The following is a 230,686-nucleotide window of genomic DNA, read 5'->3' as shown; positions in this document are numbered from 1 at the left end:
TGCGGGTCAGGTCGCCGCGCGCCACCGCCGTCGTCACCAGGGCGATGTCCCGGACCTGGGCCGTCAGACGGGGGGCCATCGTGTTGACCGCCTCGGTCACGTCCCGCCAACTGCCCGAAAGGCCCCGCACCTTGGCCCGGCTGCCGAGCCGCCCCTCGGTGCCGACCTCACGGGCGACCCGCGTCACCTCGCCGGTGAACAACGACAGCTGGTCGACCATCTTGTTGACCGCACGGCCGAGGCGTCGCAGATCACCGCGCAGCTGACGGCTGCCGTCGTGCAGGTCGACCCGCTGCGTCAGATCGCCGCCGGCCACCGCGTCCAGCATCCGCGTCGCGTTGGCCGCCGGTGCCACCAGGGCGTCGAGCACCTGGTTGACGTCGTCGACGCGTGAGGTCCAGGATCCCTGGCCCGGACTCGCCGAGACCCGCTCGTCGAGCCGGCCGTGCCGCACCAGCTCCCGCTTGACGCGCTGGATCTCCGAGTTGAAGTGCGTGCTCCGGACAACGATCTGATTGAAGACGGCGCCCAGTTCGGCCACCGGGCCGTGGCCCGCCTCCGGCACCTTGGTGAAGTCGCCGTCCCGGGCGGCCGTCATCGCCGCGAGCAGGGGACGGAGATCCGATGCTCGAATCTGTCCGTCTTCGAACACATCTGTAGCACTGTTCTCACTCATGCCGGCCCACTTCAGTAACTCGGTGCTTATGGGCGCGGCCAGTCTGTCACTCTGTCCGCATCGTCAGAGGCGTATTCGTCCCAACTGCTCGGGGAGCCGTCCATGGGGGCCATTCCCACGCAAAGGGAGACCATCTCCCGAGCCCCTGATGTGCCTGTGCCCGAAGGCGCGGACCTGCGCGCGGTGGTGCGCACGACACTGCCCGGGGGTCCGCTCGCGGCCGGTGCCGCGCGCCGGTTCGTCCGCGCGGCCCTGGAGGAATGGGCCCGGACCGCCGAACCGGACACGTTCACCGAGCGGTTGGCGGACGACACGCTGGTCGTCGTCAGCGAACTGGTCACCAACGCCGTCGTGCACGCCGGCACGGACGTTGATGTGGCCTGCCGGCTGAAGGAGACGGAGGACGAACCGGCCGGCCTGGTCGTCGAGGTCTCCGACCATCACCCCTCCCGGGCGGTACGGGACGACGGCTCGGAACGCCCGTACGGCATACCCGAGTACGGGCGCGGCCTGCGGCTCGTGTCCACTCTGTCCACGGCCTGGGGGATCACCTACCGCACCGGCACCAAGACGGTCTGGGCCCTGCTGCCCCTCGACGGCGCCCGGGATGCGGAGGACACCCTCGAGGCGTACGGCTGCGAGAGCGGGCCGAGCCCGGCCGTACTGCTCGGGCCCGACCTCTCCGCCTTCGCCGAGACCGCGCGCGGTACGCACGACCGGGACTGGCGGGGCCGCGGTGCCCTCTCGTTCCTCGCGGAGGCCTCCGACCTGCTCGCCGGACAGCTCGACGAGGACCTGGTGGCCGCGCTCACCGGGCAGCTGATCGTGCCGCGGCTCGCCGACTGGTGCGCGGTGTGGCTGGAGGACGAGGCGGCCGGCTGGCAGGGGCCCGGGAGCGCGGTCGCCCCGGGGACCCGGCTGGCCCGTGTGTGGCACGGCAGTGAGAACCGGATCGAGGAGCTGCGCCGGGCGCTGGAGAAGGACCCGCCCCGGGTGCCCGACTCGGTGCGCTCCAGGGCAGTTCCCGTGCCGTGGCCCGGCGAGGCGCTCGGGCCGCGCGGGGCGACGGGGGCCGCGCTGGCGTACCGGCTGATCGCCGGAGGCCGGCCGCTGGGCACGCTCGTCATCGGGCGGGCCGGACTGCTGCGCTTCCCCGACGAGGTCACGGGGCTCGTGGAGGATCTGAGCCGCCGCGTGGCACTGGCCATCGGGGCCGCCCGGCAGTACGCCCGCCAGGCCACGATCAGCCGTGTGCTGCAGCGGGGCCTGCTGCCCGGCGCGGTCGCCGAGATCCCCGGGTTGCGCAGCGCCCTCGTGTACGAGCCCTGCGACAAGGGCGGCCCGAGCGGCGACTTCTACGACATCTTCCCGGCCGGCGACGGACGCTGGTGCTTCGCGCTCGGCGACGTCCAGGGCAAGGGCCCCGAGGCGGCCGTCGTGATCGGCCTGGCCCGGCCCTGGCTGCGGCTGCTGGCCCGTGAGGGCTACGCGGTCCCCGACGTCCTGGACCGTCTCAACCAGCTTCTCCTGGACGACGCCACGGAGGCCGCGGACGCGGCGGCGCGGGCGCTGGTGGCCGCCGGCGCCCCCGTGCCGGTCGTCGACGACGGCCCGCACGCCCGCTTCCTCTCGCTACTCTACGGCGAGCTGGTCCCCTTCGAGGGCGGGATGCGCTGCACCCTGGCCTCGGCCGGGCACCCGCTGCCGCTGGCCCTTCGCCCGACCGGCGACGTACGCGCCGTGGCGCGGCCGCAGACGCTCCTCGGGGTCGTGGAGGACGTGGCGTACGCCTGCGAGACCTTCGAGCTGCACCCCGGCGACACCCTGCTGTGCGTCACGGACGGGGTGACGGAGCGGCGCAGCGGCCCCCGCCAGTTCGACGACGGGGACGGACTGGCGGCGGCGCTCACCGGCTGCGCCGGGCTGAGCGCGCAGCGGATCGCGGAGCGGATCAGGAGGCTGGTGCACGACTTCGGGGCGAAGCCCCCGGAGGACGATCTCGCGCTGCTGGTCCTGCAGGCGGAGTGAGCGCGGTGAGGAGTTCCGGCGGTACGGGACAATGGAGGACATGCCTTCCGCACTCCCCGACGGTGAGCCCGTACCCGACGACGGGGCGCTGCCCGCGCACGCCCTGGCCGGGGCCGCCGGGCGTCCCCTCGGCTTCTATCTCCATGTGCCGTACTGCGCCACGCGCTGCGGCTACTGCGACTTCAACACCTACACCGCGACGGAGCTGCGCGGCACGGGCGGGGTGCTGGCGTCCCGCGACAACTACGCGCAGACACTGATCGACGAGGTCCGTCTGGCCCGCAAGGTGCTGGGCGACGACCCGCGCGAGGTGCGCACGGTCTTCGTCGGGGGCGGCACGCCGACGCTGCTCGCCGCGGAGGACCTGGTACGGATGCTGGGGTCGATCCGCGACGAGTTCGGGCTCGCGGACGACGCCGAGGTGACGACGGAGGCCAACCCGGAGTCGGTGGACGAGCGGTATCTCGCCACGCTCCGGGAGGGCGGCTTCAACCGGATCTCCTTCGGTATGCAGAGCGCGCGTCCGCACGTCCTGAAGATCCTGGACCGCACGCATACGCCCGGCCGCCCCGAGGCGTGTGTGGCCGAGGCGCGGGCGGCGGGCTTCGCGCACGTGAACCTGGACCTGATCTACGGCACACCGGGGGAGTCGGACGACGACTGGCGGGCGTCGCTGGAGGCGGCGCTGGGCGCGGGGCCCGACCACATCTCGGCCTACGCCCTGATCGTCGAGGAGGGCACACAGCTCGCTCGCCGCATACGCCGTGGCGAGATCGCGATGACGGACGACGACGTGCACGCGGACCGCTACCTGATCGCGGACGAGGTGCTCGGCTCGGCGGGCTACGACTGGTACGAGGTCTCCAACTGGGCCACCTCGCGGCCCGCCCGCTGCCTGCACAACGAGCTGTACTGGCGCGGTGCCGACTGGTGGGGTGCGGGCCCCGGCGCCCACAGCCACGTGGGCGGGGTCCGCTGGTGGAACGTGAAGCATCCGGGGGCCTATGCGGCGGCCCTCGCGCAGGGGCGCTCCCCTGGGGCAGGACGTGAGGTCCTGACGGAGGAGGACCGCCGGGTCGAACGCATTCTGCTGGAGCTGCGGCTGCGGGAGGGCGTGCCCTTGTCGCTGCTGCGGGAGGCGGGGCTCACTGCCTCCCGCCGGGCGCTGGCGGACGGGCTGCTGGAGGAGGGTCCGTACGAGGAGGGTCACGCCGTACTGACGTTGCGGGGGCGGCTGCTTGCGGACGCCGTGGTGCGGGACCTGGTGGACTGATCACCGGGTGGGGCCGGCCACCGCGCGGCGGTGGTTCGGGCCCTGTCCCGGTCGACGGGTCGGCGGTGTACTCGCGGTGGCGGAGGGCCGGGCGCCCTGCCGTCGCTCACGGTTGAACCGTGACGAAGTCGATCAGCTCCTCCACCCTGCCCAGCAGCTCCGGCTCCAGATCCTTGTAGGACCGCACCCGGGACAGGATCCGCTGCCAGGCCTCACCCGTGTTCTCCGGCCAGCCCAGGGCCCGGCACACGCCCTTCTTCCAGTCCTCGCCGTGCGGGATGCGCGGCCACTCCCGGATGCCGACCGACGACGGCTTCACGGCCTCCCAGACGTCGATGTAGGGATGCCCGACCACCAGCGCGTGCTCGCTCGTCACCGACTCCGCGATGCGCCATTCCTTCGTGCCGGGGACCAGATGGTCCACCAGGACGCCCAGGCGGGCATCGGGGCCGGGGGAGAACGACGAGACGATCGACGGCAGGTCGTCGACCCCCTCCAGGTACTCCACGACCACGCCCTCGATGCGCAGGTCGTCGCCCCACACCCGCTCGACCAGTTCCGCGTCGTGGCGGCCCTCCACATAGATGCGGCCGGCACGGGCGACACGCGCGCGGGCCGCGGGGACCGCCACCGAGCCCGACGCCGTACGCGTGGGGCGTACCGGCGCATTCGACGGGCGCACCAGCGTCACCACCCGGCCCTCCAGCAGGAAGCCACGCGGTTCCAGGGGGAACACCCGGTGCTTGCCAAAGCGGTCCTCCAGGGTCACCGTGCCCGCCTCGCAGCGGATCACCGCACCGCAGAAGCCGGTGCTCGGCTCCTCGACCACCAGACCGGGGTCCGCCGGGACCTCCGGCACGGGCTTGGGCTTCTTCCACGGCGGAGTCAGGTCCGGCGAATACTGGCGCATTCGGATGACGATAGGAGAAGCGCGAACCCGGAAGGCGTACGAGGTGCCACGACACGCCGGAACGAGCCGCCTGCCCACGGCTCGCGGGACCAGGCCCCGTGGAGGGCCACCGCCGTCGTCCGCTTCCCGGGGAGAGGCGGCGGGCGGGGACGAGCACTCCGGACGACCTCGCGCCCGTGAGCGCGAGATGCGTCACACGGCGGTCCGTGCCGGCGGGCGCCGCGGGCCGCGCCGCCCCGGCGTGCGGGCTGCGCCCTCGTACGGGCGCCGGACCCCGCCCGGCCCGCGCCGGCCCGCCCGCTCCTCCACGCCCGGTCCGGCCGTGCGGTTCCGGACCGGGGGTGGTGGGCCCCCGTCCGGACCCTTCCCGCGACACCGCCGTACGGCGACGCCGTCCGCGGCCGCCCGGCGGGGACACCCCGGGACAGGTCGGTACACGTCGGTACGAGGGGCCGGCACACGTGGGTACGACGGCGCTGCCGCCCTTGCCGGGGGCGTACCCGACCGCCGTACACTTGCTCCGGGATGTTGGCACTCGCATGCACAGAGTGCCAGGGAAGCGCCAAGGGGACACTGGAGGTGTGCGCGATGCTCAGTGAACGCCGGCTCGAAGTGCTGCGCGCCATCGTCCAGGACTACGTGGGAACCGAGGAGCCGGTGGGCTCCAAGGCCCTCACCGAACGGCACAAGCTCGGTGTGTCCCCGGCCACCGTCCGCAACGACATGGCCGTGCTGGAGGAGGAGGGCTACATCGCCCAGCCGCACACCAGCGCCGGGCGCATCCCCACGGACAAGGGCTACCGACTCTTCGTCGACAAGCTCGCGGCCGTCAAACCGATGAGCCCGCCAGAGCGCCGCGCGATCCAGAGCTTCCTGGAGAGCGCCGTCGACCTCGACGACGTCGTCACGCGTACGGTGCGGCTGCTCGCGCAGCTCACCCGGCAGGTCGCGGTCGTGCAGTATCCCTCGCTGACGCGCTCCACGGTGCGCCATGTGGAACTGCTGTCGATGGCACCCGCACGTGTGATGCTCGTGCTGATCACGGACACCGGCCGGGTCGAGCAGCGCATGATCGACTGCCCCGCGCCGTTCGGCGAGGCGTCGCTGGCCGATCTGCGCGCCCGGCTCAACAGCCGGGTCGCCGGCCGCCGCTTCGCGGACGTCCCGCAGCTGGTGCAGGACCTGGCCGAGGCCTTCGAGGAGCCGGAGGACCGCAGTACGGTCGCTACGGTGCTCTCCACTTTGCTGGAGACACTGGTGGAGGAGACCGAGGAGCGGCTGATGATCGGCGGAACCGCCAATCTCACCCGCTTCGGGCATGACTTCCCTCTCACCATCCGCCCCGTCCTCGAGGCGCTCGAGGAGCAGGTCGTGCTCCTCAAGTTGCTGGGCGAGGCGAAGGATCCGGCCATGCGGGTGCGTATCGGTCACGAGAACGCGCACGAGGGACTCAACTCCACGTCCGTCGTCTCCGTGGGCTACGGTTCGGGCGGCGAAGCAGTAGCGAAACTTGGCGTGGTCGGACCGACCCGCATGGATTACCCGGGAACGATGGGAGCGGTACGAGCGGTGGCACGGTACGTCGGACAGATCCTGGCGGAGTCGTAAGTGGCCACGGACTACTACGCCGTACTCGGCGTGCGCCGCGACGCGTCGCAGGAAGAGATCAAGAAGGCGTTCCGTCGGCTCGCCCGCGAGCTGCACCCGGACGTCAACCCCGATCCCAAGACGCAGGAGCGGTTCAAGGAGATCAACGCCGCGTACGAGGTGCTCTCGGACCCGCAGAAGAAGCAGGTCTACGACCTCGGTGGTGACCCGCTGTCCCAGGCGGGCGGCGCCGGTGCGGGCGGCTTCGGTGCGGGTGGTTTCGGGAACTTCTCGGACATCATGGACGCCTTCTTCGGCACGGCGTCGCAGCGCGGACCGCGCTCGCGCACCCGCCGGGGCCAGGACGCCATGATCCGGCTCGAGATCGAGCTCGACGAGGCGGCCTTCGGCACGACGAAGGACATCCAGGTCGACACCGCCGTCGTCTGCAACACCTGCAACGGCGAGGGCGCCGCGCCCGGCACCTCCGCGCAGACCTGTGACATGTGCCGCGGCCGCGGCGAGGTCTCGCAGGTCACCCGGTCCTTCCTGGGCCAGGTCATGACGTCCCGGCCGTGCCCGCAGTGCCAGGGCTTCGGCACCATCGTCCCGAACCCGTGCCCCGAGTGCGCGGGCGACGGACGGGTGCGCTCCCGCAGGACGCTCACCGTCAAGATCCCCGCCGGTGTCGACAACGGCACCCGGATCCAGCTCGCGGGCGAGGGCGAGGTCGGCCCCGGCGGCGGTCCCGCCGGTGACCTGTACGTGGAGATCCACGAGCTGCCGCACTCGGTCTTCCAGCGCCGCGGGGACGATCTGCACTGCACGGTCACCATCCCGATGACGGCGGCGGCCCTCGGCACGAAGGTCCCGCTGGAGACGCTCGACGGCCTGGAGGAGGTCGACATCCGTCCCGGCACGCAGTCCGGGCAGTCGATCCCCCTGCACACCCGCGGTGTCACACATCTGCGCGGCGGTGGGCGCGGCGATCTGATCGTCCATGTCGAGGTGCAGACGCCGTCGAAGCTGGACCCCGAGCAGGAGCGCCTGCTGCGCGAGCTGGCGGCGCTGCGCGGCGAGGAGCGGCCGCAGGGGCAGTTCCAGCCGGGTCAGCAGGGGCTGTTCTCACGGCTGAAGGACGCGTTCAACGGACGGTGACCGCCGGGCGGGCGCCCGGCGCGCCGCAGGCCGGATTCCGCCGCCCGCGGACCTTCATCCATCGTCCTGATGCGTTGTTCCTTCCCCTGGCATATGCCAGGGGAAGGCCGGATTCGGACTTGTTCGGAGGACGTGACAACATGCCGTCATGTCCTCCGCGCTGACCGATCTCCTCCGTCATCCGATCGTGCAGGCCCCCATGGCGGGCGGTGTCTCCGTACCGCAGCTCGCCGCCGCCGTGACCGATGCCGGCGGCCTGGGATTCCTCGCTGCCGGGTACAAGACGGCCGACGGCATGTACCAGGAGATCAAGCAGCTCCGCGGGCTGACGAACGGACCCTTCGGTGTGAACGTGTTCATGCCGCAGCCCGAGTATCCCGGTGCAAGCACGGGCTCCACCGGAGCGGCGGGCGCCGCGCTGCCTTCCGCCGCGGCCGTGGAGGTCTACGCCAACCAGCTCGCCGGTGAGGCCGCCTGGTACGAGACCGAACTCGGCGACCCCGACAGCGGCCGCGACGACGGCTACGACGTCAAGCTCGCCGTTCTCCTCGACAACCCGGTGCCCGCCGTCTCGTTCCACTTCGGGGTCCCCACTGCTGAGGTCCTGGAGTCCCTGCGTCGCGTGGGCACGTTCACCCTTGTCACCGCGACCACCCCGGACGAGGCACGCGCCGTGCAGGAGGCGGGCGCGGACGCGGTGATCGCGCAGGGCGTCGAGGCCGGCGGACACCAGGGCACCCACCGGGACATCCAGGAGAACGACGGATCCGGCATCGGCCTGCTGGCCCTTGTGTCGCAGGTGCGCGAGACCGTGGGCATCCCGATCGTGGCGGCCGGCGGCATCATGCGCGGCGGCCAGATCGCCGCGGTGCTCGCGGCGGGCGCGAGCGCCGCGCAGTTGGGCACGGCCTTCCTCGCGACCCCCGAGTCAGGCGCCCACCCCCTGCACAAGCAGGCGCTGACCGATCCCCTGTTCGTGCGGACGGAGTTGACGCGCGCATTCAGCGGGCGCCCGGCCCGCGGTCTGGTCAACCGCTTCATGCGGGAGCACGGCCCCTACGCGCCGGCCGCGTACCCGGAGATCAACCACCTCACCGCTCCGCTGCGCAAGGCGGCCGCCGCGGCGGGCGACGCACAGGGCATGGGACTGTGGGCCGGGCAGGGACACCGCCAGGCCCGTGAGCTGCCCGCCGGGCAACTGGTGGAGGTGCTGGCGGCCGAACTGGAGGCGGCGGCGACAGCGTTGTCGAGAGGCGGTGCCGGGCGATGACGGCTCCCGTCTTCGTCGTGGACCGACTCGACGGAATCGGCCCGGAGTTCGTGCTCGACGGACCGGAGGGCCGGCACGCGGTGTCGGTGAAACGGCTGCGGCCCGGTGAGGACGTGGTCCTCACCGACGGACACGGCCGGTGGACCGAGGGCGTGGTGAAGACCGCCGAGGGCAAGGACCGGCTGGTGGTCATGGACCTCGAGTCCCTCCACGAGGAGCCTTCGCCGGCGGTGCGCATCACCGTCGTCCAGGCGCTGCCCAAGGGCGACCGGGGCGAGTTGGCCGTGGAGACGATGACCGAGGTCGGCGTGGACGCGATCGTCCCCTGGGCGGCCTCCCGGTGCATCACGCAGTGGAAGGGCGACCGCGGGCTCAAGGCGCTCGGCAAATGGCGGGCCACCGCCCGCGAGGCGGGCAAGCAGTCCCGCCGGGTGCGCTTCCCGGAGGTCGCGGACGCGGCGACGACCAAGCAGGTGGCGGAACTTCTGGCCGAGGCCGATCTCGCCGTGGTCCTGCACGAGAGCGGCGACGAGCCCCTGGCGACGGTGGACCTGCCCGCGGAGGGCCGGATCGTGCTGGTCGTCGGGCCCGAAGGAGGCGTGTCGCCCGAGGAGTTGGCGCTCTTCGGTGACGCGGGTGCGAGGGCGTTCCGGCTGGGGCGTACCGTCCTGCGTACATCGACAGCCGGAACTGCGGCGGCCGCTCTGCTGCTCGTCCGTACGGGCCGCTGGTCCTGACCCACGGGGGCGCTCCATGGAACTCGCACAGATACGACTGCTGGTCTCGGACTTCGCGGAGTGCTACCGGTTCTACGCGCAGGTCCTCGGGCTCAAACCCCAGTCGGGAGCGGTGGACGGACCGTACGAGAAGTTCAGCCCCGCCACCGGTTCGGCGGGCATCGCGCTGCAGGACCGGTCGATGATGGCCGGGGTCCTCGGCGAACTGTCCGACGAGGCCACCGGCCATCGTTCGCTCGTGGTGCTGCGGGTGGACGACCTGGACGCGTACTGCGAGCAGATCACGTCCAGGGGTGCGACCCTCCTGCACGGTCCGGCCCCCATGACCGACCGCATGCGTGTCGCCCATCTCAAGGACCCGGAGGGCAATCTGGTGGAGCTCCAGGAGTGGCTCCTGCTGCTCCCCTGACGTCGTCCGGCGCGCGGCGGCGGCACACGTTCCGTAGGAGTGAACGGGGGCGTGTACATGGCCGTATGCGCCCTGTCCCTCTGGGCCGTGGAGTGGCAGGCTGCTCTCCATGGGGGTGTTGAGACGGATTCGGCGGCGGCCGGGAGGCGGGCGGCGGCTCGCGGCCGTGACCGGGGCCGTGCTGGTCACCGCGGGCGGAGCCGTCGCGTGCCAACCCGGTGACCTGAGTTCCGCGTCGGTGGCCTACACGACCGACCAGACCGCGACCAGGCAACTGGAACGGCAGCATGTGAAGGTGCGCTGGCTGAGCTGCGTGGGCGACTACGGCAGCAGGTCCCCCGCCTCCCACCGGACGCCCGCGCCGTCCGCGAGCACCGTCGTCACCGTGGACTGCCAGGGCCAGACCGACGACAAGAGGGACATCACCGTCACGGGCAGGGTCACCCGCGCCGTCGACGGCAAGTGCGTACGCGGGAACCTCACGGCCACCGTGGGCGGCAGACGCTGGTTCCACGTCAGCGGCCTCGGCGACTGCAACGCCGCCGCCAGCCCGATCCCGCCCGTCACGTTCCGCCCGACCGCTCCCGGGCAGCCCGGGCCCACAGTCACCGTCACGAGGACGATCTGGTGCCAAGGCGATCCGACCTGCTGGCCGGTGCGGGGCAAGTGACGTCCCCCCGGGGCGGTTTCATCCGGGAAAACCCCTGTCAGGGAACGAGATCGCTGCTTAGGGTGATCCGGTGACTCAGTCCGCATCGCCCGCGTACCTCCGGTTCCCGCATCTGCACGGCGAGTTGGTCGCCTTCACCGCCGAGGACGACGTCTGGGTCGCCCCGCTCGACGGCGGCCGTGCCTGGCGGGTCAGCGCCGACAACGTTCCCGTGAACCACCCCCGCGTCTCCCCGGACGGCACGGTCGTCGCCTGGACCTCCACCCGCGACGGCGCTCCCGAAGTCCACGTCGCCCCGATCGACGGCGGCCCCTCGAAGCGCCTGACGCACTGGGGAAGCGCGAAGACCCAGGTGCGAGGCTGGACCCCCGAGGGCCAGGTGCTCGCGCTCAGCACGGCCGGTCAGGCGTCGCTGCGCCGCACCTGGGCGCGCGCCGTGCCGCTCGACGGCGGACCGGCCACCACCCTGGCGTACGGGCCCGTCGGCGAGGTCGCGTACGGGCCCGCCACGGTCCTGCTGTCCGCGCCGATGGGGCGCGAGGCCGCGTACTGGAAGCGTTACCGGGGCGGCACCGCCGGCAAGTTGTGGATCGACCGTGAGGGCGACGGCGAGTTCGTGCGGCTGCACGAGGATCTCGACGGGAACATCGAGTATCCGCTGTGGGTGGGAACGGGCGACCGGGCGAGGATCGCATTCCTCTCCGACCACGAGGGCGTCGGGGCCGTGTACTCCTCGCCGGCCGACGGGTCGGACCTGCGCCGCCACACACCGCTCGCAGGAGCGGACGAGGGCGGGGAGGGCTTCTACGCCCGGCACGCCGCCACCGACGGCACCCGGGTGGTGTACGCCTCTGCCGGTGAGCTGTGGCTCCTCGACGACCTGGACGGCGCCGAACCACGGCGGCTGGACATCCGGCTCGGCGGGCAGCGCGCGGACCTCCAGCCGTACCCCCTGCACGCGGGCCGCTGGTTCGGGACCGCCTCGCCCGACCACACCGGACGCGGCAGCGCGATCTCCGTGCGCGGCGCCGTGCACTGGATCACCCATCGTTCGGGGCCGGCCCGCGCGCTCGCCGCGGATCACGGCGTACGAGCCCGGCTGCCGCACACCTTCCGCGCCGACGGCGAGGAGTGGGTGGTGTGGGTGACGGACGCGGAGGGCGAGGACGCGCTGGAGTTCGCGCCCGCCACGGGTTTTCTGCCCGCAGCCACCCCCCGCCGGCTGGCGGCCGGGCAGTTGGGGCGGGTGCTCGGGCTCGCGGTGGCACCCGACGGCGGCCGCGTCGCGGTCGCCACGCACGACGGACGGGTGCTGCTCGTCGAGCGGGACAGCGGTGAGGTACGCGAGGTCGACCGCAGTGACGACGGAGACGCCGACGGGCTGGTCTTCTCACCCGACTCGGCATGGCTGGCCTGGTCGCACCCCGGCCCGCGGCCGCTGCGCCAGCTCAAGCTCGCCAACACGGCCGACCTGTCGGTGACCGAGGCGACCCCGCTCCGCTTCCGCGACTATGCACCGGCGTTCACGCTGGACGGCAAGCACCTGGCGTTCCTGTCGGCGCGCTCCTTCGATCCCGTCTACGACGAGCACGTCTTCGACCTGGCCTTCGTCGGCGGTTCACGGCCGCACCTGATCACCCTCGCCGCGACCACGCCGTCCCCCTTCGGGCCGCAGCGGCACGGCCGCCCCTTCGAGGCGCCCGAGAAGGACGAGACGCCCGACAGCGAGGGCGCCCCCGCCACCCGGATCGACCTGGACGGGCTCGGCGACCGGATCGTGCCCTTCCCGGTCGAGTCCGCGCGCTACTCCGGGCTGCGGGCCGCCAAGGACGGCGTGCTGTGGCTGCGGCATCCCGTGCGCGGTGTGCTGGGAGCCTCCCGCGCCACACCCGACGACCCCGATCCCAAGACCGAGCTGGAGCGCTACGACCTGGTCCAGCAGCGCATCGAGCATCTCGCCGCGGACGCCGACCGCTTCGCGGTCAGCGGTGACGGCAAGCGGGTGCTGCTGTGGACCGACGGCAGGCTCAAGGTCGTGCCGAGCGACCGCCGCGCCCCGAACGACGACGACAGCGACGCGAACATCACGGTCGACCTGTCGCGGGTGCGGCAGACCGTCGACCCCGCCGCGGAGTGGCGGCAGATGTACGACGAGACGGGCCGTCTCATGCGGGACAACTTCTGGCGGCCGGACCTCGGCGGAATCGACTGGGACGGGGTCCTCGACCGCTACCGGCCGGTGCTCGGACGGGTGGCCACGCACGACGACCTGGTCGACCTCCTGTGGGAGGTGCACGGCGAACTGGGCACCTCCCACGCGTACGTGACGCCGCCCGGCCACGGGGCCGACACGGACCGGCGGCAGGGGCTGCTCGGCGCGGACATCTCCCGCCACGCCGACGGCCAGTGGCACGTCGACCGGGTGCTGCCCTCGGAGACCTCCGACCCGGACGCACGCGCGCCGCTCGCCGCACCCGGTGTGGCCGTGCGCACCGGGGACGCGATCGTCGCGGTGGGCGGGCGGCCGGTGGACCCGGTGACGGGACCGGGGCCGCTGCTGGTCGGTACGGCCGGCCGGCCGGTGGAGCTGACGATCTCACCGGCGGGCGGCGGGGATCTGCGGCACGCGGTCGTCGTCCCGATCGCCGACGAGGAGCCGCTCAGGTACCACGCCTGGGTGGCGGACCGGCGGGCGTATGTGCACGAGACCTCGGGCGGGCGGCTCGGGTATCTGCACGTGCCGGACATGGTGGGATCAGGGTGGGCGCAGCTCCACCGGGACCTGCGGATCGAGGTCGCCCGGGAGGGGCTGGTCGTGGACGTCCGGGAGAACCGGGGCGGGCACACCTCCCAGCTGGTGGTGGAGAAGCTGGCGCGCCGGATCGTGGGCTGGGACCTCCCGCGAGGGCTGCGGGCCTACAGCTACCCCGAGGACGCCCCGCGCGGACCCGTCGTCGCCGTCGCCAACGAGTTCTCCGGATCGGACGGGGACATCGTGAACGCGGCGGTCAAGGCGCTCGGGATCGGGCCGGTGGTCGGGACACGGACCTGGGGCGGGGTCATCGGGATCGACAGCAGGTACCGCCTTGTGGACGGGACCCTCGTGACGCAGCCGAAGTACGCGTTCTGGCTGGAGGGTTACGGCTGGGGCGTGGAGAACCACGGGGTCGATCCGGACGTCGAGGTGGTGCAGGCGCCGCAGGACCACGCCGCAGGGCGCGATGTGCAACTGGACGAGGCCGTGCGCATGGCGCTGGCCGCGCTCGAGGAGCACCCGGCGAAGACGCCCCCGGAGCTGCCCCGGCTGTGAGCCTGCGCCCGCTCCGGCGGCCCGGTACGCCACCTCGCGTGGGGTCGACCGCCGTGGGTGGATCGCCGCCGTTGCGGGCCGTCCGTTGCCGTGGAGCCCCGGTCGGGCGACCGGCCCGGGGCGGCCCGCGCCTCTCCGCGGCGCAGCGCAGGGGTGGCCGTGGGCGGCGGCCGGGCGGATACCATGCCGTCGTCGTGATCAGTCGGTGTGAGGAGGCACGCACATGGCGGGAGAGCCGCAGGACGACTGCCTGTTCTGCAAGATCGTCGCGGGGCAGATCCCGGCGACGATCGTCCGGGAGACGGAGACCACCGTCGCCTTCCAGGACATCAACCCCCAGGCGCCGACCCACGTCCTGGTCATCCCCCGGGTCCACTACCGGGACGTCGCCACCCTCGCCGCCGCCGAACCGGCCGTGGCTGCCGACCTGCTCCGCGAGACCGGAGAGGTCGCCACGCAGGAGAAGCTCGAGAGCCACCGCGTCGTCTTCAACACCGGCAGCGGTGCCGGGCAGACCGTCTGGCACGCGCACGCCCACGTTCTCGGCGGCCGCGGCCTGCAGTGGCCCCCCGGTTAGGACGCCGTGTCCGTACGCGAACTGGTCGTCCTCGGCACCGCCAGCCAGGTCCCGACCCGGCACCGCAACCACAACGGCTATCTGCTGCGGTGGGACGGTGACGGCATCCTCTTCGACCCCGGCGAGGGCACCCAGCGGCAGATGCTGCGCGCCGGCGCCGCCGCCCATGACCTGAACCGGATCTGCGTCACGCACTTCCACGGCGACCACTCGCTCGGGCTGGCCGGGGTCATCCAGCGGATCAATCTGGACAAGGTGCCGCACAGGATCACCGCGCACTACCCGAAGTCGGGGCAGCACTTCTTCGAGCGGCTGCGGTATGCGACGGCCTATCGGGAGACCGTCGGGATCACCGAGGCGCCGGTCGCGGAGGACGGCGTGATCGCGACGACGGCCGCGTACATCCTCGAGGCCAGGCGTCTGTCCCACCCCGTCGATTCCTTCGGCTACCGGCTGGTCGAGCCCGACGGGCGGCGCATGCTGCCCGAGCGGCTCGCCGCGCACGGCATCAAGGGCCCGGACGTGGGCCGCATCCAGCGTGAGGGCTCCCTGGACGGAGTCACGCTCGAGGCCGTGAGCGAGGTGCGGCGCGGGCAGCGCTTCGGGTTCGTCATGGACACCCGGCTGTGCGACGGCGTGTACGCCCTCGCGGAGAGCTGCGACATGCTGGTCATCGAGTCCACCTTCCTCGACACGGACGAGCAACTGGCCGTCGAGTACGGGCACCTGACGGCAGGCCAGGCGGCCCGGGTGGCGCAGGGGGCCGGTGTGCGGCACCTGGTCCTCACCCACTTCAGCCAGCGCTATGCGGAGCCGGAGGAGTTCGAGCGGCAGGCGCGCGACGCCGGGTTCGAGGGCGAGCTGACCGTGGCCCGCGACCTGCTGAGAGTGCCTCTCCCGAAACGGGTGTGACCAGGCCGTACGATGCTTTGATGCCCCTCCCCAAAGCTGAACTGCACCTTCATGTCGAAGGCACCCTCGAGCCCGAGCTGGCCTTCGCGCTGGCCGCGCGCAACGGCGTCGAACTGCCGTACGCGGACACGGAAGAGCTGCGCAAGGCGTACGCCTTCGACGACCTCCAGTCCTTTCTGAACCTGTACTACGAGCTCATGGCCGTGCTGCGGACCGAGCAGGACTTCGAGGACCTGGCCGACGCCTACCTCGAGCGGGCCGCGGCGCAGGGGGTGCGGCACGCCGAGATCTTCTTCGATCCGCAGGCCCACCTCGCCCGGGGGGTCGCCATGGGCACGGTCGTCGAGGGGCTGTGGCGGGCGCTCGGACGCAGCGAGGAGAAGCACGGCGTCTCCACTCGGCTGATCATGTGCTTCCTGCGTGACGAGTCCGCCGACTCGGCGCTGGAGACCCTCGAGGCCGCGAAACCGTACCTGGACCGGATCGTCGGGGTCGGTCTGGACTCCGCCGAGGTCGGCCATCCGCCGGCCGAGTTCCGCGCGGTGTACGAGGCCGCCGCCGCTCTGGGACTGCGCCGCGTCGCGCACGCCGGCGAGGAGGGGCCGCCGGAGTACATCACCGAGGCCCTGGACGTGCTCGGCGTCGAGCGCGTCGACCACGGGTTGCGCTGCATGGAGGACCCGGCCCTCGTCGAGCGGCTGGTGCGCGAGCGGGTGCCGCTGACGCTGTGCCCGCTGTCCAACGTCCGGCTGCGCGCCGTGGACACCCTGGCGGACCACCCGCTGGCCGCGATGCTCGATGCCGGACTGCTGTGCACCGTCAACTCCGACGATCCCGCCTACTTCGGCGGGTACGCAGGGGACAACTTCCACGCCGTGCGCAACGTTCTCGGCCTGAGCGAGGCGCACATGCGCCGGTTGGCCCGCAACTCCTTCGTCGCCTCCTTCCTGGAGGACGACGAGGAGCGGCGGGCGCGCTACCTGTCCGAGGTGGACGCGTACGAGTTCGGCGGCCGCTAGAGGGTTCCGGGTCCCGGTGCGGCGGCGGCCTGCCGCGGCCCCGCCGTGTCGTACTCCTCTCGCGCCGTCACCGCCGCCGCGTCGAGCGGGAACTCCACGACCGCCTGCTCCGGTGCGCCGACCGGGGGCACCGCACCCGAGGGGGTGCCCGTGGTGACGGCCACCACGACGGCCGAGGTGCGACGACGGGCCGCGCCGGGCAGCAGCGGACGGCCACCGGTGTGCAGGGCGACCGCGGTCAGCGGGAGCGTGATGGCCAGCAGGCCGACGGCGAGGATCGCCCCCATCGCCGGGAAGCCCGCCCGAGCGGACAGCAGGCTGCCGGCCAGCGGGCCGACCGCCGTGCCGAGCGAGGAGGCCGAGCCCACGAGGACCGCCCAGCGGCCGCGCCGGTCGAGGGAGGCGGCGAGGCCGATCAGATACGACAGCACGATCGGGTAGAGCGTGTTCCAGGCGATCTCGCCGGTCGCGAAGGTGCCGAAGCCGGTGGCGGAGGAGCTGAGCGCGATACAGCCGGCGATGAGCGCGGTGCCCAGACCGATGGGGAGCGCGCGGCCGAGACGGGGGCCGAGTGCTCCCGCGCCGATCACGCCGAGCAGTCCGGCCCCGAGCGCGATCGCGAAGACGGCGCCGACGGTGACCTCCGTCAGATGCGCCTGGGTGAGGCCGATGCGGCCGCTGACGCCCCACAGCGAGTTCTGGGCGAGGGACCAGCACAGAATGCCGGCGGCGAGGACGATGCCGGAGCGGGTGTGGGGCAGACGGCCGCTCTCCCCGCTCCCGGGGTGAGTCGTGACGATCCGCGCCGGGGTGGACAGGCGGCCGGTCGCGGGCCACACCAGCAGCGCGGTGAGCGCGAGGGCGGCGAGCGGGAGTCCGTGGCCCGGGCCGAGCCGGGGAACCGTCAGGTAGATCACGCCGGCGAGCGCGGAGACGCCGAGCAGGCCGAGCGTGGAGGTGCGGTGCGGGTCGCGCTGCGCGGCGATGCCGGTCGCGGCGACGGTGGTCGCCGTACCGGAGCCGAACCCGCCGGCCACCGCTCCCGCGACGACCACGGGGATGCTGTGGCTGAGCGCGGCCGTGCCGTATCCCGCGGCGGCGAGCAGGAGTCCGGCACGGGCGAGCCTGCGGGGGCCGATCCGGTGGACGTGCGCGGCGAGCAGGAAGCCCGCGCAGGCCGAACCGAGCAGCAGGGCGCTGCCGATGGAGCCGGCTTCGGTGGAGGAGAGCGGAAGGCCCGAGTCCAGCCTGCCGACGGTGGTGGGCAGGAGGTACGCGGCCAGATACCCGGCCGTGAAAAGGGCGACGAGGGGCCAGGGCGGGGCGGGGCGGGAGGACACGGGCGTTCCAGGGCATACGAAAGGAGCGGCGGAAAAGCGGGGGATTGGGGCGCCGACCGTCGAACGACAGGATCGCGCGGGCAATTTGTATCAAGCACGCGGTTCAAGAAAAAAGCGCGGGGTGTGTGATCTGGGTCACTAAGGGGTTTGGTGCTGGTCGGGCCGGGTAAAAGCGGCGCCTTCTGAGAAGCGGAGACCCGGGATCGCGTTGGGTCAGCGCCAGTGCGGCGCCCCGGCTCCGCCCCGTCCGATTTCCTCGATCCGGGTCCGGATCTCCCCCATCACCGCGACGATGTGCTCCTCGTGACCGGGTGTCAGCCGGGCCACCGGCACCGAGCAGCTGATCGCGTCCTGGGCCGGCAGGTCGTAGTGGAGGGCGAAACCGAAACCGACGATGCCGGCGACGCTCTCCTCGCGGTCGATCGAGTACCCGCGCTCACGGGTCACGGCCAGATCCGCCAGCAGGGCGGCGTGGGATGTGTGGGTGTGCGGGGTGAGGGCCGCGTACGGGCCCTCCGGCAGCCAGGTGCCGGGCCGCTCCGCCAGCAGGGCCTTGCCGAGCGCACCCGCGTGCGCGGGCAGCCGCCGGCCGACGCGGCTGATCGTGCGCAGATATTCGTGCGATTCGCGCGTCGCGAGATAGGCGACGTCGGTGCCGTCGAGGCGACCCATGTGGATCGTCTCACCGAGGGCCTCCGACGCCTCGTCGAGGTACGGGCGCACGGCGCGCACCCGGGGGTCGGAGTCCAGATAGCTCGTGCCCGTCAGCAGGGCGTGGATGCCGATGCCGTAGAGCGAGCCGGTGACGTCCGTGCGGACCCAGCCCCGCGAGACGAGGGTCTGCAGCAGGGCGTACATCGAGCTGCGCGGCACCCCGAGCTGGTCCGCGAGCTCCTGCAGGCGTGCCGGACGGTCGCCCCGCGCGGCGAGTACCTCGAGCAGCTCGACCGTGCGCGCGGCCGACTTCACCTCGCGGACGCCCCCGGTGTCTGACATGCGCCGATCGTAATCCGGGCGGGGCCGTGCATGGCCCGGTCCGGATCCCGCCGTTGACGGGGCCCGTCCATGTATCTAATCTGCATTTGTATATATGGATGGCGTCTACATGAGGAGATGAGTGTGGTGGGCGGCGCCAAGGACGCGGACCCGGAGGCGGTGGCACGGAGGCTGCGGAACGGCATGGCACAGGGGGTCCTGTCGTTTCCGCTCACAAGCTTCCACAAGGACGGCTCGCTGGATCTCGACGGCTTCCGGGCCCATGTCGCCGGGCAGCTCGCCGCCGCGCCCGGCGCCGTCTTCCCGGCCTGCGGCACGGGGGAGTTCTTCTCCCTGGACGAGGAGGAGTACGGACAGGTCGTGGCCGCGGCCGTGGAGGCGGCCGGCGGACGGGTACCCGTCGTCGCCGGTGTGGGATACGGCTGGGCGCAGGCCGTCCGGTTCGCGCGGATCGCCGAGGAGGCCGGCGCGGACGCGCTGCTCGTCCTGCCGCACTACCTCGTGGCCGCTCCGCAGGCCGGACTCGTCGCGCAGCTGGAGCGGATCGCCGCCCGCACCCCGCTCCCGCTCATCGCCTACCAGCGCGGCCAGGTCGCCTTCGGCACCGAGGCGTTCCGGCGCATCACCCGCATCCCCGGCGTCATCGGGCTCAAGGACGGCCACAGCGACCTCGACCGGCTGCAGCGCCTCACCCTCGCCGCGCCCGAGAGCTTCCTGTTCTTCAACGGGGCCGCCACCGCCGAACTCCAGGCGCGTGCGTACACCGCGGTCGGCGTACCGGCCTACTCCTCCGCCGTCCACGCCTTCGCACCGGAGATCGCGACCGCCTTCTTCGCCGCGCTGCGCGACGGCGACGACAACCTGGTGAAGACGCTGCTGCGCGAGTTCTACGTCCCGCTCGTCGCCGTCCGCGACCGGGTGCCCGGGTATGCCGTCTCTCTGGTCAAGGCGGCTGCCCGGCTGCGGGGCGGTCGGGTGGGGCCCGTGCGCGCCCCGCTCGTCGATCCCTCGCCCGCCGATCTGGCCGATCTCGAGACACTGCTCGCCACCGGACTCGATCTCGTAGGAGCCGCCCTGTGACCGCCGCGACCTCCCGTGACCTCACCATCGCCGAGGTGCGCCTGACGCCGATCCTGGTCGCCGACCCGCCGCTGCTGAACACCCAGGGCGTCCATCAGCCCTATACGCCCCGGCTGATCGTGGAGGTGGTGACCGCCGACGGGACCACGGGTGTCGGCGAGACCTACGGGGACACCAAGTACCTCGAACCGGCCCGGCCCCTGGCGGACAAGCTGATCGGCCGTCCGGTGTCCGATCTCAACGGCCTGTTCGCGCTCGCCGACGACGTCGCCGTCGACGGCTCCCGGTCCGGCGGCCGGCTCGACGTCGGCGGGCTGCGCGGTGTCCAGACCGCCGACAAACTCCGCCTGTCCGTCGTGTCCGCCTTCGAGGTCGCCTGCCTCGACGCCCTCGGCAAGGCGCTCGGCCTGCCCGTGCACGCGCTGCTCGGCGGCAAGGTGCGGGACGAGGTCGAGTACAGCGCGTATCTCTTCTACAAGTGGGCCGGCCACCCGGAGGGCGTGGCGAGCGAGCAGGACGAGTGGGGTGCCGCCCTCGATCCGACCGGAGTGGTCGAGCAGGCCCGGAGGTTCAAGGAGCGGTACGGCTTCACCTCCTTCAAGCTCAAGGGCGGCGTCTTCGCGCCGGCGGAGGAGATCGCGGCGATCCGGGCGCTTGCCGAGGCTTTTCCCGGCCACCCCCTGCGGCTGGATCCGAACGGCGCCTGGTCGGTGGAGACCGCGCTGGCGGTGGCCCGCGAGCTGGGCGACGTCCTCGAGTACCTGGAGGACCCCGCCCTCGGCACCCCGGCCATGGCCGAGATCGCCGCCCGGACCCGGGTGCCGCTCGCCACCAACATGTGTGTCACCACGTTCGCCGAGATCCGGGAGGCGTTCACGAGCGGCGCCGTCCAGGTGGTCCTGTCCGACCACCACTACTGGGGCGGGCTGCGCAACACACGTGAACTCGCGGCGATCTGCCGTGCGTTCGGCGTCGGGGTGTCCATGCACTCCAACACGCACCTCGGCATCTCCCTCGCCGCGATGACCCATGTCGCGGCCACGGTGCCGGACCTCCACCACGCCTGCGACACCCACTACCCCTGGCAGGCCGAGGACGTCGTCACCGAGCGTCCCGCCTTCCGGGACGGCGCGGTCGCCGTGTCCGACGCCCCGGGGCTCGGCGTCACCCTGGACCGCGACCGGCTGGGCGCCCTGCACGAGCGCTGGCTCGGGGACGACGGCGCCCTGCGCGACCGCGACGACGGTGCGGCGATGCGCCTCGCGCATCCCGGGTGGCGCGCGCCCGCGGTGCCCCGCTGGTGAGGTCCCGGCGGCGTCGCGCCGACGCCGTCGCCCGGCGAGCCCTTTGGTGCACACTGGCTGGATCCGCACCATGTCAGGGAGCCCACCGTGACCGCGACCGCCGGAGAGGGACCGCAGCACCCCCACATCGGGGACGGGCCGCACCACCAACCCCACGTCGATCCGCTCGCCCCTCTTCGGGCGCCGGGCGATCCGTCCTGTGACGTCTACCTCACGGGGACGGTCTTCCTCGACATCATCTTCACCGGGCTCGCCTCCGCGCCGGTGCGCGGCACCGAGTCCTGGGCGCGCGGGATGGGGTCGAGCCCCGGGGGCGTGGCCAACATGGCGGCGGCGCTGGCCCGCCTCGGCCTGAAGACCTCCCTGGCCGCGGCCTTCGGCGACGACCACTACGGCGAGTACTGCTGGGACGAGCTGGAGCGGGGCGAGGGCATCGACCTGTCGATCTCCCGCCGGGTGTCCGGATGGCACTCCCCGGTCACCGTCTCCATGGCCTACGAGGGCGAACGGACCATGGTGTCCCACGGTCACGAGCCACCGCCCGAGGAGCCCGCGCCCGCCTGCCCGCCCCGCGCGCGGGCCGCCGTCGCCTCACTGACCCCGGGCAGACGCGCCCCCTGGATCGCCGAGGCGGCCAAGCAGGGCACCCGTGTCTTCGCCGACGTCGGCTGGGACGACACCGGTGCCTGGGACCTGGCGGGCCTCGCCGACCTCGAACACTGCGAGGCGTTCCTGCCGAACGCGCAGGAGGCCATGCGGTACACCGGCACCGAATGCCCCCGCGCCGCCGCGCACGCGCTGACCGAACACGTGCCGCTGGCCGTCGTCACCCTCGGCGCGGACGGCGCGTACGCCGTGGACGGCCGCACCGGGGAGACCGCCGCCGTGCCTGCGATCGCGGTCGAGGCACTCGACCCCACAGGGGCGGGCGACGTCTTCGTGGCGGGTTTTGTGACCGGCACGCTGGCCGCATGGCCGCTGGCCGACCGCCTCGCCTTCGCCGGTCTGACGGCGGCGCTCTCGGTGCAGGAGTTCGGCGGGTCGCTCTCGGCGCCCGGCTGGGCCGAGATCGCGGCGTGGTGGAGCAGGGTCCAGTCGTACGAGGACCAGGACCCGGCGGCGCTCAGCCGGTACGCGTTCCTGGAGCGGTTGGTGCCGGAGGAGTGCGTGGAGCCGTGGCCGCGGCGGCGGGCCGTGCCGACGATCGGATTCCGCAGGGCGACATGAGCGCGAGCGGCCCGCGCGACGTACGGGAAGCGCTCAGAAGCCCAGACGGCGCAGCTGCTTGGGGTCGCGCTGCCAGTCCTTGGCCACCTTGACATGGAGGTCGAGGAACACCGGGGTGCCGAGCAGCGCCTCGATGTGCTTGCGGGACTTGATGCCGACCTCCTTCAGGCGCTTGCCCTTCGGCCCGATGATGATCCCCTTCTGACTGGGCCGCTCGATGTAGACGTTCGCGTGGATGTCGAGGAGCGGCTTGTCCGCCGGGCGGTCCTCGCGCGGCAGCATCTCCTCCACCACCACCGCGATCGAGTGCGGCAGTTCGTCGCGCACACCCTCCAGCGCCGCCTCGCGGATCAGCTCCGCCACCATGACCTGCTCCGGCTCGTCCGTCAGATCGCCCTCGGGGTAGAGCGCGGGCCCCTCGGGCAGCAGCGGGATCAGCAGGTCAGCCAGCAGGTCCACCTGCTTGTTCGCGGTCGCCGACACCGGCACGATCTCCGCCCAGGTGAATCCCAGCTCCTCGCCCAGCCGGTCGATCGCGACGAGCTGTTCCGCCAGGGTCTTGGAGTCCACGAGATCCGTCTTGGTGACGATCGCGACCTTCGGGGTCTTCTTGATCCCCGCCAGCTCCTTGGCGATGAAGCGGTCACCGGGACCGATCTTCTGGTCGGCCGGCAGACAGAAGCCGATCACGTCCACCTCGGCCCACGTCGTGCGCACCACGTCGTTCAGCCGCTCGCCCAGCAGCGTCCGCGGTTTGTGCAGACCGGGGGTGTCCACCAGGATCAGCTGCGCGTCGGGGCGGTGCACGATGCCCCGCACCGTGTGCCGTGTCGTCTGCGGACGGTTCGAGGTGATCGCCACCTTCTGCCCGACCAGAGCGTTCGTGAGGGTGGACTTGCCCGCGTTGGGACGGCCCACGAAACAGGCGAAACCCGCCCGGTGGACGGCCTCGGTGGGCTCGGAGGACTGGGTGCGAACGCTCATGGCGCCCATTCTCCCTGATCCACGGAGCCCCTCCGCACGATCCGGCCCCGCCCCGGAGCCCGCGCCTTCCCGTCGAGCGCCGCCGCACCACTCAGCGTCACGGGATCATGCCCGTATGTGACCGTGAGGGGGCGCGGAAACGCAGCTGCCGGGGCCTTACGGCGGGGGCGGGCACCGCCTACGATCACGGCGTCCCGGGCCATGGCGCCCCGGTCGCCCACTCCGCCTCGCAGAAGGTCACCCCCCGGCATGAAGCTCATCACCGCCGTCGTCAAACCGTTCCGTCTCGACACGGTCAAGACGGCCCTGCAGGAACTGGGCGTGCAGGGGCTGACCGTGACCGAGGCGAGCGGCTACGGCCGCCAGGGCGGGCACACCGAGGTGTATCGCGGCGCGGAGTACCGGGTCGACCTCGTGCCCAAGGTCCGCATCGAGGTCGTGGTCGAGGACGGGGACGCCGACGCCGTCGTCGACGCGATCGTGAAGGCCGCCCGGACGGGGAAGATCGGGGACGGGAAGGTGTGGGCGGTGCCGGTGGACACGGTGGTGCGGGTCCGGACCGGTGAGCGGGGCCCGGACGCGCTCTGACCGCCGGACGACCCGTCACGGTCCCGAGGCCACCGGGGCGTACGGGAGACCGACGGGACGCGGCCCGTGGCTTGATGAGCCGTCACAAGGCCTCGCGGGCCGCACCGACGGGTGCGTCACGAGGCTTCGCGGGCCGCCGCGACGGGTGCGTTACGAGGCTTCGCGGGCCGCCGCGACGGGTGCGTTACGAGGAGAGGCCGACGCACGAGGGGCACCGGGCGGCGCCCCGGATCTCAGCCCGCCGTGACCGTGTGCCGCAGCACTCCGTCGGGCGACGCCACCAGCACCGGCGTCCGGGGCCCGCCGAGGTCGCGTACCGCCGCCCGGTCCTGCGCCGACGCGGACTCCGACATGGTCACGACCGCGGCGGCCTCCAGGGACTTCGCCCCCGACGCCACCGCCATGGCCACCGCCGTCTGCAGCGCACTCAGCTTCAGCGACTCCAGTTCGACGGTCCCGGCGGCATAGGTGCGCCCGGTCTCGTCCCGTACGGCGGCACCCTCGGGCACACCGTTGCGCGCCCGCACGGAACGGGCCAGGGTGACGATCTTGCGGTCCTCGGGGTCGAGCGCGGTGCTGTCGGTCATGCCCCGAGCATACGGAGCGGCCTCGCGGCCGCCGGGCGACGGGGTCGTCGCCCGGCGCCGGTCCTCGTCAGGGACGGTCGAGGCGGAGACGGTCGGCGCGCGGAAGTCCGGCGACGACGAGGTCGTACGAGTCCTCGACGAGTTCCCGGACCAGGCGGTCGGTAAGTCGGCCGTCCACGGTGACGGTGTTCCAGTGGCGTTTGTTCATGTGCCAGCCGGGCGCGATCAGGCCCTCGTGTTCGGTGCGCAGGCGCACCGCGTCCTCGGGATCGCACTTGAGGTTGACCTTCAGGGGCCGTCCGGCCAGGTTCGTCAGGGCGAAGAGCCTTCCCTGGACCTTGAAGACCGAGGTCTGCGGGTCGAAGGGGAAGTCCTCCACCGCGGCGTTGAACGACAGGCAGAACGCGCGCAGCTCCTGTGGGGTCATTCCGCCTTCGGCACCTCCCGCGGGGGCCCGGCCGGGCCCACCGGCTCCACCAGCACGGTCGCGATCCGGTTCCGGCGTCCGGCCGCGGCCTCGGCTGTCAGTCGCAGCTCGCGTCCGTCGGGCAGCTCCACGAGCGACGAGGCACCGGCGATGGGCACCCTGCCCAGTGCCTTCGCGAGCAGTCCGCCGACCGTCTCCACGTCCTCGTCGTCGTAGGCCTCGAGGCCGTACAGCTCGCCGAGGTCCCCGATGTCGAGGCGGGCGGTGACCCGGTAGCGGTCCTCGCCCAGGTCCTCGACGGGCGGCAGTTCGCGGTCGTACTCGTCGGTGATCTCGCCGACGATCTCCTCGAGGATGTCCTCGATGGTCACGATCCCGGCCGTGCCGCCGTACTCGTCGATGACCACGGCGACGTGGTTGCGGTCCTTCTGCATCTCGCGCAGCAGATCGCCGGCGTTCTTGGTGTCGGGTACGAACGTGGCGGGCCGCATGGCGGTGGACACCAGCTCGGACTCGGCGTCGCGGCTGATGTGCGTCTTGCGGGCCAGGTCCTTCAGATACACGATCCCGACGATGTCGTCCTCGCTCTCGCCGGTGACCGGGATGCGCGAGAAGCCGGACCTGAGGGCCAGGGTCAGCGCCTGGCGAATGGTCTTGTAGCGCTCGATGACCACCAGGTCCGTGCGCGGGACCATCACCTCCCGCACGAGGGTGTCGCCCAGCTCGAAGACGGAGTGCACCATACGGCGCTCCTCGGCCTCGATGAGGGACTCCTTCTCCGCGAGGTCGACCAGCGCGCGCAGTTCCGCCTCGGAGGCGAAGGGGCCGCGGCGGAAGCCCTTGCCGGGGGTGAGCGCATTGCCGATGAGGATCAGCAGGGAGGGGATCGGGCCCATGATCCGGGCCAGCGGCACAAGGACGTACGCCGCGACCGTCGCCGTGTTCAGCGGGTGCTGGCGGCCGATGGTGCGCGGGGAGACCCCGACGGCGACGTACGAGACGAGGACCATGACCGCGATCGCGATCAGAAGGGCCTCGGCGGTGTTGTCGAACTCCCTGAGGCAGGCGAAGACCACGAGCGCGGCGGCGGCCATCTCGCAGGTGACGCGGACCAGCAGCGCCACGTTCAGGTAGCGCGTCGGGTCCGCGGCGATCCGGGCGAGCTTGGCGCTGCCCCGCCGCCCGCTGCGTACCGCCTCCTCGGCGCGGAAGCTGGAGACCCGCGCCAGGCCCGCCTCCGCACAGGCGGCGAGCCAGGCGACGACGACCAGAGCGATCGCGCCGAGGACGATCTGAGGGCTCATGAGACGGTCGGGGCAGGGGACGGGCCGGTCAGGCCCTTCTCCGCGCGCCAGCCGTCCACGATGGCCGCCTGGAGACCGAACATCTCGGCCTTCTCGTCGGGCTCCTCGTGGTCGTAGCCGAGCAGATGCAGCACTCCATGGACCGTCAGGAGCTGGAGCTCCTCGTCCATGGAGTGCTGCGTCGGCGCCTCGGCGCCCTGCTTGGCGGCGACCTCGGGGCACAGCACGATGTCGCCGAGCAGCCCCTGAGGCGGCTCGTCGTCGTCCTTGGACGGCGGCCGCAGCTCGTCCATGGGGAAGGACATGACATCCGTCGGTCCGGGCAGCTCCATCCACTGCACGTGCAGCTGCTCCATGGCGTCGGCGTCCACGACGATCACCGAGAGCTCGGAGAGCGGGTGGATGCGCATCCGCGCGAGCGCGTAGCGGGCGATGTCGAGGATCGCCTGCTCGTCGACCTCGGTGCCGGACTCGTTGTTGACGTCGATCGACATGGTGCTGCTGGTCTACTTCCCCTTGTGGGCATGCCCGGCCTTGCGGCCGGGCTTCTGCGTGCCGTTCTCGGTGCCGTTCTGGCTGTCGTACTTCTCGTAGGCGTCGACGATACGGCCGACGAGCTTGTGCCGTACGACATCGTGGGACGACAGCCGGGAGAAGTGCACGTCCTCGACGCCTTCCAGGATCTCCTGGACCTGCCGCAGGCCGCTCTTGGTGCCGTTCGGCAGGTCGACCTGGGTCACGTCACCCGTGATCACGATCTTCGAGTCGAAGCCGAGGCGGGTGAGGAACATCTTCATCTGTTCGGGGCTCGTGTTCTGGGCCTCGTCGAGGATGATGAAGGCGTCGTTCAGAGTGCGGCCACGCATGTAGGCGAGCGGGGCGACCTCGATCGTCCCGGCGGCCATGAGCCGCGGGATGGAGTCGGGGTCGATCATGTCGTGCAGCGCGTCGTAGAGCGGGCGCAGATACGGGTCGATCTTCTCGTACAGCGTGCCGGGCAGGAAGCCGAGCCGCTCGCCCGCCTCGACCGCAGGCCGGGTCAGGATGATGCGGTTGACCTGCTTGGACTGCAAGGCCTGCACGGCCTTCGCCATGGCGAGATAGGTCTTGCCCGTACCCGCGGGACCGATGCCGAAGACGATCGTGTGCTTGTCGATCGCGTCGACGTACCGCTTCTGGTTGAGCGTCTTGGGGCGGATCGTGCGGCCGCGGGAGGACAGGATGTTCTGCGTCAGCACCTCGGCCGGGGTCTCCGGTCCGTCGCCCTCACCGTCGTCGCTCGCCCGGAGCATGGCGATCGAGCGTTCCACTGCGTCCTCCGTCATCGGCTGCCCGGTGCGGAGCACCAGCATCATCTCTGCGAACAGGCGCTGGATCAGGGCGACATCCGCCGAGTCGCCGACCGCGCTGATCTCATTGCCCCGGACATGGATGTCGACCCCCGGGAAGGCCGTCTCGATCACGCGCAGGAGGGAATCGCCTGAACCCAGCACCATCACCATGGGGTGCTTGGCGGGGACGGTGATCTGTGTTCTCGCCTGCCCCTGCGCAGGGGTACGAGCTGTGGGTGTCTGAGTCATGGGCCGGCCCGCGGGCCTGCGGTTCCTCCTCGTCACGGCCGCGTAGCTGAGGGCGGCCTCGCGATTCCAAGGGTACGACGCGGTACTGACAAGGCCGTAGGGCTTTTCGGGGCCGGAGTTTCCCGAGTGGGATCCGGCGGTGTGCCCCGCCGTGCCGCCCCGGTCCACCCGCCGCCCCCAGGGCGTGCGGCTGCCGCGGTGGCGGGGTGCCGCGACGTCAGTCCACGCCCCGGATCCGCCCCACGAGCAGCGCCCCGGCCAGCCCGACCACCGCCGCCACCAGGTAGAGCACCCGGTAGCCGCCCAGATACGTCACGATCGGCGCGGCCAGGGCCGGGGCTGCGACCTGGGGGAGGGCGTTGGCCACGTTGATCACCCCCAGGTCCTTCCCGCGGTCCAGGGCCTTCGGCAGGACATGGGTCATCAGCGCGAAGTCGACCGAGGTGAAGACCCCGAAGCCCACGCCCAGGACGGCCGCCGCGACGACGGTGCCGGGCCAGGTCTGCCAGCCGGACAGGGCCGCCGTGGCGAGCGCCATCAGCACCCCGGACCAGATCACGAACGGTTTGCGCCGGCCCACCCGGTCCGACCAGACGCCGCCGACGACGACCGTGGCGAGGAGGGTGATGCCGTTCACCGCGGTCAGGACGAGGACGCCCTGTTCGGGGTCGTGGTAGCCGATGCGGTCCCGCAGGTAGTACAGCAGATACAGCAGCACCAGCCCATTGCTGAGGTTGATCAGGAAGCGGGTCAGCCAGGCCCAGCCCAGATCGGGATGGCGGCGCGGACTCAGCCAGAACCCGGCCAGGAAACCCCGCCAGGACCAGGGCGGCCGGGCCGCCGCGGACAGCCGCATGTCCCGGTGGCGCAGGACATAGGGCAGCACGCCCACCACCGTGAACACCGCACATGCCGCGTAGCCCGCGCCGATGCCCCCGGCGACGGTCGCAAGGCCGGTGCCGCCGACGACGCCCAGGATCTGCGCCGCACCCAGCCAGCCGCCCACCGATCCCCGCTGGGAGGGCGGCACCCGGTCGGGGACCGCCGCCGTCACCGCCGCGAAAGCGGCGTTCAGCGTGAGCTGGACCAGGCACCAGCCGAGCGCCATGGTCCACACCCCGCCAGCCCAGCCCAGCAGCAGGAGCGACAGCGCCCCGCCTGACGTCCCGGCCACGATCCACGGTGTGCGGCGGCCCCGGCGGGAGACGGTGCGGTCGGACAGCGCACCGAAGAAGGGGTTCGCGACGAGCGACACCACCGCGCCCGCGCCCGTCACCCAGCCCAGCATCGTCTCCTTGGACATGCCGGCGTCCGGGGCGAAGTCCGTCGCCTGGGAGGCGAGCAGGATCTGCAGCGGGCCGTACCAGCCGACCCAGATCGCACCGTTGGCCAGTGCCAGGGCCGAGGTCCAGCCCCGGCCGACCCGCTCGACGGGCTCGGCGAGGGCGTCCAGGGGACGGTCGGCGGGCCGCTCGGCCGTCGTCATCTCTGCGCCCGCAGCAGATCGCGCAGCCACGCGTAGGACGCCTTCGGGGTCCGCTCCAGCGTCTCGAAGTCCGTGTGCACCAGCCCGAAGCGGCGCGCGTACCCCTCGGCCCACTCGAAGTTGTCCAGCAGTGACCACACGAAGTAGCCGCGTACGTCGACCCCCGCCTCGACGGCCCGGTGCAACGCCCGTATGTGGCCGTCCAGATAGGCGATGCGCTCCTGGTCGTCGACGCCCTCGTACGAGCAGCCGTTCTCGGTGATGAGGACGGGCGGGAGCCGGTCGCCGTAACGCTCGGCGAATCCGGTGAGCAGCTCGGTGAGCGCCTCCGGGACCACCGGCCACCCGAAGTCCGTGACCGGGCGGTCCTCGATCTCCCGGACCGTGAAGGGGAGTTCGGCGGGGAGCGAGAGACCGCCGAACTCGATCTCCGCGCCCTGCGGTGCGCCCACCCTCGTCGGCGCGTAGTAGTTGATCCCGTACCAGTCGATCGGTTCCGCGATCACCTTGAGATCTGCCTCGACGTCGCCCGGCATCAGCTCGCCGATGCCCTCGGGGTAACGGCCGATCAGAAGGGGGTCCGAGAACAGGCGGTTGAGCAGGAGGTCGTAGAACTCCGCGGCCTGCCTGTCCTCCGGCTTCTCGGACGCCGCCCAGGTCGGGCCGTGCGAGTTGGCGATCCCGATGTCGCCCGTCCCGGCCGCGCGCAGTGCCCGTACGGCAAGACCGTGGGCGAGCAACTGGTGGTGGGCCACCGGCAGCGCGTCGAACATCAGCCGCCTGCCGGGGGCGTGGACCCCGAGCGCATGGCCCAGCAAGGTGTGCTCGGCGGGCTCGTTGAGCGTGATCCACTTGGCGACGCGGTCGCCCAGGCGCTCGGCGACGACCGAGACGTGGTCGGCGAAGCGGGACGCCGTGTCCCGCTCCAGCCAGTCCAGGGCCACCGGAAGGTCCCAGTGGAACAGGGTCACCACCGGCCGTACGCCCGCCGCGCACAGGGCGTCGACCAGGCCGTCGTAGAAGTCGAGGCCGCCGGGGGAGTCCACCCTCGGCCAGGAGACCGAGAAGCGGTAGGCGTCCACACCGAGGCCGGCCAGCAGCGCCACGTCCTCGGGATAGCGGTGGTAGGAGTCGCAGGCCACCGCGGCCGTCGAGCCGTCCTTCACGCGTCCCGGCTCGGCGGTGAACACGTCCCACACGGAGGGCTCGCGCGCGTCCGCCGCCCCCTCGATCTGGTGCGCCGAGGTCGACACACCCCACAGAAAACCGGCCGGGAACTGAGGCATCGGGTTCGTCACCATGCGCCGGATCATCCTTACCGTCGGTAACGGAAGTCAACGGCCAGGAACGAACCGAAAGCCCGAACCTCGAGGGCGGCCGGGGCCCTGCCCGGCGCCGGGCAGGGTCAGGCGCCTTCCTTCAGCACCCGTGACACCAGTGCCCGCTGCTCCTCGGTCAGCCGGGGGTCCGCGCAGTACACGGTCCGGCCGTCCACGGTGATCTCGTAACTGAAGCCGTCCGGCACCACGGCGGGTGGCGCGCCCCGGCCGGCGGCGACCGCCCGCTCGGCCAGGGAGTGCCACTCCTCGGCATCGGACCGTCCCGAGGTCTCCACCTCGGCCCGGCGCTCGATGCCTGCGAACCCGCCCGTGCGCCTCACCCGAATACGCATGGCACCTGTCTAGTACGACAACGGGCGTGCGGGCTACGAGGCGGGCACCCCGACCTGTTCCCAGGCCTTGAGGACGGCCTCCTGCTCCTCGCCGTCCTCGGTGTAGCGGGTCCTCGCCGCCGCCGCCGTCAGCCTGGCGAAGTCCGCGAAGGTCGCCTCCGCCTCGAGACCGCCGCCGGTCAGCACGTCGTACCAGATCTGCCCGGCCCGTTCCCAGGCGTTGCCGCCGAGGGCGGTGGCCACCAGGTAGAAGGCCCGGTTGGGGATGCCGGAGTTGATGTGCACCCCGCCGTTGTCGCGGCCGGTGTTCACATAACCGTCCATCGTCGACGGCTGGGGGTCCTTGCCGAGGACGTCGTCGTCGTACGCGGTGCCCGGTTCCTTCATCGAGCGCAGCGCCTTGCCGGTGACGCGCGGCGCGAGCAGCCCCGTGCCGATCAGCCAGTCGGCGTCGGCGGCGGTCTGGCCGAGCGTGTACTGCTTGATCAGCGAGCCGAACACGTCCGAGAGCGACTCGTTGAGCGCGCCCGACTGCCCGAAGTAGGCCAGGTTCGCCGTGTACTGGGTGACTCCGTGGGTGAGTTCGTGGCCGATCACGTCGACCGGGATGGTGAAGTCGAGGAAGATCTCGCCGTCCCCGTCGCCGAACACCATCTGCTCGCCGTTCCAGAAGGCGTTGTCGTAGTCCTGGCCGAAGTGCACCGTCGCGTCGAGCGGCAGCCCCTTGCCGTCGATGGAGTCCCGGCCGTACGCCGTCCGGTACAGCTCGAAGGTGGCGCCGAGCCCCGCGTAGGCACGGTTGACCGAGGCGTCCTGGCCGGGCTCGTCGCCCTCGCCGCGGACCTTCCTGCCGGGCAGGCTCTCCTGGTGGCCGGCGTCGTAGACCGTTCGGTACGGCTTGCCCGCGGTGTGCTCGGGCGGCGCGGTCGCGGGGGCGCCGATGACGGTGGTCAGCCGGCGCCGGGTGCGCTCCAGGGCGTCGCGCTCGAGTGTGCGGCGCGCGGGAGCGGCGAGTCCGGAGTCCTCGTGCTGTGCGAGCCGGTCGAGGACGTGGGGCGGCACGATCGTGCAGAAGACGGGCTGGAAGCCCCCGTTGGTGGTCATGACCGGAACCATTGCACTGTGTAACGAGATTGTCACTACCTGCAACCGTGATTGGTGAACTGCCGCCTCGAAGGGCCGCGTGTCGCCGGGTGCGGTGCTATGGGCTTCCATGTGAAGGGGGGCGGTGTGATGTGGTGCACTTTATATCCGAATTGTCCTGGCGGTCCCGCATACTGATACAAGCCTTCGCAGCCGGCGTGGCTCGGCTAGCATGCGGAGCATCATGCGTTTCGGGCTGCTCCTCCTTAGCTGCCGCGGCGAGGGCCTGTAGTCGAGGCCGACTCCCTCCCCGCGGAGTTTGGCGTTGCGCCGTCGGCCGTCCTTCCGGACCCCATGAGGAGCCCACGCACCATGGCCAACCGCCAGCAGCCCACTTCCATGCCGATCCACAAGTACCGTCCGTACGACCAGGTCGACATCCCCGACCGTACGTGGCCCGCCCAGCGGATCACCCAGGCTCCGCGCTGGCTCTCCACCGACCTGCGCGACGGCAACCAGGCCCTGATCGACCCGATGTCGCCGGCGCGCAAGCGTGCGATGTTCGACCTGCTGGTGAAGATGGGCTACAAGGAGATCGAGGTCGGTTTCCCGGCCTCCGGGCAGACCGACTTCGACTTCGTGCGCTCGATCGTCGAGGAAGAGGGCGCGATCCCGGACGATGTGACGATCTCCGTACTGACCCAGGCCCGCGAGGACCTGATCGAGCGGACCGTCGAGTCGCTGAAGGGCGCGAAGCGCGCGAACGTCCACCTCTACAACGCCACGGCCCCGGTCTTCCGCCGGGTCGTCTTCCGCGGCTCCCGGGACGACATCAGGCAGATCGCGGTGGACGGCACCCGGCTGGTGATGGAGTACGCCGAGAAGCTGCTGGGTCCCGAGACCGAGTTCGGCTACCAGTACAGCCCCGAGATCTTCACCGACACCGAGCTGGACTTCGCCCTGGAGGTCTGCGAAGGGGTCATGGACGTCTGGCAGCCCGAGCCGGGCCGCGAGATCATCCTGAACCTGCCCGCCACCGTGGAGCGCTCGACCCCGTCCACGCACGCGGACCGTTTCGAGTGGATGCACCGCAACCTCTCCCGCCGCGAGTTCGTCTGCCTGTCCGTCCACCCCCACAACGACCGCGGCACGGCGGTCGCGGCGGCCGAACTGGCCCTGATGGCCGGCGCCGACCGCGTCGAGGGCTGTCTGTTCGGCCAGGGCGAGCGCACCGGCAACGTAGACCTGGTCACCCTGGGCATGAACCTCTTCTCCCAGGGTGTCGACCCGCAGATCGACTTCTCCCACATCGACGAGATCCGCCGCACGTGGGAGTACTGCAACCAGATGGAGGTCCACCCGCGCCACCCGTACATCGGGGACCTCGTCTACACCTCCTTCTCCGGCTCCCACCAGGACGCCATCAAGAAGGGCTTCGACGCCATGGAGGCCGACGCGGCCGCCCAGGGCAAGACGGTCGACGACATCGAGTGGGCGGTGCCGTACCTGCCCATCGACCCCAAGGACGTGGGCCGCTCCTACGAGGCCGTCATCCGCGTCAACTCCCAGTCCGGCAAGGGCGGCGTCGCCTACGTCCTGAAGAACGACCACAAGCTGGACCTGCCGCGCCGGATGCAGATCGAGTTCTCCAGGATCATCCAGGCGAAGACGGACGCCGAGGGCGGCGAGGTCACGCCGAAGGAGATCTGGTCGGTCTTCCGGGACGAGTACCTGCCGAACCCGGACAACCCCTGGGGCCGTATCCAGGTCAGGACCGGTCAGTCGACGACGGACACGGACGGCGTGGACGCCCTCACGGTCGAGGCCACCGTGGACGGCGAGGACACCGTGCTGACCGGGTCCGGCAACGGCCCGATCTCGGCCTTCTTCGACGCCCTGCAGTCCATCGGGATCGACGTACGCCTGCTGGACTACCAGGAGCACACGATGAGCGAGGGTGCCTCCGCGCAGGCCGCCTCCTACATCGAATGCGCGATCGACGGAAAAGTACTGTGGGGTATCGGTATCGACGCGAACACGACACGTGCATCGCTGAAGGCGGTCGTCTCGGCCGTCAACCGCGCCGCGCGCTGACCCTCTGACCGGCACGTTCGTGGCCCCGTGCGCCCCGCAGGGCGGGCGGGGCCACATCATGGACCAGCCATTTCTGCCCAAGATCACGGAGAGGTCTCGTCCGGGGTACTGACTTCGCATCACCAATGTGGCTAACATCACGCCAGCGCGGCGATGTTGCCGCGGCGGCACCGCCCACGCCCTCGAGGCAGTGGGGGAGTTACGGAGGTGCGACGTGCTGCCAGGACGGGGACGCAACGGCCGAGGAGCCCGCAGAAGTCGCGTCGCGCCCGTCCTCGGTATTCGCACCGTGTGGACCGCCGCAGGTGACGGCGAGTTCTTCTGCCCCGGCTGCGGGGGCGATCGCAACTACCAACGGCTCACCGGCCGCCGCCGCTTCGCCCTGGTCGGAGTTCCGGTCCTGCCCCGTGGCGAGACGGGCCCGGTCGTGGAGTGCGCGGCCTGCGGCCGGCACTACGGCACGGACGTCCTCGACCACCCCACCACGACCCGCTTCTCGGCGATGCTGCGCGACGCGGTGCACACCGTGGCCCTCGCGCTCCTCGCGGCGGGAGGTGCCTGCTCGCGCACGTCCCTCGAGACGGCCGCGGCCGCCGTTCGTTCGGCCGGCTTCGACGACTGCACCGGGGACGGGCTCAGCGCACTGGTCGACGCCCTGGCCGCCGACACCGGCCGGGTCAGCGGAGAACCGGGCGGTGCGAGCCTCGCCATAGAGCTGCACGAGGCCCTGGACCCCCTCGCGCCCCATCTCGCGCCCGCGGGCCGCGAGTCGATTCTCCTCCAGGGTGCCCGGATCGCCCTGGCGGACGGGCCGTACACCCCCGCCGAACGCGACGTACTGGCCACGGTGGGCGCGGCCCTGACGATCTGTTCGGACGATGTGACCCGTCTGCTGGCGGCGGCGCGCACGCCCTCCTAGTCACTCACATCGGTGACATGATCGCGGCGTAGGGATCACGGACGGTGACGGCGGGGAGCATGTGACCGACAACGGTCACCGTCCCGCGAGGGACGCACTCCCTGGGGGATAGACATGACCCTTCCGTTCCGCGCCCTCGTCGCCGCGGCCGTACTGCTCACCCCGCTCACCGTGACCGCACCCGGCTCCGCGAGCACCGGCTGTGTCTCCTCCGTGCCCTACACCGCAGGGAAGGGCGGCTACGACACCTACCGGATCCCCGCGGTCGTGACCACGCGGAAGGGGACCGTGCTCGCCTTCGCCGAGGGCCGGCGCAACGGCGTCGCGGACAGCGGCGCCATCGACGTCGTGCTCAGACGCTCCTTTGACGGCGGCTGCACCTGGGGGCCGCTCGGCGTCGTCGCGTCCGGCAGGGGAGACACCCGCGGTAATCCGGCGCCGGTGGTGGCTCCGGGTACCGGCCGGGTCGTCCTGGTCACCTCCTACAACGGCGGCGCGGCGACGGAGTCGCAGATCATGCGCGGTGAGGTGGCACGCGCGCAGAGCCGCCGGGTCTTCGTGCAGACGAGCAGTGACGACGGGCGGCACTTCACGGCCCCACGGGAGATCACCGCGCAGGTGAAGCGGCCCGGATGGCGGTGGTACGCGACAGGCCCGGGTCACGCGATCGCCCTCACCCGTGGACCGTATGCGGGCCGTCTCGTCGTCCCCGCCAACCACTCCACGGCCCCGCCCGAGGGCTCCTCCGACACCGGGCGCGAGGCGCGGTACTACGCGGCGCACGCGCTCTACAGCGACGACGGTGGGCGCAGCTGGCACATCGGCTTCACCGACGGCTCCCACGACGGCGGCGACAACTCGAACGAGAGCAGCGCGGCACAACTTGCTGACGGCAGGCTCTACTTCAGTTCACGCGACCAGGGCGGCACACGCCGGGGCAACCGCCTCGACAGCTACTCGAGCGACGGCGGCGAGACCCTCGACCGCCCGTACACGATGCAGCACAGCCTGGACGACGTCCCGGCGGTACAGGCGAGCGTCCTTCAGCTCAGCGGCCGGTCGGCGCCGTTGCTCTTCTCCGGGCCCTCCGTCCCCACCGCGCGCCGGGCGATGGCGATCTGGCGCAGCACCGACGGCGGAGCGACCTTCACCAAGGCGCTGACGCTGTCCCGGAATCCCGCGGCCTACAGCGACCTCGTACAACTGCGCGGTGGCAAGGTCGGGATCCTCTACGAGACGGGTGCGACCGGCATGTACGACACGATCGCGTTCCGGCGGATCCCGGCCGCAGACCTGGACTGAGGGCTGCTACAGCAGGCCGGCTCCCGCCAGGAACTTCCCCACCTGCTCGGTCTCCGCCTCCGACAGCGGCACCTGCGGTTCGGCGGTCGCGGGACAGGCGATCACCCCCCGCAGGTGCAGGGCCGCCTTGAACGCACCGAGGCTGGACGAGCCGCCGCCCATCCGGGCCGGATCCCCGACGCGGACCATGCCGTACAGGCCGCACAGCCGTTCCTGCTCGGCACGCGCCGCGTCCCAGTCGCCCGCGCGGCACAGGCGGTACAGCCGGACATAGCCCTCGGGGTCCACATTGGCCAGCCCGGGCACCGCACCGTGCGCTCCGAGCGCCAGGGCCGAGTCCATCACCAGCTCCGAGCCGGTCAGTACGGCGAAGCCCCCGAGTCCTGGGCGGGTGCGGGCGCCCGACACGACCGTGCGGAAGCCGGCCAGGTCGCCGCTGGAGTCCTTCAGCCCGGCCAGGGTCCGGTCGGCGGCCAGTTCCAGGACCAGTTCGGGGCTCAGCCTGGAGTGGACGGCGACGGGGATGTCGTAGGCGATGACGGGTGCGGGGGAGCGGTCGGCGATCAGCCGGTAGTGGCGGGCGATCTCCGCGGGGTGGGTGCGGGCGTAGAAGGGCGCCGTCACGACCACGGCGTCCGCGCCCGCCTCCGTCACATCGGCCACATGGTCCAGCACGCGCGGCGTCGTCATGTCGATCGCCCCGGCCAGCACGGGGAGCCGGCCGGCCACATGGGACACCACCGTCTCCACCACGAGGCGGCGCTGACGGTCGGTCAGGTAAGCGGCCTCAGAGGACGTACCGAGCACGAACAGGGCGTCCACCCCGCCGTGCACAAGATGGTCCACGAGCCTCACGAGCGAAGGGACGTCCACCTCGCGTTCCGGTGTCAGGGGCGTGCAGACGGGCGGGACGACACCGGTCAGCGGTGCGGGGAAGGACATCAATGCTCCCGAGCGGGTTTCTGGTCCGGCAGTAGCTCGGCCGTGGCGGTGGCCGGGGAGGGCGCCGCCGCCTGGCGCACCAGATCGCGGGTCGGCACGCCCTCCTCCACAGGATGGTGGCAGCGGAAGCGGTGTCCGGCCGCCGACGCGCCCGAGAAGTCCGGCATCACGGTGGCGCACACGGAGTCCGCCCGCCAGCAGCGGGTGCGGAACGGGCAGCCGCTCGGCGGACGGGTCGCGGTGGGCACCGGGCCGGCCAGCGGGATCGCGTCGAGCGGATCGAGCAGACCGGGAGTGGCGGAGAAGAGGGCACGGGTGTACGGGTGCCGCGCGTGATCGGTGACCCGGGCGGCCGGGGCCTCCTCGACGATCCGGCCGAGGTACATCGTGACGACCCGGTCGCTCATCCGCCGGACCGTCTGGATGTCGTGCGAGACGAAGACGAGGGCCAGGCCCAGTCGTTCCTTGAGGTCGAGCAGCAGGTTCAGGATCTGCGCGCGGACCGAGACGTCCAGCGCGCTGGTCGGTTCGTCCGCGACCACCAGGTCCGGTTCCAGCGCGAGGGCGCGGGCGACGGCGACGCGCTGACGCTGGCCGCCGGAGAGCCGGCCGGGCAGACCGTCGGCGAGGGCGCGGGGAAGCCCCACGAGGGACATCAACTCCCTTACCCGCTCCTCGCGCTGGGCCCGGGTGCCACGGCCGTGCACGTCCAGCGGGTCCCGCAGGATCCTGCGCACGGTCAGCCGCCGGTTCAGGGCCGTCGACGGGTCCTGGAAGACCATGCCGGTGCCGGCGCCGACGACGGACCGGCGTTCGGCGGGCGGCATCGACCACAGATCGCGGCCGCGGAAGAGGACCGCGCCCGACGTCGGCCGCTCCACCCCCACCAGCACCTTCGCCAGTGTCGACTTGCCGCAGCCGGACTCGCCGACCACCCCGACCGTCTCACCGGGTGCCACGCAGAGGTCGGCGCCGGTCAGCGCGTACACCTTGTCCCGGGTGAACAGACCGCCGCTGCGGGCCTTGTGGACGACATGGGCGCCGGACAGCTCCACGACGGGGTTCATGAGACGGCCTCGCTCTCCGTGCTCACCAGGTCGACCGCCGGATGGTGGCAGGCCGCCCTGTGCGTCACCGGTCCGTGCAGATCCGGTGCCGTCGCGCGGCACACCTCGCCGGCCAGCGGGCAGCGGTCGGCGAAGCGGCAGCCCGCGGGGAAGTCCGCTGGCGCGGGGACGACCCCCTTGATCTGCGTCATTCGCTCGGCGGACGACTCCAGCGACAGCACGCTGCCGAGCAGCCCGCGGGTGTAGTGGTGGGCGGGCGCCTCCACCAGGTCCGCGGTGACCCCGCTCTCCACGATCTGCCCGCCGTACATCACCACCACCCGGTCCGTGACGTCCGCAACCAGCGCCAGGTCGTGCGAGACGAGGATCAGCGCGAAGCCGAGCTCCTCCCGCAGTCCGAGCAGCAGCTCCATGATCTGCGCCTGCACCGTCACGTCCAGGGCGGTCGTCGGCTCGTCGGCGACGATCAGCTTGGGTTCGCGGGAGAGCGCCATGGCGATCAGCACACGCTGGCGCTGGCCGCCGGAGAGCTCGTGCGGGTAACTGCGCAGGGTCCGCTCGGGATCGAGGCCGACCAGAGCGAGCAGCTGCGCGGGACTGCGGCGGCCGCCCCGCCGCAGGACCTGTTTCAGCTGCGCCCGGATCGTCATCGCCGGATTCAGCGAGGACAGGGCGTCCTGGTAGATCATGGCCATCTCGTGGCCCAGCAGCCGGCGCCGCACGCGCATCGGTTCGCCCACGAGCTGCCGCTCGCCGAACCGCACCCCGCCGCGCACCCGGGCCCCCTTCGGTTCCAGGCCCATCACCGCGAGCGCCGTCAGCGACTTGCCGCAGCCCGACTCGCCGACCAGGCCCAGGACTTCGCCGCGGTGCACCTCGAAGCTGATCCCGTCCACGATGTCCACGCCGTGGTGACGGCCGGGGAAGCCGATGGCGAGGTTCTCCACCGCGAGCACCGGCTCCCCGCCGGGCAGCGGGCGGGCCCGGGAACGGAGCCGCAGCGCCGCCTCGGCCAGGCCGGGCAGGGGGACCACCTCGCCGCTGCCCGGTTCCGGCGCCTCCAGGCGGTCCTGGCGTACGTCCACGTCCGGGCCGGACGGTGCCGCCCAGGCGTCCGAGACGCCCTCCGACAGGATGTTCAGGGAGAGGACCGTGATCAGCATCAGCAGGCCCGGGAAGGCCGTCGCCCACCAGCCGCCGGTCAGCACCATGTTCTTGCCGTCGGCGATGACGCTGCCCCACGAGGGTTCCGGGGGCCGTACGCCCGCCCCGATGAAGGACAGCGACGCCTCGAACACGATGGCCTCGGCGACCTGGACCGTGCAGAACACGAGGACGGGAGCGGCGCAGTTGACGGCCACGTGCCGGACCACGATATGGGGCGTGCGGGCCCCGATGACCCGTTCCGCCGTCACATAGTCCTCGCCGTACTGGTCGAGGACGTTCGCCCGGACGACCCTGGCGACCGGCGGGGTGAACAGGAAGGCGATCGCGCAGATCAGGACCGTGATGCCGCCGCCGAAGACGGAGACGAGGACGGCAGCGAGCGCGATGCCGGGGAACGCCATCACGACGTCCAGGCACCGCATCAGCGTCTCGTCGACGGCCTTGCGTGAGGTCGCCGCGACCGCGCCCAGGAGGGCTCCGACGACCAGGGCGAGGGCCGTCGCACCGAGCCCGATGGCGAGTGACCAGCGGGCGCCGTACATCAGCCGGCTGAGGATGTCGCGGCCGAGGCTGTCCTGGCCCATCCAGTGCCCGGCCGACGGATGCCCGCTGCCGTCCACGGGATCCTGCTGGTCGAGCGGGTCGTGCGGGGCGATGAGGGGTGCCAGCAGCGCGACCAGCACGACCAGGGCCAGGAAGCAGACCGCCACCCGCGACGGCAGCGGTATCCGGCGCGGTCCGCGCAGCCGGATACCCGGACGGGACAGGGTGTCGGCGAGTGCCTTGCGCGTGATCATCGGGCCGCGTCCCTCAGCCGGGGATTGACCAGCAGATACAGGATGTCGATGGCGAGGTTGACGACCACGAAACCGGTCGCCGTGGTCAGTACGACGCCCTGGACGACGGCCGGGTCGCCGTTCTTGACGGCGTCGATCATCAGCTTGCCCATCCCCGGCAGGGAGAAGATGGTCTCGATCACGACCGCGCCCCCGAGCAGATACCCCACCCGCAGACCCAGCACGGTCAGCGGGTTGACGAGCGCGTTGCGCAGTACGTTCCGGCCGACGACCACCCAGGGGGGAAGCCCGCTGCCGATCGCGGTGCGCACATAGTCCTTGTCCAGTTCCTCCACCACGGCCGTCCGCACGATCCGGGTGAGCTGCGCCGCCACCGGCAGCGAGAGCGCCAGGGCCGGCAGGGCCATGGTCCGCAGCCAGCCGGTGAGGGAGTCCGCCGGGTTGACGTAGCCGCCGGTCGGGAACCAGCCCCGGTCCACGGCCAGGTACTGGATCATCAGCAGAGCCAGCCAGAAGCCGGGAGCGGCCACACCGGTCAGGGACACCACCCGGATGACCTGGTCGGGCAGCCGGTCGCGGTGGATCGCGGCGGTCACCCCGCCGAGCAGCGCCAGCATCACCGCGATGCCGAGGCCGAGAAGGGTGAGCTGGAGCGTGAGGGGAAGCGCGGTGGTGACCTGTTCGACCACCGGCGCCCGGGTCAGCGCGCTGGTGCCCATGTCGCCGCGGAGAAGATCGCCCACGAAGTGCACGTAGCGCACGGGCAGCGGGTCGAGCAGGCCGTTCTGCTCCCGGAAGTCGTGCAGTTGCTGCGGGCTCGGGTTGGCGCCCTGGAAGAACGCGGACGCCGGGTCGACGTCCGAGAACCGCATCACCAGGAACACGAACAGCACGATGCCGAGCATCAGCGGCCCGAGCAGGAGGACGCGGCGCGTCAGGATCCTGGCGATGGCGACCACGGAATCGATTCCCCCGCCGCTAGGCCCACTTGGCCTGAAGGAGGTTGATGCCCGGGTAGGGCTGTGCCCTGATACCGGTGATCCTCTTCGGGTTCCAGGCCGTCATCAGCTCGTTGTGGACGACCGGGTAGAGCACGGCCTGCTCGGCGACGATGTCGATGTAGTCCTGGATCATCGTCTTCTTCCGGTCCGGGTCCGGCTCCCGCGTCGCCTGGTCCATGTCCTTGAAGAGCTTCTTCGCGACGGGGTCGTCGGCCCAGCGGGTGTACTGCATCCAGAGGTTCTGCGGACCGTAGTTGTAGTGCATGATCAGGTCGGCGTCGAGGCCGAACTGGTTGGGGTTGGAGGCGGCGGCGACGACCTGGTAGTCCTGCTTCTGGTCCATCTTCGTGAAGACGGCCGTCGTCTCCTGCGGCGACAGCGTCGTCTCCACACCGATCGCGTCCCAGGACGCCTTGATCGTCGGCAGGCAGTCGACGATCCAGCTCACGTTCACCGCGAGGATGTCGATCCTCAGCCCGCTGACCCCGGCTTCCTTCAGCAGCCGCTTCGCCTTGTCCGGGTCGTGGTCGTAGACGGTCCCCGCCCGCCGGTAGCCCGGGTTGGCCTCGTTGAGGAAGGACGACGAAGGCCTGCCGTGGCCCTTCAGGGCCACCTCGACCATCTTGCCGGTGTCGATGGCGTAGTGCAGTGCCTGCCGGACGCGGACGTCGTCGAAGGGCTTGTGCCGGGTGTTGAACATCAGGAACAGGTTGTTCATCCCGGCCCCGCCCTCGACCGTCAGCCCGCCGCTCCTCAGCCGCGCGATGTTGGCGTACGGGATGTTGTCCGCGATCTGCGCCCCCGCACCGGTACCGGAGATCTTGGCCACCCGTGGCGCGGCATCGACGATCGTCAGCCAGTTCATCCTCTTGAAGGCGGGCCTGCGGGGCCCGTTGTAGCCGGCGAAGGCCTCGAAGGTCGTGTTCGACTTCGGGTGGTGCGCCGTCTGTCGATACGGTCCCGAACCGACCGCCTTGCCCTTGATCGCGTCGTCCCAGGCGCCGGGCCGGGAGAAGATGTGCCGCGGCATGATCTTCGCCAGCGTCAGCCGTGAAAGCCCTTCCGGGAAGGGAAACTTCAGCACCAGCTCGACGTTTCGCTCGTCGACTTTGCGGACCTCCCGCAGCCAGCTCGCGAAGAAGCCCTTGGCGAGGGTCTGCGTGTCCGGGTCCAGGATCCGGTCGAAGACGAACACGACGTCGTCGGCCGTGACCGGGTGCCCGTCATGGAACGTCGCCCCTTCGCGCAGTGTGAACTTCCAGGACGTGCCCCGCAGGCCCTTCGGCACCTGCGTCGCGAGAGCCGCGTAGGGCTCACGCGAGATGGGGTCCGTATCGAGCAGCCCCTCGTAGATGTGGTGGTTGGCGGCCATGCAGAAGGCCGAGGCGGTCTGGGTCGGATCCCAACTGCCGTCGTTCCCGTAGCCGATGACCGCCGTCAGCGTCCGGTCCTGCCCGCTCCCGCCGCCGGTGTCGTTGGTGGACTCCGGGCCCGAGGAACAGGCGGCCAGTGACGAGGACAGCGCGGCGGCCGCGCCGAGCGCGCCGGAGTACTTCAGCACCGTCCGGCGGGCCGTCACCGGAACGTCGGGGGTCACGTCGCGCACGGTTCCTCCAGCAAAGATGGTCTGGGTGAGGACTTCCGAAGGGCTCGAGGATGGGGGGAGATACGACGTCCTACGTCACAGGCGGCAGCGTGACCATAGGAGTGGGCGTGGGGGCGGTCAAGGGAACGCACACGAACGGAGTAGTCGTCAAAGGTGCGACCAATGGCGCCGTGAACCGCAGGTGGTTGACGCCGTCGCCCCTCCGGGAGGGGGGACGACGGGCACGTGCAAGCGTACGATGCGACACATGTCTGAGGAGTCCGGAAACCGGCGCCGTGACGAACGGCGTGTCAGCAGCCGGATCCAGCGGGAGGTCATGCGGATCGTCCTCGATCGCAAACTCCGGCCCGGCGACCCGCTGCCCACCGAGTCGGAACTGATGGCCGATCTCGGCGTCGGCCGCCACTTCGTCCGCGAGGCGCTGCAGGCCCTCCAGGCGCTCGACATCGTGGAGATCAGACACGGTTACGGGACGTATGTCGGGCAGGCGTCGCTGACCCCGTTCGTGGACGGTCTCACCTTTCGCACGCTCGTCCGGCCGGACGACGAGATGGACGCGTTGAGTGAGATCCTCCAGGTCCGTGAGGTGCTGGAGGAAGGGCTGATCCGCCGGGTGGCCGTGACGCTCGCCGAGCCGGATCTGGACCGTCTGGAGGCGGTCGTGGACGGGATGGAGGCGGCGGCCCGGGAGGGCCGCGCCTTCCCCGAACTCGACCAGGAATTCCACGCGTTGCTCTACGGCAACCTGGGAAACGCGCTCGTGCCGCAACTGCTGGGCGCGTTCTGGACGGTGTTCCGGCGGGTCGCCCGCGCCCACGGCTGGTCGGACGCGGCCGCGCCCCGGTCGACGGCCCGACGCCACCGCGACATCGTCACGGCCCTGCGCGCGCGGGACGCCGAGGGCGCGGAGCGGGCGATGGCTGACCATTTCCGGGGCATCGAGGCGCGTGCGGCGCGGGAACGCGGCGGCCGGTTCGAGCGATGAGGGCGGGCTCGCCGTGAAACGGGTACCGCGCCGCGGGCGGTGGCCGACACTGAGGAGATGAGCGAGCACGGCCGAGGTCCGGAGACCGGCGCCGGGGGCTGGGACCCCGGGGCGCCCGGCGTACTGCGGCTGCAGTCCGGCCGCCTCGTGCGCGGCCGCGCCCTGCGCCGCCCGCTCCCGGACGGTCCGGAGCCCACCTTCGCCGTCCATCTGCTTGGCAGGCGGCCCCCGCAGGTGGCCTGGGAGGCGCAGTGGTTGCGCTGGCCGGACTTCGGGCTGCCCGTCAGCCGCGGTGAGGCGCTGCGGGTGTTGACGCAGGCGTGGACGCACGCTGCGGCCGGGCGGGTCGAGATCGCCTGCGGAGGCGGCCGCGGCCGCACCGGCACGGCGCTGGCGTGCCTCGCCGTGCTGGACGGCGTGCCGGCGCGGGAGGCCGTGGCGTTCGTGCGGGCCCACTACGACCGGCATGCGGTGGAGACCCCGTGGCAACGGCGGTACGTACGGCATTTCGCCGCCTGAACGGCGGTCCCCGAGCCTCACAGCCCCCGCGCCGTGAGCCTCACAGTCCGAGCGTCATGATGAGCCGGTCCTCGCCGGGCCCGAAGTAGTCGTGGCGCACACCCTCGTCGGACGAGAAGCCCAGCGAGCGGTACAGCATGATCGCTGCGGCGTTGGCCGGTTCCACGGTCAGCCGGACCTCGCGGACGTCCTCGCCCCGAAGCCGGCGCAGCACCTCCAGCATCAGCCGCCGGCCCAGCCCGCGCCCCCGCTGGTCGCGTGTGACACCGAGACTGACGATCCAACTCCGGTACCCGTCCCGCGTGGTGACGTACAGGACGTAGCCGTGCAGGCTCTTCCCGTCCTCCAGCACGAGCAGGCAGTCGCCGTGCAGATCGCACAACTGGCGGAGCACGAAGTAGGGGTAGGGGTCGTCGGGGAAGGCCTCCTGGTCGACGCGCACGAGTTCGGGCAGGTCGTCCTCCGTGACCTCCCGCATCGTCAGAGGCCGCTCGACGAACGCCCCGTCGCGGCACAACGACGGGCCGGTGCGGCTCCGACGCGAAGGGAAACGTTCCTCTGGTAACGCAGTCATGCGGCCCCCCTGTGGGAAGGAGTCAGGGACATGCCCCACCCGTAGGGGTGGTACGGATGGGACGCGTGCCGTCTGCCGTTCGGGTGTGTTCGGCGGAGTTGCGACCATCTTGAGCGGGAATGATCTGGGCGTTCAAGGCCTGATCAGGTCTCGAAGTCCATTCGCCCCGGTGCGCCCCCGATGCGCCCCGCGGCGTAATTGTTCCGCGGCGCCGGGGTGAGGGGATCCACCGGGTCTCCGGCGTTGGTACCGTGTAGGGATGACCTTCAGATCGCCGGGGGACACGCAGTTGAATGCGGATGTGTCCTGGGCCTCGTTCGACCCGATCGCCTACGTTGATCACAATTACCGCGACTTACAGGCGGAGGACGAGGAGATCATTCATATCGTACGCGATCATTTCGGCGATCATTTCAGAGGGCGCACCCCCGGACCTGTCTCGGGTATCGACGTGGGGGCCGGCGCGAACCTCTACCCCGCACTGGCCATGCTGCCCTGGTGCGACGAGATCACACTTCTCGAGCGCTCCTCGGCCAATGTGCGCTACCTCGAGAGCCAGGTCGGTTCCTACGCCGCGAACTGGGACCAGTTCTGGCGCGTCCTGTGCAAGAACGAGGCGTACGCCGCCCTCGACATGGACCCGCGGGCCAAGTTTCGCGACGCCGTCCGGGTCGAGCCCGGCAATCTCTTCGACCTCGTGCGGCACGAGGGACGGTGGTCCATGGGGACCATGTTCTTCGTCGCGGAGTCGATGACCACCTCGCACAAGGAGTTCGCCCGAGGTGTCGAGTGCTTCCTGCGCGCCCTCGCACCCGGCGCGCCCTTCGCCGCCGCGTTCATGGAACATTCCAAGGGTTATCACGCGGGCGAGCATTTCTTCCCCGCCTGCGACGTGGGAGAGTTGGAGGTGTACGAGAGCCTCGAGCCTTTTGCGGGCGAGTTCAAGACGATGCGCCTCAAGGCTTCGGCCGCCGTACGCGAAGGCTATTCCGGAATGATCGTCGCCTACGGGCGGCGGAATTCGGACTCCGGGATTCCGACCGATTGAGGAACGGCCGTCACAACAGGGGACGGCCTTCCTCGAATGATGGCAGTGCGGCCTGTGTGAGGGGCATGGGATGCAGATCAAGCCACGCCAGCATTTGCTGGACATCTGGCAGGCAGTGGCCCGCAACTCGTTCGACGGCGGCGAGTGGGCGTGGGGCAAACGGGGCGGGGAAAGCAGTGTCTCCGATGCGGAGCGCCTGCTCTGCCTCCTGTACCCGGCAACGGAGATCCCGGCCTTCCGCCTCGACGACCCCGACACCACTCAGGACGACGTCCAGAAGGTGCTGAGGAAGGCGGGCGGACGGCTGGAGGTCCCGGCGAAGCTCGTCCTGGCCGCGGCGCAGTTCATGCGGATGCACACCGGCGAGGACAAGAGACCCACGTTCGCCGGTGGCTCCTACTTCGTCTCCGCGGACAAGGACCGGGACCTCACCGAGGAACAGCGTGAACTCGGGGTGGTCGACTCGTACTCGATGTCGATCACCCTGTGTCTGGCCACACTCGGTTTCCTCAAGGTGTACGAGTCCAAGACCCGTCGCAGCGACGTCCTGGAGACGATCCAGGAACTGCGCGCCGCCACCAGCAACCGGCTGACCGCGGCCATGGTGAGCCTGCTGCGTTCGTTCACCGTCAACGCCTTCGACACCGACTCCTCCCAGGGCCGTACGCTCTGCGAACTGCTGGGCCAGGGGCGGCTGTCGCAACGGCACGTACTGCAGAAGTTCCAGCGCCGCTTCCGGCCGCTGCGCGCCGCCATCGTCGAGAGCTTCGTCCTCGGTGTCGACGTCCAGGAGGGCCTCAAGGACGAGAACCAGCTCTTCGAGTGCGGCTGGGGCTGGAGCATCGTCAAGGACGCTCCCGAGGTGGAGACCGACGAGGAGATCGGGCCCCAGCCCGTCGGAGTCGCCAACCAGGTGCCCTACCTGTATTTCACCGTGGTCGCGCTCGACGGCATCCAGGACCTGTTCTCCGACCGCACGCTCACCCTCGGCCTGCTCAACTCCGAACAGCAGAAGCTGGCCGAGGCGTTACGACTGCGCTGGGAGATCACGCAGCAGTTCTGGTCCGGCATCGCGCGCTTCGACAGCGACCGCTGGCCCCTGGAGGACATCCCCTGGCGCACCACCGGCCAGAAGCTGGAGTCCGAGTACTTCTCGCTCTCCGTCGCCGCCATCCTGGTCCACGACCTGATGCGGCGCCGGGCCACCGACGACGACCTGACCCGCACCGTGAGCGTCATGGAACGCCTCGCCGAACGCGGCCGCGTCACCAGTCGCATGACGCGCGACGACCCCATGGTCCAGTTGCACAACCCCGGTGTCACCCTGCCGCTGCAGGGCAGTGAAGCCGTCGGGCCGCCGATGCAGTGGATCATGACGGATTTCTCGGCACAGCTGCTCAAACGGACCATCCAGCTGTGCACGCTCTCCCGCAACCTCGCCTCGCACGACCGGCTGCTCAGACTCGCCGAGGACATCTTCGGTCATGTGTGGCTGCGCAGGATCCGCGACGGTGAGGGAGCCGGCCTGTGGGACAACGTCCACGCCGCCTACCCCGAGTCGCCGGTCTCCGAGGGGCCGGTGTCCTGGAGCATCACCGAGCGTGTCACCGAGGTGATGGTCCAGGTCCACCAGATGTACCACCAGCCGCCGATCCGCAGCCTGGAACTGACCCAACTCGCCCGGGCGTTGCTCAGCGAGTCGGCACACCTCCTCGGCAACGAGCAGATGGAGCCCGCACCCGCCTCCGAGGGCAACCGCGGGATGGAACTGAGGGGCATCGAGGTCAAGTTGCGCCGTGCCAGGGATCTCGTCGACGACCAGCCCGGAACCGCGTGCGCGTTGACGCTCGACGTGCTCGGACAGCTCGACGCCCTCGCCCGGGCCCGCGAAGCCGCGGCCCAGGGGGTGTGACAGTTGATCGTCTTCGCGGCCTCCGACAAGGGAGGCACGGGCCGCTCCGTCACCAGCGCCAACCTCGCCTACCATCGGGCGCTGGCCGGTGACGACGTGTGCTACCTCGACTTCGACTTCGGATCGCCCACCGCGGCGGCCGTCTTCGACGTCCCCGACGCGCGCCAAGCCGCCGAGGACCGGGGTCTGCACTCGTATCTGATCGGCGAGGTGGGCGAGCCCCTCCGTATCGACGTCTGGTCGGACACCGAGCACCGGGTGCTGCGCAACCGGCCTCCCGGCTCCGGCCGTCTGGTACTGATGCCCGGTGACCTCTCCGGTGGCGAGTTCGCCACCGGCGAGGAGAACCTGCGCCGGTGCGTCGACCTCCTGCTCCGGCTCAACGGCGAGTTCGACCTGATCGTCGTCGACCTCAGCGCCGGCCGCAGCTACGCCGTCGACATGGTGCTGGAGGCCACCTCGAAGCGCGAGATGCGCGGTGTGGACTTCCGCTGGCTCGTCTTCCACCGCTGGACCCGGCAGCATGTGGCGGCCGCGGCGAGCCTGGTCTTCGGCAAGCGTGGCATCGTCGCCGGCGGTGTGGCCCGCGGCCACGACGAGGATGCGCTGCGCAGCGTCATCCGCTTCGTTCGGGCCGCCGTGCCCGATCCCGAGTCGCCGCTGTGGTCACAGGTCTCGGCCACCCAGTCGGCGTGGATGCGCGAGTGTGACCGCGACCTCAAACAGATGTCCTCGGCCCTGGGCATCGGCTACACCCAGGTTCTCGGCTCCGTGCCCCTTGAGCCCGTACTGCAGTGGCGCGAACAGCTCATCACCGACGAGGACGTACTCGACAGCCAGATCGCCACCAGGGAGACCTGGGACGCGCTCAGCGACCTGGCAGGCCGGCTGACCGACGACAAGTACTGGGAGCAGGCGTGACGGAAGCCGTGTTCCAGGAGACGACCGCGCAGCCCCGAACGCAGTCCGTACCGCTCTCCCATCTCTCGCTGGAGCTCGGCCACCTCTACATGGAGGACTTCGAAGCCGGCCCCGAGCGGCTGCGCGAGCACTTCGCCGAGGTGCGGATCTGGGTGGACGCGGCCCGCGCCGCCGCCGCACGCCGTACCGGCGGCAGGCGGCCCCGCATCAGCACGTGCTTTCTCATCGACGACTACTTCACACGCTTCTCCACCCCCGCCGAACTCGTCCCGGTGGTGCTGGCGGAGGCCGAGCGGGCGGGCCTGGTCATCGACTACCTCGCCCGCGAGTCCGGCTGCGCGGTGGCCGACAAGATCGAGCCGGCCGAATCCGTGATGCATCGCCTTGTCGAATCGCCGCCGCCGGGCAGCTACGGCTCCCGCCCGCCGGTCAGCGAGACCGGCTGGCTCCCCAACGGCCAGCGGACCCCGACGTCGCGCAGTGCCATGGGCGAGGTCACCGGCTGGCAGCCGCCGCAGGAGACCGCGGCCCGCAACCACTCGGTGTTTATGGACGTCGAGCTGTGGTCGGAGAAGGACGGGCAGCGCCTGTGGTCCTGTCCCTTCCTCGCCGCCGTCTGGCAGCTGGCCCGCCTCGGCCTGCTGCGCCACCTCGGCGCGCCGGTGCTGGCCCCGCGCCCCTGGAACGGCGGCGACTTCCCCCACGACTGGGATCTGCTGCCGCCGCTGCTCCAGCTCAACGCCTCCGCGGCGCCCTTCAGCGCGTACCGCACCTGCACACTGATGCCGAACCGCTTCTTGGCCGTCGAGGACGCCGTGCGGCTCATCCTCGACCAGGTCGACGTCGACTCCGGCGCTCTGCGGCAGGTCGCGGAGCGTTCCGCCCGTGAGGGGGCCGCGGTGCCGGCCGCGGTCGCGCAGCGCGCCACGTACGTCTTCTACGAAGAGCCCACCGACGCCGTCCTGCACGGGGAGACGTGAGATGGCGGCCACCGGGCGGACGGCGCCCGCGGTCCTCGTCTGCGGCGAGACGCGCACCTGTCTGCTTCCGTCCTTCCAGGCGCTGGACGGCCGGGCCGCCGCCCAGTTGCTGAGGTTGCGCGCGGACGAACAGGTCAGCGTCTCCGAGCGGCCGAACCTCTACGCGCTCTCGCCGGAGCTACTCACCGGGGTGGACTGCAGGCTGCCCACCGCAAACGGCGCCAAGGTGCGCGCCGTCGGCACGGTGGCCTCCCGCGCCGCGCTCACCGAGGGCCGTGTCCTGCAGGCCAGCGCCTGGTTCAGTGTCCCGTCCGCCGGCCCGGACACACGCCGGCCCTGGGGCCACTATCTGGTACGTCCCGGGCTGGTCGAACCCTTCGGGAAGCTTCCCGAGCAGGCAACCGCGCAAGGCGTCCTGCGCGGAAGCTCCCGCGGTGAACTGGACCTCGGGATGATCGCCGAGGGGCTGCTCGCCCAGTTGCTGCGGCATCCGCTACTCGATCACAAGGCGCCCTTCAAGTCCCGGCGGACCCATCTGCGCTGGGTCGCGCGGCGGGCCCCGGCGGGCGAAGGGGCGTCACTGGAGCGCTTCACCCTGGCCGAGGACGGGCTGCGGACCGTGGAGTTGAGCCTGCCGGAGGAGACACCGGCCACCGCGGCCGTGGGACTGTGCGAGGACCTGGCGCTGCACGACTGGTTGCTGACGACCCTCGTGCACATGCTGGACAACAGCCGGCTGGGTGCGGTGGACGGCCCGTCGGCCGTCCTGGCGCTGCGCCCGGCCGTGGACCACCTGCTGCATCTGTGGATGCCGCAAGCGCACGTGGAACGGACGCTGGGCCGATTGTGGGACGTGCTGGAACGGGAGCCGGGGTTCACTCGCCAGTGGCAGACCCTGGTCCAGCGCATCCGCGACCAACTGGCCGTCCAGGCCATACCGCTGCTGCACGAGGCGCTGAGCACGCGCTGAGCTGCTGCACGAACGAGACACCGACGGGGGAGGCCGAAATGAGCGGAGCATCGACAGGGGACGCCGGGGCCGTGCCGCAGCGGGAGGAGCAGCGCATATCCAAGCTGCTCCGCAAGACGCTGCTCACGGTCGTGGTGGCGGCCGGCACCTATGTGCTGACCAACGTGCTGGACCAGGACAAGAACCAGGTGTGGCAGTTGACCGTGTCCGTCGTCCTCGGCGGCGCGGCACTGATCATCCAGTATCTGGTGGAGTTCGAGCAGCGGCTCGAGGCCATGGAGGGGAGTCAGAAGAAGCGCATCCGGGAGATGCGCGACAGTCTGGCCAGCCATCACGAGCAGATGCGCAGGGCGGTCGACGAGAGCTTCTCCAAGATCAACGACGCGACGGAGCTGTTCAGCCAGGTGGACCGATCGGTGCTGCGCTCGGACGGCGTGACCCGGCTGGCCCGGAAGTACACGCAGGTGGGCGAGCACGGTTCGGAACTGGTCAAGACCTTCGCCCAGGAGGAGATCGGTCGGCTCGCCTCGCTGATGGAGAGCCTCAGCAACGGCAGCGCCGACTGCCCGGGTGAGAACCACGACTGGCTGATCGACCTCACCACCTGCGCCAAGAAGACGGTGTACGCCACCAGCACCTCGGTGGACCGCGACTTCTGGTTCAGCGAGCCCGCGAACCGGTATCTGAAGGCGCAGGAGAGGGCGATCAAGCAGCGCGGTGTGGTGGTACGGCGGCTGTTCCTGGTCAGCAGGCCCGAGGACCGCACCCCCAGCCTCGAGCAATTGTGCGAGCGCCATCGCGAGTTCGGCATCGACGCCCGTATCGCGGTGCGCGCACTGCTTCCGCCGCCCGCGCAGGTGACCCCGCTCAACGACTTCATCGTCTTCGACGGGGAGCTGTCCTACGAGACCGAACCGGACGTCGAGGTCATGCCCGCCAAGACGACGCTGAAGATGACCCGTGAGCACGTCGCGGAGCGCATCAACCGCTTCACCGTCCTCTGGGAGGCCACGGAGCCCGCGGACCCGGAGCCCGAGCCGCAGCCGACCGTGACGTCCGGCTGACCGGCGCGGCCCGGCGCATCGCACGGTACGTCGCACGTCGCGGGCGGTCCTCGGGAGCCGTCCGGTGACGTGCGCCGCGCCGTGCGACGCCGAGGCCGGCATCACGGTGCCGTTCTCTTCCTTCTCTTCTCGCCTTCGCTTTCTTTCCAGATCTTTAGGGTGAAGTAGCCCCCATCGGAAGCGAGAAACGCCCGAGAGAGTGACGGGTCACCCGTACATCTCCGATGAGTTGCGCACCATGCTGCCCGCGGGCAGCATGACACCGTCAACGCAAAGCTGCTGCTCAAAGCACATGTGTACTCACTTGGGGTACCGGTGGAACGGATACCCAGGGGGTGGCCCCATGAGCATCCGGCTCGAATACGAGGATGGAGATTCCTCGGAGATCCACTTGTGCGGAACCAGCCAGAGGCATACCTGAATCAGCAGCAGCAAACGCGCAAATCCGTCCGTCAGGAGGTGTCTCGTGAGCAGCATCGCCGAGTGGCTCGAAGAGAACGTCACTACCGACAAGCGCGCACTCGACTGGTACCGGGAACCCGAGTGCGAACCCCGTATCGTCCGCGCCTACCGCCAGCTGCTGAGCGGCTACGAGATCGACACATCGACGATCCTCAAGACCACGGTCGAGATCCAGGGTGAGCATGCGGGAGTGGTCCGCGTCCACGACATCAATTACTACTCGATCTGCGCGCACCACTTCCTGCCCTTCTACGGGAAGGTGGCGGTCTCGTACGTGCCCGGCGACCGGATCCTCGGTCTGGGCAAGTTCCCGCGGCTGGTACAGGCGTTCAGCCGCAGGTTCCAGATCCAGGAGCACCTCGTGAAGGACATCGCCGAGGAGATCATGAACTCGGGCGGTGCGCGCGCGGCGCGGGTGGTCTCGACCGGACGGCACATGTGCATGTGCAGCCGGGGCCCCTCCGACCAGACGGTGATCACCGACACCTCCTATGTCGCCGGCGACAAGGAGCTGTTCTCCCGGTTCGGCCTGGAGGCCTGACGGTCCGCCGGCTCCGGCGCACCGGGTTTCGCGCGGTGGGCACCTGGATGGGCCCACCGCGCGGGGCCGTGCCGTCCGGCAGCCCGGCCCCGTGACGGGCGCCCGAGACCGTGAGATCCGTAGTTCCGGGAGTGAGCCATGAAGCTGGACTTCGTTCCACCGCAGGCGCTGAACGACGGCGCCGTGCACCACTACTGCCTGCGGTGCCACGGCGAGTCGGTGCAGTGGCGTGCCGTCGCGGGGCGACGGCACTGCGCATGCCGGTCCTGCGGCCATGTCGCCGACCGGGCGCTGGTGCTGGATCCCGAGGTCCGCTGGTGGACCGATGCCGAGGGCGAGTACTGGCACGAGACGGCGGGCGTGTTCGTCCGGGACGTCCGTGGCCGGGTCCTCCTCTTCGACCGTACGGCCTTCCCGTTCGGCCTGACGATTCCCGCCGGGCACGTCGAGTGTGACGAGCAGCCCGACGACGCGGCGGAGCGCGAACTGCGGGAAGAGACCGGCATCGCCGGTAGGCCGCTCGAACACCTGGCCAGGATCCGGGTACCCGGTGACGGCTGCCGCCGCGGGGCCGACGCGCATCTGTGGCACGTCTACCGGACGGTCGCCGAGGTGGACACGGACCTCGTGGTGGACCTCGGCCCGGAGGGCAGCTCGGCCGAATGGCTGACACCCGCCGAGGCACTGGAGCGTCCGGTCACGTACGCGGTACGCCGCCTGCTCGAGGACTGCCGGGACGCACTGGTCTCCTCCTGTGCGGCAGGTTGACCCCGGTGGTGCGACCACACGGCGGCGCGGGCGTCCCGATGCGGGCCGGGCGCCGGGAGTGGACCGGACTGGCGGTCCTCGCGCTGCCGACCATGCTCATCGGCCTCGACATGACCGTGCTGCACCTGGCCGCCCCCCACATCAGCGAGCGACTGCATCCGAGCGGCACCCAACTGCTGTGGATCGTCGACATCTACGGCTTCATGGTCGCCGGCTTCCTCGCCACGATGGGCACACTCGGTGACCGGATCGGGCGCCGCCGGCTGCTGCTGATCGGTGCCGCCGCGTTCGCCGCAGCCTCCGTGCTCGCCGCCTGTTCGTCCGGCGTGGCGATGCTCATCGCCTCGCGCGCCCTGCTGGGGGTCGCCGGGGCCACGCTGATGCCCTCGACCCTCTCCCTGATCAGCAACATGTTCCGCGACCCCGGACAGCGGCGGGTGGCGGTCGCGGTGTGGATGACCAATTTCAGCATCGGCGGGATGATCGGCCCGCTGGTCGGCGGACTGTTCCTGGAGCACTTCTGGTACGGCTCGGTGTTCCTGATGGGCGTGCCGGTCGGGGTGGTCCTGCTCATCGCCGGTCCGCTGCTGCTGCCCGAGTACCGCGATCCGGCGGCCGGCCGCCTGGATCCGGCCAGCGTCGCCCTGTCCATCGCCACGGTGCTGCCGGTGGTCTACGGCTTCAAGCAGATCGCCCAGCACGGTGTCGGCACGGTGCCGCTGATCGGCCTCGCGCTGGGGCTCGGCCTCGGCGCCGTCTTCGTGCGCAGACAGTTGAGACTCCCCGATCCCATGCTCGACCTCAGACTGTTCACCCGGCCGGCCTTCGGGGTCTCGCTGGGCGGGCTGACCCTGGGGCTCTTCGCGGTGACCGGGATCCAGTTCCTGCTCCTGCAGTACCTCCAGTTGGTGCTGGGGCTGTCCCCGCTGGTGACCGGGCTGTGGACGCTGCCCGCGGTGCTGGCGGGCGTGGTGAGCGCGCTCCTCGCACCCTTCGTGGCGGCACGCACGAGTCCGGGACGGGTCATGGCGGGCGGATTCCTGCTGGCCGTGCCGGGGCTGGCGCTGCTCACCCGGGCGGACACGACGTCCGGGCCGGGACTCGTCGTCATCGGGTTCGCCGTCATGTCGTTCGGGGTGCAGGCGGCGCTCGCGCTCACCAACGACGTCATCATCAGCAGCGCTCCACCCGAACGCGCCGGAAACGCCTCGGGCATCGGGGAGACCGGTGCGAACCTGGGCGAGGCCTTGGGCGTGGCCGTCGCCGGGTCCGTCGCCGCCGTCGTGTACCGGGCGAAGCTGAGCGGCGACGCCCTGCCGGACGGTGTCGGGCCGGACGCGGCCGGGGCCGCCCGCGCGACCCTCGGCGGTGCCACCGAGGTCGCCGCCCGGCTGCCCGAACGGCTCGGCGGCGACCTCCTCGCGCAGGCCCGGACGGCGTTCACGGACGGACTGCATGTGGCGGCGCTGGTGAACATCGGCATCCTGCTGGCGCTCACCGCCGCGCACCTGACCCTGCTGCGGCACGAAAAGACGCACCAGGGCCCCGGAGCCCCCGAACCGGGGCGCCGGGAGGCGGTCCCGCGCAGACGCTGGGCCGACGCCATGGGCCGCGTCACACGTCGCGGCGGTCAACGGCGACCACCGCGACGACGGCCGCCGCGAGCGCCCACGCACCGAACACGATCCAGCCGCCCGTCACCGTCGTCGGATAGCGGGGAGTCAGCGTGAACGGCTGATGTCCGTACTCGACGTCGACGAGGCGGTACCAGGCGTTGAAGGGCAGCGCGTTCCTGACGCAGGCCGTCCAGTGGTAGCGGTCGGTCACGAAGGTGGGCAGGAACAGCAGGACGAACACGTCGAACACAGTGGTCGTCGCACTGTGCCGGATCAGCGCGCCCAGACCCAGGCCGGCCAGGGCGCACACCGGCGCGAGCAGCGCGGACGCCACGACCACGCGCAGTGCGCCCGGATGGCCGATCGACACGCCCTGACCGCGCCCGTCGAGGACGGCCTGCGTCAGGGCGAAGGAGGCGCCCGCGGTGAAGGCGCCATACACCGTCATGACGGCCGCAACGACGACCACCTTCGCGGTCATCAGCGCGCGCCGGTCCGGGACGGCCGCGAAGGTCGTGCGGACGAGGCCCGTCGTGTACTCCCCGACGATGCTGATGGCGCCGATGCTCGACGCCGCGAGGACCAGCATCATGGCGGCACCCTGGGTGAACGCGTCGCGCAGTGCCCAGGAGAGGAAGTGCGTCCGGACGACGCGGCCGTAGTGCGGGAAGTTGACGTAGTCCGCACGGGCCGCGTTGGTGTTGAAGGCGATGATCCCGAGGGCGCCGGCGCCGAGCGCCCAGTGGACGGAGCGCAGCGACCGGAGCTTGATCCACTCCGCGGCCAGCAGGTCGGTGAAGCGGGCGGCGGGCAGGGGGAGCGCGGTCGTCGAGGCGGTCATCGGGGCTCTCCGGCGAGGTATTCGACGCTGTCGGCGGTCAGTTCCATGAAGGCGGCTTCGAGAGAGGCGGTCTCGGTGGCCAACTCCCGCAGCAACAAGCCGTGTTCGAAGGCGATCTCGCCGATCCGGTCGGAGCTGAGCCCGGTGACCTTCAGCGTCTCCCCGTCGTACGGCGCCACGGCCGCGCCTTCGGCCGACAACGCGGCGGCCAGCGTCCCGGCGTCGGGCGTGCGCACGGTCACGGTCGGCCGGGTGCCGCGCGCGGCGAACTCGGTCAGGCTCTCGGCCGCGATCAGTTCGCCTCGCCCGATGACGACCAGCTCGTCGGCGGTGTTCTCCATCTCGGACATGAGGTGACTGGAGACGAAGACGGTACGGCCCTCGCCGGCCAGCCTCCGGAACAGCCCGCGGACCCACAGCACGCCCTCCGGATCGAGTCCGTTGAGCGGTTCGTCGAACAGCAGAGCCGGTGGATCGCCGAGCAGCGCGGTGGCGATCCCGAGGCGCTGTTTCATGCCCAGCGAGTAGCCGCCGACCCGACGCCCGGCCGGGGCACCGGCCAGTCCGACTTCCGCGAGGACCTCGTCCACCCGGTGTGCCGGGATGCGGTTGCTGCGGGCCAGCGCGTGCAGATGCGCCCGCGCGGTCCGGCCGCCGTGCACATCGCCGGCATCGAGGAGGGCGCCGACGTGACGCAGTCCGCGCGGATACCGGCGGACGGTGTGCCCGTCGACGGTGGCGGCGCCGGAGGTGGGCTCGACCAGGCCGAGCAGCATCCGCAGGGTGGTGGTCTTGCCGGCGCCGTTGGGTCCGAGGAAGCCGGTGACACGGCCGGGGCGCACGGTGAAGGACAGTTGGCGGACGGCGGTGGTCCCGCCGTAGCGTTTGGTGAGGCGGTCGACTTCGATCACGGGACCACCGTCGCGCGGCAGGGCGTCGTGGGGCATCGTGCGGCCGACGACATTCACCGCCGGCCGTTGTCGACCGTGGTTGTACGTCCCCGGTCCGATGACCGCCGCCGCGCCGCGCCTCTACGATCGCGACATGCCCGTCACTGCGCCGCTTCCCCTGGTCAAGCGAGTGTCGCCGCGGACGTGGATCGTGCTCGTCTGGTGCGCGAGCACGCTCTTCACGCTCCTGACCACGTTCAGGCTGCCCGGGGAGACGGAGCCGGAGGAGTGGGGGACGGCCCAGCTGTACCGCTGGGACGGTCTGCTGTTCCACGTGGTCTCCGCCCTGATGGCGCTGTACGGCGCCGTGTTGCTGCGGACACGGCCGCTGGTCGCACTCGCCCTGCTGATCCTGGCCTCGATCTGCGAGGCGGTCACGATCGGGGTGAGCGAACTGCCGATGGCGCAGTACCTCGCGCCGATCCTCGCGCTGTACTTCATCGCGGCGGCGGCGCCGCGCCGCACCTCGGTCCTGGCTCTGGTCCTGGGGGTCGGTGCGCTGGTCGCGTACATCGCCACACGGCTGCTGAGCGGATGGGCCGTCGGCATGTCGGCGGAACTGGCCGTGGTCCTGGTGTCGGTGATCAGCTGGCTGCTCGGCGACTCGGCGCACCAGGCCCGCGTACACGCCGAGCGGCTGAGCGCACAGGCCTCGGCGCAGGCGGTGACGGCCGAACGGCTGCGTATCGCCCGGGAGATGCACGACACGGTCGCCCACAGTATCGGCATCATCGCCCTCCAGGCAGGGGCGGCGGCCCGGGTGACGGCGACTCAGCCGGACGCGGCACGGGAGGCGATGCGGGCGGTGGAGACGACGGGCCGGGAGACGCTGGCGGGGCTGCGGCGAATGCTGGTCGCACTCCGGGCGGCCGACGCGGGGCACGGGGACGGCACGGCCGCGGAGGCGCGGCCCGCAGGGCTGGCCGACGTGGACCGGCTGGCCGCCGCGACGACCGCGGCGGGCGTACAGGTCGAGGTGAGGTGGCTCGGTGAGCCCCGCCGGCTTCCGCCCGACATCGACCTGTCGGCGTTCCGGATCATCCAGGAGTCGGTGACGAACGTCGTACGGCACTCGGGTACGCACGCATGCCGGGTGACCGTGGACTACGGCGAGGACGACATCTCCCTCGAGGTGACGGACGACGGCCGGGGGCACGGCACGTCGACCGACACGGGCTTCGGCCTGGCGGGCATGCGCGAGCGCGTGGCGCTGCTGCACGGCGGGTTCAGCGCCGAACCCCGTCCGGAGGGCGGCTTCCGGGTCGCGGCCCGGCTGCCCTTGCCGGTGTCCGTCCGATGACGGTCCGGGTGGTCCTCGCCGACGATCAGGAGCTGATCCGTACGGCGCTGCGCATGGTGATGGCGGACATCGAGGACATGGACGTGGTCGGGGAGGCGGCCACCGGCGCGGAGGCCGTGGCCCTGACCGGGGAACTCGCCCCGGACGTGGTCGTCATGGACATCCGTATGCCGGAGATGGACGGCATAGAGGCGACGCGCCGCATCACCGCCGGGTCCACGGACACCCGGATCGTGGTCCTCACGACCTTCGACGACGACGACCACGTGTACGGGGCGCTGCGCGCGGGTGCGTCGGGCTTCCTGGTGAAGGACATGGCGCTGGACGACATCATCGGCGCCGTGCGGGTGGTGGCGGCGGGCGACGCACTGATCGCGCCCGGTGTGACGCGCCGGCTGATCCAGCACTTCGCGGCGCGTCCCGGGCCGGCACGCGGACGCCGCGAACTGCGGGGCATCACGGACCGGGAACGGGAGGTCCTCACCCTGGTCGGCACCGGCCTGTCCAACGCCGAGATCGCCGCCGAACTGTGCATCAGCGTGGCGACCGCGAAGACGTATCTGACCCGTCTGCTGACCAAACTGGACGCACGGGACCGCGTGCAGTTGGTCATCACCGCGTACGAGGCGGGGCTGGTGTCGGTGGCGGGCTGACGTCGTCCGACGCACTCCGCCCATGCCGCCGAGCCGGTGATCCGGTCACTTGCGTGGTACATGCGCGCCCGGTCCGCCCGGGCCCGATACCCCTTTGTGCTTGCGCACTTGCAGGGCGCAGGCACCTGCCGAGTGTATATGCAGAGCGTCACAAGGGTGATGCGAAGAGTAAAAACAGGGTGGGCCGGGCAACAGGGTGGCTGCAGTACACGTACCACTCGGGGGACGACATTCGGCGTGCTGCGCCGAAGAGGCGGAGGAGCAGTGAGGGAATCGCGGGCGGCGCTCGCAGAAGCAGGAACCGTGGTGCCGCCGCTCCGGCTCGCCCCGGTGGCTCCCCCGCGCGGGGCTACCCGCCCGTTCGCCGGACCGGACGGCCGCCACGTCGACTTCGCCGCCCGGCGCGTTGCGGTCCTCCGCACGCAGCGGGCCGCGGAGGCGTGATGCAGAAGCCGCCGATCGGTTCGTACGCCGTCGACGTCCGCACCGGGCGGGTGGGCGTGGTGATGGGACACGAGGGTCCGTACGTCCAGCTCAGACCGTACGGCGGGGGCAAGGAATGGGACGTGGAGCCGGAGGCGGTACGCAGCGCGACCCAGGCGGAGCGGCTGAGGGCCGCGACCGCGTACGCGAACGCCCGCAGCCGGGGCGAGGTCCCTTGAGGCGGCCGGGCCACTGCCTCCGCGCAGGGCATGACGTGGTGCGCGGGTGCACGGCCCGGTGGAGGAAGCGGCGGGCCGGGTGCCGGTGGCCCGCCCGGTCCACGATGCGCCGGCTGTGGACGGTGCCGCCGAGCGCGCCGGTCGCCCGTGATCGGAACGCCTCGCGGACCGCCTCGGGGCAGGAGCCGATCCGGCGGGCCACCGGGCAGGGGCCCAACGGCTCCCGGGTATCTCACCGCCGGCCCGGGACGCGGCCCTGTGCGCCGACTTCCCCCGCCGGGGTGCAGATGGCCCGCCGCGACGCCCCGCAGGCCGTCGCCGACGCCCGTCCGCCTGTCCCGTTCGAACCGGCGGACCGGTCCGGCCCCGGGAAACCGGCTCCGTCGGGCGGCATACGACACCCCGGCCACGCGCGCCGACGCCGTACGCGAGAATGGCCGCATGAGTCTGTTCCGCGACGACGGCATCGTGCTGCGCACCCAGAAGCTGGGTGAGGCGGACCGGATCATCACGCTGCTCACCCGCGGTCACGGGCGCGTGCGCGCCGTGGCACGCGGAGTGCGGCGGACCAAGTCGAAGTTCGGGGCCCGGCTGGAGCCCTTCTCACATGTGGACGTGCAGTTCTTCTCGCGTGGCAGCGAACTGGTGGGGCGCGGGCTTCCGCTGTGCACGCAGAGCGAGACCATCGCTCCCTACGGGGGCGGGATCGTGACGGACTACGCGCGCTACACGGCCGGGACCGCCATGCTGGAGACCGCCGAGCGGTTCACCGATCACGAGGGCGAGCCGGCGGTGCAGCAGTATCTGCTGCTCGTCGGCGGTCTGAGGACTCTCGCCCGCGGTGAGCACGCGCCGCATCTCGTCCTCGACGCCTTCCTGCTGCGTTCCCTCGCCGTCAACGGCTACGCGCCCAGCTTCAGCGACTGCGCCAAGTGCGGCATGCCCGGGCCGAACCGGTTCTTCTCGGTGGCCTCGGGCGGGGTCGTCTGCGGCGACTGCCGGGTGCCCGGCAGCGTCGTACCCTCGCCGGGGGCCCTCGAACTGCTCGGCGCGCTGCTGACGGGAGACTGGGAGACCGCGGACGTGTGCGAGCCGCGGTACGTCCGGGAGGGCAGCGGACTGGTGTCGGCGTACCTGCACTGGCACCTGGAGCGCGGACTGCGTTCGCTCCGGTACGTGGAACAGTAGAGCGACCTGAGATCGAGGGAGACGAGAAGCACATGGCTGTACGCGGGTTCCTGGGGCGGCAGCGCCGCGAGGTCAGGACGCCGGAGCCGCACCCGTCCGGGGCCCGGCCGCCGAAGATCCCGGGCGAGCTGGTCCCGAATCATGTGGCGATCGTCATGGACGGTAACGGCCGGTGGGCCAAGGAACGGGGCCTGCCGCGCACCGAGGGGCACAAGGTCGGCGCCGAGCGGGTGCTGGACGTGCTCCAGGGCGCGATCGAGATGGGCGTCGGCAACATCTCCCTGTACGCCTTCTCCACCGAGAACTGGAAGCGGTCGCCCGACGAGGTGCGCTTCCTGATGAACTTCAACCGCGACTTCATCCGCAAGACCCGTGACCAGCTCGACGAACTCGGTGTCCGGGTGCGCTGGGTGGGCCGGATGCCCAGGCTGTGGAAGTCCGTGGCCAAGGAGCTCCAGATCGCCCAGGAGCAGACCAAGGACAACGACCTGCTGACGCTGTACTTCTGCATGAACTACGGCGGACGGGCCGAGATCGCGGACGCGGCGCAGGCGATGGCCGAGGCCGTGCGGCAGGGCAGGCTCGACCCGGCCAAGATCACGGAGAAGACCCTGGCCAAGCACATGTACTTCCCGGACATGCCGGACGTGGACCTGTTCCTGCGGCCGAGCGGCGAGCAGCGCACCTCCAACTTCCTCCTCTGGCAGAGCGCCTACGCCGAGATGGTCTTCCAGGACGTGCTGTGGCCGGACTTCGACCGGCGTGACCTGTGGCGGGCGTGCCTGGAGTTCGCCTCCCGCGACCGCCGCTTCGGCGGCGCCATCCCGAACGAGGAGCTGCTGGCCATGGAGGGCAGGCAGGAGTAACCCGCTCCTTGCCCGTCACGGGTGCGCCGCGCGGTGGGGACAGCGCCGGTGTCGCGTTCGGGGTGAGGTTCGCCGTGCGCGGGCACCGCTGTCCCCGGTGCCCCGCGCATCCGCAGGCGCGTGCTGCGCGGTCCCGACCGCGCCGGTACTTGTGCGGCGGTGCTCGTCGACCGGGGCACGCACACCCGGAAGGACGTGGAGCGGCTGCGCGTCGTGCCGGGCGGCCCGACCGCCCCGGCCCCGAGTCCTGCTCAGCCCTCGGCGGCCGCGGCGCAGTCAGCGCACGTGCCGAAGATCTCCACCGTGTGGGCGACGTTGACGTAACCGTGTTCCGCGGCGATCGCCTCGGCCCACTTCTCCACCGCGGGGCCCTCGACCTCGACGGCCTTGCCGCAGATCCGGCAGACCAGGTGGTGGTGGTGCTCGCCCGTCGAGCAGCGGCGGTAGACGGACTCCCCGTCGGAGGTGCGCAGGACGTCGACCTCACCGGCGTCGGCGAGGGACTGCAACGTGCGGTAGACCGTCGTCAGGCCCACCGAGTCGCCCTTGTGCTTCAGCATGTCGTGAAGCTCCTGCGCGCTGCGGAACTCGTCGACCTCGTCGAGCGCCGCAGCCACGGCCGCACGCTGGCGAGTGGATCGTCCCCGTACGGGCTGGCCGGCGGTCGTCACCGTTGCCTCCTTCGTGATGGCTCGCTCGCCTACGGGGCGCCTTGAGTCGCTGCCGGGACCGCGGCGCCCCTTCGGCTCTCGCACGGCTCACGTCTGCGCCTTGCCGAGCCATTGTGCCAGCCCGGCCCGTGCCCGGTCAGGCTCCGACCTCCTCGGCGGCCCCCCGGGTGGCCGGAATCGCGCACTCCACCGGGTCCCCGGCGGAGTGCGCGGCAGCGGCCGCACGGGCGCGGCGGCGGGCCAGGGGAGTGGCCAGCGCCGTCAGGACGACGAACGCGGCGATCGTCAGCAGCACGATCGTCGCCCCGGGCGGAACGTCCTGGTAGTACGACGTGACGGTGCCGCCGAGGGTCACGGTCACACCGATGGCGACGGCGATCGCGAAGGTGGCGGCGAAGCTGCGGCCCAGCTGCTGCGCCGCCGCCACCGGGACGACCATCAGGGCCGAGACCAGGAGCAGGCCCACCACCCGCATCGCGACCGTCACCGTCACCGCCGCCGTGACCGCCGTCAGCAGGTTCAGCGCGCGCACCGGCAGGCCCGTGACCCGCGCGAACTCCTCGTCCTGGCTGACCGCGAAGAGCTGGCGGCGCAGGCCCAGGGTGACCAGGACGACGAAGGCCGCCAGCAGGCAGATCGCCACGACGTCCGACTGCGAGACCGTCGAGAGCGAGCCGAACAGATACGACGTCAGATTGGCGTTCGAGCCACCAGGCGCGAGGTTGATGAACATCACGCCGCCGGCCATACCGCCGTAGAAGAGCATGGCGAGCGCGACGTCGCCGCGCGTCCTGCCGTACCAGCGGATCAGCTCCATCAGGATCGAGCCGAGGACGGAGACGGCAGTCGCCATCCACACCGGGGAGGTGGAGAGGAGGAAGCCGAGTCCGACGCCCGTCATCGCCACATGGCCGATGCCGTCGCCCATCAGGGCCTGGCGGCGCTGCACGAGGTAGATACCGACGGCCGGCGCGGTGATGCCGACCAGCACGGCGGCGAGCAGTGCCCGCTGCATGAAGGCGTAGTCCAGGAAGTCCATCAGCTCAGCAGTCCCGTACGGCTCGGTGCGGCGTCCGCCGCATGCGGGTGCACATGGTCGTGACCGGGCAGGGCGTGCTGGCCGACGGCCTTCGGAGGCGGCCCGTCGTGCAGCACGCAGCCGTCGCGCAGGACGACGGCCCGGTCGATCAGCGGTTCGAGAGGGCCCAGTTCATGCAGCACCAGCAGCACGGTGGCACCCGAGTCCACCTGGTCCCGCAGCGTCCCGGCCAGCACCTCCTGGCTCGCCAGGTCCACGCCCGCCATCGGCTCGTCCATGATCAGCACCTCGGGCTCGGAGGCCAGCGCCCGGGCGATCAGCACCCGCTGGTGCTGGCCCCCGGAGAGCGCGTCGACGGAGTCCTTGGCGCGGTCCGCCAGCCCGACCATGTCCAGGGCCCGTCGTACGGCCTCGTGGTCGGCCTTGCGCAGAACTCCGAAGCGGGTCCGGGAGAGGCGGCCGGAGGACACCACCTCGGTCACCGTGGCGGGCACGCCGCCCGCGGCCGTGGTGCGCTGCGGGACGTACCCGACCCGCCGCCAGTCGCGGAAACGGCGCAGCGGAGTGCCGAACAGCTTGATCTCGCCGGCGCTCGGCGGCACCTGGCCGATGATGCCGCGCACGATCGTCGACTTGCCCGAACCGTTCGCCCCGAGCAGCGCGACGACCTCACCGCGGTGCACGGCGAGGTCGATGCCGCGCAGGACGGGGCGCGAGCCGAGGTCGGCGCGGACACCGCGCAGAGTGATGAGGGGCTCGGTCATACGGTCCTCCATGACGATCACTTGGCGCCCAGGGCCGTCTGCAGCGCCTTGAGGTTCGCCTCCTGGACCGCGAAGTAGTCCTTGCCGCGCGACTTCGACGTGATGCCCTCGATCGGGTCGAGGACGTCGGTCCTGAGGTTCGCGTCCTGGGCGATGGTCCTGGCGGTCTTGTCGCTGACGAGCGTCTCGTAGAAGACCGTCGTGACGCCGTCGGCCTTCGCCATCGTCTCGAGGTCCCGGACGCGCGCGGCGCTGGGCTCGGACTCGGGGTCCAGTCCGTTGATGGCCTCCTCGGTGAGGCCGTAGCGCTCGGCGAGGTAGCCGAAGGCGGCGTGTGTGGTGACGAAGACCTTGCCCTCGGTGTTCCGCAGCCCGGACGCGAACCGCCCATCGAGTTCGTCGAGCTTCTTGACCAGGGCGTCCGTGTTCGCCCGGTAGGCGTCCGCGTGCTTCGGGTCCGCCTTCTCGAAGGCCGTGCCGACACCCTTGGCGACCGCGGCGTAGCGCACCGGGTCGAGCCAGATGTGGGGGTCCTTGCCGCCCGGCTCCTCCCCTTCGTGGGAGTCGTGGGCGGCCGCGTGCCCGCCGACCTCGTTGCCGTGCGTCTCGAGGGTGGTCAGGGAGGCGGCGTCGATCTTGGTCCCGACCTCGGACTGGGCCACCGCCTCGTCGACGGAGGGCTGGAGGTTCCTGAGGTAGAGCACCGCGTCGGACTCCTGGAGCTGCGCGGTCTGTCTGGCGCTGATCTCCAGGTCGTGCGGCTCCTGACCGGGCTGGGTCAGACTGGTCACATGGACGTACTTCCCGCCGATCTGCTCGGCGAGGAAGGCCATGGGGTAGAACGAGGCGACGACGTCGAACTTTCCCGTGCCACCGGCCGTGGTGCTCGTGGAGCAGGCGGAGGTCGCTGCGAAGGTCAGTGCGGCGACCCCGGTCAGGGCGGTCACCGGTATGAGGCGTCGGCGTACGTTCATGACAGTCATTTTCATCAAATATGGAAACCGTTGTCAATAAATTCCCCGGGCGGGACCGGACCGACCCGGGGACCGGCTTCAGGGTCAGTACCGATTTGATTGGAGGGGAGCCCCCGCCGGTAACCTGAAGCATTCGCTCTGAAGCAATGCTCTGAAGCAGTCGCTTCGTCGCCCGTCGTCGTAATGAAGAGAGCACCGTGGCCGCCGACAAGATCGACACCATCGTCAGCCTGAGCAAGCGCCGTGGCTTCGTATTCCCCTGCAGCGAGATCTACGGCGGCCAGCGCGCCGCCTGGGACTACGGACCGCTGGGTGTCGAGCTCAAGGAGAACATCAAGCGCCAGTGGTGGCGCTACATGGTGACGTCGCGCGAGGACGTCGTCGGTATCGACTCGTCGGTGATCCTGGCGACCGAGGTCTGGGTGGCCTCCGGACACGTCGCCACCTTCACCGACCCGCTCACCGAGTGCACCTCCTGTCACAAGCGTTTCCGCGCCGACCACCTGGAAGAGGCGTACGAGGCCAAGCACGGCCGCCTGCCGGAGAACGGCCTCGCGGACATCAACTGCCCGAACTGCGGCAACAAGGGCATGTTCACCGAGCCCAAGCAGTTCTCGGGTCTGCTCTCCACCCACCTGGGTCCGACGCAGGACAGCGGCTCGATCGCGTACCTGCGCCCCGAGACCGCCCAGGGCATCTTCACCAACTTCGCCCAGGTCCAGCAGACCTCGCGCCGCAAGCCGCCGTTCGGCATCGCGCAGATGGGCAAGTCCTTCCGCAACGAGATCACGCCGGGCAACTTCATCTTCCGCACCCGCGAGTTCGAGCAGATGGAGATGGAGTTCTTCGTCAAGCCTGGCGAGGACGAGAAGTGGCAGGAGTACTGGATGCAGGAGCGCTGGAACTGGTACACGGGTCTCGGCCTGCGTGAGGAGAACATGCGCTGGTACGAGCACCCGCAGGAGAAGCTCTCCCACTACTCCAAGCGCACGGCCGACATCGAGTACCGCTTCCAGTTCGGCGGCTCCGAGTGGGGCGAGCTCGAGGGTGTCGCCAACCGCACCGACTACGACCTGGGCGCCCACTCCAAGGCCTCCGGTCAGGACCTCTCCTACTTCGACCAGGAGGCCGGCGAGCGCTGGACGCCGTTCGTCATCGAGCCCGCGGCCGGTGTCGGCCGTGCGATGCTGGCGTTCCTGCTGGACGCCTACGTCGAGGACGAGGCGCCGAACGCCAAGGGCAAGATGGAGAAGCGCACGGTGCTGCGCCTGGACCACCGCCTGGCCCCGGTGAAGGTCGCGGTGCTCCCGCTGTCCCGCAACGCGGAGCTGTCCCCGAAGGCCAAGGGCCTGGCGCAGGCGCTGCGCGGGCACTGGAACATCGAGTTCGACGACGCGGGCGCCATCGGCCGCCGGTACCGCCGTCAGGACGAGATCGGCACGCCGTACTGCGTGACGGTCGACTTCGACACGCTCGAGGACAACGCGGTGACCGTGCGCGAGCGTGACTCGATGAAGCAGGAGCGCGTGTCCCTCGACCAGATCGAGGGCTACCTCGCGAGCCGCCTCGTCGGCTGCTAGTCGCCGCCTGAACTCCCGAACACCCGAACGCCGGGCGGGCCGGAGCGATCCGGCCCACCCGGCGTTTTCGGCAGGGTCCCGGTAAGGGGCCCGCTCCGGGCCCGCGCTGCGTCCGCAGGCGGGCCGGCCGTCAGCGGCCCTGCAGGGACTTCACGTTGTCGCCGAAGGTCCAGTTCTTCGAGCCGTCCCAGTTGATCGACCAGGTCATCAGGCCTTTGAGTGAGGTGCCGTAGTGGCGCCAGGCCTGGGAGACCAGCGCCGGTGACATGTAGCCGCCGCCCGCACCCGACTGGGCGGGCAGGCCCGGTACCTGCTTGTCGTACGGGACCTTCACCGTGGTGCCCTGTACGACCAGTCCCTTGTTCAGGCAGTCCGTCTGCGCGGTGAAGCCCGCCACGGTGCCCGCCGCGTAAGAGTCGCCCGAGCAGCCGTACATGCTGCCGTTGTAGTACTGCATGTTCAGCCACCACAGCCGGCCGTTGTCCGCGTACTTCTTGACGATCGGCAGATAGGCACCCCAGATCGAGCCGTAGGTGATGCTGCCGCCGGTGACGTAGGCCGTCTCCGGGGCCATCGTCAGACCGAAGTTCGACGGCATCTGCGCCAGCACTCCGTCGATGATGCGGATCAGGTTGGCCTGGGACGTGGAGAGCCGGCCGATGTCCCCGCTGCCGACCAGGCCCGTCTCGATGTCGATGTCGATACCGTCGAAGTTGTACTTCTTCAGGATCGGCACGATCGTCGCGACGAACCGGTCGGCGACCGCCGTGGAGCTGAGGTCGATGCCCGCCGCCGCGCCGCCGATCGACAGCAGGATCGTCCGGCCCGCCGCCTTCGCCGCGCACATCTCCGCCGGCGTGGCCACCTTCACCCCCGCGTCCATGCCGTCCTCCCACAGCGCGGTGCCGTCGGAGCGGATGACCGGGAACGCCGCGTTGATCACGTTGTAGCCGTGGGTGCCGATGCGCGAGTCGGTGATCGGGGTCCAGCCGAAGGGCGGGTGGACGCCATTGGCCGCGCCGTCCCAGTTCTCCCAGTAGCCCTGGAGGACCTTGCCGGACGGGCGCGACTTCACGGCGCAGGTGTCGGCCGCGGATGCGGCGGGGGCGGTGGCGATCGACAGTGGCACGAGAACGGCCGCGGTGAGCGCGGCGGCGAGCAGGCGCAGCCTGTGGCGGATCATGCGAGGCCTCCCGGTGGGGGGTGCGGTGAGGTGTCGTAGGCATGACAGTGCGCGTGGTCCAGACCTCTCGTCAATAGGTCTGGACCAGATCGGCCGACAGGTGCACGTATGGCGAATGACGGCATGACAGATGACAGATATTGAAATCTGTCATCTGTCATGCGAGGCTGGAGCCAGACGTCCTGAAACGGATACCAAGGAGTTCCTCATGCACACCCGCACCCTCGGCACCACCGGTCCCCGGGTCTCCGCTCTCGGCCTCGGCGCCATGGGCATGTCCGCGATGTACGGCGAGGCCGACCGGGCCGAGTCCGTCGCCACCGTCCATGCCGCCCTCGAAGCGGGCGTGACCCTTCTCGACACCGGTGACTTCTACGCCATGGGCCACAACGAGATGCTGGTCGGCGAGGCTCTGCGCACCGCCCCCGCGGCCCGCCGCGAACAGGCGCTGGTCAGCGTGAAGTTCGGTGCCCTGCGGGACCCCGGCGGCAGCTGGCTCGGCTACGACGGACGTCCCGTCGCCGTGAAGAACTTCGCCTCGTACTCGCTCCAGCGCCTCGGCGTCGACCACATCGACATCTACCGGATCGCGCGCCTCGACCCCGCCGTGCCGATCGAGGAGACGGTCGGTGCGATCGCCGAGCTGGTGGAGAAGGGGTACGTCCGCCACATCGGGCTCAGCGAGGTCGGCGCCGAGACCGTCCGCCGGGCCGCGGCCACCGCCCCGATCTCCGATCTGCAGATCGAGTACTCGCTCATCTCGCGCGGCATCGAGGAGCGCATCCTGCCCACCACGCGCGAACTGGGGATCGGCGTCACGGCCTACGGCGTGCTGTCCCGGGGCCTGATCTCCGGCCACTACACCCGGGACCGGCAGCTCGCCTCCAACGACTTCCGCTCCTTCTCGCCCCGGTTCCAGGGCGAGAACCTCGACCACAACCTCGGTCTGGTGGAGGCCCTGCGGAAGATCGCCGGCCAGAAGGGTGTGAGCGTCGCACAGCTCGCGATCGCCTGGGTCCTCTCGCGCGGCGAGGACATCGTGCCGCTGATCGGCGCCCGCACCCGTGAGCGGCTGTCGGAGGCGCTCGGCGCGACCGCCGTGACCCTGGAGGAGGCCGATCTGGCGGCGATCGAGGCGGCCGTGCCCGCGGACGCTGCGGCCGGTGACCGCTATCCCGCGGCCCAGATGACCCACCTCGACAGCGAGCGCTGACACCGGCCCCGGGTACGGTCTGGAACATGGCACCGACCACCGAGACCCTGACCGCCGAGCGCATCCTCGAAGCGACCGAGGAGGTGCTGCGCCGCCACGGCCCCGCCAAGGCCACCGTGGTGGACGTGGCCCGTGCGCTCGGTGTCAGCCATGGCAGCGTGTACCGCCACTTCCGTACCAAGGCGGCGCTGCGGGAGGCGGTCACCAAGAGGTGGCTGGACCGTACGGCGCTCAGGCTCTCCGCGATCGTCGGCCAGGACCGCGCGCCGGAGACGCTGCTGCGGGAGTGGCTGGAGGCCCTATTCGACGCCAAGCGCCGCAAGGCCGGTGACGACCCCGAGCTGTTCGCCACGTTCAGCGTGCTCGCCGACGAGAACAGCGGCGTGGTCGATCAGCACATCGCGGAACTCACCGCCCAGCTCACCGAGATCGTCCGCAACGGCGTGGCTCAGGGCGCGTTCACGGCGACCGACCCCGCGCTCGCGGCCCGTGCCGTCTTCCAGGCGACGGGCCGTTTCCACGATCCCGCGTATGCGAGCCGGTGGCTGCGGCCCCATGTGCGGTCCGAGTTCGACGCGGTGGTCGACCTCCTGCTGAGGGGGCTGCGGGCGGCCGACCACCCCGCCGGCTAGGCCACGCAGAACTCGTTGCCCTCGGGGTCCCGCATGACCGTCCAGCGGCCGGCCGGGCCCTTGTCGACCTCCTCGACCCGGGTCGCGCCCAGGGACTCCAGACGCGCGGCCGTCGCCTCCCGGCCGTCCGGGCCGGAGCGCACGTCGATGTGCAGACGGTTCTTCGCGGTCTTGGACTCGGGGACGTCCTGGAACAGGACACGCCGGCCCCGGCCGATGCCCGTATCCTCGTCGTACGGGTCCAGGGGGTGCCGGATCGCCGCGAAGCCCCGGAAGACGCGGACGCCGTTGTGCTCGGCGACCGCCTCCTCCGGCAGCCGGCCGGCGGCCAGCAGACGGGAGATCAGAGCACTGTTGTCCTCCACCTCGTAGCCCAGCGCCATCGCCCAGAAGTCCGCGAGGGCGGTGGCGTTGCGCGTGTCGACGACCAGTTTCCAGTCCAGAGCTGCCATGCGACCAGTTCTATCGCCGCCGGCACGCACCGGGGGCCCGGAGCCGGAAACCGTCTCCCGCGAACGACCGGACCGGCTAGTCGTCCGCGGGATCCACCGTCGCCTCGTGCGCCTCCGCGAGGTGTTCCTCCGCCTTCAGCCACGGCAGGAACTGCGCGCTCTTGCGCCAGCCGCACGTGTCGCACCTGATCGTGCGCTGCGCCCCGGTCCGCTGTACCCGCACGACGTGTTCCCGCCCGTGCTGGTCCCAGCGGCTGACCTTGCTCGAGTTGATCTGCAGCATGACGCCTCCAGGAAGTACCTGTCCGCTTGCGCAGCAAGGAGTGTGCAGCAACTGGAAGATCAATAGGGGTTCTTGAACGACGACTTGACGCGCCGCGTCAGCCGATCGTCCGCGGCAGGCGCAGACTCAGGGCGATCGTGAGGGCGATCCCGGCCAGCTGGACCAGGAGCGTGATCACCAGCGCGTCCCGCATCCCCAGGCCCGGCACCAGGGCCAGGAACAGGGAGCCGAGCGTCGCGACGCCCAGCGCCAGCGCCGACTGCTGGGTGGTGATCATGACGCCGCCGCCGACGCCCGCGCGGGCCGGCGGCACCTCCGACAGGATGAGCCGCAGCACGACCGGGAGCTGGAGCGCCTGCCCCGCACCGGCCACCGCCGCGCCCGGCAGCAGTTCCAGCACGCCCAGATGCGGCCAGGCGCGCCAGGCCGCGAGCACCATCAGGGTCACGCCGACCGCCTGGACCGCACCGCCGGCGCTGACCACCCGGGTGCCGAAGCGGGCCACCAGCCGTGGTCCGCACAGCGACACCACGAAGAACGCCACCGCCATCGGCGTCAGTGCCAGACCCGCCGAGACCGGACCGAGCCCCGCGCCCTGCTGGAGCGCCACCGCGATCACGAACATGAATCCGCTGAACCCGATCGAGAACGGCACGATCATCACCAGTCCGCGACGCAGCGACATCAGCGCGAACAGGCTGGGCGGCACCAGCGGCGTACGGCCGTGCCGGTCCGCGCGGCGCTCCACCGCGTAGAACGCCCAGGCCGCGAAGGGGAAGGCGGCGAGCGCGAGCCAGGTCCACAGCGGCCAGCCGGCCGCGCGGCCCTCGGTGAGCGGAGCGAGGAGGGTGACCAGCGCCACGGCGAGTAGCACGGTGCCGGGACCGTCGACCGGCTCGGGGTGCTGGGATCGGGTCTCAGGGACGGTCCGTGCGGCCAGGAACAGGCCGACGGCGACGACCGGGACGTTGACGAGGAAGACCGAGCGCCAGCCGGTGCCCGCGATGTCCGCGGCCACGAGCACACCGCCGAGGATCTGCCCGGCCACCATGGAGAGTCCGGCCGTCGCTCCGTACAGGCCCATCGCCTTGGCGCGGCGCGGGCCGCTGGTCGCCGCCTGGATCGTGGCGAGCACCTGGGGGAGCATCGCCGCGGCCGCCGCGCCCTGTGCGACACGCGCCGCGACCAGCGTCCACGCGTCGGGTGCCAGTCCGCACGCCAGCGAGGTCACGCCGAAGGCCGCCATGCCGCCCAGGAAGAACTCGCGGCGCCCGAAGAGGTCGCCCAGCCGTCCGCCGAGAACGAGCAGCACGGCGTACGAGAGCCCGTACCCGGCGACGACGAGTTCGAGGACGGTCTCGCTCGCGTGCAGGTCCCTGCCCATCGTCGGGAGGGCTACGTTGACGATGAAGAAGTCGATGAGGGGCAGTGCCGCCGCCAGCAGCACCGTGAACAGTCCGAGTCCGCTCAGCCCCGGTGCCGTCACCGGCGAGCGGACGGTACGGGAGGTCAGTGTCGAAGACAGTGATTCGGTCACGCCGTCGAGCCTCCGCCGACCCTCAGCGTGGTACCAGAGTGTCCTTATCCTGGTACAAGCACTACCTGGCAACAGGGTCGGGGGCACGGCAGGCTGAGGACATGGCGACCATGGTGCAGGAGACGGCGACAAGCCGGGAGACCGGGGACCGCAGGCTTCACGAGACACCCGCTTCCGAGGTGCGGCGGCACGAACTGGCCGCCTTCCTGCGGCACCGGCGCGAGCACATCACCCCCGAACAGCTCGGGCTGCCCCGCGGCAGGCGCCGCCGTACCCCCGGGCTGCGGCGGGAGGAGGTCGCGCACCTCTCCGCGGTCGGTGTCACCTGGTACACCTGGCTGGAGCAGGCCCGGGACATCCAGGTCTCCGTCCAGGTCCTCGACGCTCTCGCGCGTACCCTCCTGCTCGACGCCAGCGAGCGGGCCCATCTGTTCAACCTGGCCGGGGCCGTCGACCCCGCCCCCGGCTCGCACTGCTCGTCCGTCACGGACGCCCAGCGCATCGTGCTCGACCAGCTGGAGCCGCTGCCGGCCTGCATCACCAACAGCCGGTACGACATCCTCGCCTACAACCGCACCTACGGTCTGCTGATGTGCGACCTGGACGCCGTCCCTCCGATGGACCGCAACTGCATGGTGCTCTGCTACACCAACCCGGACTGGCAGGCGGCGACCGTCGATCTCGAGGGGGCCATGCGCCTGATGGCCGCCAAGTTCCGCGCCAATATGGCCGAACACCTGGGCGAGCCCGCATGGAAGATCCTGCTCAAGCGGCTGATGACCGAGTCCGCCGAGTTCCGCGAGGCATGGGAGCGGCACGAGGTGGTGCGGTCCCTCACCAAGCGCAAGCAGTTCCTCAACGCCCATGTGGGCCATCTGAACCTGGATCACACGGATCTGTGGCTCGGCCCGCACAACGGGGCGCGGATGGTGACGTACGCGCCGGCCGACGAGGAGTCGCGCAGGAGGCTCGAGCAGCTCCGGACCATCGCCCTCGGGCGGGAGCGCGCGGCGGCCTGACGCCCTACGCGCCGACCCCCGCCGCGTCCCGGATCTCCGAGGCCTGGAGCCGGTCCGCCGCGCGCTCCGCCGTCCCGCGGGCCCAGCGACCCGTCGTCAGGGTGCCCAGCAGCAGGACCGCGAGCCCGCAGGCCGTGAGGATCCACCAGCCGGGGCGTGCGGCGGAGACGAAGACCTCCCGGTAGGGGCCCGTGCGCACGCCCGAGGCCAGGACCGAGCCGACCACCGCGACGCCGAGGGTGCCGCCGATCTGGCGGCTGGTGGAGGCGACGGCGGCGGCCACACCCGCCTGGGTGCGGGGCATGCCGGAGACGGCCGTGTTGGTGATGGGCGCGTTCACGAAGCCGAAGCCCAGGCCGAAGAGGACGTAGCCGATCACCAGCGTGACGTTGGACGTCTCCGCCTCGAAGGCCGCGAACAGCAGACCGCTCGCCGTCATCGCGATCCCGGCCGTCACGAGGGAGAAGCGCGGGCCGCGGCTGCCGACCAGACGTCCGGAGAGCGGGGCGCACACGAAGCACATGACGGCCATCGGCAGCATCCACAGGCCCGCGTGCAGCGCGTCCAGACCGCGTACGTTCTGCAGGTACAGCGTGGACAGGAACAGGAAACCGCTGAGTGCCGCGAAGGCGCTGACCGCGACGACCGTCGCCCCGCTGAACGGCGCCGAACGGAAGAAGCGCAGGTCGATCAGGGGTTCGTCACGCCGGGGCTCGTACCAGAGCAGGGCGAGCAGCGCGATCAGCGCCACGGCGCCGAAGGCCAGTACGCCGGCGGCCGACGAGCTCGGCGCCTCGATGATGGCGTAGGTCAGGGAGCCCAGCAGGGCGATCACCAGGAGCTGGCCCACCGGGTCCGGGCGGCGGGCCTTCGGTGCGCGGGACTCGGGCACGAACAGAACGGTCAGCAGCAGCGCGGCGAGCCCCACGGGCAGGTTGATCCAGAAGATCGAGCGCCAGCCGACCGAATCGACCAGCAGGCCGCCGACGATCGGGCCGGCGGCCATGGATATGCCGACCACTCCGCCCCAGACGCCGATCGCGCGGGCGCGCTCGCGGGGGTCGGTGAAGGTGTTGGTGATGATCGACATCGCGACCGGGTTGAGCATCGAGCCGCCGACGGCCTGCACCATGCGGAAGACGATCAGCGAGTCCAGGTTCGGGGCGAGGGAGCAGAGCAGTGAGCCGATCGTGAAGATCACGAGGCCCGCCTGGAAGACCCTGCGGCGGCCGATACGGTCGGCCGTCGAGCCCGAGAGCATCAGCAGCGAGGCGAGGACCAGGGTGTAGGCGTCGATCGTCCACTGCAGGCCGGACACGCTTGCGTGCAGTTCCTTCTGCATGGAGGGGAGCGCGACGTTCAGAACGGTGTTGTCGAGGCTCACGATCAGCAGGCTCATGCAGCAGATCGCGAGCACCAGAAGACGTCGTCGGTGGCTGAGCTCGGGCATGCGACCCATCGTACGCCGATGTCGATAGTGCGGTTAACTAATGACCTCTACACGATCACAGGTGCCGAGTACCCGTCTGCGTACGTGACAATGGGGGAATGTCCACGCTCACGACGAACCCGACCACGACGGACCCGGCACTGCGGATCGGCCCGCACGACGTGCGGGTCCCGGTCGTGCTCGCTCCCATGGCCGGGATCACGAACGCGCCGTTCCGCACGCTGTGCCGGGAGTTCAGCGGCGGCAAGGGCCTGTTCGTGAGTGAGATGATCACGACTCGGGCGCTGGTGGAGCGCAACGAGAAGACCATGCAGCTGATCAGGTTCGACGCCACCGAGCGGCCGCGCTCCATCCAGCTGTACGGCGTGGACCCGGCGACCGTCGGCAGGGCCGTCCGCATGATCGCGGAAGAGTGCCTGGCCGACCACATCGACCTCAATTTCGGCTGCCCGGTGCCGAAGGTGACCCGCAAGGGCGGCGGCTCCGCGCTGCCCTACAAGCGCAACCTGCTGCGGGCGATCCTGCGTGAGGCCGTGAGCGGCGCGGGCGACCTGCCGGTCACGATGAAGATGCGCAAGGGCATCGACGACGACCACATCACGTACCTGGACGCCGGGCGGATCGCCGTCGAGGAGGGTGTGACGGCCATCGCGCTGCACGGTCGCACGGCCGCCCAGCACTACGGCGGCACCGCGGACTGGGACGCCATCGCGCGGCTCAAGGAGCACGTGCCGGAGATCCCGGTGCTCGGGAACGGCGACATCTGGTCGGCCGAGGACGCGCTGCGGATGGTGCGTGAGACGGGCTGCGACGGAGTCGTGGTGGGCCGCGGGTGCCTCGGGCGGCCCTGGCTGTTCGCGGATCTGGTGGCCGCCTTCGAGGGGCGGACCGGTGACATCGCGCGGCCGGTGCTCCGCGAGGTCGCCGACGTCATGGTCCGGCACGCCACCCTGCTCGGCGAGTGGATCGGCGACGAGTCGCGCGGGGTCATCGACTTCCGCAAGCACGTGGCCTGGTACCTGAAGGGTTTCGCGGTCGGCTCGGAGATGCGCAAGCGGCTCGCGATCACGTCCTCGCTCGCGGAGCTGCGGGCCGGCCTGGACGAGCTCGACCTCGACCAGGCCTGGCCGGTGGGCGCCGACGGGCCCCGGGGCCGCACGTCCGGCAACAACCGCGTGGTGCTGCCGGACGGCTGGCTGAAGGACCCGTGGGACTGCGCGGGGGTCGGCGAGGACGCGGAGCTGGACACCTCCGGGGGCTGAGCCCCGGCGGGGTCAGTGCCCCGACGGGTGCGGTGTCGAGCCGTACGCCGTCAGGAAGCGGTCCCGGAACGAACTCATCTTCCACACCGGGGCGTCGTGGGCCGGCCGCAGGCCGTCCGTCCAGCCCCAGTCGGCGATCTTGTCGAGCACCTTCGGGTCCTTGGCGACGATCGAACAGGGCACGTCCCGGCTGGCGTTGTTCCCGCTGACCCGGGAGATCGGCTGGTGGTCGCCGAGGAAGACGAGCACGGTGTTGTCGTTGCCGTAGCGCTCGAGCCACTGGGTCAGGGCGGTCACCGAGTACTGGACCGACTCGCCGTACCCCTCCTTCGACCGGGTGGAGTTCGCGATGACGTCCGCCGGCTTGGTGCCGGCCTTCTCGATGGCGTCGAAGATGGAGCCGTCGCCCAGCTGGTCCCAGTCGACCATCTTGGGGATCGGCGCCCAAGGCTGGTGGCTCGACGTCAGGATGACGAACGAGGCCAGGGGCTTGTCGCGCTTCTTGCTGTGCTCCAGCTTCTGGAACTGCTCCAGCGTGAACTGGTCCGGCATGGTCGACCAGCTGAACTTCGGGCCCCGGTAGCCGAGCTGGAAGGCGTTGCGGACCTTGTCGAGGCCGTACCACTTCGCCTCCGGCCAGCCCTTCTGCACGCCGGGCATGATGCCGACCGTGTCCCAGGCGCCGGTCTTCTTGAACGCCTCGGTGAGGGTGAGGTGGTCGCTCGCGGTGACCGTGCGATAGCGCTGCTGGTTGTCGACCCACAGGCCCGACATGAACGTGGAGTGCCCGAGCCAGCTGCTGCCGCCGTAGGTCGCCGACGTCAGCCAGCCGCTCTTGGCATGGAAGCCCGCCCGGTCCAGGGCCTTGGTGCTGGCGTCGAGTGTCTTGTCGACCCCGGGGGCCATGATCGGGTCCTCGACGGCACTGCGGCCGTAGCTCTCGATGAACGTGAAGATCATGTCCTTGCCGCGCAGATCGGGCACGAGCTGGGAGGCGGGGGTGTTGCCGAACTTATCGGCCTGCGCGGTCCTCGTGAACTCCCGCTCGTCGTGGAGCGTGGTGCGAACGTTCTTGGCGCGTGCCTGGAGCAGCGTGACGATGTGGTCCGAGGCCAGTTGCATCCCGCTGACCTGGAGGCCGAGGGCCGTGAAGGTCATCCACACCATGCTGAGGACGAGCACGGTACGGGTGGTGGCGGCGCGGTGCCGGGCCATCACATTGCTGACCCGGACGACGGACAGCGCCGAGACGGCCGGTATGAACAGGGCCAGCACGATGACCGCCGCCAGTGCCCCCAGGGCGCCCGTACCGCCCAGGGTGTCCTCGAGATAGGCGTAGGCGTCCGCGAAGAGCGACCAGTCGAGGATGACGTCGAAGCCTCGTCCGAGGTACTGGTAGAAGCCGATGTCGAGCAGGCTGAGCAGGGTCAGTGCACCGAGCACGATCCCGCCGAGCCAGGCCAGGATGAGCCGCGGCCGCCGTGGCAGCGCGGTCAGCACGACGGCACCGATCAGCGCCTCCACCGGGATCCTCAGGAACACCGTGGGCCGGAAGTCCGGCTTGTTGGGCAGGAGGAGCGAGGCGACGACGAGCGCACCGGCGAGCGCGGTGACCGTGACGCCGATGACGCGAGCGGCCACGGGGTGGTCGGCCCGCCAGTCGCGCAGCCGGCGCAGCCGGGGACGGGCGCCGGGCGGCCGGCCGGCGTCGGTTCCGCCGTCCGCAGCGGCGTCGGAGTCGCCCTCGGCGGCGGTCCGGCCGTCCACGCTGTCGGAGGCGGGCGCGTCGGCGTCCACGGCGGCGGCACCTGGTTCGGTATCGGCAAGGGGTGTGTCGGGGTCCGCGGTGGCGGCATTCGACTCGGTGGCGGCGGGGGTGTCGGCGCAGGCGGCTTCAGCCTGGGCTATGTCGGCCTCAGTGCCTGCCTCCGTCCCGGCCTTCGCCGCCCGGCCGGTCGCGGAGTCGCCGCCGCTCTCCGGTTCGGGTGCCGGTGCGGCGGTGGCTTCGTCCTCCGTTTCTGTCACCGATGCGGCGTCGGGCTCGGACCCGGGTTCCGCCGAGGATCCCGGTGCGGGCGCGGCGGACTCGGTGGCCGGTTCGGACCCGGCGTCCGAGCCGTGGGAGGGCTCCGCCGCCGTCTCGGACCGTTCCGCCTCCTTTGGCAGTGCCCCGTCCGTGGCTGCCCCAGCCTTGTCCGTCTTCTGTGGTGAGCGCGTGTTGAGAGGCAACCCGAGGGTCCTTCCGTGCGAAGCCCGTGGTGGAGGGGCGGGCCACGCTGGGGAGGCCGGACCCGCCGTCATCCCGTACGGGCTGTCGCACGGATGTGTTCAAACGGGGCGCCCCAGCGCCCGGCAAACACTCGGCAAATCCCAGGTCAACACGGCTCGGTGCCCGGTCAGGCGCCGCCGACCGCGGTGAGCAGGGCCAGCGGTGTCGCCGCCGAGCGGGATTCGCGGACGCACGCGTGGGGGTACGGCACCGGCTCCGGATGGGTGTCGCGACCGTACCCGGCGAGCACCTCCGGGAGCCGGTGCCCCGTCGCCATGGCGGCGTCGACCAGCCCGTGCGCGACCGTGCGGGCCTCGTCGTGCAGCCCGTAGCGGGCGAGCCCCAGCGCGATCAGCGCGTTGTCGTGCGGCCAGACCGAACCGCGGTGGTAAGACATCGGGTGGTACGCGGCCTGACCGGCGGCCAGGGTGCGCACGCCCCAACCGGAGTAGAAGTCGGGTTCCAGCAGGCGCCGGCCCACCAGCTCCCCGTACTCCTTGTCCAGCAGACCCGACCACAGCAGATGGCCCGCGTCCGACGCGAGGGCGTCGACCTGACGGCCGTCACCGTCCAGGGCCAGCGCCGGGAAGGCGTGCGCGTCCATCCAGAAGTCCCGCTGGAAGCGGTCGCGCAGATCTCCGGCCGTCTGCTCGAGGAGCGCCGCGTACACCTCGTCGTCCCACACCGTGCGCGCCAGATGCGCGGTGCGGCGCAGCGCGTCGTACGCGTAACCCTGGGCGCCCGCCGCCATCACCGGGCCGCCCGGACGGCTGCCGTCGGCGCAGCAGATGGCGCCGGGGGAGTCCTTCCAGTTCTGGTTGGCGAGGCCGCCCCGATCGGCACGGTAGAGGAGATAGCCGCGCGAGGTGAGCCCGCCGTGGTCCAGCATCCAGCCGATCGCGGCGCGGGCGTGGGGCTCCAGGCGGCGGGCGGTCGTCACGTCACCGGTCTGCTCGACATACGCCCCGAGCAGTACGAGGAACAGCGGGGTGGCGTCGACGGAACCGTAGTACCGCCCGTAGGGCACCTGCCCGAAGTGCGCCAGTTCCCCGTGCCGCACCTCGTGCACGATCTTCCCCGGCTGGGCCACCGACCGTGTGTCCACCGCGGTCGCCTGGGTGGCGGCGAGTGCGGACAGCGTGGCCGCGGCCGACCCGGGGCGGTAGGGCAGGGCGAAGAGCGAGGTGAGGAGTGCGTCGCGGCCGAGGAGCGTGAGGAACCAGGGCGCCCCGGCGGCGGGCACGTTCACTTCCTCCCCGTCCGGACCCGTCGCCGGGACCTGGAGCGCGGCGAGGTCGGACAGTCCCCGCGCGCAGGCGGCCGCCAGCTCGGGCCGGCCGGTGGGGAGGGCCACGTCCTGAATGAACTCACCCTCCAGGGCGAGCAACTGGCCGCCCGCGGCGGCCGGGGACGCCGGGATCACGGGTGCCGCTGTCGCTCCGTGCGGCCGTGCCGCGACCCGTAACACGAGGTGGGTCGAGCCGTGCGGCTCCAGGTCCAGCGTCCAGCAGAGGCGGCGCGCGCCCGTGCCGGTCTCCTCCACGGCGTCCGGCGGAGGGTCCGCCGTCACGGTCGTGCGGGACCACCACTCGCCGCGCCGGTAGCCGAACTCCACGCCGTCCTCGAGGACCTGACGGGAGCGCACGGCACCCGACTTGGCGTACGTACGGTGGTCGGAGCGCAGTTCGAACTGGTCGGTGAAGTCGGCGTCCGCGGTGACCGCGACGCGCACCGTGGTCGGCACCGGGCGGTTGCTGGTGACGCGCAGTGACTCCACGAACGCCGCTTCCACCACGGCCTGTTCACGGAAGAGGGTGTGCGCGGGCGGCTCCGCGCGGCCGCCGCGCGGCACCAGGACGCAGCGGGCGGTGTCCCCGTCGGCGATCGGTGCGAGCGTCTCCGGCACGGCTCCGTCGACGGTGAGCTGCCATCGGCTCAGATGCCGCGCGTCACGTACGAACAACCCTGCCGGGGAACCGACGCCCCGCACCCCGTTGATGTCCCCGCTGTCGCCCACGGCGGCGAACGTCCCGCCGCGCACGAGCAGATGATGCCGGTCCGTCATGCCCGGTCCCCTTCCTTGTCACTCCTGTCGAACGTGTCGATGCCCTTGGAGGGCACGGACGCCGGCCCGGCCCGCCACCGGTCGCCGCCCCGGAAGGCCTCCGCTCCCGGTTCCGGATCGCCGAGGCGAGCCCCCTGCCGCCCGGGTCGCGACGGCGCGGCGGCCACTCGTGCCGGGAGGCCGGGACCTGGTGGAGCCGGGGCGGAAGGCCGTGCGTCCGGCGCGTGCACCGGTGGCCGCACGATGCCCGAGGTCTGTACGGTGCGCGAGGTGCCCGCTGTGCGCCCGTCGGTCGAGGAGCGCCGGAAGCCCGGGCCCGGGAACCAGCGTCGAGCGGCGCGGAGGGGGTGGGGACGATGTACACGATCCGCCCGTCCGGACGCCCGGACGCCGAGCGGTGTCTCCGGCTCGTTCCGCCTCCGCGGCGGCGACGACGACGGACGGCACGGCCCGGTCACGATGAGCGCCGGGCCCCAGGAGCGCCGGTGCGGACAGGGCCCGGGCGACGGCGCGGTGGACGCCCCGGTGTGCGTTGGCCCGATGGGCCGGGACGGACCGTATGCGCCGGGGCCGGGACCGATGTCCTCCCGCGGACCGGGCGCCGTCGGCGGGCCGGAGGCGCCCACGGCACCTGTGCGTCCCGTGCTGCGGGCGGTGGGTCGGGTCGTGCGGTCCACTCAGGTCCCCCCGAACGACGTCCGGCCGAGTGGTTCGGCCCCAGCTACCGTAGAGTTACGTCTATTTGACACGCAAAACCCAGCATGTAATGCAAGGTTGACGAACGCAAGGGGGTGCGCATGAGCGCGAGGACCGGGAAGGCGGGCGGTCAGGCCAGCGCCGGAGATCTGCTCGAGCTGGTGCGCAGCGGCCGCGCGACGACACGGGGTGCCCTGCAGCAGGCCACGGGGCTGTCCCGGGCCACGGTCGGTCAGCGACTCGACCGGCTCTTCCGCGCCGGCTGGCTGCGCGAGGGCGCCGGCGGACCGGTCGACTCCCCGCTGGGCGGCCGCCCCTCGATCACCCTGGAGTTCGACGACGCCCACGCGGTGGTGCTGGCCGCCGACCTCGACACACGGCATGGCCGTGCGGCGGTGCTCTCCCTGGCCGGCGAGATCCTCGCGGAGCACTCCGGGAGCCTGGTCGTCGAGGACGGCCCGGACGCCGTCCTCGGGGAGCTGGGCCGCTGGTTCGCCGAACTGCTCCCGAAGGCGGGCCGCGGGGTGCAGGAGGTCTGCGGGATCGGGCTCGCCGTTCCCGGACCGGTGGACAGCGACACCGGCCGGATCGTCCAGCCGCCGATCATGCCGGGCTGGGACGGCTTCGACATACGGGGACGCCTGGGCCGGGCCTTCGCCGAGCACGCGCGCTCCGGCGCCGAGGTGCCCGTCCTGGTCGACAACGACGCCAATCTGATGGCCTACGGCGAACAGCGCACCGGACATCCGGACTGCTCGGCCTTCGTGCTGGTCAAGGTCTCCACCGGTATCGGCGCGGGTGTGGTCGTCGACGGGCACATCTACCGCGGCATCGACGGCGGCGCCGGGGACATCGGGCACATCCGCGTCCCCGCGGGCGCGGAGGCGTTGTGCCGCTGCGGCTCCTACGGCTGCCTGGCCGCGGTGGCGAGCGGTGGAGCCGTGGCGCGACGGCTCGCGGAGGCGGGGGTTCCGGCCGCTTCCGGATCGGACGTACGGGACCTGCTGACCGCCGGGCATCCGGAGGCGGCCGCGCTCGCCCGGGAGGCCGGGCGGCATGTCGGGGACGTCCTGGCGACCGTGGTGACGCTGCTCAATCCAGGGGTGCTGATGATCGCCGGCGATTTGGCCGGAACCCCCTTCCTGACGGGCCTGCGGGAACTGCTGTACCAGCGGGCGCTGCCCCGCTCCACCGCGCATCTGGACGTGGTGACCTCGCGGCTCGGGGAGCGGGCGGGCCTGGTGGGGGCGGGTGCCCTGGTCGTCGAGCATCTCTACGCCCCGGACCGGGTGGAGGAACGGCTGCTCGCGCTCGGTGTGTGAGGGCTGCCCGCGCCCGAGACGTGAAAGCCGTGTTTCCGCCCGGATCCCCGTCCACATGGTGAAACCGGACCGCTCCGTATAGCGTGATTCTCGCCACCCTTGATAGGGGCTCCGCTCAGATGAGCGGATCATGCTCGGCTGCACTTCTCCAAGGAGTGGCACTGAGTGCCACCCGCTGATCGTTCATCGATCGAAATCAGACGTGTGGCCAGCTGCTCATCTGAGCAATAAATCCGGACTGCTGGGCGGTGATGCGTTCAAGAAGTGAAAACCTCACCCGATGGGCGGTTGCCAAGCTTTGACTTTCGATCCGGTGGCGGACGAGTGGTTACAGCGGCATGACGCACAAGTGGACGTACCCAGACGCCTTTGATCTGGGTATGTTCCTCGCCGTCAGGGCAGCCACCGCGTCCTCGAGGAGTCGAGACCGTGTCGGAAAACAAAGATCCCCACGTAGCTGAAAACGGCGGCGAGGGCGTGAAGTTCGTTTACGACTTCACCGAAGGCAACAAGGACCTCAAGGACCTCCTCGGCGGCAAGGGTGCCAACCTCGCCGAGATGACCAACCTGGGTCTGCCCGTCCCTCCGGGCTTCACCATCACCACGGAGGCCTGCAAGGTCTACCTGGACAGCGGTGAGGAGCCGGCGGCACTGCGTGACGAGGTGAGTGCGCACCTCGAGGCGCTCGAGAAGCGGATGGGGAAGAAGCTCGGTCAGGCCGACGACCCCTTGCTGGTCTCGGTGCGTTCCGGTGCGAAGTTCTCCATGCCCGGCATGATGGACACGGTCCTGAACATCGGGCTCTCCGACAAGTCGGTGCAGGGTCTGGCGAAGCAGGCCGGCGACGAGCGCTTCGCCTGGGACTCCTACCGCCGTCTCATCCAGATGTTCGGCAAGACCGTTCTCGGTGTCGAGGGCGACCTCTTCGAGGACGCGCTCGAGGCGGCCAAGCAGGCCAAGAAGGTCTCGGTCGACACGGAGTTGGAGGCCGCGGACCTCAAGAAGCTGGTCACCAAGTTCAAGAAGATCGTCAAGACCGAGGCCGGGCGCGACTTCCCGCAGGACCCGCGCGAGCAGATGGACCTGGCCATCAAGGCGGTCTTCGACTCGTGGAACGGCGACCGGGCGAAGCTCTACCGGCGCCAGGAGCGCATCCCGCACGACCTGGGCACGGCCGTCAACGTCTGCTCGATGGTCTTCGGCAACCTGGGCCCCGACTCGGGTACCGGCGTGGCCTTCACCCGCGACCCCGCCTCCGGGCATCAGGGCGTGTACGGCGACTACCTGCAGAACGCGCAGGGCGAGGACGTCGTCGCGGGCATCCGCAACACCGTGGTCCTCGCCGATCTGGAGCAGATCGACAAGAAGTCGTACGACCAGCTGATGCAGATCATGGAGACGCTGGAGAACCATTACAAGGACCTGTGCGACATCGAGTTCACCATCGAGCGCGGCCGGCTGTGGATGCTGCAGACCCGCGTCGGCAAGCGCACCGCGGGCGCGGCCTTCCGCATCGCGACGCAGCTGGTGGACCAGGGCCTCATCGACGAGGCGGAGGCGCTCCAGCGGGTGACGGGCGCCCAGCTCGCGCAGCTGATGTTCCCGCGCTTCGACGAGCACGCGAAGGTCGAGCAGGTTGGCCGGGGCATCGCGGCCTCGCCGGGCGCGGCGGTCGGCAAGGCGGTCTTCGACTCGTACACCGCGGTGAAGTGGTCCCGCTCGGGCGAGAAGGTCATCCTGGTGCGCCGCGAGACCAACCCCGACGACCTGGACGGCATGATCGCGGCCGAGGGCATCCTGACCTCGCGCGGCGGCAAGACCTCGCACGCGGCCGTCGTGGCCCGCGGCATGGGCAAGACCTGTGTGTGCGGCGCCGAGGAGCTGGAGGTCGACACCAAGCGCCGGCGGATGACCGTGCCCGGCGGGCACGTCGTCGAGGAGGGCGACCTCATCTCGATCGACGGGTCGAGCGGCAAGGTGTACCTCGGTGAGGTCCCGGTGGTGCCCTCGCCGGTGGTGGAGTACTTCGAGGGCCGGATGCACGCGGGTGCCGACGACGCCGACGAACTGGTCGAGGCCGTGCACCGGATCATGGCGTTCGCCGACCGCAAGCGCCGTCTGCGCGTACGCGCCAACGCGGACAACGCCGAGGACGCGCTGCGCGCGCGGCGCTTCGGGGCGCAGGGCATCGGCCTGTGCCGCACGGAGCACATGTTCCTCGGCGACCGGCGCGAGCTGGTCGAGCGCCTGATCCTGGCGGACACCGAGACCGAGCGCGAGGAGTCCCTGAAGGAGCTGCTTCCGCTGCAGAAGCAGGACTTCGTGGAGCTCTTCGAGGCGATGGACGGCCTCCCGGTGACGGTCCGGCTCCTGGACCCGCCGCTGCACGAGTTCCTGCCGGACATCACCGAGCTTTCGGTGCGCGTGGCGCTTGCGGAGTCCCGTCAGGAGCCGCACGAGAACGACCTGCGTCTCCTCCAGGCGGTGCACCGGCTGCACGAGCAGAACCCGATGCTGGGCCTGCGCGGGGTGCGCCTCGGCCTCGTCATCCCGGGACTGTTCACGATGCAGGTGCGGGCCATCGCGGAGGCGGCCGCCGAACGCAAGGCCGCCAAGGGCGACCCGCGCGCGGAGGTCATGATCCCGCTCGTCGGCACCGTCCAGGAGCTGGAGATCGTGCGCGAGGAGGCGGACCGGGTCATCGCCGAGGTGGAGGCGGCCTCCGGCGCGACGCTGAAGCTGGCCATCGGCACCATGATCGAGCTGCCGCGTGCCGCGCTGACCGCAGCTCAGATCGCCGAGGCCGCCGAGTTCTTCTCCTTCGGCACGAACGACCTCACCCAGACGGTGTGGGGCTTCAGCCGGGACGACGTGGAGGCGAGCTTCTTCACGGCGTACCTGGAGAAGGGCATCTTCGGCGTCAGCCCGTTCGAGACGATCGACAGGGACGGCGTCGGCTCCCTGGTGAAGGCCGCCGCCACGGCCGGCCGTGCCACCCGCCCCGACCTCAAGCTCGGGGTCTGCGGCGAGCACGGCGGCGACCCCGAGTCCGTCCACTTCTTCCACGAGGTCGGCCTCGACTACGTCTCCTGCTCCCCGTTCCGGATCCCGGTGGCCCGCCTTGAGGCGGGCCGGGCGGCATCACTGGCGGAGGGCAGCGACCACCGCTGACGCCGGCGCGAGACCTCCGGGGCCGTCGTCGGTCACCCCGACCCTCACCGAACCGACACGAGGGCGGCACCGGACACCGGGAGAGGGCGGCACCCCTGTGCGGGGGGTGCCGCCCTCTTGCCGTACGCGGTCCGTTCGCGGCGGGCCGCAGGCGTCAGAGCGAGCCGCCGCTGTCCACCACGAGATCGGTGCCGACGACGGAGGCGGCGTCGTCGCAGGCGAGATAGAGCACGGCGGCGGCCACCTCCTGTGTCGCCGAGATCCGGCCCAGCGGGAGCGTGGCCCTCGCGCGCTCGGTGCGCCCGGCCTCCGTCTCGCCGGATCGCAGTGACATCGGGGTGTCGGTGGCTCCCGGGCTGACCACGTTGATACGGACCCCGTCGCGGATGTGGTCCAGGGCGGCGCCGCGGCTGAGCGCGGTCACGGCGGCCTTGGTGGCGGAGTAGGCGGCGGCCCCGGGGGTTGTGGTGTGGAGTCCGAAGGTGGAGGAGACATTGACGATCGCGCCGCCCGACGGCTGGGTCCGCATCCGGCGGATCTGTGCCCGCAGAGCCAGGAACATGCCGCTGACGTTGATGTCGAGCTGGCTGTGCCAGTCGGCCTCCGGAAGGTCGGCCAGGGGCCGGCCGCCCCGGAAGACGCCGGCGTTGTTGACCGCCACGTCGAGCGAGCCGTAGTGGTCCACCGCCGCCTGGACCAGTGCCTCGGCGTCTCCGGGGCGTGCGACGTCGGCGGTCGCCGCGAGCGCGGTCCCGCCCCGCTCCTCGATGAGCCGGACCGTCTCCTGAAGCGGTTCGCGCCGTCTTCCGGCGACGACGACCCGTGCGCCCTCCGCGGCCAGCGCTTGCGCGATCGCCCGGCCGATGCCGGAGCCGGCGCCGGTGACGAGGGCGGTGCGGCCGGAGAAGCGAGTGCTCATGATCTCCCCCTTTATTGGAACGATTGGTTCAGTATGACGGCATGGCCCCGGGCCTGACCGCACGAGTGCCTCAGTCGAGCACGGACAGGGCCTGCTCCGCCGCGTCCCGCACGCGTGCCGGGTCCGACGAGGCCTTCCCGGCGACCCGCAGCCCCTGCATCACCACCAGCAGCATGCGGGCGAGGGCGCGCGGATCGCGGTCGCCGGACAGTTCCCCCTGCGCCTGTGCGCGGGCCAGCGCCGAGTGCAGCAGGGTCTCGGCGTAGTCCCACCGCTGCTCGACGCGGCGGGCCGCCTCCGGGTCGTGCGGTGCGAGCTCGGCGGCCGTGTTCGTGACGAGGCAGCCGCTGAGCCGCTCCTCGTCGGCCGCCTCCGCGGCGAAGCGGCGCAGGACGGCCCGTACGGCCGGCAGTGCGGGTCCCGGCCGGGACAGCTCCCTCAGCAGGACGGCGTCGCGGTTCTCGCCGTAACGGTCGAACGCCTTGAGGTAGAGCTCGTGCTTGCTGCCGAACGTCGCGTACAGGCTGGCGCGCCCGATCCCCAGGTGCTCGACCAGGTCGGACATGGACGTCGCCTCGTAGCCGCGCCGCCAGAACAGCTCCAGGGCCGCCTGCAGCGCGGCGTCGGGGTCGAACTCCTTGGTCCTCGCCATATGCCGGAGCCTAGGATTTTCCGGAACGATCAGTCAAGCAAAGGGTCGAGCGCGGTACGCACCTCGTAGGTCGCCACCCGAACCGACTCGTCGTCCAGGCACCGGCCGGAGAGCAGGTCGAAGCGCTGCTTCAGCAGAGGGGAGGCGACGAACGGCCGGCCGTCGTGGGTGCCCGTCAGGCCGCGAGAGAGCACCGCCGCGCCGCCGAAGGGGTCCCGGTTGTCGATGCCGTACAGCCGGCCGGCGCGGTCGCGGAAGAGCGCCACCTGGCGGCCGTCCGGCAGCAGCGCGGCCACGCCTCTGCCCTCGGGGGTCAGCAGGCTCAGGTCGCAGACCGTGAACCAGCCGTCCCCGTCGAGGCGGAGCTGGACCTTCGGACCGGTCGTCCCCGATGCCAGGGTCATCGTGCGGCACTTCCTTCCAGGACGTCCTCGTCGGGGCGGGGGCCGATGGCCAGCAACGGCAGGTCGGGCTTGATCTGGTCGCGCTCGGGCACGAAGCCGACGACGGGGTCCGGGGTGTCCGGCGCGTTGACGAACGACACGAAACGAGCCAACTTCTCGGGGTCGGCGACGGTCTCGGCCCATTCGTCGCGGTAGTTCGCCACATGGGCCGCCATCAGGGACTCGAGCTCCCCGCAGATCCCGAGGGAATCGTGGACCACCACGTCCCGTACGTGGGCAAGACCTCCCGGGATCCGCTCCAGCCACACCGAGGTGCGCTCCAGCCGGTCGGCGGTGCGGATGTAGAACATCAGGAAGCGGTCGATCGTACGGACGAGTTCGGCGTCGGAGAGGTCCTGGGCGAGCAGATCGGCATGGCGCGGGGAGGCGCCGCCGTTCCCGCCCACATAGAGGTTCCAGCCGTTCGCCGTGGCGATCACGCCGAAGTCCTTGGACCGGGCCTCCGCACACTCGCGGGCGCAGCCGGAGACCGCCGACTTCAGCTTGTGCGGGGACCTGAGCCCCCGGTAGCGCAGTTCCAGATCGATCGCCATGCGCACGGAGTCCTGGACGCCGTAGCGGCACCAGGTCCGGCCCACGCAGGACTTCACGGTACGCAGCGCCTTGCCGTAGGCATGGCCGGACTCGAACCCGGCGTCGACCAGCCGGGTCCAGATCAGCGGCAGTTGCTCCACCCGCGCGCCGAACATGTCGATGCGCTGGCCTCCGGTGATCTTCGTGTAGAGGCCGAAGTCGCGGGCGATCTCACCGATCACGATCAGCTTCTCCGGGGTGATCTCGCCGCCGGCGATGCGAGGCACGACCGAGTAGGAGCCGTTCTTCTGCAGGTTGGCGAGGAAGTGGTCGTTGGTGTCCTGAAGTGCCGCCTGCTCGCCGTCCAGCACATGTCCGTAGGCGCCGATCGCCGGGGCCAGGGAGGCGATGATCGAGGCGACCGCGGGCTTGCAGATCTCGCACCCGTCCCCGCCCCGCGCGCGTCGGTGCCCGAACCGGTCGAGCAGCCGCCGATAGGAGGAGACACGCAGGCTGAGGACGATCTCGTACAGCTCCTCCCGCGTCTGCGGGAAGCAGCCGCACAGGCCCTTGTCGGCCTCGACACCGCTCGCCGCCAGTTCGTCGGCGACCAGGCCGCCGAGCACCTTGACGCAACTTCCGCAGCCCGTGCCGGCCTTGGTGCACTTCTGCACCTCCGGCACGGTGGTGCACCGGTGCCCGGTGATCGCGTCGCGGATCGTGCCCTTGGAGACGTTGTGGCAGGAGCAGACGACCGCCTCGTCCGGCAGCGCGGACGGTCCGAGCGGGGCGGGTGACCCGGCTCCGGCGGGCAGCACCAGGGACTCCGGCGGTACGGGCGGCACCGAACCGGTGAGCGCGCGCAGCGTCCCGTAGGCCTCCGCCTCACCGACCAGGATGCCGCCGAGCAGTTCCCCGTCCCGGCCGACGACCAGCTTCTTGTACGTGCCCGAACGCGAGTCCGCGTAGGTGACGTCGAGTGAGCCCTCGGTGGTGCCGTGCGCGTCGCCGAACGACGCGACGTCCACGCCGAGCAGCTTGAGCTTGGTGGACAGGTCTGCCCCGGTGAACGCGGCCTCGTCGGCGGCGATCGTGGCCGCGGCAGTCTCCGCCATCTCGTAACCCGGCGCGACCAGCCCGTACACCCGGCCGTCGGAGGCGAGTGCGCACTCGCCGATCGCGAACACACGGGGGTCCGCGACCGTACGGCACTGCTCGTCCACGGCGATGCCGCCGCGCTCGCCCACCGTCAGCCCGCAGTCGCGGGCGAGCCGGTCGCGGGGGCGGACTCCGGCCGAGAACACCACCATGTCGGTGGCCAGCTCGGAGCCGTCGGACAGCTTCATGGCCGCCACCGTGCCGTCCGCACCGGCGACGATCTCCTGGGTGCCCGTGCCGGTGTGCACGGTCAGGCCCATGTCCTCGATGGTGCGCAGAAGGGCGGCCCCACCGCCCTCGTCGACCTGCACGGGCATCAGCCGCGGCGCGAACTCCACGATGTGCGTCAAGAGGCCCAGACCCTTGAGCGCGCCGGCCGCCTCCAGGCCGAGCAGCCCGCCGCCGACCACCGCGCCCGTGCGGGCCCGCGTCCTCGCGTACCTCTCGATGGCCAGCAGGTCCTCGACGGTGCGGTAGACGAAGCAGCCCTCGGCGTCCTTGCCGGGGACCGGCGGCACGAAGGGGTAGGAGCCGGTGGCGAGGACAAGCGTGTCGTACGGGACGGTGAGCCCGGAGCGCGCGGTGACGGTGCGGGTGTCCCTGTCGATCCTTCCGGCGGGGTCGCCGACGCGGAGTTCGATCCCGTGCCTGTTGATGAACTCCATGTCGGTCATCGACAGTTCCTCGGGCGTGGTGCCCGAGAAGTACGAGGTGAGCCGGACCCGGTCGTAGGCGGGACGCGGCTCCTCGCACAGCACGACCACGCGGTGCGTGGCGGTCAGGCCGCGCTCGGCCAGCGCTTCCAGGAAGCGCTGGCCGACCATGCCGTGGCCGACGAGCACGATCGTGGGGCGGTCCCCGCCGCGTGCGGTCGTGGACATCAGGAGCCTCCATCGTTGGTGAGCAGATGCAGCAGCGGGGCGCCGCCCGTGGGAAGGGGCTCGGCACCCTCCCAGGCGCGGGCGAGGGCGCCGACGGTGCCGAGGTCGCCGACGAGCACGCCGCCGACCAGGCGGTCCTTTCGGACGACGACCTTGCGGTAGGTACCGCGGGTGGCGTCGGCGAGCCGCACGACGTCGTCGCCGGGGCGGGGGTCCGGCTCGCCGAACGCGGCGAGATCCAGGACGTCCCGCCCGGCGAAGGTGAGCCGGGTGAGGGAACGGGTGCCGGTGTAGCGGCGGGTCCGGTCGCCCGCCCCGCCCGCGAGCAGCTCGGCGAGGACACCGGCCTGCTCGAGTGCGGGGGCGGCGAGCCCGTACACGGTGCCGGCGTGCTGGGCGCAGTCCCCGATCGCCCGGATGCCCGGGTCCGAGGTGCGCAGTTCGTCGTCGACGAGGACGCCGCTGTCCACGGCCAGGCCCGCCTCCCGGGCCAGGCCCACCCGCGGAAGGACACCGCAGGCCAGCACCACGAGGTCGGTGTCGAGGGAGTAGCCGTCGGCCATCTCCACGGAACGGACCGCGCCCGCCCGGGTGCGCACACCGCGGACCCGGGTCTCGGTGTGCACCTCGACACCCAGGGCGGCGAGGTGACGGCACACCAGTGCCGAGGCGCCCGGGTCGAGCTGGCGTTCCATCAGCCGCTCCGCCTGCTGGGCGAGGACCACCTGGGTACCGCGGGCGGCGAGGGCGCGGGCGGCGGAGACCCCCAGCAGCCCGCCGCCGATGACCACGGCCCGCACCCCCTCGCGTACCGCCCCGGCGAGCCGGAGGCAGTCGTCCATGGTGCGGAAGGCGTGGACGCCCTCGGGCAGTTCGGCCCGGCCGGGGGCGAGCAGGCCGCGCAGGGGCGGAAGCACCGGGTTGGATCCGGTGGCGAGGACGAGCGTGCCGTATGCGATCACCGAGCCGTCGGAGCAGTGGAGCTCACGGCCGGCGCGGTCGATCCGGGTGACCCGGGCGCGCATCAGGCGCTCCGGGGCCGGCAGGGAGATCACCTCGGGCGGGTAGCGGCCGGCCAGGACGTCGGCCAGCAGCACGCGGTTGTACGGGGGGTGCTCCTCCTCGCCGACGAGCAGGGCGGGCGTGCCGAGTTCGCCTAGGCGCCGGGCGAGACGGACGCCCGCGAGTCCGGCGCCGATCACCACCACACGCGTATTCGAGGTCATGCATCGAAGCGTGCGGTGCCGACGTTACCCGCCCGCATCACGGCTGTTTCCCGTCCGGAACGCTGACCTCAGCGGAGGCGGAGCGGGAGTGTGAGGGCCGGGTGGCCGACCGTGAAGCGGGCGAAGACCACCACGTTCCCCCGGTAGCCCGTCCTGCGTGAGTAGCCGCCCCCGCATGTGATCACCCGGAGTTCGGGGCGGGCGGCGGGACCGTAGACCTTGGCGTCGGGGAAGTCCTTCCGCTGGAAGACCTGGACCGCGTACACCGTGAAGACGGCGGTCGAGCCGTCGCGTCGGTGCACATCGATCGTGCTGCCCTTCTTCAGCGCGCCGAGGTCGTAGAAGACGGCGGGGCCCGTGGTGTTGTCGACGTGGCCGGCGACGACCGCGGTGCCTGCTTCGCCGGGCGTGGCGCCGTTCTCGTACCAGCCCGCGAGGTTCTTGGCGGCGGCGGGCGGGGCCTGGAGCGCCCCGGTGCCGGTCAGGCCGAGGCGGGTGAGGGGGGCGTCGACGTGCAGGGAGGGTATGCGGATGCGGTCCGGTGGCGAGGGCGGCAGGGCGGGCGGGCCGAACCGCTCCTGGTCCGTGCCCAGGGCGGCCTGAGCGGCCGTCGGCTGCGGGGGCGACGCGGGCTCGTCGGCGCCTTGCAGCAGCCATATGCCGGCCAGGAGGGCGACCGCAGTGACGGACGCTATCGCGGCGTCACCGGCGGTGCGGGACTTGCCGACCTTGCGCACATGAGCCTCCTTGCGGGGTGAGGGGTCTACCGGGCCCCCTCCGGGCCGCGAGGGGCATCGGACCCGGAGGGGGAGCGGGTTGGCGGTACCGGCCGACGGACCGCGGAGGGTGTCCGTCAGATCCCGTCGCCCTTCACCCGGCGATGCAGGAGCCAGGTACCGCCCGCGGCCGCGACGGCAAGAGCCGCCACACCGGCCGCGGTCTTCACGGGGTCGGGGCCGAGTGCGCCGCCGACCCCCGTCTTCACGCTTCCTTGCGGGAGCGCCGGGTCCTTGACCGCGGTCAGGGAGACCACCAGGTCCCCGGTCACGGTCGTGTGCTGTGCGCCGGAGCACGTCGCGACGATTTCGTAGGTACCCGGCTGCGCGCCCGGGGGCACCCGGAACCGCGCCGTCGCCTTCGCCCCGTGCGTGCCGGGCGCCAGCATGAACGTTCCGGCGCCGACCGCCGAGGCGTCGCCGGCCGCCGAGCCGTCCGGGCCGCAGGCCGTCGTGTCGACGGTGACCTGCCCGCCGGGCACGGCGATCGTGGGAGAGACCGCCAGCTCGTCGGTGTTCGCGCCGTACGCGGGTGCGGCGGCGAGCGCCGCGGCGGCGACGGCGAGCGCGGGACCGGTGACCAGGCGGGCCGTTCGTCGCATCGTGGTGCTCCTCGGAGAGAGAGCACGGCCCGCGACATCCCGAGTGTGCCGCTGCGTAGGTCGTGCCCCTGCCCTTTCGAGGAAAGCGGCAGTCCGTCGCCCCCGCTTTCTGACGGCACGTCAGAAATAGGATGAACGGGTGTCATCCCCGGCGTCAAGGGAGGCGTCGCGGCGACGTTTCGGCAGGTCACCGGTGCATTTCCGGCGGCCCGTCAGGGAACACCCGAAGGGTGCAGGGGTGGCTGCGAAACGGGTGACGCGCACGGGTGGCCCGTGGGGCGGCGTCCGGGCGGAGGTGTCGCTTGACCTCAAGAAAGGTTGAGGTACGAGGGTGGTGCCATGAACACCACCACGCAACCCCCTGTCGTCCCACCCGTCCGCGTCGCCGTCGTCGTCGGCAGCAACCGGCAGGGCCGCTTCGGACCCGTCGTCGCCGACTGGCTGCTCGGCCGGGTCCGTGAACGGGACGACCTCGTACCCGACGTCGTGGACGTGGCCGAGGTCGCCCTGCCGACGACGCTGTCCCCGACCCCGGAGGCGAAGGACGCACTCGCCGGGGTCACCCCGAAGCTGGCCGACGCCGACGCGTACGTCGTCCTGACCCCCGAGTACAACCACTCGTTCCCGGCCGGGCTGAAGAACCTGATCGACTGGCACTACACCGAGTGGCGTGCCAAACCGGTCGCCCTCGTCTCGTACGGCGGCGTCTCCGGAGGCCTGCGTGCGGTGGAACACCTCCGTCAGGTCTTCGCCGAGCTCCACGCGGTCACCGTGCGGGACACGGTGTCCTTTCACGGTGCGGGCGCCGCGTTCGACGCGGAGGGGCACCCGCGCGACACGTCCGGACCCGCAGCGGCGGCCAAGGTGATGCTGGACCAACTGGTCTGGTGGGCACGGGCGCTGCGGGAGGCGAAGGAGAGGAGCCCGTACGCCGGGTAGTGCTGTGCGCCGCCCTGCCGGAGGTGTCCCGGGCGTGCGGGAGCCGTCAGCCCTGGAGTGCCTCGGCCGCCGCCCGATGGCCCACCGCGGCGAGTACCGGATTGGTCGTCCGGTAGTAGTGCTCCGCCATGAGGCCGAAGCACAGCGCCCAGCCGCGCCCCCGCTGCCAGGTGGCGTCGTCGACCTCGGCCGCCTCACGGAACAGGTCGCGGGTGCCGGCCGTGAAGACCGCCCACGCCGCCAGCGTGTCGGCCGCCGGGTCGCCCACCCCCAGGCCACCGAAATCGATCACCGCGGTGAGCCGGCCGGCCGAGGTCAGCAGATTGCCGGGCAGAAGGTCGCCGTGCAGCCAGACGGGACCGCCGTCCCAGGGCGGCAGCCGGACCACCTCCTCCCACAGCGCGGTCGCCGCGGCCGGGTCCACCCTGCCGCGGGCGCCCAGGTCGCGGATCGCCGCGCGGACGTACGCGTCGTTCGCCCCGACCGGTCCGCCGCGCCAGGATGCCGGGCCGCCGGTGGCGTCCACCCTCCGCAACGCCACCACGAAACGGCCCAGCCGGACGGCGGCATCGGCCAGTTCGGTGATCGGGGCGTCGTAGGCGTTCTCGCCGTCCAGCCAGCGCAGCACCGACCACGGCTGCCCGTACCCCGGGGCAGGCTCCCCCCTGCCGAGCGGCACCGGAACCGTCAGCGGCAGATGCGGGGCGAGCCGGGGGAGCCAGCGCTGTTCCTCGGTCACCTGCCGGGCCCCGTCGGGCCGGCGCGGCAGCCGTACGACCATGTCGTCGCCCAGCCGGAACATGGCGTTGTCCGTCCCGGCGGACGGGACCCGGGCGACGGGCAGGCGCGCCCACTGCGGGAACTGGTCGGCGACCAGGCGGCGCACCAGGGCGTCGTCGACGTCGAGTTCGTCGGCGTGCATCTTCGTGGTGGGCATGGGACTCCGTGGGGCCGTGGACCGGTCGGGTCCCGGAGCGTAGGCGCACCGGGACCCGACCTGCCACGGGTTTTCGCCGGAGCCGGAGCCGGAGCCGGAGCCGGAGCCGGAGCCGGGTCGGTCAGCCCACGCCCACCGCGGTCCACGCCGCCGCCACGGCGTTGTACTCGGCGCTGCCTGCGCCGTAGAGGTCCTTCGCCGCGCTCAGCGTCGCCGTGCGGGCGCCCGAGTAGTTGGTCGAGGACGTCATGTGGACCGTCAGGGCCCGGTACCAGATCTTGCCGAGCTTGTCCCGGCCGATGCCGGTGACCGTCGAGCCGTTGCAGGTGGGGGAGTTGTAGGACACCCCGTTGAGTGTCTTCGCGCCACTGCCCTCCGCGAGCAGGTACGCGAAGTGGTTGGCGACGCCCGAGGAGTAGTGGACGTCGAGGTTCCCGACCGACGAGCTCCAGCAGTCCGCGGAGTTCCCGTCCTTCGACGGCTTGTCCATGAACCGCAGGGCCGGTTGGCCGAAGCCCGAGCGGACGATCTTCTCGCCGATGAGGTAGTCACCGAGGTCGGAGGAGTTGTTCGCATACCACTCCACCAGCGTCCCGAAGATGTCCGACGTCGCCTCGTTCAGGCCGCCCGACTCACCCGAGTACGTCAGTGCCGCCGTTTTCGACGTCACACCGTGCGACATCTCGTGGCCCGCCACGTCCAGCGCAACCAGCGGGCCGAAGGTGCTGCCGTCGCCGTCGCCGTACGTCATGCAGAAGCAGGTGTCGTCCCAGAAGGCGTTGTTGTAGTTGGTGCCGTAGTGCACGCGGTTGTACGAGCCCTTGCCGTCGCCCGCGATGCCGTTGCGGCCGTGGACGTTCTTGTAGTAGTCCCAGGTCTCGTCGGTGCCGTACTGCGCGTCCACCGCCGCGGACGAACGGTCCGTCGCCGCCCCCGTGCCCCAGTGGTTGTCCGGGTCGGTGAACAGGGTGGCGGGTGCCCGGCTGAGGCAGATCCCGAGGAAGCACAGGTCCGTCTTGTTCGCCGCGTCGCCGGTGTAGGTGTCGCCGCGCGTCGGGTCCTTGAGCTGGTACGTGGAGCCGGACTGCGTGGTCTCCAGGGCGACCGTGCCGCTGTAGAGGGACTTCCCGTCACCGGTCGCCGTCTCGATGCTGTCCCAGGCGTCGATCTGCCTCCCGGTGCGGGCGTCCGTGAGGACGGTGCGGGCGACCGGGTTGCCGAGCGAGTCCTGGCCGACGACATCGGTGCGCCAGGCGAGCTTCGGCGCGCCGTGCAGGGCGTCGACGACGAGCTGCGGCTTGGCGGTCACGCGCTTGAGCAACTCGCCGGCGTTCACGGCGCGCAGCGCGGCGGTGGCCAGGTCGGCCGCCTCGGGTGCCTTGACCGTGGGGGTGGTCGTCGGCACGGTGATGGCTCGCCCGGTGGCCCGGTCCGCACTGCGGTAGGAGCCGCCGGGGGCGAGGTGGACCACGAAGTCCCCGCCGAGGACGGGGAGCTGACGGTATGTCCGGTCGTAGCGCACGTGCTGGCTGCCGTCGGCGTCCACGACGACGTCCCGTACGGTGGTGCCCTGTGCCGGGGTGAGGCCGAGGCGCGCCGCCTGGTGCACCAGTGCCGTCGCGGCGTTGGCGATCGCGGTGGCCCGGTCGGGTCTGTCCGCGGCGCCGGCGGGAGCGGGGGCGAGGGCGGCGGCCAGCAGGACCGCGGTGGTCGCGGCCGTGCCGGCCGCGGCGAGGCGGGAACCTCGGATGTGCCGTATCCGACTCATCGGTCTCCTCGGGAAGGCGCGTGGGGGCGCATGTGGGGGTCGGGGGCGGCGGCCCCGGACGTCTCACCGGTTTAAGGGTTCATGACATGTCATGTCCATAGCGCGTTCGAGGAGATGTGTGAGGGGGGTGAAAATCGTTTCTGCAGGGACTCGGCACGGGTGCGGAAGGAAGACCGATCATGGTGGCGGCCCATGGGATCAACCGAGGAGCGGGCAGGTGAGACTGCCGTTCTTCGTGTACGGGACACTGCGCCCCGGTGAGCGTTACCACGACGTGTTCCTGCGCGGGCGCACCCGCTGCGAGGAGCCGGGGCTGCTGCCCGGGGCCCTGCTGTACGACGGTCCCGGATACCCCTACGCCGTGGAGCAGCACGGCGGCACGGTCACCGGTGAGATCGTCACCGCGCTGCCCGAGGCGTACGGCGAACTGCTCGACGCCCTCGACCGGTTGGAGGAGTACGTCCCGGGCGACCCCCGCAGTCTCTACGAGCGGGTGGACCGGGAGGTGACGGCGTCCGACGGCAGGGCGGTCCGGGCGTGGGTGTACCTCGCCGCGCCCGCCGTCGCGGCACGACTGCGCGCGCACGGCAGACCGATCGAGGGCGGGGATTGGCTGGCCCGCCCCTGAGACGGCGGCCGAAAGGCCCCCGCGGAGGAGGAGCCGCCGGGAGGCGCCCGTCCCGGTCCCCGATGGATCGACACCGGCGGCACGGTGTCCCGGGGCGGACGTGGCCGCCCGGGCAGCGGGGTCGCTCGTGCGGGCGACCGGGCCGTGATTCCCCTCCCACCGCAGAGCCGTGCGTCCTAGGGTCCCGGCCATGACCGACAGGGACATCTCCCGGCGGCGGGTGCTCGCGCTGGGCGGCGGCGCCGCGGGTGCCGTCCTGGGACTCGGGGCCGGCGCCTGTTCCTCCCCGACCCGCGGCTCCCGCGCCCCCGGTTCCCGCCAGGCGCCGAGCCCCGGCTCCGCCGGTGAGTTGTGCGTGCTGACACCGGGCACCACGGCGGGGCCGTACCACCTCCGCGGAGCGCCCGTCCGCAAGGACATCACCGACGGCAGGCCGGGAGTGCCGCTCACGGTGCGGCTGACCGTGCGCGACGAGCCCCACGCCTGCGCCCTCCTGTCGGGCGCGGCCGTCGAGATCTGGCACTGCGACGCGCAGGGCCACTACTCCGGCTCACCCGGCGGCACGCCGCCCGCCGCGAGCCGGGAGGCCGGCGGCACGCGGGCAGGGGCGTATCTGAGGGGCTTTCAGCAGACCGGCGCCGACGGCGTCGCCGAGTTCGTGACCGTCTTCCCCGGCTGGTACGCCTCGCGCGCCCCCCACATCGACGTCAGGGTGCACACCGGCGGCCGGAGGACCGCAGGCACCTACGAGGGCGGCAGGATCAACTGGACCGGGCAGCTCTTCTTCGACGACCGCCATGCCGACGAGGTGTACGCGAGGTCCCCGTACACCCGGCACAAGGGGACGCGCGTCCGGCTCGCCCGGGACCAGGTGTACCGCGGGGGCGGTGCGAGGGACGGGCTGATGGCCGTCACCGGGAACGTGGACGCAGGGCTGCTCGCGACCCTGACCGTCGGGATCGACACCACACGCGAGAGCGACGGGACAGTCACCGGCGACAGCTCACGACCGCCCGCCTCCCCGTCCCCGGCCGGGACGCCCGGTGCCCCGTCGGCGACCGCCCCTGCCGGGGGAGCGGTGTCGAGCACGCCGCCGGACAGCGCCGCGAGCGCCTCACACACGCCCGGCCCCTGAGCCGTCCTCGGGGGCGCCTCCCACACGTTCCAGCCTCACCGCGCACACCTTGAACTCCGGCATGCGGGAGGTGGGGTCGAGAGCCGGGTTCGTCAGGGTGTTGGCACGGCCCTCGCCCGGCCAGTGGAACGGCATGAACACGGTGTCGGGCCGGATGGCTGGGCTGATCCGTGCGGGCGCCACGGCCCGGCCCCGCCGCGACACCGCGGCCACCGGCTCGCCGTCCGTCACGCCGAGCCGCTCGGCCAGCCGCGGGTGCATCTCCACGTACGGGCCGGGCGCGGCGGCGTTCAGTTCGTCGACGCGCCGCGTCTGCGCCCCGGACTGGTACTGGGCGACGACCCGTCCCGTGGTCAGCAGTAGTGGGTAGGCCTCGTCGGGTTCCTCGGCGGAGGCCCGATACGACACGGCGGCGAACCGTGCCCGCCCGTCCCCGGTGGCGAACCGGTCGAGGAACAGACGAGGCGTGCCGGGGTGGACGGCGGACGGTGACTCCTCCTGCGGCGGATCGTCGGTGAGCACACCCGGCGACACACCCGCCTGTGAACCGGGCGGCGCCGGGCACGGCCAGAACACGCCGTTCTCCTCGGCAAGTCTCCGGTAGGTGATGCCCGAGTAGTCCGCCGGGCCGCCCGCCGTGGCGCGGCGCAGTTCGTCGAAGACCTCCTGCGGCTCCACGGGAAAGCCCTTCTCCACGCCGAGCCGGGCGGCCAGTTCGTGCAGCACCTCCAGATCGCTGCGGATCCCGGCCGGCGGGCTCAGCGCACGTCGGCGCAGCAGGACCCGGCCCTCCAGGCTGGTCGTCGTGCCCGTCTCCTCCGCCCACTGCGCGACCGGCAGCACCACGTCCGCCAGCCGGGCCGTCTCCGAGAGGACCACGTCGGCGACCGCGAGGAAGTCCAGCGAGCGCAGCCGCTCCTCGACATGGGCCGCGCGGGGCGCCGACACCACGGGGTTGGAGCCCATCAGCAGCAGGCCACGGATGTCCGTGCCCAGCGCGTCGAGGAGTTCGTACGCGCTGCGGCCCGGGCCCGGCAGGGTGTCCGGATCCACCCCCCAGACCTCCGCCACATGCCGGCGTGCCGCCGGGTCCGTCAGCCTGCGGTAGCCGGGCAACTGGTCGGCCTTCTGGCCGTGTTCGCGGCCGCCCTGCCCGTTGCCCTGGCCGGTCAGGCAGCCGTAGCCGGAGTACGGGCGCCCCGCGCGGCCGGTCGCCAGGCACAGGTCGATCCAGGCGCCCACGGTGTCCGTGCCCTTGGACTGCTGCTCGGGTCCGCGCGCGGTCAGCACCATCGCGCTCTTCGGGGTGCAGAACAGCCGTACCGCCTCGCGCAGTCGGGGGACGGGCACCCCCGTGATCCGCTCCACGTACTCCGGCCAGTGCGCCATCGCGGCGGCCCGCGCCTCCTCCCAGCCGCTGGTGCGTTCCCGGATGTAGGCCTCGTCCGTGCGGCCCTCGGCGACGACGAGGTGCAGCAGACCGAGCGCCAGCGCCAGATCCGTGCCCGGCCGGGGGGCCAGATGGAGGTCGGCCTGCTCGGCCGTGCGGGTGCGGCGCGGGTCGACGACGATCAGTGTGCCGCCGTTCTCCCGCAGTTCCGTCAGATGACGCAGAGCGGGGGGCATCGTCTCCGCGAGGTTGGAGCCGACGAGGATCACGCAGCCGGTGCGCGGAACGTCCTCCAGCGGGAACGGCAGCCCCCGGTCGAGCCCGAACGCCCGGACGCTCGCGGCAGCCGCCGACGACATGCAGAACCGCCCGTTGTAGTCGATCTGCGAGGTGCCGAGCACCACCCGGGCGAACTTCCCGAGCGCATACGCCTTCTCGTTCGTCAGGCCGCCTCCGCCGAACACCCCGAGCGAGTCGGGACCGTGTTCCGCGCGCGTCCTGGAGAGCCCCTCCGCGACGCGGTCCAGGGCCTCGTCCCAGCCGGCCGGCCTGAGCACGCCCTGTGAGCGCACCAACGGCGAGGTCAGCCGCACCTCGGGGGACAGCAGGGCCGGCGCCGTCCTGCCCTTGCCGCACAACGCGCCCCGGTTCACGGGGAAGTCCGCGCGCTCCGTCACCTCGACGCCTCCGCCGGGCAGGAGCGTCAGATTCATCCCGCACTGAAGTGCGCAGTACGGGCAGTGGGTGGGCGTCGAGGTGGTCCGCATGCCGCCCAGCGTGCCGATGCCGTGTTTCGTACCGCGCCGCCCGCCGTTACACCGCCGGGGCCGGGACCTCCCCGCGGGGCGTGCGGCGGCGTGAGGTCCCGGCGCGGCGGGTCCCGGACCGGCCTTGTCTCAGCCCCGCGCCGCGGCCAGTGCCTTGGCGACGCCGTGCTCCCTGGGGCCGAGGAACCGGGGCCCCGGGTGGAACAGCACGTCGAGGGCGGCCTTGCCCGCCGCGAAGATCTCCCGGGTGCCGCCGTAGTACCAGGTCGCGTCGTGCTTGTCGTCGACGCCGACGCCGTACGAGGTCACGCCCGCCGCCTGGCACAGGGCCACCGCGCGCCGGATGTGGAAGCCCTGGCTGATCAGGACCGCCCGGTCCACACCGAAGATCTTCTTGGCCCGGACGCAGGAGTCCCAGGTGTCGAATCCGGCGTAGTCCGTCACGACCCGGGCACGCGGCACACCGTGCCCGGCCAGATAGTCGCGCATCGCACCCGGCTCGTCGTAGTCCTTGCGGCTGTTGTCGCCCGTGACCAGGACGACCTCGATCCGGCCCGCCCGGTACAGCCGCGCCGCCGCGTCCAGCCGATGGGCGAGATACGGCGAGGGCTCGCCGTCCCAGAGACCGGCGCCGAAGACGACGGCCACCTCCGTGCGCGGCACGTCCGCGGTCGTGCGCAACCTGCTGCCCGTGGCCAGGTACATCCACGTCGCCGGCAGGAGCGCCAGCACGCACACCAGGACAAGAACCTGTACGGCCCGGCGTCGCCCCGCGCGCGTACGCGGCAGCCTCGGCCGGCGGATCCTCAGGCGCGGCAGGCCCATCGGCACGCGTCCCCCCCAGGTCGATCGCTTCACCGTGTCGCCAGTGTGGACGCAGCGTACGGTGATCCGGTTCGCCCGCACCGCGAGACGTGCCTCACGCGAACCGCCGCCCTCCCGCGTCGTGTCGTGCGGACGCACCCGCGCCTGTGGCTCTCCGGGGCGTGCGCGCAACCGACCGGGCCCGCCTCACACCACCCGTCTTCGTGCTGTGAAACCCCGGAAAACAACCCGGTCATGGCCGTGCAACGGGGCGGCAACCTCCCCCCGGCAGGATCGCTCCATGACGGCGTCGAACCCTTATCGCGACGAGTCCCACGCCCGCCCCGGCGGGCTGCCGCCCGGTGACGCACACCTCGACAGTGCGGCGCAGCTCATGAACCGGATCGGCAGTCAACTCGGCACCCGGCTCGGCCTCGTGTCCCTCGACGGCACCCGGCGACCGGCCCCGCCCGCGCTCGTCCTGGTGGCGCACGGCAGCCGTGACCCGCGCGCCCTGGCGACCGTGCGCACCCTGGTCGAGCGCGTCCGCGAACTGCGCCCCCTGCTCCCGGTGCGCCTCGGCCACATCGAGCTGAACGAGCCGCTGCTGCCCGACACGCTCGCCTCGCTCGGCGACGGCCGCGCCGTCCTCGTACCGCTGCTGCTCGGCCGCGGTCACCACGTCAAGCGGGACATCCCCGAAGCCGCCGCCGCGGCGCGGGCGGACACCCGGGTGGCCGCCCCGCTCGGCCCGCACCCCCTGCTCGTGGAGACCCTCTACGCCCGGCTGGTCGAGGCGGGCTGGCGCACGACGCTCAGTGACGCCCAGCTCCGGGCGAGCGCCGTCGTGCTCGCGGCCGCCGGCTCCCGCGACCCCGACTCCGCCGCCGACACCCGGCGCACCGCTCGGCTGCTCGCCGAACGCCTCGGCGTCCCGGTCGTCCCCGCCTACGCCTCCGCCGCCACGCCCACCGTCGCCGGCGCAGTGCGCGCGCTCACCGCCCGCGGGCGCCACCGGATCGCCGTCGCCTCCTACTTCGCAGCGCCCGGCCGCTTCGCCGCGGAGTGCGCCGGGGCCGCCCCGTGGATCGCCGCGGCCCCGCTCGGCGCCCATCCGGCGATGGCCCGTCTTGTCCTGCACCGCTACGCGCAGACCCTCGCGGCCCCGGAAGCCGCCGCCGAACACGCGCTGACCTCCGCCTGAACGACCGGCTCCACGGCGCGAAACGGCCCGGCGGGAGACGGACGCGCACATCCCGATCGCCGCCCGCTGCGTTTACTGTCGGGTCATGGACGGCACTGCACCGAAGGCCTGCGAGACCTCCGCGCGGTACGAGAACGGCTCGGCCGGCTCGGCGTACGACTCCGCTGCGGCCGAGCGCTGGGCGCCCGAACCCGACAAACGCCCCGGCCGCACCGCCTTCCAGCGCGACCGCGCGCGGGTGCTGCACTCGGCCGCACTGCGCCGTCTGGCGGGCAAGACCCAGGTCGTCACGCCCGGCACGATCCCCCAGGTCCTCGGTCTCGCCCGTCCAGGGGGGACCCTCGTCGAGACCTGGGACGCCAGCCCCCGCACCCGGCTCACCCACTCACTGGAGTGCGCCCAGGTCGGTCGTGAGCTGGGCGCCGCCCTCGGCTGCGACCCCGACCTCGTCGAGGCCGCCTGCCTCTCCCACGATCTGGGCCACCCGCCGTTCGGACACAACGGCGAACAGGCACTGAACGAGTTCGCGCGGGACTGCGGCGGCTTCGAGGGCAACGCCCAGTCCCTGCGCCTGCTCGCCCGCATCGAGCCCAAGCGGTTCGTACGGAGCGAGGACACCGGCGATTTCGTCAGTGTGGGCCTGAACCTCACGCGCGCCGCCCTCGACGCCGCCACCAAGTACCCGTGGCCGCGCGGCGCCCACCCCACCGACCCGACGTCCCGGAAGTTCGGGGTCTACGAGGACGACCGCCCCGTCTTCGACTGGGTCCGCAAGGGTGCCCCGGGCCACCGCACCTGCTTCGAGGCCCAGGTCATGGACTGGTCCGACGACGTGGCCTATTCGGTGCACGACTTCGAGGACGGCCTGCACGCCGGGCACATCGACCCGGGCTGTCTGCACGCCGACCCCGAGCGCGAGGCCGTCTTCGCCGTCGCCCGGGGGCGGTACGTGCCCGCGGACACCGACCCGGAGGAGCTGGCGGAGGCCCTCGACCGGCTGCTCGGCCAGGAGTGGTGGCCGAGCGGCTACGACGGATCCGCCGTCGCCCAGGCCCGGCTCAAGGACGCCACCAGTCAGCTCATCGGCCGCTTCTGCCTGGCCGCGGAGGGCGCCACCCGGTCGGCGTACGGCAGCGGGCGCCTGACCCGGTACGCCGCCGAGCTCGTCGTCCCCGCGGACGCCCGCACGGAGTGCGCGGTCCTGAAGGCGGTCGCCGACCTGTACGTGATGCAGCGTGCCGAGCAGGAGCGGCTGCGGGCCGACCAGCGCGTCGTGGTCGCGGAGCTGGCCGCGGCCCTGACCGAGCGGGCACCCGAAGGGCTCGATCCGCAGTTCCGGGCGCTGTTCCAGGAGGCGGCCGACGACCGTGCGCGCAAAAGGGTCATCGTCGACCAGATCGCCTCGCTCACGGATGCCTCGGCGCGGTCCCTGCACGAGCGGCTGACGGGGCGGACCTGAGCCGGACGTGATCGGGAGTGGCCTGATCGGGCCACTCCCCCTTCCCGCTGCACGCTGCGTGCGGGACGCTCGCATATGGCGACATCATTAAGAGGAGGCATCAAGTGGTCGACGCGGATCAGACATTCGTCATCGTCGGAGGAGGTCTTGCCGGTGCGAAGGCGGCCGAGACACTCCGCGCGGAGGGCTTCACCGGCCGCGTGATACTGATCTGCGACGAACGGGACCACCCCTATGAGCGGCCGCCCCTCTCCAAGGGGTATCTGCTCGGCAAGGAGGAGCGCGACAGCGTCTTCGTCCACGAGCCCGCCTGGTACGCGCGCAACGACGTCGAACTGCATCTCGGCCAGACCGTCGACGCCATCGATCGCGGCGCCAAGACGGTCCGTTTCGGCGACGACGGCACCCTTGTCCACTACGACAAGCTGCTGCTCGCGACCGGTGCCGAGCCCCGGCGCCTCGACATCCCGGGCACGGACCTCGCCGGCGTGCACCATCTGCGGCGTCTCGCCCACGCCGAGCGTCTCAAGGGCGTTCTCACCTCGCTGGGCCGCGACAACGGCCATCTCGTGATCGCGGGTGCCGGCTGGATCGGTCTGGAGGTCGCCGCCGCCGCCCGTGAGTACGGCGCCGAGGTCACGGTCGTCGAACACGGGCCGACCCCGCTGCACACGGTTCTCGGCCCCGAGCTGGGCAACGTCTTCGCCGAACTGCACCGCGAGCACGGCGTCCGCTTCCGCTTCGGTGTGCGGCTCACCGAGATCGTCGGCCAGGACGGCATGGTGCTGGCCGCCCGCACCGACGACGGCGAGGAGCACCCCGCGCACGACGTGCTCGCGGCGATCGGTGCCGCGCCGCGCATCGGGCTCGCCGAGGCGGCGGGCCTGGAGATCGCCGACCGCGCGCAGGGCGGGGGCGTGGTGGTGGACGAGCAGCTGCGCACCTCCGACCCCGACATCTACGCCACCGGCGACATCGCCTCCCTCCACCACCCCCTCCTCGGTACCCGGCTGCGCGTGGAGCACTGGGCGAACGCGCTGAACGGCGGCCCGGCGGCGGCCCGCGCGATGCTCGGGCGCGAGGTCACGTACGACCGGCTGCCCTACTTCTTCTCCGACCAGTACGACCTCGGGATGGAGTACTCCGGATGGGCGCCGGCGGGGTCGTACGACGAGGTGGTGATCCGGGGCGACGTCGGGAAGCGGACCTTCATCGCCTTCTGGCTGAAGGAGGGGAGGGTGCTGGCGGGGATGAACGTCAACGTGTGGGACGTCACAGAGCGAATTCAGGACCTGATCCGGTCGAGGTCCGTCGTGGACCAGGAGGCCCTGGCGGACCCGGGTGTGCCGCTGGAGAGCCTCGTCCCGTGATCCGGAGGCCGCCGTCCGCGGCCCGCGTGCCGTGATCCCCCCGGGGCAGCGCGTCTGCCGTGCGGCGGGCCGGCCCCGGCGGGGGCCGGCCGTCCCGCCCCAGGAGTGTCGGTCCTGCCCCGTAGAATCACCTCGTGGCAGGACGGATCAACGACGAGGACGTGAAGGCGGTACGGGACGCGGTCCCGATCGACGCCGTCGTGTCCGAGTACCTCCAGCTGCGCAACGCCGGCGGCGGCAACCTCAAGGGCCTGTGCCCGTTCCACGACGAGAAGTCCCCGTCCTTCCAGGTCAGCCCGAGCAAGGGCCTGTTCCACTGCTTCGGCTGCCAGGAGGGCGGCGACACCATCACGTTCGTGATGAAGGTCGACCACCTCTCCTTCTCCGAGGCGGTCGAGCGCCTCGCGGCCCGCGCGGGCATCACGCTGCGGTACGAGGAGGGCGGGTACAACCCGACCCACCAGCGTGGCGAGCGCATCCGGCTCGTCGAGGCCCACCAGCTGGCCGCCCAGTGGTACGCCGAGCAGCTCGACGCCGGACCCGAGGCCGAGGCGGGGCGGGCGTTCCTGGCCGAGCGCGGCTTCGACCAGGCCGCAGCGGTCCACTTCGGCGTCGGCTACAGCCCCCAGGGCTGGGACCACCTCACCCGCTACCTGCGGGGCAAGGGCTTCAGCGACAAGGAACTGCTCCTGTCGGGACTGTCCCAGGAGGGCCGGCGCGGCCCCATCGACCGGTTCCGCGGTCGGCTGATGTGGCCGATCCGCGACATCGGCGGGGACGTCGTCGGCTTCGGCGCGCGGAAGCTGTACGAGGCGGACAACGGGCCCAAGTACCTGAACACCCCCGACACGGCGATCTACCGGAAGTCCCAGGTCCTCTACGGCATCGACCTGGCGAAGAAGGAGATCGCGAAGTCGAGCCGGGCGGTCGTCGTCGAGGGCTACACCGACGTCATGGCCTGCCACCTCGCGGGTGTCACCACGGCCATCGCCACCTGTGGCACGGCTTTCGGCGGCGATCACATCAAGATCCTGCGCCGGCTGCTGATGGACAACGGCTCGGCACGGGTGATCTTCACCTTCGACGGTGACTCGGCCGGCCAGAAGGCCGCCCTGCGCGCCTTCGAGGACGACCAGAAGTTCGCCGCCGAGACGTACATCGCGATCGCGCCGGACGGCATGGACCCCTGCGAGCTGCGTCTGGCCAAGGGCGACGACGCGGTCGCCGACCTGGTCCAACCCCGGACACCGCTGTTCGAGTTCGCGCTCCGCCAGATCCTCGGCCGCTACGACCTGGAGACCCCGGCCGGGCGCGCCGCCGCGCTGGACGAGGCCGCGCCGGTCGTCGCCCGCATCAAGAACAGCGGTGCCCAGCACGAGGTCGCGGTGCAGCTCGCGGGCATGCTCGGCATCCTCGACACCCAGTTCGTGGTCAAGCGGGTGGCGCAGCTCGCCCGTTGGGCGCGTGACCGGGGCGGCCGGGGCCCGGCGCCGGCCGGGCACCGTGCCCCGCAGTCCTACCAGGCGGCCTCCCGCCCGGCGGCGACGGGCCCGGCGCTGACCCTCCGCAACCCGGTCTACGCGACCGAGCGCGAGCTGCTCAAACTCGCCCTGCAGAGGCCGGAGCTGGTCTCTCCGGCATTCGACGCGTACGGGGTCGACGAGTTCACCGCGCAGCCGTACGCGGCGGTCCGCGAGGCGATCCTGGAGGCCGGCGGCGCGGAGTACGGCGCGCAGGACCCGCAGGAGTACCTGGTCCGCGTGCGTGAGGCGGCCCCCGACGACACGGTGCGCGCCATGGTGACGGAACTGGCGGTCGAGGCGATCATGCTCCGCAAGGAGGTGGACGAGACCTACGCGGGCGCCCAGCTGGTCACGGTCCGCCGCCGTGCCGTCGAACGCCGCGTCCGCGACGTCCAGAGCACGCTGACCCGCCTGGGCGCCTACGCCGACCCGGCCCATCTGTCCGCCGTGCAGAACGAACTGTGGGTGCTGCAGCAGTACGACCAGGCGCTGCGGGAACGCGGGGCGGCGGCGCTGTGAGCGCCGCCGCGCGGAGTGCGCAGCCCTCCGGGGCCGGCTCGGGCGCGGTGATCCCGAGGTGGTCGAGGATCGCGGACCGGCCCGCGGCCAGGGACCGTGACACCGTGCCGTGCCCGGCGAGGACCCGGCCCTGCTCGACCTGACCGGCGAGGTCGGGCGTCGTGGCCTGCCGTTCCACGACCTCGTCCACGCGTGCCCCGGGTGCCTCGGGACGACGCCGCAGTTCCTCGTTCTCGCTCGTGTGCCCCAACTTCCCCGATGCCCCCGGTTGTCCGGTGTGATGGTCGAACGACCTGAGTAACCGGCCGGTCACGCACCGGACGCAAAAAGTGGACGCACGCCCCTCGTGGCAGCGATGTGTCGTACCCCACACTGGGGTGCGGTGCCTGAGTCCCCGGAGCGCGGCCGGCCCGCCCATGGCGGGTCCCACACCCCCGCGATTCCGCTCAACGACTACGGGATGGCCGGCGGGCGGACCACCGGCCCCATCCCCGACGTACCGCTGCCGCATGCCTCAGCAGCGACATTCCTGGAGGTCGCCCCCGTGCAGACCCAGACCCTCACACAGACCGACATCCGTACGGACGAGCCGGATGTGGAGACCGACGTCCTCGCGGGGGTGCCGCCGCAGAGCCGGCCCGCGCACCACCCCGAGACGGAGGACGAGCCGCAGGAGCCGCCCGAGATCGAGGAGCCACCCGCCGGTGAGGTCTCCGAAGCGCCCGAGCCCGCCGAACCGCTCCGCGGCCGCGCCGACACCAGCGGGCCCTCCTCGGACCTGTTCCGGCAGTACCTGCGCGAGATCGGCCGCATCCCGCTGCTCACGGCCGCGGAGGAGGTCGAACTCGCCCGCAGCGTGGAAGCCGGTCTGTTCGCCGAGGAGAAGCTCGGCAACACCCCCGACCTGGACACCGAACTCGCCCTGGACCTCGACCGGCTCGTGGTCATGGGCCGGGTCGCCAAGCGCCGGCTCATCGAGGCCAACCTGAGGCTCGTCGTGTCGGTCGCCAAGCGCTACGTCGGACGCGGGCTGACCATGCTCGACCTCGTCCAGGAGGGCAACCTCGGCCTGATCAGGGCCGTCGAGAAGTTCGACTACGCCCGCGGGTACAAGTTCTCGACGTACGCGACCTGGTGGATCCGCCAGGCGATGTCCCGCGCCCTGGCCGACCAGGCCCGCACCATCCGCGTCCCGGTCCATGTCGTCGAGCTCATCAACCGGGTCATCCGGGTCCAGCGCCGCATGCTCCAGGAGCGCGGCTACGAGCCGACGCCGGAGGAAGTGGCCACCCACCTCGAACTGCCCGGCGAGCGGGTCAGCGAGGTACTGAGGCTCGCCCAGGAACCCGTCTCGCTGCACGCGCCCGTGGGCGAGGAGGACGACGTGGCCCTCGGGGATCTCATCGAGGACGGCGACGCCGCGAGCCCGGTCGAGTCCGCCGCGTTCCTGCTGCTCAGGGAGCACCTGGAAGCGGTCCTCTCCACCCTCGGCGAACGGGAGCGGAAGGTCGTGCAGCTGCGCTACGGGCTGGCCGACGGCCGCCCCCGCACGCTGGAGGAGATCGGCCGCATCTTCGGCGTGACCCGTGAGCGGATCCGCCAGATCGAGTCGAAGACGCTGAACAAGCTCCGCGACCACGCCTTCGCCGACCAGTTGAGGGGCTACCTGGACTGAAAGGGGACCGCCCGCACGGGGCGGTCCCCCCGGAATCAGTCGACCTCGGCCACCGCCTGGGCGAACTGCGCCTTGTACAGCCGCGCGTAGGCGCCGTCGGCGGCCAGCAGCTCGCTGTGCGAGCCCTGTTCGACGATGGACCCGTTCTCCATCACGAGGATCGTGTCCGCGTCCCGGATGGTCGACAGCCGGTGCGCGATGACGAAGGACGTCCGTCCGTGCGCCAGTTTCGCCATCGCCTTCTGGATCAGGACCTCCGTCCGGGTGTCCACCGAACTCGTCGCCTCGTCCAGCACCAGGATCACCGGGTCTGACAGGAAGGCACGCGCGATCGTGATGAGCTGCTTCTCACCCGCGCTGACCCCGGTGCCCTCGTCGTCGATCACGGTGTCGTAGCCGTCCGGCAGCGTGCGGACGAACCGGTCCGCGTGCGCCGCGCGCGCCGCCTCCTCGATCTCACCGCGCGTGACCTCGCGCGCGGCACCGTAGGCGATGTTCTCCGCGATCGTGCCCCCGAACAGCCAGGTGTCCTGGAGCACCATCCCGATCGAGGCCCGCAGCTCGTCCCGGGACATCTTCGCGATGTCGACCCCGTCGAGCGTGATTCGTCCGCCTCTGACCTCGTAGAACCGCATCAGCAGGTTCACCAGCGTGGTCTTCCCGGCGCCCGTCGGGCCGACGATCGCGACCGTGTGCCCCGGCTCGACCTTCAGCGACAGGTCCTCGATGAGCGGCTTCTCGGGGTCGTACCGGAACGACACGCCCTCCAGCGCGACCCGCCCGCGCAGTTCCCGCGGCCGCAGTCCCTCCTCGGGGTCCGCGTCCTGCTCCTCCGCGTCCAGCAGCTCGAAGATCCGCTCCGCCGAGGCGACACCGGACTGCACGAGGTTCGCCATCGACGCGACCTGCGTCAGCGGCATCGAGAACTGCCTCGAGTACTGGATGAAGGCCTGGACGTCACCGATGGACAGGGCACCGGACGCGACCCGGAGACCACCGACCACGGCCACCAGCACGTAGTTCAGGTTCGACACGAACATCATCAGCGGCTGCATCACACCGCTGTTGAACTGCGCCTTGAACCCGGCCTCGTAGAGCTTGTCGTTCTGCTCCGCGAACAGTTGGGCCGACTCCTCCTGGCGTCCGAACACCTTCACGAGCGTGTGCCCGGTGTACATCTCCTCGATGTGCGCGTTGAGCGCGCCGGTCGTGCGCCACTGCTGAACGAAGTGGGGCTGCGAGCGCTTGCCGATCCGCGTGGCCACGACGAAGGAGAGCGGCACGGTCACCAGGGCGACCAGCGCCAGCAGCCACGACACCCAGAACATCACGATCAGCACGCCCACGATGGTCAGCAGCGAGTTGATGAGCTGCCCCATCGACTGCTGCAGCGTCTGACCGATGTTGTCGATGTCGTTGGTGGCGCGGCTGAGCACCTCGCCGCGCTGCCGCTTGTCGAAGTACGACAGCGGAAGCCGCGACAGCTTCGCCTGCACCTCCTCGCGCATGCGGTAGACGGTCTTGTTGATGGCCCGGTTGGAGAGCCGGGTGGAGACCGCCATCAGCAGACCGGCGAACAGGAAGGCGACTAGGGCGAGCAGCAGGACCCGTCCCACGGCGTCGAAGTCGATGCCCTTGCCGGGGGTGAAGTCCGTGCCGGAGAGCATGTCGGCCATGCCGCCCTCGCCCCGCCTGCGCATGGACTCGAGGACCTGCTCCTTGCTCATGCCCGCCGGCATCTGCCGGCCGATGATGCCGGCGAAGACGAGGTCGGTCGCCCTGCCGAGGATCTTCGGGCCGATCACGGACAGCCCCACGCTCAGCACACCGCAGACCAGCATCGCGATCATGAGGGTGCGTTCGGGCTTGAACAGCGACAGGAGCCGCTTCCCGGACCCCTTGAAGTCCATCGAGCGCTGGTCCGGGCCGCCCCCGGCCATCATGCGTCCCATGGGCCCGGCCATCAGGCAGCCTCCGCTTCCGTGAGCTGGGAGAGCACGATCTCCCGATACGTCTCGTTGTCCGCCATCAACTCGTGATGGCGCCCGGTGCCGACGACCCGGCCCTCGTCGAGGACGACGATCCGGTCGGCGTCACGGATGGTCGCCACCCGCTGGGCGACGATCACCACCGTCGCCTCGGCGGTCTCCTGTGAAAGCGCCGCGCGCAGCGCCGCGTCGGTCGCGTAGTCGAGCGCGGAGAAGGAGTCGTCGAAGAGATAGATCTCCGGGCGCTGGACCAGAGTGCGGGCGATCGCGAGGCGCTGCCGCTGGCCGCCCGAGACGTTCGTCCCGCCCTGGGCGATGGGGGAGTCCAGACCGCTCTCCAGTTTCGACACGAACTCCTTGGCCTGCGCCACCTCCAGCGCGTGCCACAGCTCCTCGTCGGTCGCGTCCGGATTGCCGTAGCGCAGATTCGTGGCGACCGTGCCCGCGAACAGGTACGGCTTCTGCGGGACGAGCCCGACCGTCTGCGCCAGCAGCTTCGGGTCGATCTCGTGGACGTTCACGCCGTCCACGAGCACCTCGCCCTCGGTGGCGTCGAAGAGGCGGGGCACCAGACCGAGCAGGGTCGACTTGCCGCTGCCGGTGGAGCCGATGACGGCGGTGATCTCGCCGGGCCGCGCCACGAGGTCGATGGCCTTGAGGACCGGCTCCTCGGCACCCGGGTAGCGGAACCCGGCTTCGCGGATCTCCAGGTGGCCGTGACGCCGCAGCTCGGACACGGGTGCGAGGGGCGGAACGACGCTCGACTCCGTGCCGAGCACCTCCTCGATGCGCTCGGCACAGACCTCCGCGCGCGGCACCATCATGAACATGAAGGTGGCCATCATCACGGACATGACGATCTGCATGAGGTAGGCGAGGAACGCCGTCAGATCGCCGATCTGCATGCCGCCGCTGTCGATGCGGTGCGCGCCGAACCAGACCACCGCGATGGAGGAGAGGTTCACCACCGTCATCACGATGGGGAACATCAGCGCAAGCGTCCGGCCGGTCTTCAGGGACACGTCCGTGAGCTCGGTGTTGGCGCCCCGGAAGCGGTCCTTCTCATAGCCGTCGCGGACGAACGCGCGGATGACGCGGTTGCCGGTGATCTGCTCGCGCAGCACCCGGTTCACCGTGTCGAGGCGGACCTGCATGCTGCGGAACAGCGGCCGCAGCCGGCGCACGATCAGCGTCACGGAGATGCCGAGCACCGGCACGACCGCGACCAGCACACCGGACAGCGGCACGTCCAGACCGAGCGCCAGGACGATGCCGCCCACGCACATGATCGGCGCCGACACCATCAGGGTGAACGACAGCAGGACCAGCATCTGCACCTGCTGCACGTCGTTCGTGGTGCGGGTGATCAGCGACGGCGCCCCGAAGTGGGCCACCTCGCGGGAGGAGAAGGACTGCACCCGGTCGAAGACGGCGGCCCGCACGTCCCGGCCGAGGGCCGACGCGGTACGGGCGCCGAAGTAGACGGCGCCCATGTTGCACAGGACCTGGCCGAGAGAGACCGCGATCATCAGACCGCCGAAGGTCAGGATGTAGTCCGTGTCCCCCTTCACGACACCGTTGTCGATGATGTGCGCGTTGAGGGTGGGCAGGTAGAGCGTGGCGCAGGTCTGCAGCAACTGCAGGAGCACCAGCAGGGTGATCGGGTTTTTGTACGGGCGCAGGTGGGCCCTCAGAAGTCGTATGAGCACGCGGGATCTCTCGGAGTCGTCGGCGGACGGCGTGGCAGCCGGTGCTGCACCACCCCCTATCGTCGAACATTCCACCCGCGTTACCTCAACCGATTTATCCAACGGCGGCTGAACTACTGACCTGGATTCAGTCATGGACCGCGGACGGAGCGGGGCCGGGGCAGGTGGCGTAGCGGACGCACCCGCAGGGGTACGACGCGTGGCGAGCCGTACGACGGAGCCCGCACTAGGCGCGGAACGCCCCCGGATGCGTCTGCTCCCGTACGGACACGTACTGCTGGCGCACGGCCTGGCCCACCGCCAGTTCGTCGCCCGGCTCCAGGACCTGGGCGACCGCGCCCTGCCAGACCGGCGGGGTGCGCGGGTCCTGGGTCCCCTGCGACACGCCGAGGGACCAAGCCGCCTGCCGGGCCGCACCGATCGCCGCGTAGTCGGCCGGCTGGGGCACCACGACCTGCACGCCGAAGAGCGCGGGCGCCGCCGCCTGTACGGCGGAGAGCTCCGCGGCCGCGCCGAGCAGGAAGATCCGGCGGACCTCGACCCCGCGTCCACGCAGTACGTCCAGCGCGTCCGCGAGCCCGCACAGCATGCCCTCGAAGGCGGCCCGCGCCAGGTGCTCGGGCTTCATCGACTCGCGCCGCAGTCCGGCCAGGGTGCCCGCGGTGTGCGGGAGGTTCGGGGTCCGCTCGCCTTCCAGATAGGGCAGCAGGACGAGCCCGTGGGAGCCCGGCGTCGACTTCATCGCGAGGTCGGACAGGCCCTCCAGGTCGGGCACGCCGAGCAGTTCGGCGGTTCCGCGCAGGGTGCGCACGGCGTTGAGCGTGGTCACGACCGGCAGATGCATTCCCGTCGCGTCCGCCAGGGAGGTGATCATCCCGGTGGAGTCGACAAGCGCTTCCGGGTGCACCGCCATCACCGATCCGGAGGCTCCGAGCGAGACGACCGCGTCGCCGAGCCCGATGCCGAGGCCCAGGGCGGCGGCCATGGTCTCGCCGGTGCCCGCGGAGATCAGCAGCCCCTCCGGTGTCGTCCCCGCCGCCTCGGACGGCCCCAGCACCTCGGGCAGCCCGGCCTGGTGCCCGAGCGCCAGCTCCACGAGGTCGGGACGGTAGGCGCCGGTCGCCGCCGACCAGTACCCCGTGCCCGAGGCGCCGCCGCGGTCCGTGGTCCTTCTCACAGGCCGGCCGAGCAACTGCCACACGAGCCAGTCGTGGGCCTGCAGGAGTACGGAGGCGCGCCGCGCATTGTCGGGCTCGGCCTTGGCGAGCCAGCGCAATTTGGTCACGGGCCGAGCGGCCTGCGGCACGCAGCCGACGGCCTCGGCCCAGGCCTGCCGTCCGCCGAGCGCGTCGATGAGGTCGGCCGCCGCGACCTGCGCCCGCTTGTCGCCACCGACCAGCGCGGGCCGCACCGTGGCCCCCTGGGAGTCGAGCGGGACCAGCGCGTTCTGCTGCGACGACACGCCGATGGCCTGCACGCCTTCCAGGAGGCCACCGCCGGCGGCTTCACCGAGGGACAGCAGCCAGGCCTGCGGATCGACGTCGGAGGGACGGCCGTCACCCTCCACCGGATGCGGCGCGTATCCCTGCCTGAGCACGGCGCCCGTTTCCGAGTCGCAGACGACGATACGAGTGAAATCGGGCGAACTGTCCAACCCGGCGACTATCCCCATGGCGGAAATTCTGCCGTACGGAGGGGGCTGGGCGCGCCTCGCCGGGAGGAGTGGGACGGCGCGCCCGGCGCGGCGGATGCCGACGGCCGGCCGGGCGGAGCCTGCGGCCCGGGGCGATCAGGTGTTGCTGGTGCCCCAGTCGTCCTCGACGCTGCCGTTCGCATTCCGTTCACGAAGCGAGCGGACCCGGCCCGCGACCGAGGCGGGCATCCGGTCGCCGACCTTGTCGCTCACGGCGTGGAACGCCTTGCCTGCGATCTCGCGTCCCTGCTGGGCCGCGGTCTCGGCCGTGTTGCGGACAGCCGGGTTCTGCGCGACCTGGCGGGCCGACTTCTTCAGCTGCTCGTACCGTTCTCGCCCGGCCCGTGTGCCCAGCACGTAGCCCAGAAACAGCCCGGCGACGAACGTGAGCCGATAGCGCATGGCGGCCACCCTTCCCTTGCGTCTGCGTCGTCCCTTTGCGTGGGCATCGGTCGTGGGGAGTACGGATTGGCGGAGCACCCCCCTGCTTGCGCTAATGTATGTGTCGCAGCGAGCGCGCGCTCCCTGGCGAATACCCAGGTAGGTACGTTCGATGCAACGATGCATTCCTCCGTAGCTCAATTGGCAGAGCAGCCGGCTGTTAACCGGCAGGTTACTGGTTCGAGTCCAGTCGGGGGAGCTCGGTCCTCCGTAGCTCAATTGGCAGAGCAGCCGGCTGTTAACCGGCAGGTTACTGGTTCGAGTCCAGTCGGGGGAGCGCTGAACGAGGGCCCCACAGGGGTCCTTTTTCATGTCCGCAGGAACCGTCGCCCGCTCGGTGGAGTCCTCAAGGTCATGTGTAGCCGACCATCCGAAGCAGGAGATCGTATGAGCGGCTATGCTGCGGCAGACGGCGCGTACACATGTACGCGACGCGCCGTAACGGGGCGGTAGCTCAGCCGGTTAGAGCAGCGGACTCATAATCCGTCGGCCGTGGGTTCGAGTCCCACCCGCCCCACCGCACGCTACGCGTGGAGAAACGATGCGATCGGCGGTTCCGCTCGTCACGCCGGTCCAGTCTGCGGCTCTTGGAGGAGATCCGGGGGCCGCCTTCGTTCGTTTTGCTCGAGGTGCACCCGGTCGGAGGAACCCGAGGACGGCCCCGCTGGAGAACGGCTTCGTACACGCCCTTCCAGGTGCCCGGAGACGGTCGAACCAGGCGCGATCGACCTGGTGATTCGTTTCGCGGGCTGCGACTTGGGGCAATCTTCCGGCAGCGTGGTCCCGGTCCGCGGACCGAGGGAGGGGGCGCCATGCGGGGACAGGTGCGCACGCTCGAACACGTGCGGACGGCCGACGGGAGGCTGTTACGGGTCGAGTGTGCGGGCGATCCCCGCGGTCGCCCGGTGTTCCTCCTGCACGGCACTCCCGGCAGCCGTATCGGCCCCCGGCCCCGGTCGATGTTCCTCTACCAGCGCGGCGCCTGGCTCATCAGTTACGACCGGCCCGGATACGGTGGTTCCGACCGCAAGGCCGGCCGCCGGGTCGTCGACGGCGTCCAGGACGTCGCAGAGGTCGCCGACGCCCTTGCACTCGACCGCTTCGCGGTGGCAGGCCGCTCCGGTGGCGCCCCGCACGCGCTGGCGTGTGCCGCGCTGCTGCCCGACCGGGTGACGCGCGCCGCGGCGCTGGTGGGCCTCGCTCCGCGGGACGCCGAAGGGCTGGACTGGTTCGAGGGGATGGCACCGTCCAACGTCAGCGAGTTCCGCACCGCCGACCGTGATCCCGAGCGCTTCGCGGCCCGTCTCATTCCACGGTCCGCCGCCATCCGCAAGGACCCCGCCCGGCTCCTCGACGAGTTGCGCAGCGAACTCCCCGACGCCGACCGGCTGATCGTCTCGGACAAGGGGATCCGCATGATGATGCTGCACAACTACCGTGAGGCGCTTCGGACGTCGGCCTACGGATGGATCGACGACGCCCTCGCCCTGTGCCGGCCCTGGGGATTCGATCCGGCCGATATCCGGGTGCCGGTGCTGTTGTGGCACGGCGAACGCGACGTCTTCTCACCGGCGTCCCACTCCTCCTGGCTGGCGGCCCGCATCCCTCGGGCCACCACGGTCCTCGACCCGGAGGCGGCGCACTTCGCCGCGCTGAGCGCGCTGCCGACGGTGCTCCAGTGGTTGATGGCGGACTTCGGATCCGACAGCGCGCCCCCGGTGTGAGTCACACCGCCAGGGGCTCCAGGTCCCGGTAGACCCGGCGGTCCTGGCTCGCCAGCCGCGTGATCCCGTTGTCGTCGCCCAGCAGCAGGCGCAGCTCCCTCAGTGCGTCCTCGTGCAGGGCTTGTGCCTCTTCCTCGTGGCCCAGGGCACCCAGTGTGAGCGCGAAGTTCGTCACCACGGCCAGAGTCTCCGGGTGGTGCGGTCCCAGGACCGTGCGCAGCGAGGCGATGGCTCCCTGCTCCAGTTCTCGCGCCTGCTCCAGGGAGCCCATGTCGGCAAGCACATTCGCGTAGTTGATGCCCGAGAACAGCGTGTGCGGATGATGTTCGCCGAGCACCTCCGTCATCCGCGGCAGCACTTGGAGAAACACGGCCTCGGCTGCCTGCACGTCACCGCAGCCCCAGTGGAAGATGCCGAGGTTGTTGAGCGCGGCCTGGGTGTAGGGGTGAGCCTCGCCCGGCACCTTCATGTACTCCACCAGCGCTTCCTGGGCCACTTGGCGCGCCGCTTCCCTGTCGTCGGCCGCATACAGGTCGGCGGCCATGTTGAGATCACAGGCCAGCGAGTCCGGGTTCGGGGCCTCGTACTGGGCCCGGTACTGCGCTCGGGTCGCCGAAGTCAGCCTGCGCGCGTCCTCGAACTGGCCGGCCCGACGCAGAGACACCGCGAGCGACTTGGCACATGCCAGGGTTCCGGGGAAGCTCTTGCCCAGGATTCGCTTGTGCGCCTCGTACGTCCGGGACAGCAGCGAGACGGACTCGTCGTAGCGGCCGACCTCGCGCAGGTCACGACCGAGTGACGCCGCTGAAGCGAGCGTGTAGATGTGATCGGGCCCGAGGACCTCCATACGGCGGTCGAGGACGTCCTGGTCGAGGGCGCGGGCCTCGCCGTAACGGCCCACCATGCGCAGGGCGAGGGCGAGGTTGTTGGCGGCGCTGAGCGTGCGCGGATGGGATTCGTGGAATATCTGGCTGAATCCGTCGTGCGCGTTGCGGGCCAGTTCCACGGCGTCCCGGTAGTCGCCCAGCGCGGCCAGGTCGCTGGCGAGACTCGAGGTGGTCACATACGTGTGCGGATGGTCCTCGCCGAGCACGGAACGCTGCCGCTCCAGCAGTTCCTCGTCGATCGCCCGCGCCTCGACGTAACGCCCCTGCGAACGTTGGACGTTGGCCAGCTGGCAGCGCAGGTACAGATACTGCACATCGTCCTCGCCCAGCAGATCCTTCCAGTCGGCCAGCAACTCCTCGGCGAGCTGCAGGGCACGCGCGAAGTCACCACGCTTCCAGCGGTAGCGGACCCGGTCGATCATCAGCCGCCGGGTCTCGGGCTCGGCGCTGTTGCGGGCACCCGAGGCGTCCAGATGGGGCCAGATGAGGTCGAACCGGGGCCAGGTCGCCGGGTCGTCGATCGGCTCGTCCTCGTCGGGACGTGCGCCGGCGAGCACGGTGTGTACCACCCGGCGCGTCTCCTCCTGCTGCTCCTCGGTGAGCTGGGAGCGGATGACGGCCTGGACGAGGCGGTGCACCTGGATGCTGGTGCCCATCGAGTCGATCTTGGCGAGCGCGAACCGTCCGATCTCCCGGATGACCCGCCCGAGGACGAGCTTTTCCTGGAGCGCGGGATCGTACGGCTTGAGCGCGTCGATCATCTCCTTGCTGTAGAGCAGTTGGGCGGCGATCGGCTCGGCAGCCATGAAGGCGCACAGCTCCAGGAGGCGGGCCGAGGCAGGTGACCTCTCTCGCAGGCGGGCGATGGAGATGTTCCACGTCGCGGCGACGGGCTGTGGGTAGTCGGCGGGCTGGTTGAGGGCGAGGACGTCGGCCGTCTGGTGGGCGAGCTGCTCCAGATAGTCGTCGATGGGCATGGCTGTCTCGGCCAGCCATGCCGCGGCCTGGGCGACGGCCAGCGGCAGGTCTCCGACGGCTGTCGCCACCCGGTCGGCGTCTTCGGGCGTCAGGCTCCTGGCCCGGCGTATCAGGTGCTCGACGCTCTCCTCGCGGAGGAACACGTCGATGGGCAGCGAAGGCCCCTGCTGGGCCCAGGACTGGTTTCGAGAGGTGATCAGGATGTGCCCGCCGCCGCCTTCGGGGAAGTACGGCTTGAGGTCCTCGGGGTCATCGGCGTTGTCGAAGACCAGAATCCAGCGTCCCGGTGTGCCACGGCCGAGGCGCTGGAGCGCCTCCTGGCAGGCCATGGACATGTCGTCGCCCGCGGGAGCGCCGAGCCGGACGGCGAGTTCGGCGAGGGAGGACACCACATTGTCGCTGTGTTCGGCCGATATCCACCACACCAGGTCGTAGTCCGCCATGAACCGGTGCACGTACTCGTTGGCCAGCTGTGTCTTGCCTACTCCGCCGAGCCCGAACAGCGCCTGTGACTGCGGCAGTGGCAGCACCACGGACATGCTGCCGCCACCCAGCTGGTCGCGCAGCCTCTCCAGGACCATGCTGCGGCCGGTGAAGGCGACGTTGCGCTGGGGCGCGTTCCAGATCCGCGGCACGCTGCCCGGGAAGCGGGGGCCGGCGGGGCCCGGGTCCAGCGGCTGCGCGGGCAGTTCGAGGGCGCGCAGCAGACTGGCGGCACAGTGTGCCTCGTCGAGGCGGTGCAGGTCGACGGGGTTGTACTCCAGGTGCGAGGAGTGCAGCCGTGCGTCGTCGACGCGCAGCGGCACGAACGGCGCCGACGCCCCGCTCACCGAAGTGTCGGTGAGCACCCGCCAGGAGCCCTGAGCGTGACGGGAGTTGAGAAACGGCGTGGAGAGCAGGACGAGGGTGCGGGTCCCGCCGTCCGGACGTTCGAGGGGCGCGGCCGACACATCGCGTAATGTGACGTTGCATCCGGACCGGATGAGGGCGGATTCCGTCCACTCGGCCCACATCCGGTTCTCCGCGACGTAGGCGATGACGACCTCTGCGACCTTGGCGAGCGGCCGGCGCCGTACGTAGGCCTCCTTGCAGCGCAGCCGCACCGGTTCCGGCACGGCGGGCAGCGAGCTGATCTCGCCCTCCGAGATCACTCCGGTGAGCCGCTCGAAGGCGGACAGCAGGGAGTTGGCGAGGCCCTTCTCGTCGCTGACGGTGGCGAGGGTCTCCTCATAGGCGTAATAGGGCCGGTACGGGATCTCGACTGCGCCCCAATAGCGGGTGAGTTCCTCGCCGTTGAGCCCCTTGGGCAGCCCGTCGAACTTGAGCCGGGCCAGGGCGCGGCCGGCGTCGACCTTCTCCTTCTCGCCCTCGTCGATGCGCATGGGAACGGGCAGCACTCGCACGTCGTGCTGGCGATATCCCTCCTCGACACTGCGGGCCACGGCGGCGGCACCCTCGAGCGACTGATCGCTGAGGGTGAAGCAGTCCACGAGGACATCGGGCATCTGCATGGTGCAGATGTCCGCGCTGTCCGACAGACCTGTGCGGCTGTCGATGAGGACGTAGTCGTAGTTGGCCTTCATGTCGTCGCGCAGGGCGTCGAGGAACTGGCCTCCGCCCAGGCGTTCGTAGAAGTTGTCCCACTCGAAGGAGGAGACCGTCGCCGAGTATGCCCGGTCCTGGCGTCCGGCGGAGAGGAAGTCGAGGCTGCCGCCGTCCGGGAAGATCCAGCCGAGCCGCTCGGGGTGGAGCGAGACGGCGTGCTGCTGGACGCGTGCGTAACCGCGGTGCCAGTCGCCGGTGCGCGGCGCCCCGGTCGTGGCGGCCCAGTGGAATTCGGTGATGATGTCGATGACACCCGTGGTGGAGGCCAGCACGTCCGGGTCGAGGAACGGGTGGAAGAAGCGGTGGAGGCCGGGCGCCTCCAGATCCCAGTCCACGGCGAGCACGCGCTTGCCGTTGGCGGCGAGGATCCAGGCCGTGTTGGCCAGCGCCATGGTCCGTCCGGTACCACCTTTGTACGAGTAGAAGGTGATGATGCGTCCGTCAGGAGCCGCGGCCATGCTTCTCCTCCATCGTGGTGTCCCGCGCGTGCGGGAGTGTCGAGGGCGTCGGTCCCGTCAGACGGGGTCTCGGGACGTGCGGCCCGGCAACCGGGTGCGGTGTCGCGTGCTTGAAGAACTGTTTCGTGGCGTGTGCCACGACCTTGGGCAGGACATCGGTGAACGCCGTCAGCGTGGGCACGCCGTTGACGGCGATCCGGCAGTCGGTACGCCGGCCCCGGTCCAGGGTCAGCGGCAGGGTCCGCTCCAGCTTGTCGGTGAGCCGCTTGCCTTCCTCGCTCTGGCACTGCAGGTCGGAGCGATCCCAGGGAACGACGGCGTTGATCCATGGGCGTGTGTTGGTGTCGAAGGCGGAGAGCCTGCGGCACCGCTCCTCGTCGTCGAGCGCCCAGGGGTCGACCAGGAGGATCCCGGGCCGGCCCGGCGGCTTGTCGTCCTCGGGTGAGGCGAGGGGCTCGGGTCCGGTGTCCTCGTCGTCGAAGGATGCCACGGTGACCCGGTAGTCAAGGGAGCGGATGAGTTCTTCGGCCAGACCGGGCAGGGCTCTGGCGGATTCCTCCGGATAGGGGTTCCAGTCATGGGGATGCTCGCCGTAGGGGCGACGGTCGCGGTGCTCCGGAATGGTGTGGAGGGTGGGTGCGGCGACGGTGAGATGGATGCTCCGAGGACCCTCGCCGCGCGGTTTGAACGCGCTGGGCGTGTTCTCGTAGCGGCGCGGCTGACAGGAGGGCAGCGGAGAGTCGTGGGCGACCTGGACGATGCGCCGGGCCAACTGCATCACGGTTTCCTCGTACTCGTCGCGCAGCCGGTTCAGCTTGATGAGGCTGTAGATCCCCTCGTCCGCGTAGCGCGCTCCGAAGGCAGCGTGGTCGACGTGGATGTGCCGCACGGACTCCGGGAGCTGGTCGTAGCCCACATGCGCCCACAGGGCCGGGACGATGGCGGGAAGGTTGCCGGCGCCGGCGGCCCGGGCGCGTAGTATCCGCTCGTTGAAGGCATACCACTCACGGCCGCACATCTCGCTTGTGAAGTACCGCGGCGAGAACAGCGGTACGAAGACCCGGCAGATCGCGAGATGTTCGGCTAGTTTCTCGGGCCAGCCGTCTCCGGAGTGCATCTCCCGGTCCATGAACCCGGCCGACGCGCCGGCGGGCAGGTCGGTGAGGTGCATGATGTTGTCGCACAGGTCCTTGTAGAGGACGTAGACCCAGTGATCGGGGTCGCCGCGGCTCGGGCCCCATGCCGGTGTGTGGGCGTAACTCAGGAAGAAGTAGGGCCTGGTGTCGGACAGCCAGCCCCGGCCCGAGTAATCCACACGACCCCCCGCCTGCCGGCCGGTTCGCTCACCGACGGCATGTCGTCCCTCCAGCGGGCGCTGCTCTCACCGTCCCACCGGGAGTAATCAAATGTGCCTGACGAGGCCCTGATAAGCGGGGCTTCTTTCGGGCCATTCATCGCCGAATTTCGGTCAACGCGCGTCGCGCGTGGTCGACTGCCGACCGCATGGCGAACACCATGACGGGCTTCTCCGCCACCGTGTCGACGGAGAGCAGCTCACCCGGGAGGGTCGCCCCGACCTCGGCGAAGTCCGCGTCGTTCAGCGTGAGGTCCTCGTAGGTGATCCAGTTGCCCTTGTCCTGGACCACACAGCGGTACAGTCGCGACGGCGGTGGCGGGACCATCCGGTACTCGGCCAGATGGAAGGCGCTGCATACGCCGAACCCCACGCGGAGCAGGAGCACTTGGGCGTCGGCTTCGTACATCCGGGCCAGGGGCGAGCGCTCCCCGAGATGGCAGTGGGGGTGGTGGTCCGCCATCAGTTCGCGGGCACGAGCGCCGAGCGCGGCGAAGGAGGTCTGCGGATGTGCGCTGCGTACAGCGCCGGGCGTGGTCCGTACGCATTCGGCGAGCACACCCATCGACGGACATGGGGTCGTGTCCGGCAGGAAGGGGGGCATGGACTCCCGGAACGCAACGACGTCCCGGTCCGTCATGCCGGCGACGAGCGCCTGGTGGGCGGTGGAGGTGTCGGAGTTCTCGGGGGTGAAGGCGGGAACGACAAGTGTGCCGTGCGGTCCGACTGCCTTGCGCAGGGCGTGCAGGACTTCGCGGTCGCGCAGCCCGCTGCCCCGCAAGGAGGAATGCACCATGAGTACACCTCCGCGCCGAATGCCCAACCGGGTCAAGGAACGCGTGAGTCGGTCTCTCTCAGGCATGAGGGACCGTCTCCCGTCCGGGGCCGGTCACCCGATCAGGGGCGGCTGGAAGGATCCGTCGCCTCAGGCCGGGCAGTTCGCGTGCGAACTCCTCCGGGGAGAAGTCGACGGCGAGGCCCAGCGCCGCGTAGCCGTGACTGCCGAGCCGTAGTCCGGCGCCCGGCGCGAGCGGTGTGACGGTCGTGACGTCCAGCATGTCGCCGTCGTCGAGCCGGCCGGGCCTATGGGCCTCCAACAGGCCGAAGGCCGCTCGCACCCGTTCGCGAAACGCGTCGAGGTCCGCGGGTGCCAGCGGAGGGGCCACGGGAACGGAGTAGGAGTCGCGGCGCAACGGATCGGCGTCGTCCACGAGCAAGGACGTGCCGTCGGCGAGTTCGACGCTCCCCAGGGGGCGCCATCTTCCGGGCTCCGTGTCCGTCTCACTGCGGATTTGGAAACCTTCATCGGTCACCGTGAGTTCGACGCGGCCGGGCTCGGGGAGCGTCACGGTCCCGAGCGTGGGGAGGTGCAGTTCGCGGTGGGGCTGGTCCCAGGAGAGCGTAGCGGCCGTTCCCGCTCGTACGGCCGCGGCCGCCGTGAGCGCCATGAGCAGGGCGTTTCCACCGGGAAGCAGCCAAAGACTGCTGAGGACGGACAGGAGATAGGGATGGCCGAGGACCGCGTCGACATGTGGGCGGCTCCGCTCGTCGGCGTCCAACCGGGCCAGCAGGCGCCAAGCCTCCTCGCCGCCGGGAAGGGCGACGAGCCGCTCGAGCTGACCGGTGATCAGGCGTCGGCTCAATTCGACGTACGAGAACCGCAACTCACCGCCCCTTCGGACGGCGGCTGCTTTGCTCTCGACCCGTTCGGTCACTCCTTCGATGAAGGCGCGCAGGTCCTCGCAGAACACGGACGGGTTGTCGAATCCGCGGCTGCTGCTGTATCGGTGCGCGTAGAGGCCGCCGCCGCAGGACTCGACGACCGGACACGCCCGACAGGTGTCGCTCACCCCGTCGATGCCGAGCTGCCGTTTCCGTACGCCGGGGTGATCCGCCAACTCCGCGAAGCTGTGCTGGAGGACGTCGTAGCCGGTTTCCGCCGCGCCGTCGTAGGCCGTCTTGAGGGAGTCTGCCTGTTCGAATGTGCCGTCGGTTTCCACAACCGCGAGATCGGACGGGGCGAGTCCCAGTGCCTCGGTCAGACTGGGTCCGCCGCCCAGGGTGCTGAGCACGGACTCGAAGATCCGCACCGGTACCTTTCGGCCCTGCTGTTCCCAGCGATCGAACACGGCCAACAGCCAGTCGGCGTAGGGCGTCGGCGATCCGTCGGTTCGAGGAGGTGGATTGTCCCAAGTGGAATGGGGGAGCAGGTAGTCGATACGTGGTGGATCGAGCGCGGTCAGGGCGTCGTGCACGGCGACGGGGTCGTTCTCCACGTCCACGGTGCACAGCAGCCCGGCGAACAGGTGCCGGTTCTCCGGGGTCCGTAGCAACTCGACGGCTCGCAGGACCCGGTCATAACTGCTGCGGCCTCTGCGGTCCAGGCGATGGCGGTCATTCGCGGCACGGTCTCCGTCCAGGGAGATGCCGACCTTGACGTCGAACTCCCGGAAGACCTCGAGGTGGCGCGGTCCCAGCTGCACGCCGTTGGTGTGAATGCGCAGATCGAGTGCGGTCACAGGGGCGAGAGCCGTGGTGAGCGCTTCGCAGATGCCGCGTAACCGGAGGGGGCCAACGAGAAGGGGCTCCCCGCCGTGCAGGATCACCGAGACGGTGGCAAGTTCGCGTTCCTTGGCGTAGGTGGCGAGACTGTGAGCGACCTGCCTGACGGTGTCCTGAGAGATGATCTTGGGGCGCCGGGTCCAGCTCTGGTCGGCGTGTTCGTAGACGTAGCAGTGATCGCACGCCAGGTCACATCTGGAATGGACCTTGAGGACCAGTTGCTGTAATGCGGGCGCAGTCGTCACTGCTCGCACCTTAGTCGGTTCGAAAGGCTGGGCCGAGCCAACCCGCTAGTGCAAAAGGCGCGTTGGTGACCCGCTTGGCGGTGCGGGTGTACTCCCGCGCACGGAGAACGTGAGGACGCACCCAGCCCTTCGGCTGCGTAGTCAGATCGACGAGTTGAAGGTGGCGGTCTTCACCGGGGTGTCCCGCCGGTCCGCCGACCGGGCGGTGGCCTCGCGGTGCGCGGTGGCAGAGAGCGGGGTGTGCTGCTTCGGCTCCCTGCGGGAGATGGGGGTACCGCTCGTTTTTACCTGAAGGATCATGACGGCCTCGTTCTGTTCTGTGCGTCGAACGCGCGGGAGGTGAACCGGCGGCCTCCCGTCACAGAGGTCGCTGCCACAGGGTTGCTGCGCATGAGTTCGACTTTTGGGACTTGAGACAGCCCGACCCCAGCTGAGGGTCTGTTAGGCGAAACATACACCAGGCGCGATGCATCGGCCCTTCAGAAGTCCATTCACGGGCCTGGAACTCCCTCGGTCGGTGCCGCCAAGATGGAGGCCGTCGACCACGCGAGGTGCCATCGTGAGGGGTACGGGACCGAGCACGACCATAGGCGATGCGGACTTACCACCGCTTTTTCTGGACAATGACCGGCGTGCGTTGGCCCGTCAGAGTGAATCGATCCGCGCCGTCCGCACCCAGCTGATCGTTCTGCTGCTCGCCACGGCGGCCGCCGCACTGGCGGAGCACCTGCACAGTCAAATCGCCTCGGGGTGTGCCGCCGTGCTGTATGCCCTGACGACCGTCATCGGAGTGCACACCTCGCGCCGCCGCGCGCGTGCCCACTGGCAGGCCCACCGGGCGGCTGCAGAGACCCTCAAATCCCTCGCCTGGCAGTACATGGTCCACGGAGGCCCCTTCCACTCCCGGGTCGCGAATCCCGAGGGGCTGTTCACCGACCGCTTGGAGGAGCGGCTGCGCGAGCTCCGGAAGCTGGGCTGGAGGGACTCCCGGGACGGCGCGTACAGAGATGGGCAGATCACGTCCCGGATGCGCGCGGTGCGCGCCAAATCGTTCGAGGCACGACGGGACATCTACCTGCGGGACCGGGTTCTGGAGCAGTTGATCTGGTACGGCAACCGGGCGTCCCAGGCCCATCGCGCGTCGGTGCGCTGGTCCTCGGTCACGGCCTCACTGACGTCCCTCGCGCTGCTCGCGGCCACGCTCAGGGCCTTCGGCGTGATCGGGAACTGGGACTTCGCGGGTCTGCTCAGCGCGAGTGCCGCGGCTGGCGTGGCCTGGCAGGAGGTGCGTCGGCATCGTCCGCTGACGTATGCCCATTCGCTCATCGAGCAGGACCTCGACACCCTGCGGGTCGTGATGGGTACGACGGTCACCGAGGAGGGATGGGCCGAGGCGGTCGCCGAAGCCGAGCGGCTGGTCAGTCCGCAGCACACGGACTGGCTGGTGCGATTCGGATCCTGAATCCTGCCGTCCGGTGCCGTGGGGTCAGCGTCGAAGGACGCCTGGGCTCCACAGCACGGTCACCGGTACTCCCGCTCTGCGTGCGTACGCAACCACATCGGCGGTGCCACCCAGGCCGCGTGCGGGGCAGCCGTCCCAGACGGCGATCAGGAGGTCCGCGTGGTCCACGATCCAGCGGCCTGCCGCGTAGTACGCCTCCTCGTGGGTGGATTCCCTCGGCAGATCGACGCGTGCCGCACAGCACTCCAGCAGTCGTCGGTACGACACCTGGACCTCGGCGTCCCCGAGATGGGCCTCGTAGTCCATGCCCGGGATCACGGCCGTGACCGGTACGCCGTTGGCCAGGGCGATGTCGGCGAAGAGCTGGTCCGCGCCCGCCGCCAGGCTGCTGAGGGCCTCCAGGCGTCCCTCGGCGCTGAGTTGCCGGCGCATGCCGGACAGTACGGACGGCAGGACGGCGGCCGGGATCGACCTGTGGCCGGTGACGCCGATGCGGGTGACGCGGGTCCGGGTGGAGGAACGGGGGGACGGAGGAGTCCGGGGCGCGACGGTGAACCCTGCGGCGGTGTGCCGAGGGGTGGTGGCGCGTCGCGCGGCGGCGTCGGTCGTACCGGTTCCAGTCACGGATACGTCCTCCCCATCGCCGTACGTGAGCACACCCCGGTGCGCAGGGCGCATGGCGGCAGGCCCGGCGCAGGGCCGGGCGCATGTACGGGGCGTCTTCGGGGCCGGGGTGCCGCGGACGGGCCCGGCCCCTGACGACGTCAGGCCGCCAGCGGATTCAGTACCAGCGGCTGGATTCTGCCCTCGAGCATCGCGCCCAGGCCCTGGACCGCGCAGATGTCCGGGCGTTCGGCGATGTGCACGGGCATGCCGGTCGCCTGGCGGAGCATCTGGTCCAGGCCCGGCAGCAGGGCGCTGCCGCCGACCATCATGATCCCCCGGTCCGCCAGGTCGGCCACCAGGTCGGGCGGGCAGTCCCGGAGCACCTTGCCGATGCCGTCGAGGACGGCGGTCAGCGGGGTCTGGATGGCGATCCGCACGGCGGCGGTGTCGACCAGCACCGAACGGGCGAGACCGGTCGCCACGTCCCGGCCCTGGATCTCGGTGGCCGCGGGTCCGTGCGGGGTCAGCCCGTTGCCGGAGAGGGCGACCTGCAGCGGCCGTACCGACTGACTCGGCAGCATCAACGCGTGTTCGTGGCGCAGGTGCTGCACGATCGCGTGGTCGACCGCCTCGCCGCCCACCGGGACCCGCTCGGCCGTGACGATGTTGCCCAGCGACAGAACGGCGATCTGGGTGGCGGCCGCACCGCACACCATGATCATGGAAGCCTCGGCCTGCTCGACGGGCAGGCCGCAGCCGACGGCGGCCGCCACGAGCGTGTCCACGAGCTCCACCCTCCGGGCCCCCAGTCCGACGAGGGTCTCGATGGCCGCGCGCTGGGCCAGCGGGTCCGCGTCGTGCGGGGTGCAGGCGGCGGCCCGCAGCCGGGGCTTGCGGCGCAGTTTGCGGCGCAGCCTCTCGCCGAGCAGATGGCGCAGCATGCGCTGGGCCATCTCGATGTCCACGACCGTGCCGCCGGAGACGGGCCGTACCACCCGGATGTACGAAGGCGTGCGTCCCGTCATCTTCTCGGCGAGTTCACCGACCGCTATCAGCGCACCGTTCCGCGTGTTGACGGCGGCAGCGCTGGGCTGATCCACCACCAGCCCGGCACCCTTGACGTACACACGGGTCCGGGCCGCCCCCAGGTCGACGGCGAAATGGCAACGGCGCAGCTGGTCCAGACTCACGGTCATGGCGGTACCTTCCGAAACAGGCCGCGGGTGGCCGCCGGGCGGCGGGCCTCTCCTCCCCCATCGTGTGCCGCGGGCGGGGACCGCGCCTCTCGAGGTGGGCCGGGCGGGGCGGCTCCGGGCGAGTGATCTCGGGCGCGCCGGGTGCCCCGGAAGTCCGTGTGCCGGCCGGGCCGTGCCGGGCCGCGAGGGCGCCGCGCGCGCGGCGCCCGCCGGGGCGGAGCGGGCCCGGGAGATCATCCGGCCGGCGCGGTGTCTCCGCCGACGATCCCGCGTACGACCCCCAGGGCCACCAGGTCCTGGGGGCGCAGCCGGAGCTGGTCCGCCGTGGCCCGCACCTCGTGCGCCGGGCGCTTGAGTATCGCGGCGGCGAGCTCCGGCGCGATGACGGAGAAGTAGCTGTCGGGGGTGACCCAGGTGTTGCCGGGTGCGGCCGGTGCCAGGGCGCCGCCGGAGCCGCCCTCGCCGATCACCAGCGTCGTGAGCGGCGTACGGGCGGTGGCGACCGCGGCGAACAGGTCCGCGATGGCGGTGCCCGCGCCGTGCCGCTCGGCCTCCGCGTCGTTGGCGGCGCCCGGTGTGTCCACCAGCGTCAGCACGGGGATCGACAGCGCGTCCGCCAGCCGGATCAGCCGGGCGGCCGTGCGGTATCCCGCGGGGCGGGTCGCGGTGCCGGTCTGTGCGGCGTAGGCGATCGTACGGCCGTCGTGGGAGCCGAAACCGCACAGCATGCCCTCGTCGCGGCCACCGCAGCGGTCGCCGCCGAGGGCCACCCGCCGGGTGAAGTAGGCGTCCAGGTAGGCCTGCGCCCGTGGCCGGAGGGGGTCGCGGGCGCGCCGGACGGCGTCCCAGCCGGTCGCCGGGAGGTCCACCCGGCCGAGCGCCCCGGGCACCGGGGCGGGGTCGGACGACGACGCGGTGAGCAGACCGAGCCATCGGCCCACCGTGTCCCGCAGTTCCTCGGGCCGTACGAGGGCGTCGACCGTGCCCGCCGCCAGCTGCGCCTGCGCCGTGTACGCCGCCGGGTCCGCGTCCGCAGGGCGCACCCGGGAGCCGGCGAACCCCACCTGGACGTCCGGCAGGGCCAGCACCACGTCGGCGCCCGCGCCCAGCGTGGCCCAGCCGCCGCCGGTCGTCGGGTCCCGCAGGACGGAGAGCTGTGGCAGGCCGGCGGCGCGGGTGAGCGCCGACTGCCGGGCAACGCGCTGGAGCTGGGTGAGCGCGAGCATGCCCTCCTGCATCCGGCTGCCGCCGGTCGCGACCAGCGAGACGACCGGGAGCCGGTGCTCACGGGCGTGGAGGTGCGCCGCCTCCAGCCGGTCGCCGGTGCGCTCGCCGAGGGAGCCGCCGAGGAAGCCGAACTCGAACGCGATCAGCACGGCCGGGGTGCCGCCGACGGTCGCGTGTCCGCAGACCACGGACTCGTCCTCGCCGGTGCGGGCGGCGGCGCGGGCACGCGAGGCGTCGTAGCCGGCCCACTCCAGCGGGCCGTCGGGCCAGGAGGTCCCGGCCGGGTGGGGGAGTTCGGCGAAGTCGTCGGTGAGGAGGGCGAGGGCCTGCCGTGCGGTCGGGCGGTCAGGCATCGCCCAGCACCCGCTTCATGATCTTCCCCATGTCGTTGCGGGGCAGGGCGTCGAGGTAGTGCACGACGCGTGGGCGCTTGTGCGGGGCGAGCCGCCGCGCCACATGGTCGGCCAACTCCTCCGCGCCGGGCGGGTCACCGGCGTCCGCCGGCACCACCCATGCGACGATCCGCTCGCCGAGGTCCTCGTCGGGCTCCCCGGTGACGGCCGCCTCCCGCACCCCCGGGTGCTCCAGCAGCGCGTTCTCGATCTCGCCCGCACCGATCTTGTAGCCGCCGCTCTTGATGAGGTCGGTGGCCTTGCGGCCCACGATGCGCACGTACCCGTCGGCCTCGCGGACCGCCATGTCGCCGGTGCGGAACCAGCCGTCGGCGGTGAACGCCGCGGTGGTGGCGTCGGGACGGTTGAGGTACTCGGTGAACAGGTTCGGGCCGCGGACCTGGATCTCGCCCACCGTCTCCCCGTCGTCACCCGCGATGGGCGAGCCGTCCTCCTCGACGAGCCGCAGCTCCACACCGGGCAGCGGCACGCCGACCGTGCCCGGGCGCGCCTCCCCGTCGGCGCGCACGCTCGTGTTCATCAGGGTCTCCGTCATCCCGTACCGCTCGACGACCCGGCGGCCGGTCGCGGCGGCGATCCGCGCGTGGTCGTGCACCGGCAGCGCGGCGGACCCGGAGACCAGCAGCCGGGCCCGGCCCAGCGCCTCGGCGAGGGCGGGGTCGCCCGGCAGCGTCTCCGCGATCCGGTGGTACATCGTCGGTACCCCGAACAGCATGGTCGCGCCCGCGCCCAGCTCGCGCGCCACACCCGCGGTGCTGAAGCGGCCCAGGTGCCGCACGGATCCGCCGCGCCGCAGCGGGCCGAGCACACCGAGCACCAGACCGTGCACATGGAACAGGGGCAGCCCCTGCACCAGCACGTCGTCCCCGGTCCACTCCCAGGCGTCCGCGAGCGCGTCGAGGGTGGCGGCCACGGCACGGCGGGGGATGACGGCGCCCTTGGGCGGTCCGGTGGTTCCGGAGGTGTACACGACGAGGGCCGGGCTCTCCTCGTCCACCTCGGCGGGCGCGTACGCGCCGGAGCCGTGCACATCGACCGTCATGCGCTCCAACGCGCCCACCGGTGGGGGGAGTTCGTCGCCCGGAGCGGTCAGCACCATGGACGGGACACTGTCCGAAAGGATGTGTCCCAGCTCCTTCTCCCCGGACTTCGAGTTGAGCGGTACGACGGGCACACCGGCGGTCAGCGCGGCCACCACCGCGACGGCGGTCTCCAAGGACGGCGTGGCCCACACGGCCACCCTTCCCGCACCGCCGATCCGCCCGGCGAGCGCGCCGGCCGCCGCGGCAAGCTCCGCGTACGTCAGGGCCCGCTCACCGAAGCGCAGGGCGGGCCGCCGCCCGGCCGAGGGCTCGGTCAGGGCCGGAAAGAGGGAGGACACGCGGGGTACTCCTGGGCTCGAAGCGGACGTACGGACTCAAGGACCGTTCCTACATCACGGCGGGCGAAAACCCTTCCCCGCGGTGACGGACGCCTCATCCCACCACGGCAGGTACCGGTCCGCGCATGCCTGCGACCGTGCCCTGCCCGGGGCCCGCCGCTGTTCGACCGATGCGCGGCCGGTCGACGTGGCGGATCTCGGCGCACCCCGCCCCTGCGGCCGTTCCCCGTTCCGTCGACGGCTGCCGTGGCTTCACCGAAGGTGAAGGTCAACAAGGTTGTGGCGGTTCCCCGGCCCGTTGTTAACCTGCGCTCAGCAGCCGCCGTAAGAACAGGAGTGCAGACGTGCCCCGCTCCGCAGCCCGAGTCGCACTGGTCACGTGCCGCCCCCGGCCGGAGGTCTCGGTCGACCGGGATCTGCCGGGACTTGTGGCGGAGTTGAGGGCGGCCGGTGCCGCCGCCGACGCCGTGTACTGGGACGACCCCGACATCGACTGGGCGGCCTACGACCTGGCCGTGATCCGCTCCACCTGGGACTACAGCTGGCGCGCGGCGGAGTTCACGGCGTGGGCCGAGCGCTGTGCGAGGGCCACACGGCTGGCCAATCCGGTGGAGGTCGTGCGCTGGAACACCGACAAGCGGTACCTCGGAGACCTTGCCGCGGCAGGCGTACCCGTCGTCCCCACGCGGTACCTCGCCCCCGGCGAGCCCCTCGACCTGCCCGAGGACCACGAGTACGTCGTCAAGCCCACCTCGGGCGCGGGCGCCCGCTACGCCGCCCGGTACACCCCGGCGGAGCGGGCCACCGCCGTGCGCCAGCTCGAGCGGATGCACGCGGAGGGGTTCACCGCGATGGTGCAGCCCTATGTGAAGAACATCGACGTCAGCGGAGAGCGGGCGCTGCAGTTCTTCGGCGGGCGGTTGCTGCACGCCAGCCGGAAGGGGGCCGTTCTCGCGCCCGGAACGCCGTACGACGAGAAGAAGGTGGCCCACCCCCGCCTGGAGGCCTGGACCCCGGCCCCGGAGGAGCTGGCCGTCGCCGAGCGGGCCCTGGCGGCGATACCGGGCTCCGAGGAACTCCTCTACGCCCGGGTCGACCTCGTCGACGGCGCGGACGGCGGTCCGTGTGTGATGGAGCTGGAGCTGGTCGAGCCCAACCTGTTCCTCGACCTGCATGCGGGGTCGCTGCCGACGGTGGTGGAGGCCGTCCTCACGGCCGCCCGCTGACGCCCGTCCGCTGCAACAGCCCCCAGGTGAACTCCGCGGCGACGTCGCGCCGCTCGCCCGAGGCGTCCGGCGCGGTGAAGGCCAGACCCCAGCGGGTGGGGGCCGTGCCCTCCAACGGGCGGGCCGGGGCGAAGGCGCGCGCCACCTCGTCGACCGTGCAGGACCAGGGGGTGAGGTCCTCCAGGGTCTCCAGCTTCGGGCCGGGCGCGCCCGGCGCCCGTACCAGCCACTCGTTCCACACCACCCCGTTCGGCGCCACCAGGATCTCGAAGCGCAGATCCGGCCAGAGCGGGACAGGCCAGAGCATCGCCCGGCAGTCCAGGTCGCCGACCCTGCGGGCCTGTGTCGACTCGGGTTCGCCGAGGACGGAGCGGTAACGGGAGGCGGCGGCCCGGGCGCGCGGGGAGTGCAGCATCGCCTGCCAGCGCCGGTTCGCCTCGCGCATGTCGGCGATCGAGACCCCCAGTTCGTGGCGGGCGTTCTCGACGAGGTCCGGGTTGTGGTCGGCCATGCGGCGCAGCAGGACCAGCTGGAAGTCGACGGGTGTGAAGGGGTCGGTGGGGCGCTTCGCGGGCGGCATGCACACCATCCTCGCCCACGGTCACGGCACCGGGACGGCGACCGCCCCTCGGGACCGGGCCCCCGGGACGTCACCTGGACCGGGCCATTGCCCGGCCCAGTCCACTGTGATTAGCCTGTGTTCGCCATGCCGATCGCCGGTTGAAATTTCGAACGCAAGGGAGGGGGCCGGTCGTGGGACGCCTTGTACCTGCCGTGACCCGGGCTCTCGACATATTGGAGCTCTTCCTGGACGGGGACGGGACGCTCTCCGCCCCCGACATCGTGCGCAGGCTCCAGCTGCCCCGTACCACCGTGCACGAGCTGGTCACCACGCTCGCCGCACGCTCCTACATCGTCCAGGTGCCGGGGCAACCGGGACGCTACCGGCTCGGAGTGCGGCCCTACCAGCTCGGCAGCCGCTACGCCGAGCAGCTGGACCTCGCCGCCGAGGGCCAGCACGTCGCCCGGTCCGTCGCCGAGACCTGCGACGAGACCGTGCACGTGGCGATCCTCGAGGGCACCGACGTCATCTACATCGCCAAGGTCGACTCCACGCACGCCGTGCGGATGGTGTCGGCGGCGGGCCGCCGGCTGCCGGCCCACTGCACCTCCGTCGGCAAGATGCTCCTCGCCTCCCTCCCGGCGGAGGAACTGGCCGCCCGCATCCCCGACGGCGCGGAACTCGTCGCGATGACCCCCAACAGCATCACCGACCCGGCGGTCCTGCGCACGGTGCTGGACGAGATCCGGGGACGCGGTCTCGCCGTCGAGACCCGCGAGTCCAACCCCGACGTCAGCTGCGTCGCCGCGCCGGTGCGCGACCGCGCCGGACAGGTCGTCGCCGCGCTCTCGATCTCCGTACCGATGATCCGCTGGAGCGACGAGCGCCGTGCCGAGCTCGAACAGCTCGCCGCGAAGGGCGCCGCGGAGCTCTCCGAGAGGCTCGGCCACAGGGGTGCCGCATGACGGGCTACGAGGTCGCCGTACGGGCCGAGGCGGCCCTGGGCGAGGGGCCGACATGGGACACCGGCGCACAGCGGCTGATATGGATCGACATCCTGGGCTCACGGGTGCACACCTATGATCCCGCCTCGGGACGCCGCACGGTCATGGCCACGGAGCAGCACGTGGGAGCCGCCAAGCCGCGTGCCGGCGGCGGTCTGGTGGTGAACCTCCGCGACGGAGTCGGCCTGTACGGGCCCGGCGGCAGCGACTTCCGCTGGCTGCACCGCGAGGTCGTCCCGGGCCGCCGCGCCAACGACGCGGCCGTCGCCGCTGACGGATCACTGTGGGCGGGCACCATGCGGTACGACGAGGCACCCGGCGGTGGCACGCTGTCCCGGATCACAGCCGACGGCGAGGTCCTGACGGTGCTGGACGACGTCGCCGTCAGCAACGGCACGGGCTGGAGCCCCGACGGCCGGCTGATGTACTACATCGACTCGCCGACCCGGCGGGTCGACGTCCTCGATGTGCGCGACGACGGGCTCCCGGCAGGCCGGCGCCCGCTGGCCCACGTCGACCGCGGCTTCCCCGACGGGCTCGCCGTCGACGCCGACGGCTGTGTCTGGGTCGCCCTGTGGGACGGCGGCGCGGTACACCGCTACACCCCCTCCGGCGTGCTGGACCGCGTCCTCGAGCTGCCCGTCCGCCGTCCGACCGCGTGTGTGTTCGGCGGGCCGGACCTGGCCGACCTGTACATCACCACCGCCCGTACGGGGCTGGACGCACCGCATCCGCTCTCCGGTTCGGTGCTCGTCGTGCCGGGCGCCGGAAAGGGCCTGCCGCAGCCCGCGTTCGCCGGCTGACCCCTCGTCGGGGGCCCCGGCCCGCCGGGCAGGGGCCCCCGCTCTCGTCAGTGCGCGGCGCGGGGGGAGTCCACCAGCGCCACCGGGACTCCTCCCGCCGCCTTGCCGAGCAGCGTCAGCCGTACTCCTCCGGGTCCCGCCGGCGTGGTCCCGTCGGAGAGGACCGCCAGGGCCAGCGTGTTCTCCCCACGGGTGTTCAGCACCCCGTTCGGCAGGACGAACGTGTGCTGCGGGCCCACGTCGTTGATGTACTGGCCCATGTTCCAGCCGTTGAGGAAGACCTGCACCCGGTAGGCGCGGGACGGGTCGTCGGTGAGCGTCAGCCCGATCGACGCGTCCGTTCCCGGATCGACGGCAGGCCGGAAGGTGGTCCGGTACCAGACGACGCCCTGCCGCCGCTCGCCCCGCGGCAGTTCGGCGGGCTCCCAGCCGCCGTCCGCGAATCCGGGCAGATGCCAGCCGTGCCGCTCCCCGTACAGCCCGCCGTTGTTGATCGGTCCGCGCACGGGATCGGGCGCGGTCTCGCCCTGGATCCGCCATCTCACCCGCGGTGTCGCACCGTCGAAGGCCACCGAGACGAGCCCGCGTCCCGCCTTGTGGGTGTCGTCGGCCCGTCCGTCCTGGTCGTGCTGCATCCGGCGGACGAGGACGGAGAGGACATGGGGTCCCTTCCCCGGTGCGACCGGGAACGCGGCCGTCGCCGACCACGTGCCCTTCCGGACCGTCGCCTTGTCCGGCACGGGCATCCGGTGCGTGCCCAGGGGCCTGCCGTCCAGCCACGCCATCAGCAGGCCCTGGGTGCCGGTGACATACGAGAACGACACCGCTGAGGCGCCGGCCGCGTCCTCGAAGCGGCCCCGGTACCAGACGTCGCCGTAGTGGAAGCCGTAGTCGTCGGCGAACAGGACGGGTCCCGGCGCCGGCACAGGAGTCGTACTGGAGGAGGTGGTCCGGTCGGCCGTCCGCCACGCCGAGTCGTCGAAGCCGGGTGCCGACTCGGGGTTCTCGACGCGGCGGCGCCACCCGGTCAGCGCGGGCAGCCGGACCGGTCCCGCGCCGGGCAGCCGGTGCGTGGCACGCAGGCTGCCCGAGCGGGTGGTGTGCGTGGGCACGCGCCGCCCGTTCCAGACGACCTCCGTCACACCGCGCGGCAGCCACGCCTCCAGGTCCGCCTCCTCGACCGTGTCGCCGCCCAGCTGCGCGGTCGTACCGCTCAGACCGGCCGTGCGCAGCAGCTCGGGTCCGTACACCAGGACCGAACCCGACGGGGTGTCATGACGCCACAGCCGCACGGAGGTTGTGTCGTCGGCGAGCAGGAGAAGCAGCGGTCGTGGTACCCCTCCGCCGTCCACCAGCACCCGGACCAGCCCGCCGAGCCGGGCCTGCACGTGCAGCGCGCCGTTCCGGTACTCGCAGCGGGCCTCCCCCTCGAGCACGGTGAAGACCGGTTCGGCCGCGGCCTCCACGACGGTCTCCGTCGTTTCGCCCGTGCGGCCCGTGAACACCACGACGTCCTGGCGGCCCGCGGTCAGGCGCAGCATCGGCTGGGCGGTGGAGTGGCGCAGCGTGCGCTGTCCCAGGGAGATCCCGGTGGCCAGCAGCCGGGCGTCGAGGCCGGGGACGGGCACCCGTACGGTCGTCCCGGCCAGCGGGACGGCGGCGACACGTTCGTCGGGCGTGTCGTTGCGCAGCACGTGGACGTGCGCCCGTGTCCTCCGGTTGACGAGGTGGTACGCCCTGAGCCCAGGGCCGCCGCCGACGTCGAGGTCCTCCGCACGGTCCAGCTCGGCCAACTCGGGCACGCTGTCCAGCAGATGACCGAGCTGGTGCATCGGGACCAGCTTGGCGGTGGGCCGGCGGGCCTCGTCGAGGGCGGCCCCGTAGTCGTACGACGTGTAGACGACCGGTGCGGGCAGCCAGCCCCAGGAGGTGCCGCCGAAGGTCATATAGACATTGTGGATCGTGATGCCGTTGGCGAGGTTGGTCAGGTAGAAGCGCCGCTCGTACGCCGCGTCCCGGGTACGGCGCGACTCGGCGTACCCCTTGCCGTCGAACTCGGCTCCGCCCCAGGGATCGAACCAGCCGCCCCCGAACTCGGCCAGGAATCCCGGGGTGCCCGGGCTCGCGGACGCCCCGCCCTTGGTCCCGCCCGGGCCGAAGTACCCCCAGTCCGGCGGGGTCCGGAACGGCGAGGGGTAGCCGTCGAAGGCATAGAGCCAGTGCCCGCTCTCACCGCCGGTGTCGAAGGTGCCGGGCGCCCAGTCCCCGTTCCTGCCCTTGTCGTTGTGGAAGAGCGGCACGTCGACGCCGTCGGCGCGGACCTTGCGGTACAGATGGGCCATGTAGTCGCGGCCGGCCGCCTCGGTGACGTGGTCCGCGTACTCGTTCTCCAGTTGGTACAGCACGACCGTGCCGGTTCCGGCGGTGTACTGGTGACGCACCGCGATCCGGTTCACGGCGGTCAGCCACTCGTCCACGTACGTCAGGTAGGTCGGATCGGAGGTGCGGGCCCTGCCCTTCGTGGCGGTCAGCCAGCCGGGGAAACCGCCCGCGTCCACCTCGGCGTTGATGTACGGGCCGGGGCGCAGGATCACATAGAGGCCCACCTCGGCTGCCGTGCGCAGGAACAGGTCGAGGTCGCGCACGCCCGTGAAGTCGTAGGAGCCGGGGGCCGGAGAGTGGTAGTTCCAGGAGACGTAGACACTGACCGTGTTGTAGCCGTGGGCGCGCATCTTCTGCAGGACGTCCCGCCACAGCGAGGGACTCGGCAGCCGGAAGGGGTGGACCTCGCCGGACCACAGCACGACCCGTCCGCCGTCGACGATCATCGAGTATCTGTCGAAGCCCACCGTGTGACGCCGTCCGTCCGCACGCGGCGGCCCGGGGGCGGGGCCGGTGGGCCCTGTCGCGGCGATGCAATGCCCGGCGCTCGCACCGAGCGCCAGCTCGAGCGCGGCGGTTCCGACGATCGCGCTGAAGGCGCGTCTGCTCAACACCAAGGCGGTCTCCTCAGGGTCGCGGATGCCGTCATTGTCACCGGTGCCCGGCACCAGGACGGCCCATGAGGGACCCGCAACGGACGGATTACGCGGTACGGGCGGTACGAGGGCTTCGCGCACACGTGGGTCCGGGGAACGCGCCGCGGGGGCAACGGGGGCCACGCGTCCGCCCGTTCCCCCGATACGGGCGGACGGCCGCCGACGGTCCTGCTCGTCGTCATCGCGCTCGGGCCCGCGTGTCGCCCTGCCGAGGAAAAGTTCCGGGGGCGTCGGGCCGGTCGTCCAGGCCGCCGAAGGGGGCGGGGACGGAGTACCGGTGGTCGGCGGCCGCCGACGGTGCGGCGCTGAGGCGGGCCGTCCGGCGCCGGCTGCGGCCGTCGTCCGGGACGAGGCACAGGGCACTCCGGTCGGCGGCGGGGTCCCGGTCCCGTGTGGCGGGGCCTTAGGGCGGAGGCCGCCCTAACTCGGGCGGCAGAGCAACGGCTTGGCCAGCTCCGAGCAGGGCCGGTCCCCGTGGGAGCGGATGATGTCCTTGCCGACCTCGTCGGCCAGGTAGCGCAGGAAGCCCGCGGCCATGGAGGCGGCCGGCGGCTCGCCGTAGGTGTAGGCGAACTCCGTCTGCCAGTAGGGGTAGGCGCCCTCGTCGGCACCTTCGAGGGTGGCCGGATAGCCGTCGATCCGCACCTCCTCGACACCGTCCTGCGCCGTGGCGGCGCCGACCTCGCTGTGCCCGAGGGCGCCGGGCGTCGAGGCCACGGTGTCGAGGAGCGTCTCCGTGTCCGCGACCTCGCAGCGTCCCGGCTCGGCCGCCGCGAGGGACGCGCAGTCGCTCACCGTGGCCGCCGGCAACGACCTGCCGCCGAGGACCTGGCGTTCGAGGGTGGTACGGGTGCCGGAGCCGGGGTTGCGGCTGACCAGGTGGATCGGCACGTCGTTGCCCTTGACCTGGTTCCAGTTGGTGATCTTCCCGGCGTAGATGCCCCTCACCTGCTTCAGGGACAGGTCCTTCACGCCCGCGTCCGGGTTGACGACCAGCATGAAGAGGGAGAGCGCCACGGGGCGGGGCAGCAACTGCGGGCGCCCGTCCTCGCTCTTCGGGCCGTCGCTGAACGCCAGCCGGTCGCCCAGGCCTTGGCTGCCCGTGAGGTGGGCCTTCTTGCCCGCCGCGGCGAGAGCGCTGAGGCCCGGGACACTGCCCTGGAAGGTGCGATCGGACAGGGGTATGTGCGCATCGGGGCAGACCTTCTCGTACTGCCGTGCCGCCTCGCGCAGGACCGGCGCGAACGCGGTGGAGCCGGACAGCGTGAGCGTGCCGCTCGCGCAATCCAGCGGCGCGGGCTCGGGGTCGCTGCGCAGGAGCATGAAGAGGGACTCCCCGATGAGCACCAGCACCAGGACGACGAGCAGCGCCCGGACCGGCTTGGCGGCGAACGGGTAGTACTCGGTCTTCCGCATCCTGCCGCGACGGACCCCGCCCACGATGCCGCCGACCACCTCAGGGTCCGGGAAGGCCTGCTCCCTGAAGTCCTCCTCGCGCTCCAGCACCGCCAGCACCTTGTAGTGGTCGCGGCGGTTGAGCTCCACCTTGGGCAGTTCGATGAGACCGTCGCTGACGCCGAGGCCCGGCACCTGCTGCGGGCTGCCCGGGCCGTGGTCGTCGGGGGTGAAGAAGCTGCCGAGTTCGCTGCGGCTGAGTTCGGTGACGACCATGCCGACGACACGGCGGCCCCGGAACGCGACCCGGATGCCGGCCCGGGCGCCGTCCGGCGCCAGATAGTCGTCCTCCACGATCGGGGCCCGGCCGCTGTTCTCGATGCGCAGCAGCACGAACGACGGATCGCGCAGAGGCGTGCCGTTGTGCTGCATCTGCTGCAGCACCCCCGCGTAGGGTGCGGCGGCCGCGTCCTGGGCGGTGGTGTCCATCTGCACCCGGTAGCCGAGCAGTTTGCGGCCGACGAGCGTGAACTCCCACACGGCCGCGGCGCCGGAGACCGCCAGACCGAAGACGGCCAGTGCGGTGTCCCAGGGAATGCCGCTCACGGTCAACTCCTGCAGCAGGCACGATGATCGGAGAGGCCATGGTGAGTGGAGCGGGCACCTGGTTGCCCGGGGAAACCGAGATCCTCCCGACCATGTTCACCGGCGCGTCAACTGGGACACCCGGGGTTCGCCTGCGGGGCCGCGAGGTCACCTGCGCGGCCCCCGCCGCGCAGGCTCAGCCGACCTGGTTGTACATCGCGCCCGCCGCCGGCCAGCCCGTCGGCTCGGGGACCGGCTCCGGCTGGGTGCGGCCGCGGACCTGAGCGGCCGTGAGACCGCCCGCGGCGGGCATGCCGCGCCGGTTCTGCGCGGCCGCCGCGAGTCCGGGCAGGCCGGTCTGCGGGACGGGCTGCAGACCGGCGGCGGGGGCCGGAGCGATTCCGGGCAGCTGCGAAGCGGCGGCCGGCGCCGGCATGGGAGCGGGTGCCGGAGCGGGCATCGGGGCGGGGACGGGCGGTGCGGGCAGCGGAGTCGGTGCGGGCAGCGGGGGTGCCGCGGGCATCGGCGCGGGCATCGGCACGGGGGCCGGTGCCGAGCCGGGGGCGAGCGGCATCGACGACGCCTGGGAGGCGAGCCCCATGACACCCGCGCCGTTGGTCTGGCTGACGAGCCGGTCCACCGCCGCCGTGCCCGAGCTGTAGCTGGTCCCTGTGCCCGGCTCGGGCACGGCGGCTCCCCTCCTGGTCCCGTAGAGCACCTCTTCCATGGCGGACACCAGGCGACGCACGTCCACCTCGGGGCGCACCACGAGCCGCAGGAAGCGACTGGATGAACCGATCTTGTTGCCGCACTCGCGGACGAGGATCCGGTGCTCGGTGAGCAGCCGGTCACGGACGACGGTGCCCTCGGCGCCCAGGGGCAGGCGTACGAAGAGGAAGTTGCCCTGGGAGGGGTAGACCGTCAGACCGGGCAGCTGGGAGAGCTGCCGGGACATGTCCAGACGGTCGCGGCGGACCTGGTGCAGGCTCTCCATGTACTCGGCGCCGTGCTCCCTCAGCATGAACACCACGTGCTCGGCCAAGGAGTTGAGGTTCCACTTCGGCAGCATCGAGCGGACCCGGCCCGCGAGCGAGGGATTGGCGACCAGGTAGCCGAAGCGTATGCCGTGCAGTCCGAAGTTCTTGCCGAGGCTGCGCAGCACGATGACGTTGGGCCGCATCACGGCGTCCTGGACGACGCTCGGTTCGTTCTCGGCGTCGGCGAACTCCAGGAACGACTCGTCGATCACCACCAGGTCGAGGTCCGCCATCGCGTCCATGAACTGCACCAGCGCCTGGCGGGGCACGAACCCGCCGTCGGGGTTGTTCGGATTGCAGACGACGGCGACGCGGGTGCCGCGCTTTCGGATGAACTCGGCGTACTGGGCCAGGTCCAGGGCGAAACCGCTGGACTCCTGGAGCGGGAACATGTCGACGCGTTTGCCGGTCTCCATGGGCTGGTCGGTCCAGCGGCCGAATGTGGGGACGGGGACGGCGAGGGACTCGCGGACCAGCAGATGGTCGATCCAGGTGATCAGTTCGGTCGAGCCGTTGCCCATCGCCACACAACTCGCAGGCAGCTGGAGCAGGTTGCACAGCTCGGCCGTGATCGTCTCGGCGCTGCTCGGATAGTAGGTGATGATCTCGCGCAGCCGTCCTGCCAGTTCGTCGAACATGGCGGGCGTGGGGAAGTAGGGGTTGCAGGGGATGCAGAAGTCCACGGGACCCGTTCCGTCGCCGCCCTCGCGCGTCAGCGCCGCCATCGAGGGACTGTGCGCCGCGGTACCGCGGAACAGCGAGGTGACGGTGTCGCCCATGGAACCTCCGTATGAGGCGGGCCCGGTGGGGACGGCGGGCCCGTCGTCTGTGGGTGGCCCGCGCGGGGGAGCACGGGCCACCCAGTCATACGGACGGGGGAGGGACGGTGTTCAACTCGTGTGAAGCAGGTGTGATTTCCGGAACCGATTCCTCCGGTGAGGTGTCACGCGCCGAACGAGTGAATCGTCGTCGTCCGGTACGTCTGGCCGGGCCGCAGCACGGTCGACGGCCACGACGGCTCGTTCGGGGAGTCCGGGAAGTGCTGGGTCTCCAGGCACAAGCCATCGCCCTGCCGGTAGGTGCGGCCGGAGGTGCCGACGAGGGTGCCGTCGAGGAAGTTCCCGGAGTAGAACTGCAGGCCCGGCTGGTCGGTGGCGATCTTCAGGGTGCGGCCGGAGCGCGGGTCGCGCAGAGTGGCGATGTGCACCGGCTTCGCCGTGACGCCTTTGTCGAGCACCCAGTTGTGGTCGAAGCCCTTGGCCTGCACCTGCTGGGGGTGGCCCGCGCGGATGTCCCGGCCGACCGGCTTGCTCTTGCGGAAGTCGAAGGGGGTGCCGGAGACCTTCGCCAGTTCGCCCGTGGGGATCAGGCCCGTGTCGGTGGGCGTGTAGCGGGAGGCGGCGATCGTGAGCTCGTGGTCCTCGACGGTGCCGCTGCCCTCGCCGGCGAGGTTCCAGTACGTGTGGTTGGTGAGGTTGACGACCGTCGGCCTGTCGGTGGTGGCCTCGTAGTCGATCCGCCAGTCGCCGTCCCGGTTCAGTGTGAAGGTGACCTTGGTCCTGAGTGTGCCCGGATAGCCCATCTCGCCGTCGACGCTGGTGTAATACAGGTGCAAGCCCACGTCCGAGCCGGAAGTGAAGCCCTCGACGTCCCACACCTTGGTATTGAAGCCCTTGGCGCCGCCGTGCAGGCTGTTCACGCCGTCGTTGACGTTCAGCTGGTACTTCTTGCCGTCCAGGGTGAACTGGCCCTTGGCGATGCGGTTGCCGTAGCGGCCGATCGTGGCGCCGAAGAAGGTGGTGCCGGCGACGTAGGCCGCGAGGTTGTCGTAGCCGAGCGAGACGTTGGCGTAGCGGCCGTGCCGGTCGGGGATCTCCAGGGACTGGATGATGCCGCCGTAGGACAGGACCTTCAGCCGGGTGCCGCCGTTCTGCAGGGACCAGCGGTAGACCTTCGTGCCGTCATCCAGCTTGCCGAAGAGCTCCTTTACCGGCTTCCTGCCTCCCGTGGCGGCCTCGGCGGTGCCGGTGCCGAGGGTGGTCGCGGCGACGCCCGCTGCCGCGGCGCCCGCGATGACTGTGCGTCTGTTCAGTTCCATGTGCGGCTCCCGTGAAGGGTGGGGCCCCGTCGTCACGACGGGGCCCGAGCTGACGTGTTACGAACCGGACTTGCGCTTGTTCCACACGTCGAAGCCGACCGCCACCAGAAGGGCGAGGCCCTTGATGACCTGCTGCCAGTCGGTGCCGACGCTGAGGAGGTTCATGCCGTTGTTCAGCACGCCGAGGACGAGCCCACCGATGATCGCGCCGAGGACGGTTCCCACACCGCCGCTCATGGACGCGCCACCGATGAACGACGAGGCGATGGCCTCGAGTTCGAAGTTCACGCCCGCCTTCGGCGAGGCCGCGTTCAGACGGGCGGCGACCACCAGCCCCGCCAGGGCCGCGAGCACGCCCATGTTCAGGAAGACCTGGAAGGTGACCCTCTTGTCCTTGACGCCGGAGAGCTTGGCCGCCGGCAGATTGCCACCGATCGCGTAGATGTGGCGGCCGAAGACGGCGTTGCGCATCACATAGCCGTAGCCGACCACCAGGACGCCGAGGATGATCAGCACGATCGGGGCGCCCTTGTAGCTGGCGAGCAGCAGCGTCAGCACGAGGATCGCGGCGACCAGGGCGACGAGCTTGAGGACGAACAGCTTCGCCGGCGGCACGTCGAGGGCGAACTCCCGCTGGCGGCGGCGGTCCTGCGTCTCCTGCCACACCACGGCGGCGATGAGCACCAGGCCGAGGAGCAGCGTGAGGTTGTGGTAGTTGGTGTTCGGCCCCGCCTCGGGCAGGAAGCCGTTGCCGATCTTCTGCAGCCCGTTCGGGAACGGGCCGAGGGTCTGCCCCTTGAGCAGGATCTCCGTCAGGCCGCGGAAGAGCAGCATCCCGGCGAGGGTGACGATGAACGACGGTATGCCGAGATACGCGATCAGGAATCCCTGCACCGAACCCGCCACCGCGCCCACCAGCAGGCACAGCACCAGGGCCAGGGGCCACGCCATACCGTGCTGCACCGTGAGCACGGCGGCGAACGCGCCCACGAACGCCGTGAGGGAGCCGACCGACAGATCGATGTGCCCGGCGATGATCACCAGCATCATGCCGATCGCGAGGATCAGGATGTAGCTGTTCTGCAGCACCAGATTGGAGACGTTGCGCGGCAGCAGCAGGTCCCCGCCGGTCCAGATCTCGAAGAGGACGACGATCAGACCGAGCGCGATCAGCATGCCGTACTGCCGCATGTTGCGGCGCAGCCCGTTCAGCATCAGCTGGAGCAGGCTCCCGCCCGTGGCCGATCCGCTCTTGCCCGGCGGCGCGGGGGCCGGGGTCCTGGCGGTCACATCCGTGCTCATCGCGTTACCTCTTTGTCCTTCGTCATATGACGCATCAGCACTTCCTGCGTGGCCTCGGCCCGCGGTACCTCACCGGTCAGCCGCCCTGCGGCCATCGTGTAGATGCGGTCGCACATGCCGAGCAGCTCCGGCAGTTCGGAGGAGATGAAGACGACCGCCTTGCCCTGGGCGGCCAGCCGGTCGATGACCGTGTAGATCTCGTACTTGGCGCCCACGTCGATACCGCGTGTGGGCTCGTCCAGGATCAGCACCTCCGGACCCGCGAAGATCCACTTGCTGAGCACGACCTTCTGCTGGTTGCCGCCGGACAGCTTGCCCACCGGTTCGAAGACGGTCGGCGCCTTGATGTTCATGGACGTCCGGTAGCCCTCGGCGACCTGGCGCTCCTCGTGCTCGTCGACCACACCCCGCCTGGACACCTTCTTCAGGGCGGTCAGGGAGATGTTGCGGTTGATGGTGTCGATGAGGTTGAGCCCGTAGTGCTTGCGGTCCTCGGTGACGTACGCGATGCCGTGGCCGACCGCCTCGGCGACGGTCCTGGTCCGGATCTCCTTGCCGTCCTTGAGGACCGTGCCCTGTGCGTACCGGCCGTAGGTGCGTCCGAAGAGGTTCATCGCGAGTTCGGTGCGCCCGGCGCCCATCAGCCCCGCGATGCCGACGATCTCCCCGCGCCGCACCTGGATCGACACATCGTCGACGACCTTGCGCTGCTGGTCGATCGGGTGGAACACGGTCCAGTTGCGGATCTCGAGCGCGGGGGCCGCCCCCTCCTCCGGCTTGTGCGGGGTGCGCTCGGGGAAGCGGTGGTCGAGGTCGCGGCCGACCATGCCGGCGATGATCCGCTCCTCGGTCGTCTCCGGCGCCTTCACGTCGAGCGTCTCGATGGTGCGCCCGTCGCGCAGGATGGTGACGGAGTCGGCGACCTTGCGGATCTCGTTGAGCTTGTGGGAGATGATGATCGAGGTGATGCCCTGGTTCTTCAGCTCCAGGATCAGATCGAGGAGCTTGCCGCTGTCCTCGTCGTTCAGCGCGGCCGTCGGCTCGTCGAGGATGAGGAGCCTCACCGACTTCGACAGGGCCTTCGCGATCTCGACGAGCTGCTGCTTGCCCACGCCGATGTCGGCGACGCGGGTCTCCGGGTGCTCGTCGAGTCCGACGCGGCGCAGCAGTTCGGTGGCGTGCTTGAGGGTGTCGTTCCAGTTGATGAACCCGCGCGTGGCGTGCTCGTTGCCGAGGAAGATGTTCTCGGCGATGGAGAGGAACGGCACCAGCGCCAGCTCCTGGTGGATGATGACGATGCCGTGGTGCTCGCTCGCCCGGATGTCCTTGAAGCGGCAGACCTCCGAGTCGAAGAGGATCTCGCCCTCGTAGGTGCCGTGCGGATGGACGCCGGAGAGCACCTTCATGAGGGTGGACTTCCCGGCGCCGTTCTCACCGCAGATGGCGTGGACCTCGCCCTGGCGGACGGTCAGATTGACGTCCGACAGCGCCTTGACGCCGGGAAAGGTCTTGACGATCGAGCGCATTTCCAGGACGGGTCCCGCCATGGTCGTGCCTTCCAATCAGTTTGGGGTCGGGTACGGCCGCGGGGTCACTTCAGTTCGGCGTCGGTGTAGTAGCCGCCCTTGACCAGGGTCTCCTCGTAGTTGGTCTTGTCGACGCTCACCGGCTGGAGCAGGTACGACGGGACGACCTTCGAGCCGTTGTCGTAGGTCTTGGTGTCGTTGACCTCGGGCTTCTTGCCGGTCAGCACGTCGTCGACCATCGCCGAGGCGACCTCGGCGAGCTTGCGGGTGTCCTTGTAGACGGTCTGCGTCTGCTCACCGGCGATGATCGACTTCACGGAGGCGAGCTCGGCGTCCTGGCCGGTGACGACCGGGAGCGGCTTGCTCTTGCTGCCGTAGCCGTCGGACTTCAACGAGGACAGGACACCGATGGAGATGCCGTCGTACGGCGACAGGACGGCGTCGACCTTCTGGCTCTTGTAGGAGGAGGTGAGGACGTCGTCCATGCGCTTCTGCGCGGTGGCGCCGTCCCAGCGCAGGGTGGTGACCTTGTTGAGCGCGGTCTGACCGGACCGGACGACCAGCTTCTTGCTGTCCAGGTACGGCTTGAGGACGCTCATCGCGCCGTTGAAGAAGTACTTGGTGTTGTTGTCGTCGTTGGATCCGGCGAACAGCTCGATGTTGAAGGGGCCCTTGCCGTCCTTCAGGCCGAGCTTGTCCACGATGTAGTTGGCCTGGAGCTCGCCGACCTTGGTGTTGTCGAAGGATGCGTAGTAGTCGACGTTCTTGGTGCCGAGGATCAGACGGTCGTAGGCGACGACCGGGATCTTGGCGTCCGCGGCCTCCTGGAGCACGTTGTTCAGCGACTTGTTGTCGATGGCCGCGATGATCAGGCCCTTGACGCCCTGGGTGATCAGGTTCTCGATCTGCGAGACCTGGGTGTCCGGGTCGTCCTCGCCGTAGACGAGCTTGGTCTTGTAGCCCTTGGCCTGGAGGTTCTTGACGACGTTGTTGCCGTCGGAGATCCAGCGCTCGGAGGACTTGGTCGGCATCGCGATACCGATGGTGCCGCCCTTGGAACTCCCCTTGTCCTCCTTGCTTCCGCCCTCGCTGTTCTGGCCGCAGGCGGACAGGGTCAGGGCGAGCGAGGCGGCCGAGGCCATCGCGGCGAGAGCGGCTCTGCGAGTGCGCATGGTGATCAGTCCTTGTTCTTCTCGTCGTTGAGAGGGGTGGCCGGCGGTCGGTCGCCGGTGGGGAAGCGATGCAACGAGCCGGGCAGCCGGGAGCCGAGCGGCGCCATGTCGCCGTCCGCGCCGTGCCGGGCGAGCAGGTCGAGAGCGAGCCGGCCGCGCCGCACCCGCTCCCGGGCGGTGTCCAGGGTCAGGTCCCGCAGATGGGTGCCGTACGGGTAGATCCCGGGTGCCCTGGACAGACCGAACTTCAGATACAGCGGTGCGCCGCGCCGGATGAGCTCGGCGACCTCGTACATCCGCACATAGCCTCCGAGGTCGTCGGGGGCCTCGATGTACATGTCCATGGGAGCGGCGGAGACCCGCCGGATCTCCGTCAGATGATCGAGCGTCAGATCACTCGGCACGTTCACGGAGTCGGCGCCGAGGTGCTCGAAGACGGCGTACGACGCCGGGTTGACCGGACCGATGAGCGCGGACACCTTGAGGGTGGTGTCGGCCGGGATGATGCCCGCCGTGCGTGCCCGGTGCAGGGTCCACAGCACGCCCTCGTCGGCCACGAGCAGGCACTTGACGCCCAGTTCGGTGGCCCGCACGGCGTCCTCGACACAGCCGGCGACGGCGTCGTGGCCGCGGGCGCGCAGCCCCGCCCCGCGTGAGTCCGAGCGTACGGAGGCGCCGGTGTCCCAGGTGCCGCGCGGCCCCGTGAACAGACACAGCTCGATGTCGCGTTCACCGGTGGCCTCGACCATCTCGGTGATCTCGGAATCGGTCAGCATCCATACGCCGCTGCCTTGGCTGATGCGGTGGATGGGCACGTCCAGCCTGGAGGACTCCTTGAGGACCACCGCCAGTGCCTCGGGGCCCTCGCACGAGGGGATCTCGGTGCGCCAGCGGCCGCCTCCGGGGAAGGTGTGAGGGGAGGCGTCGGCGGGGGAGAGAGCGGGCGCGCCGAGGCCGAGCGCGGCGAGGACCTGCTCACCGGGCCTGCGGGCTGCCGTAGCGGGGTGGGTCACAGGGCGTCCTTCATGTTCGGTATTTCGGACAAGGTTCGCGACTCTGGGTGTGAAGAAACTTGTGGTGGTACGCCGGCACGGAGCACGTCAGGTGACTCCGTACCGGCGCACGGTCCGGGAGACGTCACGGTCGCAGCAGGACCTTGCCGACCTTCGGATCGCCGGCTCCCACCAGCTCGATGGCCTGGGAGAACTCGGCGAGGGGCAACTCGTGGGTGACCAGCGGCAACGGATCGAGCAGTCCGGCGCCGAAGACCCGTACCGCGTGCGCCCAGGCGTCCGGCGGCGCCCCGAACGCGGTGTGCACCTCCAGCTGCCGTACGACGAGATCGGTGGGGTCGAGGCCCTCGGCGCCCGGCGCCGGGATGCCGGTGAGGACCAGGCGTCCGCCGCGCCTGAGCAGGGAGGCCGCGGTGCGCGCGGCGGACGCTGACCCGGCGGTCTCGACGACGACGTCGAAGTCGGGGGTGAGTTCCTGGTCCTTGGTGCGGAAGCCGGTGGCCCCGAACCGCCGGGACAGCGCCTCGCGGTCGGTCCCGGAACCGACCACCAGCAGTTCGGCAGGGGAGGCGGCCTTCAGGAACTGCACGGCGAACATGCCGAGCGTGCCGGTGCCGACGACCGCGACCCGCTCGCCGGGCCGGGCGTTCACCTTCAGCGCGGCGGCCGCGACGCAGGCGGCGGGCTCCAGGAGGGCCGCGGCCGTCAGGTCCGCGTCGTCCGGCAGCACGTGCAGCAGCCGGGCCGGCAGTGTGAGCGTGGCGGCCATGGCGCCCGGCCGGGTGAAGCCGGTCTCCTCGTAGCCGGCGGTGCACAAAGTGGTCTCACCGGCGTGGCAGCGGTCGCAGACCTGGCAGTTGCGGAAGCCCTCCCCGACCACCTTGCGGCCGACCAGGCCCTCGGGCACCCCGGCACCGACCGCCTGGACCGTGCCCGACCACTCGTGGCCCGGGGTGAGGGGGTAACGGACGTACCCCTCGGGCCGGTTGCCCTGGTACACCTCGCGGTCGCTGCCGCAGATGCCGACGGTATGCACGCCCACCAGCGCCTCGCCGGGTCCCGGCGCGACGGGGTCGTGGGGTACCAGCCGGTGCGCGCCCGGTGCCTCGACGACGACCGCGGTGCTCACTTCGTCCCCTTGGGCTTGCGCTGCTCCCAGCCGTCGGCCCACAGGTCGAACCGGGCCTGCTGCTGGGGGAATTCGGCCGCGGCGTCGATGTCCAGCTCGACGCCCAGCCCAGGGGCGTCGGAGAGGTGGAAGTAGCCGTCGACGACCTCGGGCGCGCCCTTGACCACCTTCTTGATCTCCGCGTCCGCGAAGTCGTTGAAGTGCTCGAGGATCTTGAAGTTCGGGGTGGTGAAGCCGACCTGGAGGGAGGCCGCGGTGAGGACGGACCCGCCCACGTTGTGCGGGGCCACCAGCATGTAGTGGGTCTCGGCGGTCGCGGCCAGCTTCCGGGTCTCCCAGATGCCGCCGATGTGGCCGACGTCCGGCTGGATGATGTCGACGGCCTGGCTCTCGAACAACTCGCGGAACTCGATGCGGTCGTGGATCCGCTCACCGGTGGCTACCGGCAGGTCCACCTTCCCGGCCACCTTCTCCAGCGCCTTGAGGTTCTCCGGCGGCACCGGCTCCTCCAGCCAGGCCGGCTCGAAGGGCGCGAGCTCGCGGGCCAGCCGGACGGCGGTGGCGGGGGAGAAGCGGCCGTGCATCTCCAGCATCAGCTCGGTGTCGGGCCCGATGGCATCCCGCACCGCCTCGATGAGGGAGACGGAGTAGAGGGTCCGGTCGTGGTCGAGCTCGAAGTGTCCGGTGCCGAACGGGTCGATCTTCAGGGCCTTGTAGCCGCGGGCCACGACCTCCTGGGCGGCCTTGTGATACGCGTCCGGGGTCCGCTCGGTGGTGTACCACCCGTTGGCGTACGCCTTGACCCGGTCGGTGACCTTTCCGCCGAGGAGCTGCCAGACGGGGACGCCGAGGGCTTTGCCCTTGATGTCCCAGCAGGCCATCTCGACGACCGCGATACCGGACATGACGATCTCGCCCGCGCGTCCGTAGTCGCCGTACTTCATCCGCCGTACGAGGTCTTCCACGGCGAACGGATCGGAACCGAGAATGTGGTTGGCCTCCGCCTCCCGCAGATAGCCGATCAGCGCGTCGGTGTGGCCCAGCATCCGGGTCTCGCCGACTCCGGTGATGCCCTCGTCGGTGTGCACCTGGACGTATGTCAGGTTGCGCCACGGCGTCCCGACCACGTGTGTGCTGATTCCGGTGATGCGCACGGCAGTTGCCCCTTGCTGCGTCGTCGGTGATTCGTCGGCCCAGGCGGTCTGTTCGAAATTTCGTCACGCGTTCGAAATGCTGGCGTGACAGTAAGGAGGGGGCGGCGGGGGTGTCAATGGGCTGTGCGCATAACGGTTTCGGCAAGGGTTTCGGCAACCGCGTCGCACGCCGTGTTCAACTTGCCACACCGTAACGAGCGATTCCGCACACAACTTTCACAGCTGCCCCTAGGAACGTTACCTGCGAGGAACTTAGTCTTCCCGCGTCATGGACTACTGCCACCCGTGCCGAAGGCACCTCAACGGCGCCCTCGCCTGCCCGGGGTGCGGCACGCCGGTCGACGAACTACGCGCGTACGCCCGCGCGGATGCGGCCGACGCGCATGCCGACGGCCGCGACGACGATCAGGGATACGACAGCTCCGACGGAGCCGAACCGCCGGACGAGGACGAGCCGGGAGCGTCCGGGCGGGCGCAGAGCCGGCGACGGTCGCAGCGGCGCGGGCCCTCCGACGACGCCGACGACGCCTCAGTCGGGCGGTCGGGTCGTCGCGACCGCAAGGCCGCGGCCCATCGGCGGCGCCGTAGGCGCGTGCTGTTCGTGGGTGCCGGACTGCTGCTGGCCGCGGGCGCGCTGAGCCTCGCCGAACTCGGCATAGAGGCACCCGGGACCACCCCCAAGACCGCGGCCGCCGGGGACGAGACGGCGGACGGCGGTGCCGCCGCGAAGGAGAGCGCCACGCCGTCCGACGGCGGTGCCGGGGGTGCGGCCTCGCCTTCCTCCTCGATCTCCGTGTCTCCGTCGGCCTCGGAGTCCGCCAAGGACAAGAAGGACAAGGGCAAGGAGACCGACGCGGCCACGCCGTCGGCGACCGCGACGAGCCTTCCGCCCCGCTCGAACCCGGCCCCCTCGATCACGCCGTCGTCCGCGCCTAGTTCGGCTCCGTCGAGCCGTCCTCCGTCGTCGAGCCCGACTCCGCACCCGAAGCCCACGAAAACCTGCAACCGTTTCCTGTGGTGGTGCACGTAGTACCTGTGTGAGGCGCGCATCCGGGGGCCGCACGCTCCGTCCGGTGTACGGGGGGAGGTGCGGCAGAGGCCGCGGTGCGCCGCGGGCCGAACTCCTCCCGGGACCGTGCTATGCCTCCAGCATCCGGTGCAGCAGGTCCCGCAGCGACAGACGTTCGTCGTCCGACAGCCCCGCCAGGGGCTCCCGGGCGAAGTTCAGCGAATCACGCAGCCCGCGCGCCAGCCGGCTGCCCTCCTCCGTCGCCGCCGCCAGCTTCACGCGGCGGTCCGCCGGGTCCGGGCGCCGTTCCACGAGCCCCCGCGCCTCCAGCCGGTCCACGATCCCGGTGACGTTGGACGGCTCGCACTTCAGCTTCTGCGCGAGCCGCCGCATCGGCAGCGGCTCCAGCGACAGCAGGCTCAGCAGTCGTGCCTGGGCCCCGGTCAGCGCGTGCTCGGCCGCCGCCTCCTCGTACTCCTCGTGGTAGCGGGCCACGACCGCACCGATCAGTTCCACGACCTCCAGGGTCAGCGGGTCTATGCGGGGTGTCTTCTGCGTGGCCATGCGGTCCAGGCTACCTCTTTACTTGACAGCCTGAAATATTCAGGAGCATGGTTGTTTCAGGTACTGAAGTATTCGGATCGCAACCCTGACGAGAGGCGCCATGAGCGACACCCCCACCCTCCCCGCCGTCAGCCGTGAATGGCATCTGCTCAGCCGCCCGGTCGGCTGGCCCGACGCCGAGGACTTCGCCCTCGTCGAGGCGGAGCTCCCGCAGCCGGGCGAGGGCCAGGTCCTGGTCCGGAACACGTATGTGTCCGTCGACCCGTACATGCGCGGCCGTATGAGCGCCGCCAAGTCGTATGCCGCGCCGTACGAGCTGAACCGGCCGATGCAGGGCGGTGCGGTCGGCGAGGTCGTCGTCTCCCGCGCCGAGGGGATCGAGGCCGGCGACCATGTGCTGCACTTCCTCGGCTGGCGCGAGTACGCCGTTGTGGACGCGGCGCAGGTCGTCAAGGTCGACGCCGACGCTGCGCCGCTGTCCACGTACCTGGGTGTGCTGGGCATGACGGGGCTCACCGCGTACGCCGGTCTGCTGCGGACCGCGGCGTTCAAGGAGGGCGACTCCGTCTTCGTGTCGGGTGCGGCCGGAGCCGTCGGCAGCCAGGTGGGTCAGATCGCCAAGCTGAAGGGCGCCTCGCGGGTCATCGGCTCGGCCGGATCCGACGAGAAGGTCAAGCTCCTGGTCGAGGAGTACGGCTTCGACGCGGCCTTCAACTACAAGAACGGGCCCGTGAGCCGGCAGCTGCGCGAGGCCGCCCCCGACGGCGTCGACGTGTACTTCGACAACGTCGGCGGTGAGCACCTGGAGGCGGCCGTCGGATCCCTCAACCGGGGCGGCCGCGTCGCCGTCTGCGGCATGATCTCCGTCTACAACGACACCGAGCCCTCCCCGGGTCCGAGGAACCTCGCCCGCCTGATCCAGACCCGCGGCCGCATCGAGGGCTTCCTGGTCGGGGACCACTACGACCTGCAGCCGCAGTTCGTCCAGGAGGTCGGCCCCTGGGTCCGCTCCGGCGAGCTCAAGTACCGCGAGACCGTGGTCGAGGGCATCGAGAACAATCTGGAGGCGTTCTTCGGTGTCCTGCGCGGTGACAACATCGGGAAGATGATCGTCAAGCTCTGACGGGCGATTTCACCGTGACGCCTGCCGGATCAGGGTCGTTCGACACGACGGGGCCGCACCCTTGGACGTGGGGTGCGGCCCTCCGGCTTCCCGCCTTGTGTCCGTCGCGACGGGCACAAGGCGGGCCGCCGCCGCAGAAGGACTGCGACGACGGCCCAGTCGGGTGAGCTGCTTACCAGCGGCTACGGCGCGGGCTGGACGTGGCAGATCACGTAGGCCTGGAACCCTCCGCCGAGGACGGTGGCGGATGCCGTGGTCTGCCATCCGGTGGCTGGGCCGGACTGAGTGCCCACGCCCACGGGCACCGGATTGTTGGCGGTGACATTGAGCGGTGCCAGGACACCGGTGGCGATGTAGCCGCCACCGGTGGCGGAATCGTCGTCCAAACACTGGGCGGTCGACTGCACGCCCAACCCGACGGCGTTGTCGCCCTTGATGACGTAGGTGTTCAGAATCGCCCCGCCCAGGTCGCCCTGCGGGCCTTGTGTTCCCGGTACGCCCTGTGTTCCCGCGGTGCCCTGCGGGCCCTGTGTTCCTGTGGTGCCCTGTGTTCCCGGTACGCCCTGTGTTCCCGGTACGCCCTGTGTTCCCGGTACGCCCTGCGGGCCCTGTGTTCCTGCGGTGCCCTGCGTTCCCGGTACGCCGGTGGCACCCTGGGAACCCTGTGTTCCCGCAACGCCCTGTGCTCCCTGCGTTCCCGGAACGCCCTGCGCTCCCTGTGTTCCCTGAGGGCCGCCGAAGGCTCCCTGTGCTCCCTGTGTGCCCTGGGGCCCCTGGATGCCGACACCGGGGACGCCCTGCGGGCCCCGAATACCCGGTACGCCCTGGGGGCCCTGGAAGCCGCGCGGACCTGGCTCGCCGCGGTCACCGCGTTCGCCGCGTGGACCCTGTGGGCCGCGGTCGCGGTCGTTGGCCCTGACCGTCGTAGCACCGTTCGGTCCCGGCAGCCCCAGGCTGTGCTGGGAGCCCGAGCGCTGGACGGCATCGGCGATGGCCACAGTGCTCGGGACCACGTTGAGCACCGCAGCGAGGGTGCCTGCCGAAACCAGGGTGACGGTTCTCACCCGGTTGCGACCGATGGTTTTACGGTTCACCGGACATCCTTCCGTGAAGAAACTTGGAGTGGGCCGTGGCCGCCGTGCGAGGCAGGCCGAGGAGCCCGCGTGGTCGCCGCGGAAACACCAGGCGCCCGGAGAAGACTCATGGCCTTCCCTGCGGGCGACGGCAATGCGATCGAATGGTGTGTTTGTGCGGCGTTCGTGGAGAGTTACGGACGGCGTCATTGTTCACAGACGATCAGGTCTGGCTCATTCGCGGCCCGCACCGGACGGACAAGATCACCCGAGTGGCAGGGTGGAGTAACGGGAAACTGCCGCTCATTCGGCTGCACTCTTGGGCCGGATGACGGAGGAATTGGTATCCAAAAAGGCTTGCCCGACCGCAAATTGCGGCTCGTGTCAGCGTATTGAAGATGCGTCAGGCTCCTCTATGGTGACGCCATGCGTGGAATTCTGCTGGCAGGCGGCACCGGCTCGCGACTCTGGCCGCTGACCCGATCCGTTTCCAAACAGCTTCTGCCGGTGTTCGACAAGCCCATGGTCTATTACCCGCTTTCCACACTGGTGTTGGCGGGGGTGAGTGAAATCCTCGTCATCACGACCCCGGGCGATCAGGAGCAGTTCCGCTCGCTGCTCGGCGACGGAAGCCAGTTGGGTCTGCGCATCGACTATGTGACGCAGGAGCGCCCCGAGGGCATCGCCCAGGCCTTTCTGCTGGGCTCCGAATTCATCGGGGACGAATCCGTCGCGCTGATCCTGGGTGACAACATCTTCCATGGATCGGGCCTCGGCGCCCGGTTGGCGCACGAGGACGGGATGCGCGGCGGCCAGGTGTTCGCCTACCAGGTCGCAAACCCGTCGGCCTACGGTGTGGTCGAGTTCGACGAGCAGGGCCGTGCGCTCTCCGTCGAGGAGAAGCCCGCCCGGCCGAGATCCCCGTACGCCGTGCCCGGGCTGTACTTCTACGACAGCCGGGTCGTGGAGATCGCCCGCCGGCTGCGGCCCAGCGCACGTGGCGAGTTGGAGATCACGGACCTCAATCGCGTCTACCTCGACGCCGGGGAACTCCGCGTCACCCGGCTCGACCGGGGCACCGCCTGGCTGGACACGGGGACCTTCACGTCCATGGTGCAGGCCTCGGAGTTCGTCCGGGTGATCGAGGAGCGCCAGGGTCTCAAGGTCGGCTGTGTCGAGGAGGCGGTCTGGCGGGTCGGACTGATCGACGACGACCAGCTGCGCGAACTTGCCCGGCCGCTCCTCAAGAGCGGATACGGCCAGTACCTGCTGGGGCTGCTCGACGACGAATGGTGCACCGTCGTGCCGCAGCGCGGCAGCGGCCCGCGCCAGGGGGAGCCGTTCCGGGCGCAGTCCCTCGCGGTCAAGTGACGGCGGCCGGGACTCGGCCGCATGTGTCGTCTGTGGAAGGAAAGCATCGGGTGAGACCGCTTGGCATCGAAGGGGCCTGGGTGGACACGCCCCGGGCGTTCACGGACCGGAGGGGCCGCTTCCATGAGTGGTTCAGGGCCGACCGGTTCCGCGAGGCGACCGGTCACGCACTGCGTCTGGAGCAGGCGAACTGCTCCCGGTCCATGCGCGGCGCTCTCCGCGGCATCCACTACGCGTCGGTTCCGCCGGGGCAGGCCAAGTACGTGACGTGCATCAGTGGAGCGGTGCTCGACGTGGTCGTGGACATCCGTACCGGCTCCCCGACCTTCGGCAGGTGGGAGGCGGTCCGGCTGGACGACCAGGAGCACCGGGCCGTCTACCTCTCGGAGGGTCTGGGCCACGCCTTCATGGCGCTGGAGGAGGGCTCCACCGTGGTCTACCTCTGTTCCGAGGGATATGCGCCGCAGCGGGAGTTCGGCGTCCACCCCCTCGACCCGGCGCTGGCGATCGAATGGCCCACGGATCTCGGTCCCGAACTCTCCGACAAGGACGCCGCGGCTCCCACCCTGGCGGAGGCCGAGCGGGAGGGCCTGCTGCCCTCCTATGCGGAGTGCGTCGCATATCGGCAGCGCCTGAAGGCCCGGCCGGACGAACACCCGGTTGCGGTGTCGCCGGCGTGAAGCGAACCCCGAGCGGTGCCCGGGTCCCGGCGTCACCGGGGCTCGGGGCGCCGTCGTCCCACATTCCGGCCTCATCAAGAACAAGCAGTCTCCCGGCCGTAGTTCCGGCACGTCAGAGCATCGGAGAACCATGCGCATCCTTGTGACCGGCGGGGCCGGCTTCATCGGTTCGGAATTCGTCCGGAGGTGGCTGAATTCCGATCCGACGGCACATGTCACGGTTCTGGACAAACTCACCTATTCCGGGGTCGAGGAGAATCTCGCCTCCGTGGCCCGGCATCCCGGTTACCGCTTCGTGCGCGGCGACGTCTGCGATCCCGATGTGGTCGACCAGGTGACGGCGGGTCAGGACGCGGTCGTGCACTTCGCTGCCGAGTCGCACGTGGACCGGTCGATCACGGGGGCCGGGCCCTTCGTCCACACCAACGTCGTCGGCACCCAGGTACTGCTGGACGCGGCGCTCCGGCACCGTGTCGGCCGGTTCCTCCAGGTCTCGACGGACGAGGTGTACGGCTCGATCAGCGAGGGGTCGTGGACCGAGGAGTGGCCGCTCGCGCCCAACTCCCCCTATTCCGCGTCGAAGGCCGCGGCCGACCTCCTTGTACTCGCCTGCCACCGCACCCACGGCATGGACGTGGTCGTGACCCGGTGCACCAACAACTACGGGCCCCACCAGTTCCCCGAGAAGGTCGTTCCGCTGTTCATCACCAACCTGCTCGACGGGAAGAACGTCCCCCTGTACGGGGACGGCCGCCACATCCGCGACTGGCTGCACGTCTCGGACCACTGCCAGGGCATCGAACTGGTTCTGCGCGGCGGGAGGTCCGGGGAGGTCTACAACATCGGCGGCGGGACGGAGGTGAGCAACCACAAGCTCACCGGACTGCTGCTGGACGCCGTCGGGGCCGACTGGGACCGGGTCACGTACGTGCCCGACCGCAAGGGCCACGATCTGCGCTACTCGCTGGACGACAGCAAGATCCGCGAACAGCTCGGCTACGCGCCCCGATTCCCGTTCGCGGAGGGGCTGGCGGCCACGGTCGCCTGGTACCGGGACAACCGCTCCTGGTGGGAGCCGCTCAAGATCAGGGGGGAGTGGGGATGACGATGAAGTGGCTGGTGACCGGCGCGGGCGGGATGCTCGGCCGGGACGTGCTGACGGAGCTCGCCGCCGATCCCGACGCCGAGGTGACCGCACGGACGCGCAGTGGGCTCGACATCACCGACCCTGAGGCCGTGCGCGCGGCCGTCGCCGGGCACCACGTGGTCGTCAACTGCGCCGCGTGGACGGACGTCGACCGTGCCGAGCAGGAGGAGGAGGCCGCGACCGCCGTCAACGGCGCCGCTGTGCGCCATCTCGCGAGCGCCTGCGCGGACGCGGGGGCCGTCCTGCTGCATGTCTCCACCGACTACGTCTTCAGCGGCGACGCGGGGTATCCCTACACCGAGGACGCCCGGACCGGCCCGCTCAACGCGTACGGCCGGGGCAAACTGGTGGGGGAGCGGGCGGTGGCCAAGCTGCTGCCCCGCACCGGCTACACGGTACGCACCGCCTGGCTCTACGGGACGCACGGGCGCAACTTCGTGGCCACCATGCTCGAACTCGCGGGCCGGCGCGAGACCCTGGACGTGGTCGCGGACCAGTTCGGCCAGCCCACCTGGTCCGGTGCCCTCGCCCGGCAGTTGGCCGCGCTCGGCCGCGCCGCACTGGCCGGCCGGGCGCCGGCGGGCATCTACCACGGTACGGCCGCCGGCCGGACGACCTGGTTCGGACTGGCCCGGGAGACCTACCGGCTCAGCGGCCTCGACCCCGAGCGCATCCGCCCGGTCGGTTCGGAGGCCTTCCCGCGGCCAGCCGTCCGTCCGGCGTTCGGGGTGCTGGGGCACGGCGCCTGGCCGCGCGCCGGTGTCCCCTGCCAGCCCCGCTGGCAGGAGCAGCTGTCGGCGGCCCTGGACACGTCCCGGTTCGCGGAACTGGCCGCCGCGGCCCGTATCCCGGGCTGACCGGGCGAGCCCGTCGGTCCGTCGGTCCGGGCGAAGCCGGCGGACGCGCCCTGACACGCGGTGGACGCATGGCGCCCGCCCTGCCCGAGCGGTGCCGGGCAGAGCGGGCGCCATCCCTCTCAGACGAGCAGCGGCCCGCCGTTGCGCACCGCGCCCTCCTTCATGGCGATGAGGTTCGCCACGACATAGGAGATGTTGTTCGCGGAGTGCCACTCGGTCGGGAAGTACGTCACCAGCCGGGAGCTCTGGAAGCGCGCCTCGATCTCGGGGACGAACGCCCGGTACTGGTTGTCGGTGTAGTACCAGAACGAGTTCTCGTTGTAGAACGCCACATGCGTGGGGTCCTGGTAGGCGCCGCGTCCGTCGGAGCTGGGCGTCATGGTCAGCAGCATGCCGCCCGGCGCGAGGAGCCGGTACAGCTCGTTGATCAGCGGCACCTTGGCGGGCACGTGCTCGAGGAAGTCCACCGCCCGGATCAGACCGACGGAGGCGTCCGGCAGGTCCAGTCTGTCGGGCAGCGTCGCCACGAAGTCGACGCCGTCTCCCGGGTGCTGGTCCACTCCCAGGTAGCCCGGCGGCTTGCGGTGGGCCGCGCCGAGGTCGAGCGCCACCAGCCCGCGGCGCTGGGTCCAGGCGAGGGCGTTGGCCTCGATGTACTTGTCGTAGAGGGCGACCGTCTCGCGCTGGATGTGCGCGTTGATCTCCTTGTCGCGCTGGGTGTTCGCGCCGTGCATGCGCTGGAGGTAGAGGCAGCGCTCGATGTGGTGGAAGTCGCCGGCCTGGAAGAGCCGGGACATCATGTCCTGGTCGTCCAGCACCGTGCGGGTGGCGTCGTAGCCGCCGACCTTCTCGTAGACGTCCCTCCGGAACGAGCGCACATGATTGGGCGCGTACCAGATGTACGAGACGTTGTGCGGCGTCGGTGCCATGGTCTTGGCCGCCAGCAGCCGCCGGCCGTCGACGTCCACCTCCTCGTACTTCCAGCCGTACGTCTCGTTGAAGCGGGAGTCGTCCCGTCCGCCGTCCTCGGTGATCTGGGCGGTGTTGCTGTAGACGAAGACGACGTCCGGGTGCTCGTCGAACGCCTTGCCGATCTCGGCGAGGCAGTCCCTGGCCAGCAGGTCGTCGTGGTCGAGTTCCACGAGGATCTCGCCGCAGGCGAGTTCGCAGGCCCTGCGCTTCGCGGCCCCGACGCCCCTGACGTCGTCCGCGATCTCCACGCGGACCCGCTCGTCGGGCCGTTCGGGTCGCCAGCGAGCCCCGTTGTTGAGCAGGACGATCCACTCCCAGTCCGAGCAGGACTGCGCCTGCAGCGTCGCCAGGCACTCGTCCAGGAAGCTCGGCCGGTGGCTGGGGGTGAAGACGGAGAACCTGGGTGTCGCATTCGACGTCATCTGGGGCTACCTGCCTGAGGTCTCGTTGGATTCGGAGCCGGCTTCGACGGAGTCCTTGAAGGGCTTCGGTACTTGGGAGCGCAGGGAAGGGTCGAGGTCGACGGCGTGCTGATACGCGTCCTGTGCCTTTTTGTCGAGGCCCTTGATGGCCATCGTCTCGCCGATCTGGAAATAGGCGGTGGAGGCCTTCGGGTTGACGGATACGGCCCGCTGCAGCAGCTCGAGCGCCCGGTCGGGGTCACTTTTCTTCAGCAGCAGGGCCTTGTTGAAAAGAGCCGACGTGAACGACGAGTCGGCCTTCAGAGCCGAGTCGTACGCCTTGAGGGCATCGGCTCGTCGGCCCTCTCTCTCGGCCACGACGCCCATGTTGTACCAGGCGAGTTTGTTGTGCGGGTCCAACTCCAGGACGCGTTTGAAGGTGGCTTTCGCACCGTCGAAGTCCTGGTACTGCACCTGCAACAGACCTGCCTGCATGAGCGCGTCGGCCTTGAGTGCGGTACGGGGCGCATCGTCGGGCTTGGCCTCCGGAGCCTTGGCCGGCTGCGACATGATGGCCCAGGTGGCCGTTCCTGCGGCGACCGCGACCGCTGCGCCGACGCCTGTCCACAATCTTTTCACTTGTCACATCTCAGGGAGTCGGGATGGGATCCGGCTGCGTGAGGAGCCCGGTGGACGACGCCGGGTGTGATGGATTTCGGCGGTCGTCATGGCGGCCAAGGTAACGATGCGCCCGATATGTCGTCATCTGTCGTAGGTGATCAACTGCCGCAGACCACCCGAACGTACGTATTCAGAGCGGGCGGAGTGATATCGGACCGTGAATTCCGTTGTATTAAAGGGTCATTAGCAAAGGTGCCGGTTCATATCGCCGCGGTCCGGCCCCTACTGCCCTGACACCCGCGCGGGGCCGTGCGGGCGTCTCGGTAAAGTCCTCCCCATGCGTGATCTCGGGGTGGGATTCGGTCGTCTTCTGTCGGGTCAGCGATGGGTGGCCCGGCACGGCAGGCAGTACGGCATCGGCCTGCTGCCGGGGCTGATAACCCTCGTCCTGTACGCGGCGGCGCTGTTCGCCCTGGCCGTGTGGGGCGAGGACGCCGTGACCTGGGCGACGCCGTTCGCCGACGGCTGGCCGAGCCCTTGGCTCGGCCTCTTCCGCGGCTTCCTCACGGCCGTGCTCTTCGCACTCGCCCTGCTGCTGGCCGTGCTCACCTTCACCGCCGTCACCCTCGTCGTCGGTCAGCCGTTCTACGAAAGCCTCTCGGAAACGGTCGACCGCGACGTCTCGCCGGACGGCACGGCCCCGCAGTCCGGTCTGCCGCTCCACCGCGAACTGTGGATATCGATCCGGGACAGCGCCCGCATCCTCGTCCGCGCCATGGTCTGGGGCGTTCTCCTCTTCGCTCTCGGCTTCGTTCCGTTCGTCGGCCAGACCGTCGTGCCCGTGATCGGCTTCTTCGTCACCGGCTTCTTCCTCACCGAGGAACTCACCGCCATCGCCCTTCAGCGCCGCGGGGTGGAACTGCGGGAGCGCCTCGCGCTGTTGCGCTCCCGCAAGCTGCTCGTCTGGGGTTTCGGCACGCCGCTCGGCCTTGCCTTCCTCGTCCCGTTCGTCGCCGTGTTCCTGATGCCGGGCGCGGTCGCGGGCGCCACGCTGCTGGCCCGCGACCTGCTCGGTGAGGAGACGGCCGGGGAGCGGGAAACTGAGGGGGAGCAGGTCACCCCCGCCTGAGGCCGGGTCCGGAGACGGAGTTCGCCGCCACCGTCACGATCGCCCGGACCTGCGCGATGATGTCGACCCGGTTCCGTACGAACTCGGGGTCGGTGACCGTCCCCGTCGCGGGATCCGTGTTCCCCGCCCCGAACTGCAGGACCGGTGTGTGCACGTGCCCGCCGGGCAGAGTCCCGTGCAGTCCGAGCCGGTCCCGCAGCAGCGTCGCCCGGTAGGCGATCTCGTTGGAGAGATAGTCGCCGCCGCCTCCTGCCCGCGCCGTCGAACCCGGGGTCGGCCCGTCCGCCCGTACGACGGCAGTGGTGCCGCCCGCCGGGATCTCGGTGACCTCCGTGTGGTCGTAGACGGGGAAGCGGCCGGTGTCCGACGCGACGATCGCACGATACGGAAGGGTCGTCGACGTCCACTGAGGCTGTGTCGCCGGCTGGGCGACCGGGACCGTGCCGGTGCTGCTGACGTTGTTGTTGTCCGGGAAGCCGCCCCGCCAGGCCCCGTTGGTCCGCTCGACGTCGAAGCGGCCGACCCTGCCCTGACTCACGGTCGTGAACAGGTCGACCTTCGGCAGGTACGGGCGCAGCGACCGCTCCACCGTCATGTCGGCGAAGTCCTGCCAGCGCACGGGGAACACCATGGTCTCGATGCGCGCGGGACCGTCCGCCGTCCGGACCGTGGTGCCGTCCAGCGCGAGCGCGCCGGCCCCCGAGGGGTTCGAGATCCGGATGTCCCGGTCCAGCGTGAACGGGTCGAACCCGGTGAGCAGGATCCGCTTCACACCCCCGCCGTGCGGGTACCGGACGCTGTCCTGACCGCGTGAGGTGGTCTCCAGTTCCGACAGCAGCCTCGCGCGTCGGCCGTCGGACAGGCCGAAGCGCGGTTCCCAGGACCGTACTTCCCGGGTCATCGCCAGTCGTGCCCAGTACAGCGGCCGGTCGTCGTCCCGGCTCAGGTCCCCGCCCAGCGGCCCTCGCCCCTGCGCCCGGTCGACGGCCCGCTGCCACAGCCGTGATCCCTGCCGGGTGACGACGCGCTCGGCCTGTGCGTAGGAGCGGCTCCTCGCCAGTGCCCGGGCGAACTCGGGGGCGACGGAGGCGAATCCGGATCGCCTGAGGATCTCTTGCGGAACCGCGCCGTCGAGCCGCTGTTCCTCGACGGTCGTGGTGGGGGCCGGGCCGGCGGTCGCGGTCTGCGGGACAGCCAGTCCCGCGAGCAGGGTCAGTCCCAGGACGCCGAGCCGAACACTTTGGGAGATCAAGGGAATTCAGGTCCTTCCGATCGCAGTGGGGTGCGTGGTGCCGGACCGTCGCAGTATCGCGTGAGGGAAGCGGTGGATGCCATGGGGCGGGAGCCGGTGCGGCGGAGCCGCCGCGCGCCGCGCAGGCCGGACGTGAGGGGGGTGCCCCCTACTCCGCCTCGCCGAGGAGCACCAGGAAGTCCCGGAACGCCGCCGGCATGTCCACCGAGTCCGGGTCGAGCAGCCACTGGTACTGCAAGCCGTCCATCACCGCCACCAGCAGGGGCGCGGCGCGCTCCGGGGTCAGGCCGCTCGGCAGCCGGTCCCCGTACTCGGAGCGGAGCGTCGCCGCCATGCTCGACCGCACATCGCGGTACCGCTCGGTGAAGTAGCCGCGCGCGGGATGCCCCTCGGTGACGCTCTCGCCGAGCAGGGCCGAGAACGTCTGCACTATGCCGGGCCGCATCGCGTTGTACTCCACGAGGGCGGCGAGCAGTTCCAGACGCCAGCGGCCGTCCGGGACGGCGTCCCACTGGTCGCGTTCCTTGAGCACCGCGACCAGCAGTGTGTCCTTCGTCGGGAAGTAGTGCAGCAGCCCCTGCTGGGTCAGGCCCACCCGCTCGGCGACGGCGGCCATGCTCGCGCCGCGGTAGCCGCGTTCGGCGATCACCTCCAGGGCGGCGCGCACGATCTCGGCGCGCCGCTCCTCGTTCCTGGCCCGGGCCGTCATGGCGTCACCGTACGGCATGCGACCCCTCGTCATATTGCGGCGGGATAACAAAACCTACCGCTCCACAGGGATCGGGTGCACGATGGAGACCGCCGATGGCTTTCGACTAGGAGGTGCCGCATGGCGAGGACGGCAGCCAGGACAGCGAAGACCCCGCAGGACGAGGCGCGTGAGGCCGTGGTCGAGGCGGCCCTCGGCAAGCTCGGGCTGGACGCGAAGGCCCGGCTGCTGGCCGGCCAGGACATGTGGTCCCTTCCCGCCCTCCCGGAGATCGGCCTGAAGTCGCTGGTGATGTCCGACGGCCCGATCGGCGTCCGCGGAGTGCGCTGGACGTCCGACGACCCGTCCGTCGCGCTGCCCTCCCCGACCGCCCTCGCCGCCACCTGGGACCCCGGCCTGGCCCACCGCGCCGGTGTCCTCCTCGCCCAGGAGGCCCGCCGCAAGGGCGTCCACGTCCTTCTCGCGCCCACGGTCAACCTGCACCGCTCCCCGCTGGGCGGCCGGCACTTCGAGGCCTACAGCGAGGACCCGTACCTGACCGGACGGATCGGCACCGGATACGTCCAGGGGGTGCAGTCCGGCGGTGTCGGCACCACGGTCAAGCACTTCGTCGCCAACGACGCCGAGACCGATCGCTTCACCGTGAACAACGTCGTGGACGAACGCACCCTGCGCGAGCTGTACCTCGCGCCCTTCGAGGCCATCGTCACCGGCGCCCGGCCGTGGGGCATCATGACCGCCTACAACACGGTCAACGGCACGACGATGACAGAGCACGGCCGCCTGGTGGACGAGGTCCTGCGCGGCGAGTGGGGCTTCGACGGTTTCAACGTATCCGACTGGACGGCGGCCCGCTCGACCGCCGGCGCCGTCGAGGGCGGTCTTGATGTCGCCATGCCCGGTCCGCGCACCGTGTACGGCGAGGCCCTGGCCCGGGCCGTGCGCGACGGACAGGTCGAGGAGGCCAGGGTCGACGACGCCGTGCGCAACGTCCTCCGGCTCGCCGCCCGCGTCGGCATCCTGGAGGGCGCCGAACCCGTGGTGACCCGTCCTCCCGAGCAGGTCGACGGCGAGGCCCTGGCCCGTGAGACGGCCCGCCGCTCCTTCGTGCTCGTGCGCAACGAGAACGCCGCGCTCCCGCTGCGGCCGCACGGCACCCTCGCCCTGATCGGTGCCGCGGCCCGCGACGCCCGTGTGCTCGGCGGCGGCTCCGCGACGGTCTTCCCGCCCCGGATCGTCTCGCCGCTCGACGGTCTGACCGCCGCCCTCCCCGAGGGCAGCCTGAGGTATGCCGTCGGTGCCGACCCGGCCACCGAACTCGACGTTGCCGGCCAGGGCTTCTCGCTGCGGGCGGTCTGCCGTGACGCCGAGGGGAACGTCCTCGGCACCGGGTCCGCGCCCACCGGGCACATCCAGTGGATGGGTTCCGACCTCCCCGAGGGTGTCACCCACGAGGCCCTGCACAGCGTCGAACTCACCGGAACGTTGACGCCCCGCGAATCCGGCCCGCACATCTTCGGCGTCAAGGGCGTCGGCGCCTTCCGCCTCGTCGTCGACGGAACGACCCACTACGACGACGTCCAGCGCCCCGCCGTCGAGGGCAACCCCTTCGAGGCGCTGTCCGGCGCGCCGGTGCCGCGCGCCCGGGTCGAACTCACCGCCGGGACGACGGTCGAGGTCTCCCTCACCCATGTGGTCGAGTTCCCCGACCGCATCCCGATGAAGGTCGTCGGATTCACGCTGGCCCACCAGGAGCCGCAACGCGACCCCGACGAGCTGATCGCCGAGGCGGTCGAGGCAGCCCGCGACGCCGACACCGCCGTCGTCGTGGTCGCCACCACCGAGCGCGTGGAGTCCGAGGGATTCGACCGCACGGACCTCCGGCTCCCCGGACGGCAGGACGACCTGGTGCACGCCGTCGCCGCCGTCAACCCGAACACCGTCGTGGTCGTCAACTCGGGATCCCCGGTGGAGCTGCCGTGGCGTGACGACGTCGCGGCCGTGCTGCTGAGCTGGTTCCCCGGCCAGGAGGGCGGCGCCGCGCTCGCCGACGTCCTCACCGGCGCCCATGAGCCCGGCGGCCGGCTGCCCACCACCTGGGGGCCGCTCCAGGACACCCCGGTCACCGAGGTGGTTCCACAGGACGGCGAACTCCACTACACCGAGGGCGTGTTCATCGGGTACCGCGCCTGGGAGAGGGCGGGCCGGGAGCCCTCGTACCCCTTCGGCCACGGCCTCGGCTACACCGACTGGGCGTACGAGTCGATCGAGGTCGAAGGCACGACGGTCAAGGTCCGCGTCCGCAACGCGGGCTCACGGCCGGGGCGCGAGGTCGTCCAGGTCTATCTGGGCCCGGCCGAGCCGGACTCCCTGCGCCCGGTGCGCCGGCTGGCCGGTTTCGCGGGCGTCGAGGCGGCCCCCGGGGAGAGCGTCGACGTGGTCGTGGAGCTACCGCGGCGGGGCTTCGAGATCTGGGACCAGGTTTCGAACGTGTGGTCGTTTGTGAAGGGTTCGTACGAGGTTGCGGCAGGGCGCTCGATCGCGGACCGCCGCGTCACGGTGACGATTAACGTCTGACCCGGGAGAAGCCCTCCACGAGCAGCCCCGGTCCGGGACCTGACCCCTGGACCGGGGCTCGTGGCGTACTGCGGCGCTAGTCGCGGGTGCCGAAGCCGTACACCGTCTGCGAGCGGTAGAGCTCTCCCGGCCGCAGCACCGTGCTCGGGAACTCCGGGCGGTTCGGGGAGTCCGGGAAGTGCTGCGTCTCCAGTGCGATCCCGTCGCCCGGTGCGAACGGGGCACCGAGGTGGTCCCCGGTGTAGAGCTGGAGACCGGGCTCGGTCGTGGCGACGGTGAGCACCCGCCCGGACGCCGGGTCGCACAGCTCGGCCACCTGCTCGGGCGCGGCGGTCACGCCCTTGTCCAGAACGAAGTTGTGGTCGTACCCCGGACCCGCCTTGCGTGGCGTCCGGAAGTCGAAGCGGGTGCCGGCCACCTTCCGGAGCTCGCCCGTCGGGATCAGCTCCTCGTCCACCGGAGTGATGCGCGAGGCCGAGATCCGCAGCTCGTGCCCGCCCGTGTGCCCCGAACCGGCCAGGTTCCAGTACGAGTGGCTGGTCATGTTGACGACGGTCGGCGCGTCAGTGACCGCCTCGTACGCGATCCGGAGCGCACCGCCCGGTCCGAGGGAGTACGTCGCGGAGACCTCGAGGCGGCCCGGAAAGCCCTCCTCGCCGTCCGCGCCGACCCGGGACAGCCGTACGCCGTGCTCGACCGGCTCCACGTCCCACACGCGCTTGTCGAAGCCCCGCGAACCGCCGTGCAGCGAGTTCGGTCCGTCGTTCGGCTCGAGCGTGCAGGTACGGCCGTCCAGCGGGAAGCGGGCGCCCCCGATGCGGTTGGCGTAACGCCCGATCAGCGCCCCCAGGAACGGCTCGGGGTGGGCGAGGTAGCCCTCGAGGTCCGGGAAGCCCAGGACCATCTCCGCGGGGTGGAGTTCCCCGCTGCCGGCCCCGCTCGAGAGCTCGGACCCCCGCCGGTCCGGGACCTGGACCGACTGCACGATCCCGCCGTACGACAGGATGCGCACCCGCACCCCGTCCCGCTCCAGCGTCCAGCGGTGGACCGGTGTGCCGTCGGGAAGTGTGCCGAAGAGTTCGCTCATGCGGGAAACCCTAGGTCACCGGGTCTTTCGCGGTGATGGTGCGGTAGGCGATCTCCGCCAGCCGCGCCTGGCCGTTCCGGCTCGGATGGAACCAGTCCCACTGGCTCAACTGGTCGGTGCCGAAGCGGTAGTCGAAGACGGCGTTTCCGTCGAAGCGGCACCGCCGGTCCTTCCCGCACACATCCTTCAGGACCCTGTTGTACGCCTCCACCCGGGCCTGCACCTTGGCGCGCCGGTCCGTGGCCGCGGCGTCCAGGGCGTCCGCGTTGCCCAGCATCGACGGGCAGACGCCCAGCTTCCACACCTGCTTGCCGATCGGGCTGGTGCGGCCCTGCGACCACAGCCGCTTCAGGTTCGGCACGCTGGAGACGTACACCTGCGCGTGGGGCAGCTCCCCGCGCAGCGCGTCCATCGCCTCCTTGAACTGGGCGCGGAAGTCGGTGACCGAGGTCATCGCGGAGACGGTGGATCGGCAGGCGTCGTTGGCGCCCGCCATCACCGTCACCAGCTCCGGCTTCCGTTGTGCCGCCTGCTCCATCTGTGCGGCGAGATCGGACATCCGGGCCCCGGTCACCGCGAAGTTCCAGCTGTTGAGCGAGGCCCCGTTCGCCCCGAGGAGCCGTACCGCGAGGCTGTCGACGTGGGCGTCGCTGCCCGTCGCCCACGACACCTCGGGGCAGTCGGACAGCACGGTGCAGGCGTCGAAACCACGGGTGATGGAGTCGCCCACCGCGGCGATCGAGCCCGGGTAGCGGTCCCAGAGCGGCGAGGGCCTCGGGGACGGCTTCGACTGAGTGGTGGTGGCCCGGGGAGACGACTCCGCGCCGCCGGTCGCGTCGCACGCCGCGAGCCCCAGGACGGCGGCCGCCGCGAGCGCCACGCCGGCGCGCGAGCGGTGGCTTCGCTTCCGCATCCCTGGTCCCCTCGTTCGTGGTCCACCACCGGCCGGCCGGTGGACGCCGTCGTTCGGCAGCGCTTCGAACACGCTGGGTCGGTCCCGCGTCCCCTTGGGTGAAACCTCGGTGTTCGGTGCCGTCGGGACCGACGGTACGTCACACTCCTTGCGCCGCCGCACGGTAGCCTCGCCCCGTGGCCGCCCCGCCACGCCCGTTCCGTAAAGTTACAAGATGTCGCGGTCTGCCCGGAGGTTCAGGTGACGACACGTGGAGTCCTGTACGTGCACTCCGCGCCACGCGCACTGTGCCCGCACGTCGAGTGGGCGGTCGCGGGCGTGCTGGGCACGCGCGTCAACCTCGACTGGATCCGGCAGCCCGCCGCACCCGGCACCTGGAGATCCGAGTTCTCCTGGCAGGGCGAGGCCGGCACGGCGTCCAAGCTGGCCTCCGCGCTGCGCGGCTGGCAGCTGCTGCGCTTCGAGGTGACGGCGGAACCGTGCCCGACCGCGGAGGGCGAGCGCTACAGCTGCACCCCCGACCTCGGCATCTTCCATGCGGTCACCGGCATCCACGGCGACATCCTGATCCCCGAGGACCGGCTGCGCGCCGCACTGGTGCGCTCCCAGCGCGGCGAGACGGAGCTCGAGGCCGAGCTCGCCAGACTGCTGGGCAAGCCGTGGGACGACGAGCTCGAGCCGTTCCGGTACGCGGGGGAGGGCGCGCCGGTGCGGTGGCTCCACCAGGTCGTCTGAAGGCCGTCACCCGACAACGTCTGAGACGTCCGAAGGGCCCCCACCGGGTGGTGGGGGCCCTTCAGCGTGTCGGGTGACGGTCCGCGTCAGATCGTGCGGAACGCCAGGACGACGTTGTGGCCGCCGAAGCCGAACGAGTCGTTCAGCGCCGCGATACGGCCCTCGACCGGCAGCTTGCGGGCCTCGCCGCGCACGATGTCGGCACTGGCCTCGGCCTCGGGGTCGAGCTCGCGGACGTTGATGGTCGGCGGGGCGATCCGGTTGTACAGGGCGAGGACGGTTGCGACCGACTCCACACCGCCCGCACCACCGAGGAGGTGACCGGTCATCGACTTGGTCGCGGAGACCGCCATGTGGTCGGCGTCGTCACCGAAGACCTTGCGCAGCGCCTTCAACTCGGCCACGTCACCGGCCGGAGTGGAGGTGGCGTGCGCGTTCACGTGGACGATCTCGGCCGGGTCCAGATCGGTGTTGTCGAGCAGGTTCTGCAGGGCGTGCGAGATGCCACGGCCCTCGGGCTCCGGCTGGACGATGTCATGGCCGTCGGCGGAGATGCCCTGGCCGACCGCCTCCGCGTAGACGCGGGCACCGCGCTTGGCGGCGTGTTCGGCCGACTCCAGCACCAGCACGCCCGCGCCCTCGCCCAGGACGAAGCCGTCCCGGTCGACGTCGTAGGGACGCGAGGCGCCCTGCGGGTCGTCGTTGTTCTTGGACATCGCCATCATGTTGCCGAACGCGGCGATGGGCAGCGGGTGGATCGCGGCCTCCGTACCGCCGGCGACGACGACGTCGGCGCGGCCGGTGCGGATCATCTCGATGGCGTAGCCGATGGCCTCGGCGCCCGACGCGCAGGCGGAGACCGGGGTGTGCACGCCGGCCCGGGCGCCCACGGCGAGGCCCACGTTGGCGGACGGGCCGTTCGGCATCAGCATCGGCACGGTGTGCGGGGAGACCCGGCGGACGCCCTTCTCCTTCAGCACGTCGTACTGGTCGAGCAGGGTCGTCACACCACCGATGCCGGAGGCGATGACCGCGCCGAGGCGGTCGGGGTCGACGGCGGGGTCCTCACCGGCCTTGTCGGTGAAACCGGCGTCCGCCCACGCCTCCTTGGCGGCGATCAGCGCGAACTGCGCAGAGCGGTCCAGGCGGCGGGCCTGGGGACGTGGGATGACCTCGGACGGCTCCACGGCGATCTCGGCGGCGATGCGGACCGCCTGCTCGGCGGCCCACTCATGCTCGAGGAGGCGGACACCGGACTTGCCGGCGACCAGGCCCTCCCAGGTGGAGGCCGCGTCGCCACCCAGCGGTGTGGTTGCGCCGATACCGGTGACGACCACGGTGCGATTGGTCGAGCTCACGGGAATTCTTTCTCCAACGTATACGAGGATTCGGCGGCGCCACCGCCGGGTGGCGGGGCAACGGCCCGCTGGACAGGCCGCAGCCCGTCAACGGGCTGTCGTCTGCCCAGGTGATCGGTTGATCAGGCCTGGTGCTTGAGGATGTACTCGGCGGCGTCACCGACGGTCTTGAGGTTCTTGACGTCGTCGTCGGGGATCTTCACGTCGAAGCGCTCCTCGGCGGCGACGACGACCTCGACCATGGACAGCGAGTCGACGTCCAGGTCGTCGGTGAAGGACTTGTCCAGCTGGACGTCCTCGGTGGGGATCCCGGCGATCTCGTTCACGATCTCGGCGAGACCGGCGACGATCTCTTCCTGGGTGGCGGCCATGTCAGGCGCTCCTTCGTATGTATCCAGAGGGTGTGGCGCCCGCCGCGTCAGCGGCAGGGGTGTGCAGTTCCCGTGCCGGACCGCATGATCCGGCACGGAGTGCCTAGGGGAGGGTAACGACCGTCGCTGCGTACACGAGACCCGCCCCGAAGCCGATGACGAGCGCGGTGTCGCCGCTCTTCGCCTCGCCGGTCGCCAGGAGCCGCTCCATCGCGAGCGGGATCGAGGCGGCCGAGGTGTTGCCGGTCGTGCGCACGTCGCGGGCGACCGTGACGTGCTCCGGCAGCTTGAGAGTCTTCACCATCGAGTCGATGATCCGCACGTTGGCCTGGTGCGGGATGAAGACGTCCAGGTCGTCCGCGGTGATCCCGGCCGCGTCCAGCGCCTGCTGGGCGACCTTCGCCATCTCGAACACGGCCCAGCGGAAGACCGCCTGACCCTCCTGGGTGATCGCGGGGAACTTGACGTTGCCCTCGCTGTCGACCGGGAGCTTGGAGACATCGCCGAGCCTGAACTCGTTCCACGGCACGGTCTGCTTGATCGTCTCGGACTTGTCGCCCTCCGAGCCCCAGACGGTCGGGCCGATGTGCGGCTCCTGCGCCGGGCCGACGACGACCGCGCCGGCGCCGTCACCGAACAGGAAGGCGGTGGCACGGTCCTCGAGGTCCGTCAGGTCGGAGAGCCGCTCCACGCCGATGACGAGGACATACTCGGCCGACCCCTCGACGATCATGCCCTTGGCGAGCGTGAGACCGTAGCCGAAGCCGGCGCAGCCGGCCGAGATGTCGAAGGCGGCGGCCTTGTCCGTACCGAGCCTGTCGGCGATCTCGGTCGCGATCGCCGGGGTCTGGCTGAAGTGCGAGACGGTGGAGACGACGACCGCGCCGATCTGCTCGGCGGCGATCCCGGCGTCGGCGATCGCCTTGCCGGACGCCTCGACCGACATCGCGGCGACGGTCTCCTCGTCGTTCGCCCAGTGGCGGGTCTCGATGCCGGAGCGGGAGCGGATCCACTCGTCGGAGGAGTCGATCTTCTCCAGGATCACTTCGTTGGGCACGACCCGGACCGGGCGGTAGCCGCCCACTCCGAGGATGCGCGCGTACGGAGCGCCCTTACGTGCCTTGATCTTCGACATGCTCTGGGGCTCCTAATCAGGCGCTGTGCTCGGCTACGAGGGCGCGCGCCGCGTCGAGGTCGTCGGGGGTCTTCAGGGCCAGGGTCGCGACGCCCGGCAGCGCGCGCTTGGCGATGCCGGTCAGGGTGCCGCCGGGGCACACCTCGATCATCGCGGTCACGCCCAGCTTCTCGAACGTCTCCATGCACAGGTCCCAGCGGACCGGGTTGGCGACCTGGCCGACCAGGCGCTGGAGCACCTCGGACCCGGTGTCGACGACCTGTCCGTCCTTGTTCGAGACGTACGCGACCCGCGGCACGGCGGGCGTGAGCGCCTCGGCGGCCCGGGCGAGCGCGTCGACGGCGGGCGCCATGTGGTGGGTGTGGAACGCACCCGCCACCTTCAGCGGAACGACGCGCCGCACCCCTTCGGGCTTGTCCGCCTCCAGGGCGGCGAGCTGCTCCAGGGTGCCGGCGGCGACGATCTGCCCGGCACCGTTCACGTTCGCCGGGGTCAGGCCCAGGTGCTCCAGGTGCGGGATCGTGGTCGTGGGTTCGCCACCGAGCAGCGCCGACATGCCCGTGGGCGTGATGGCGGCGGCCTCGGCCATGGCCAGTCCCCGCCGGCGCACCAGCGTCAGGGCCGCCGCCTCGTCGAGGACGCCCGCGAAGACGGCGGCGGCGATCTCTCCGACGCTGTGGCCCGCGACGGCACCGGGGACCGTGTCACCGAGTGCCGCGGAGGACAGCAGACCGGCGGCGACCAGCAGCGGCTGGGCCACGGCGGTGTCGCGGATGGCATCGGCGTCGGCCTGGGTGCCGTAGTGGGTGAGGTCGAGCCCGATGGCGTCCGACCACGCGGCGATACGGTCGGCGGCACCGGGCAGTTCGAGCCAGGGAGTCAGGAAGCCGGGCGTCTGGGCGCCCTGGCCGGGAGCGACGAGTACGAGCACTCTCACACTCTCTCTTGGAGACGGCCACGGCCGCCCGTGGGGACAGGGACGAAGAACAGCAGGGGGTTTTGTGGGCCCCCGACAAAAGACTAGGTCTGCGAATCCCCCTCGGTGAGCCGTCCCAGGATCAGCGCGATCCGCAACGTGAACGCGGAGCGTACATCAGAGGGCGACCAACCGGTGACGTCAGTCACACGTCGGAGCCGGTAGCGCACGGTGTTCGGGTGAACGAACAGCATTCGGGCGGCACCCTCGAGACTCGACGCCTGCTCCAGATAGACGCTGAGGGTTTCCAGAAGCGCGGAGCCCGCCTCCTCCAGCGGTCTGTAGATCTCCTCCACCAGTTGCTCGCGTGCGCTGGGGTCACCCGCGATCGCGCGCTCCGGGAGCAGGTCGTCCGCCAGTACCGGGCGCGGTGCGTCCTGCCAGGCGGAACACGCCTTGAGGCCCGCGGCGGCGGCCTGCGCGGAGCGGGTGGCGGCGAGCAGATCGGGTACGACGGGGCCGGCGACCACGGGCCCGGCGGCGAACGGGCCGATCAGTGACCTGGCGACGGCGAGCGGGTTGTCGCTGCCGCCGGCGATCACCACGAGCCGGTCGCCCAGCACCCCTGTGAGGACCTGGAGCTTGGCGTGCCGTGCGGCCCGCCGGATGGCCTCGACCGTCAACTCGCTGTCACCGTCGGGCGCCGTTCCCAGCACCACACACACATGTTCGGGCGAATTCCAGCCGAGCGCCGCGGCCCGGCTGACGGCTCCCTCGTCGGCCTCGCCGCTGAGCACGGCGTTGACGACCAGTGACTCGAGCCGGGCGTCCCAGGCACCGCGTGCCTCGGCGGCCTGCGCGTAGACCTGGGCGGTGGCGAAGGCGATCTCGCGGGCGTACACGAGGAGCGCCTCGCGCAGCACGGACTCGTCGCCCGGAGCGGCCACCTCGTCGATGGCGGACTCCATCACCTCGATGGTGGTCCGCACCATCTCCACGGTCTGCCGGAGGGTGATGGCGCGCGTCAGTTCGCGCGGCGCGGTGCCGAAGACGTCGGTGGAGATCGCCTGGGGCGCGTCCGGGTGCCGGAACCACTCGGTGAAGGCGGCGATGCCCGCCTGGGCCACGAGACCGATCCAGGAGCGGTTCTCCGGCGGCATGGCCCGGTACCACGGCAGGGTCTCGTCCATGCGTGCGATGGCCTGCGCGGCGAGGCTTCCGGAGGACTTCTCCAGCCGCTTCAGGGTCGCGGCGTGGGGATGGACGGAACGTACCGTGTGGTCTGCGTGGCTGGCTTCGGGTTCGGGCACGGGGACAAGACTGCCTTATCGGGCCGGGAGCGTGCGGTGGGGGTCCCGGGGGGCGGGAAGGGCGGGGCTACGGTGGTTGCCGTGATGGACGTACGGCGCGCCGGCGAGCGCTACCGGGGAGGGGACCCGGTCGCCGGGATCGAGTCCCTGCACGCCTTCAGCTTCGGCCCGCACTACGACCCCGACAACCTCCGCTTCGGCGCCGTGATCGCCTGCAACGAGGAGCGGCTCGCGCCCGGTGCGGGCTTCGACGAGCACCCGCACAGCCACACCGAGATCGTCACATGGGTGGTGGAGGGCGAGCTGACCCATCGCGACTCGACCGGCCACGCTTCGGTCGTCCGGCCCGGAGACGTCCAGCGGCTGAGTTCGGCGGGCGGTGTGCGCCATGTGGAGCGCAACGACGCCGACGTCCCGCTCGTCTTCGTCCAGATGTGGCTGGCGCCTCTGGAGCCGGGCGGTGAGCCCGCGTACGAGGTGGTCCACGGCATCGCGGACTCCACGCCGTACGCGGTCCCCCAGGCGGGAGCGATGCTCCATGTACGCCGCCTCGGGAAGGGGGAGCGCACCGCGGTGCCGGACGCGGCGTACGCCTACGTCCATGTGGTGCGCGGAGAAGTGCACCTGGGCGGAGCGGAGTTGGGGTCGGGCGACGCGGCGCGGATCACGGACGCGAAGGACATGGAGGCCGTGGGCCTGACGGAGGCGGAGCTGCTGGTCTGGGAGCTGGCGGGGTAGCCGGGCGCCTCAGCCCCGCAGTTCCGCCAGCACCGCGTCCGTGAACGGCGTCCACGCCTCGGCGGCCCACGGTCCGAACGCACGGTCCGTCAGCGCCACGCACGCCGCGCCGGCGACCGGGTCGATCCACAGGAACGTGCCCGACTGCCCGAAGTGACCGAACGTCCGCGGCGAGGACGAACCACCCGTCCAGTGCGGCGACTTGGAGTCCCGGATCTCGAAGCCGAGCCCCCAGTCGTTGGGGTTCTGGTGCCCGTACCCCGGCAGTACGCCCTTCGTGCCCGGATACTGCACCGTCATCGCCTCCGCCACCGTCCGCGGGTCCAGCAGCCGGGGCGCCTGCACCTCGGCCGCGAACCGTACGAGGTCGGCGACCGTCGAGACGCCGTCCTTGGCCGGGGAGCCGTCGAGGCTCGTCGAGTCCATGCCGAGCGGCTCGAGGAGGGCCTGGCGCACGTACTCGAAGAACCGGATGTCCGTCGCCTTCGCCACATGATCGCCCAGCACCTCGAACCCGGCGTTCGAGTACAGCCGCCGCTCCCCGGGTGCGGACGTGACACGGTGTTCGTCGAACGCCAGCCCGGAGGTGTGCGCAAGGAGGTGCCGGACCGTGGCGCCGGGCGGCCCGGCGGGCTCGTCCAGCTCGACTGCCCCCTCCTCGTACGCCACGAGCACGGCGTACGCGGCGAGCGGCTTGGTGACCGAGGCCAGCGGGAAGCGGTGGTCGACCGGGCCGTGCGTGCCGAGCACGGTGCCGTCCGCGCGGACGACCGCCGCGGCGGCGGTGGGGACGGGCCAGTTCTCGATCAGCGCCAGACTCTGCAGGGACATGCCTCCGACACTATGCGCTTCCCAGCTGCAGCCGCATCGAGGGGTCCGGCTTGCGGACGAAGCCCAGCGACGCGTACAGGGGTTCGGCCTCGGCGGAGGCGTTCAGGTCGACCTGGCGCACGTCCTGCTCGCGGAACCAGTCCAGTAGCGTCTCCATGCAGGCGCGTGCATAGCCCCGGCGGCGCGCGTCGGGGTCGGTGGCGACGCTGAAGACGTGCCCGACCAGCCCCTGCGGATTGCCCAGCCGGCCGATCCGGTACTCGACGGTCCCGGCCACCAGCGCGGCCAGCGCTCCCGGCCGCTCGGGATGGTCGATCACGAACGCGACAAATCCGCCCTCCGGGTCGGCGAGCCGGTGGCGCACGGTGGGCAGGGACTCCTTGTGCCAGTGTGTGGAGGAGTCGGTGGAGAAGACCGAATCGATCATCACCTGGCGCAGTCGCAGCAGCTCTTCGGCGTCCTCGGGCACGGCCCGGCGTACGAGACTCATGGGCGCACGCTAGTTGCACCCGGCCGGCGGGGCTCGGCATTTTCCCCTTGTTCCGCTTGCCTGGAGTGCACTCCAAGGTTTTAGCGTGGGGTTCATGACGGTGATGGAGACCTTGACCGAGGCGGCCGACAACGGGACCGACATCTGCTCCGTACCGCCCGGGAGGCATCCCCGTCCCGACGGGCAGGACAGCTACACCATCAGCGAGGTCGTCGCCTTCACCGGACTGACCGCGCACACCCTGCGCTGGTACGAGCGGATCGGGCTCATGCCCCATGTGGACCGCTCGCACACGGGTCAGCGCCGCTACTGCAACGCCGACCTGGACTGGCTCGACCTCGTCGGCAAACTCCGGCTCACCGGTATGCCCGTGGCCGACATGGTGCGCTACGCGGAGCTGGTGCGCGCCGGCGACCACACGTACGGCGAGCGCTACGAACTCCTGGAGGCGACCCGCAGGGACGTGCTCGCCCGGATCGCGGAGCTCCGGGACACCCTCGCGGTGCTCGACCGGAAGATCGATTTCTATGGGGACGCCGGGCGCGCCCTGGCGTCGGAGAGGCCCCGATGACGGACGGCAGGATCGCGAAGGCGCGGCTCGGCGCTGACGGGTCGCAGGTGGGGGTGCAGGGCCTCGGCTGCATGGGCATGAGCTGGGCCTACGGTCCCTCGGACGCCGGGGAGGCGCGCGCCACCCTGGAACGGGCGCTGGAGTTGGGCGTCACGCTTTTCGACACGGCGGACGCCTACGGCGCGGGGGAGAACGAGAAGTTCCTGTCGCCCTTCTTCGGGCGGCACCGCGACGAAGTCGTCATCGCCACGAAGTTCGGGATCTCCTCCTCGCCGGACGAGCCCTACAAGCGAATCATCCGCAACGACCCGCAGTACATCCGCCAGTGCGTCGAGGCGAGCCTCAAGCGACTGGACGTCGAGGTGATCGACCTCTATTACATGCACCGGCGCGATGTGACCGTTCCGATCGAGGAGACCGCCGGCACCATGGCGGAGCTGGTGCGCGAGGGGAAGGTCAGGCACCTCGGGCTGAGCGAGGTCACGGCCGGTGAACTGCGGGCGGCCCACGCGGTCCACCCGATCGCCGCCGTGCAGTCGGAGTGGTCGCTGTTCAGCCGGGACATCGAGGCGAACGTGGTGCCCGCCGCCAAGGCACTCGGCGTGACCCTGGTGCCGTACTCGCCGCTGGGGCGCGGCTTCCTCACCGGTTCCTTCTCCAACGCCGACACCGACCTCACGGACCAGGACTTCCGCCGTACGATGCCCCGCTTCACGGGGGAGAACGCGGCCGCCAACGTGGCGTTGCTCGAGCCGATCCGGACCGTCGCCGAGGCGCACGGCGCCTCGCCCGCGCAGATCGCCCTGGCCTGGGTCCAGCAGCAGGCGGCGGTGTACGGGCTCCCGGTGGTCCCGATCCCGGGCACCACCAAGCGCACACGCGTCGAGGAGAACGTGGACGCGACCCGCGTCGTGCTGAGCGCCGACGAACTGGGCCTCCTGGAACCGATCGCCGCGAAGGTCGCGGGCGACCGCTACCCGGACATGACGTTCTCCTCGGCCGGCCGGGAGTAGAGGACCCCGCGGCCCTAGAGCTCCGCCAGCAACTCCGTCTTCTTCATGGAGAACTCCTCGTCCGTCACGAGCCCGGCCTGGTGAAGTTCCCCCAGATGGCGGATCCGTTCGGCGATGTCCGCCGGGTCGCGCCGCGCGACCGGCACCGCCACCGGACCCGAGCCCGCGGCACGCACGGCGGCGAGCACGGACGCGGCGAACGGCAACGACTCGTGCACGGGGCCGTAGCCGAGGCCGAAGACCACGGCCGCCGGGTCCTGGTCCGGCTGGGCCGGCTGTGCGCCGCCGGCGGGATCACGCCGCAGCAGCCGCAGATGCCCCTCGAAGACCTCGGGGGAGCGCCACTCGACGCCGCCGAGGCCGGTGACCGGGAAATTCTGGTCGCCGGCCTTCCACTTGGCGGACGACGCCCCCGTCCAGAACCAGCGGAAGGACACCGACGTACCGTCGAAGGAAGCCTTGCCGTCGTACGCCTTGAACTGCACGGGTGCCTTGGGCGGGTCGACCAGGAACCGCTCGGCCGGCTCACCGTCCCCGCTCAGTCGTGCGCGCAGCTCGTCGGCGTAGTACTCGGCGAGGGTCTCGCGGTCGGCGGGCAGAACCAGCCGATACGGATCGCAGGACTCCTTCAGTTGTCCCGCCGCCGCCTCCATCAGCGGGTCCGCCCCGGGCCTGGGCACCGCGTGCAGGACCACGGTCCCGCGCTTGCCCTGAGCCAGTGTGACCCCCGTGATCGCCTCCAGGGGGACACGGCGTTCACCGAGCGTCTGGAACAGCTTCGGTGTGCGAATACCCCGTTCGAAGCGGATGAGCACGGAGTCGGACTCGAACTCCCAGGCGGCATGAAATCCGGCCAGTACGTCACCCATGCGGCTCATCGTATGCGGCACGTGCTCCTCCGTCGCCTCCCCTGGCGGACCGCAATTCCTGTTCTTCTACGCGCGTCCGGCCGACGCCGCGCCGGGCAGATCCGCCCGGCAGACGTCATCGTTGTGGACGCAGTCCACCGCGCGATATGCGCCGACGCCGATCTCGGCGAAGTTGCGCAGGCTCTCGGTGCCGGGCGCGAAGTATCCGGCATGGCCCTTCGCCCCCTGCGCCGACAGCACCCTCGCCCCGAAGGCACGGGAGACCGGGTCGGCGCCGTGGCCGATACCGCCCACCTCCAGATAGGGCACGTCCTGGATCCAGTCGTCGGCGTCCCGCATCGCCCACACCCGGGCTGGGGTCCGCAGACCGGCGGCGGTACCGGTGCGCATGCCGGGGCTGCCCGCCACCGCCAGGTCGGACACCCGGGACGGCAGCGTGTGCGCGGCCACCCCGCACACCACCGAGCCGTAGCTGTGGCAGTACAGCTGGACGGGGGAGCGGCCGGGCAGGGCGCGGACGAGGGCGTTGAGCCGGACGGCCCCCTCCTCGGCGCGCATCGCCGTCGCCGCCTCCACCCCGAGACCGCCGGGCGCGGTGTAGTCGGCCCAGGCGATCACGGCCGTACGGGTCAGGGGGCCGGCCTTCCGCTCGGCCGCGTAGAGCGACTTGGCCATGCCGACCGGCGCAGAGTACGAGCGGAAGGTGCGCTGGAAGGTGAGCAGGTCGGTGTCGACACCGGGGACGACGACGGAGATCCGCTGGGCGCGGTCCAGGTTGCCGAGCACCTCCGCCACGCGCCCCGAGCCCTCCGGGTCGAAGGCGAGGATCTGCCGGTCCGTCCGCATCAGCGCCTCGAAGCGGTGCATGAGCCGGCCCGCCTCGCGCTGGCCGACGGCCGACAGCCGGTCGTCGTGCATCCGCGCACGCTCGACCTTGCGCTGCTGGTCGAGGGCGATGCGGTTGGCCGCGTAGCGCAGACGCACCGGCGCCCCGTTCATGTTGCCGACCGCGAGCGGGAAGCGGTGGACGAGCCGGGAGCGCTGGTGGGCGCTGAGCGAGGAGAAGAAGTGCGTGATCCGGTGCGGAGACGCGTCGGTGTCCGGCAGTTTGCGTCCGGCGATCGTCCCGTGCTCCCACGCCGAGCGTGACTCCTGGAGCGGCGTGGGACCTCGGTGGTTGCGAACGGCGGTCCAGCCGGTCGTCGCGAGCATCACGAAGACAACGGCCAGAGCGAGCAGCGCGCGCCAGACGTTGAGTTGCGGGGAGGTTTCGAAGGAAGTCACTGGAAGGACACACTAGGAGAACGGGAGTGTCTCGCGTTAACCGAGTGATGCGTCTCACGTTTCTGTGGCGCCAATTACGGCAAAACGGATGGGTCTTACGTCCGATCGTCACGCTGGGTCGATGAGGCGCACGTCACTTGACACTCCACGTGGCCGCAGCTTCACTCCGTCGGCCGTGTCCGGCCCCCCGACGCCGGGAATTCAGTTGACGGCGGCGGAGGCGCCGTCCGCGCCGTCCGTGCGCCACTTCTCCGCCAGCGCCGGGCGCACGGCGTCCAGATGCGAGACCGTCAGCCGGTGGATCGCGGCGACGCTGATGTCCTCGCCCGTGCCCCACAGCCGTTCGGTGACGCGCATCACCCCGCCGAACACGGCCACCGCGACACGAGGTCGGGGGTCCGTGTCCACGTCGAGGCCCTCGCGTTCGGCGATCACGCGTGCGATCTCCTCCTCCACCTCGGCCGAACGGCGCAGGTGGGTTGCGAAGAGGGCGGGCGTCGACTCGATCAACTGGTAGGTGCGCAGGTGGAGTTCGACCGGGATGATCCGCTCGATGGTCTCCCCGATGCCGTCCCAGCCCTGCAGAACCGCCTGTCGCAGCGCCTCCAGCGGGGCCTCGTCACGGGGGCGCGCACGCACCGCGTCGACGAAGTGCGACGCGGCGACGGAGTGGGTGAAGAAGACCGCCTCCTCCTTTCCGGCGTAGTAGCGGAAGAAGGTGCGCTGGGAGACGTCCACGGCCGCGGTGATCTCGTCGACCGTCGTCCGTTCGTACCCCTGGGTGAGGAACAGCTCCAGAGCGGCGCGAAGCAGCGCGTCACGGATGCGTTGTTTCTTGCGCTCACGCAATCCTGGTCGCGACGCCGTCTCCATCGGTCCTCTTTCCGGTCGTACGGCCCGGTTGGGTCAAGCCGCGAGTAGCGTGACAGTTACCGACTTGTGAATTGGTTTGTCAATTGTCAGTGGCTGTCACTAACCTCCACCATATGACTAGTCAGACCACCGTCGATGCGACGGAACCGGGGGACAAGACGGTCGGGGCGCCGACGGTCCCGGCGGAGCGGGCGCCTGACCGCGGACTGCGCGGACATCCGTGGTTCACCCTGATCACCGTGGCGGTCGGCGTCATGATGGTGGCCCTCGACGGCACCATCGTGGCCATCGCGAACCCGGCCATCGCCAAGGACCTCGGAGCCAGCTTCTCCGACGTCCAGTGGATCACCAACGCCTACTTCCTCGCCCTCGCGGTCACCCTGATCACCGCGGGCAAGCTCGGTGATCGCTTCGGCCACCGGCAGACCTTCCTGATCGGTGTGGTCGGCTTCGCGGCCGCCTCCGGCGCGATCGGCCTGTCCGACAGCATCGCCCTCGTCGTGACCTTCCGCGTCTTCCAGGGTCTGTTCGGCGCGCTGCTGATGCCCGCCGCGCTCGGTCTGCTGCGGGCCACCTTCCCGGCCGAGAAGCTGAACATGGCGATCGGTATCTGGGGCATGGTCATCGGCGCCTCCACCGCGGGCGGCCCGATCCTCGGCGGTCTGCTCGTCCAGCACGTCAGCTGGCAGTCGGTCTTCTTCATCAACGTGCCCGTCGGCGCGCTCGCGCTCGTCCTCGGCCTGCTGATCCTCACCGACCACCGTGCGAAGAACGCGCCGCGCTCCTTCGACCTGCTCGGTATCGCCCTGCTGTCCGGCGCCATGTTCTGCCTGGTCTGGGCGCTCATCAAGGCGCCGGCCTGGGGCTGGGGCGACGGCAAGACCTGGCTGTTCATCGGCGCGTCCGTGCTGGGCTTCGTCCTCTTCTCCGTGTGGGAGAAGCGAGTGAAGGAGCCGCTGATCCCGCTGGGACTGTTCCGCTCGGTGCCGCTGTCCGCGGGTGTCGTGCTCATGGTCCTCATGGCGATCGCCTTCATGGGCGGCCTGTTCTTCGTCACCTTCTACCTGCAGAACGTGCACGGCATGAGCCCGGTCGACGCGGGTATGCACCTGCTCCCGCTGACCGGCATGATGATCGTCGGCTCTCCGCTCGCGGGTGCCGCGATCACCAAGCTGGGCCCGCGCATCCCGCTGGCCGGAGGCATGGCCGCCACCGCGATCGCGATGTACGGGATGTCGACGCTGGAGGCCGGAACGGGCAGCGGCGTCATGTCGATCTGGTTCGCGCTGCTCGGTCTCGGACTCGCGCCCGTCATGGTCGGCGCCACCGAGGTCATCGTCGGCAACGCGCCCATGGAGCTCTCCGGTGTCGCCGGCGGACTGCAGCAGGCCGCGATGCAGATCGGCGGCAGCCTCGGCACCGCGGTGCTGGGCGCCGTGATGGCCTCCAAGGTCGACAACGACCTCGCCGGCAACTGGACGGACGCCGGACTTCCGCCGCTGAGCGGGCCGCAGCTCGGCCAGGCCTCCGAGGCGGTGCAGGTGGGTGTGGCCCCGGTGGCCCCGGACACCCCGGCCGCCATCGCCCAGAAGATCACCGCGGTCGCGCACGACACGTTCATCTCCGGCATGAGCCTGGCCTGTCTGGTCGCGGCGGGTGTCGCGACGGTCGCGGTGCTGGTCGCGCTGCTCACCAAGCGCGGCGAGAACGCGGAGGCGGGCGCGGGGGCCGCGCACATCTGACGCGGATCCGAGCGCGTTCGTCCGTCGGGGCGAAGGCGCTCGGATCCTTCCCGTCCGGCGGACGTCGCAGGTCGCAGTGGGTCCGTCCGCCGCCGTGCGCCCGCGAGGCCGGACGGACCGCGGCGCGCTGCCGTAGGGAGCCGCGTGCGGGCAGGACTTGCCGCGGGAAACCGGGGTACCCGCTCATCACGCCCGAACTGACCGATGAGTTCAGGGAGTTGATGATGGCGGGCTTCGGGAACGGCACGCGCAGGTACCCCCGCTCACGCGGCCGGACGTGGTCGCGGACCGGGCCGGATCGCGCGACGCTCGGGATCATAGGAGTCATCTGCGCTGTCGCGGGCTTCTTCGCCCTCGGCATCGTTCTGGGACCGGTCGCGGCCGTGTGCGGATGGCTCGCGATGGGCCGCAGCTGGGCGGGCAGCCGCTCGATTCCGGCTCTGGTGGCCCTGGTCCTCGGCGCGATCGACACACTGCTGGCGATCGTCTGGCTGGCCGGAACCGCGACCCCCGGGAACGGACTGCTCTGATCCTGGAGAGCGAGCGTCGGGCCCCGGCTACGGCCGGGGCCCCGCTTCCTCGGGGGCGAGCGGGTGCGGCACGGGCGGACCGGACAGCGCGGCCACCTCGGCCCTGAGCGCCCGTACCTCCTCGGTCAGCGCCTCGATCGCCGCCGTCTGCCGGCGCTCCTCCACGTCGTCCTTCTCGAACCGCGCGATGAACCAGGCTGCGATGTTCGCGGTCACCACACCGAGCAGGGCGATGCCGGAGAGCATCAGGCCCACGGCGAGGATGCGCCCGAGGCCGGTGGTCGGTGCGTGATCGCCGTAGCCCACGGTCGTCATCGTGGTGAACGACCACCACACCGCGTCGCCCAGCGTCTTGATGTTCCCGTGCGGCGAGTCCCGCTCCACCGAGAGCACGGCCAGTGAGCCGAACATCAGGAGTCCGACGACCGCTCCGGCGACATACGTCGTCAGCCGGATCTGGGAGGCCATCCGCGCGCGCCGGCCCACCAGCATCAGCGTCGACACCAGCCGCAGCAGCCGCAGCGGCTGGAGCAGCGGCAGCACCACGGCGCACAGGTCGAGCCAGTGGGTGCGGACGAACTCCTTGCGGTGCGGCGCGATCGCGAGCCGCACGAGATAGTCCGCGGCGAACGCTCCCCACACCAACCACTCGGTCACCGTGCACGCGACGGTCAGCGACCGGCTCGCCGAGCTGTCCACGATCGGCACGGCGTAGGCGACGGCGAACCCCACCGCGAGCGCCAGCAGAGGCCGCTGGGTGCGCCGCTCCCATCGGGCCTGCGCCGTTCGTTCCTCCATGCCCGCATCGTAAGGAACGCGCTAGGGCGGCGAGGCCGCAGGCCTCGCCGCCCTTCGGCCACCGCGGCCGGGCGATGCGGGCGGTTACGCGTCGCCGCCCGCCGCTCCCGGGTCGGCCGCCGTCACGTCGAGCAGCTGGTAGCGGTCGATCGCCTGCTTGAGCACCGAGCGGTCGATCTTGCCCGACCTGGCCAGTTCGGCGAGGACCGCCACCACGATCGACTGCGCGTCGATGTGGAAGAAGCGGCGGGCCGCGCCCCGCGTGTCCGCGAAGCCGAAGCCGTCCGCGCCCAGCGACTGGTAGGAGCCGGGCACCCAGCGCGCGATCTGGTCGGGAACGGATCGCATCCAGTCGGACACGGCGACGAACGGACCCTCGGCACTGCCCAGCTTCTGCGTCACGTACGGGACCCGCTGCTCCTCCTCGGGGTGCAGCAGATTGTGCTTCTCGCAGTCCACGGCCTCGCGCCGCAGCTCGTTCCACGAGGTCGCCGACCAGACGTCCGCACGGATGTTCCAGTCCTCGGCGAGGAGCTGCTGCGCCTCCAGTGCCCAGGGCACGGACACGCCGGAGGCCATGATCTGCGCCCGGACGGTGCCCGAGGTGCCCTCGGAGATCCGGTGGATGCCCTTGAGGATGCCCTCGACGTCCACGCCGGCCGGCTCGGCCGGCTGCCGGATCGGCTCGTTGTAGACGGTCAGGTAGTAGAAGACGTCCTCGCCGTGCGGGTGCTCCGGCGAGGAGCCGTACATCCGCCGCAGACCGTCCTCCACGATATGGGCGATCTCGTACGCGTAGGCCGGGTCGTAGGCCACGCATCCCGGGTTGGTCGAGGCCAGGAGCTGTGAGTGGCCGTCCGCGTGCTGGAGGCCCTCACCGGTCAGAGTCGTACGGCCCGCGGTCGCACCGAGGGCGAAACCGCGCGAGAGCTGGTCGGCCATCTGCCAGAACTGGTCACCGGTGCGCTGGAAACCGAACATGGAGTAGAAGACGTACACCGGGATCAGCGGCTCGCCGTGCGTGGCGTACGCCGACCCGGCCGCGATCAGCGACGCCGTGCAGCCCGCCTCGGAGATGCCGTCGTGCAGCATCTGGCCGGTCGGGGACTCCTTGTAGGCGAGCAGCAGGTCCCGGTCGACCGATTCGTACTGCTGGCCGAGCGGGTTGTAGATTTTCGCGCTCGGGAAGAACGAGTCCATGCCGAAGGTGCGGTACTCGTCCGGGGCGATCAGCACGAACCGCCGGCCGATCTCCTTGTCCCGCATGAGGTCCTTCAGCAGCCTCACGAATGCCATGGTGGTGGCGATGGACTGCTGACCGGAGCCCTTCTTGACCCCCGCGTACACCTTTTCGTCGGGAAGGGGCAGGGGCTTGGAGCGCACGACGCGCGTCGGGACGTACCCGCCGAGCGACTTGCGCCGGTCGTGCATGTACTGCATCTCCTCCGTGTCCCGGCCGGGGTGGTAGTACGGCGGCAGGCCGGACTCGAGGTCCTTGTCGGAGATCGGCAGGTGCAGCCGGTCGCGGAAGTGCTTGAGGTCGGCGACCGTCAGCTTCTTCATCTGGTGCGTGGCGTTGCGGCCCTCGAAGTTGGGGCCAAGGGTCCAGCCCTTGACGGTCTTGGCCAGGATCACCGTCGGCTGGCCCTTGTGCTCCTTGGCCGCCTTGAACGCCGCGTAGATCTTGCGGTGGTCGTGACCGCCACGGCCCAGGTGCAGGATCTGGTCGTCGGTCATGTTCTCGACCATCGCGCGCAGCCGGTGGTCGTCGCCGAAGAAGTGGTCCCGGATGTACGCGCCGGACTCGGTCGCGTACGTCTGGAACTGGCCGTCCGGCGTGGTGTTCATCTTGTTGACCAGGATGCCGTCCCGGTCCTGCGCCAGCAGCGGGTCCCAGGTGCGGTCCCAGATCAGCTTGATCACGTTCCAGCCGGCACCGCGGAAGACCGACTCCAGCTCCTGGATGATCTTTCCGTTGCCGCGCACCGGGCCGTCCAGGCGCTGGAGGTTGCAGTTGACGACGAAGGTCAGGTTGTCCAGGCCCTCGCGGGCCGCGATGGACAGCTGCCCCAGCGACTCCGGCTCGTCCATCTCGCCGTCGCCGAGGAAGGCCCACACATGCGAGCGGGAGGTGTCCGCGATGTCGCGCGCGTGCATATAGCGGTTCATCCGGGCCTGGAAGATCGCGGCGATCGGGCCGAGACCCATGGATACCGTCGGGAACTCCCAGAAGTCCGGCATCGAGCGCGGGTGCGGGTAGCTGGAGAGCCCGTACGGAGCCTTCGACTTCTCCTGGCGGAACCCGTCCAGGTGACGCTCGGAGAGCCGGTCGAGGAGGAAGGCCCGCGCGTAGATGCCCGGGGAGGCGTGGCCCTGGAAGAAGACCTGGTCACCGCCGTCGCCCTCGTCCTTGCCCCGGAAGAAGTGGTTGAAGCCCACGTCGTACAGCGAGGCGGAGGAGGCGAAGGTGGCGATGTGGCCGCCGACCCCGATTCCGGGTCGCTGGGCGCGGGAGACCATGACGGCGGCGTTCCACCGTGTGGCGTTGAGGATCTTGCGCTCGATCTCCTCGTTGCCGGGGAAGAACGGCTCGCTCTTGGTGGGGATGGTGTTGACGTAGTCCGTGCTGCGCATCTCGGGCACGGCCACGCGCTTCTCGCGGGCCCGCTCGATCAGACGGAGCATCAGGTAGCGGGCCCGCTCACGGCCGCGCTCATCCACTGCGGCGTCGAGGGAGTCGAGCCACTCCTGGGTTTCCTCGGGATCGAAGTCAGGAACCTGACTAGGAAGGCCGCCAATGATGATCGGATTGCGATCGGATCCGGAAGCCACGCTGTTCCTTACCTGTCAGAGGGCCACTTTTTCCTTGTGCCTGCACCGATCCCCATCGTGTACCTCGGGGAAGGGAAACGTCATCTCTACCGTGAGGTAACCACAGTGGCGGATCGGTTCTTCGGGGACGCTCACGAGCAAAGCGACACGATACGCCCAGGCGGTGACGGGTCCCGCAAAGTCATTCGACTCTCGTACCCGCAGAGGATTCCGGAATGCGCAAACCGGGCAGAACGGTGTGGTGTGGATCACCATCCGACGCGATACCGTGCCTGGAGTTGCGGCGACACGGCCAGGATCGTCACCGTTTCGGCGGTCTGAACCGCCGGGTACTTGCGCGATCCGCCGCGCCCGTGTGGACTACGGCCAACGCTTCGCGTACGCGCGTGGCTGAGATATTCGACAAGACATGATCAGGAGGCAAGCCGTGAGCGCGACCGCGGACCACGCGGAGGAGCGGACGAACCCTGCCGCGAGGCTGGGGTTCCAGCCCGAGCAGGTGGTCCAGGAGATCGGCTACGACGACGACGTCGACCAGGAGCTCCGCGAGGCCATTGAGGAATTCATCGGCAGCCAGCTCGTGGACGAGGAGTACGACGACGTCGCCGATGCTGTGGTGCTGTGGTTCCGCGACGAGGACGGCGACCTGACGGATGTGCTGGTGGACGCCACCACGTACATCGAAGAAGGCGGCTCGATCCTGCTCCTCACCCCGAAGACGGGTCGTACGGGCTACGTGGAGCCGAGCGACATCTCTGAATCCGCGACGACGGCGGGTCTGTCGGCGTCCAAGAGTGTCAGCGTGGGCAAGGACTGGAGCGGGTCCCGGCTGGTGACGCCGAAGGCGGCCAGGTCCAAGAGGTGACGCTCCGCCGGACCGGCCGGTCGCCGGGGCGGCCGTAACGGGGCTTGCGCCCCCGGACCCCACCCCGGACCTCACGGCCTCGTCCGCGAAGTCGCTCGAGCACGGGATCCCGAGGACGGGCTGAACGCTCAGCCCGTCCTCAGGCCTGCTGTGACCGCTGCGTAGGGTGGGTCCGACTCGACCAGCCCCACCGGAAGGAAAGCAGGCCCATGGCGATCCAGGTCGGCGAGAAGGCCCCCGACTTCGAGCTCAAGGACAACCACGGCAGGGCCGTGCGGCTCGCCGACTTCCGAGGCGAGAAGAACGTGGTGCTGGTCTTCTACCCGTTCGCCTTCACCGGCGTCTGCACGGGCGAGCTCGGCGCGCTGCGCGACAGCCGGCCGGCGTTCGTCAACGACGGCACCCAGTTGCTCGCCGTCTCCAACGACTCCATCCACACCCTGCGCGTCTTCGCCGAGCAGGAGGGCCTGGAGTACCCCCTGCTCTCCGACTTCTGGCCGCACGGCAACATTTCGCGCGCCTACGGCGTCTTCGACGAGGACAAGGGCTGCGCGGTGCGCGGGACCTTCATCATCGACAAGGAGGGCGTGGTGCGGTGGACCGTGGTCAACGGCCTGCCGGACGCGCGCGACCTGAACGAGTACGTGAAGGCGCTCGACACCCTGTGATTCTCGGGTCCCAAGGCCTGCGGGGTACGGGAACCCGTCACTAGGATCGACTCGTTGATCCGATGCCAACGCACTACGGGGCTCCCCGCCCCTGGACACCAATGGAGGGACTCGTGGGAGTCAGCCTCAGCAAGGGCGGCAACGTATCGCTGACCAAGGAGGCCCCGGGCCTGACCGCGGTCCTCGTCGGTCTGGGCTGGGACGTCCGCACCACGACCGGTACCGACTTCGACCTCGACGCCAGCGCCCTGCTGCTGAACACGTCGGGCAAGGTCGGCAGCGACCAGAACTTCGTCTTCTTCAACAACCTCAAGAGCCCGGACGGCTCCGTCGAGCACGCGGGCGACAACCTCACGGGCGAGGGCGAGGGCGACGACGAGGTGATCAAGGTCAACCTCGCCTCGGTCCCGACCGACGTCGAGAAGATCGTCTTCCCGGTGTCGATCTACGACGCCGAGAACCGCCAGCAGTCCTTCGGCCAGGTCCGCAACGCGTTCATCCGTGTCGTCAACCAGGCGAACCAGCAGGAGATCGCGCGCTACGACCTGAGCGAGGACGCCTCCACCGAGACCGCCATGGTCTTCGGTGAGCTGTACCGCCACGGTGCGGAGTGGAAGTTCCGCGCCATCGGTCAGGGTTACGCCTCGGGTCTGCGCGGTATCGCGCAGGACTTCGGCGTCAACGTCTGAGCAGCCTGAACCGCATCGTCCGGCGTCGCACGGTTTGAGTGCGGCGCCGGACGCGCAGGACAAGCAGAGCAGCACCATCTCGGGGAGGACCAGCATCATGGGCGTCACGCTCGCCAAGGGAGGCAACGTCTCCCTCTCCAAGGCCGCACCGAATCTCACGCAGGTGATGATCGGGCTCGGCTGGGACGCGCGCTCCACCACCGGAGCCCCCTTCGACCTCGACGCCAGCGCGCTGCTGTGCAGTGGCGGCCGGGTCCTCGGTGACGAGTGGTTCGTCTTCTACAACCAGCTCAAGAGCCCGGACGGGTCGGTGGAGCACACCGGGGACAACCTCACCGGTGAGGGCGACGGCGACGACGAGTCGATCCTGATCGACCTCTCCAAGGTCCCGGCCCAGTGCGACAAGATCGTCTTCCCGGTCTCGATCCATCTGGCCGACGAGCGCGGTCAGACGTTCGGCCAGGTCAGCAACGCCTTCATCCGTGTGGTCAACCAGGCCGACGGCCAGGAGCTCGCCCGTTACGACCTGAGCGAGGACGCCTCCACGGAGACCGCGATGATCTTCGGCGAGGTCTACCGCTACGGCGCCGAGTGGAAGTTCAGGGCGGTGGGACAGGGGTACGCATCCGGTCTGCGCGGAATCGCTCTAGACTTCGGAGTCAACGTTTCGTAAAGCCGGGTACGGCGACGGGGGAGTCCCGTACAGATTCGGATTGGGTAGCCAGTGCTTTTGAAAACCTTCGGCTGGTCGTTCGTGGTCACCGCGGTCGGCCTGGTCCTTGCGGTCCTCTACGGGGGGTGGACCGCCTTCGGCATCGTGGCGATCCTGTCCGTCCTCGAGATCTCGCTGTCCTTCGACAACGCCGTGGTCAACGCCGGAATCCTGAAGAAGATGAGTGCCTTCTGGCAGAAGATCTTCCTCACGGTCGGTGTGCTGATCGCGGTCTTCGGCATGCGGCTGGTATTCCCCGTCGTGATCGTCGCCGTCACGGCGAAGAAGAGCCCCATAGACGCGGTGAACCTGGCGCTGACCGACAAGGACCAGTACCAGCAGCTCGTCACCGACGCCCACCCGGCGATCGCCGCCTTCGGCGGGATGTTCCTTCTGATGATCTTCCTGGACTTCATCTTCGAGGACCGGGACATCCAGTGGCTGCGCTGGATCGAGCGCCCGCTTTCCAAGCTCGGCAAGGTCGACATGCTGTCGGTCTGCATCGCGCTGATCGTCCTGCTGATCGCCTCCATGACCTTCGCGACCCACGCCCACCAGCACGGCGGCGCGCACATCGACAAGGGCCAGACGGTTCTGATCTCCGGCATCGCCGGTCTGATCACGTACATGATCGTCGGCGGTCTCTCCGGCTACTTCGAGGACAGGCTCGAGGACGAGGAGGAGCGGGAGAGCGAGGCGGAGGAAGAGGCCGCGCGCACCGGAAAGGAGCGCTCGGCGGTCCGGCTGGCCGGCAAGGCCGCGTTCTTCATGTTCCTCTACCTGGAGGTCCTGGACGCGTCCTTCTCGTTCGACGGTGTGATCGGCGCCTTCGCCATCACCAACGACATCATCCTGATGGCGCTCGGCCTCGGCATCGGCGCGATGTACGTTCGGTCGCTGACCGTCTACCTCGTCCGGCAGGGCACCCTCGACGACTACGTCTACCTGGAGCACGGCGCGCACTACGCGATCGGCGCGCTGGCCGTGATCCTCATGGTCACCATCCAGTACCAGATCAACGAGGTGATCACCGGTCTCGTCGGTGTCGTCCTCATCGGCTGGTCCTTCTGGTCCTCGGTACGCCGCAACCGTGCGCTCGCCGCGGCCGAGGGAAAAGCGGAGGCGCCGGACGCGAAGACTGAGGTCTCGTCCGGGGTGTAGGGGCACGCGTTCCCCCTTCGAGGGTCCGGTCGACCTCCGGGGCGTATGAGCCCCGGGGCGCACACCTTCCCGCCCGTCGGTGACGGTCTCGCGGGTGTGGACCGGGCCCCGGTGAGGAACGCTCTGTGCGGGGCGGCAGCGAGGACACGTTCTCGGCGGCCGCCCCGTGGCTGTTGAACCGTGTAGTGACACAGGGGGCGGGCATGAGCTTCTGGGACGGCGTGTGGCGCGGGCGCGCGACGGAGTTCGACTCGGGGAGCGCGGCGAGCAATTCGATCGAGCTGACCAAACGGCACCAGCGGGTCTCGCTGACCAAGCAGGGCGCGGCCACCGGCAACCTGCGCATCAACCTGTCGTGGCGGATGCGGACCTCGGACATCGGCGGTCCCGAGCGGGGCAGCCTGCTGAGGCACCCGTTCCGGATGTTCACCCCCGAGGTCGTGCAGGCGCACACCCAGAGCATGGTCAACGTCGACCTCGACCTCGGCTGCATGTACGAGCTGGCCGACGGCACCAAGGGTGTGGTGCAGCCGCTGGGCAGCTTTTTCGGGGAGCTCAACGACCCGCCGTACATCAAGCTGAGCGGTGACGACCGGTTCGGTTCCGGCTCCGGTGAGACGATCTTCGTCAACCTCGATCACCGGGACGACTTCAAACGGCTGCTGATCTTCGTCTACATCTACGACCAGACGCCCGCGTTCGACCGTACGCACGCCGTGGTCACGCTCTATCCCAGCAACGGCCCGCGCATCGAGATCGGTCTGGACGAACGCCACCCGCAGGCCCGCTCCTGCGCGGTCGTCCTGATAGAGAACGTCAAGGGCGAGATCGTCGTCCGCCGCGAGGTGAAGTTCGTGTACGGCTTCCAGGCCGAACTGGACCGGCTCTACGGCTGGGGTCTGCAGTGGGGCCGGGGCTACAAGACGAAGGCGTAGCCGGCTACCGGCCGATGAACTGCGGCCCCTGCGGCGGGAGAGTGAAGTTCGGGTCCAGGGCCGGTGCCGCGGTGGGCGGATAGCCGTAGGCGGGCGCCGTCGCCGGGGCCGCCTGCGTCTGCGGATAGCCGTAGGCGGGCGGGCTGGCCGGCTGGGGATAGCCGTAGGCCGGCTGCGTCGACACCGGCTCCGCCGGATAGCCGTAAGCCGGCTGCTGCGGCACCGGCTGCTCCGGCGGCAGCGGCAACGAGATCTCGGCGACGGCCGGGACCGCTCCGGTCTCGGCGGGTGCCTCCGACTCGTCCACCGAGATGCCGAAGTCGTTCGCGAGGCCCTTCAGCCCGTTCAGATAGCCCTCGCCGAGTGCCCGGAACTTCCAGGCGTCGCCACGCCGGTACAGCTCCCCGCAGATCAGGGCCGTCTCGGCGCCGGTCTCCGGTTTGATGTCGAAGTACGCCAGTGGCTCCCCGTCTGCGGCCGCCGCGTCGTACAGATGGATGCTCAGCGACCGGACCTGGTCGAAGGTGACGTCGTCCGCGGAGGCGACCAGCAGCACCCGGCCCACGCCGGGCTCGACGCCCGCCAGGTCCGTCTGGATCGTCTCGGTCAGCCGGTCCGCCTCCCGCTTCTTCCCGAGCAGCCGGACCTTGCCCGAGGGGTGCCGGGGCTGGTTGTAGAAGACGAAGTCCTCGTCGGACCGCACCCGCCCTTCGGGGCCGAGGAGCAGCGCCGAGGCGTCCACCTCGGGAGCGCCCTGTCCCGCTGCCCAGCGCAGCACCGCCCGTACCGCCGTGACCTCGAGCGGTACGTTCGACCCCTTCAGCATCGCGTGCGTCATGGCGTCATCCTGCCTTCCCCGTCAAGGTCACGACAACGCGGGGGTGGACCCCCGCCGCTGCGCCGATGTACCACGGACACAGCCGAGTTACCTGAACTTCATGCCCAACGGGAACCCATGACATGGAGTTCTACGTAGTATTACCGGCCACCACTTTTCGGGCAGTCCAGCACCACGGGGGAGTCTCATGCGTCATTTCGGGCATATCGCCCCTGAGGAGCGGCGGCGGCTCTTCCATCAGGAGCCCGCCGTCTTCACCGCCGACGCGCCGGCCCGTGTGCTCGCGGTGGCCCTCGGCGCCACGCTCTACAGTCCCGCGACCCGTCCGCAGCTCGCCGACGACGTGGTCAAGCAGGCGGGCCGGGGCGTCGTGTCCATGGTGCTGTGCCTCGAGGACTCCATCGACGACGCGGACGTCGTGGACGCCGAGGAGAATCTGGTCCGGCAGTTCACCGACCTCGCCGGGCGCCCGGACGTGGAGCTGCCGCTGCTCTTCATCCGGGTCCGTGTCCCCGAGCAGATCCCGGACCTGGTGGCCCGGCTCGGTCCGGCGGTCCGGCTGCTGTCCGGTTTCGTGCTGCCGAAGTTCACCGAGGAGCGGGGCGTCCCCTTCATGGAGGCGTTGACCGGGGCCGTGACGGCGAGCGGGCGCAGGCTCTTCGCCATGCCGGTCCTCGAGTCGCCCTCCCTGCTCTACCTGGAGACGCGCCGGGAGACGCTGGAGGGCATCTTCCGCACCGTGGACAAGTACCGCGACCGGGTGCTCGCGCTGCGCCTCGGCGTCACCGACTTCTGCTCCTCGTACGGCCTGCGCCGTGCGCCCGACATGACCGCCTACGACGTCCAGATCGTGGCCTCCGTGATCGCCGACGTCGTCAATGTCCTCGGGCGGGCCGACGGCACCGGATTCACGGTGACCGGGCCCGTGTGGGAGTACTTCAGGGCGCAGGAGCGGATGTTCAAGCCGCAGCTGCGGCGCAGCCCCTTCATGGAGGGCGAGGTCGAGGAACTGCGCGAGACGCTCATCGAGCACGACCTGGACGGGCTGCTGCGCGAGATCTCCCTCGACCGTGCCAACGGCCTGCTCGGCAAGACCTGCATCCACCCCTCGCATGTGATGCCCGTGCACGCACTGTCGGTCGTCAGTCACGAGGAGTTCAGCGACGCCCAGGACATCATGCGGCCCGAGCGGCTCGGCGGCGGAGTGCTGCGCTCCGCGTACACGAACAAGATGAACGAGGTGAAGCCGCACCGCGCCTGGGCGGAGCGCACGCTCCAGCGCGCCGAGGTCTTCGGTGTGGCGGGCGAGGACATCGGCTTCGTGGAGCTGCTGGCCGCGGGACTTCCCGGCTGACGCCGGCACCGACTGAGATGGAACCGAGGAAGAACGTGGTCTGGTCCGGGACGTGGGTCGCCGAGCGGCTCGGGGTGGAGCTGGTCGGCGACGAACGGCTGACCGATCTGCTGGGTCTCGCGCTGCGGCGCAACCCCAAACGGGCGCATCTGCTCGTCTCCAACGTGCTGGGCAAGCACGTTCCGCAGTCACCGGCCGTCGTCTACAGCCATGGGTTCGCGCTCGGCCGCCGGGTGCGGGAGCTGCTGGGCGGCGACGGCGGTGGTCGGTACGGCTCGGGCGGACGCGGCGCGGTGGTCCTCGGCTACGCGGAGACGGCCACCGGGCTCGGTCACGCCGTCGCGGACGGTCTCGGGCTCGCCCCCTATCTGCACTCCACCCGCCGGCCCGTCGAGGGCGTCGCCCCGGCCGGCGGTTTCGAGGAGTCGCACTCCCACGCCACCTCGCATCTGCTGCTGCCGGAGGATCCGGCGCTGCTGGCCGGCGACGGTCCGCTGGTCCTGGTCGACGACGAGTTCTCGACCGGCAACACGGTCATGAACACGATCCGCGACCTGCACGAGCGGTATCCGCGCGACCGGTACGTCGTCGTCGCGCTGGTCGACATGCGCTCGGCCGCGGATCTGGGGCGCCTGGAGGGCTTCGCCCGGGAGATCGGCGCCCGAGTGGACCTGGTGGCGGCGGTCTCGGGCACGGTGCGGCTGCCGGTGGGGGTGCTGGAGAAGGGCCAGGCGCTGGTCGCGGAGCACGAGAGCGCCGTGCGTGGTACGGAGTCGGACAGCGCGTCCGGCGAGGCATCCGGCGACAGGGCCGACGCGTTCGGCCGCATCGCCCGGGTGAGCCTCGGCTGGCCCGGCGGTCTGCCCGACGGCGGGCGCCACGGCTTCACCCCCGAGCACCGGGTCCGTCTGGAGCGTGCGCTGCCCGCCATGGCGGCGCGGCTGGCCGAGGCGATACCCGGCGCGGCCCGACGCGTCCTCGTGCTCGGCTTCGAGGAGCTGATGTACGCGCCGCTGCGGCTGGCCCGGGAGCTGGAGCAGGTCGTCCCCGCCGAGGTCCGCTTCTCCACGACCACCCGCTCGCCCGTCCTCGCCGTGGACGACCCCGGCTATGCGATACGCAGCCGGATCGCCTTCCCCGCGCATGACGACCCGGCCGACGGCCCCGGCGAGCGCTATGCCTACAACGTGGCGGGTGCCGGCTTCGACGCCGTCGTCGCCGTCGTGGACTCCGTGGCCGACACACCCGGACTGCACGCCCCGGGCGGCCTCCTGGACCGGCTCGCCGCCCACACCCCGCACGTCCTGCTCGCGGTCGTGCCCAGCTATGTCCCCGCGCCCCGGCACGTCCCCGAAAGGCCCGCCATGCTGCCCGAGCCACTTCGTGGCCCCGCTTTCTCCTCGTACGCGCCCGACGAGGTCGGCTGGCTGCTCCAGGACCTCTCGGACGTCACCCTGGAGGCGCCGACCGAGGAACGCGAGGAGGCGATCCAGAGCGGCGGCGCGCACTACGCCGAGTCGCTGCCGGTGGAGTACCAGCCGAGCGAGCAGTACCAGGAGCTGTTCCACGCGGCACTCGAGACGTCCGCCGCCCGTATCGCGCAGGCCGTCGGCGTGGTCACCGAGACCGTCCTCGCCGAACGGTCCCCGCGTCCGGTCCTCGTCTCGCTGGCCCGCGCCGGAACCCCCGTGGGCGTCCTGATGCGCCGCTGGGCGCGGCACCGCCACGGCATCGACGTGCAGCACTACGCGGTGTCCATCGTGCGCGGACGCGGTATCGACGCCAACGCCCTGCGCTACCTCGCCGACCGGTACGACCCCGCCGACATCGTCTTCGTCGACGGCTGGACCGGCAAGGGCGCCATCACCCGGGAACTCGCCGAAGCGATCCGGGAGTTCGAGGAGTCCGACGGCATCACCGGCTTCGACCCGGAGATCGCGGTGCTCGCGGACCCGGGCTCCTGCGTACGGACCTTCGGCACGCGTGAGGACTTCCTGATCCCGTCCGCCTGCCTCAACTCCACGGTCTCCGGGCTGATATCCCGCACGGTGCTGCGTGCCGACCTGGTCGGGCCGCACGACTACCACGGCGCGAAGTTCTACCGCGAACTCGCCGGAGCGGACGTCTCGGTCGCCTTCCTCGACACCGTCTCGGCCTGCTTCACGGAGGTCGAGGACGCGGTCGACGCACAGACCAAGGAACTGCTCTCCGGTGACCGCGCGCCGACCTGGGAGGGCTGGGCGGCGGTGGAACGCATCAGCGAGGAGTACGGCATCCACGACGTGAACCTCGTCAAGCCCGGCGTCGGCGAGACCACGCGGGTACTGCTGCGCCGGGTGCCCTGGAAGATACTGGCGCGGTCCGGGGCGGGCGCCGACCTCGACCATGTGCGGCTGCTGGCCGGGCAGCGGGGCGTGCCCGTCGAGCTGGTCGACGAACTGCCCTACACCTGCGTGGGGTTGATCCATCCCAAGTACACCCGGGGCGCGACCGGCGCCGACGGCAGGGCGGTGACGGCATGAGCCCCGTTCTGGTCGCCAGCGACCTCGACCGTACGCTCATCTACTCGTCCGCGGCGCTCGCGCTGACCATGCCGGACGCCAGGGCGCCCCGGCTGCTGTGCGTCGAGGTGCACGAGAGCAGGCCGCTGTCGTACATGACCGAGACCGCGGCCGCGCTGCTCACGGACCTCGGCGACCGCGCGGTGTTCGTGCCGACCACCACCCGCACCCGCAAGCAGTACCAGCGCATCAACCTGCCCGGCCCGGCCCCGACGTACGCGATCTGCGCGAACGGCGGCCATCTGCTCGTCGACGGTGTCGCCGATCCCGAGTGGCACGCAGCGGTCGTCGCCCGGCTCGCCGAGGAGTGCGCGCCGCTGGAGGAGGTGCGGGAGCACCTGGCGGCCACCGCGGACCCGGTGTGGCTGCGCAAGCATCGGGTCGCCGAGGACCTCTTCGCCTACCTCGTGGTGGAGCGCGAGCTGCTGCCGGAGGAGTGGGTGAAGGAACTGGCCGTGTGGGCCGAGAACCGCGGCTGGACGGTGTCCCTGCAGGGCCGCAAGATCTACGCCGTGCCGAAGCCGCTCACCAAGAGCGCCGCCGTGCGGGAGGTCGCCCGCCGTACCGGGGCCGCGCTCACCCTCGCCGCCGGGGACTCGCTGCTCGATGCGGACCTGCTGCTGGCCGCCGACCGCGGCTGGCGCCCTGGGCACGGCGAGCTCGCCGACGCCGACTGGACGGCACCGGGCATCACCGCCCTGCCCGAGCGGGGCGTGCTGGCCGGCGAGCGGATCCTGCGGGAGTTCCTGAAGGAGGCGCGCCAGGCCTGACCCGTCCCCGTCCGGCACGACCCGCCCCGTTCCGGCGACCCCGGGATACGGTGGAAGAGAGCCCGAAGCGCTCAGGATCTCGGGGCGGGCCGGAGGAGGACCGGGTGGCCAAGGGGAACGGGACGCCGCTGACGGACGAGCTCTACGCGTACATGCTCGGCCACAACCCACCGCTGGACCCCGTGCAGCGGATGCTGGTCGAGGTCACGCACACCCGGCTGCCGCTGGTGGCTGGCAAGCAGGTCGCCGAGGAACAGGGGCCGCTTCTGGCCTTTCTGGTGCGGCTGACCGGGGCGCGGGGGGTCGTCGAGATCGGGACCTTCACCGGGCTGTCGGCGCTGTCCATGGCGCAGGCGCTGCCCCCCGACGGAACCCTGCTGACGTGCGACGTCTGCGAGGAGTGGACGGAGTACGCGCGGCGGGATGGGCGAAGGCGGGGGTGTCCGACCGGATCGAGTTGCGTATCGCACCCGCGATCGACACATTGCGGGCGCTGCCCGCCGGGCCGCGCATCGACATGGCGTTCATCGACGCGGACAAGGACAACTACGTCGCGTACTGGGACGAGTTGGTGCCGCGCATGCGTCCGGGCGGTCTGCTCGTGGTGGACAACGTCTTCTACCACGGCGGTGCGACGGATCCCGGCGCGTCCGGACTCGCCGCCGCCATCAGGGACTTCAACGACCATGTGACGGCGGACGAGCGGGTCGACAGCGTGATGGTGCCGGTGGCGGACGGGCTGACCCTGGCGCGACGGCGCTGAGCGGGTGCTCAGCCGCAGCAGCCGCCGCCGCCGCAGCAGCCGCCGCCCGCCCGGGGCGCCGGCGCCGGGGCCGACGCGCTGCCGCCCACCGCGACGGTCGACAGGAGCTTCACCGTGTCGTCGTGACCGGACGGGCACGTGGCGGGGGCGGAGGACTCCGCCATCGGACGGCTCAGTTCGAACGTGTCGCCGCAGCTGCGGCAGCGGTACTCGTAGCGTGGCATGGGCACAGGCTAACCGGCGGCCACCGGCGATCCCAGGACATCGGGGGGCCGGAAGCACTCCCGGGACGTGTCACGAAGACGTCGAAAGGTACTGAAGAGTGTTCGACGACCACGGGGGAGAGCCGGGAACGGACGACCGCAGGGCACGGGTCGGCGCGGTACGCCGCCGGCTGGTGCGGGAGGGACCGCCTCGGACTCGGGGCGGTGCGGCGGACTTCGAGACGATCTCGGTGCCCGAGCACACCTGCGATCGGCTGCGCGACCTGCTGATCGCCGAGGGCGCGCAGACGGTCGTCGAGATCGGTCTCGCCTACGCCGGTTCCGCGCTCGCGATCGGTGAGGCGCTGGTCACGGTCGACCCGCCGCGTCCCCGGCACATCATCGTCGACCCGTACCAGGAGCGCGACTGGTCCCTTGCCGGCTGGGACCTGCTCTGCTCGGCCGGACTGGACTCGATCGCCTCTCTTCTGTCCGCTCCGTCGTCGATCGCGCTTCCGCGGCTTCTCGCCGAAGGCCTCGTCGCCGACGCGGCGTTCGTCGACGGCAGCCACCGGTTCCACGAGGTGTTCGTCGATCTCTACTTCCTGCGCAAGATCGTCAGACCCGGTGGGCTGATCGTCCTCGACGACGTCTGGTCACCCTCGGTGCGGACCGCACTGCGCTACTACGAGCGCAACCTCGGCTGGACGGTGATTCCCGACGCCTTCCCCCGTGAGCCGGGGGCTCCGACGGCGGCCGTCGGTGATCCTCGGGCCGAACCGGCGCCTCGCTGCGCAGCCGTTCGCTTGCCCGACCCCTCGTTCGAGCCGTCCTTCGAGGAGTTCAGGACGTTCTGATCCCCCTGACCGCAAGAGCGGCGGGCTGTCCGAGGGGCCACTGAGATCGCCCCTGAGGGTGCGTGGGTGACCCGAGTGTCTTCTTGACATCTCCTCACTCTCCATGAGTTGGCCACTTCTCTGCCACTCCTGATCCGGTAGATCACAGAGGCCGCTGATAATTTATAGAAGCCGCGAGGAGCCGCAACGTCGTGAGGGGGCTCGCAGCCATATGTGTGGCAGCTGCATCTACCCGCGCGCGCAAGACCGAGTGCGGAGGGAGACGCAGTGGTGACCGAGGCACGGCAGCGAATACAGGGCCGGCATCCACAAACGCGTGCGTGCGAGAGGGCTCACCGTGACTAGCGGGAACGACGGCCGTCCCGAGGAACCCGAGGTGGCGCCCGAGCAGCCGCGGGAGCGCCGCCCCGAGGGCGAGGCCCGGACCGGGAAGTCCTTCGATCCCGACACCACCATGCAGTTGAAGGCCGGAGCGCCCCTGTCTCCGGACACCACCACGCAGTTGAAGGCCGGAGCGCCCCTGCCTCCGGACACCACCCCTTCCCCCGGACGTCACCATGCAGTTGAAGACCATGGAGTCCGCGGACCCGGACGACGTCGCGCCGGTGAAGCCGGACGTCACCATGCAACTGCGAATACCCATACCGAAGTTGGGACCCCGGCGCAGCGCCCGCCAGAAGGCCGCCCCACCTCCGCCGCTCGCCCGTCTCAAGGCCCGACTCGACCCCCACGCCCGCAGGCTCGCGCACCACGTCCGCAGGCTCAGGCCGCTCTACCCCCGCCCGGGCCGGACCGGCTGGCGGCGCTGGACGCCCTCCTGGCGCCAGTGGCTGGGGGCCGTACTGACGTCCGTCGGCCTGAGCGGGGTCCTCCTCGCCGTGGCGTACGCCGCCACGGACATACCGCAGAACCTGAACACGTACGCCACCCAGCAGGACAACGTCTACTTCTGGTCCGACGGCACGCCGATGGCCCGCACCGGCTGGGTGCAGCGCCAGGCCATGCCGCTGAAGGACATACCGGAGCAGGTCCGTTGGGCGGTACTCGCGGCCGAGAACGAGAGCTTCTACTCGGACCCCGGCATTTCCTTCTCGGGTCTCACCCGCGCCCTGTGGCGCACGGTCGGTGAGGGGGACACCGAGGGCGGTTCGACCATCACGCAGCAGTATGTGAAGAACGTCTATCTGACCCAGAACCAGACGGTGAGCCGCAAGTTCACCGAGGCGATGATCGCGCTCAAGCTCGACAACAGGATGAGCAAGGACAAGATCCTCGAGGGATACCTCAACACCAGTTGGTTCGGCCGCGGCACCTACGGCATCCAGCGGGCCGCCCAGGCCTACTACGGCAAGGACGTCAGCCAGCTCGACGCGGGCGAGGCCGCTTTCCTCGCCTCGCTGCTGAAGGGGGCTGGACTGTTCGACCCCACTCTGAGCAAGGTGAACCACCAGCGAGCCGTGGAACGCTGGTCCTGGATCCTCGACCGGATGGTCGAGATCGGCAAGCTGTCGCCGTCGGAGCGGGCGAAGTACCGGACCTTCCCTGAGCCGCTCAAGCAGAACCCGCTCTACAACACCGGCGAGCAGAGCGACTATCTCGTCGAACTGGCCTCCCAGTACGTCAAGAAGTCCGGGCACGTCTCGGACAAGCAGTTCGACCTGGGCGGCTACCAGATCTACACGACCTTCGACCGCAAACGGGAGGAGGCGCTCACCGACGCGGTGACCAAGGCCCGCAACCAGGGCCGGAAGGACCACCCCGACTCGGCGAAGACCGCCCACTACGGCGCGGCCACTGTCGCCGCGGACGGGCGCATCCTCGCGGTCTACGGCGGCCCCGACCACCGCACCCAGGGGTACAACGAGTCCAACGCGACCACCGTGCAGGCCGGTTCGGCGTTCCTGCCGTTCGTCTATGCCGCCGGCCTGGAGCACGGTGTCTACAAGACCAGGAACGGTCCGGCCACCCCGGTCACCCCGGAGTCGCTCTACGACGGTGACGACGGCGTTCCCGTGACCACACCCGAGGGACCGTACTGGGACCGCAGCGGCAAGAAGGTCGCCGCCCACAACGACGGCAACAAGTCCTACGGGCAGATCGGTCTGGGGCAGGCACTCACCCTCTCGGTGAACACCCCCTTCATGCAACTGGGCATGGACACAGGGCTGAACAAGGTTCGCGACACCGCGGAGGCGGCCGGACTGCTCGCCTCCAGCATGGGACCGCAGGTGCCCGCGCTCTCCATGGGCACCGCCACGCCCAGCGCGATCCGGATGGCCAGCGGATACGGCACGTTCGCCGCGGACGGTACGCACACCGAGCCCTACTCGGTGCGCCGTGTGACCCGCAACGGTTCCAAGGTCGCGCTCAAAGTGCCGGGGACCCGGAAGGCGTTCGGCTCCACGGTGGCCCGCCAGGTGACCGAGGCGCTGACGGAGTCCTTCCGCACCGCTCATCCGGACGCGGCCCCCACCACCGCCCAGGTGGCCGGCAAGGCCGGAACCACGCACGACGACACGGCGTCCTGGTACGTCGGGACGGCCGCGTCCGTGTCGACGGCGGTCGTGGTCTACCGGATCGACCTGTCCAAGAGCCTCGAACCGCTGGAACTCGACGGGCTCGCCGGCACCACGTCCGGCAGCGTCCCCTACGGCATCTGGTCCAAAGCCATGAGTCCACTCGGCTGACGACGGCGCCGAGTCACAACCCCCCGCCTCCTCCCGGAACGAGCCGCCCGTGACGAAGAAGAACGGCCACCGCCGCCGCGCACGCCCCACCCGCACCAACAACCGCCGCAACATCACCCTGGCGGCCCTTCTCGCCGTGGCGTCCGTCACGGTGACCTTCCTGGCGGTGGCCCGGCACGACGACACGGCGCCGACCGCCTCCGCCGGCACCGAGCGGAACGACGACAAGGCCGCCGCCAAGCCGACCGCGACGCCGAAGTGGGACGGCAGGACACAGGTCATCGGCGACGCTTCGACCTCCTACACGGGACCGCAGAAGGGTTCGCTGAAGCCGAAGCCGCTCAAGCCCGGTGAGAAGCCGCCCCAGTTCGTGGTCTTCTCCTGGGACGGCGCGCTGGAGGGAAGCGACAATCTCTTCTCGCACTACCGGGAGTTGGCCAAGGAGTTCAACGCCCACATGACCTTCTTCCTCACGGGCATCTACCTGCTGCCCAAGAACAAGAAGGATCTCTACCACCCGCCGCAGCACGAGGCGGGCGACGCGGCCATCGACTACGCCACCGACGAGCACATACGCACCACGCTGGAGCAGCTGCGCCAGGCGTACAACGACGGCAACGAGATCGGCACCCACTTCAACGGGCACTTCTGCGACGCCAAGGGCGGTGGCGACTGGAGCGTCGACGAGTGGAAGAGCGAGATCGACCAGTTCTACTCCTTCGTCGAGAACTGGAAGACCAACACCGGCTACAAGGACATTCCCGCGCTGCCCTTCGACTTCAAGAAGGAGGTCACCGGCGGACGGGCGCCCTGCCTGGAGGGCCAGCCGAACCTGCTGAAGGCCATGAAGGGTTACGGCTGGCGTTACGACGCGAGCTCCCCCGGCGACTTCCAGATATGGCCGGTGAAGAAGAAGGGCATCTGGGACTTCCCGCTGCAGATGCTGCCGTACGAGGGCGGCAAGTACCAAGGCCTGTCCATGGACTTCAACTTCCTCTACAACCAGTCGGCCGGTGAGACGCAGGGCGACGCGTCGAAGTACGCCGAGTGGGAGCAGATGACGGTGGACTCGTACATGGCCGGTTTCGACCGCGTCTACTACGGCAGCCGGGCCCCCTTGTTCGTCGGCAACCACTTCGAGGACTGGAACGGCAGCATCTACATGAAGGCCATCGACCAGGTGGTCAAGAACGTGTGCACCAAAAAGGGCGTCCAGTGCGTCTCGTTCAAGGAGCTGGCCGACTGGCTCGACGTGCAGAAGCCGGAGACGCTGGACCGTTTGCGCAGCCTGGACCCGGCGCAGTCGCCTGACTGGTCGACGGTGGTCAAGTGACGCCTGGAGCAGTCCGGTTCCACTTGTGCGTCCCCTCTTCACAACCGTCACACAGCCCGTGCGAAGATTCCGTCGCCCGGTAGGTGTACCGGCGTAGAGGGGAACATCATTGAAATCAAGAAGATTGAGCCGTAAGCGGAGCCGCACGACCATCATCACCGCGGCGGCCGCCTCGGTGGTCGCCGGAGTCGCATTGCTGCCCAACTGGAGCGCGGGCGCGGCAGTTACGGACGACCCGAAGGTGGACCCGGCGACCAGGGCAACCTTCCAGCGGCTGGCCGACGCCGTCTTCACGGATCGCACCCAGGCCCTGGTGGACAAGACCGAAGGCGGGAAGAAGGGGCACCGGCTGACGTCCGGATTCTCGGGCAAGGTGCGCCTGTCCGGAACGCAGTCCCGCCACGAGAACACGGCGCTGTCGGAGCTGAGCGGCCGCAAGGCCCGTCTCGCGCAGCTGGGGGAGAAGTACAGCGCGGCCAACACCAGCGTCAAGCTGGACGCCACGCAGGTGAAGGGCCGGCACGCCACGGTCGCCATCACCGAGACCACCACCCTGACGTACGAGAAGGTCAAGGGCAGCGAGCCGAAGACCACCGGCTTCCAGGCCCACCACGAGCTGACGTTCAAGGCCGGTCGTGACGGCGACTGGCAGCTGACCGGCATCCGGGACACCGACGACGGCTACCTGGCCGTGAACCAGGTCGCCAAGCCGGCCGTCGCGGCACCGGCCACCGCGGCCGACGACGGCCCGCCTGAGGCGGCTCGTTCGGCCACGACGCGGCCCGCGCCGGCCAAGCCGAAGAACTTCTCCGCCACCGGCTACGACTACAAGGCCATGGCCGCGTACGCGCAGAAGTACTGGAGCAAGTACAACCCGGACTACCCGAACTTCAACGGCCAGGGCGCCGGCGGCGACTGCACCAACTTCGTCAGCCAGTCCCTGAAGGCGGGCGGCTGGAAGCATGTGCCCGGCTACACGTCGGACTTCCACAAGTGGTTCGGCAACTCCGAGATCCAGTCCGACTCGTTCATCGGGGTCAACGAGTTCTCCTGGTTCGCCCTGTCCTCCAAGCGGGTCACCAGCCTCGCCAACGTCTACCAGATGGACGTCGGCGACGTGCTGCAGATGGACTTCGACAAGGACGGGTCCAAGGACCACTCCATGATCGTCACCTCCCGCAACTCGCAGGGCGTGCCGTATGTGACGTACCACTCCACCAACACCTACAACAGGTCGGTGGCGAGCATCATCGCGTCGTACCCGAACGCCGCGTACTACGCGTACCGCACCTGAGCCGTCGCTCGAGTGCCGCCGAGCGGCCCTGCGCCCGGGCGCAGGGCCGTCCGGCTCCCGCACCGCCCCCGCCCCGTCCCTGTGCCGTGCGTGGATACCGCGAGGCCCCCTCAGCCTGGCGCCGCACCCCGTGCTACGACGTTCCCGCGCCGCGTTCCTCACGGATACTGCCGACCACCCGTGCGACCGTCCGGCGCACCGCCTCGGTCTCGGTCAGGAAGTGCCAGTAGTCCGGGTGGCGGCCCTCCAGCGACGCGACCGCCCGGTCCAGGCGGGCCACGGAGTCGTCGAGCGGCCGGGCGTGCCGCGGATCGGGCTTGTTGCGCCCCGTCATCGCCAGCCGCTGCGCGTCCCGGATCGCGAACCGCGTGCGCTCGATCTCCTGCTGCGGGTCCTTCTGCACGGCGTTCAGTCGCCGCAGCCGGTCACCGGCAGCGGACACGGCCTCGTCCGTCGTGTTCAGCAGCGCCCGGACGGTCGACAGCAGCGAGGTCGCGTCCGGCCAGCGCTGCGCCTCCCGCGCGGCCTGCGCCTCCTTCAGCTTCAGCTCGGCCTGCCGCACGGACTCGCCGGCCTGCTCCGGGACCTGCTGCAGGTCCTGCCAGCAGGCCGCGGCGAACCGGCGGCGCAGCTCGCTCAGCACGGGCTCGACCTGACCGGCACGCGTGGTGAGAGCCTGCGCCCGGGTCCGCAGCGAGACGAGCCGGTGATCGATCTCGGCGGCCCGCTCCGGCAGCCGCTCGGCCTGCGTACGGACGCCCTCCGCCTCCCGGGCGACACGCTCCGCGCGTTCCAGGGTCTGCGCCACGCCGTGTCGGGCCGCCCCCTGATTGAGCTTGGTCAGCTCGGGCGCGAGGGCGGCCAGCCGGGCGGCGAGATCGTCGGCCTTGAGTCCGGAGGACCGGACGCCGTCCAGGGCGTTGCTGGCGGAGAGCAGCGCCTGGCGGGCCCGCTCCACGGCCGGGGCCAGCCGGGCGAGCTGGGTCTCGGCCTTCCCGAGCAGCGGTCCGAGGCTCGCGCCGAAACGATCCAGCTCCTGCTTGACCCGGCCCAGCTCGTCCTTGGCGGCGGTGAGTTCGGTGCGGGCCCGGGAGGCGGCGGAGGCGTCGAGATCAACGCGGTCGAGGTCGTGCGCGTCGACGGCCTGGATGTACCGCTGGCTGGCCTCGTCGATGCGCCGTCCCAGCGCCTCGAAGTCGGTGATCGCGCGCCGGGCGGCGGGGGAGTCGTCCACGGCGTCGATGGTCTCGATCGAGATCCTGAGATCGCGCTGGGCGGTGTCGAGCTCGTAGAAGGCGGCCGCGGCGGCGTCCTTTGCGGCCTGGGCCTCGGCCCGCTGCCCCTCGGACCGTCCGCCGAACCACCGCCGTGTCCCGCCCCCGGCGAAGGCGCCGGGGAGCACGAGCGCGGCGACGAGGGGCAGGGCGAGGAGGGCGAGGATGTCACGGACGGCCGTGCGGCCCCGGGAGCCGGCCGAGGCGCGGGCGGGTGCGGCACCGGCGCCGGCGGACGTGCCCGGGTGTCCCCGGACGTCGGACGGGGCACCCGGGATGGTCGTGCGGCCGGGCGGGACGCTCGGCGATCGGTGGTGCGCGCATGGCGCAAACGGCGTACACGGCTGTGGTGGTGTCGCCGTCACATCCCTCTCCCGTGCTGTCATCCGCCCTGCCCGGTGTCATTCTCCCACCGGTTGAGGACGAACACACGGGGCGTTCGGTTCGTGATGTGCCGCGGCCCCACCACTTCTTTGCCCGGCCCGGGGTCTACCCCGCCGTCCGCACCGTGACCGACCCGTCCCGGGTCCGCGCGTCGACCACGTGTGAGCTGCCCGGATCCCTGGGGACCGAGACATGGACGGAGCCGTCCCCGGTGCGGGTGGTGACCCGGTAGGTCTCGTGCGGCAGCGAGATCGTGACCGAGCCGTCCTCGCTGCTCGACTCGACGAGATCGGGCACGGTGCCCAGTTCGAGATGGACGGAGCCGTCCCGCGTGGCGGCGTGTACGCGCCGTGAGCCCACCCCCGTCGCCCGCACCGACCCGTCACCGCTGTCCAGCGTGAGCGGCCCCGTGGAGTCGCTCACCCGCACCGAACCGTCCTGGGTCCGGATGGTCAGCGCCTCCTGGAAGCCCTGCGCCCGCACGCTCCCGTCACCGTCCTCGACCTTGACGGCCACCCCGCGCGGCACCTCGATCCGGTGCCGCGCGGAACAGTCGGCGACCAGACCGGAGCACTTCAGCCGCAGTACCAGCCGGTCGTCCTTCATGGCCCAGGTCACCCGTGGATCCCCGCCGACCACGACCGTCCCCTGGAACCACCGGGTGACCCGGACATCGTGCACATCGGCCGGAACGATCTCGAGCGCCGAGTCGTCGGAGTCGACGGTGAGCGTACGGCCGTGCAGCGCGAAGGAGCGGTGGTCGGGGTGCCGGTCGTCGCGGGCGTCGTTGCCGCAGGCCGCGACCGTGGCGGCGACCGTGACGGCCCCGGCGACGGCGATCAACCGAGTGCGCCCGACCCGGCCTGACCGACCGGTGTGCGTCGTCCTACGAGCCATGACAGTGTCCCCCTGAGAGCCTGAAGTACCGAAGCGGAGTGTTCTTCGACCGTACGGACCGGCGGCCCTCGGGAGGATGGAGCGGACTCCCCGGTCCGAGGTGGGGTTAACCCCCTGCCAGGGTTCCTGCCGCCTTCCCGTCATGTGCGTTTGCGGGGTATCCCCTGGATCGATGTAGGCTGTCGACTCGTCCTGGGCGCGTAGCTCAGCGGTAGAGCGCCGCCCTTACAAGGCGGATGTCGGCGGTTCGAAACCGTCCGCGCCCACTGGTCTCAGGACACGACTAAGGCCCAGGTCAGCGGGGAGATACCCGGAGACCTGGGCCTTGATCTTTCTCGGCCGCTCGGAGTCGTCGTGCCACTTACGTGCCAGATGAACCGCGGGGAGGCCGCTCCACTCTCCTGATCTGGCCGTCGACGTAGTCGGCGATCTGGTGGTCACGGCCGTTCACGATGTGCTGGTAGATCAGCGCTGCCCGCACCGACGAGTGGCCCATGCGGTGCATCAGCTCGCGTGTGGTCGCGCCACCGGTCGCGGCCAGGGTGTTACCGGTGTGCCGGAGGTCGTGGAAGCGGACGCCATCGAGGCCGGTCGAGTCGAGGGCCCGGAGCCAGATCCGGCGGAGGTTGTTCCGGCGCAGGACACCGCCGCGGGCGCCGAGAAAGACGAGCCCGGTCCGGCCGGCACCGGAGTACTCGGCGAGGTGATGGGCCAGCTCCTCGACGAGCGAGGCGGGGATGGCCACGGTGCGGACACCGGCAGCGCTCTTGGGAGCCTTGACGGTGAGGCCGTGGGCGCGGGTTTCGGAGTACGAGCGTCGGACGGACACGGTACGGGCCTCCAGGTCGATGTCGCGGCGCTCCAGGGCTGCCAGCTCGCCGAACCGGAGAGCGCAAAAGGCCGCCATGAGGACGAGGGCTCGGCAGTGGGACGGAACGGCGTCCGCGAGCCGGTACACCTCGGGCACGGACAGGAACGGCCGCTCGGCGTGATCGGCCGTACCGGCCCCTTTGACCCGGCATGGGTTGCGCTGGATCAGGCCGTCGTCCACGGCCGTGTTCAGGATCGTGCGGAGGATCGTGTAGGCCTTGGCGACGGTGGCGGGGCCGACCCCGGCGTCCAGGAGGCCCGTACGCCAGCGCCGCACCTGGGGCGTAGTGATCTCATGGAGCGGCACCGCGAGGAACGTCGGCATGATGTGCAGGTTCAGGATGCCGACGTTGCGTTCGCGGGTCGTGGCAGCGTAGTCGCGATCCTTGAACCAGGCTTCTGCGTACGCCCCGAACGTCATGTTGACGTCCGGGTTGCGCCAATCGCCGTCGAGGATCTTGGCCTCTTGCTTGACCAACCAGCGGTTGGCGTCGGTCTGAGTGGCGAACGTGTTGTCAGCTGTGCGCATCAACCCGTCCGGGCCCCGGTAGCGAGCCTGGAAGCGTCCCGAGGGCAGCTTGCGCACGGACCCGAAGCGGCGACGGCGACCTTTGGCATTCGGCATCAGGCCACCGCCTTGAGGCGCATCGACCGCGACGTGATGGGCTTGACCGTGTGGGCCTCGATGAAGGCGTCGACCGCGCTCTCAGGGATTCGAACGTGCCGTCCGACCTTGACGAACGTGATGCGGCGTTCCGCGATCAGTCGACGGGGGAAGCGTGCCGTGGTGCCGAGCATTTCGGCGACCTGGTCGACGCTGAGGTAGCGGTCCTTCACTCTGGGGCTCCTTCCTGGGCGAGTTGGTCGCGTAGGGCTTCGCGGGCGGTGTCGCGGTTGAGTTGGAGGTCGCGGGCGATGGTGGCGGCGAGGGCGGATTCGCCTGGGGTGTGGCCGTGTCCGGCGTACTGCCAGTCGGCCAGGACGAGGACGGTGTCCGGCTCGCGGTCCTCCAGGGCGTTGAGGCCGAGGGCTTCGCGTTCCTGGGCTGCGCGGTAGTCGGCGCGTTCCTGACGCAGAGCGCTGAGGGTGGTGGAGTAGTTGCGGGACTTGGTGGAGAAGTGGCCGCGGAAGCCGAGCATGTGAGCCCACGCCCAGAGGCGCCTGTCGGGATACAAAGGGTCGAGGAGCTTGCAGGCTTCGATGAGGCGGCGTGCGTGGTCGGGGACGCCGTGGCGGTCGAGTTCGGAGAGTTCGCCGATGCGGCGGTCGAGGGTGCCGGTGGTCTCGGCTGCTTTGGTGGCGTACTTGGCGACGTAGGCGGCGACGGCCTGTTCGGTGATGTCGGAGCCGTCACCGAAGGCCTTCACAGGGCGGACGTCGAGTTGAGTGCCCCAGCGGAAGGTGCGGGCGGGCTGGTCGCCAGCGGCCGGCACCGAGACTGAGGTGTAGGAGTGCGCGGCGGCGGCGCTGATCGCGTCGGTGAGGAGTTCGACTGTTGCCCAGGCCGGGGGTGGGGTGTCGGGTCCTTCCGGTCCGTCGATGCGGATGACGGCGTGGAAGTGCACGGCACCGCGCTTTTGGAACTCGGCGACCTTGCCGTACGACAGGCGGGCGTGGTCGGGGAGTTCACTGCGGGTGAGTCCGGCGCGGGCAGCGATCTCGCGGCGCAGGCGGGTGGTGAACCTCATCCACAGTTGCCCGGCGTAGTTGTTGAAGAGGACGGCACCCGCGTAGTCATAGGTTTCCGGGTCCAGTGCCGTGCCGAGCGCAGGGTCGTCGGCCTGGTGGCGGGTGCCGCAGCGGCAGACGCCATGGTCGGGCCGGTTGTGGACGGGGCCGAAGGACGGGGCGGTGAGGGTGGCGAAGACGCGGGGGTGGTCGCGGATGGTTGCGGGGATGTGGCGGCGGTCGTCTCCGGCCAGGCCTGCGCGGATGAGGTGGTAGGTGTCGCCCGCGTAGGTGAAGGCGCAGGCGGGGCAGCGGGAGGCGCGGCGGTTGCCGCACGCGATCCGGAGGCGTCCGCCGGGTTCGTTCTCGGTGCTGTAGTGGTGCAGGGTTTCGCCGGTGGTTTTGTCCTTGTGGAGGGTCCAGCCCTGGAGGTGGATGGGGTCGGCGCAGCCGCCGGTGCGGCGGATCTGGTCTTCCCAGCGGTGGTAGTCATCGGCCGAGGCCACCCTCAGCAGGTCGCCGAGGGTGGTCGGGTCGAGCAGCGTGTCAGGCACGGGCGCCCTCCTTGACACGAGCGGGAACCGTTCCGGTGCCGTGGCAGGCCGGGCAGTGGGCGGTGATGGTGCGCAGTTGTCCGCGGGCGTTGCGGCCGCCGAGGGTGATGGCGGCGGAGGCGAAGCCGTCGCAGTTGGGGCAGATGTGGGGCGGGGGTGTGGTGCGGTCGGTCATGCTGGGGTTCCTTCCGGTTCTGCGGGATCGGTTGGGGGCGTGGCTCCCGGGCGGTGGATGCTTGGCGGTATCAGGGCCGCCCGGGGGCCGGTCAGCGCCGCTTGGCGTCGGCGGTGATGAGCGAGCGGATCACCAGGGCGCAGATGGCGAGCGAGGCGCCGGTAATGGCGACCGCGAGGAGCATGGAGACGAGAACAGCGCCAACGACCAAGACCACGGCCGTCCCACCCCCCACGAGCGCGATCACAGCGCCCGGGGTGAGCTGGACGGTCGGCCGGGCCGGGGCCGGCGCGACTGGAGCGGGAGCCGCCGGGGGTTGCACGACGGTGGTGGGCTCGGTGACGGTGGGCGGATTGGCGATGCCGGTCGGCATTGGGTTGGTCGGGACCTTGGGGCGGAGCACGGTGGATCTCCTTTCTGCGGGTGTTATTTGAGGAAGGTGTCGATGGCGGGGGCGAGGAGGAAGCCGCCCAGGAGGAGCACGGCGACGAACCAGGCGGGTGGGCGGATGAGCTTTACGCCGAGGTAGCCGACGATCAGCAGGGCGAGCCAGAGCGGAACCTGCACGGGCTTGTCTCCTTCAGCGGGCGTGGCAGCGGTGGGTGCGGGCGGCGAGCTGGGCGGCGGAGGAGCTGGAGTAGTCGGCGGACCAGCCGCACCGGTCGTTGGTGCACACGGCGGCGTGCTTGGTCTGGCCGTTGCGGTCGCGGTGGGTGCCGATCTGCACCGGGCCGATCGGCATCACGGAATGGAAGTGGTCACGGGCAGGCATGACGGGCGGTTCTCCCTTCGTGTTAGGCGAGTTGGGTGGCGATGGCGTCGGCCAGTTGCGGCGGGACGCCGAGCCGGGCGCGCAGGGTGTCGGTGTCGATGCGGCTGCCGGTGCGGGCCTGGTGGTCGTCGGCGACCTTGCGCGCGTGCTCGATTAGCACGGCCGGGACCGCGGGCACCGGGGCGGCGGCGGGAAGAGCTGGGGCCTGTTCAACCGATGTGGGCTCGGGCGCTGGAGCGCTGACGGGCTCAGGTTCCGGGTCGGGCTCGATATGGGGTGCGGAGTCCGGGGCTGTGGGTGCCGGCGGATGCGGCTCCCTGTGTCCGGAGTGGGCGAGGAGCGTGCCGCCGAGGAAGGCGAGGGCGGGCCATCCGGCGATGCCGAGGCGGAGCAGGGCAGGCGGGTTGGCCAGGTCGAGGAATCCGGCGGTGGCGATGTTGGCGCCGAGTGAGGCGAACAGGGCGATCACGAACCAGCACCAGGCCAGCCGAGACGGGCCATCGGAGCGCAGGCGTCGCCAGGCGGCGACCAGGAGCAGGTCGACGCTGACCGGGTAGGCCCACGCCTTCCACCCGTCCTGTCCGGCAGCGGCGGCCAGGTCGTGCAGGTGGGCGAAGGACAGCGCCCCGGCAATGACGGCCTGGACCAGCACAGCATCGACGCGGAGAGCGGGGCGGCTCATCACGGCTCCTTCCTGTTTCAGGCATGGAGGGGGTAGGGACTCGGCGCGAAGACGGTCACGCCAACCGGGGGACAGGGAGGGTCAGGCCGTCGCTGGGGCGGCCTTCGACAACGGCACCTGAGCCGCAGGAGCACCAACCAGCACGGGCCGGAACGGTGCCAGTTCGGGCAGGTCCGGGGTCCGGTCGGCGTGCCGGTTGCAGACGTTGACGGCCTGGCGCAGGGAGGTGTGGGGGGCGCGGATGCGGTGCCAGCCCCCGGTGGAGTCCCCGGCGACGGCGACGCCGCGCATTTCGGCGGGGATCTGGATGGCGGCGAGGACGGCGTCCGGGGAGATGTCGCCGAAGGCCATGTTCGCCGAGGTTTCGTCGTTGACGCGGTGTGCGGTGCGGCCGGTGAGCTGGGCGCGGAGCATGGTGATGCCCTTGCCGAGTTCGGAGCCGAAGCGCTGCCCGCAGATCTCGAGGTAGATGCCGGCCGCGCGGCCGAGCTGGGCGAGGCGGACCAGGGCGGTGATGATCCGATCCCGACGCTTCTCCTCGTCCTTTGAGGCGAAGAGGGCGAGTTCGGCAACCTCATCCACCAGCACCACGACCGGGGTCGGGCGCAGGTGCTCGGGCAGGTCCCAGATGTCGGCGGCGATCTCCGCATCCGGCACGTCCGCAGTGATCCGCTGCTCAGCACGAATGAGCTGGTACACCTCCCCCATGCGGGCCACGAGGGCGTCAAGGAGGTCAGCGGCGATGTCGGGGGTGTCGGCCAGGGCGGAGAAGCGGCGGGCCAGCGGGAACAGTTCGACTCCCTGCTTGCAGTCGATCCCGACCAGGGCGACATCCTGTGCGGCAAGTCCGGCGACGAGGTTGCGCTGGTAGACGGACTTACCCGACTCGGTGGCACCCAGGGTGAGGGCATGGGGTATCGCCCGGTAGTCGCGGTAGTGGACCGCCCCGTCCTCCCGCAGCGCAACCGCAACCCGCATCGGACGGGTGTCGATCTGGGTAGGCATCTGGACCCGCTTGAGGACGTCATAGCCGGTCATCCGCACCTCCACCACACCCGAACGCAGCTCCCGCGAAGTGACCCCGTACATCGAGAAGGAGTGGCGCAACCGGTCGGACGCGGCAGCGACGTCGAAAGCGTCCTGCCCGGGCCGCAGCTTCAACCTCAGAACCAGCCCGGTCCGGGTCGGACGCAGCAGCAGGATGCGCGGCGGGCGGGACTCGGGTGCGGGACGGTTGGTGGCCCGGGCTAACGCCAGCCGCCACCGCGACGGAGGAACAGTCAGCCCGCAGGCGTCCATGACCGTGGCGTAACGAACCAGGACCCGCAGGCTCACGAGGGTGACCCCGAAGGTCAGCCAGTACCAGGCCGGGCGCCGCCACCGCAGGAGACCCGCAGCAGCAGCGACCAGCACCAGCGCGACCGTGAACCCGGTCATGATCAGGCCGCCTTCGGCGTCGAACCGGTGGCGGCCAGGGAGGTGACCGCGACCGCGCGGAACGCGATCCCGTGCCGTTTCTGCCCGTTGAAGTCGTTCTCCCACGGCCGGGCAATCAGGCCCGTCAGAGCGACCGGGGTGCCCATGGCCAGCTCACCGGAGATACCCGGCTCGGGGACGGTGACGGACAGGATCTCGACCTCGTCGTTCGCCGCGAACATCACGTCCACGGTCATCAACTTCGCCCCGGTCTCGGCATCGGTCGCGATCTCACCGGTCCGACGGTCCTTGACCTTCGGCTGCGGAGTCTTGGCGACCATCACGGTCGCGGCGGAGGTGTCGACGGGAATCTGACGCACAGCAGTTCACTCCTCTATAGAGGTTGGACTCCGTCACTCATGTACATGAGTGACATGAAGAAGAGTGTCTGACTCCTATACATGAGTCAACCCGCCGCGAAGAAGAACTCGCGACGGGCTGAAGAGAGTTGAGTCTGCGTCAGTCGACCGCAGGGATCCGGTACTCGAAGATGAACTGGTCAGCGGCCATGAGCGTGTCACAGACCTCCACCACACGACCCTCCGTCGTACGCGCCTCACGGACCAGATGAACCACCGGCGCACCGGGGCTCAGCGCCAGCTCCGACGCCTCCGCCTTGGAAGCCGTACGCGCCTGCAGCGTCTCCACGAACTCGGCGAACTCGTGCCCGTGATCCTCGAGTCGGGCGTAGATGCCACCGCCACCAGGGTTCTCGGCGAACAGCTCGGGGATGTCCTTGACGACATCCCACGGGAGGTACGACGTCGCGGTCTCGACGGGGGTGCCGTTGCGGAAGTAGAGGCGACGCCGGGCGAGCACCTGGGTGCCGGCGGAGACGCCCAGTCGCTCGGCGGCATCCTCGGGGGCCTCCATGGGGCCGATGTAGAGGACGCTCACCTTGGCCGTGGCGCCGGACTGCGCGGACTCCGCGAGGTAGGCGGCCTTGCCGCCCTGGCGGTGCGAGCGCCGGAAGCGGTCGGAGGAGCGATGCCGTACCGGCGGGCGATCCTTCACGATCGAGCCCTTGCCGTGCCGCGTCTCGACCAGCCCGCTCGCGCGCACCTCGACCATGGCCTTGCGAATCGTGCCGCCCGAGACGCCGTAGCGGTCCACCAGCTCCGACTCACTCGGCACCATCTCACCGGGCTTGAGGACACCGGCCCGGATCTGCTGAACGATCTGCTCGGCGATCTGCACGTACCGAGGTACGGCCCTCTCACCTCCTACCGCTGTTCCCATAGTCCTTCTCTTCCTCCTATGCTCCTGTACATGAGTAACAGTGCCCAGGAAGGCCAGTCAACGCCGCTGCACTCCGTGTCCGTCGCCGGAGTAGTAGTGCGCGAGGACGGACGCCTCCTGGCCATCCGCCGAGCCGACAACGGCACTTGGGAACTCCCCGGCGGCGTACTCGAACTCAACGAGACCCCCGAGGCCGGCGTCGCCCGCGAGGTCCTGGAAGAGACCGGCATCCACGTCGAGGTCGACGAGCTCACCGGGGTCTACAAGAACACGACGCGGGGCATCGTGGCCCTGGTCTTCCGCTGCAAGCCCTCAGGCGGCACCGAACGCACCTCCAACGAGTCCACGGCAGTCGAATGGCTCACGCCCGACGAGGTCAGCGAGCGCATGGCCGAAGTCTTCGCAGTCCGACTTCTGGACGCCTTGGACGGCAACGGCCCGCACGTGCGAAGCCATGATGGCAAGCACCTGGCACCGGCCCAATGACCATCGAACGCGCCCAGAAAATGAGCCGCAACCAGGCGATAGCCCTCGTGCAGCGCCTCCTGAACGGTGACACAGCCAACGAGGCAGAGGACTCCGACATCCTCGAAGCCCTAGAGCGTGGACTGGGCTGTCCGCACATCTCGGACTACATCTTCTGGGACTACGACCCCGCGTTCTCTGCCGAGAAAGTCGTCGACCGCGCCATGGCATACAAGCCCATCGCGCTTTAACGGATCTCTGCCACTCCAGGCCTATCGGCACCTACCCTGCCGCCAACACAGCGGTCGAGTCAGCTCGCGGCACCACGGTCAGCGCCGTCCTGATGGCCCCTCCAGCGGGCAACGAGCAACGCTCACAAGGCAGCGAGCGGAGCCGCAACGTCAGGCATCAACCGAGACAAGACAGCGGCATGCCATCCCAGCGGGATAGAACTTTCTCTACTCCATCAAGCCCCGGCTGCGCTCCGCTCCGCCGGGCGCGCTTCCCGGCTCCGCTGCGGGCGACGCTCCTGCCTTCGGCCCGCTCCGCCCGCGCTGCGCCGACGCGCGCCCACATGTGGATAGGGCAGTAGGCCATGAGTCGAGCACCGCATAGAGCGGCCCACGGTCAAGGCAATGCCTCCGGCGGGGGCGGCCGGCACCGGGATGGAGGGGGCGCCGCTTCCGACTGCGGGTCCGTAGTGGCGTGCGCGGGGAGCTCCCATCCCGCCTGCCATCGACCCAGGCAGAGCCGAGCAGACGCGGCCCCTGGCGTCCAGGTCGTTCGTACAGTGGCGCGCTCCACCTGGACGCCAGGAACCACGCCTGCTCCACGGTGTGTGGGTCGACGGCAGACGGGATGGGAGCTGGGGAAGGCGGCGGGTTGAGGAGGTGGCAAGGTCCAGCGATCATCGTCGTCACGGTGAGCTGGGGTGGGGTCGGATGCCCGCCGGGTTTGGTTCGTGAGGGGTCAGCCGACGCAGCCGGTGACGATGACGAGGCTGCCCGCGCAGTTGGTGGGGATGTTGTGCCGGATCTGGGACCGGTTCACGGTGAACTGGGTGTCGGTCCACACGCCGCCCGGTGCTGTGGTGGAGGCGTTGTTGTCCACCTCACTGTGATCGAGCGTCACCGCACCACCGACGGTGTTGTAGATGCCGCCGGCCTGTGAAGTGCCGGAGCCATTCGCGCTGTTGCGGTCGACGGAGCTGTACTGCAGCACGAGAGTGCCGCTGTCTTCATAAATGCCGCCGCCCTTGCCGTCGGCGCCTCCAACGACGTTGCCGGAGACCTCGGTCTTGACGAGCGTCATCAAGGCTGCATTCGAGATGCCGCCACCGGCGACACCCGCGGTGGTGTTGTTGAGGATCTTGCTGTTGATGAAATGCGCGGTGCCGGCGGTCATGTCGATACCAGCGCCCTCGAAACTTGAGGTGTTGTTCTTCAGGGTCGTGTTGCGGTAAATGGAGTCACCGCTCTCGTGGCCGATGGCACCGCCGCCACCGGCGAAGTTGCGGGAGAACACGACCCCGTCGGTGGTGACGGTACCGTCCGACTCCAGGCCGCCACCCTCGCCCGTCGTGTTGTTGAAGGTGAACTCGCTTCGGGTGATGTACGCCGTGGCTCCGAACTCGACATCGACGCCGCCTCCCTCGATGAAGGCGGTGTTGTTGTCGAGAGTGACCTTGTTGAGCTTCAGCATGCCGGCGGCGTCGACGAGGATGCCTCCCCCGTCATCGGGCGCGTTGCCGCCGCGGATCGTGAGGTCGTCGAGGCGGAGGTCACCGGTGGAGGTGACGTGGAAGATACGGAAAGCACTAGCGGTCAGTCCGTCGCGGACGATGGTGGAGTCCCGGCCCGCGATGGTGAGTTGTCTGTCGACGGGGGGCAGTCCGTCGTCGCCGCTGTAGGCCGTGGTCAGGTGGTAGGTGCAGTGGCGGGCGAGGACGAGGGTGGATCCCGCCGGCGCCATGGCGATCGCGTTGATCAGGGCCGCGGTGTCACACGGCACCGAAATCCCGTTCCCGCTTCCGCCTCCCGCGACGGCCGGTACCGCGCTCACGCCATTGGCGAGAACCGCGGCCAGGGCGGCGATGCCGGACAGGGTGGTGTATCGCATGGCTCTCCTTGAAGTGCAGGCACCTTCGGAGCACAGACGGTCCCTCATCCGCGTCCCGGACACTGCGAGCAAAGCCGCCCCCCGCACCTCGCCCAGTGAGCCGCAACCCCTCCTCACCCAGAAACAGCAGCAAATACAGCCAAGTAGCTGAATCCATCGCCCGACAGGACTGCAAGACGATGACACTTCCCCGTCACACCCTCCTGGCGAGCTCCGCAGGCGGGCAATGGAGAACGACGGCCGAACGCCTGAGAGCAGACCTCGCTCGCGTACAGCAGCGAAGTACAGCAACCACAGCGTCCTTCCCTGTCCAGCAACATCCTCCGGAGACCCTGAGGCGACGCTGTATGACCGTCACTGACCGATCTGTGTAGAGCTACGGATCAGAAGGTGCCCCCGTGCCCCACACCATCCCTGGCCGGCGCCCCTGACGGCAGTCTGACGGCAACGGCAACGGACGCCAGGGTACGCAGCGGGGTGTCACGAGGTGTCAACATCTGTCGTTGTCGGGCCGGATCATGCTCCTGGCCGCACGATCAACTCGCCTGAAAAGCAGAAGGTCGGCTGTGCCCTGCGTGCCCGATCCAGCGGGACGCAGCGGGGACTCACGGGGAACAGCGGCGCCGATCGCGTTCCGACCCAGGTCAGTGCCTTGCCAGGTCAGCCGCGATCCGCATACGGCGTCTTTCAAACTAGTGCTCCAGGATCCGAGCGCGGCGGCGCTTGACCGTGCCGTTGAAACTCCGCCGACCGCGCGGGCTACTGCCCCGCGAGGCTGCGATCGCAGTTGTGGTCGGCCCGTCGTGAACCATCGTGAACCCGTTCGGCGTACACCGCACGAAGCCTGAACGGCCGTGCATTCGCCAGCCGTTCGCCAACAGACGGGCCGTCCGAGTGAAAACCTCCGGCCGAGGTGAACATGTCGAAAGTGTCCCTTTAGATTCCTTTCTGGCTCGACGATGATTCAGCCGACCGACGTCAGGCGCCATCGATCACGTGCTCGGAAATACGTGACCGCATTCGAAAGAGGTGACCTCGGCGCCACGATGACAGGCGCTGCTCTCGCCTGGCGGCCATTGATGAACCAGCGATCAGTTCCTGCCGCAACCTCTCACGCCACGCGGCACAGCCCCCACAAGCCAAGCGCCGCTGGCAACTTGCGGCGCGGGCCATCCGCCGACGACGTGACCACAAGGAGTGAACATGGGCACAAAACCCAGCTTGGCCCGCGCGTTCGCGGCGGCGGCCGTGTACGCGTCAATCGCCGCGTGCACGGCGACCGGGACGCCGGAATCTGCGGCCTCCCACCCAGGTCCGGGGTCGAACGCCAGCCCAGTGTCGGGCACGGTGATCCAAGCTCCGGCGCTGCGCGGGGCGCAACAGATCTCGGCGAACGACCGGGTGTACACCGCCGACCAGGACTCCAATACGGTGAGTGTCATCAATCCGGCGACGAACAAGGTGCTGGGCACGATCGCTCTGGGCAAGCCGCGGTTGGACCCCAGCGCGGACGTGCTGGGGGCCATGTACGACGGGGAGATCGACGTGCACGGCCTGGGCTTCTCCCGGGACGGGAAGTGGCTCGACGTGATCGACGTGACCACCAACGCCATCCATATCATCGACACTGCGACCAACAAAGTAGTGCGCACCATGTACGTCGGCCGGGCGCCGCACGAGGGATTCTTCTCGCCGGACGGCACGCGGCTGTGGGTGGCGGTGCGCGGCCAGGACTACATCTCGGTGCTCGACTGGCGGGCCGGCAAGGAGGTCGACCGGATCCACACCGAGGACGGGCCGTCGAAGGTGGTCTTCAGCACCGACGGCAAACTCGCCTATGTCAACCACCTGCGCGCCTCACGGCTGGACATGATCGATGTGGCCTCCCGCCGGATCATCAAGCGCCTGCCGATTCCCGAACAGGCGGGTGGGTCCTCCGACGAGGCCATCTCGCCCGACGGCCGGGACATCTGGCTCGGCATGCCGGTCAACGGCCGGACCACCGCTGTGGTCAATGCACAAACCTTCCGTGTGGAGGCGGTGATGAACACGGGGCCGCGCACCAACCACCCCAACTTCGTCACCGTCGGCGGCGTCGACTACGCCTACATGACCGTCGGCGGACTGGACGAGACCTTGGTGTACCGCCGATCGAAGACCGGGGCGCCGCCCACGCTGGTGAAGACCATCCACAACCACGGCCACGGCCCCCACGGCATCTGGCCGAGCCCCGATAACACCAGGATCTACGTCGCCCTACAGAACTCCGACGCGGTTGACGTCATTGACACGCACACGAACTCGGTGATCAAGACCCTCCCCATCGGTCAGTCGCCCATGGCGCTGGTGTACGTGGCCCGCAACACTCCAGCCACCAGCACACAAAACCTGGGCCGGCAGGGTCTGGGCATGCGCACAGAGAACCTCCCCCTGCGCGTCTCCGGTAGCTCCGGCGAGGGCACGGCTCTGATCCGGGCACTCCCGGGCATCAACGAAGTCACCATCGGAGCCACTGGGTTGCCACCCAACCAGATGTTCACCGCCTACGCCAGCGACGGCACCCGCACCACAGCGCTAATGACCATGATGAGCAACGAGTTCGGCAGGATCGACGAAGGCCTGTCCTATTCGTACTTCTTCGCCAACCACTACACCTCCGTCATCCTCAAGCCTGGAACTCCACCCGGCGAGCACGAGCCAGGCCCGGCAATGCCCATGGCATGACGGACGCATGGCGGCGCAGTCATGTGGTCAGCGCGTGATCGGTGACCGTGTCTGCGCCCCGGGCGGCTCCCGCAGCGCCGACCGCCTGACGCCGTGTGGTGCGGCATCCAACGGCAGGCTGCGACGTTCCATCGGCGCGACGTCGTGCCAGACGACGAGGTGCGCGCCAAACGCCTGGTCTCACTTCTGGTCTCATTCGCATGCGTACCACCCAGTCCGGATGAGCACCAGCGCAGGTTGAGATCCAGGGCAACGAGTACGCATAGACGCAGGTGAACGACTCCGTACGGCCGTCCGATGGGCACGAGCACACTTGGAAAGCGTGTTGGCCGTGCGCCGGTTCAGCAGGTGTCTGGTCGTGCCAAGCCTGGTTTGGATTGCCGTACGCCAGTGCACGCCACCAGCGCGCTGCCGTCCGCGTCGAGAAACAGCATGAAGATCCACGATCCGTCGGCAGTCCTGATCTGCCCCAATCGAACCGGTCGGCCGTATAGGTCGAGGCGTTGCACGGCCCGGGCCAAGCCGGAGGTCTCGATGCCCCGCCGAAGGGTGTGACGGAGTCGGCGCCCGTAGACCGTCGCGAGTGACTTGGGTGAGGTCGTCCCGTCCCAAACGACGTATGAAGCGTCGGCGCGGAGTGCAGCGAGAGCGGCCGCCGACGTGTCGTCGCCACGACCCAGCAGCCGTTCGAGCTGCTCCCGTTTCATGGCCCCACCCTGAGGCATTGGCGAACCTCGTATCGAACCGCTCAGCAGGTGTCAGCCCACCTGGCCCGGCTCGAACGGGCTGGTCCCCTCCACAGCGGGCCGGTGCTGCGGGTCTACAGCGAGCCGGCCGACGCAGGCAGACTCATGGTAGGACGGCCGTCAGCGCCCTTGCACCCGTGTTTCCCCACAAGGCAGATGGAGCAAGGCTGAGTGTCTAACTGCGTGACAACGCCGACGAACACCGGCGGACGAGCGCGGACGTCAGCGGACCATCGGCGCAGGTGAGCAGCACACCAGCCCAAAGCCGGACGCCCACCCAAGTTGCTTCGGGACGAAGCGGTCACGCCACCCGGGCCAGCCGTAGGGTGAGGGCGTGCGAAACGACCGACACGACGAACCCCTCTCCGACGAGGAACTGGAACTCTTCTTGCAGTACCTCCATCGCTTCGCCAAGCACGACGTCGATCAGTTCGTACTCATGGAGGTAGGTGACCCCGACTACCCGTGCTACCTGGACTTGTCCCGGGCGCCGGCTCCCGGAGCCGATCCTGCCGTCTACCGTCGCCCGTAGCCGAACAGGGCGGGGCATCTGACATCCACGGCTGACATCAACGGCACCGGACGTCAGCAGCTCCAGGCGGCCGTAGGCGCCAGCTCAAGCTTCGCGGCAATCGCCTGCCGAGGATGTCGGATCGAACTTGTAAAGCGGCGGTCGCATCAAGTGACCCGTCTCACCGAAGTTTTGATCAGTCTCACCGCAGCTTCACGGGGTTGGACTTCGTCTCATCGGACTTTCACCGCTCGCTGATCCGGGAGCCGTGTCAGAGGCGGGGGCTAGGGTGCGGAGCCGTGGACGCTGCTGATCTTGACTATCAGGCCCGAACGTTGACGGGCTGCATTCCTTCATCACTGGTAGCCCGGCTTCTCGAGCTCGGCCATGAGCGGGAGGTGGAGCTGCAGGCCGGCCGCGGGGAGTGGTTCTGCGCACTGGCGTGGGCGCGATTGCTGGGCGATCGACAGCAGTACGCGCGGGCGCTGGAGGTGCTCGCCCCGTACATCGCGACGGGCTGGTGGCCAGCGGCCCAAGCCCAGGCCGAGCTGCTGGAGGGTTGGGGACGGGCCGACGAGGCGATCGCGCTGTGCCGCCCGTACGCGGAGGCCGGGGACCGGCTGGTCCTGAACTTCTTCGCTCGCCTGCTGTCCCGTCACGGCCACGGCGCCGATGCGTTCGCGCTGCTGCGGCCCGGAATCGATGACTGGTTCCTCGCCGAGGGCCTGGTGGACGTCGCCGAAGTCGCGGGGCTGGACGAGGAGGCTGCCGCGCTGTTGGAGGCCCGCATCGCCGCAGCGGTCCCGGCCTGCGACGACCCCGACTGCGGCAGGCTTCGCCTCGAACCGTCCAACGCCTTCCCTCTGCTCGCCGCCATCCGGGAACGACAGGGCGGGATTGAGGAGGCGATCGAACTGCTGCGCCGCCGGGAAAGCACCTCGGTCAACGGCCGCGACGCGCTGGCCGACCTGCTGGCCAGACACGACCGGATCGAGGAACTGCGCGCGTACGCGGCCTCCGAGTACCACGGGCACGCCGCGCAGCGCCTGGCCGAGGTCTTTGAGGAGCGCGGCGATGCGGAAGGAGCGATCACCGTCTACGGACGTTCGCTGAAGAGTCCGACGGCATGTGGCACGTGGTCGTCCCGCTGTCCGAACTCCTGGTCCGGCACGGGCAGGGTAACGAGGCGATCGGAGTGATACGTACCCTCGCCGACCGGCCTGGCGGCGCGGAGGACTGGATCGTCCACACGCTGTGCACCCTGTACGCCGACCTAGGCCGAGCCCCCGACGGCCTGGCCTACCTCGACATTCTCAAGGCGCGCCGCGGCGGCAAGGAAGACTGGGACTTCTTCCGGATCCGGCTCCTTCTCATGGTTCGCCTCGGCCTGCTCGACGAAGCAATCGAGCAGACCCAGACGCACCCCGAACAAGACACCTGGTACGCGGCCTGGTCTCTGTCCGACCTCCTCGCCACGGCCGGCCGCGCCGAGGAGGCCCTCTCCGTTCTTGAACGACACCCGGCCTGCAACACCTCGCTCCGGGCCAAGTGCCTCATCGACCTCGGCCGCATCGAGGAAGCGGTGCAAGTTCTCCGACAACGCCCGCAGCCCGCACCGGCAGACGATCCTTGGGCCGGCACCCACTCCACCGAACCGCCCTTCTGACACTGCTCCACCAGCTCGGGTCGCTGCTGAGTGCTGTGGTCAAACTTCCTTGAGACCGACCAAACTTCGGTGAGACGGGTCATCAAGGCCCAGACGGCAGTGACGGCAACGCTGACGGGAACGAGTGCGGACGACGACAACACCTGACGGCCTGTCACGGAAACCCGGCAGACTTGCTGGCCCAGCCAACTGGGGTGTGCCCGCATCTTCTAAGCGCCTGGTCGCTCGGCGCGTGCCACAGCCGTGCCACACAAGGCGGTCAGCTGCGGTCAACACCGGTTCGCCTCGGTCGAGATGGGCCGCTGACCTGGGGCGCTCCATAGCCGGAGTGACCTGCGTGCCAGGCTCGTGCCTGACCGCCACCCTTACAAGGCGGATGTCGGCGGTTCGAAACCGTCCGCGCCCACCAGGAAAAAGGCCCCCAGCCGATCATGGCTGGGGGCCTTTGACATCCGGATCTGACATCAGTGCTGCGGCTACTCGCGCTGTAGGCGCCGCATGAGCAGCCGGTCCATGTGGCTGACCGCCTCGCGGTGCGTGTCCTGGACGACGTTGGCGTAGACGTTACGTTGCGCGGCTCGATCGATCGCCCCGTACGCGTGGTGAACACGTAGTCACTGTCCTTCCAGCGATCGCGCACGCTCACGCATCGCGGCCTGGCGCATCCGCCTGAGGAAGAGCCGCAAGTGCGAGAGCCCGACGAGGGGAGCGGCCAGGCTCCTGCTCCACGTGGCGACCGGGCAAAAGCGATATTCGGCTCACTGCCGCGTTGGCCAATCTCCGGCTATGGCGGAGAAGGCGCAGATTCGCGGTCGGCCGATCAAGACGCTCGACGACTTCTGGGACGCTGTGGCTGGGCCCTGCGGACTGCCTGAGTGGTTCGGACGGAACCTGGATGCGTGGGCGGACACCATCCAGACCCGGGGAATCTCCGAGGTTATTGATTGTCATGACGTTCTCGTCATCCACGTGGACAAACAGGGCCTCTTTGCCTCCAGTGATCGTGAGGCGCGATCACTGAGACGGTGCTTCGCGGGTCGGCAGAACCGACTGGTCGTGCGTCAGTTGCCCTGACACGATGATCGCGGGTGGTCTGCGCCCGATACCGAGCGAACACCGCGACTGACACCAACAGCGGTCGACGAAGGCGTATTCGCGTGGACTCCGGCGACCGCTTGGGCGTCGTACATCAGCTGACTTCCAGCGCCGACAGTGTGTGATGATCAATCTGATAATGATGAGGCCAGATCTCAAGTCGGCATCCCACACTGGCGCCGTCCTCGCCGATGGATGGCACCCGAAAGCTCGACCGGGTCTTTTAGACTCGGTTCGACCTACGTCAGCTTCCGCAGGTAGAAGGCACCTCGTGCCATGCAGCCAATGGCCGCAGAGAGAAGCAGGCCGACGATAACGGACTGCTTCGCCTTCTGCTGAAAGCTGTCGTCCAGCGCCTCGAACGTTCCCCAGGGGGCTCGATGCACAGGGACGTCATCACCAGCGCGCCCCGGGTACCGGACCTTCGCCAGCGGAACAGTCGTGCCTGCACCATCAGAGACGAATCGCCCTTCACAGAGGGTGTAGGAGCCGCCCTTGCCGCCATCCTTCCGTACGCAACTGGACGTGGCGATCTGCCCGCTTTCCCCCAGGACGCCGAGCACCACCGCCGCCTGCACTCCGATGAACACGGTGATGCTCAGGAGCGCCGGCCCGAGGAAGGCCCAAGCGCCTGCAGCACCGTACTGCCTGGATTGGTGCTCTCTCTGCGATATAGCCACTTCGGCATTCTGCTGGGCTCGTGGACCTCCCGTGCCCGATCGAGCGGGAACTCCACGGTAGACCCTCCAATTACCTGCGATCGGCTTGTTCTTCAGCCTGTTCGACGCGTACCGGGCCGAGCGCAACCGGACTATCAGGCCTCAGCCGACGGTTAGCGGCTCGGCGTCGGGTGATGTAATCGCCTCTCTTCGCGACCTGCGGTTCGGCATGCTCGCAGATGTGAGCGCCTACAGCAGCGACCAGGACCTGTTGGTAGCCGACGTGACGGGCAATGGTGTGGAGGTGGATGTCGCAACCAACCTCCTCAACGGCAGGATCCGGCTGTCACTGCTGTGGACGCAGGAGATCTACCTGACACCCGATGATGCGGAACAGGCGGCGCATGCGCTGCTGCCGGCAGCCGAGCGGGGCCGCGGCCCGGGGCGCGTATCGGCCTGAGAAGTGGTGGCGAGCCACCACTCTCCGAGGTCCGTCTCATGGCTTCCGATCGGCCGCATGGTTCGGTTCCTCCTTCTCAGCGCAGTTGCTCGGCCAGTCCGACGATGATGCCCTCCGGTCCGCGGAGGTAGCAGAGCAGATAGCTGTCCTCGAACCGGGCGATCTCGCCGACGAGTTCGGCGCCGTGAGGGCGCAGGCGGGCAACGGTGTCCTCGAGGTCGTCGACGGCGAACATGACGCGGTGCGTGCCCAGGATGTTGTGCGGCCGGTTGCGCGGCCCGGCGCTGATCACCGCGGGGCTGTGGTACTTCGCCAGCTCGAGCCGGCTGTGACCGTCCGGGGTCCGGACCATCGCGATGTCACAGCGGACGCCCTCGAGTCCGGTGCACTGGTCGGCGAAGGGGCCCTTGATCTCCGCCGTGCCCTCCAGCTCCATACCGAGTTCCTCGAAGAACGCGATGGCGGCATCCATGTCCTCGACGACGATGCCGACGTTGTCCATCCGCTGAATCGCCATGCTGGTTTCTCCTTCTTCCTCGTGCGGCCGGTGGTGGCCGCTGATGTCCCTGGGACGGAGCCGGTGGCACGTTCTCGACATCCGCAGACTGCCGAACTTCGAAGAATCTGGAACGCGCCTCGCCGTCCAACAGTCACATCGATGGCACCGGCATCCCGATCCGGCGCGTCCACCGCCACGCGAACGTTCCAGGCTCCTCGGTCGCCCAACCGGTGCACGGACCGGGTGCGGCCTTCGACGTCGCCGACAGCCGGGCGTGGGTCGTCCAGGAGGAGTCTGCGCCAGGGTCAGCCCTCGGCGCTCGCGGGGACCTCGCCGGGCTTGTCGACGACCCCGCGCTCCATGATGGCGTCGATGCCGTACAACGTGTCGGCGGTGACGCCCGTGCGCTTGCCGGCGGTCATGTATGACCGTGAGCCGAGATAGGCGAGGGTGTTCTTGTTGAAGATCCACTCGTCACGGGTGGCGGATGCGGGGTCCTTACGGGTGATGCCGATGCCGTGACGGCCTGCAGCGTCGACCGTGTCGGGTATCACGGTGACTCCGGGGATCCTCTCGACGACCTTGTACAGAGCCGAGGCGGTGGCGGGCGGCATGATCGTCGACCCCAGCAGGTCGCCGACGTTCCTGAAGACGGTCTCGTCCTGCGAAAGGCTGCCCCACGGCTTGGTCTGTGCGTAGAGCAGTGTGCGCAGGGCTTCGGGATCCGTGGGCAGTGTGGCCAGCCACGTGTAGGTGGGGTGGTCCAGGCCGGCGTGCACGGGCGTGGGGGTGACGATGGGGATCCGCTGACCAGGCATCACAGCGTCCTTGCCCGTTTCGCGCATCCAGCCCGTCCTGGTGGTGGGGCCGGAGCCCTGGACGGTCCAGACTTCGGTCTTGTGCAACGCCCCGAGCCGGACCGAGCCGCCCAAGGTGCCCGTGTTCTCCCGGGTCAGGCTCTCGGCATACACGAGCTGGCTGTCCTTCACCGGCTTCACGTCCCGTGACATGGCGGCGGCGGCGATCCGGTCGAGGGTGGCGGACGCGCTGTCGTCCTTTGCCGACTCGGCCGCGGAGTCTGCCCGCCTGGGGGTGGAGGCGTTGTCGTTGCCGGATGCGGTGACGACCAGCACACCGGTCAGCGCGGCTGCCACGGGCAGGACCATCGCGGGGCGGAGCAGCCGACGGCGGGGCTGTGCCGTCGACGTTCGAGTGTCGGAGACGCGGTCCTGGTCGATCTGGTGCATCAGAACTTCCTTGTGGTGGAGATGGCGGCTCGGCGAGAGGTCCCAAGCGGCCGAGGTCGCCAGCAGTTCTTCCGCCTCACTCTCGGCCGGGCCGATGCCGTGCGGATTGTCGGCGTTCATCGGGTTTCCTCCTGCAGAAAGAGCGCCGCGAACGCGGCCTCGCCCTCTATCTCTCCGCGAGCACCGCCCGGTTCCACCCTCGCGTCATCACGCGCCGGTGCGGCACTCAGCCTGGCCAGCCGGCTCCGGGCGCGCGAGAGCCGTGAGCGCACGGTGCCGACCGGGATGTTCAGGGCCTCGGCGGCCTGCTGGTAGTCCAGCCCGGCCGCCACGCACAGGGCGATCACTTCCCTGTCCTGGCGGCGCAGTTGGCGCAGTGTGTCGTGGACGGCGGCCAGACGGCGGGCGTCGTCGATCCGGCCGACCGTCTCGTCCGCGAAGTCCTGGACGGGGCGAGGCTCCGGGCTGCGCGCCAGGAAGGCCAGCTTTCGCCACAGTCCACGGTTGGCGTTGTGCGCCTTGTATGTGGCTATGCCGAGCAGCCACGGAGTGAGGGAGTCACCCTCCGGCTCCACGGTCTCCCGCGCGCGCCAGGCTGCGAGGAAGGTCTCGGACATGACGTCCTCGGCCTCCGACCAGCTGCCGGTCAACCGCAGCGCGTGGTTGTACACCGCCCGCGCGTTTTGCTCGTACAGGTCGGCGAACGCGGCACGGTCTCCTGCCCGTATTCGCCCACGCGACGACTCTGCTGGTTCTGTGTGCGTCACATTCATTACCCTCCGCCGCCCCGGCCGAGTTCCTGTGTCCGCTGTCACACAGCTGCCGAGGCGGCATGAGAGTCATGGAAACACGTGCGGGCGGGCACATGCGGCGCCCGTAGGCCGCTGCCGGACCGAGAGGAGCTGTGCGGGCTCATGTGCGTGCCGCGTGCTCAGATCCGATGGGATTCCCTGCCGCGGGAGCTGGACATCGTCCATGGGGCGATGACGTCGGACACGGCCCAGAACTCGGACAACTTCGGCCGGCGACGACCCCTGAGTGCTCGGGCGCTGTGTACTTCTTCTAGCGCTGGGACTGCCTGTCCTCACTGGGCACGCCGGTCTCCACGGCAGTGGAGTCATGCCTCTGTGCCGCGATCATGCGCTGACGCTCAGCATGTTCATCGGTACGGGCGTCGTAGGACATCAGCCGCGGCAGCGAGATGGCGAGCAGGCCGGCGGCGGCCACACACATAAGGCCGCCCGACCAGACCGAGGCGCGGACGCCGACGAGGGCGGCCATGCCGCCGGCGCGGACCTGGCCCAGCTGAAGGCCCGCGATGGAGAACATCTCGAAGCCGGCGAGACGGCCGCGCAGCTCGTCGGGGATCGTCTGGTTCCAGATCGTCCGGCGGAAGATGCCGCTGATCGTGTCGCAGCCGCCCGCGACGGTGAGGAGGAGCAGCACCAGCCAGACGTTGTGCACCAGGCCCGTCATCGTCATCGTGAGGCCGAATGTGGTGGCCGAGAGGATCTGCATGCGGCCGTGGTGATGGATGCGGGACGACCAGCCGCTGGTGAGGCTCACCATGAGCGCACCGGCCGGCAGCGCCGCGTACATCAGCCCCAGGGACCAGGGTGCGTCGAGGTCGTCGGCGAGGAAGGGGAAGACCGCGATGGGGAACCCGAGGCCGGTCTGGGCCACGTCGACGGCGTAGGTGCCGAGCAACTCCTTGCGCCTCCACGCGTAGCGTGCGCCGTCCGCGATCGAGCGCAGTGACGGCTTCCCGGTGCCACGCCGGGCGGGGGCCGGCCGCAGGCGCAGACCGAGGGCGACCGAGACCGCGAAGGTGGCGACGTCGATGACGTAGGCCCACTGAAGACCGGCGAGGGCGATGAGGAGGCCCGCAAGGGACGGGCCCGCGATCGAACCGATCTGCCAACGCAGGGCGTTGAGGGCGCTGGCAGCGGTGAGCTGGTCGTGCGGGACGACGCGGGGCACCATCGCGTCCAGCGCCGGGCGCTGCAGGCCGCCGAGAGCGCTGCTCAGCGCCGCGACGATGTACAGCGGCCAGACCAGGGGGTGCGGAAGCAGCGCGTTGGCCAGGAGGGCGACCATCAGCAGACCGAGTGCCGCCTCCGTGTACACGATCAGCTTGCGGCGGTCGAGGGCGTCCGCCAGCGCACCACCGTAGAGCCCGAAGAGGATGAGCGGTATCAGCTCGACCGCGCCGACTGCGCCGACTGCCAGGGGTGAGTCGGTCAGCTCCTTCAGCTGGACGGGCAAGGCCACCAGGGTCAGGGCGCTGCCGAAGTTCGTGATCAGCCCCGAGCACCACATCAGCCGGAAATCGCGGGAAGACCGCCAAGGGGCGAGGTCAGGGAGCAAGCGAGGCACGGGACGCGATCCTGGCGGTCTGTGACCGTCAGGGCAACCGTTATTCCATCGGACCGCGCTCACCTCTGCTCCGCTCTCGCCATACACCCGGGGCGTATCGGTTCGCACGCACAAGGGCAAACAACCATGGACGCTCCGCGGACCGTCGCAGCACCTGAGGGGCATTCCAGTCTGCGGCCGGGCGCTCAGCCCGGAACGAGTGCGTCCCACTGATCGCGAGTCGGGCCGTCGTACGTCGGCGAGAGGTCTGGATGGGCGGCCAGCCAATCGGTTACAGCTCGGTCCACTTCGTCGGTGCCGTAAGCCTCGTCGGCCGGTTGCAGGAGATGGCGAACCTGGGCACGGGCTCGCATGACGACGGGATCGTCAAAGGCGCAAGCGGCCAGGGCCGCAGTGCGCAGATCCGAGGATGGTGAATTCTCGGTGAGGCGTTGTTCGTTGCCACGATCGGCCGCCACCTGCGCGTCGAACCACGGGCGGAGGACCTGTGCCGTCCAGGTGTGGTAGCCGATGGGGTCCGCGGCGGCCTGGTCGACATGGGCGGCGAGGTGTTGGGCAGCACGCAGGCCGAGGGCCACGCCATGGCCGAGGGTGGGGTTGGTGTGGACGAGGCTGTCCCCGGCGTTGACCAGGCCCGTGACGACAGGTCCGTCATCGTCGACGAGGGAGGTCCAGCGGTTGTCCAGGCCGGCCATCGCCAGGACGGCTGTCTGTGCCTCGGGGGCCAGGTCGAGCCAGGCGGCGGTGGCGGGAAAGCGGCGGGCGACGGCCTCGAACACGGCAGGGTCGGTGAGCGCGCCGCGGCTCGGATCACTCGTGGAGAGCACCAGGCTCACCGCGAAGGTGTCGTTGTCGGAAGGGAAGACTCCGGCGAGCGCGAACGGTGCGGCCGAGCCGGTCTTCACCCGTCCGGGGTCACGCGGGCCGTCGGGACGCAGGCGGTACCAGCGGCACAGATAGGCGATCCCGGCGCGGTGGCTGTCGACCACGGGCGGGCGGCAGCCGGCCGCGGTCAGCCAGCCGGGGACCGGCGAGCGGCGACCGGACGCGTCGATGACGAGGTCCGCCCGGTGCATTTCCACACCCACCTGCACGCCGGTGACCCGGGCAGGGCGGCCGTTCCCGAAGGTGAGGGCGCGCACCCGGCAGCCTCGCCGGACTTCAACGGTGGGTTCCCGCCACACGGCCGCGGTCAGGGCGGCCTCCAACACGATGCGGCGGGTGCGCAGGGTCACCAAGTCCTCATCGCCGTCTCGATGCGGCGGGTGCTCGCCGAACCAGTCGAAGTCGTGGTATTCCCGTGCTCCGCGTATCAGCAGGTCCGTGTAGACATCAGGGGTCTCGGTGCGCAGTACGGTGCGGACGGGCGCGAGGAAGGAATGGGGATGGTTGGCCTGCGGGACTCGGGGTCTGTCCCATTGGAAGAAGTCCCTGTTCAGGTCCTCTCCGGCCTGCCGCGCGTCCTGCTCGAACAACGTGACCACGTGGCCCCGTCGGCCAAGCATGAGCGCCGCCCCCAGTCCGCTGATACCCCCACCGATCACCGCAACCCGCGCCACCGATCTCCCCTTCGCGTCGTGTTGCGGAATGAGCCTAATGCTGGAAGATCATTCGCCTTCACCAAGTGAGCGACGCACTGGACCGTGGCCCGAGGGATCTCCTCGACGAGCTCCGGGAGCCGGCCCTCCCGCTCGAAGACGTTCAGGGTCAGGGCGAAGTCCGTACGCCCCGACAGGGGCCGAGGGCAAAGGGGCGGGAGACCTGAACGCCCGTGAGTGGCACGGGAGTTGGCTGGCGGATGAGGTCAGGGACGGGAGGCCGAGTGTCTGCCCAGCTCAGCACGCGCTTTCAGGCTCTGCCCGGCGCGCCACGCGGTAGCGGAAGCAGACGACTCTTGAGTTGAAGGTGCGGGTCTGGACGAGTTCGAGATCCACCCGGCGCTCGTGCCGGGGAAAGAACGGAATGCCACCGCCGACCAGCACCGGGTGGACCCTGGCCCGGTACTCGTCGATCAGACCCAACTCGGCCGCCCCTGCGGCGAGAGTCGCGCCGCCGATCGCGATGTCGCCCTGCCCCGGCTCGGTCCGCAAGCGCTCGATCTCCTCCGCCAGGCCGCCGCCGGCCAGGCGGGCGTTGCCCTGCACCGCAGAGAGCGTGGTGGAGAACACCACCTTCGGAAGCCGCTTCCAGATCGCGGCCCACTCGAGCCTCGAGTCGTCGAGCGATGGATCCTGGTCGGCGGTCTCCCAGTACAGCATCGTCTCGTACAGCCGCCGTCCCAGCAGGTGGACGCCGACCTCTCGAATCTCGTCGATCCAGGAGCGGAAGACCTCCTCGTCGGGCGGCGTCCAGTCGAAGCCGCCGTCCGGACCGACGATGTAGCCGTCAAGTGAGACATTCATCGAATAGGTCACGCTGCGCATCAGAAGTCCTCCTCGGCAACGGGTTCGACAGTACGACCGCCGGACGCCGCAGAACTCATCGCGGTTCCCGCAGTCCCCTTCGTCGGGGCTGAATGGGCACGCGCCGAATGTCCTCACTCGGCCGGTTCTTGGGCCCGCGGCCTGCCTGAGCAGTCGGTCTCGGATCCAGGACGCCTGGCAGGTCGTCGATCTGCGCATCGAGACTGACGTACTCCGTCGACCCTCGTTCCCGCGCCTGGCCATCTGTCGACCGATGAATCGGTACCCCGTTATCTTCTTTGCGGTCCTGCAAGAGGGCCGCTGGCCTCCGGGCCCGGCATGGCTGTTGCCCCCTGTCGAACGGATGACCTGGGGGGTGGTGT

199 protein-coding genes, 4 tRNA genes and 3 pseudogenes (1 of these 206 cut by a window edge) are annotated in these 230,686 nt (G+C 70.6%); 95 read left to right on the top strand and 111 right to left on the bottom strand.

Annotation, left to right across the window (positions count from 1 at the left end; translation table 11 throughout):
• A pseudogene (locus tag ADL25_RS32900) lies at positions 1–676 on the bottom strand (HAMP domain-containing protein); its annotated part reaches 98 nt to the left of the window's first position; the annotation flags it as partial.
• Between the two features lie 102 nt (positions 677–778).
• On the opposite strand from ADL25_RS32900, the gene ADL25_RS32895 reads away from it, so the two are divergent.
• Both ADL25_RS32895 and hemW read left to right on the top strand, forming a co-directional pair.
• Positions 779–2,704: a SpoIIE family protein phosphatase gene (locus ADL25_RS32895; RefSeq protein WP_059131538.1), complete on the top strand. Its 1,926-nt coding sequence runs from the start codon at positions 779–781 to the stop codon at positions 2,702–2,704.
• A 40-nt stretch (positions 2,705–2,744) separates the two neighbouring features.
• Positions 2,745–3,977, top strand: a complete 1,233-nt coding sequence (gene hemW, locus ADL25_RS32890) for a radical SAM family heme chaperone HemW (protein WP_059131648.1) — start codon at positions 2,745–2,747, stop codon at positions 3,975–3,977.
• Between the two features lie 106 nt (positions 3,978–4,083).
• Here hemW and ADL25_RS32885 read toward each other — a convergent pair whose 3' ends face one another.
• The gene (locus ADL25_RS32885; protein ID WP_059131537.1) at positions 4,084–4,887 is read right to left on the bottom strand and encodes a DUF3097 domain-containing protein; all 804 of its coding nucleotides are present in this window, start codon (positions 4,885–4,887) and stop codon (positions 4,084–4,086) included.
• A gap of 588 nt (positions 4,888–5,475) precedes the next feature.
• On the opposite strand from ADL25_RS32885, the gene hrcA reads away from it, so the two are divergent.
• The 10 genes from hrcA (at position 5,476) to ADL25_RS32835 (ending at position 16,536) form a co-directional block, all read left to right on the top strand.
• Positions 5,476–6,495: a heat-inducible transcriptional repressor HrcA gene (gene hrcA / locus ADL25_RS32880; RefSeq protein ID WP_059131536.1), complete on the top strand. Its 1,020-nt coding sequence runs from the start codon at positions 5,476–5,478 to the stop codon at positions 6,493–6,495.
• On the top strand, positions 6,496–7,632 hold the full coding sequence (gene dnaJ, locus ADL25_RS32875; RefSeq protein ID WP_059131535.1) for a molecular chaperone DnaJ: 1,137 nt from the start codon (positions 6,496–6,498) through the stop codon (positions 7,630–7,632).
• A 148-nt stretch (positions 7,633–7,780) separates the two neighbouring features.
• The gene (locus ADL25_RS32870) at positions 7,781–8,902 is read left to right on the top strand and encodes a nitronate monooxygenase (RefSeq protein ID WP_059131534.1); all 1,122 of its coding nucleotides are present in this window, start codon (positions 7,781–7,783) and stop codon (positions 8,900–8,902) included.
• The gene (locus tag ADL25_RS32865; protein WP_059131533.1) at positions 8,899–9,639 is read left to right on the top strand and encodes a 16S rRNA (uracil(1498)-N(3))-methyltransferase; all 741 of its coding nucleotides are present in this window, start codon (positions 8,899–8,901) and stop codon (positions 9,637–9,639) included. Before ADL25_RS32870 ends, ADL25_RS32865 begins: the two co-directional genes overlap by 4 nt.
• Before the next feature lie 16 nt (positions 9,640–9,655).
• A complete protein-coding gene (locus ADL25_RS32860; protein WP_059131532.1) occupies positions 9,656–10,048 on the top strand; it encodes a VOC family protein in 393 nt (130 codons plus the stop codon).
• 109 nt (positions 10,049–10,157) lie between these two features.
• Positions 10,158–10,718: a hypothetical protein gene (locus tag ADL25_RS32855; protein WP_234381123.1), complete on the top strand. Its 561-nt coding sequence runs from the start codon at positions 10,158–10,160 to the stop codon at positions 10,716–10,718.
• Positions 10,719–10,788: 70 nt separating this feature from the next.
• Entirely contained in the window at positions 10,789–14,028 is a 3,240-nt protein-coding gene (locus ADL25_RS32850) for a S41 family peptidase (RefSeq protein ID WP_059131530.1), read from the top strand.
• A gap of 223 nt (positions 14,029–14,251) precedes the next feature.
• Entirely contained in the window at positions 14,252–14,605 is a 354-nt protein-coding gene (locus ADL25_RS32845) for a histidine triad nucleotide-binding protein (protein WP_059131529.1), read from the top strand.
• A 6-nt stretch (positions 14,606–14,611) separates the two neighbouring features.
• Complete coding sequence (locus ADL25_RS32840; protein ID WP_059131528.1) at positions 14,612–15,517, top strand: ribonuclease Z; 906 nt, start codon at positions 14,612–14,614, stop codon at positions 15,515–15,517.
• A gap of 20 nt (positions 15,518–15,537) precedes the next feature.
• On the top strand, positions 15,538–16,536 hold the full coding sequence (locus tag ADL25_RS32835; RefSeq protein ID WP_059131527.1) for an adenosine deaminase: 999 nt from the start codon (positions 15,538–15,540) through the stop codon (positions 16,534–16,536).
• On the opposite strand, the gene ADL25_RS32830 is transcribed toward ADL25_RS32835, so the two are convergent.
• Together ADL25_RS32830 and ADL25_RS32825 are read right to left on the bottom strand one after the other, a co-directional pair.
• Positions 16,533–17,876, bottom strand: coding sequence for an MFS transporter (locus ADL25_RS32830; RefSeq protein WP_059131526.1), 1,344 nt, complete (start codon positions 17,874–17,876; stop codon positions 16,533–16,535). The genes ADL25_RS32835 and ADL25_RS32830 overlap by 4 nt on opposite strands.
• Before the next feature lie 213 nt (positions 17,877–18,089).
• Entirely contained in the window at positions 18,090–18,872 is a 783-nt protein-coding gene (locus ADL25_RS32825; protein WP_059131525.1) for an IclR family transcriptional regulator, read from the bottom strand.
• A 117-nt stretch (positions 18,873–18,989) separates the two neighbouring features.
• Here ADL25_RS32825 and ADL25_RS32820 point away from each other — a divergent pair, with 117 nt between their 5' ends.
• The 3 genes from ADL25_RS32820 (at position 18,990) to ADL25_RS32810 (ending at position 22,483) form a co-directional block, all read left to right on the top strand.
• A complete protein-coding gene (locus ADL25_RS32820) occupies positions 18,990–19,952 on the top strand; it encodes a 5-dehydro-4-deoxyglucarate dehydratase (RefSeq protein ID WP_059131524.1) in 963 nt (320 codons plus the stop codon).
• A complete protein-coding gene (locus ADL25_RS32815; RefSeq protein ID WP_059131523.1) occupies positions 19,949–21,256 on the top strand; it encodes a glucarate dehydratase family protein in 1,308 nt (435 codons plus the stop codon). Before ADL25_RS32820 ends, ADL25_RS32815 begins: the two co-directional genes overlap by 4 nt.
• A gap of 87 nt (positions 21,257–21,343) precedes the next feature.
• Positions 21,344–22,483 carry a carbohydrate kinase family protein gene (locus ADL25_RS32810; protein ID WP_181923038.1) on the top strand — a complete coding sequence of 380 codons (1,140 nt, stop codon included), beginning with the start codon at positions 21,344–21,346 and terminating at the stop codon, positions 22,481–22,483.
• A gap of 33 nt (positions 22,484–22,516) precedes the next feature.
• On the opposite strand, the gene era is transcribed toward ADL25_RS32810, so the two are convergent.
• The gene (gene era / locus ADL25_RS32805) at positions 22,517–23,467 is read right to left on the bottom strand and encodes a GTPase Era (RefSeq protein ID WP_059131521.1); all 951 of its coding nucleotides are present in this window, start codon (positions 23,465–23,467) and stop codon (positions 22,517–22,519) included.
• Between the two features lie 249 nt (positions 23,468–23,716).
• Here era and ADL25_RS32800 point away from each other — a divergent pair, with 249 nt between their 5' ends.
• A complete protein-coding gene (locus ADL25_RS32800) occupies positions 23,717–24,055 on the top strand; it encodes a P-II family nitrogen regulator (RefSeq protein ID WP_059131520.1) in 339 nt (112 codons plus the stop codon).
• Positions 24,056–24,288: 233 nt separating this feature from the next.
• On the opposite strand, the gene ADL25_RS32795 is transcribed toward ADL25_RS32800, so the two are convergent.
• From ADL25_RS32795 to ADL25_RS32755, 9 genes are all read right to left on the bottom strand, one after another.
• Positions 24,289–24,642, bottom strand: coding sequence for a hypothetical protein (locus ADL25_RS32795; RefSeq protein WP_059131519.1), 354 nt, complete (start codon positions 24,640–24,642; stop codon positions 24,289–24,291).
• A 67-nt stretch (positions 24,643–24,709) separates the two neighbouring features.
• Positions 24,710–25,069, bottom strand: coding sequence for an MmcQ/YjbR family DNA-binding protein (locus tag ADL25_RS32790; RefSeq protein ID WP_059131518.1), 360 nt, complete (start codon positions 25,067–25,069; stop codon positions 24,710–24,712).
• The gene (locus tag ADL25_RS32785) at positions 25,066–26,373 is read right to left on the bottom strand and encodes a hemolysin family protein (protein ID WP_059131517.1); all 1,308 of its coding nucleotides are present in this window, start codon (positions 26,371–26,373) and stop codon (positions 25,066–25,068) included. The genes ADL25_RS32790 and ADL25_RS32785 overlap by 4 nt, the downstream gene beginning before the upstream one ends.
• Positions 26,370–26,867 (bottom strand): rRNA maturation RNase YbeY, encoded by a 498-nt coding sequence (gene ybeY, locus ADL25_RS32780; RefSeq protein ID WP_059131516.1) that lies wholly within the window; start codon positions 26,865–26,867, stop codon positions 26,370–26,372. Before ybeY ends, ADL25_RS32785 begins: the two co-directional genes overlap by 4 nt.
• A gap of 12 nt (positions 26,868–26,879) precedes the next feature.
• Entirely contained in the window at positions 26,880–27,953 is a 1,074-nt protein-coding gene (locus ADL25_RS32775) for a PhoH family protein (RefSeq protein ID WP_059131515.1), read from the bottom strand.
• Between the two features lie 217 nt (positions 27,954–28,170).
• Positions 28,171–29,439, bottom strand: a complete 1,269-nt coding sequence (locus ADL25_RS32770) for an MFS transporter (protein WP_059131514.1) — start codon at positions 29,437–29,439, stop codon at positions 28,171–28,173.
• Positions 29,436–30,752, bottom strand: a complete 1,317-nt coding sequence (locus ADL25_RS32765) for a GH1 family beta-glucosidase (protein ID WP_059131513.1) — start codon at positions 30,750–30,752, stop codon at positions 29,436–29,438. Before ADL25_RS32765 ends, ADL25_RS32770 begins: the two co-directional genes overlap by 4 nt.
• A gap of 92 nt (positions 30,753–30,844) precedes the next feature.
• Positions 30,845–31,111, bottom strand: a complete 267-nt coding sequence (locus ADL25_RS32760; RefSeq protein ID WP_059131512.1) for a protealysin inhibitor emfourin — start codon at positions 31,109–31,111, stop codon at positions 30,845–30,847.
• Positions 31,112–31,144: 33 nt separating this feature from the next.
• A complete protein-coding gene (locus ADL25_RS32755; protein WP_059131647.1) occupies positions 31,145–32,215 on the bottom strand; it encodes a M4 family metallopeptidase in 1,071 nt (356 codons plus the stop codon).
• 351 nt (positions 32,216–32,566) lie between these two features.
• On the opposite strand from ADL25_RS32755, the gene leuA reads away from it, so the two are divergent.
• From leuA to ADL25_RS32740, 3 genes are all read left to right on the top strand, one after another.
• Complete coding sequence (leuA, locus tag ADL25_RS32750) at positions 32,567–34,288, top strand: 2-isopropylmalate synthase (protein WP_059131511.1); 1,722 nt, start codon at positions 32,567–32,569, stop codon at positions 34,286–34,288.
• Between the two features lie 214 nt (positions 34,289–34,502).
• On the top strand, positions 34,503–35,207 hold the full coding sequence (locus tag ADL25_RS32745) for a TerB family tellurite resistance protein (protein ID WP_059131510.1): 705 nt from the start codon (positions 34,503–34,505) through the stop codon (positions 35,205–35,207).
• Between the two features lie 114 nt (positions 35,208–35,321).
• On the top strand, positions 35,322–36,509 hold the full coding sequence (locus ADL25_RS32740; RefSeq protein WP_059131509.1) for a sialidase family protein: 1,188 nt from the start codon (positions 35,322–35,324) through the stop codon (positions 36,507–36,509).
• Positions 36,510–36,515: 6 nt separating this feature from the next.
• On the opposite strand, the gene ADL25_RS32735 is transcribed toward ADL25_RS32740, so the two are convergent.
• From ADL25_RS32735 to ADL25_RS32715, 5 genes are read right to left on the bottom strand one after another with little or no spacing between them, the layout of a single operon-like run.
• Positions 36,516–37,451, bottom strand: coding sequence for a dihydrodipicolinate synthase family protein (locus ADL25_RS32735; protein WP_059131508.1), 936 nt, complete (start codon positions 37,449–37,451; stop codon positions 36,516–36,518).
• Positions 37,451–38,518, bottom strand: coding sequence for an oligopeptide/dipeptide ABC transporter ATP-binding protein (locus ADL25_RS32730; protein WP_059131507.1), 1,068 nt, complete (start codon positions 38,516–38,518; stop codon positions 37,451–37,453). The genes ADL25_RS32735 and ADL25_RS32730 overlap by 1 nt, the downstream gene beginning before the upstream one ends.
• Positions 38,515–40,482, bottom strand: coding sequence for a dipeptide/oligopeptide/nickel ABC transporter permease/ATP-binding protein (locus ADL25_RS32725; protein ID WP_059131506.1), 1,968 nt, complete (start codon positions 40,480–40,482; stop codon positions 38,515–38,517). The genes ADL25_RS32730 and ADL25_RS32725 overlap by 4 nt, the downstream gene beginning before the upstream one ends.
• On the bottom strand, positions 40,479–41,441 hold the full coding sequence (locus ADL25_RS32720) for an ABC transporter permease (RefSeq protein WP_059131505.1): 963 nt from the start codon (positions 41,439–41,441) through the stop codon (positions 40,479–40,481). The genes ADL25_RS32725 and ADL25_RS32720 overlap by 4 nt, the downstream gene beginning before the upstream one ends.
• A 19-nt stretch (positions 41,442–41,460) precedes the next feature.
• Positions 41,461–43,089: an ABC transporter substrate-binding protein gene (locus ADL25_RS32715; protein WP_059131504.1), complete on the bottom strand. Its 1,629-nt coding sequence runs from the start codon at positions 43,087–43,089 to the stop codon at positions 41,461–41,463.
• A 238-nt stretch (positions 43,090–43,327) separates the two neighbouring features.
• Here ADL25_RS32715 and ADL25_RS32710 point away from each other — a divergent pair, with 238 nt between their 5' ends.
• Entirely contained in the window at positions 43,328–44,074 is a 747-nt protein-coding gene (locus ADL25_RS32710) for a FadR/GntR family transcriptional regulator (protein WP_059131503.1), read from the top strand.
• 57 nt (positions 44,075–44,131) lie between these two features.
• The gene (locus tag ADL25_RS32705; protein WP_059131502.1) at positions 44,132–44,593 is read left to right on the top strand and encodes a protein-tyrosine phosphatase family protein; all 462 of its coding nucleotides are present in this window, start codon (positions 44,132–44,134) and stop codon (positions 44,591–44,593) included.
• A 40-nt stretch (positions 44,594–44,633) separates the two neighbouring features.
• On the opposite strand, the gene ADL25_RS32700 is transcribed toward ADL25_RS32705, so the two are convergent.
• Positions 44,634–45,167: a GNAT family N-acetyltransferase gene (locus ADL25_RS32700; protein ID WP_059131501.1), complete on the bottom strand. Its 534-nt coding sequence runs from the start codon at positions 45,165–45,167 to the stop codon at positions 44,634–44,636.
• A gap of 259 nt (positions 45,168–45,426) precedes the next feature.
• Here ADL25_RS32700 and ADL25_RS32695 point away from each other — a divergent pair, with 259 nt between their 5' ends.
• From ADL25_RS32695 to ADL25_RS46785, 9 genes and pseudogenes are all read left to right on the top strand, one after another.
• A complete protein-coding gene (locus ADL25_RS32695; RefSeq protein WP_059131500.1) occupies positions 45,427–46,215 on the top strand; it encodes an SCO2525 family SAM-dependent methyltransferase in 789 nt (262 codons plus the stop codon).
• 70 nt (positions 46,216–46,285) lie between these two features.
• The gene (locus ADL25_RS32690) at positions 46,286–48,127 is read left to right on the top strand and encodes an SCO2524 family protein (RefSeq protein WP_059131499.1); all 1,842 of its coding nucleotides are present in this window, start codon (positions 46,286–46,288) and stop codon (positions 48,125–48,127) included.
• Positions 48,128–48,130: 3 nt separating this feature from the next.
• Complete coding sequence (locus ADL25_RS32685) at positions 48,131–49,048, top strand: SCO2523 family variant P-loop protein (RefSeq protein ID WP_059131498.1); 918 nt, start codon at positions 48,131–48,133, stop codon at positions 49,046–49,048.
• Positions 49,045–50,028, top strand: coding sequence for an SCO2522 family protein (locus tag ADL25_RS32680; protein ID WP_059131497.1), 984 nt, complete (start codon positions 49,045–49,047; stop codon positions 50,026–50,028). Before ADL25_RS32685 ends, ADL25_RS32680 begins: the two co-directional genes overlap by 4 nt.
• 1 nt (position 50,029) lies before the next feature.
• Positions 50,030–50,998, top strand: a complete 969-nt coding sequence (locus ADL25_RS32675) for an SCO2521 family protein (RefSeq protein WP_059131496.1) — start codon at positions 50,030–50,032, stop codon at positions 50,996–50,998.
• 38 nt (positions 50,999–51,036) lie between these two features.
• Positions 51,037–52,062, top strand: coding sequence for a DUF6879 family protein (locus tag ADL25_RS32670; protein ID WP_059131495.1), 1,026 nt, complete (start codon positions 51,037–51,039; stop codon positions 52,060–52,062).
• A 466-nt stretch (positions 52,063–52,528) separates the two neighbouring features.
• On the top strand, positions 52,529–53,065 hold the full coding sequence (folE, locus tag ADL25_RS32665) for a GTP cyclohydrolase I (RefSeq protein WP_059131494.1): 537 nt from the start codon (positions 52,529–52,531) through the stop codon (positions 53,063–53,065).
• Positions 53,066–53,203: 138 nt separating this feature from the next.
• Positions 53,204–53,833 (top strand): NUDIX hydrolase, encoded by a 630-nt coding sequence (locus ADL25_RS32660; protein ID WP_059131493.1) that lies wholly within the window; start codon positions 53,204–53,206, stop codon positions 53,831–53,833.
• Between the two features lie 38 nt (positions 53,834–53,871).
• Positions 53,872–55,344, top strand: a pseudogene (locus tag ADL25_RS46785) (MFS transporter); the annotation flags it as partial.
• Positions 55,345–55,447: 103 nt separating this feature from the next.
• Here the strand turns inward: ADL25_RS46785 and ADL25_RS32650 are convergent.
• Positions 55,448–56,290, bottom strand: coding sequence for an ABC transporter permease (locus ADL25_RS32650; protein WP_059131492.1), 843 nt, complete (start codon positions 56,288–56,290; stop codon positions 55,448–55,450).
• Positions 56,287–57,201 carry an ABC transporter ATP-binding protein gene (locus tag ADL25_RS32645; RefSeq protein ID WP_199839245.1) on the bottom strand — a complete coding sequence of 305 codons (915 nt, stop codon included), beginning with the start codon at positions 57,199–57,201 and terminating at the stop codon, positions 56,287–56,289. Before ADL25_RS32645 ends, ADL25_RS32650 begins: the two co-directional genes overlap by 4 nt.
• Before the next feature lie 133 nt (positions 57,202–57,334).
• Here ADL25_RS32645 and ADL25_RS32640 point away from each other — a divergent pair, with 133 nt between their 5' ends.
• From ADL25_RS32640 to ADL25_RS32620, 5 genes are all read left to right on the top strand, one after another.
• Positions 57,335–58,540: a sensor histidine kinase gene (locus tag ADL25_RS32640; RefSeq protein WP_059131645.1), complete on the top strand. Its 1,206-nt coding sequence runs from the start codon at positions 57,335–57,337 to the stop codon at positions 58,538–58,540.
• On the top strand, positions 58,537–59,193 hold the full coding sequence (locus ADL25_RS32635) for a response regulator (protein ID WP_059131491.1): 657 nt from the start codon (positions 58,537–58,539) through the stop codon (positions 59,191–59,193). The genes ADL25_RS32640 and ADL25_RS32635 overlap by 4 nt, the downstream gene beginning before the upstream one ends.
• Before the next feature lie 443 nt (positions 59,194–59,636).
• Positions 59,637–59,855, top strand: a complete 219-nt coding sequence (locus tag ADL25_RS32630; protein ID WP_059131490.1) for a hypothetical protein — start codon at positions 59,637–59,639, stop codon at positions 59,853–59,855.
• A 441-nt stretch (positions 59,856–60,296) separates the two neighbouring features.
• Positions 60,297–61,043, top strand: coding sequence for a DNA repair protein RecO (recO, locus tag ADL25_RS32625; protein ID WP_059131489.1), 747 nt, complete (start codon positions 60,297–60,299; stop codon positions 61,041–61,043).
• A 32-nt stretch (positions 61,044–61,075) separates the two neighbouring features.
• Positions 61,076–61,909, top strand: coding sequence for an isoprenyl transferase (locus tag ADL25_RS32620; RefSeq protein WP_059131488.1), 834 nt, complete (start codon positions 61,076–61,078; stop codon positions 61,907–61,909).
• 251 nt (positions 61,910–62,160) lie between these two features.
• On the opposite strand, the gene ADL25_RS32615 is transcribed toward ADL25_RS32620, so the two are convergent.
• The 4 genes from ADL25_RS32615 to ADL25_RS32600 form a co-directional block, all read right to left on the bottom strand.
• Entirely contained in the window at positions 62,161–62,580 is a 420-nt protein-coding gene (locus ADL25_RS32615; RefSeq protein ID WP_059131487.1) for a Fur family transcriptional regulator, read from the bottom strand.
• A 136-nt stretch (positions 62,581–62,716) separates the two neighbouring features.
• A complete protein-coding gene (locus ADL25_RS32610) occupies positions 62,717–63,619 on the bottom strand; it encodes a metal ABC transporter permease (RefSeq protein WP_059131486.1) in 903 nt (300 codons plus the stop codon).
• Positions 63,619–64,383 (bottom strand): metal ABC transporter ATP-binding protein, encoded by a 765-nt coding sequence (locus tag ADL25_RS32605; protein ID WP_059131644.1) that lies wholly within the window; start codon positions 64,381–64,383, stop codon positions 63,619–63,621. Before ADL25_RS32605 ends, ADL25_RS32610 begins: the two co-directional genes overlap by 1 nt.
• Before the next feature lie 17 nt (positions 64,384–64,400).
• Positions 64,401–65,357 (bottom strand): metal ABC transporter substrate-binding protein, encoded by a 957-nt coding sequence (locus tag ADL25_RS32600; RefSeq protein WP_059131485.1) that lies wholly within the window; start codon positions 65,355–65,357, stop codon positions 64,401–64,403.
• Positions 65,358–65,554: 197 nt separating this feature from the next.
• Between ADL25_RS32600 and ADL25_RS32595 the strand changes: the two genes are divergently transcribed.
• On the top strand, positions 65,555–66,937 hold the full coding sequence (locus ADL25_RS32595) for a glycine--tRNA ligase (RefSeq protein WP_059131484.1): 1,383 nt from the start codon (positions 65,555–65,557) through the stop codon (positions 66,935–66,937).
• 130 nt (positions 66,938–67,067) lie between these two features.
• Here ADL25_RS32595 and ADL25_RS32590 read toward each other — a convergent pair whose 3' ends face one another.
• A complete protein-coding gene (locus ADL25_RS32590) occupies positions 67,068–68,120 on the bottom strand; it encodes a chitinase (RefSeq protein ID WP_059131483.1) in 1,053 nt (350 codons plus the stop codon).
• 208 nt (positions 68,121–68,328) lie between these two features.
• Here ADL25_RS32590 and ADL25_RS32585 point away from each other — a divergent pair, with 208 nt between their 5' ends.
• Entirely contained in the window at positions 68,329–69,333 is a 1,005-nt protein-coding gene (locus ADL25_RS32585) for an aldo/keto reductase (RefSeq protein ID WP_059131482.1), read from the top strand.
• 26 nt (positions 69,334–69,359) lie between these two features.
• Positions 69,360–69,965 carry a TetR family transcriptional regulator gene (locus tag ADL25_RS32580; protein ID WP_059131481.1) on the top strand — a complete coding sequence of 202 codons (606 nt, stop codon included), beginning with the start codon at positions 69,360–69,362 and terminating at the stop codon, positions 69,963–69,965.
• On the opposite strand, the gene ADL25_RS32575 is transcribed toward ADL25_RS32580, so the two are convergent.
• The 3 genes from ADL25_RS32575 to ADL25_RS32565 all read right to left on the bottom strand — a co-directional run bounded on the left by ADL25_RS32575 (position 69,962) and on the right by ADL25_RS32565 (position 72,225).
• Positions 69,962–70,417 carry a VOC family protein gene (locus ADL25_RS32575; protein ID WP_059131480.1) on the bottom strand — a complete coding sequence of 152 codons (456 nt, stop codon included), beginning with the start codon at positions 70,415–70,417 and terminating at the stop codon, positions 69,962–69,964. The two genes, ADL25_RS32580 and ADL25_RS32575, sit on opposite strands and share 4 nt — an antisense overlap.
• 76 nt (positions 70,418–70,493) lie before the next feature.
• Entirely contained in the window at positions 70,494–70,700 is a 207-nt protein-coding gene (locus ADL25_RS32570; protein WP_059131479.1) for a hypothetical protein, read from the bottom strand.
• Between the two features lie 97 nt (positions 70,701–70,797).
• Positions 70,798–72,225, bottom strand: a complete 1,428-nt coding sequence (locus ADL25_RS32565; protein WP_059131643.1) for an MFS transporter — start codon at positions 72,223–72,225, stop codon at positions 70,798–70,800.
• A 113-nt stretch (positions 72,226–72,338) separates the two neighbouring features.
• Here ADL25_RS32565 and ADL25_RS32560 point away from each other — a divergent pair, with 113 nt between their 5' ends.
• Positions 72,339–73,256, top strand: coding sequence for a helix-turn-helix transcriptional regulator (locus ADL25_RS32560; RefSeq protein WP_079050714.1), 918 nt, complete (start codon positions 72,339–72,341; stop codon positions 73,254–73,256).
• A gap of 4 nt (positions 73,257–73,260) precedes the next feature.
• Here the strand turns inward: ADL25_RS32560 and ADL25_RS32555 are convergent, their stop codons facing one another.
• Positions 73,261–74,706, bottom strand: a complete 1,446-nt coding sequence (locus tag ADL25_RS32555) for an MFS transporter (RefSeq protein WP_059131478.1) — start codon at positions 74,704–74,706, stop codon at positions 73,261–73,263.
• A gap of 98 nt (positions 74,707–74,804) precedes the next feature.
• On the opposite strand from ADL25_RS32555, the gene dusB reads away from it, so the two are divergent.
• On the top strand, positions 74,805–75,968 hold the full coding sequence (dusB, locus tag ADL25_RS32550) for a tRNA dihydrouridine synthase DusB (protein WP_059131477.1): 1,164 nt from the start codon (positions 74,805–74,807) through the stop codon (positions 75,966–75,968).
• A gap of 12 nt (positions 75,969–75,980) precedes the next feature.
• Here the strand turns inward: dusB and ADL25_RS32545 are convergent, their stop codons facing one another.
• Positions 75,981–77,993 carry a hypothetical protein gene (locus ADL25_RS32545; RefSeq protein ID WP_420711385.1) on the bottom strand — a complete coding sequence of 671 codons (2,013 nt, stop codon included), beginning with the start codon at positions 77,991–77,993 and terminating at the stop codon, positions 75,981–75,983.
• Positions 77,994–78,364: 371 nt separating this feature from the next.
• Positions 78,365–80,302: a glycogen debranching N-terminal domain-containing protein gene (locus ADL25_RS32540; protein WP_059131476.1), complete on the bottom strand. Its 1,938-nt coding sequence runs from the start codon at positions 80,300–80,302 to the stop codon at positions 78,365–78,367.
• A gap of 797 nt (positions 80,303–81,099) precedes the next feature.
• On the opposite strand from ADL25_RS32540, the gene ADL25_RS32535 reads away from it, so the two are divergent.
• A complete protein-coding gene (locus ADL25_RS32535; RefSeq protein ID WP_079050725.1) occupies positions 81,100–82,320 on the top strand; it encodes an ROK family transcriptional regulator in 1,221 nt (406 codons plus the stop codon).
• Positions 82,321–82,749: 429 nt separating this feature from the next.
• Positions 82,750–85,491 (top strand): pyruvate, phosphate dikinase, encoded by a 2,742-nt coding sequence (gene ppdK, locus ADL25_RS32530; RefSeq protein ID WP_059131474.1) that lies wholly within the window; start codon positions 82,750–82,752, stop codon positions 85,489–85,491.
• A gap of 154 nt (positions 85,492–85,645) precedes the next feature.
• Here ppdK and ADL25_RS32525 read toward each other — a convergent pair whose 3' ends face one another.
• The 7 genes from ADL25_RS32525 to ADL25_RS32495 all read right to left on the bottom strand — a co-directional run bounded on the left by ADL25_RS32525 (position 85,646) and on the right by ADL25_RS32495 (position 92,682).
• A complete protein-coding gene (locus ADL25_RS32525; protein ID WP_059131473.1) occupies positions 85,646–86,410 on the bottom strand; it encodes an SDR family NAD(P)-dependent oxidoreductase in 765 nt (254 codons plus the stop codon).
• Between the two features lie 70 nt (positions 86,411–86,480).
• Positions 86,481–87,062, bottom strand: coding sequence for a TetR/AcrR family transcriptional regulator (locus ADL25_RS32520; protein WP_059131472.1), 582 nt, complete (start codon positions 87,060–87,062; stop codon positions 86,481–86,483).
• A gap of 29 nt (positions 87,063–87,091) precedes the next feature.
• Complete coding sequence (nirD, locus tag ADL25_RS32515) at positions 87,092–87,466, bottom strand: nitrite reductase small subunit NirD (RefSeq protein WP_059131471.1); 375 nt, start codon at positions 87,464–87,466, stop codon at positions 87,092–87,094.
• Positions 87,463–90,078, bottom strand: a complete 2,616-nt coding sequence (nirB, locus tag ADL25_RS32510; protein WP_059131470.1) for a nitrite reductase large subunit NirB — start codon at positions 90,076–90,078, stop codon at positions 87,463–87,465. The genes nirD and nirB overlap by 4 nt, the downstream gene beginning before the upstream one ends.
• The gene (locus tag ADL25_RS32505) at positions 90,078–91,304 is read right to left on the bottom strand and encodes an NAD(P)/FAD-dependent oxidoreductase (RefSeq protein WP_059131469.1); all 1,227 of its coding nucleotides are present in this window, start codon (positions 91,302–91,304) and stop codon (positions 90,078–90,080) included. Before ADL25_RS32505 ends, nirB begins: the two co-directional genes overlap by 1 nt.
• A gap of 68 nt (positions 91,305–91,372) precedes the next feature.
• Positions 91,373–92,041, bottom strand: coding sequence for a class F sortase (locus ADL25_RS32500; protein ID WP_059131468.1), 669 nt, complete (start codon positions 92,039–92,041; stop codon positions 91,373–91,375).
• A gap of 116 nt (positions 92,042–92,157) precedes the next feature.
• On the bottom strand, positions 92,158–92,682 hold the full coding sequence (locus tag ADL25_RS32495; RefSeq protein WP_059131467.1) for a hypothetical protein: 525 nt from the start codon (positions 92,680–92,682) through the stop codon (positions 92,158–92,160).
• A gap of 339 nt (positions 92,683–93,021) precedes the next feature.
• On the opposite strand from ADL25_RS32495, the gene ADL25_RS32490 reads away from it, so the two are divergent.
• Positions 93,022–93,621, top strand: coding sequence for an NADPH-dependent FMN reductase (locus ADL25_RS32490; RefSeq protein ID WP_059131466.1), 600 nt, complete (start codon positions 93,022–93,024; stop codon positions 93,619–93,621).
• Between the two features lie 46 nt (positions 93,622–93,667).
• On the opposite strand, the gene ADL25_RS32485 is transcribed toward ADL25_RS32490, so the two are convergent.
• Both ADL25_RS32485 and ADL25_RS32480 read right to left on the bottom strand, forming a co-directional pair.
• Positions 93,668–94,558, bottom strand: coding sequence for an aminoglycoside phosphotransferase family protein (locus ADL25_RS32485; RefSeq protein WP_059131465.1), 891 nt, complete (start codon positions 94,556–94,558; stop codon positions 93,668–93,670).
• 121 nt (positions 94,559–94,679) lie between these two features.
• The gene (locus tag ADL25_RS32480; RefSeq protein ID WP_059131464.1) at positions 94,680–96,326 is read right to left on the bottom strand and encodes a M4 family metallopeptidase; all 1,647 of its coding nucleotides are present in this window, start codon (positions 96,324–96,326) and stop codon (positions 94,680–94,682) included.
• Between the two features lie 217 nt (positions 96,327–96,543).
• Here ADL25_RS32480 and ADL25_RS32475 point away from each other — a divergent pair, with 217 nt between their 5' ends.
• Entirely contained in the window at positions 96,544–96,954 is a 411-nt protein-coding gene (locus tag ADL25_RS32475; RefSeq protein ID WP_059131463.1) for a gamma-glutamylcyclotransferase family protein, read from the top strand.
• Positions 96,955–97,144: 190 nt separating this feature from the next.
• Positions 97,145–98,089, top strand: coding sequence for an intradiol ring-cleavage dioxygenase (locus ADL25_RS32470; protein ID WP_059131462.1), 945 nt, complete (start codon positions 97,145–97,147; stop codon positions 98,087–98,089).
• Here ADL25_RS32470 and ADL25_RS32465 read toward each other — a convergent pair.
• Positions 98,069–100,246, bottom strand: coding sequence for a molybdopterin oxidoreductase family protein (locus ADL25_RS32465; RefSeq protein WP_059131461.1), 2,178 nt, complete (start codon positions 100,244–100,246; stop codon positions 98,069–98,071). The two genes, ADL25_RS32470 and ADL25_RS32465, sit on opposite strands and share 21 nt — an antisense overlap.
• A 129-nt stretch (positions 100,247–100,375) precedes the next feature.
• Positions 100,376–101,071, bottom strand: coding sequence for a SanA/YdcF family protein (locus tag ADL25_RS32460; protein WP_059131640.1), 696 nt, complete (start codon positions 101,069–101,071; stop codon positions 100,376–100,378).
• Positions 101,072–101,351: 280 nt separating this feature from the next.
• Between ADL25_RS32460 and ADL25_RS32455 the strand changes: the two genes are divergently transcribed.
• The 5 genes from ADL25_RS32455 to ADL25_RS32435 all read left to right on the top strand — a co-directional run bounded on the left by ADL25_RS32455 (position 101,352) and on the right by ADL25_RS32435 (position 108,800).
• Positions 101,352–102,254, top strand: coding sequence for a sirohydrochlorin chelatase (locus tag ADL25_RS32455; protein ID WP_079050712.1), 903 nt, complete (start codon positions 101,352–101,354; stop codon positions 102,252–102,254).
• Between the two features lie 85 nt (positions 102,255–102,339).
• A complete protein-coding gene (locus ADL25_RS32450; protein ID WP_059131460.1) occupies positions 102,340–103,713 on the top strand; it encodes a deoxyguanosinetriphosphate triphosphohydrolase in 1,374 nt (457 codons plus the stop codon).
• A gap of 104 nt (positions 103,714–103,817) precedes the next feature.
• The gene (locus ADL25_RS32445; RefSeq protein WP_059131459.1) at positions 103,818–105,083 is read left to right on the top strand and encodes an NAD(P)/FAD-dependent oxidoreductase; all 1,266 of its coding nucleotides are present in this window, start codon (positions 103,818–103,820) and stop codon (positions 105,081–105,083) included.
• A 134-nt stretch (positions 105,084–105,217) separates the two neighbouring features.
• Positions 105,218–107,125, top strand: a complete 1,908-nt coding sequence (gene dnaG, locus ADL25_RS32440) for a DNA primase (RefSeq protein WP_059131458.1) — start codon at positions 105,218–105,220, stop codon at positions 107,123–107,125.
• 382 nt (positions 107,126–107,507) lie between these two features.
• Positions 107,508–108,800, top strand: a complete 1,293-nt coding sequence (locus ADL25_RS32435) for an RNA polymerase sigma factor (protein ID WP_059131457.1) — start codon at positions 107,508–107,510, stop codon at positions 108,798–108,800.
• Positions 108,801–108,835: 35 nt separating this feature from the next.
• Here the strand turns inward: ADL25_RS32435 and ADL25_RS32430 are convergent, their stop codons facing one another.
• The 4 genes from ADL25_RS32430 to ADL25_RS32415 all read right to left on the bottom strand — a co-directional run bounded on the left by ADL25_RS32430 (position 108,836) and on the right by ADL25_RS32415 (position 114,592).
• Positions 108,836–110,764 carry an ABC transporter ATP-binding protein gene (locus tag ADL25_RS32430; protein ID WP_059131456.1) on the bottom strand — a complete coding sequence of 643 codons (1,929 nt, stop codon included), beginning with the start codon at positions 110,762–110,764 and terminating at the stop codon, positions 108,836–108,838.
• Positions 110,764–112,497 carry an ABC transporter ATP-binding protein gene (locus ADL25_RS32425; protein ID WP_059131455.1) on the bottom strand — a complete coding sequence of 578 codons (1,734 nt, stop codon included), beginning with the start codon at positions 112,495–112,497 and terminating at the stop codon, positions 110,764–110,766. The genes ADL25_RS32430 and ADL25_RS32425 overlap by 1 nt, the downstream gene beginning before the upstream one ends.
• A 226-nt stretch (positions 112,498–112,723) precedes the next feature.
• The gene (locus ADL25_RS32420) at positions 112,724–114,169 is read right to left on the bottom strand and encodes an FGGY family carbohydrate kinase (RefSeq protein ID WP_059131454.1); all 1,446 of its coding nucleotides are present in this window, start codon (positions 114,167–114,169) and stop codon (positions 112,724–112,726) included.
• A gap of 117 nt (positions 114,170–114,286) precedes the next feature.
• Positions 114,287–114,592: a hypothetical protein gene (locus ADL25_RS32415; RefSeq protein WP_059131453.1), complete on the bottom strand. Its 306-nt coding sequence runs from the start codon at positions 114,590–114,592 to the stop codon at positions 114,287–114,289.
• Positions 114,593–114,757: 165 nt separating this feature from the next.
• Between ADL25_RS32415 and ADL25_RS32410 the strand changes: the two genes are divergently transcribed.
• The 4 genes from ADL25_RS32410 (at position 114,758) to ADL25_RS32395 (ending at position 116,355) form a co-directional block, all read left to right on the top strand.
• Positions 114,758–114,830 (top strand) — tRNA-Asn (locus ADL25_RS32410).
• Between the two features lie 5 nt (positions 114,831–114,835).
• Positions 114,836–114,908, top strand: a tRNA-Asn gene (locus ADL25_RS32405).
• A gap of 166 nt (positions 114,909–115,074) precedes the next feature.
• A tRNA-Ile gene (locus ADL25_RS32400) sits at positions 115,075–115,148 on the top strand.
• Between the two features lie 295 nt (positions 115,149–115,443).
• Positions 115,444–116,355, top strand: coding sequence for an alpha/beta fold hydrolase (locus ADL25_RS32395; protein ID WP_059131452.1), 912 nt, complete (start codon positions 115,444–115,446; stop codon positions 116,353–116,355).
• A gap of 1 nt (position 116,356) precedes the next feature.
• Here the strand turns inward: ADL25_RS32395 and fxsT are convergent, their stop codons facing one another.
• From fxsT to ADL25_RS49270, 5 genes are all read right to left on the bottom strand, one after another.
• Positions 116,357–120,283, bottom strand: a complete 3,927-nt coding sequence (gene fxsT, locus ADL25_RS32390; protein WP_107116765.1) for an FxSxx-COOH system tetratricopeptide repeat protein — start codon at positions 120,281–120,283, stop codon at positions 116,357–116,359.
• On the bottom strand, positions 120,267–121,598 hold the full coding sequence (locus ADL25_RS32385) for a TIR-like protein FxsC (RefSeq protein ID WP_159045053.1): 1,332 nt from the start codon (positions 121,596–121,598) through the stop codon (positions 120,267–120,269). Before ADL25_RS32385 ends, fxsT begins: the two co-directional genes overlap by 17 nt.
• Positions 121,599–121,734: 136 nt before the next feature.
• Positions 121,735–122,499, bottom strand: a complete 765-nt coding sequence (locus ADL25_RS32380; protein WP_059131451.1) for an aminoglycoside N(3)-acetyltransferase — start codon at positions 122,497–122,499, stop codon at positions 121,735–121,737.
• Positions 122,492–124,453 (bottom strand): FxsB family cyclophane-forming radical SAM/SPASM peptide maturase, encoded by a 1,962-nt coding sequence (locus ADL25_RS32375; protein WP_079050711.1) that lies wholly within the window; start codon positions 124,451–124,453, stop codon positions 122,492–122,494. Before ADL25_RS32375 ends, ADL25_RS32380 begins: the two co-directional genes overlap by 8 nt.
• Positions 124,454–124,585: 132 nt before the next feature.
• Positions 124,586–124,744 (bottom strand): hypothetical protein, encoded by a 159-nt coding sequence (locus ADL25_RS49270; RefSeq protein WP_159045052.1) that lies wholly within the window; start codon positions 124,742–124,744, stop codon positions 124,586–124,588.
• Positions 124,745–125,030: 286 nt separating this feature from the next.
• On the opposite strand from ADL25_RS49270, the gene ADL25_RS32370 reads away from it, so the two are divergent.
• A complete protein-coding gene (locus ADL25_RS32370) occupies positions 125,031–125,906 on the top strand; it encodes a DUF4231 domain-containing protein (RefSeq protein ID WP_374203148.1) in 876 nt (291 codons plus the stop codon).
• A gap of 24 nt (positions 125,907–125,930) precedes the next feature.
• On the opposite strand, the gene ADL25_RS32365 is transcribed toward ADL25_RS32370, so the two are convergent.
• From ADL25_RS32365 to ADL25_RS32350, 4 genes are all read right to left on the bottom strand, one after another.
• On the bottom strand, positions 125,931–126,374 hold the full coding sequence (locus ADL25_RS32365; RefSeq protein WP_374203150.1) for a hypothetical protein: 444 nt from the start codon (positions 126,372–126,374) through the stop codon (positions 125,931–125,933).
• 296 nt (positions 126,375–126,670) lie between these two features.
• Complete coding sequence (locus tag ADL25_RS32360; protein WP_059131449.1) at positions 126,671–127,708, bottom strand: rod shape-determining protein; 1,038 nt, start codon at positions 127,706–127,708, stop codon at positions 126,671–126,673.
• A gap of 233 nt (positions 127,709–127,941) precedes the next feature.
• On the bottom strand, positions 127,942–129,288 hold the full coding sequence (locus tag ADL25_RS32355; RefSeq protein ID WP_059131448.1) for a carboxyl transferase domain-containing protein: 1,347 nt from the start codon (positions 129,286–129,288) through the stop codon (positions 127,942–127,944).
• Complete coding sequence (locus ADL25_RS32350) at positions 129,281–130,729, bottom strand: acyl-CoA synthetase (protein WP_059131447.1); 1,449 nt, start codon at positions 130,727–130,729, stop codon at positions 129,281–129,283. Before ADL25_RS32350 ends, ADL25_RS32355 begins: the two co-directional genes overlap by 8 nt.
• Before the next feature lie 344 nt (positions 130,730–131,073).
• On the opposite strand from ADL25_RS32350, the gene ADL25_RS32345 reads away from it, so the two are divergent.
• Complete coding sequence (locus tag ADL25_RS32345; RefSeq protein ID WP_059131446.1) at positions 131,074–131,955, top strand: ATP-grasp domain-containing protein; 882 nt, start codon at positions 131,074–131,076, stop codon at positions 131,953–131,955.
• On the opposite strand, the gene ADL25_RS32340 is transcribed toward ADL25_RS32345, so the two are convergent.
• Positions 131,939–132,535: a hypothetical protein gene (locus ADL25_RS32340; RefSeq protein WP_199839244.1), complete on the bottom strand. Its 597-nt coding sequence runs from the start codon at positions 132,533–132,535 to the stop codon at positions 131,939–131,941. The two genes, ADL25_RS32345 and ADL25_RS32340, sit on opposite strands and share 17 nt — an antisense overlap.
• A 173-nt stretch (positions 132,536–132,708) precedes the next feature.
• Between ADL25_RS32340 and ADL25_RS32335 the strand changes: the two genes are divergently transcribed.
• Together ADL25_RS32335 and ADL25_RS32330 are read left to right on the top strand one after the other, a co-directional pair.
• Complete coding sequence (locus ADL25_RS32335) at positions 132,709–133,482, top strand: IclR family transcriptional regulator (protein WP_059131444.1); 774 nt, start codon at positions 132,709–132,711, stop codon at positions 133,480–133,482.
• Entirely contained in the window at positions 133,479–134,324 is an 846-nt protein-coding gene (locus ADL25_RS32330; protein ID WP_059131443.1) for an SMP-30/gluconolactonase/LRE family protein, read from the top strand. The genes ADL25_RS32335 and ADL25_RS32330 overlap by 4 nt, the downstream gene beginning before the upstream one ends.
• Before the next feature lie 47 nt (positions 134,325–134,371).
• Here the strand turns inward: ADL25_RS32330 and ADL25_RS32325 are convergent, their stop codons facing one another.
• From ADL25_RS32325 to ADL25_RS32280, 10 genes are all read right to left on the bottom strand, one after another.
• Positions 134,372–137,323, bottom strand: a complete 2,952-nt coding sequence (locus ADL25_RS32325; protein ID WP_059131634.1) for a beta-galactosidase — start codon at positions 137,321–137,323, stop codon at positions 134,372–134,374.
• 459 nt (positions 137,324–137,782) lie between these two features.
• Positions 137,783–139,363, bottom strand: a complete 1,581-nt coding sequence (locus ADL25_RS32320; RefSeq protein WP_059131442.1) for a substrate-binding domain-containing protein — start codon at positions 139,361–139,363, stop codon at positions 137,783–137,785.
• A gap of 175 nt (positions 139,364–139,538) precedes the next feature.
• Complete coding sequence (locus ADL25_RS32315; RefSeq protein ID WP_059131441.1) at positions 139,539–141,158, bottom strand: pyridoxal phosphate-dependent aminotransferase; 1,620 nt, start codon at positions 141,156–141,158, stop codon at positions 139,539–139,541.
• A gap of 164 nt (positions 141,159–141,322) precedes the next feature.
• A complete protein-coding gene (locus tag ADL25_RS32310) occupies positions 141,323–142,477 on the bottom strand; it encodes an aldose epimerase family protein (protein ID WP_059131440.1) in 1,155 nt (384 codons plus the stop codon).
• 57 nt (positions 142,478–142,534) lie between these two features.
• The gene (gene mmsB, locus ADL25_RS32305) at positions 142,535–143,779 is read right to left on the bottom strand and encodes a multiple monosaccharide ABC transporter permease (protein ID WP_059131439.1); all 1,245 of its coding nucleotides are present in this window, start codon (positions 143,777–143,779) and stop codon (positions 142,535–142,537) included.
• Positions 143,776–145,326: a multiple monosaccharide ABC transporter ATP-binding protein gene (gene mmsA, locus ADL25_RS32300; RefSeq protein ID WP_059131438.1), complete on the bottom strand. Its 1,551-nt coding sequence runs from the start codon at positions 145,324–145,326 to the stop codon at positions 143,776–143,778. The genes mmsB and mmsA overlap by 4 nt, the downstream gene beginning before the upstream one ends.
• Before the next feature lie 44 nt (positions 145,327–145,370).
• Positions 145,371–146,477: a multiple monosaccharide ABC transporter substrate-binding protein gene (chvE, locus tag ADL25_RS32295; RefSeq protein WP_059131437.1), complete on the bottom strand. Its 1,107-nt coding sequence runs from the start codon at positions 146,475–146,477 to the stop codon at positions 145,371–145,373.
• 5 nt (positions 146,478–146,482) lie between these two features.
• A complete protein-coding gene (locus ADL25_RS32290) occupies positions 146,483–147,490 on the bottom strand; it encodes a hypothetical protein (protein ID WP_059131436.1) in 1,008 nt (335 codons plus the stop codon).
• A 124-nt stretch (positions 147,491–147,614) separates the two neighbouring features.
• Positions 147,615–148,619: a zinc-dependent alcohol dehydrogenase gene (locus tag ADL25_RS32285; protein WP_059131435.1), complete on the bottom strand. Its 1,005-nt coding sequence runs from the start codon at positions 148,617–148,619 to the stop codon at positions 147,615–147,617.
• On the bottom strand, positions 148,616–149,773 hold the full coding sequence (locus ADL25_RS32280; RefSeq protein WP_059131434.1) for a mandelate racemase/muconate lactonizing enzyme family protein: 1,158 nt from the start codon (positions 149,771–149,773) through the stop codon (positions 148,616–148,618). Before ADL25_RS32280 ends, ADL25_RS32285 begins: the two co-directional genes overlap by 4 nt.
• A 268-nt stretch (positions 149,774–150,041) precedes the next feature.
• Here ADL25_RS32280 and ADL25_RS32275 point away from each other — a divergent pair, with 268 nt between their 5' ends.
• On the top strand, positions 150,042–150,803 hold the full coding sequence (locus tag ADL25_RS32275; RefSeq protein WP_059131433.1) for an SCO2400 family protein: 762 nt from the start codon (positions 150,042–150,044) through the stop codon (positions 150,801–150,803).
• A 108-nt stretch (positions 150,804–150,911) separates the two neighbouring features.
• Here the strand turns inward: ADL25_RS32275 and ADL25_RS32270 are convergent, their stop codons facing one another.
• Entirely contained in the window at positions 150,912–151,346 is a 435-nt protein-coding gene (locus ADL25_RS32270; protein WP_059131432.1) for a MarR family winged helix-turn-helix transcriptional regulator, read from the bottom strand.
• Between the two features lie 100 nt (positions 151,347–151,446).
• Here ADL25_RS32270 and ADL25_RS32265 point away from each other — a divergent pair, with 100 nt between their 5' ends.
• Positions 151,447–152,469: an NADP-dependent oxidoreductase gene (locus ADL25_RS32265; RefSeq protein WP_059131431.1), complete on the top strand. Its 1,023-nt coding sequence runs from the start codon at positions 151,447–151,449 to the stop codon at positions 152,467–152,469.
• A gap of 182 nt (positions 152,470–152,651) precedes the next feature.
• Here ADL25_RS32265 and ADL25_RS32260 read toward each other — a convergent pair whose 3' ends face one another.
• Positions 152,652–153,563: a collagen-like protein gene (locus ADL25_RS32260; protein ID WP_059131430.1), complete on the bottom strand. Its 912-nt coding sequence runs from the start codon at positions 153,561–153,563 to the stop codon at positions 152,652–152,654.
• Between the two features lie 405 nt (positions 153,564–153,968).
• Between ADL25_RS32260 and rfbA the strand changes: the two genes are divergently transcribed.
• The 4 genes from rfbA (at position 153,969) to rfbD (ending at position 157,597) form a co-directional block, all read left to right on the top strand.
• On the top strand, positions 153,969–154,913 hold the full coding sequence (gene rfbA / locus ADL25_RS32255; RefSeq protein ID WP_059131429.1) for a glucose-1-phosphate thymidylyltransferase RfbA: 945 nt from the start codon (positions 153,969–153,971) through the stop codon (positions 154,911–154,913).
• Positions 154,914–154,963: 50 nt separating this feature from the next.
• Complete coding sequence (locus ADL25_RS32250) at positions 154,964–155,593, top strand: dTDP-4-dehydrorhamnose 3,5-epimerase family protein (RefSeq protein WP_059131428.1); 630 nt, start codon at positions 154,964–154,966, stop codon at positions 155,591–155,593.
• A gap of 130 nt (positions 155,594–155,723) precedes the next feature.
• Positions 155,724–156,698, top strand: a complete 975-nt coding sequence (rfbB, locus tag ADL25_RS32245; RefSeq protein ID WP_059131427.1) for a dTDP-glucose 4,6-dehydratase — start codon at positions 155,724–155,726, stop codon at positions 156,696–156,698.
• Positions 156,695–157,597 (top strand): dTDP-4-dehydrorhamnose reductase, encoded by a 903-nt coding sequence (gene rfbD / locus ADL25_RS32240; RefSeq protein ID WP_059131426.1) that lies wholly within the window; start codon positions 156,695–156,697, stop codon positions 157,595–157,597. The genes rfbB and rfbD overlap by 4 nt, the downstream gene beginning before the upstream one ends.
• Before the next feature lie 119 nt (positions 157,598–157,716).
• Here the strand turns inward: rfbD and ADL25_RS32235 are convergent, their stop codons facing one another.
• Positions 157,717–158,991 (bottom strand): glycosyltransferase, encoded by a 1,275-nt coding sequence (locus ADL25_RS32235; protein WP_059131425.1) that lies wholly within the window; start codon positions 158,989–158,991, stop codon positions 157,717–157,719.
• 6 nt (positions 158,992–158,997) lie between these two features.
• Complete coding sequence (locus tag ADL25_RS32230) at positions 158,998–159,609, bottom strand: tetratricopeptide repeat protein (protein ID WP_147317907.1); 612 nt, start codon at positions 159,607–159,609, stop codon at positions 158,998–159,000.
• Positions 159,610–159,928: 319 nt separating this feature from the next.
• On the opposite strand from ADL25_RS32230, the gene ADL25_RS32225 reads away from it, so the two are divergent.
• Entirely contained in the window at positions 159,929–160,720 is a 792-nt protein-coding gene (locus ADL25_RS32225; RefSeq protein WP_059131423.1) for an EI24 domain-containing protein, read from the top strand.
• Here ADL25_RS32225 and ADL25_RS32220 read toward each other — a convergent pair.
• Together ADL25_RS32220 and ADL25_RS32215 are read right to left on the bottom strand one after the other, a co-directional pair.
• On the bottom strand, positions 160,707–161,972 hold the full coding sequence (locus tag ADL25_RS32220) for a hypothetical protein (RefSeq protein WP_059131422.1): 1,266 nt from the start codon (positions 161,970–161,972) through the stop codon (positions 160,707–160,709). The two genes, ADL25_RS32225 and ADL25_RS32220, sit on opposite strands and share 14 nt — an antisense overlap.
• Positions 161,973–162,120: 148 nt before the next feature.
• Positions 162,121–162,699 (bottom strand): TetR/AcrR family transcriptional regulator, encoded by a 579-nt coding sequence (locus ADL25_RS32215; protein WP_059131421.1) that lies wholly within the window; start codon positions 162,697–162,699, stop codon positions 162,121–162,123.
• 102 nt (positions 162,700–162,801) lie between these two features.
• Between ADL25_RS32215 and ADL25_RS32210 the strand changes: the two genes are divergently transcribed.
• Positions 162,802–165,258 carry a beta-glucosidase H gene (locus ADL25_RS32210; protein WP_059131420.1) on the top strand — a complete coding sequence of 819 codons (2,457 nt, stop codon included), beginning with the start codon at positions 162,802–162,804 and terminating at the stop codon, positions 165,256–165,258.
• A 76-nt stretch (positions 165,259–165,334) separates the two neighbouring features.
• On the opposite strand, the gene ADL25_RS32205 is transcribed toward ADL25_RS32210, so the two are convergent.
• Together ADL25_RS32205 and ADL25_RS32200 are read right to left on the bottom strand one after the other, a co-directional pair.
• On the bottom strand, positions 165,335–166,345 hold the full coding sequence (locus ADL25_RS32205; RefSeq protein WP_059131419.1) for an aldose epimerase family protein: 1,011 nt from the start codon (positions 166,343–166,345) through the stop codon (positions 165,335–165,337).
• 10 nt (positions 166,346–166,355) lie between these two features.
• Positions 166,356–167,258: an SGNH/GDSL hydrolase family protein gene (locus ADL25_RS32200; protein ID WP_059131418.1), complete on the bottom strand. Its 903-nt coding sequence runs from the start codon at positions 167,256–167,258 to the stop codon at positions 166,356–166,358.
• Between the two features lie 240 nt (positions 167,259–167,498).
• On the opposite strand from ADL25_RS32200, the gene ADL25_RS32195 reads away from it, so the two are divergent.
• Entirely contained in the window at positions 167,499–167,993 is a 495-nt protein-coding gene (locus ADL25_RS32195; RefSeq protein ID WP_059131417.1) for a DUF3145 domain-containing protein, read from the top strand.
• 86 nt (positions 167,994–168,079) lie between these two features.
• Here the strand turns inward: ADL25_RS32195 and fabF are convergent, their stop codons facing one another.
• The 5 genes from fabF to fasR form a co-directional block, all read right to left on the bottom strand.
• A complete protein-coding gene (gene fabF / locus ADL25_RS32190) occupies positions 168,080–169,351 on the bottom strand; it encodes a beta-ketoacyl-ACP synthase II (RefSeq protein ID WP_059131416.1) in 1,272 nt (423 codons plus the stop codon).
• A gap of 122 nt (positions 169,352–169,473) precedes the next feature.
• Positions 169,474–169,722 carry an acyl carrier protein gene (locus ADL25_RS32185; RefSeq protein WP_043440034.1) on the bottom strand — a complete coding sequence of 83 codons (249 nt, stop codon included), beginning with the start codon at positions 169,720–169,722 and terminating at the stop codon, positions 169,474–169,476.
• A 103-nt stretch (positions 169,723–169,825) separates the two neighbouring features.
• Complete coding sequence (locus ADL25_RS32180) at positions 169,826–170,857, bottom strand: ketoacyl-ACP synthase III (RefSeq protein ID WP_059131415.1); 1,032 nt, start codon at positions 170,855–170,857, stop codon at positions 169,826–169,828.
• Between the two features lie 16 nt (positions 170,858–170,873).
• Positions 170,874–171,788: an ACP S-malonyltransferase gene (locus ADL25_RS32175; RefSeq protein ID WP_059131414.1), complete on the bottom strand. Its 915-nt coding sequence runs from the start codon at positions 171,786–171,788 to the stop codon at positions 170,874–170,876.
• A gap of 89 nt (positions 171,789–171,877) precedes the next feature.
• Positions 171,878–173,083 carry a fatty acid biosynthesis transcriptional regulator FasR gene (fasR, locus tag ADL25_RS32170; RefSeq protein ID WP_059131413.1) on the bottom strand — a complete coding sequence of 402 codons (1,206 nt, stop codon included), beginning with the start codon at positions 173,081–173,083 and terminating at the stop codon, positions 171,878–171,880.
• An 84-nt stretch (positions 173,084–173,167) separates the two neighbouring features.
• Here fasR and ADL25_RS32165 point away from each other — a divergent pair, with 84 nt between their 5' ends.
• Positions 173,168–173,821 carry a pirin family protein gene (locus ADL25_RS32165; protein WP_059131412.1) on the top strand — a complete coding sequence of 218 codons (654 nt, stop codon included), beginning with the start codon at positions 173,168–173,170 and terminating at the stop codon, positions 173,819–173,821.
• 9 nt (positions 173,822–173,830) lie between these two features.
• On the opposite strand, the gene ADL25_RS32160 is transcribed toward ADL25_RS32165, so the two are convergent.
• Both ADL25_RS32160 and ADL25_RS32155 read right to left on the bottom strand, forming a co-directional pair.
• Entirely contained in the window at positions 173,831–174,652 is an 822-nt protein-coding gene (locus ADL25_RS32160) for a serine hydrolase domain-containing protein (RefSeq protein WP_059131411.1), read from the bottom strand.
• Between the two features lie 10 nt (positions 174,653–174,662).
• Positions 174,663–175,142 (bottom strand): GNAT family N-acetyltransferase, encoded by a 480-nt coding sequence (locus tag ADL25_RS32155; RefSeq protein WP_059131410.1) that lies wholly within the window; start codon positions 175,140–175,142, stop codon positions 174,663–174,665.
• A gap of 94 nt (positions 175,143–175,236) precedes the next feature.
• Between ADL25_RS32155 and ADL25_RS32150 the strand changes: the two genes are divergently transcribed.
• Positions 175,237–175,713: a MerR family transcriptional regulator gene (locus tag ADL25_RS32150; RefSeq protein ID WP_059131409.1), complete on the top strand. Its 477-nt coding sequence runs from the start codon at positions 175,237–175,239 to the stop codon at positions 175,711–175,713.
• On the top strand, positions 175,710–176,726 hold the full coding sequence (locus ADL25_RS32145) for an aldo/keto reductase (protein ID WP_059131408.1): 1,017 nt from the start codon (positions 175,710–175,712) through the stop codon (positions 176,724–176,726). The genes ADL25_RS32150 and ADL25_RS32145 overlap by 4 nt, the downstream gene beginning before the upstream one ends.
• A 14-nt stretch (positions 176,727–176,740) precedes the next feature.
• Here the strand turns inward: ADL25_RS32145 and ADL25_RS32140 are convergent, their stop codons facing one another.
• From ADL25_RS32140 to ADL25_RS32130, 3 genes are all read right to left on the bottom strand, one after another.
• A complete protein-coding gene (locus ADL25_RS32140) occupies positions 176,741–177,595 on the bottom strand; it encodes a DUF4429 domain-containing protein (protein ID WP_059131407.1) in 855 nt (284 codons plus the stop codon).
• A gap of 66 nt (positions 177,596–177,661) precedes the next feature.
• Complete coding sequence (locus tag ADL25_RS32135; RefSeq protein WP_059131406.1) at positions 177,662–178,879, bottom strand: alpha/beta hydrolase; 1,218 nt, start codon at positions 178,877–178,879, stop codon at positions 177,662–177,664.
• A 201-nt stretch (positions 178,880–179,080) separates the two neighbouring features.
• A complete protein-coding gene (locus ADL25_RS32130) occupies positions 179,081–179,752 on the bottom strand; it encodes a TetR family transcriptional regulator (RefSeq protein WP_059131405.1) in 672 nt (223 codons plus the stop codon).
• A gap of 113 nt (positions 179,753–179,865) precedes the next feature.
• Here ADL25_RS32130 and ADL25_RS32125 point away from each other — a divergent pair, with 113 nt between their 5' ends.
• Both ADL25_RS32125 and ADL25_RS32120 read left to right on the top strand, forming a co-directional pair.
• Positions 179,866–181,494, top strand: coding sequence for an MFS transporter (locus tag ADL25_RS32125; protein WP_059131404.1), 1,629 nt, complete (start codon positions 179,866–179,868; stop codon positions 181,492–181,494).
• Between the two features lie 221 nt (positions 181,495–181,715).
• Positions 181,716–182,024 (top strand): hypothetical protein, encoded by a 309-nt coding sequence (locus tag ADL25_RS32120; protein ID WP_059131403.1) that lies wholly within the window; start codon positions 181,716–181,718, stop codon positions 182,022–182,024.
• Positions 182,025–182,051: 27 nt separating this feature from the next.
• On the opposite strand, the gene ADL25_RS32115 is transcribed toward ADL25_RS32120, so the two are convergent.
• Both ADL25_RS32115 and aceE read right to left on the bottom strand, forming a co-directional pair.
• A complete protein-coding gene (locus ADL25_RS32115) occupies positions 182,052–182,822 on the bottom strand; it encodes a potassium channel family protein (RefSeq protein WP_059131402.1) in 771 nt (256 codons plus the stop codon).
• An 84-nt stretch (positions 182,823–182,906) separates the two neighbouring features.
• Positions 182,907–185,654 (bottom strand): pyruvate dehydrogenase (acetyl-transferring), homodimeric type, encoded by a 2,748-nt coding sequence (gene aceE / locus ADL25_RS32110; RefSeq protein ID WP_059131401.1) that lies wholly within the window; start codon positions 185,652–185,654, stop codon positions 182,907–182,909.
• Positions 185,655–186,081: 427 nt separating this feature from the next.
• Here aceE and ADL25_RS32105 point away from each other — a divergent pair, with 427 nt between their 5' ends.
• From ADL25_RS32105 to ADL25_RS32080, 6 genes are all read left to right on the top strand, one after another.
• Entirely contained in the window at positions 186,082–186,519 is a 438-nt protein-coding gene (locus ADL25_RS32105) for a DUF3052 domain-containing protein (protein ID WP_059131400.1), read from the top strand.
• 209 nt (positions 186,520–186,728) lie between these two features.
• The gene (locus tag ADL25_RS32100) at positions 186,729–187,187 is read left to right on the top strand and encodes a peroxiredoxin (protein ID WP_059131399.1); all 459 of its coding nucleotides are present in this window, start codon (positions 186,729–186,731) and stop codon (positions 187,185–187,187) included.
• A gap of 113 nt (positions 187,188–187,300) precedes the next feature.
• A complete protein-coding gene (locus ADL25_RS32095; protein WP_059131633.1) occupies positions 187,301–187,876 on the top strand; it encodes a TerD family protein in 576 nt (191 codons plus the stop codon).
• A gap of 97 nt (positions 187,877–187,973) precedes the next feature.
• Positions 187,974–188,549, top strand: coding sequence for a TerD family protein (locus ADL25_RS32090; RefSeq protein ID WP_059131398.1), 576 nt, complete (start codon positions 187,974–187,976; stop codon positions 188,547–188,549).
• Positions 188,550–188,600: 51 nt separating this feature from the next.
• Positions 188,601–189,749, top strand: coding sequence for a DUF475 domain-containing protein (locus tag ADL25_RS32085; RefSeq protein WP_059131397.1), 1,149 nt, complete (start codon positions 188,601–188,603; stop codon positions 189,747–189,749).
• A gap of 203 nt (positions 189,750–189,952) precedes the next feature.
• Positions 189,953–190,684 carry a TerD family protein gene (locus ADL25_RS32080; protein ID WP_059131632.1) on the top strand — a complete coding sequence of 244 codons (732 nt, stop codon included), beginning with the start codon at positions 189,953–189,955 and terminating at the stop codon, positions 190,682–190,684.
• A gap of 4 nt (positions 190,685–190,688) precedes the next feature.
• Here the strand turns inward: ADL25_RS32080 and ADL25_RS32075 are convergent, their stop codons facing one another.
• Positions 190,689–191,522 carry a TerD family protein gene (locus ADL25_RS32075; RefSeq protein WP_059131396.1) on the bottom strand — a complete coding sequence of 278 codons (834 nt, stop codon included), beginning with the start codon at positions 191,520–191,522 and terminating at the stop codon, positions 190,689–190,691.
• A 187-nt stretch (positions 191,523–191,709) separates the two neighbouring features.
• Between ADL25_RS32075 and ADL25_RS32070 the strand changes: the two genes are divergently transcribed.
• The 4 genes and pseudogenes from ADL25_RS32070 (at position 191,710) to ADL25_RS32055 (ending at position 196,970) form a co-directional block, all read left to right on the top strand.
• Positions 191,710–192,876 (top strand): HpcH/HpaI aldolase/citrate lyase family protein, encoded by a 1,167-nt coding sequence (locus ADL25_RS32070; RefSeq protein WP_059131395.1) that lies wholly within the window; start codon positions 191,710–191,712, stop codon positions 192,874–192,876.
• A gap of 17 nt (positions 192,877–192,893) precedes the next feature.
• A complete protein-coding gene (locus ADL25_RS32065) occupies positions 192,894–195,398 on the top strand; it encodes a phosphoribosyltransferase (RefSeq protein WP_059131394.1) in 2,505 nt (834 codons plus the stop codon).
• Positions 195,395–196,207, top strand: coding sequence for a hypothetical protein (locus tag ADL25_RS32060; RefSeq protein WP_059131393.1), 813 nt, complete (start codon positions 195,395–195,397; stop codon positions 196,205–196,207). The genes ADL25_RS32065 and ADL25_RS32060 overlap by 4 nt, the downstream gene beginning before the upstream one ends.
• 104 nt (positions 196,208–196,311) lie before the next feature.
• Positions 196,312–196,970 (top strand): annotated as a pseudogene (locus tag ADL25_RS32055) (O-methyltransferase).
• A gap of 8 nt (positions 196,971–196,978) precedes the next feature.
• Here ADL25_RS32055 and ADL25_RS32050 read toward each other — a convergent pair.
• The gene (locus tag ADL25_RS32050) at positions 196,979–197,194 is read right to left on the bottom strand and encodes an FmdB family zinc ribbon protein (protein ID WP_059131392.1); all 216 of its coding nucleotides are present in this window, start codon (positions 197,192–197,194) and stop codon (positions 196,979–196,981) included.
• 98 nt (positions 197,195–197,292) lie between these two features.
• Between ADL25_RS32050 and ADL25_RS32045 the strand changes: the two genes are divergently transcribed.
• The 4 genes from ADL25_RS32045 to ADL25_RS32030 all read left to right on the top strand — a co-directional run bounded on the left by ADL25_RS32045 (position 197,293) and on the right by ADL25_RS32030 (position 203,344).
• Positions 197,293–198,030 carry a class I SAM-dependent methyltransferase gene (locus tag ADL25_RS32045; RefSeq protein WP_059131391.1) on the top strand — a complete coding sequence of 246 codons (738 nt, stop codon included), beginning with the start codon at positions 197,293–197,295 and terminating at the stop codon, positions 198,028–198,030.
• A 557-nt stretch (positions 198,031–198,587) separates the two neighbouring features.
• On the top strand, positions 198,588–200,717 hold the full coding sequence (locus tag ADL25_RS32040; RefSeq protein WP_199839243.1) for a transglycosylase domain-containing protein: 2,130 nt from the start codon (positions 198,588–198,590) through the stop codon (positions 200,715–200,717).
• A gap of 49 nt (positions 200,718–200,766) precedes the next feature.
• Positions 200,767–202,050, top strand: coding sequence for a hypothetical protein (locus tag ADL25_RS32035; protein WP_059131390.1), 1,284 nt, complete (start codon positions 200,767–200,769; stop codon positions 202,048–202,050).
• Positions 202,051–202,225: 175 nt separating this feature from the next.
• The gene (locus ADL25_RS32030) at positions 202,226–203,344 is read left to right on the top strand and encodes an amidase domain-containing protein (protein WP_059131630.1); all 1,119 of its coding nucleotides are present in this window, start codon (positions 202,226–202,228) and stop codon (positions 203,342–203,344) included.
• A gap of 133 nt (positions 203,345–203,477) precedes the next feature.
• On the opposite strand, the gene ADL25_RS32025 is transcribed toward ADL25_RS32030, so the two are convergent.
• Both ADL25_RS32025 and ADL25_RS32020 read right to left on the bottom strand, forming a co-directional pair.
• Positions 203,478–205,004: a hypothetical protein gene (locus ADL25_RS32025; RefSeq protein WP_234381119.1), complete on the bottom strand. Its 1,527-nt coding sequence runs from the start codon at positions 205,002–205,004 to the stop codon at positions 203,478–203,480.
• A 103-nt stretch (positions 205,005–205,107) separates the two neighbouring features.
• Complete coding sequence (locus ADL25_RS32020) at positions 205,108–205,899, bottom strand: DUF4097 family beta strand repeat-containing protein (RefSeq protein ID WP_059131389.1); 792 nt, start codon at positions 205,897–205,899, stop codon at positions 205,108–205,110.
• A gap of 194 nt (positions 205,900–206,093) precedes the next feature.
• Between ADL25_RS32020 and ADL25_RS32015 the strand changes: the two genes are divergently transcribed.
• Positions 206,094–206,165, top strand: a tRNA-Val gene (locus ADL25_RS32015).
• A gap of 95 nt (positions 206,166–206,260) precedes the next feature.
• On the opposite strand, the gene ADL25_RS32010 is transcribed toward ADL25_RS32015, so the two are convergent.
• From ADL25_RS32010 to ADL25_RS31965, 11 genes are all read right to left on the bottom strand, one after another.
• Complete coding sequence (locus ADL25_RS32010) at positions 206,261–207,394, bottom strand: tyrosine-type recombinase/integrase (RefSeq protein WP_059131388.1); 1,134 nt, start codon at positions 207,392–207,394, stop codon at positions 206,261–206,263.
• Entirely contained in the window at positions 207,394–207,606 is a 213-nt protein-coding gene (locus ADL25_RS32005) for a helix-turn-helix domain-containing protein (RefSeq protein WP_059131387.1), read from the bottom strand. Before ADL25_RS32005 ends, ADL25_RS32010 begins: the two co-directional genes overlap by 1 nt.
• Positions 207,603–208,991 (bottom strand): replication initiator protein RepSA, encoded by a 1,389-nt coding sequence (gene repSA, locus ADL25_RS32000; protein WP_107116760.1) that lies wholly within the window; start codon positions 208,989–208,991, stop codon positions 207,603–207,605. Before repSA ends, ADL25_RS32005 begins: the two co-directional genes overlap by 4 nt.
• A complete protein-coding gene (locus tag ADL25_RS31995; RefSeq protein WP_059131385.1) occupies positions 208,984–209,166 on the bottom strand; it encodes a hypothetical protein in 183 nt (60 codons plus the stop codon). Before ADL25_RS31995 ends, repSA begins: the two co-directional genes overlap by 8 nt.
• 91 nt (positions 209,167–209,257) lie before the next feature.
• The gene (locus ADL25_RS31990) at positions 209,258–209,569 is read right to left on the bottom strand and encodes a hypothetical protein (protein ID WP_059131384.1); all 312 of its coding nucleotides are present in this window, start codon (positions 209,567–209,569) and stop codon (positions 209,258–209,260) included.
• A gap of 23 nt (positions 209,570–209,592) precedes the next feature.
• On the bottom strand, positions 209,593–209,733 hold the full coding sequence (locus tag ADL25_RS48460; protein WP_107116759.1) for a hypothetical protein: 141 nt from the start codon (positions 209,731–209,733) through the stop codon (positions 209,593–209,595).
• A 13-nt stretch (positions 209,734–209,746) separates the two neighbouring features.
• Positions 209,747–209,938 carry a mobile element transfer protein gene (locus tag ADL25_RS31985; RefSeq protein WP_059131383.1) on the bottom strand — a complete coding sequence of 64 codons (192 nt, stop codon included), beginning with the start codon at positions 209,936–209,938 and terminating at the stop codon, positions 209,747–209,749.
• Between the two features lie 22 nt (positions 209,939–209,960).
• Positions 209,961–210,620, bottom strand: coding sequence for a DUF2637 domain-containing protein (locus ADL25_RS31980; protein WP_115975257.1), 660 nt, complete (start codon positions 210,618–210,620; stop codon positions 209,961–209,963).
• An 81-nt stretch (positions 210,621–210,701) separates the two neighbouring features.
• Positions 210,702–212,057 carry an FtsK/SpoIIIE domain-containing protein gene (locus tag ADL25_RS31975; protein ID WP_059131381.1) on the bottom strand — a complete coding sequence of 452 codons (1,356 nt, stop codon included), beginning with the start codon at positions 212,055–212,057 and terminating at the stop codon, positions 210,702–210,704.
• Positions 212,058–212,059: 2 nt separating this feature from the next.
• The gene (locus ADL25_RS31970) at positions 212,060–212,416 is read right to left on the bottom strand and encodes a hypothetical protein (protein ID WP_059131380.1); all 357 of its coding nucleotides are present in this window, start codon (positions 212,414–212,416) and stop codon (positions 212,060–212,062) included.
• 139 nt (positions 212,417–212,555) lie between these two features.
• Positions 212,556–213,335, bottom strand: a complete 780-nt coding sequence (locus ADL25_RS31965) for a GntR family transcriptional regulator (protein WP_059131379.1) — start codon at positions 213,333–213,335, stop codon at positions 212,556–212,558.
• An 18-nt stretch (positions 213,336–213,353) separates the two neighbouring features.
• Between ADL25_RS31965 and ADL25_RS31960 the strand changes: the two genes are divergently transcribed.
• Together ADL25_RS31960 and ADL25_RS31955 are read left to right on the top strand one after the other, a co-directional pair.
• Entirely contained in the window at positions 213,354–213,821 is a 468-nt protein-coding gene (locus ADL25_RS31960; RefSeq protein ID WP_059131378.1) for an NUDIX hydrolase, read from the top strand.
• Positions 213,818–214,051, top strand: a complete 234-nt coding sequence (locus ADL25_RS31955; protein WP_059131377.1) for a hypothetical protein — start codon at positions 213,818–213,820, stop codon at positions 214,049–214,051. The genes ADL25_RS31960 and ADL25_RS31955 overlap by 4 nt, the downstream gene beginning before the upstream one ends.
• 718 nt (positions 214,052–214,769) lie before the next feature.
• On the opposite strand, the gene ADL25_RS31950 is transcribed toward ADL25_RS31955, so the two are convergent.
• Complete coding sequence (locus ADL25_RS31950; RefSeq protein WP_059131376.1) at positions 214,770–215,918, bottom strand: hypothetical protein; 1,149 nt, start codon at positions 215,916–215,918, stop codon at positions 214,770–214,772.
• 1,347 nt (positions 215,919–217,265) lie between these two features.
• On the opposite strand from ADL25_RS31950, the gene ADL25_RS31945 reads away from it, so the two are divergent.
• The 5 genes from ADL25_RS31945 (at position 217,266) to ADL25_RS46770 (ending at position 222,639) form a co-directional block, all read left to right on the top strand.
• Positions 217,266–218,642, top strand: a complete 1,377-nt coding sequence (locus ADL25_RS31945) for a YncE family protein (protein WP_159045051.1) — start codon at positions 217,266–217,268, stop codon at positions 218,640–218,642.
• Between the two features lie 1,080 nt (positions 218,643–219,722).
• Positions 219,723–219,920, top strand: coding sequence for a hypothetical protein (locus ADL25_RS31940; RefSeq protein WP_059131374.1), 198 nt, complete (start codon positions 219,723–219,725; stop codon positions 219,918–219,920).
• 377 nt (positions 219,921–220,297) lie between these two features.
• On the top strand, positions 220,298–221,098 hold the full coding sequence (locus ADL25_RS50885) for a tetratricopeptide repeat protein (RefSeq protein WP_234381118.1): 801 nt from the start codon (positions 220,298–220,300) through the stop codon (positions 221,096–221,098).
• A complete protein-coding gene (locus ADL25_RS50880; protein ID WP_234381117.1) occupies positions 221,095–221,565 on the top strand; it encodes a CDC27 family protein in 471 nt (156 codons plus the stop codon). The genes ADL25_RS50885 and ADL25_RS50880 overlap by 4 nt, the downstream gene beginning before the upstream one ends.
• A gap of 786 nt (positions 221,566–222,351) precedes the next feature.
• A complete protein-coding gene (locus ADL25_RS46770) occupies positions 222,352–222,639 on the top strand; it encodes a barstar family protein (RefSeq protein WP_079050705.1) in 288 nt (95 codons plus the stop codon).
• Between the two features lie 260 nt (positions 222,640–222,899).
• Here ADL25_RS46770 and ADL25_RS31930 read toward each other — a convergent pair whose 3' ends face one another.
• A complete protein-coding gene (locus tag ADL25_RS31930) occupies positions 222,900–223,340 on the bottom strand; it encodes a hypothetical protein (protein WP_059131373.1) in 441 nt (146 codons plus the stop codon).
• A gap of 85 nt (positions 223,341–223,425) precedes the next feature.
• Here ADL25_RS31930 and ADL25_RS31925 point away from each other — a divergent pair, with 85 nt between their 5' ends.
• On the top strand, positions 223,426–223,779 hold the full coding sequence (locus tag ADL25_RS31925) for a hypothetical protein (protein ID WP_234381116.1): 354 nt from the start codon (positions 223,426–223,428) through the stop codon (positions 223,777–223,779).
• 76 nt (positions 223,780–223,855) lie between these two features.
• On the opposite strand, the gene ADL25_RS31920 is transcribed toward ADL25_RS31925, so the two are convergent.
• The 6 genes from ADL25_RS31920 to ADL25_RS31895 form a co-directional block, all read right to left on the bottom strand.
• Positions 223,856–224,296 carry a VOC family protein gene (locus tag ADL25_RS31920; protein ID WP_059131372.1) on the bottom strand — a complete coding sequence of 147 codons (441 nt, stop codon included), beginning with the start codon at positions 224,294–224,296 and terminating at the stop codon, positions 223,856–223,858.
• Positions 224,297–224,583: 287 nt separating this feature from the next.
• Positions 224,584–225,645, bottom strand: coding sequence for a CU044_5270 family protein (locus ADL25_RS31915; RefSeq protein WP_059131371.1), 1,062 nt, complete (start codon positions 225,643–225,645; stop codon positions 224,584–224,586).
• Entirely contained in the window at positions 225,642–226,298 is a 657-nt protein-coding gene (locus ADL25_RS31910) for an RNA polymerase sigma factor (protein WP_059131370.1), read from the bottom strand. The genes ADL25_RS31915 and ADL25_RS31910 overlap by 4 nt, the downstream gene beginning before the upstream one ends.
• A gap of 289 nt (positions 226,299–226,587) precedes the next feature.
• Positions 226,588–227,901 carry an MFS transporter gene (locus tag ADL25_RS31905; RefSeq protein ID WP_059131369.1) on the bottom strand — a complete coding sequence of 438 codons (1,314 nt, stop codon included), beginning with the start codon at positions 227,899–227,901 and terminating at the stop codon, positions 226,588–226,590.
• Positions 227,902–228,086: 185 nt separating this feature from the next.
• Positions 228,087–229,460 carry an NAD(P)/FAD-dependent oxidoreductase gene (locus ADL25_RS31900; RefSeq protein ID WP_059131368.1) on the bottom strand — a complete coding sequence of 458 codons (1,374 nt, stop codon included), beginning with the start codon at positions 229,458–229,460 and terminating at the stop codon, positions 228,087–228,089.
• A gap of 276 nt (positions 229,461–229,736) precedes the next feature.
• Positions 229,737–230,324, bottom strand: a complete 588-nt coding sequence (locus tag ADL25_RS31895; RefSeq protein WP_059131367.1) for a dihydrofolate reductase family protein — start codon at positions 230,322–230,324, stop codon at positions 229,737–229,739.
• Between the last annotated feature and the right edge of the window lie 362 nt (positions 230,325–230,686).

This window comes from Streptomyces sp. NRRL F-5122 (genome assembly GCF_001507435.1).
Lineage (GTDB): Bacteria > Actinomycetota > Actinomycetes > Streptomycetales > Streptomycetaceae > Streptomyces > Streptomyces lannensis.
This window is presented reverse-complemented; position numbering and strand designations above follow the sequence as displayed.

Coding starts and splice junctions, on each gene's coding strand:
- ADL25_RS32895 (WP_059131538.1), top strand. CDS start 779: ATGGGGGCCATTCCCACGCAAAGGGAGACCATCTCCCGAGCCCCTGAT.
- hemW (WP_059131648.1), top strand. CDS start 2,745: ATGCCTTCCGCACTCCCCGACGGTGAGCCCGTACCCGACGACGGGGCG.
- ADL25_RS32885 (WP_059131537.1), bottom strand. CDS start 4,887: ATGCGCCAGTATTCGCCGGACCTGACTCCGCCGTGGAAGAAGCCCAAG.
- hrcA (WP_059131536.1), top strand. CDS start 5,476: ATGCTCAGTGAACGCCGGCTCGAAGTGCTGCGCGCCATCGTCCAGGAC.
- ADL25_RS32870 (WP_059131534.1), top strand. CDS start 7,781: ATGTCCTCCGCGCTGACCGATCTCCTCCGTCATCCGATCGTGCAGGCC.
- ADL25_RS32865 (WP_059131533.1), top strand. CDS start 8,899: ATGACGGCTCCCGTCTTCGTCGTGGACCGACTCGACGGAATCGGCCCG.
- ADL25_RS32860 (WP_059131532.1), top strand. CDS start 9,656: ATGGAACTCGCACAGATACGACTGCTGGTCTCGGACTTCGCGGAGTGC.
- ADL25_RS32855 (WP_234381123.1), top strand. CDS start 10,158: ATGGGGGTGTTGAGACGGATTCGGCGGCGGCCGGGAGGCGGGCGGCGG.
- ADL25_RS32845 (WP_059131529.1), top strand. CDS start 14,252: ATGGCGGGAGAGCCGCAGGACGACTGCCTGTTCTGCAAGATCGTCGCG.
- ADL25_RS32835 (WP_059131527.1), top strand. CDS start 15,538: ATGCCCCTCCCCAAAGCTGAACTGCACCTTCATGTCGAAGGCACCCTC.
- ADL25_RS32825 (WP_059131525.1), bottom strand. CDS start 18,872: ATGTCAGACACCGGGGGCGTCCGCGAGGTGAAGTCGGCCGCGCGCACG.
- ADL25_RS32820 (WP_059131524.1), top strand. CDS start 18,990: ATGAGTGTGGTGGGCGGCGCCAAGGACGCGGACCCGGAGGCGGTGGCA.
- era (WP_059131521.1), bottom strand. CDS start 23,467: ATGAGCGTTCGCACCCAGTCCTCCGAGCCCACCGAGGCCGTCCACCGG.
- ADL25_RS32800 (WP_059131520.1), top strand. CDS start 23,717: ATGAAGCTCATCACCGCCGTCGTCAAACCGTTCCGTCTCGACACGGTC.
- ADL25_RS32795 (WP_059131519.1), bottom strand. CDS start 24,642: ATGACCGACAGCACCGCGCTCGACCCCGAGGACCGCAAGATCGTCACC.
- ADL25_RS32790 (WP_059131518.1), bottom strand. CDS start 25,069: ATGACCCCACAGGAGCTGCGCGCGTTCTGCCTGTCGTTCAACGCCGCG.
- ADL25_RS32785 (WP_059131517.1), bottom strand. CDS start 26,373: ATGAGCCCTCAGATCGTCCTCGGCGCGATCGCTCTGGTCGTCGTCGCC.
- ybeY (WP_059131516.1), bottom strand. CDS start 26,867: ATGTCGATCGACGTCAACAACGAGTCCGGCACCGAGGTCGACGAGCAG.
- ADL25_RS32775 (WP_059131515.1), bottom strand. CDS start 27,953: ATGACTCAGACACCCACAGCTCGTACCCCTGCGCAGGGGCAGGCGAGA.
- ADL25_RS32770 (WP_059131514.1), bottom strand. CDS start 29,439: ATGACGACGGCCGAGCGGCCCGCCGACCGTCCCCTGGACGCCCTCGCC.
- ADL25_RS32765 (WP_059131513.1), bottom strand. CDS start 30,752: ATGATCCGGCGCATGGTGACGAACCCGATGCCTCAGTTCCCGGCCGGT.
- ADL25_RS32760 (WP_059131512.1), bottom strand. CDS start 31,111: ATGCGTATTCGGGTGAGGCGCACGGGCGGGTTCGCAGGCATCGAGCGC.
- ADL25_RS32755 (WP_059131647.1), bottom strand. CDS start 32,215: ATGACCACCAACGGGGGCTTCCAGCCCGTCTTCTGCACGATCGTGCCG.
- leuA (WP_059131511.1), top strand. CDS start 32,567: ATGGCCAACCGCCAGCAGCCCACTTCCATGCCGATCCACAAGTACCGT.
- ADL25_RS32740 (WP_059131509.1), top strand. CDS start 35,322: ATGACCCTTCCGTTCCGCGCCCTCGTCGCCGCGGCCGTACTGCTCACC.
- ADL25_RS32735 (WP_059131508.1), bottom strand. CDS start 37,451: ATGTCCTTCCCCGCACCGCTGACCGGTGTCGTCCCGCCCGTCTGCACG.
- ADL25_RS32730 (WP_059131507.1), bottom strand. CDS start 38,518: ATGAACCCCGTCGTGGAGCTGTCCGGCGCCCATGTCGTCCACAAGGCC.
- ADL25_RS32725 (WP_059131506.1), bottom strand. CDS start 40,482: ATGATCACGCGCAAGGCACTCGCCGACACCCTGTCCCGTCCGGGTATC.
- ADL25_RS32710 (WP_059131503.1), top strand. CDS start 43,328: ATGCGACACATGTCTGAGGAGTCCGGAAACCGGCGCCGTGACGAACGG.
- ADL25_RS32705 (WP_059131502.1), top strand. CDS start 44,132: ATGAGCGAGCACGGCCGAGGTCCGGAGACCGGCGCCGGGGGCTGGGAC.
- ADL25_RS32700 (WP_059131501.1), bottom strand. CDS start 45,167: ATGACTGCGTTACCAGAGGAACGTTTCCCTTCGCGTCGGAGCCGCACC.
- ADL25_RS32695 (WP_059131500.1), top strand. CDS start 45,427: ATGACCTTCAGATCGCCGGGGGACACGCAGTTGAATGCGGATGTGTCC.
- ADL25_RS32690 (WP_059131499.1), top strand. CDS start 46,286: ATGCAGATCAAGCCACGCCAGCATTTGCTGGACATCTGGCAGGCAGTG.
- ADL25_RS32675 (WP_059131496.1), top strand. CDS start 50,030: ATGGCGGCCACCGGGCGGACGGCGCCCGCGGTCCTCGTCTGCGGCGAG.
- ADL25_RS32670 (WP_059131495.1), top strand. CDS start 51,037: ATGAGCGGAGCATCGACAGGGGACGCCGGGGCCGTGCCGCAGCGGGAG.
- ADL25_RS32660 (WP_059131493.1), top strand. CDS start 53,204: ATGAAGCTGGACTTCGTTCCACCGCAGGCGCTGAACGACGGCGCCGTG.
- ADL25_RS32650 (WP_059131492.1), bottom strand. CDS start 56,290: ATGACCGCCTCGACGACCGCGCTCCCCCTGCCCGCCGCCCGCTTCACC.
- ADL25_RS32640 (WP_059131645.1), top strand. CDS start 57,335: ATGCCCGTCACTGCGCCGCTTCCCCTGGTCAAGCGAGTGTCGCCGCGG.
- ADL25_RS32635 (WP_059131491.1), top strand. CDS start 58,537: ATGACGGTCCGGGTGGTCCTCGCCGACGATCAGGAGCTGATCCGTACG.
- ADL25_RS32630 (WP_059131490.1), top strand. CDS start 59,637: ATGCAGAAGCCGCCGATCGGTTCGTACGCCGTCGACGTCCGCACCGGG.
- recO (WP_059131489.1), top strand. CDS start 60,297: ATGAGTCTGTTCCGCGACGACGGCATCGTGCTGCGCACCCAGAAGCTG.
- ADL25_RS32620 (WP_059131488.1), top strand. CDS start 61,076: ATGGCTGTACGCGGGTTCCTGGGGCGGCAGCGCCGCGAGGTCAGGACG.
- ADL25_RS32610 (WP_059131486.1), bottom strand. CDS start 63,619: ATGGACTTCCTGGACTACGCCTTCATGCAGCGGGCACTGCTCGCCGCC.
- ADL25_RS32605 (WP_059131644.1), bottom strand. CDS start 64,383: ATGACCGAGCCCCTCATCACTCTGCGCGGTGTCCGCGCCGACCTCGGC.
- ADL25_RS32600 (WP_059131485.1), bottom strand. CDS start 65,357: ATGAACGTACGCCGACGCCTCATACCGGTGACCGCCCTGACCGGGGTC.
- ADL25_RS32590 (WP_059131483.1), bottom strand. CDS start 68,120: ATGATCCGCCACAGGCTGCGCCTGCTCGCCGCCGCGCTCACCGCGGCC.
- ADL25_RS32585 (WP_059131482.1), top strand. CDS start 68,329: ATGCACACCCGCACCCTCGGCACCACCGGTCCCCGGGTCTCCGCTCTC.
- ADL25_RS32580 (WP_059131481.1), top strand. CDS start 69,360: ATGGCACCGACCACCGAGACCCTGACCGCCGAGCGCATCCTCGAAGCG.
- ADL25_RS32575 (WP_059131480.1), bottom strand. CDS start 70,417: ATGGCAGCTCTGGACTGGAAACTGGTCGTCGACACGCGCAACGCCACC.
- ADL25_RS32570 (WP_059131479.1), bottom strand. CDS start 70,700: ATGCTGCAGATCAACTCGAGCAAGGTCAGCCGCTGGGACCAGCACGGG.
- ADL25_RS32560 (WP_079050714.1), top strand. CDS start 72,339: ATGGCGACCATGGTGCAGGAGACGGCGACAAGCCGGGAGACCGGGGAC.
- ADL25_RS32555 (WP_059131478.1), bottom strand. CDS start 74,706: ATGCCCGAGCTCAGCCACCGACGACGTCTTCTGGTGCTCGCGATCTGC.
- dusB (WP_059131477.1), top strand. CDS start 74,805: ATGTCCACGCTCACGACGAACCCGACCACGACGGACCCGGCACTGCGG.
- ADL25_RS32540 (WP_059131476.1), bottom strand. CDS start 80,302: ATGACGGACCGGCATCATCTGCTCGTGCGCGGCGGGACGTTCGCCGCC.
- ADL25_RS32535 (WP_079050725.1), top strand. CDS start 81,100: ATGAGCGCGAGGACCGGGAAGGCGGGCGGTCAGGCCAGCGCCGGAGAT.
- ADL25_RS32525 (WP_059131473.1), bottom strand. CDS start 86,410: ATGAGCACTCGCTTCTCCGGCCGCACCGCCCTCGTCACCGGCGCCGGC.
- ADL25_RS32520 (WP_059131472.1), bottom strand. CDS start 87,062: ATGGCGAGGACCAAGGAGTTCGACCCCGACGCCGCGCTGCAGGCGGCC.
- nirD (WP_059131471.1), bottom strand. CDS start 87,466: ATGACCCTGGCATCGGGGACGACCGGTCCGAAGGTCCAGCTCCGCCTC.
- nirB (WP_059131470.1), bottom strand. CDS start 90,078: ATGTCCACGACCGCACGCGGCGGGGACCGCCCCACGATCGTGCTCGTC.
- ADL25_RS32505 (WP_059131469.1), bottom strand. CDS start 91,304: ATGACCTCGAATACGCGTGTGGTGGTGATCGGCGCCGGACTCGCGGGC.
- ADL25_RS32495 (WP_059131467.1), bottom strand. CDS start 92,682: ATGCGACGAACGGCCCGCCTGGTCACCGGTCCCGCGCTCGCCGTCGCC.
- ADL25_RS32490 (WP_059131466.1), top strand. CDS start 93,022: ATGAACACCACCACGCAACCCCCTGTCGTCCCACCCGTCCGCGTCGCC.
- ADL25_RS32485 (WP_059131465.1), bottom strand. CDS start 94,558: ATGCCCACCACGAAGATGCACGCCGACGAACTCGACGTCGACGACGCC.
- ADL25_RS32480 (WP_059131464.1), bottom strand. CDS start 96,326: ATGAGTCGGATACGGCACATCCGAGGTTCCCGCCTCGCCGCGGCCGGC.
- ADL25_RS32470 (WP_059131462.1), top strand. CDS start 97,145: ATGACCGACAGGGACATCTCCCGGCGGCGGGTGCTCGCGCTGGGCGGC.
- ADL25_RS32465 (WP_059131461.1), bottom strand. CDS start 100,246: ATGCGGACCACCTCGACGCCCACCCACTGCCCGTACTGCGCACTTCAG.
- ADL25_RS32460 (WP_059131640.1), bottom strand. CDS start 101,071: ATGGGCCTGCCGCGCCTGAGGATCCGCCGGCCGAGGCTGCCGCGTACG.
- ADL25_RS32455 (WP_079050712.1), top strand. CDS start 101,352: ATGACGGCGTCGAACCCTTATCGCGACGAGTCCCACGCCCGCCCCGGC.
- ADL25_RS32450 (WP_059131460.1), top strand. CDS start 102,340: ATGGACGGCACTGCACCGAAGGCCTGCGAGACCTCCGCGCGGTACGAG.
- ADL25_RS32430 (WP_059131456.1), bottom strand. CDS start 110,764: ATGGCCGGGCCCATGGGACGCATGATGGCCGGGGGCGGCCCGGACCAG.
- ADL25_RS32420 (WP_059131454.1), bottom strand. CDS start 114,169: ATGGGGATAGTCGCCGGGTTGGACAGTTCGCCCGATTTCACTCGTATC.
- ADL25_RS32415 (WP_059131453.1), bottom strand. CDS start 114,592: ATGCGCTATCGGCTCACGTTCGTCGCCGGGCTGTTTCTGGGCTACGTG.
- ADL25_RS32395 (WP_059131452.1), top strand. CDS start 115,444: ATGCGGGGACAGGTGCGCACGCTCGAACACGTGCGGACGGCCGACGGG.
- fxsT (WP_107116765.1), bottom strand. CDS start 120,283: ATGGCCGCGGCTCCTGACGGACGCATCATCACCTTCTACTCGTACAAA.
- ADL25_RS32380 (WP_059131451.1), bottom strand. CDS start 122,499: ATGCCTGAGAGAGACCGACTCACGCGTTCCTTGACCCGGTTGGGCATT.
- ADL25_RS49270 (WP_159045052.1), bottom strand. CDS start 124,744: ATGATCCTTCAGGTAAAAACGAGCGGTACCCCCATCTCCCGCAGGGAG.
- ADL25_RS32360 (WP_059131449.1), bottom strand. CDS start 127,708: ATGACCGTGAGTCTGGACCAGCTGCGCCGTTGCCATTTCGCCGTCGAC.
- ADL25_RS32355 (WP_059131448.1), bottom strand. CDS start 129,288: ATGCCTGACCGCCCGACCGCACGGCAGGCCCTCGCCCTCCTCACCGAC.
- ADL25_RS32340 (WP_199839244.1), bottom strand. CDS start 132,535: ATGCCGCCCGCGAAGCGCCCCACCGACCCCTTCACACCCGTCGACTTC.
- ADL25_RS32330 (WP_059131443.1), top strand. CDS start 133,479: ATGACGGGCTACGAGGTCGCCGTACGGGCCGAGGCGGCCCTGGGCGAG.
- ADL25_RS32315 (WP_059131441.1), bottom strand. CDS start 141,158: ATGGGCGACACCGTCACCTCGCTGTTCCGCGGTACCGCGGCGCACAGT.
- ADL25_RS32310 (WP_059131440.1), bottom strand. CDS start 142,477: ATGGAACTGAACAGACGCACAGTCATCGCGGGCGCCGCGGCAGCGGGC.
- mmsB (WP_059131439.1), bottom strand. CDS start 143,779: ATGAGCACGGATGTGACCGCCAGGACCCCGGCCCCCGCGCCGCCGGGC.
- mmsA (WP_059131438.1), bottom strand. CDS start 145,326: ATGGCGGGACCCGTCCTGGAAATGCGCTCGATCGTCAAGACCTTTCCC.
- chvE (WP_059131437.1), bottom strand. CDS start 146,477: ATGCGCACTCGCAGAGCCGCTCTCGCCGCGATGGCCTCGGCCGCCTCG.
- ADL25_RS32275 (WP_059131433.1), top strand. CDS start 150,042: ATGGACTACTGCCACCCGTGCCGAAGGCACCTCAACGGCGCCCTCGCC.
- ADL25_RS32270 (WP_059131432.1), bottom strand. CDS start 151,346: ATGGCCACGCAGAAGACACCCCGCATAGACCCGCTGACCCTGGAGGTC.
- ADL25_RS32265 (WP_059131431.1), top strand. CDS start 151,447: ATGAGCGACACCCCCACCCTCCCCGCCGTCAGCCGTGAATGGCATCTG.
- rfbA (WP_059131429.1), top strand. CDS start 153,969: ATGCGTGGAATTCTGCTGGCAGGCGGCACCGGCTCGCGACTCTGGCCG.
- rfbB (WP_059131427.1), top strand. CDS start 155,724: ATGCGCATCCTTGTGACCGGCGGGGCCGGCTTCATCGGTTCGGAATTC.
- rfbD (WP_059131426.1), top strand. CDS start 156,695: ATGACGATGAAGTGGCTGGTGACCGGCGCGGGCGGGATGCTCGGCCGG.
- ADL25_RS32235 (WP_059131425.1), bottom strand. CDS start 158,991: ATGACGTCGAATGCGACACCCAGGTTCTCCGTCTTCACCCCCAGCCAC.
- ADL25_RS32225 (WP_059131423.1), top strand. CDS start 159,929: ATGCGTGATCTCGGGGTGGGATTCGGTCGTCTTCTGTCGGGTCAGCGA.
- ADL25_RS32215 (WP_059131421.1), bottom strand. CDS start 162,699: ATGCCGTACGGTGACGCCATGACGGCCCGGGCCAGGAACGAGGAGCGG.
- ADL25_RS32210 (WP_059131420.1), top strand. CDS start 162,802: ATGGCGAGGACGGCAGCCAGGACAGCGAAGACCCCGCAGGACGAGGCG.
- ADL25_RS32205 (WP_059131419.1), bottom strand. CDS start 166,345: ATGAGCGAACTCTTCGGCACACTTCCCGACGGCACACCGGTCCACCGC.
- ADL25_RS32200 (WP_059131418.1), bottom strand. CDS start 167,258: ATGCGGAAGCGAAGCCACCGCTCGCGCGCCGGCGTGGCGCTCGCGGCG.
- ADL25_RS32185 (WP_043440034.1), bottom strand. CDS start 169,722: ATGGCCGCCACCCAGGAAGAGATCGTCGCCGGTCTCGCCGAGATCGTG.
- ADL25_RS32180 (WP_059131415.1), bottom strand. CDS start 170,857: ATGTCGAAGATCAAGGCACGTAAGGGCGCTCCGTACGCGCGCATCCTC.
- ADL25_RS32165 (WP_059131412.1), top strand. CDS start 173,168: ATGGACGTACGGCGCGCCGGCGAGCGCTACCGGGGAGGGGACCCGGTC.
- ADL25_RS32160 (WP_059131411.1), bottom strand. CDS start 174,652: ATGTCCCTGCAGAGTCTGGCGCTGATCGAGAACTGGCCCGTCCCCACC.
- ADL25_RS32155 (WP_059131410.1), bottom strand. CDS start 175,142: ATGAGTCTCGTACGCCGGGCCGTGCCCGAGGACGCCGAAGAGCTGCTG.
- ADL25_RS32150 (WP_059131409.1), top strand. CDS start 175,237: ATGACGGTGATGGAGACCTTGACCGAGGCGGCCGACAACGGGACCGAC.
- ADL25_RS32145 (WP_059131408.1), top strand. CDS start 175,710: ATGACGGACGGCAGGATCGCGAAGGCGCGGCTCGGCGCTGACGGGTCG.
- ADL25_RS32140 (WP_059131407.1), bottom strand. CDS start 177,595: ATGGGTGACGTACTGGCCGGATTTCATGCCGCCTGGGAGTTCGAGTCC.
- ADL25_RS32130 (WP_059131405.1), bottom strand. CDS start 179,752: ATGGAGACGGCGTCGCGACCAGGATTGCGTGAGCGCAAGAAACAACGC.
- ADL25_RS32125 (WP_059131404.1), top strand. CDS start 179,866: ATGACTAGTCAGACCACCGTCGATGCGACGGAACCGGGGGACAAGACG.
- ADL25_RS32120 (WP_059131403.1), top strand. CDS start 181,716: ATGATGGCGGGCTTCGGGAACGGCACGCGCAGGTACCCCCGCTCACGC.
- ADL25_RS32115 (WP_059131402.1), bottom strand. CDS start 182,822: ATGGAGGAACGAACGGCGCAGGCCCGATGGGAGCGGCGCACCCAGCGG.
- ADL25_RS32100 (WP_059131399.1), top strand. CDS start 186,729: ATGGCGATCCAGGTCGGCGAGAAGGCCCCCGACTTCGAGCTCAAGGAC.
- ADL25_RS32090 (WP_059131398.1), top strand. CDS start 187,974: ATGGGCGTCACGCTCGCCAAGGGAGGCAACGTCTCCCTCTCCAAGGCC.
- ADL25_RS32080 (WP_059131632.1), top strand. CDS start 189,953: ATGAGCTTCTGGGACGGCGTGTGGCGCGGGCGCGCGACGGAGTTCGAC.
- ADL25_RS32075 (WP_059131396.1), bottom strand. CDS start 191,522: ATGACGCACGCGATGCTGAAGGGGTCGAACGTACCGCTCGAGGTCACG.
- ADL25_RS32070 (WP_059131395.1), top strand. CDS start 191,710: ATGCGTCATTTCGGGCATATCGCCCCTGAGGAGCGGCGGCGGCTCTTC.
- ADL25_RS32065 (WP_059131394.1), top strand. CDS start 192,894: ATGGAACCGAGGAAGAACGTGGTCTGGTCCGGGACGTGGGTCGCCGAG.
- ADL25_RS32060 (WP_059131393.1), top strand. CDS start 195,395: ATGAGCCCCGTTCTGGTCGCCAGCGACCTCGACCGTACGCTCATCTAC.
- ADL25_RS32050 (WP_059131392.1), bottom strand. CDS start 197,194: ATGCCACGCTACGAGTACCGCTGCCGCAGCTGCGGCGACACGTTCGAA.
- ADL25_RS32040 (WP_199839243.1), top strand. CDS start 198,588: ATGCAGTTGAAGACCATGGAGTCCGCGGACCCGGACGACGTCGCGCCG.
- ADL25_RS32025 (WP_234381119.1), bottom strand. CDS start 205,004: ATGACAGCACGGGAGAGGGATGTGACGGCGACACCACCACAGCCGTGT.
- ADL25_RS32020 (WP_059131389.1), bottom strand. CDS start 205,899: ATGGCTCGTAGGACGACGCACACCGGTCGGTCAGGCCGGGTCGGGCGC.
- ADL25_RS32010 (WP_059131388.1), bottom strand. CDS start 207,394: ATGCCGAATGCCAAAGGTCGCCGTCGCCGCTTCGGGTCCGTGCGCAAG.
- ADL25_RS31995 (WP_059131385.1), bottom strand. CDS start 209,166: ATGACCGACCGCACCACACCCCCGCCCCACATCTGCCCCAACTGCGAC.
- ADL25_RS31985 (WP_059131383.1), bottom strand. CDS start 209,938: ATGCCTGCCCGTGACCACTTCCATTCCGTGATGCCGATCGGCCCGGTG.
- ADL25_RS31980 (WP_115975257.1), bottom strand. CDS start 210,620: ATGAGCCGCCCCGCTCTCCGCGTCGATGCTGTGCTGGTCCAGGCCGTC.
- ADL25_RS31975 (WP_059131381.1), bottom strand. CDS start 212,057: ATGACCGGGTTCACGGTCGCGCTGGTGCTGGTCGCTGCTGCTGCGGGT.
- ADL25_RS31965 (WP_059131379.1), bottom strand. CDS start 213,335: ATGGGAACAGCGGTAGGAGGTGAGAGGGCCGTACCTCGGTACGTGCAG.
- ADL25_RS31960 (WP_059131378.1), top strand. CDS start 213,354: ATGCTCCTGTACATGAGTAACAGTGCCCAGGAAGGCCAGTCAACGCCG.
- ADL25_RS31955 (WP_059131377.1), top strand. CDS start 213,818: ATGACCATCGAACGCGCCCAGAAAATGAGCCGCAACCAGGCGATAGCC.
- ADL25_RS31950 (WP_059131376.1), bottom strand. CDS start 215,918: ATGCGATACACCACCCTGTCCGGCATCGCCGCCCTGGCCGCGGTTCTC.
- ADL25_RS46770 (WP_079050705.1), top strand. CDS start 222,352: ATGGCGGAGAAGGCGCAGATTCGCGGTCGGCCGATCAAGACGCTCGAC.
- ADL25_RS31920 (WP_059131372.1), bottom strand. CDS start 224,296: ATGGCGATTCAGCGGATGGACAACGTCGGCATCGTCGTCGAGGACATG.
- ADL25_RS31915 (WP_059131371.1), bottom strand. CDS start 225,645: ATGAACGCCGACAATCCGCACGGCATCGGCCCGGCCGAGAGTGAGGCG.
- ADL25_RS31910 (WP_059131370.1), bottom strand. CDS start 226,298: ATGAATGTGACGCACACAGAACCAGCAGAGTCGTCGCGTGGGCGAATA.
- ADL25_RS31895 (WP_059131367.1), bottom strand. CDS start 230,324: ATGCGCAGCGTGACCTATTCGATGAATGTCTCACTTGACGGCTACATC.